We start from the raw sequence: 204,746 nt of genomic DNA on the forward strand, positions 1-204,746 counted from the left end.
CGTGCTCGCACCGCTCCACCTGACCAAACCGCGTCAACGGGTGTCGGCGCTCGCGCGACAGGTGCGTGAGCTCCTCGAGGAGATGGCCACCGGGCTCCGCGGTGACTGGGACGTCCAGTCTGCACGTCGGTGGTACCGCCGCGGGGGCGAGATCGGCGACAAGGCGCCGTACGTCGTCGACGACATCCGCACCGGTCGCGAGAGCATGCGCTTCAACCTGCGAGACAACATCCGTCCCGCAGACGTCGACTGGGACGGCTACGAGCGCACCGTCACGACGCTCCGCCGGACCGTCTGGGAGGTCACGGGCATCGGCCGGACCCTCGTCGATGCCGCTGACGAGCGACGTCGACGGCCCGCGCCCTCCGACACGTTCCTCGCGGAGTACGCCGACGCCCTCGACGGCATCGCGCAGGCCGTCTCACAGCTGGGCCGACACGACGACGACGCGACCCGGAGGTTCGACGAGGGCGCGGCCAGGGCTCGCGAGGTCCTCACCTCGCTGAGTGAGCAGGTGCGCACGACGCCCCTCGAGGACCCCGAGCAGTGGCCTGTCTACGGCTCGCTCATCAGCGACTCGCTGCGGGCCGTAGCCGAGCTCGAGTCCGCGCGCGAGGCGGCGGTCGTCCCGGGTGACACCGGGTCGCTGCGGCTCCCGCCACCCACGGCGGGGCTGTGGTCCCGACTCCGAGGTCACGGACAGCCCCGTCATTGATGTCGGCCGGCTACCGACGCGTAACCCCGGGGGGTGTCACGTCGTTCCCAGAGCACGCGGCCACGAGGTGCGCGTCCAGCGCGGTCGTTCCGCGGGGCCGGCGAAGGGGGCCGGGGGACCCGCCCCGTTCGGTCGCCCGCCGAGGAGAGAGGAGCGACCGTGCCGGCACCCACCCCGCCTGACGCCGCCGGCTGGGAGTGCTGGACGTGGCCGGACGCCCAGGAGCGACGCCGCGCGTCCACGCGCGGCGTCGGCCGTCGTCGCCAACGGCTGCTCCGCGTCACCGTGTGCCGGCCCGTGTCGGGTGGACGGGAGCACGGCAGCCGCCCTCCCGCTTGACTTCGAGTGCGCTCGAAGCGTCAGCATGGTCCCGTGACCGTCATCGCACCGCCCCAGGGGCTGACCATCGCCGAGGCCTCCGAGCGCACCGGCCTGACCACGCACACGCTGCGCTACTACGAGCGCGACGGGCTGATGCTGCGCGGCGTCGGCCGCACGAGCTCGGGTCACCGCGTCTACACCGAGCGCGACCTCACGTGGGTGCGGATGCTGACGCGCCTGCGCGCCACGGGAATGCCGATCCGAGAGGTCAAGGCGTATGCCGCCCTCTGCCGGCAGGGAGACGGCAACGAGACCGAGCGGCTCGCGCTGCTCCAGAACCACCGGGCGCGGGTGCTGTCCCAGCTCGCCGAGGTCACCGAGCACCTCGGCGCCATCGACAACAAGATCGGGATCTACCAGTCCGCGCTCGAGCGCGCCGAGACCTGAGGTTCCAGCACCGGCCGCGGCGGCGCGGTCGACTTCTTGACTTCGAGCGCGCTCGAAGCGTTTCACTCGATCGCATGACCCAGATCCCCGAGACCACCACCCCTGCAGCAGGCCGAGCGCCGCTCGGCACGCGCACCCTCGGCGCGGCGTCACCACTGACCGTCTCGACCATCGGCCTCGGCTGCATGGGGATGTCCGAGTTCTACGGCACGGGTGACGAGGCCGCCGCCGTCGCGACGATCCACCGCGCCCTCGACCTCGGCGTCACCTTCCTCGACACGGCCGACATGTACGGGCCGTTCACCAACGAGAAGCTCGTCGGTCGGGCCCTCGACGGTCGCCGTGAGGGCGTCGTCCTCGCCACGAAGTTCGGCAACGAGCGAGCCGAGGACGGCACCCGGCTCGGCATCAACGGCCGCCCCGACTACGTCCGCCGCGCGGCCGACGCCTCCCTCCAGCGGCTCGGCATCGACCGCATCGACCTCTACTACCAGCACCGCGTCGACCCGAACGTGCCGATCGAGGAGACCGTCGGCGCCATGGCCGAGCTCGTCGAGGCCGGCAAGGTCGGCCACCTCGGTCTCTCGGAGGCCTCGCCCTCGACCATCCGGCGCGCCCACGCCGTCCACCCGATCACCGCGCTCCAGACCGAGTACTCGCTCTTCACCCGCGACGTCGAGGACGAGATCCTCCCGACGCTGCGCGAGCTCGGCATCGGGCTGGTGCCCTACTCGCCCCTCGGACGCGGCATCCTCACCGGGGCCATCACCTCACCCGACGACCTCGAGGCCGGCGACTCCCGCCGCACCGCCTACTTCCCGCGCTTCCAGGGCGAGGCCCTCGAGTCGAACCTGGCCCTCGTCGCGAGGGTGCGCGAGATCGCCGAGTCGAAGGGAGCGACCGCCGGACAGCTCGCCCTCGCCTGGGTTCTCGCCCAGGGTGACGACGTCGCGCCGATCCCCGGCACGAAGCGGGTGCGCTACCTCGAGGAGAACGTCGGGGCCGCATCCGTGCAGCTGACCGCCGAGGACCTGGCCGCGATCGACGCAGCCGTGCCGAGGGCCGCGGTGCGGGGTGCCCGCTACGGCGACATGTCGAGCATCGACGCCTGAGCCCGGTTGTGGCGATGGTGGATCCGGCGCGCCCGTGTTGCCGCGCCGGGTCTACCGTCGCAGGACGTCGCGCAGGTTGACGACGAGCACGACCACAGCCACCGACACGAGCACCCAGTACGTCACGGGTTGCCAGTTGCCCGCGAACTCGGCCACGAGCGCGACGACGCCGAGCACCGCGACGACGCGGACGGCATACGCCAGGAAGTAGCCGCGGGTGAAGGCCTCGACCCCGAGGACGAGCACGAGCAGCACGGCGGCGCCGAGCGGCCGGTCGGTCACCTCGGGCTTGAAGAAGCCGGCGACGAGGTAGAGGACGAGGGGCGTGCTCACGACGGCCCAGACCGCGAGCAGGCGGTCTCGCGAGCGATCGCTCGCGGTGATCGGCGTCCGACGACGGGACAGGTGTGCGTGGGGTGTTGCCGTGGGGAGTCCGTCACGCAGGGCACGCTCCATCCGGGACCGCTCGTCGCGCAGTCGCACGGCATCCATCCGGAGGGACGTCAGCTCCCGCTCGTCGGACGCCAGACCCCGCACGTCGGGGCTGTCGGGGCCGAGACCGGCGGCGCGCGTCGTCAGGGAGTGGACCCTGGCGTCGGACTGCTCGGTGAGGTCGGCGAGCTGCTGGTCGATCTCGTCGATGCGATCGGCGACGAGGGCCGCCTCGGCCTCCGGGCTCGGGGCGACCTTCGCGAGCGCGGCCCAGCCGACGGGGTCTCCCCACGACAGCCGGACCGTGGCGTTGCGCTCGTAGCGCGGGCCGGCAGGCCCTCGTTCACCTCCGAGACGGTCCTTCGTGTCGTGGCCCCAGAGCCCGCGGTAGTCGCGCACCCACGGGGTCCGGTCGTCGATGACGACAGGACTCCAGGCCAGCTCGGCCGACGGGCCGATGGACGGGCCGTCCCCGCGGGCGTAGTCGATGTAGGGGATGCCCAGCCCGGCGCCCTGGGCCGCTCGCGCCCACGGGGCGAAGAGCTTGGCGAGGCGGCGCACGGCCGGGATGACACCGCCCCAGGACGGGGGTGCGACGGTGATGAGGTAGTCGCCGGGAAGGTAGGCGCCGGAATGGGATCCGGCCCCGGCGAAGACGACGGGATGGCGTCCGTCGACCGTTGCGAGGTCGGGGTCGTCCCAGCGGCGCCGCAGGTCGTCGCCCGTCTCGTCGTGGGCGCTGAAGACGACCCAGCGGGGTGGCGGCAGGCCGTCGTCGCCGAGCGTGCCCGTGCCGTCGAGGAAGACCGTCACCTGCTCCCAGTCGGCCTCGTGCTCGTTGACCCCGGAGAAGCCCGAACGCCAGTTGTTGAACGCGTAGAAGAACCAGTACTGGCACACGACCCAGCCGTCGCTGCGCACGACGCGGCCGTAGTAGGTCGGGCGGTCGGGGGAGAGGTGCGCCTGCTGGACGGCGTACGCGGTCGCGGCGCTGCCGCCGGGCACCGATCCGCGGAGCAGGAGCGAGAGCCGGCTCAACGTGTCGATCGTCCGGCCGAGCAGGCCGACCTGCGCGAGACGGCTGCCGGCGCGGAAGCTCGGGCGGGCGCCCGGCAGCGCGCGACGCAGGCGTTCTCGGAACGACCGCGGCTCGGTGATGCCGGACAGTGACAGGCCGGGCCCGTCGTGGTCTGCACCGTGGGCAGCGAGCGCGGCCAGGTCCAGGGTGCCCGTCGGCGTGAGGACCGTGGCCGACCCCGCCTCGTCGCGGATGAGGCTCGCGTGTGCCACGTAGGCGTCGACGGCGACCGGCAGGAAGTACTCGCCGCGGGTGAGGCGCACGACGGGCTCGTATGCCCGGAGCAGGCGGAGGTCAGCGTCGTGCGCCACGGTGTCCACCCGTCGTCACCCCGATCCGGCCGAGCCAGCACGCGCCGGTCCACGGTGCGACCGGTCCTGCGGTGAGTCTGGCACCCGGCAGCGACGCGTGCAGAACGTTGCAGCCCCGCGTGTGCTGTGTCTCGCGGTTCGGTCGAGGGGACCGTGATTAGGTGGTGGCATGCGCGTGACTCACCTCGGACATGCCTGCCTCCTCGTCGAGGCCGCCGACCGCCGCATCCTCATCGACCCGGGCAGCTTCTCGACGGGTTTCGAGGACCTGACCGGCCTCGACGCGGTCCTCGTCACCCACAACCACGCCGACCACTTCGACCCGGAGCGGGGCAGCGCCCTGATCCGCGCCAACCCCGGAGCGACGGTGCACACCGACCCCCTGACGGCCGAGAAGCTGCGCGACGAGGGCCTGCCGGCGGTGCCGTCCCGGCAGGGTGAGGACTTCGCCGTCGGCGACGTCACGGTCACCCCGGTCGGCGAGCTGCACGCCTTCAACCACGCGGCGATGCCGCGCATCCCCAACGTCGGTGTCGTCCTGCGGGCCGACGGCGAGCCCTCCCTCTTCCACCCGGGCGACGCGTACGACGGCGAGCCCGGCCCGGTCGACGTCCTCGCCCACCCGCTCAGCGCGCCGTGGGCCGCGAGCCGGGACTCGATCGCCTTCGTCGGGCGCATCGCCCCGAAGGTCTTCATCCCCATCCACGACGCGCTGCTCAGCGACGTCGGGCACCGGATGTACTCCGGCCACATCGAGCAGTTCTCCGGTGTCGACGGCCTCACGTACACCCCGCTGCGCGACGCCGAGTCGGCGATCTTCTGACGCTCGATCTCGGGGGAGTGACATGAGCGACGTGACCGATCTGCCTGCACCACAAGGCGATCCGACTGAGGGTCCGGCGATCGCGTTGCGGGGGCTGGGCAAGCGATTCGGCGACCTCATCGCGGTCAAGGGGATCGACCTCGACGTGCCGCGAGGCTCGTTCTTCGGGCTCGTCGGGCCCAACGGCGCCGGCAAGACGACGACGCTGTCGATGGTGACGGGACTGCTGCGCCCCGACGCCGGACAGGCGTTCGTCCTGGGTCGCGACGTCTGGGCCGACCCCGTCGCCACCAAGCGGCTGATCGGCGTGCTTCCGGACGGGCTCAAGGTCTTCGACCGGCTGACCGGGCTCCAGCTGATCACGTATGCCGGCCTGCTCCGTGGGATGCCGCGCGAGCTCGCGTCGGAGCGGGCTGCAGAGCTCGTCGCCGCGCTCGGCCTCACCGAGGCGCAGGGCAAGCTCGTCGTCGACTACTCGGCGGGCATGACGAAGAAGGTCACGCTCGCCTCGGCGCTCGTCCACGGTCCCCGCGTCCTCGTGCTGGACGAGCCGTTCGAGGCGGTGGACCCGATCTCGGCCGCGACGATCCGCCGCATCCTCGCGGGCTTCGTCGAGTCCGGCGGCACCGTCGTCCTCTCGAGCCACGTCATGGACCTCGTCGAACGCATCTGCACGCACGTCGCCGTCATCTCCGACGGGCTCGTCCTCGCCGCGGGGGAGCTCGACGACGTCCGGGGCGACCGGTCGCTGGAGGAGCGGTTCGTCGATCTCGTCGGCGGGTCCACCGAGGTGGTGGGGCTCTCGTGGTTGCGCACCTCGTCCGACTGAAGCTCACCCTGCTGCGCAACATCTTCCGGCGCAGCCGGGCCCAGGCGATCGGCGCCGTCGTCGGCATCGTCTACTTCGCCGTCCTCGTGGCCGGGCTCGCCGTCATCCTCGCCTCCTTCCGCGGGTCCCTCGACGCGGCGCGCGTCGTCATCCCGCTCGCCGGCGCCGCCGGCATCGTGCTCTGGACCGTCGTGCCGCTCTTCTCCTTCGGCTCCGACCCGACCCTCGACCCGGGTCGCTTCGCCACCTTCGCCGTCCCACACCGTGACCTGACGATCGGCCTCGTGGCTGCCGCCCTCGTCGGCCTGCCGGCGATCGCGTCGATGGTGCTGTCGGTCGGGGTGGTCGTCGCCTGGTCCCACACGCTCGCCTCGACGCTCGTGGCCGTCGTCGCGACGGCGATCGGTCTGCTGACGGCGATCACGACGAGCCGCTGGGTGTCCGCGGTGATGACCCAGGCGATCTCGAGCCGTCGCGGTCGTGACGTCATCGCGGTCCTCGGCCTGCTCCTGCTCGTCGTCATCGGTCCGGCGATCTCCGTCGTGGCCAACCTCGGAGCGAGCCTGCGCGACGTCGCCACGACAGCCGCCGTCGTCGTCGGCTGGTCGCCTCTCGGCTGGGCCTGGGCCGCCCCGGGTGACGTGGCGGCGGGCGACCTCGGCACCGGGCTGGTGCGCCTGGCCCTGGCCGCGGGACTGCTCGTCGTCGTCTTCCTGCTGTGGTCCCGGGTGCTGCGTGAAGAGGTCGACAACCCGCGCGCGGTGTCGCGCTCCGACTCGGGCACCTCGTCCGGAGACGACCTCGGCCTGCTGGCCCGGCTGCCCGGTTCGCCGCTCGGCGCCGTCGCGGCGCGCGTCCTGACCTACTGGCGCCGTGACCCCCGCTACCAGATCAGCATGGCCATGACTCCCGTCGTGCCGCTCGCGCTGCTCATCCCGTTCGTCACGGGCGACGTGGCGTGGACTCCGCTGCTCATGGGACCGCTCGTCGCGTTCCTCCTCGGCTGGAGCGAGCACAACGCCGTCGCCTACGAGTCCGACGCCCTGTGGCTGCACGTGGCGTCCGGCACGTCCGGGCGGGACGACCGTCGCGGACGCCTCCTGCCTGACCTCCTCCTCGCCGCCGTCCTCGTCCCCGTCTACGTCGTCGTCGGGGTCGCGGTCGCCGACCGCTGGGACCTGCTCCCGACTGCGCTCGGACTCTCCGTGTGCCTGCTCGGAGCGGGGTATGCCGTCTCGAGCGTCATGAGCGTCGTGCTGCCCTACCCCGTGGCGGAGTCGGGCGAGAGCCCCTTCAACGCGCCGCCGGGGGCTGCCGGGATCACCATCGCCGCGCAGTCGATGGCGAGTCTCGGCACGCTGCTGCTCGCCTCGCCGACGATCCTGCTCGCCTGGTGGGCCTGGCAGGGTTCCGTCGCCGCCGGCTGGGGGGCGGGCATCGTCGGGGTGCTGCTCGGCATCGTCGTCGGGATCGTCGGGGTGGGCGTCGGCGCCCGGCTCTACGAGCAGCGGGCGCCCGAGCTGCTCTCGGCACTGCGGCGTTCGTAGGCCCCGGGGGCGCCGAAGATCACATTCGGGCGCCGGTGCAGGCCGCGCAGATCTACTCTTACGGTGTGTAGTAGATCTGCGCCGGGCAGGAGGACTCACAGCTTCGCACTCCCCGGAGGCCAGAGATGATCACCCAGTTCCTCGCCGCGTCACAGCCGGTTCCTGCAGGTCCTGTCGTCCAGTGGGGATGGCTGACGATCACGGTCGCCAACCTCCTGGTCATCCTGCTCATGGTCGTCGTCTTCGTGCTCGCCCTCCTGCTGCCCTTCCCTGCTCCCCGTGAGGACGAGGACCAGTGAGCGGGCCCTCGACGTCCCTGCGGTCGGAACCAACCGAGCCGCAGACGCGCCACGCCCACGACACGTGGACGGCCGCCCTCACCCGTTGGGTCGAGGGCCTCGTGCCTCGCGGGCAGTGGCTGCCCGACCGGCAGCCCGTCTACGTCGCCTCGTGGATCTACGTCTTCGGCGTCGCCTGCCTCGCCAGCCTCGTCGTCATCATCGTGTCGGGCCTGGTCCTGTCCCTCGGCGGGGTGGCCTGGTGGCACGTGAGCACGCTCGGACACTTCGTCAACTCCGTGCACCTCTGGAGCGTCGAGCTCTTCTTCGCCACCATGGTCATCCACCTCTGGGGCAAGTTCTTCATGGCGTCGTGGCGCGGCAACCGCGGACTGACTTGGGCGACAGGCGCGCTCGCCTTCTTCGGGTCGCTGGGGACGGCCTTCACCGGCTACCTCATCCAGACGAACTTCGACGCACAGTGGATCTCGACCCAGGCCAAGGACGGGCTCAACGCCGCGGGGATCGGGGCCTGGTTCAACGTCATGGACCTCGGCCAGATGATGCTGTGGCACGTCTCGCTGCTCCCGCTCGTCGTCGGGGCGATCGTCGTCGTGCACATCGTCCTCGTGCGCCGACGCGGTGTCGCGCCACCCATCGGAGCCACCGAGCCGGCACCTCCTGTCTCGCGCACCGAGGTGGGGTCATGAGGCGCGGGACGGGCGGGTGGGGGCCCACGCCCGACTCGCACGCCTTCCCGACTCGCCGCTACGACCTCGTCAAGGAGTTCGTCATCGCGCTCGGTGTGGTCTCGGTGCTGTCCGTCGTCGCCGCCCTCGTCTTCTCGTCTCCCGACGAGCCCGCGATCTCCTTGCAGCAGTGGGCGCGTCAGGCGCCGGCGGACGTCGTCGCCACCGCTACGGGAGAGCTCGCCGGTACGACGACCAGCGCCGGCTACGGCCCGCCCTACAACACCGCCGGGGAGGGGCAGAGCCTCGGCCCGGTCAACCTCCAGACGCTGCCCGGGGTCACCGTCCCCGTCGACTCCGCGAAGGACCTCGTCCTCGACCCCGTCCGCAGCCTCACGTCGGACCCGGCCGTCGTCGCTGCGGTCCACGCCTGGGACGCGGCGTCAGCCGACCGGTAGCAGGCGTGGTCCGCGGCCTACGCCGACGCCCTGGCGGCCGCGCCGGACGGAGACCCGGCCAAGGTCGCGAGCGGTGACTACGGACCGGTCCCGATCATCGCGGCAGCCGAGCTGCGCCTGGCCGACGGCGGCGCGCTCGAGGGTCTGCTGACCTCGCGCACGACCTTCTTCGGTGTCGACAGCACGCGGGCGCTGCTGCTGCTCGCCGACGGGACGCACCTCGAGGACGCGGCCCGCGCCCAGAACCTCGGGGGCGACCAGTGGGGGATCATGAACGAGACCGGCAACCACCCGGGTCAGCCGTGGCTCTGGCTGTACTCGCTGTGGTACCAGGTCCCGCCGTTCTCGACGTCGGAGAACGCCGACATCGCCGTCTGGTCCCTCATGATCCTGCTGAGCATCGGCTTCATCTGCATCCCCTGGATCCCCGGTCTGCGCACGCTGCCGCGGCACCTCGGGGTGCACCGGCTCGTGTGGCGGACCCGACGCTGACGCGGGACGGCGGGAGGGGCTGCCCGGCGACCGCCGGGCAGCCCTTCCCGCTGCTCAGACGGGTGCGCTCGGACCGGTGGTCAGGCGAGGTCGGCGGCGAGGTGCGCGGCGCCGATGATGCCGGCCTGGTTGCGCAGCTGGGCCGGGACGATCGGGCAGCGCAGCTTGAGCGCGGGCAGGAAGTCGTCGCTGTCCTTGGAGATGCCGCCACCGACGATGATGAGGTCGGGGGAGAAGAGCTTCTCGATGGTGTCGTAGTAGGTCTGGAGGCGTTCGGAGTACTCGTCCCAGGACAGGCCCTCGGCGTCCTTGACGGATGACGCGGCCCGGTCCTCGGCGTCGTAGCCGTCGATCTCGAGATGGCCCAGCTCGGAGTTCGGCACGAGCCGCCCGTCGTGGATCAGCGCGGTGCCGATGCCGGTGCCGAGTGTCGTGAGGATGACGAGGCCCTGCACGCCCTTGGCGGCGCCGTAGTACATCTCGGCGAGACCGGCGGCGTCGGCGTCGTTGAGGACGGTGACGGCGCGACCCGTGTGCTCCTTGATGAGAGCCTCGGCGTCGGTGTTGATCCACGAGGGGTCGATGTTGGCCGCCGAGAGCACGGTGCCGCGGATGACGACCGCCGGAACGGTCACGCCGATGGGGGAGTCGCCCGTCACGTCGGCGAAGTGGTCGACGATCTGGTCGACGACCTCGGCCACGGCGTCGGGCGTGGCCGGCTTGGGCGTCAGGATCTTCAGCCGCTTGCCGGCCAGATCGCCGGCCTTCAGGTCGACGGGGGCGCCCTTGATGCCGCTGCCGCCGATGTCGATGCCGAGGGGCTTGCCGTGCTTGGCCATGGTCCGTACTTCCTTGTCGAGGACGTGGTCGTGGGGTGTCAGCTGGTGGTGCGGGGTGACGCGGTGGTGCCGCTGCGGCGAAAAGGACGACGTGGGTGGCCGCCCCCGCTCAGGGGGCGTCCGCGGGGAGGGTGAGGATCTCGTGTCCGTCGTCGGTGATGAGGATCGTGTGCTCGAACTGGGCCGAGCGCCTGCGGTCACGGGTGACGACGGTCCACCGGTCGTCCCACATGTCCCACTCGGGGGTCCCGAGGTTGAGCATCGGCTCGATGGTGAAGGTCATGCCGGGCTCGATGACGGTCTCGTAGTGGGGAGCGGCGTCGTAGTGCGGCACGATGAGCCCGGAGTGGAACTCGAGCCCGATGCCGTGGCCGGTGAAGTCGCGCACGACGCCGTAGCCGAACCGCTTCGCGTAGCTCTCGATGACGCGGCCGATGACGTTGATCTCGCGGCCCGGCCGGGCGGCCCGGATGCCGCGCATCATCGCCTCGTGCGTGCGCTCGACGAGCAGGCGGGACTCCTCGTCGACGTCGCCGACGAGGTACGTCGCGTCGGTGTCGCCGTGGACGCCGTGGATGTAGGCCGTGACGTCGATGTTGACGATGTCGCCGTCCTCGAGCGGGCGCGCGTCGGGGATGCCGTGGCAGATGACCTCGTTGACGCTCGTGCACACGGACTTCGGGAAGCCCTTGTAGCCGAGGGGCGAGGGGTAGGCGCCGTGGTCGAGCATGTACTCGTGGGCGACCGCATCGAGCTCGTCGGTCGTGACACCGGGCGCGATGGCCTTCGAGGCCTGGACCATGGCCGTGGCCGCGATCCGCGACGCGATGCGCATCTTCTCCACGGTCTCGGCGTCCTTGATGCGCAGGTCGCCGTCCTCGCGCGGGTTGGGCACGTCGACGTAGTGCGGCCGCTCGATCGAGGCGGGCACCGGTCGTCGCGGACTGAGGGGGTGTGCTGACACCCGCGGCTGGAGCAACGGCATACGGTGGAGTCTAGGTCGTCAGCGGGTGCCGTCCACGAGGGGCGTTCACGAGGCGGACCCGCTCGAGCCGGATGACAAGTCGGAAGAGTCCGAAGAGAGAAGGAGTGCGCACGTGAGCTTCTGGTACAACGTCGACACGGGTCGGGTCGAGACCGACGAGAACCGCAGCCGGGGTGAGCAGGTGCTCGGCCCGTACGCCACCGAGGCGGAGGCCCAGGCGGCCCTCGACACCGCCCACAAGAAGACCGAGCAGTGGGACTCCGAGGACCGCGACTGGAACCAGCGCGGCGGCTCGTCCGCGGCCGGCGACAGCGACGCCTGACCTCTGGCAACCCCCAAGCAGTGCCCCGCCCGACCGGTCCGACCGGTCGGGCGGCGGCGTCTCAGGACTCGAAGGAGTGCTCGGCGTCGGGGAAGGCACCCGACTCGACGTCGGCGGCATACGCCCGGGCGGCGTCGAGCAGCGTGCCGCGCAGGTCGGCGTACTTCTTGACGAAGCGCGGGGCCTTGCCACTGCGCAGGCCCGCGAAGTCGCTCCACACGAGCACCTGGGCGTCGGTGCCGCTGCCGGCGCCGATGCCGATGGTCGGGATGTTCAGGACCTCGGTGACCCGCGCCGCGACGGGCGCCGGGACCATCTCGAGGACGACGGCGAAGGCGCCGGCGGCCTGCAGCGCTCGGGCCTCGTCGACGAGCGCGTCGGCGGCGTCGCCGCGACCCTGCACGCGGTAGCCGCCGAGCTGGTGCTCGCTCTGCGGCGTGAAGCCGACGTGCGCCATGACGGGGATGCCGGCGTCGGTGAGGGTCTTGACGAGCGGGACCATGGCCGTGCCGCCCTCGAGCTTGACGGCGTGGGCGAGCCCTTCCTTCATGAGCCGCACGGCACTCGCGAAGCCCTGCTCGACCGACCCGCCGTAGGAGCCGAACGGCAGGTCGGCGACGACGAGCGCGCGGCGGGCGGCCGTCGACACGGCGCGGACGAGCGGGATCATCTCGTCGAGCGTCACGGGCACGGTCGTCTCGTAGCCGTAGACGTTGTTGCCCGCCGAGTCGCCGACGAGCAGCACGGGGATCCCTGCCTCGTCGAAGATCTGGGCGGCATACATGTCGTATGCCGTGAGCATCGCCCAGCGGCGTCCCTCCGCCTTGAGGGCGTGCAGGTGGGGGATGCGCACCTTCCGTGGGGACGGCGCGGTGCTCGCGGCCGCGGGGGCGTCCTGGGCCCGGCTCCCGGATCCGTAGGGACTCTGCTCCTCGGGGGCGTCAGTGCTCATGGCCGGAGCATATCGGCGCCTCGAGGGATCGCCCCGGTGGTCGATGGCGGGCTTCGCGGATGCCTCTGTGACAGATGGGCTTCTCTATCCGAGACCGGGGTGGTCTGGGAAGGGTGGACGCCCGTCTCTTTACGAAGATTTTACGTTCTTTGCGATGAACTGCCTTGCAGCACAAGTTTTTTCGATTCCTCTGGCACAGAGCGCCACATTGTCTGTGTTCTGTGTTCTTATACGCGAGGTGCCGGATTTGCGGTGCCTTGTGACCAGGAGGACAGATCGTGAACAAGCGCCATTGGAGTGCTGTCTCGGGATTGGCCGTGGGGGCGCTCGTCGTCACCGGGCTCGCCCCGATGCAGGCTCAGGCCACACCCGTCGCCAAGGCCCCGGTGAGCGGAGACCCCGCAGCCGCCCAGGCGTCGCAGCCCGACAACCTGCCCAACCCCCTTGCCGACGCCCAGGCGGCCGAGCGCAAGGACGCCGTCGCCAAGCTCCTCAAGGGCGAGGCCACGACCAAGACCATCAACGGCAACCGTGTCATCGAGGTCAAGAGCAAGGGCAAGGGCAAGGACGGCAAGCCGGCCAAGTCCAAGTACGTCAACTACCCCGTGAACCGTGAGGAGGACATCTTCACGATCCTCACGGACTTCGGCACGCAGACGAAGTCGCCGTTCAACACGACCCCCGGACCGGTGCACAACCAGATCGCCGCGCCCGACCGCACGTGGGACGGCAACGCGACCGACGACAACTCGACGTACTGGGTCAAGGACTTCAACCGCGACCACTACCTCGAGATGATGTTCGGCACGGGTGAGTCGTTCAAGGACTTCTACCTCAAGCAGTCCAACGGCCGCTTCCTGGCCAAGGGTGACGTCTCCGACTGGGTGACCGTCCCCTACAACGAGGCCCGCTACGGCGCCAAGAACGACGCCGACGGCTACTGGAACTACGTCAGGGACACCGCGACGGCCTGGTACAACGCCCAGAAGGCGGCCGGCAAGAGCGACGCCGACATCAAGACGTACCTCGCGCAGTTCGACAAGGTCGACCGCTACGACTACGACGGCGACGGCAACTTCAACGAGCCCGACGGCTACATCGACCACTTCCAGGCGATCCACGCCGGCGAGGGCGAGGAGGCCGGCGGCGGTGCCCAGGGCACCAACGCCATCTGGTCGCACCGCTGGTACGCGTTCTCCAACCAGGCTGGCGTCACGGGCCCGTCGTTCAACAAGCTCGGCGGCGTGCCGCTCGGCACCTCCGGCATGTGGATCGGCGACTACACGACCGAGCCCGAGAACGGCGGCCTCGGCGTGTTCTCGCACGAGTTCGGCCACGACCTCGGTCTGCCCGACCTCTACGACACCAACGGCGGCGACAACAGCACCGCCTTCTGGACGCTCATGAGCGGTGGCTCGTGGCTCAACCGCGGCGGCGACTCGATCGGCACGACGCCCGGCTACATGGGTCCGTGGGAGAAGCTCCAGCTCGGCTGGCTCGACTACACCACCGTCCCCTTCGGTGAGGACACCTCGGTCAAGCTGAGCCAGGCCGACCTCGCCACGAAGAGTGGTTCGGTCCAGGCCCTCGTGGTCCCGCTCCCCGAGCGCACGGTGACCTCCGACCGCAACACGCCGCACTCCGGCAAGGCGGAGTGGTGGAGCGGCTTCGGTGACAACCTCAACTCGACCCTCACTCGCACGGTCGACCTGACCGGTGCCAAGACCTCGGCCTCGATCAGCGCCTGGGTCCAGGGCAACCTCGAGAAGGACTACGACTACCTCTACGGCGAGGTCTCGACCGACAACGGCGCCACCTGGACGCAGGTCGGCACGCCCGTCAACGGCGTCTTCGGCTGGGCGCAGAAGTCGTTCGACCTCTCGGCCTACAAGGGCCAGAGCGTCCAGTTCCGCTTCCGCGTCGCCACCGACGGTGGTGTCTCGAGCGAGGCCTTCGTCGACGACGTCGCCGTCACGACCGACGGTGTCGCCGGCACGGTCGACGACGTCGAGTCGGGCGCCGGTGCCTGGGTCGCCAAGGGTGGGTTCTCCATCATCGACGGCACCACCTCGAAGCAGGTCCAGGACTTCTACCTCGCCGAGAACCGCGTCTACAGCGGCTACGACGCGACGCTGAAGACCGGCCCGTACAACTTCGGCTGGGGCAACAGCAAGCCCGACTGGGTCGAGCGCTTCCCGTACCAGAACGGCATGCTCGTCTGGTTCGCCAACGGTGAGTACGGCGACAACAACACGATCGACCACCCCGGTGGCGGTGAGGTGCTGCCGGTCGACGCCCGTCCGGCGCCGGTCATGCTCAACAACGCCAACGGCACCACGACGATGATGGGCAACCGTCGCCAGCCGTTCGACGCCACCTTCGGGCAGGAGGCCACCGACGCGGTGACCTTCCACCGCAACGGTGTCGCGACGACGGTCCCGTCGTCGCCGGCGATGCCGACGTTCGACGACTCGGACGTCAACCGCTACTGGTCCTCGGCGAACCCGCTCGGCTCCACCAAGGTGGCCGGCTCGGGCACGACGATGACCGTGACGAAGACGCGTGACGGCGGCAACGAGCTGCAGGTCAAGGTCGCCTTCAAGTGACTCCTCCGATGACCGCGAGGTCATGAGTCCGAAGGGCCCCCGGGACACGTCCCGGGGGCCCTTCGCGTGCCCGCCCGGCGGCATACGACAGGGCTCTCGTCCCAAAGATCGTGTGTCGCAACATCCGTGAAACAGCCATGCGGCAGGATCGACACATGAACCGTCAGGAAGAGTTCGTGCTGCGCACGATCGAAGAGCGAGACATCCGGTTCGTCCGTCTGTGGTTCACGGACGTCCTCGGCACCCTGAAGTCGGTGGCGGTCGCGCCGGCCGAGCTCGAGGGGGCCTTCGCGGAGGGCATCGGCTTCGACGGTTCGGCGATCGAGGGATTCGCTCGCGTCTACGAGGCCGACATGCTGGCCAAGCCCGACCCCTCGACCTTCCAGATCCTGCCCTGGCGCGGTGACCCGCCCGGCACGGCACGCATGTTCTGCGACCTCCAGCTGCCCGACGGCACGCCGAGCTTCGCCGACCCGCGGCACGTGCTCCAGCGGGCCCTCGGCAAGGCCGCGGACCTCGGCTTCACCTTCTACACCCACCCCGAGATCGAGTTCTTCCTCCTCGAGCAGGGACGTGGCCCCGACGGACGGCCCGTCCCCGTCGACGATGCCGGCTACTTCGACCACGTGCCGCACGGCACCGGCCACGACTTCCGCCGCGCCGCCATCACGATGCTCGAGAACATGGGCATCTCGGTCGAGTTCAGCCACCACGAGGGTGCCCCCGGTCAGAACGAGATCGACCTGCGCTACGCCGACGCCCTGAGCACCGCCGACAACATCCAGACCTTCCGGACGGTCGTCAAGGAGGTCGCCCTGACGCAGGGGATCTACGCGACCTTCATGCCCAAGCCGTTCTCCGAGCACCCCGGGTCCGGGATGCACACGCACCTCTCGCTCTTCGAGGGCGACTCCAACGCCTTCTTCGAAGCCGGCGCGCCCTACCAGCTGAGCAAGGTGGGTCGGCAGTTCATCGCGGGCCTGCTGCGCCACGGCGCCGAGATCGCCGCCGTGACGAACCAGTGGGTCAACTCCTACAAGCGTCTCTGGGGCGGGGGAGAGGCACCGGCCCACCTCACGTGGGGCCACAACAACCGGTCGGCGCTCGTCCGTGTACCGATGCACAAGCCCAACAAGGGACAGTCGACGCGCGTCGAGGTCCGCTCGCTCGACGCGGCCTGCAACCCCTACCTCGCCTTCGCCGTCCTGCTCGGCGCCGGCCTCAAGGGCATCGAGGAGGGCTATGAGCTGCCTCCTGAGACCGAGGACGACGTCTGGAGCCTCACGGACTCCGAGCGCCGGGCCATGGGCATCAAGCCGCTCCCTTCCTCGCTCGGCCGCGCGCTCGAGGTCATGGAGGAGAGCGAGCTCGTCGCCGACGTCCTCGGCGAGCACGTCTTCGACTTCTTCCTGCGCAACAAGCGCCAGGAGTGGCTCGACTACCGTCACGAGGTCAGCCGCTTCGAGCTCGACCGCTACCTGCCGCGGCTCTGACCGGACCCGACCCTCCCGGACCCGACCCTCCCGGGGCCGACGACCACCGAGCGATTCGACACCGATGTCATCACGCACCAGCACGACCGAGGGGGCCCTGGCCCGGCTCGGGTTCGCCGACCCCGACCGCGCGGTCGGGCTCATCGACGACCGCGCGCTGCTGCCGATCCGCGCGGCTGTCGAGGACGGCCAGCTCGACCCCCTGGCCGCCGTCATGGGCGACACCGCCGACCCCGACCAGTGCCTGCTCGGGCTGGTGCGGGTCGCGGAGTCCCTCGCCCGTCTCGGGGACCCGCCCGACTGGGGCATCTCCGCTCTCGCGGCCGAGCTCGCGGCCCCGGGCGTCGGGCGCGAGCGCGTCCTCGGGGTGCTCGGTGCCTCGACGGCGCTCGTCGACGAGCTGGTCCGGCACCCCGAGCACTGGGTCGACGCCGCGCGTGCCGAGCGACGCCCGGGTGAGCAGGTGCGCAGCGACCTCGTGCGCGCGGTGACCGACGAGCGGGGGGAGCACACGCCGCTCGACGCCCTGCGCATCGCGTACCGCCGGGGGCTGTTGCGGATCGCCGCCCTCGACGTCACGTCCGCCGACCCGCTCGCCGAGATGCCCGCCGTCGGCGAGGCCCTCGCGGAGCTGGCCGAGGCGGCCCTCGAGGCCGCCCTCGTCATCGCGCGGGAGGAGTACGGCGAGGGCCATGAGGTATGCCGTCTCGCTGTCATCGGGATGGGCAAGACGGGCGGCGGCGAGCTCAACTACGTCAGCGACGTCGACGTCATCTTCGTCGCCGAGCCGGCCGAGGGCGCCGACGAGGACCTCGCGCTGCGAGTCGGCACGGCGCTGGCGACGGCCGTCATGCGCGCGTGCTCGACCCCCACACCCGAGGGCAGCCTGTGGCCCGTCGACGCTGCGTTGCGCCCCGAGGGCAAGCAGGGGCCGCTCGTGCGGACCATCAGCAGCCACAAGGCGTACTACGAGCGCTGGGCCAAGACGTGGGAGTTCCAGGCTCTGCTCAAGGCCTGGGTCTCGGCGGGGGACAAGGAGATCGGGCTGCGCTACAAGGCGGAGATCTCACCGATGGTCTGGGAGGCGGCCGGGCGGGACAAGTTCGTCGAGGACGTCCAGGCGATGCGCCGCCGGGTCGAGCAGCACGTGCCCGCCAACGAGGCGGCGCGCCAGCTCAAGCTCGGGCCGGGGGGCCTGCGCGACGTCGAGTTCAGCGTCCAGCTGCTCCAGCTCGTGCACGGCCGCACCGACCCGAGCCTGCGGTCCGCGACGACGCTCGAGGCGCTGGCGGCGCTGGCCCGCGGCGGCTACGTCGGCCGCGACGACGCCGCCATCCTCGACCGGGCCTACCGTCACCTGCGCTGCCTCGAGCACCGCATCCAGCTGCACCGCCTCCGGCGCACGCACCTCATGCCGGTGACTGAGCCCGACCTGCGCCGGCTGGGTCGTGCGACGGGACACCGGACGCACCCGGAGCGGGCCGTCGTGGCCGACCGTCAGTCCTCGGCCCGCGAGGTGCGTCGGCTCCACGAGCGCCTCTTCTACCGGCCGCTGCTCGCGGCCGCCGCGAAGCTCAGCCCGACCGAGGCACGTCTCAGCCCCGAGGCGGCCCGTCAACGCCTCCTCGCCCTCGGCTTCCGCGACCCGGCAGGCGCCCTGCGCCACATCGAGGCGCTGACGACGGGCGTCAGCCGTCGCGCGGCGATCCAGCGCACCCTGCTCCCGGTCATGCTCGGCTGGTTCGCCGACGAGGCCGACCCCGACGCCGGGCTCCTGTCCTTCCGCCGGGTCTCCGACGAGCTCGGCTCGACCCACTGGTACCTCAAGATGCTCCGCGACGAGGGCCGCGCCGCCGACCGCCTCGCCCACTGCCTGGCGCGCAGCCGGTATGCCGCGGACCTGCTCGTCCGCTCGCCCGAGAGCGTCTCGATCCTCGGGGACGACAACGGCCTGACGCCGCGCACGCGTGAGGCGATCACGGCGACGATGCAGTCCGCGGCCGGACGGCGCGACTCGGCCGCAGACGCGGTGGCCGCGGTGCGCGCCATCCGCCGCCACGAGCTGCTCCGCATCGTCATGGGCGACCTCGTCGGCGTCATCGACCTTCCCGGGGTCGGGGCGGCCCTGACCGACCTCAGCGGTTCGACGATCCAGGTCGCCCTCGAGGCGGCCATCCGTGAGGTCGAGCGGCGCGAGGCTGAGCCCGTCGGCGGCGACATCCTCGTCGTGGCGATGGGCAGTCTCGGTGGGCGGGAGCTCGGCTACGCCAGCGACGCCGACGTCATGTTCGTGCACCAGCCGCACCCTGGGTCGTCGGAGAAGGACGTCCAGGCTCGCGCGACGATGGTCGTGCAGGAGCTGCGCAAGCTCCTCTCCGGCTCGGGTCCCGACCCGGGCCTCGGGCTCGACGCCGACCTGCGCCCCGAGGGCAAGGGCGGACCGCTCGTGCGCAGCGTCGACTCGTTCCGCACGTACTACGAGCGCTGGGCGCTCACGTGGGAGTTCCAGGCGCTGCTGCGGGCCACCCCGATCGCCGGCCCGTCGGCCCTCGCCGACGCCTTCCTCGAGCTCATCGACCCGCTGCGCTGGCCCGAGGGCGGCATCAGCGACAGCCAGGTGCGTGACATCCGGACCCTCAAGGCGAGGGTCGAGAGCGAACGCCTCCCGCGCGGAGCCGACCCGCGCACCCACATCAAGCTGGGCCGTGGTGGACTCACCGACGTCGAGTGGGTCGTCCAGCTGCACCAGCTCGAACACGCCCACGCGCACCCGGCGCTGCGGGTCACCGGCACGATGGCGGGGCTGGCGGCGCTCGAGTCCGAGGGGCTCGTCGCGACCGACGACGTCAAGGCGCTGCGCGAGGCCTGGCGTCTCGGTGCGCTGATGCGCAACGCGGGCGTCCTGTGGCGGGGGAGACCCATCGACAGCGTCCCGTCGGACCTGCGTGACCTCGACGGGATCGGCCGGATCATGGGTCGGTCCGCGGGCGAGGGAGCGGCGCTGGCCGAGCTGTGGCGCCGCGTCGCGCGACGCTCCAGGCACGCCACTGATTTCAACTTTTACGACACCCCACCTCGGGGTAGCGTCGTCACGTGAATCCGAGCCAGGGGCAGGGCGAGAGCGCGCCGACGTACGCCGCCGTCCTCCGCGTTCCGCGGTACCTGCCGGTGTTCCTGGCCAACGCCCTGTCGATGTGGGGCGACTACATCGCGCGCGTCACCATCGCTGCCGTCGTCTACGAGCGCACCCGGTCACCGCTCGCGACCGCCACGACGCTCGCCGTCAGCCTCGTGCCCACCTTCTTCGGGCGCAGCCTCATCGGACCGGTCGTCGACCGGTTCCCCTACAAGTGGGTCCTCATCTGGTCGCACCTGCTGCGGGCCGCCTGCGTGCTGGGCCTCATGTGGCTCGTCCTCCAGGGCTCGAGCCTCTGGCTCATGTTCCTCGTGCTGTTCGGGCTCGAGCTCATCGGCGGGGCGTCGACCGCCTCGTACATGGTGCTCGTGACCGACCTCTTCGACGACCGCCATCTCTACGCGCGGGCCGTGGGGTTGGGGGCGATGTCCGAGCAGTTCAACCAGGCGATCGGCCTGGCCGTCGGCGGCGGGCTCATCGTGCTGGTCGGTCCCGAGACAGGGCTGCTCTTCGACCTGCTGACGTTCGTCGTCGCGGCACTGGTGACCCTCTTCGTCGTCGAGCTGCGGCCCGTGTCGGGCGAGCGGGGCCGTGGTCTGCGTGGCTTCACGCGCGACCTGACGACCGCCGCGGGCGACCTGGCCCGGCACCCGGTCCTCGCACGACTCGTGACGCTGAGCGCCGTCGCGTGCCTCGGCATCGTCGCGCCCGAGGCGTTGGCCCTGCCGATCGCCGGCCGGAACGGCTGGGGCGGTGTGCTGATGGCCTCCCCGATCGTGGGGGCCGTCGTCGGCATCATCCTCATCGGGCGGCGCGACGTGCACCAGCAGAACCGGTCCATCGTGCCGCTGGCCCTCGCGATGCCGATCCCGCTCCTGCTGATCGCCGTCGAGCCACCGATCTGGCTCGTCGCGGCACTGTTCTTCGTGTCCGGGATGATGCAGGCCTTCATGGTGCCCCTGCAGGCGACGTTCGCCCTCGTGACCGAGCCGGCCCTGCGGGGTCGCATCTTCAGCCTGGCCGGGTCGGTCTCGATCGCGGCCGCTGGCCTGTCCTACCTCGCGGCCGGCTGGGTCGGCCAGCACTCGAGCGCCTACCTCGCCGTCACCATCTGTGCCGGCGTGTGTCTGGCCCTCGTCTCCCTCATCGCCGCGACGTGGCCCCACAGCCGGGTCCGCTCGGCCGTCGACTCCGCCTACGCGACGACGTCCTCCCGCGCCGCCTGAGCGACGCGGGAGGACGTCGGCACCGGACCGGGTCCGGCGAGCTGCCCGCAAACGCGGGCCATCGCGTCAGCGCATGCCGTTGGCGGCGAGCAGGGCCCGCCACGTCGACGGGTAGGCGATGCCCGTGGCCCCGAGTCCGTGCGTGGTCTGCCACGTCTTGAGGCGGCTCGTCGTCACGGAGGCGAAGGTGCCGGTCGCCGGTGACACGCCGATGGCGTTCTGCAGCGTGGTCACGGCAGGTCCCGACATGCCGGGACGCAGGACCATGCCCGAGCGCGGGACGAGCTGTCTGAGCAGGGTGCTCGCTCCGACCGGAGCCTTGACGACGGGGTAGCTGGTGCAGCGCTTCGGGTTGGGGGCTGCCTGCCCCTCCGACCAGTTGAGGTCGGCAGGGCGGCAGGGGCCCCAGTCGACCGGGGCGACCGTCTTGGTCCAGAAGGAGGTCCGACCGTTCGCGCCCTCCCACGAGAGGCTGAGGTGGATGTGGTTGCGGTGACAGGCGGTGTCGTACGCCGAGGAGGGCGTGTCGGCGCAGGTGCTGTACGGGCGCCATCCCTCCGCCGGGCGGTACGAGCTCCACATCTTGTCGTTCCAGATGATGTACATGACGCCCAGGCGTCGCGCGTTGGCGTAGCGGTTGCCGGCCTTGTCGTAGGCGAGCAGCCACGTCAGCACGGCACTGGCCTCGGCGCGCTCGGTGGCGTTGCGCACGTTGAAAAAGGTGTCGATGGCGCGTCCGTCGAAGTGTTCCGAGGAGGGCGTCGTCGCCGACGTGCAGGTGCGCGAGAGGCCGTACGTGTTGCCGTAGGTCGCCTGGATCAGCTTGGCGAGCTTCGCGGAGCCGGTCCGGGTGCGCAGGTCGCAGCCGGTCGGGGGGGACATAGGGCGACAGGCCCTCGATCGCGACCGGGAGGCCGGTCGGGGTCGGGGGCACCGCGACGGCGCCGCCGCCGGCCGTGGCCGACGGGGCCACGGTGGACACGATGGCGAGCGACGCGACGGCTGCCATGAGCAGACCGAGCGCTCGCAGGCGTCGAGGAAGAACGGGGTGTTTCATGGTGGGTCTCCGAGACGGGGATCGGTGGGATCCACCCGGGCCGAGGCAGGGTGGCAGGTCGCGAGGGGTGTGGGGTTGTGATCCCGTGCGCGTGGAGAGAGGCCGTCAGGGAACCTGCGAACGCGGGTGTCACAATTTAACCCATTTGTCCCATTACTACCGAGTCAACGCGAAAAGTCGCTGACGCGACACGCCGCGCCGGTCACGAGACGTACGCCCGTCTTGCGATAAGGAACGCCGGTCGAGGTCGCCGGCGCGGGTCGGACGGGGCCGGAGACCGAGGGCGGGTTCTATCGTCCGGTGTGGGTCTCCGTGCGTGCGCGTCGCCGGCGCCCACGCAGGTCGAGGGCGCTGGCGAGCAGCGCGACTGCGACGAGAGCGGCAGCGACGCGCAGGGCGGTCGACGCGTCGAGCGCGCCGCCGGCAGCGGCGTCCGCGTAGAAGACGGCCCCGATGAGGGCGATCCCGGCCGCGGTGCCGATGCGCTGGCCGGTCTGGAGGAGCCCTCCTGCGGTGCCGGCTCGCTCGATTGGGACCCGGGCGACCGTGAGCGTGATGTTGGGGGAGATGACCAGACCGCTGCCGAGGCCCGCGACGAGCAGGGGGCCGGCGAGCCACCAGCCGAGCGAGGTGTCGTGGACTGCGCTGGTGACGACGTCCACCGCGACGAGACCCACGAGCACCACGGTGAGCCCAACGGTCACGAGCGAGCGCCCGAAGCGGCTGACGAGGCGCCCGCCGATCGCGGACGTCACGGCCGACCCGGCGGCGAAGGGGGTGACGGCCAGCCCCGCGAGCAGGGGCGAGTAACCCAGCTGCTGCTGGAAGAAGATCGTCAGCACGAAGAAGATGCCGGTGAAGCCACCGAAGTAGATGGTGCCGACCGCTGCACCAGAGGCATAGCCGGGCACGTGGAAGAGGTCCAGGTCGACGAGAGGGCTCCGGCCGCGCCGGGTGTACGTGCGCTCCCACCAGAGGAAGGCGACGAGGAGGGCCGCGCCGACGAGGGCCACCCACCACGGGACGCCCGCGCCGCCACGCCCCGTCTCGACGACGGGCAGCAGGACGCCGAGCACGCCGGCGCCGAGCAGCACGACGCCGACCGGGTCGGCGTCGACATGCCGCTGGGGATCGCGAGGCGGGGGATCGGGCAGCCAGCGCATGGCGAGCACCACCGCTGCCACGGCGATCGGCAGGTTGACGAAGAAGATCCACCGCCAGCCGCTCTGCTCGCCCAGACCGTCGAGGATGACCCCGCCGACGACGGGACCCACGGCCGTCGAGATGCCGATGGTCGCGCCGAGCAGGCCGAACGCCCGGCCACGCTCGTCGCCCCGGAACAGCTGCTGGATCAGGCCCGAGACCTGCGGGTTGAGGATGCCGCCGGCCGCACCCTGGACCAGCCTGGCGACGATGAGCAGGGTGCTGTTCGGGGCGATCCCGCAGGCGAGGCTCGCGAGCCCGAAGAGGACGACGCCGACGACGAACACGGTGCGCCGGCCGAGGACGTCACCGAGGCGTCCTGCGGGGACGAGCGTCAGGCCGAACGCGAGGGCGTAGCCCGAGACGACCCACTGCAGGTCGCTGGGCGTGGCGTGCACCCCGGTCTGGATCGAGGGGAGGGCGACGTTGACGATGCTGACGTCGAGGAGGGTCATGAAGCCGGCCACGAGGCACACCCACAGGGACTTCCAGCGCCGCGGGTCGGGCTCGGTGGCGGGTGCGCGCCCACTGGCCCCGGGTACCGGCTCACGGCCGGTCTCGTGCGTGGCGACGCGGGCCTCGACGTGGTCGTCGTTCACGAGCCGAGGATCCCCGTCGTCGCGTCGTCGCGGCGGCCTTCGAGGAAGTGATCGAGCACGCGAGCGAAGGGCGCGGCGTCCTCCGGGTCGCGGGCCGCCAGCTCGAAGAGGGTCATCGACGAGCGCAGCTTCGTCGCGTCGACAGGACCCAGGACGCGCACGGGGTCGTCGGTGTCGAGGGCATCGAGCGCGTCCGCGCACTCGCGCAGCCGAGGTCCGAGGATCGGGTGGCGCAGGTAGGCGCGCGCCTCGCGAAGACCCGACACGGCATACGTCCGGGCGGTCTCGCTCCTGCCGAGCCCGCTGACCTGGGGAAGGACGAACCACATCCAGTGACCGCGTTTGGTGCCGGCCCGCAGCTCGGTCAGGGCGCTGGCGTAGGTGCCGCCCGCATCCTGGGCGCGGACGAAGCGCTCGAGGTCGGGAGAGTCGTCGGTCATGTACTGGGTCGTACCCGTGAGGCCCACCCGAGACGACACCCTGTCCAGGGTCTGACCGCGACGCGTACGCCCGGCGCGGGCTCCGTGTCGCCCGGCCCGCGCGCCTAGGGTGGTGACATGCCGGTGCTGGGCACGAAGCTGCACGTCCCGAGGGCCCGTCGGCCCCTCGTTCCGCGCCGACGCCTGACCGACCAGCTCGACATGCCCGGGGCATCACTCCCCAGGCTCGTGCTCGTATGTGCCCCAGCCGGATTCGGCAAGACCACCCTCATGGCCCAGTGGCTCGCCCAGCAGGACGCCGATGGTCCGGACGGGTCTGGGGGTGGCTTCGCCGGGAGGGTCGCCTGGCTCTCCCTCGACGGCGGCGACGACGACCCGTTCCGGTTCCTGGCCCACCTCGGCGCGGCTCTCGATGCCGCGTCGTCCGGCGACGTGACCTCCACACCGTCGGCGCCGGAGGATCCGGGCCCTGTCGGGACGGACGACGAGCCGCTGCTCGAGATCGTCGCCGCCCTGTCCGACACCGCCCGGACCGTGATCGTGCTCGACGACTACCACGTCATCACCGACCCGGACGTGCACGCTCTGGTGACGTCGCTCGTCGACCGGCTGCCGCACCGGGCCACCCTGGCTATCACCACGCGCGCCGACCCTCCACTGCGGCTGTCGCGGCTGCGCGCCCGCGGCGAAGTCCTCGAGCTGCGTGCGGCTGACCTCCGCTTCACGCCCGACGAGGCGCAGGACTTCTTCCATGACGTCATGGGGCTCGACCTCGAGCGACGGCACGTCACCCTGCTCGAGGCGCGGACCGAGGGATGGGCGGCCGGCCTGCAGCTCGCGGCCCTCTCGGCCCGGGGACGCACCGACCCCGACGACATCGACGCCTTCGTCGACGCCTTCAGCGGCAGCCACCGGCTGGTCCTCGACTACCTCGTCGAGGAGGTGCTGGCCGGCCTGCCCGACGACCTGCGTTCCTTCCTGCTCGACACGGCAGTCCTCGACGCCCTCACCGCGCCGTTGTGTGATGCGCTGACGGGGCGTGAGGACGGCCAGCGCTCGCTCGAGCTGCTCGAACGCGGGAACGTCTTCGTCGTGCCGCTCGACGACCACCGGCAGTGGTACCGCTACCACCACCTTTTCGCCGACACCCTGCGTGCTGGCCTCGTCACCGAGCGACCCGGCGAGACCGCAGGGCAGCACCGGACGGCCAGCAGGTGGTACGCCGGCCAGGGGCTCGTGGCCGACGCCATCCGGCACGCGATCGCAGGCGGCGACGCCGAGCAGGCCGCGGAGCTGCTGGAGCTGGCGCTGCCGGACCTGCGCCGGCGTCGCCAGGACCGGACCCTGCTGCAATGGCTCACGGCGCTGCCCGACGACGTCGTCGGTCGTCGACCCCTGCTCGCGACCGCACGGGCGTGGTCGCGGCTGTCCGTCGGTGACCTCGACGGCGTCGAGGCCTGGCTCGATGCTGCCGAGGCCGGCCAAGCCGGCCAGACCGGTGGCCACGGGCGGGAACCGATCCCGGCCTCAGCCCTCGCCGAGGCCGAGCGGGCCCGCGACGAGGAGCGCAGGAGCGTACCGGCGACGATCGAGATCTACCGGGCCTCGGTCGCCCAGGCCCGCGGCGACGTCGCGGGCACGGTCGCGCACGCGCGGCGGGCGCTCGAGCTGGCGGGCGATCGCGACCACCTCGCCCGAGCCGGAGCCTTCGGCTTCCTCGGCCTTGCGGCGTGGGCGGCCGGCGACGTCGTCACCGCCGTCGACACCTTCAGCGAGGCGCGGCGCAGCCTCGCTGCGGCTGGAGCGCTGGCCGACGAGCTCGGCGCCGTCGTCGTGCTCGGCGCCATGTGGGTGGCGAGAGGTCGTCCTGACGAGGCGCGTCGGCTCTACGAGGACGCGCTCGAGACCGCGGCGCGACACCTCGGTCGGCTGCCGGCGACGGTGGGTGACGTGCACGTGGGCCTGGCCGAGGTGCTTCGCGAGCACGGTGAGCTCGACGCGGCACAGCACCACCTCGAGGTCGCGCGTGACCTCGGCGAGAGGGCATCCCTGCCCGAGAACCGGCACCGCTGGTTCACGACGATGGCCGGTCTGCTCCGGGCGCGCGGGGACCTCGACGGCGCGGTGGCGATGCTGCAGCAGGCCGAACCGCTCTACGTGGCCGGCTTCTTCCCCGACGTGCGTCCCATCGCCGCCGAGATCGCGCGGCTCCGGGTCGCCCAGGGCCGACTGCCGGAGGCCGAGAGCTGGGTCCGTGCCTGCGGCGTCACCTGCATGGACGAGCCCTCCTACCTCGCGGAGTTCGACCAGCTCACGCTCGCCCGACTGCTCGTCGCTCAGGCCCGCGCCGCCCAGCCGAGCCCGGGCTCGGCCGGCGAACCCGACCCGAGGCGGGGTGCGGGCGGGAGTGCTGTCGATGTGGCGACGCGCGTGCTCGCCGCGGGCGAGCTGGCACGACGCGACGGCACGGTCGTCGAGGCGCTGCTCGTCCGTGCGCTCGCCCACCACGTGTCCGGTGACCTCGACCTCGCCGTGAGGGACCTCGACCGCGCCGTGAGTCGTGGTGTCCCTGCCGGCTACGTCCGGCTCTTCCTCGACGAAGGCTCGGCGCTGAAGGAGCTGCTCCGGTCCACCCAGGCTGCTGGGGTCGATGCGTCGCCCGCGCTGCTCGACCTGGTCCACCCGGCCGCGTCGGCGGCCGACAGTGACACGAATGCTCCCGCGGAGCAGGACTCCGGCCTCCGACCGGGCCTCCATCCGGGCCTCCATCCGGGCCTCCACTCGGGCCTCAGCAGCCGCGAGCTCGAGGTGCTGCGCCTGCTCGCCACCGATCTCAGCGGCCCCGAGATCGCGGCGCGACTGTTCGTCTCGGTCAACACGCTGCGCACGCACACCAAGCACATCTTCACCAAGCTCGACGTCTCCACGCGCCGAGCGGCGGTCTCCCGGGCGCACGCGTCCGGCCTGCTCTAGGTCACCACCTCGGTCACCCGATCAGGTGATGTGGGCTCACCCTCGGCGTCCCTAGCGTCGTGGACATCGCCGGACACGCCGTCCAGCCCCAGTCACCGGGAGCCCGACATGACCATCACGACCACCAGCCTCACCCGTGCCGCCGGCGGTGCCGCCGCGGTCGCCGGACTCCTCTTCATCGGGGTCCAGGTCAACCACCCAGCCATGGACGTGTCCTCCGTCGGGAGCACCGAGTGGGTCCTGCGCAACACCGCAAAGGTGGTCCTCAGCGCCCTCGCGCTCGGCGGCGTCACCGGGATGTACCTGCGCCAGGTGCGGCAGACGGGCTGGCTCGGCCTCGTCGGCTGGGTCCTCTCAGCGGTCGGCTTCCTCGTCATGGGCAGCGTCGCGTTCGTGGCGGCATACGTCCTGCCGACCCTGGCGGACACGGCGCCCCGCTACGTCGACGATGTGCTCGTCGCCGCGAGCGGAGGGCACCCCGTCGGCGACATCGGGCTCATGCAGGGCGTGTTCCTCGTCTCGGCCGTCGCGTACGTCGGCGGAGGGGTCACCCTCGGCGTCGCCCTGTTCCGGGCACGGGTCCTGGCTCGCTGGGCGGCCGCCCTGCTCGCCGTCGGCTGCGGCGCCACCGTGCTGCTGTCCGTCCTGCCCCACTCGTTCGAGCGGCCGATGGCCGTCCCGACCGGGGTCGCCCTCATCGGCCTCGGAGTCTCCTTGTGGCGCAACGCGAACCAGACATCCACCGCCACCACGTCTGCCGACGCGAGCTCGTCCGACGCAGCCGTGCCCGCCGTTGCCAGCGCCGTCCGATGACCGACGACGTGGTGGGCCGGCGCCGGATCGCCCGGCGCCGGCCCGGCCGGCGGGCGAGGTCCGCCGGCTGGGGCGGTCCGGTGGCGATGATCGCCCTGTCGGCCGTCCCGCTCGCGGCCGGCGCCCTGCGGCTGGCCCAGGTCGGCGGCGTCGCCCAGGTCGTGCCGGCGGACCGCCGCTTCGCCGACGCGCCGGCCCCGCTCGTCCTGCACATCGTGGGGGCCGCCGTCTACGCCGTCGTCGGGGCCCTCCAGCTCGTGCCCGGCCTCCGGCGCCGGCACCCCGCCTGGCACCGCCGCGCCGGTCGCGTCGTCACCGGCGTGGGCGTGCTCGTGGCCGGGTCGGCGTTGTGGATGACCCTGCTGTATGCCGCGAAGCCGGGCACGGGCGCCCTGCTGTACATCCTCAGGCTGGCCTTCGGGTCGGCCATGGTCGCGTGCCTGGTCCTCGGGATCACGGCCATCCGCCGCGGCGACGTGCCGCATCACCGGGCTTGGATGATCCGCGCATACGCCATCGCGCTCGCCGCCGGGACGCAGATGTTCACCGAGGGCATCGGCGGCGCCCTGTTCGGCACCGGTGGGGTGAAGGGCGACCTCGCCAAGGCCGCCGGATGGGTCATCAACCTCGCCGTGGCCGAGTGGGTCATCCGCCGCTCGGCGCCCGCCCCGACCGCCCGGCGGGGCCGACGCCCGTCCGTCGCGGCCACGGGTCTGTCGTCGTGACCGACCGGACCGTCGTCTACGAGATCCGGGTCGAGGGGCACCTCGACGGCCATTGGTCGGCGTGGCTCGGCGGCCTGACGATCACCCGCCACGACGACGGTACGACGACCCTCTGCGGTCCTGTCGTCGACCACTCCCGGCTGCACGCCGTCCTGGCCCGACTGGGCGACCTCGACGTCACCCTGCTGTCCCTGTGCGCCCTGGGTCACGAGCCGGGGAGCATCGACCGCCGGTGAGGCGGGCGACCTGAGCACCGGATACGCGAAACGCGGGTCCCCGTAGGGACCCGCGTTCCGAGGGTGGGTCCCCCAGGGGGATCGGCCGTGCTGCCGTGAAGACTCAGATGTCGACGTACATCTCGAGCTCGTGCGGGCGGAAGCGCATCGGGTCCACCTCGTTCTTGCGCTTGTGCTCGACCCAAGCCTCGATGAGGTCCTCGTGAAGACGTCGCCCTCGCCGTCAGGCGGCCGGGCGTTCGTTCTTCGCGTGTTTTGCCACCTGCGCATCAGGACCGCCGCGATGCATGAACCAGGCTGCGACCACGACCGATACGCACAGAGCGGTGATGTCGGTCAGCATGATCGCGAGGAACTTCCAACGGTCGTCGACACCGAGCGGGGCGAGCAGCCACGGCATCGCCCAGCGCAGCATCATCACCAAGAACGCTGCGACTGCTGGAGCGTTTCCCCTGGTCCGCAAGGCGGACGCAAACCACACCCAGATCAACGGCAGGAAGAGGACTCGGTACTGGTCGTGCGAAACCGGGAGCAGGAGCACCGCACCCATCACGATGTGCCAGAGGGAGAGCGCGGACTCAGCAGGTCTGCGGAGGACGAGGACGAGGGCAGCAATCACGAGCGCGGCGAGCGCGACGTCGGTCGCTCGCGCGAGGTCGGTCGACACGACGATCGGGATGAAGTTGCCCCGGTCGGTGAACAGTTCAGTCCCCACGCCCCACGCGGACCAGACGATGAACTTCTGGTCGCTCATGGCGTGGGTGCGCTCGATCCACCGCACGACCTCACCGGGGCCGGTGACGAGCGCCACCAGCAGGGCACAACCGGTGAGCAGCCCGAGGTAGCCAAGCAGCGATTTGGCTCGGCCTCTGGCGCCGGCACGCAGGAGCCACATCACGAAGACCACGGGCCAGGTCTTGACGAGCGCCGCCAACGCCAACACGGCTCCGGACAGTCCCGGTCGTCCGCGTCGGTAGAGGAGCAATGCGACAGCCGTCACGGCGAGGACAATCGTGTCCGTCTGGCCGAGAGCGAGCTCGACCCCGAGGCCCGAGTCCCCGAGGGCAGTCAGGACGCCGACCAGCGCCACCAGCGGACGCTCCCACGGCGACAGGGTCGGAGCCAGCGCCCAGACGGTCGCTGCCACGGCGACGAGACAGGCGGCGATGCCCAGGACAGTCCACCAGGCGAAGGCGTCCGGAGACCATGCGAGAGGGCGGAGGAACCACGCGACGAGAGGCGAGTAGACGTAGAAGGGGCCTTCATAGACGCTGCCCCCAGACACGGAGTCCCGTGCCGCGTCAAGAAAGTAGCCCAGATCCGTCCCGACGACGGTGAGGTCCACGGCGCGGAAGCGAACGACGGAGAGCGAGATGGTGACGAGAGAGACCAGTACCCACATCGCGGAGACGAGCTGCCTTGCTGGCATCGACGGGCGGGGGAGGGGGCGAGGCACCGTTGTCCTGCCGAAGCCCCCGACCATGGCGTCCTCTCGATGCAGGTGCGGCCGGGCTGGCCCCGTCGAAGCAGTCGTAGGGGACGTGAGCCCAGCCTGTGCTGTCGCATCAGCACGTTCAAGCGCGATCCTATGGGCTTGCTGGGCGTCGGCGCCCAGCTGAGCCCAGCTGAGCCTTGATGAGCCTCGAGTCGGCCACCACCACCGGAGGACTCGGGCACCGTGGCGGGATCGGAGGCCCGTCCCACGACACGCGGAGAGGCCTCCGCGACTGCCACGTCGGGCACCACGAAGGCCTCTCCACACACGTCGGACGTGTGAGGTCACTCAGATGTCGAAGTACATCTCGAACTCGTGCGGGTGCGGACGGAAGCGGATCGGGTCCACCTCGTTCTTGCGCTTGTACTCGACCCAGGCCTCGATGAGGTCCTGCGTGAACACGTCGCCCTCGAGGAGGTAGTCGTGGTCGGCCTCGAGCGCGTCGAGCACCTCGGGGAGCGAGCCGGGCACCTGCTGGATCGCGGCGTGCTCCTCGGGCGGCAGCTCGTAGAGGTCCTTGTCGACCGGCTCCGGCGGCTCGATGCGGTTCTTGATGCCGTCGAGACCGGCCATGAGCTGGGCGGCGAAGCAGAGGTACGGGTTCGCCGACGGGTCGGGAACGCGGAACTCGATGCGCTTGGCCTTCGGCGACGTGCCTGTGATCGGGATGCGGACACACGCCGAGCGGTTGCGGGCGGAGTAGACGAGGTTGACCGGGGCCTCGTAGCCGGGGACCAGGCGGTGGTAGGAGTTCACCGTCGGGTTCGTGAAGGCGAGCAGCGACGGGGCGTGCTTGAGCAGACCGCCGATGTACCAGCGCGCGAGGTCGGACAGACCGCCGTAGCCACGCTCGTCGTAGAAGAGGGGCTCGCCGTCCTTCCAGAGCGACTGGTGCGTGTGCATGCCAGAGCCGTTGTCACCGAAGAGCGGCTTCGGCATGAAGGTCGCGGTGTGGCCCTGCTTCCACGCGGAGTTCTTGACGACGTACTTGAACTTCATGAGGTCGTCGCCGGAGTGGAGCAGCGTGTTGAAGCGGTAGTTGATCTCCATCTGGCCCGCGGTGCCGACCTCGTGGTGGCTGCGCTCGACGTTGAGACCGACCTCCTTGAGGTCGAGGCAGATCTTGTCGCGGAAGTCGGCGAAGTGGTCGACGGGGGAGACGGGGAAGTAGCCACCCTTGTAGCGGGTCTTGTAGCCCTTGTTGCCGCCCTCCTCGACACGACCGGTGTTCCACGCGGCCTCGATGGAGTCGAGGTAGTAGTACGACGCGTTCTGCTTGGTCTCGAAGCGGACGTCGTCGAAGATGTAGAACTCGGCCTCGGCACCGAAGTAGGCGGTGTCGGCGATGCCGGTGGACTTGAGGTACTCCTCGGCCTTGCTCGCGATGTTGCGCGGGTCGCGGCTGTAGCGCTCGTCCGTGAAGGGGTCGAGGATCGAGAAGTTCATGACCAGCGTCTTCTCGGCGCGGTACGGGTCGATGAAGGCCGTGGCGGGGTCGGGCACGAGCTTCATGTCTGACTCGTGGATCGCCTGGAAGCCGCGGATCGAGGACCCGTCGAACATCTGACCAACGGTGAAGAAGTCCTCGTCGACCGACTCAGCCGGCACGTTGAAGTGCTGCATGACACCGGGCAGATCGCAGAACCGAATGTCGACGAACTTGACGTCCTCGTCCTTGATGAACGTGAGGACCTCGTCAGCTGAGCTGAACATCCAACCTCCTGATGTGGGGCGAGGTCGTCGCCCGGTCCTGGGCTCCGCGGAGCGGCAGGGATCGAGGGACGGCCTCGTGCTGTCGGTGTCGACACTATCGACTGCCGATTTCTCGGCAATGACCCTCATGTTTCACGGGTGTTACGGATGGACAGGCCCGGGCAAAGAGCCCGAGCCGCGTCTCGTTACGCTGGACCCGTGGTGGACCGCAAGGATTTCGGCTCGTGGCTCGAGGGCCCGCGCGCGCGTACGAACGCCGAGGGGCAGTACCGGGGTCGCGACCTCGGCCTGCCGCCGAGCGGACCCGGCTCGGTGGCCGGCTTCGGCATCCGGTTCGCGGGCGTGCTCGTCGACTGGACCATCGCCTCCTTGATCGCCCGGGGCCTCTTCGGCGTGCCGCTGCCGTTCTCGCAGCCGCCGGCGTCCGGCGCCCAGGGGTTCGTCGTCCTCGCCGTGTTCGGCGTCATGCACCTCGTGCTGGTCGGCACGGTCGGCTTCACGATCGGTCACCGGATCATGGGCCTGCAGGTGCGCTCGCTGGTCGGCGACCGCGTCCTGCCGCTCCAGGCGATCGCCCGCACCGTCCTGCTGTGCCTCTTCCTGCCCGCCGTGGTCTGGGACCGCGACGGCCGGGGACTGCACGACAAGGTGCCCAACACCGTCATCGTCCGAACCCGCTGACGCGAGGACGCGACCCGAGACGACCGAGTATGCGGAAGGGCCGGTTCCCCGGGAACCGGCCCTTCCGCATACTGCTGGGTCATGCCGCCGTGGCGGCCGGGATCACTTGCCGCGCAGGGCCTTCCGGTCCATGCGGGCGCGCATGGGGTCGACGCCGGGCGGGAGCGGAGCGCGCAGGCCACCGAGGGCCTTGAGGCGCTTGTTGACGAGCGCCATCTCGTCCTTGGTGATCTGCGGCTTGAGGCGCTGGACCTTGCTCGCGAGCTTGGGCAGCGGCACCTCGTTCTCGCCCGAGCCGACGCGCATCGTCGTGACGGGGACACCGGGGGCGACCCGCTCGACACGCTTCTTCTCGGTGGCGAGCAGCTTCTGGACGCGGCTCGTGGGGCCCTCGCCGACGAGGACGACGCCGGGGCGGCCCAGCGCGCGGTAGACCATGGCGGCGGAGTTGATGTCGCCGGGACGCGCCACGTCGGCGGCGACGGGCTCACGGTCGGTGTACCAGCCGCGACGGATCGAGGTGAGCGCCGCGCCGGCGGCACCGGCCTGGCCCTCGATCTGGCTGTAGGCGGCCCGCTCGGCGCGACGGCTCATGATGATCGTCGCCGCGAGGACTCCGAAGAGCACCCCGAAGATGCCGAAGATCCACGGCAGCTTGACGAGGAAGCCGACGACGAGCAGCACCCCGAAGACGACGAGGAACGACAGCAGCATGAACCAGCCGATGAGCGGGTCAGCCTGCTTGGAGACCCGGTAGACGTCACGGATCTGGGACAGTCGTCCCTGCTTCTTCTCCTGGGGCGCGCTGCTCGCGTCGCCGTCCTTGTTGCGTGCCATGGTGCTCAGGATACGGCGCTCTGGGCGCGGGCCACCAACGACGCCGCCTCCTGGCGGGCGGGGGAGCCGGCGGCCTCGGCCAGGTGCGACAGGTGAGCGGGGATCTCGCGTCCCCACTTGCGCATCGCGGTGGCCCAGAGACGCCCGGCGCGGTACGACGAACGCACGAGCGGACCCGCCATGACGCCCTTGAAGCCCATCTCCTCGGCGACCTCCGACCAGTGGACGAACTCCTCGGGCTTGACCCACCGGTCGATCGGGTGGTGCAGCTTCGAGGGCCGGAGGTACTGGGTGATCGTGAGGATGTCGCAGCCGGCGTCGTGGAGGTCGCGGATGGCCTCCTCGATCTCGGTGTCGGTCTCGCCCATGCCGAGGATGAGGTTGCTCTTCGTGACGAGCTCGGCCTCACGCGCCATGCTCAGGACGGCCAGCGACTTCTCGTAGGTGAAGGCGGGACGGATCCGCCTGAAGATGCGCGGCACCGTCTCGAGGTTGTGCGCGAAGACCTCGGGCCGGGCGTCGAAGACCTGACCGACGAGCTCGGGCTTGGCGCCGAAGTCGGGCGGGAGGATCTCGACGCCGGTGTTGGGGTTGAGCAGGTGGATCTGGCGGATCGTCTCGGCGTAGAGGCCGGCGGCGCCGTCGGGCTGGTCGTCGCGGGCGACGCCGGTGACGGTCGAGTAGCGCAGGCCCATCCGGGCGACCGACTCGGCGACGCGGCGCGGCTCGTCGAGGTCGAGCGAGGTCGGGCGGCCCGTGGCGATGTCGCAGAAGTCGCAGCGGCGGGTGCAGACGTCACCCCCGATGAGGAAGGTCGCCTCCTTGTCCTCCCAGCACTCGAAGATGTTGGGACAGGCGGCTTCCTGGCACACCGTGTGCAGGCCCTCGGACTTCACCATCGAGTGCAGGGCGGTGTACTCGGGCCCCATCTTCGCGGTGGTCCTGATCCAGGACGGCTTGCGCTCGATGGGGGTCTCGGCGTTGCGCGCCTCGACGCGCAGCAGACGACGGCCGTCGGGAACGACAGACACACGGGCTCCTTGGTCGGGATTTGCTGCTCCGCACAGGTTACGCCTCCCCACGGACCGTCCAGGACCACCCTCGACGAGGGCGTATGCCGGGTGGCCGGGTCCGGGGGCAGGCGCGCCCGTGCGTCAGGTGACGTCGCGGCGCCGGAAGGCGGCGACCCCCGCGAGCACGACCGCAAGGGCGACGACGAGCAGGAAGACCCAGCCGTGCGTGTAGCTGAGCGTCCGCTCGGTGTAGTCGCACGACGAGGGCCCGCAGGACTCAGCGAGGTACGTGGTGCCCCGTTCGATGAACGCCTCGATGTTCTTCAGGACCGACCACGGCTGGAGCCGACCCTGCAGGAACGCCTGCATGACGATGCCCTCGACGACCACGGCGAAGCCGAGCACGGCCCCGATGATCGCGGCCGTGTGCCGCAGGAGCAGACCGAGCGCCGCCCCGACGACTCCGGCGCCCAGTGCCAGCGCGACGATGCGCAGGCCGAGCACTGCGAGTGGCTCCTCGAGAGCCGGCGCTGGAGGCAGCTTGAGGTCCGATCCGGGTCGGTTGACGACGGCGACCATGCGGGCACCGAGGTTGGCCAGGACCAGGCCCAGGACGGCGATGGCGACGCCGCCGGCAGCTGCCGCCGTGAGCTTGCTGGCGGCGACGCGCAGTCGACGGGGCTGGAAGGTGAGCCACAGGCCCATCGAGCCGGTGGAGAACTCGGCCCCGACGAAGCTCGCTCCGAGGAGCAGGGCCACGAAGGCGAGCAGCAGGGCGATGGTCTTGGCGATGCCCTCCGTGATCGTGTCGGCCAGGGGGAGCGCGAGGCCCATCTGCTCGAGCGTCGGGGCCTGGCCCTGCTGGTCGCACCCGAAGTCGAGCGTCGGGTCACCGCTGCGGTCGCGCTCGATGGCCTCCTGCTTGTGGCACTCCTCGACCATGCGCGGTGCCTCCTGCTGCATGATCCGGTAGCTGTCGAGCTGCTGGGCGATGCGCTCGGGCGAGCTCTCGTTGTAGGCGTTGTAGACGGTCGCGCCGATGAAGACGACGACGGCGGCCACGACCACCTTGGTCAGGCGGCGCCACCACAGACGTCGCAGCTCGACGCCGACGAGTCCGGCGAACGACGTGCCCTTCGGCCGCCGGTCGGCGCGGGGGCGGGAGTCGGGGGAGACGAGCGTGCTGCTCATGCGGCACCACCGCTCCGTCGTCCACCGGCAGCCCGGTCGGCATCGGTGCCGAGGCCCTCGTCGGCGGTGAGGGCGAGGAAGGCGGACTCGAGGTCCGGGCGCACCGGCACGAGCTCGGCGACGTAGAGGCCGTGCCCGGCGAGCGCCCGGGTGACGGCAGAAGGGTCCTCGGTCCCGACGACGAGGTAGGCGTCGTCGCGGGTCAGGGTGAAGCCGTCGGCGGTCAGCACCTCGGCGGCTCGGTCCGGGGAGGCGACTCCGACCCGCACCTGCGCGGTGCCGGCGCCCGCGCCGCCGAGGATGTCGCTGACGCGCCCCTCGGCGAGCAGCGACCCGTGCCCGATGATCGAGACCGTGTCGGCGACCTGCTCGACCTCGGCGAGGATGTGCGAGCTGACGAGCACCGTCTTGCCCTGTTCGCCGAGCGTCCGCATCGTGTCGCGCACCTCGCGGATCCCGGCGGGGTCGAGTCCGTTGGTGGGCTCGTCGAAGATGAGCAGGTCGGGGTCCTTGAGCAGCGTCGCCGCGATGGCGAGGCGCTGCTTCATGCCGAGCGAGAAGCCGGCGTACCGGTCGCGACCGCGGTCGCCGAGGTGCGTCGCCTCGAGGACCTCGTCGACGCGGTGGCGTGGGCTGCCGATCGCGCTCGCGAGCAGGGTGAGGTTCTGACGGGCGGTGAACGCCGGGAAGAACTTCGGTGACTCGACGATCGCCCCGACCCGGTCGACGACGTGCGGCAGCCGCTTGGGCACCGCCTCGCCGAAGACCTCGGCGGTGCCGGAGTCGGCGCGCACGAGGCCGAGCAGCATCCGGATCGTCGTCGTCTTGCCGGAGCCGTTCGGCCCGAGGAAGCCGTGCACGCCTCCGAGGGGCACGGCCATCGACAGGCCGGTGACGGCGACGCGTCTCGACCCTCGGCTCAGGTACGTCTTGCGTAGGTTGACAGTGCGGACGGCGACGTCCATCGATCCCCCTGGTTCGACCGGTTGGTGGTCGACACCCTAGGGGTGGGCCCGACGGACCGCGCGCGGACCCGCCGGGCACGACACGGCATACGGTCTCGGGACGGGCCGGGAAACGCCGGGACGGGCCGGTCCGGCCCGGACGGGTCAGGCGAGCGCGCGGCGGTTCGGCCGGAGAGCCGGGAGGATGTCGGCGAGGTGCTTCTCGACGTGGGGGAGCACCTCGGTGACCGGCACGTCGCGCCCGAGCTCGAACGACAGGGACGTGACCCCGGCACCGACGATGCCGCACGGGATGATCACCTCGCCCCAGGACAGGTCGGGGTTGCAGTTGAGGGCGAAGCCGTGCATGGCGACCTGGCGGCTGACCCGGATGCCGATGGCACCGATCTTGCGGCGCGGGCCGCGGTCGTCGGCGGCGATCCACGTGCCGCTCTCGCCCTCGACGCGGCCGGCCTCGACGCCGAAGTCGGCGCAGACGCGGATCATCATCTCCTCGATGTGCCGGACGTAGCCGACGACGTCGATGGGCGCGGGGAGCCGGACGATCGGGTAGCCGGTGATCTGGCCCGGACCGTGCCAGGTGATCTTGCCGCCGCGGTCGACGTCGATGACGGGCGTGCCGTCGTTGGGGCGCTCCTGCGGCTCGGTGCGCTTGCCCGCGGTGTAGACGGCGCGGTGCTCGAGAAGGTAGACGGTGTCGGGCTCCTCGCCCGCGACGACCTTCGCGTGGGTGTCGCGCTGGACCTGCCACGCCTGCTCGTAGTCGACGAAGTCGGGGTCGAGACCGAGGTGGACGAAGCGCATGCGGCCACCCTACGCCGGGCGGCATACGATGCCGGAATGCCTGCCACCGAGCCGTCCCCGTCCACCCCGCTGCGTGTCGGACTCGTCGGCTACGGCTCGGCCGGTCGGGGCATCCACGCACCCCTCATCGGGCGGGCCGGGCTCACGGTGGCAGCAGTGTCGACGTCGAACGCGACCCGTGCCGACGAGGTGCGGGCCGACCTCCCGGGCGCCGAGGTCGTCCCCGACCTCGAGACGCTCCTCGGGATCGACGGCCTCGACCTCGTCGTCCTCGCGTCACCGAGCGGCGTGCACGCCGAGCAGGCCGAGCGCGTCATCGAGGCGGGCATCCCGCTCGTCGTCGACAAGCCGCTCGCCGTGGACGCGAGCCGTGCCCTCGACGTCGTCGACCTCGCCGCCCACCACGGCGTGCCCCTCACCGTCTTCAACAACCGGCGCTTCGACCCCGAGCTGGCCGCGCTGCGCATCGTACGCGACGACCATCTCGTCGGTGACATCTGGAGGGCCGAATACCGTTGGGACCGTTGGCGTCCCGTGCCCAAGCAGCGGTGGCGCGAGCAGGTCCCCGCCGAGGAGGGCGGCGGTCTGCTGCTCGACCTGCAGACCCACCTCGTCGACCAGGCGGTGCTCCTGCACGGTGAGGTCGAGTCGGTCTATGCCGAGGTCGACTCCCGCACGACGGTCGCCGACGACGACACCTTCCTCGCGTGCCGGCACACCTCGGGTGTCGTCAGCCACGTCATGTCGAGCTCGGTCAACGGGGCTCCCGGCCCTCGCGCCCGCGTCAACGGCTCGGCGGGCTCCTTCGTCATCGGCCGCCAGGTCGACGACGTCAGCGCGTTCACCGAGTTCGAGAACGACGGGGACGCCATCGGCTGGATCGTGCGCGGTGACGAGCGTGAGCGGGGACCCGTCGTGACCGACGCCGACCAGGCGAACTTCTACCGGGCCGTCGCGGCCGCCCTCGTCTCGTCGGACCCGCAGGCGACGATGCCGGTCGACCCGCGCGATGCGGTGCACGTCCTCGCCGTCGTCGACGCCGCACGGATCAGCGCCCGGGACCGCAGGGTCGTCGACGTCGTGACGCCCGGCCAGACCCCCTGAGGGTGGGCCCGACACCGACCGCGGGTGTATGCCGGGTGACCCGGTCCGTCGTCGGGGGCGGTCCTCGTCGGGACCCTGTGGACGACGCGCCCGCGGCCCGGCGCGGCGCTGCTTGCATGGTCGGGTGACCGAGCACGAGCGAGAGAAGCGACCGGAGCAGCCGCCGGAGCGTCCCCACGTGCCGGGGCACCGTGTCGACGCCGTCATCGGGACGGGCGCGTCGGCGGTCGTGTGGTCGGGGGTCGACGCGACGGGGCGTCGGGTGGCGATCAAGGTGCCGCACCTCGTCCGCGACGAGCTCGACCGGCAGCAGTCCCTCGCCGAGCAGCAGGTGCTGCTGGCCGTGCAGCACGACCACCTCGTGCCGCTCCGGTCGGTCGTGCCGCTCCCCGACGGTCGCGAGGCGCTCGTCTTCGACCTCGTCTCCGGGGCCCAGCTGTCCGCGATGGTGGGCAGTCGCGGCCACCTGCGCGCGGGCGAGGTCGTCACCGTCCTCACTCCGGTCTGCGAGGCCGTCGCCCATCTCCACGCGGCGGGCGGGGTGCACGCCGACATCTCCCCGTCCAACGTCACCCTGACCTCCGACGGACGCCCCGTCCTGCTCGACCTCGGCGCCGTGCGCGTGCCCGGTCGCGAGACCGGTGCCGTGCACGGCACGACCGGATACATCGCTCCCGAGGTGCTCCTCGGCGCGGCGCCGGACGAGTGCTCCGACGTGTACGCCCTCGGCGCCGTCGCGTGGTTCTGCCTCACCGGCAACGGGGCGCCGGACACGATGGTGCGGCTCGACGAGGAGATCATCGTCAGCCACGTCGGTCCCGAGCTCGCCGCCGTCGTCGCGGCGGCCATCGACCCCGACCCGACTCGACGTCCGCGTGCGGCCGAGCTGGCCGGCCTCTTCTACGACGCGGTCCCGGCCGAGCCGGTCGAGGTCGTGGTCGGGGCCGACCAGGCGTCAGCACTGACCCACCGGCTCCGGGCCGAGGCCGGGCGCGAGCCGGCACCCGCAGAGCGGGACTCCCGAAGGTGGCCTCGCCGGGCCGTCACGGCGGCGCTCGTCGCGGTGCCGCTCGTGGCCGCCGCGGGGTGGGCGTGGGCGGCCCGGGACCCCGCGTCGCTGACGCCACCCTCGACCTCGTCGACGCCGACCACACCGGCGGTTCCGACGGCATCGCCGGCTCCGGGCGACAGCGCGGCGGACCGGGTGCTGCGGGACGCCGCGAGCCCCTCGGCGCGGCCGGAGGACCTGATGCAGGCCCTGAGCGACCGGCGGTCGGCCGCCCTCGTCGGGCGGGACGCGACGGCACTGGCCCGGGTCCACGCGCCCGGCTCACCGAGCCTGTCGAGCGACCGGGCCCTGGTCTCGGGGCTCGTCGGCGCCCGGGCGCGCTGGGAGGGGCTGCGGCTCGAGGTCGCCGACGCGGCCTTCGTGACGGGGTCACCGACGGAGGCGGTCGTGCGCGCCCGGGTCGACTGGACGGCATACGTCGTCGTCACCGGGGGTGGTGCACGGCTCGTGCGACCGGCGGACGCCGGTCGTCACCTCGACTTCCGGCTGATGCGCGGGTCCGAGGGATGGCGGATCAGCGCGATCAGCGCTTCACCAGCCACCTGACGGCCCCGTCGAGGTCGGGGTGCTCGAAGGTGAAGCCGGAGGCGAGCAGGGCCTCGGGCTCGACCCGCTGGCTCGCGACGACGTAGTCGGCGAACTCGCCGATGACGGCGCGCAGGGCGAAGCGGGGTGCGGGGACGAAGGCCGGGCGTGACAGCGCCGAACCGATGGCCGACGCGATCTCACCCTGTCGGGCGACCCCGGGCGCGACGAGGTTGAACGGCCCGGCGAGCTCCGGATGGTCGACGAGGTGCAGGATCGCGCGGACCTCGTCGACGAGGGTGATCCACGGCCACCACTCGCGCCCCGATCCCATCGGGCCGCCGAGGCCGAGACGTCCGAGCAGGACGACCTGCTCGAAGGCGCCGCCCTCAGGAGCCATGACGAGCCCGGTGCGGACGAAGGCGACGGGGAGACCCGCGTCGACCGCCGGCTGCGCTGCGCCCTCCCACCGCACGACGACGCCGGAGAGGAAGTCCTGTCCCGGCTCGCTCGTCTCGGGCAGGTGCTCCTCGCCCCGGTCACCGTAGTAGCCGACGGCCGACGCGTTGACGAGACGGATGGCCTCGCCGGTGCGGTCGCGGTGGGCGACCAGGGCCTGGGCCACCGTGCCGGTCGCGTCCGTGCGCGAGCGCTCGACCTCGCGCTTGTGCTCGGGGTTCCACCGTCGGTCGCCGATGCCGACGCCGGCGAGGTTGACGACCGCGTCGACCCCGTCGAGCGCCCGCTCGTCGATACGGCCACGGCTGGGGTCCCACTGGACCTCGTCCGCGGCGGAGGTGGCGTGGCGCACGAGGCGCACGACCTCGTCGCCGCGTTCGGCGAGCGCACGACGAAGCGCGCCGCCGATCAGGCCGGACGAGCCGGTGACGGCGACGCGCTTCGTCATGGGGTGCTCCTCATGCAGGCGACCTCAGGCCTCGAACTGGCCCTCTTCGAGCCTGGCCTTCATCGTGCCGAGGAACCGAGCGGCGTCGGCCCCGTCGACGATGCGGTGGTCGTAGGACAGCGCGAGGTACATCATCGAGCGGATCGCGATGGTCTCGCCGCCGTCGGCGTCCGTGACGACGACGGGCCGCTTGACGATCGCGCCGGTGCCGAGGATGGCGACCTGCGGCTGGTTGATGATCGGCGTGTCGAAGAGCGCGCCGCGGCTGCCGGTGTTGGTGATGGTGAAGGTGCCACCGGCCAGGTCGTCGGGCGTGATCTTGTTGCTGCGCGTGCGCGCGGCGACGTCGGCGATCGCCCGGGCGAGGCCGGCGATGTTGAGGTCACCGGCGTTCTTGACGACCGGGACGATGAGGCCCTTCTCGGTGTCGACGGCGATCGAGAGGTTCTCGCTGCCGTGGTAGACGACCTCGTCGCCGTCGATGCTCGCGTTGACCATCGGGTGCGCCTTGAGCGCCTCGGTGGCGGCCAGGGCGAGGAACGGCAGGAAGCTGAGCTTCGTACCCTCGCGGGCCTCGAAGTCGCTCTTGACCTTGGCGCGCAGGCGGGCCACCTTCGTGAGGTCGACCTCGACGACGGTCGTCAGCTGGGCCGAGACCTGGAGCGACTCGACCATGCGGGTCGCGATGACCTTGCGCAGCCGCGTCATCTTCTCGCGCGTGCCGCGCTTCGGCGAGACCGCCGCCGCAGCGGACGAGGCACCCGACGGAGCGGATGCCGCGGGGGCGGCGGGCGCAGCAGCCGGGGCGGGAGCCGGGGCCTTCGCGGCCTCGGCGGCGTCGAGCACGTCCTGCTTGCGGATGCGACCGCCGACGCCCGTGCCGGTGATCGACCCGAGGTCGACACCGTGCTGGTTCGCGAGCTTGCGCACGAGCGGCGTGACGTAGGCGGCGGCGTCGTCGCGCGACGGCGTGGCAGCGGACGGTGCCGGTGCGGCGGCCTCGGGGGACTGCTGGGCGGGGGCGCGCTCGGCGTCGGCTGGCTTGCCGGCAGCCTCCTGCGTCGCCTCCTCCGGCTGCTCCTGGGCCGGAGCCTTCGGTGCCTCGGCGGCGGGCTCCGGTGCCTTCTCCGGCGCGGGCTCCGGCTCCGGTGCCTTCGCGGGCTCGGGCTCGGGTGCCTTGGCGGGCTCGGCGGCCGCGGCGGGCGCGGCGGGCGCGCCACCGCCGATGACGGCGAGGTCGGCACCGACCGGCACGGTGTCGTCCTCCTGGACGAGGATCTTGGTCAGGGTGCCGGCGACCGGCGACGGGATCTCGGTGTCGACCTTGTCGGTCGAGACCTCGAGGAGCGGCTCGTCGACGGCGACCTCGTCGCCCTCGGACTTGAGCCAGCGGGTGACGGTGCCCTCGGTCACGGACTCGCCGAGCGCCGGCATGGTCACGGTCTGGCCCTCGCCACCACCGGACGACGACGCAGCAGCCTGGGGCGCCTCGGCCTGCTCGGCCTCGGGCTCGCTGGTCGCGGCCTGCGGCTCCTGCTCGGTGCTCGGGGCCTCGGGTGCCGGGGCGGCCTGCTCGGGCTCGGGGGCCTCCTCGGCGGCCGGGGCGTCGCCACCGGACGCGGGAGCCTCGCCGTCGCCGATGACGGCGAGATCGGCGCCGACGGGGACGGTGTCGTCCTCCTGGGCGAGGATCTCCTGGAGGGTGCCCGCCACGGGGGAGGGGATCTCGGTGTCGACCTTGTCGGTCGAGACCTCGAGCAGCGGCTCGTCGACCTCGACGCGGTCACCGACGTTCTTCAGCCAGCGGGTGACGGTCCCCTCGGTGACTGACTCACCCAGGGCCGGCATGGTCACGCGTTCTGACATGACGTGTTTTCTCCTCTTCCCAGTTTCTGGCTCAAGCGTGTGCGTGCAGGGGCTTACCCGCCAAGGCCAAGTGTGCCTCGCCGAGCGCCTCGTTCTGTGTGGGGTGCGCGTGGATGAGACCGGCGACGTCCTCCGGGTGCGCCTCCCAGTTGACGATGAGCTGTGCCTCGCCGATCTGCTCGCCCATCCGGGCGCCGATCATGTGGACGCCGACGACGGGTCCGTCGACCTGCCGCACGAGCTTGACGAAGCCCTGGGTGCCGAGGATCTGGGACTTGCCGTTGCCGCCGAGGTTGTACTCGTACGTCGCGACGTCACCGTGCTTCTCGCGGGCCTGGGCTTCGGTGAGGCCGACGCTCGCGATCTCGGGGTCGCAGTACGTGACGCGGGGGATGCCCATCTCGTCGATGGCGGCGGGTGCGAGTCCCGCGATCTCCTCGGCGACGAAGATGCCCTGGGCGAAGCCGCGGTGTGCGAGCTGGAGGCCGGGCACGATGTCACCGACGGCGTAGACGCCCGCGGCGCTGGTGCGCAGCCGCTCGTCGGTGGGCACGAAGCCGCGGTCGACGGTGACGCCGGCGGCTTCGTAGCCCAGGCCCTCGGTGACCGGGCCGCGCCCGACCGCGACGAGGAGCAGGTCGGCCTCGATGGTCCCGCCCGACTCGAGCGACACCGTGACGACGTCGCCCTGCTGGGTCGCGCCGGCGAAGCGCACACCGGTCTTGAAGGCGATCTTGCGCTTGCGGAAGGAGCGTTCGAGCTGCTTGCTGATGGCTTCGTCCTCGGCCGCGACGAGACGCGGAAGCGCCTCGACGATCGTCACCTCGGAGCCGAAGCTCTTGAAGACGGAGGCGAACTCGACGCCGATGACACCGCCACCGAGCACGACGACCCGGGCCGGCACGTGGTCGATGGCGAGGGCCTGCTCGCTCGTCATGATGCGGCCGCCGATCTCGAGCCCCGGGAGCGACTTCGCATAGCTTCCGGTGGCGAGCACGACGTTGCGACCGGTGATGCGGCGGTCGCCGACGACGACGGTGTGGGGCCCGTCGAGGACGCCCGACCCTTCGACGTAGTCGATCTTCGCGGCCTTCACGAGACCCTGGAGTCCCTTGTAGAGGCGGCTGATGACGCCGTCCTTGTAGGCGTTGACGCCCGACATGTCGACGGACTCGAAGGTCGTCTTCACCCCGAAGGTCGCACCCTCGCGGGCGACGTCGGCGACCTCGGCGGCGTGGAGCAGCGCCTTGGTCGGGATGCAGCCCTGGTGCAGGCACGTGCCGCCCAGACGCCCCTTCTCCACGAGTGCCACGGAGAGCCCCAGCTCTGCCGACCGCAGGGCACAGGCGTAGCCGCCGGACCCTCCACCGAGAATGACGACGTCGTAGTCGCCTGCGGCACCAGCCGGCATGTGCATGTGCTCCTTCGGGTGAATCGCCTGCTCCCGCCGTCGTGCAGCAGGAGTCCGCGGACGTTCTGGCGTACGCGTGGGTGGGCGTACGGGTGGGCGTGCAAGAGCATCTTGTCATTGATCGGATGAGACGTCACAGGCAGGTCACGCCTCCCGGCGCGCTGTGGTGGTGAGCACGGGTCGACCCCGTACAGTGCCGCCATGGGCTGGTTCTCACGACGCGGCAGCCGCAAGGGCAATCCCTTCCCCGGCCGGTCCGACGGGCCGCAGATGGAGATCGACCGGAAGGCGGTCGAGCAGCACCTGCGCGCGTTCGTCGAGTCCCGGCTCGGTGTCGAGGCCTACGTCGAGCCCGCCACGAGCGTCACCCCCACGACCATCGTGCTCATCGCGTGGGACGGCGAGTGGACGCGTCGCGCCGTGCCATCTCCCAAGGACGGCTTCGAGATCAGCCAGAAGCTCGGCGTCCCGGTCTACGACGTCAACAAGACGGGCTATCCCAACCGGATGCGCGAGTGGAGCAAGCGCCGACGTCAGGGTGACGCCTGACCCGGCGACACGGCATACGACCTCGTGGTCGGTTGCCGGGCAAAAGGGGTGGACCGGGTCCCGGTTCGCTGACAGGGTGAAAAGCGTTCAGTCCGTGCCGGATTCGGCGCCACAGCACACAGGAGGTTCTCGAATGTCGAAGCAGGATGGCGAATCCAGCGGTCCGAGCGAGGAGATGAAGGCCAAGTTCCGTGCGGCGCTCGACAAGAAGCACGCCCACGGTGGCAAGGACGTCTCCGACGACCACGACCGCACCAAGGTGCACGGTGCACACGGCCCCGCCAAGGCCCAGCAGATGTTCCGTCGCAAGTCCGGCGGCTGACCCCAGCCGCACACGCCGAGAGGCCCCGTTCCGTCACGGAACGGGGCCTCTCGCACGTACGCGTCAGACGTAGGACTCGGCGAGGCCCACGAGGGTGCGCACCCCGAAGCCGGTGCCGCCCTTGGGCCAGTAGCCCGTCGGTGCCTTGTCGTTGTAGGCCGGTCCGGCGATGTCGAGGTGGCTCCACGGGATGCCCTCGCCGACGAACTCGCCGAGGAAGATGCCGGCGGTCAGCATGCCGCCCTCGGCGCCGCCCTTGTGCGCGAGATCGGCGTTGATCGAGTCGAGGCCCGGACGCAGCTCGGTCGGCAGCGGCATCGGCCACATGGCCTCGCCGACCGTCGACGCAGCGTCGAGGACCCGGGTGCGGAAGTCGTCGTCGTTGCCCATGACGGCGGCCGTGTTGGCGAGCGCGACGACCTGCGCACCGGTGAGGGTCGCGATGTCGACGATGGCGTCGGGCTTGGTCTCCGAGGCCAGGGCGATGCAGTCACCGAGGACCATGCGGCCCTCGGCGTCGGTGTTGAGCACCTCGACGGTCGTCCCGCCGCGCATCGTCACGACGTCGCTCGGGCGCTGGGCCGTGGAGCTCGGCATGTTCTCGGCCAGGCCGAGGTAGCCGGTGACGGCGATCGGCAGACCGAGCTCGGCGATGGCGAGGACGGCACCGGCCACGGCGGCCGCTCCGGCCATGTCGCACTTCATCGTCAGCATCCCGTTGGCCGGCTTGATGCAGAGGCCGCCCGAGTCGAAGGTGATGCCCTTGCCGACGAAGGCGATGGACGCCTTGGGACGGGTCGGGGTGTAGCTGAGGACGGCGATCCGCGGCTCGTTGGCCGAGCCCTGGCCGACGCCCACGGTGCCCCCGAAGCCACCGGCTCGCAGCGCCTTCATGTCGTAGGACTTGAGCTTGACCTTGGTGCCCTTGACGCGGTCGGCGAGCGAGTCGACGAAGGTCTCCGGGTAGAGCAGGTTCGGCGGGAGGTTGACGAGGTCGCGCGTGTAGGCGACGGCCTCGCCGAGCGCGGCGGCGCGCTTGACCGCGCGACGCGAGGCGGCGTCGGCCGGGCCGACGAGGGCGACCGCGTCGACGGCATCGGTGCTGCGCGTGCCCGCCTTGGACACGGCATACGCCCCGAGGGCCACGCCCTCGGCGACGGCGGAGACGATCTCGACGGACGTGCCGGGCACGACGACCGCGACCTTCTTCTTGCGGCTCAGGCTGCGGATCGCGCCACCGAAGCCCTTGCGGACGTCCTCGAGGGCGGACGCGTCGCCGGACAGCTCGCCGACACCGGCGAGCACGACGAGCTTGGCGGCGACCTCCGGCACGGCCGCGAGGGTCGTGACCTCTCCGACCTTGCCGGCGAGCTCGAGGTCGGTGACGACGGACTTGAGGTGGGCGACGGTCTTGCGGGGGAGTCCGTGGCCGGGGGCCAGAGCGGCACCGCCGTCACCGGGGACGAGCGCGACGACGAGCGCGTCGCCGGCCGTGTCGGCGGCCGAGCGGTTCGAGATGGTCAGGTTGGCCACGAAGGACTCCTTTGTCGAGGTGCTGACGGGCGCACGGTCGGAGCACGTCCTGAGGGGTGCGTCGGTGGTGCGTCGCTGGTGCACGGTTTCGTGCGCCGGTCGGCCTCACGACACCGCCGCGGGTGGCGGCGTTCGATGATAACGAGCGGAGGCGGCACACCCGGCGGGCGGTAGGTTGGCGCCCATGACGACAGCGACGTCGGGGACGACCTCCCCGCTGACCTCACCCCTGCACGACCGCCACGTCGCCCTCGGCGCGAAGATGGCCGACTTCGGTGGCTGGGACATGCCGATCGAGTACCCCGGCGGCGGCGTCGTCGCCGAGCACACCGCGGTGCGTGAGCGTGTCGGCGTGTTCGACGTGAGCCACCTCGGCAAGGCCTCGGTGACGGGTCCCGGCGCGGCCGACTTCGTCAACGCGTGCCTGACCAACGACGTGCGCCGCATCCAGCCGGGCTCGGCGCAGTACACCCTGTGCTGCGACGACGCGGGCGGCGTCGTCGACGACCTCATCGTCTACCTCAAGTCCGACGACGACGTCTTCCTCATCCCCAACGCGGCCAACACCGCCGAGGTCGTGCGCCGCCTGCAGGCCGCCGCGCCGGAGGGCATCACCGTCACGAACCTGCACCGCGACTACGGCGTCATCGCCGTCCAGGGCACGAAGAGCGACGAAGTGCTCGAGTCCCTGGGGCTGCCGACCGGCCACGACTACATGTCCTTCGTCGAGGCGGACTGGCAGGGCCGGCGCGTCATCGTCTGCCGCACCGGCTACACCGGTGAGCGCGGCTACGAGCTCGTCCCGCTCTGGGACGACGCCCCGGCGCTCTGGGACGCCCTCGTGGCGGCGCTCGAGCCGTTCGACGGCAAGTCGTGCGGTCTCGGCGCGCGCGACACGCTCCGCACCGAGATGGGCTACCCGCTGCACGGACAGGACCTGTCGCTGCAGATCTCACCCGTCCAGGCGCGCGCCGGCTGGGCCGTGGGCTGGAAGAAGGACGCCTTCTGGGGCAAGCAGGCCCTCGAGGCCGAGCGGGCCAACCCGACGCGCCTCATGCGGGGACTGCTCGTGACCGGCCGCGGCATCCCGCGTGCGCACTGCACCGTCTCGTGGAACGGCGCGGCGGCCGGCGAGGTCACCTCGGGCACCTTCTCGCCCACGCTCAAGCAGGGCATCGCCCTCGCGCTGCTGAACCCCGAGATCGCCGACGGCGAGACGGTGTCGATCGACGTGCGCGGCCGTGCCCTCGAGGCCACCGTGGTCAAGCCGCCGTTCGTCCAGGTGCAGGTCCGCGAGGGCTGAGTCCCCGTCACCGACGACGTATGCCGGGGGGCGCGGTCAGTGCGCCACCCGGCACACGCCGTGAGCGGGCCGGGTGCGCCGCTACTCGCGCAGGGAGAAGCGGCGCCGGCCGTGGCGGTCGAGGATGCTCGCCAGTCGTTCGCCGTCGAGGGCGTGGATCGTCAGTCCGTCGCGGCCCTCCATCGTCTCGGCCTGGAGCATCGCGTTGAGGATGGCCTCGGCCGTGGCCTCGATGACGGCTCCGAACATCGCGTCGAAGTACTCGAGGGCGAGCATCTCGACCTGCATGCCGATCTCGGTGCGGGCGCCGGGGCCCTGGTCGGGCATCCCGTGCGCGGCCGTCGAGAAGGCGATCATGAGGTCGCCGGAGTAGTTGTCACCGCGGGCGCCGAACTTCGCGATGCCGAGCCCGGCTCGCTGGGCGAGCCGGTTGAGCTGGTGGGGGAGCAGGGGCGCGTCCGTGGCGACGACGGCGAGCACCGACCCGGTGCCCGGCGGCGGCACCCGGGTGATCTCGGACATGCGCGGGAAGGGCACGACCTTCTTCGTCAGCACGTGCCCGATCGGCACGCCGTTGACCTCGAAGTGCTTGCGGTCGCCGTGGTTGGCCTGGACGAGGACGCCGACCGTGAAGTGGCGGTCGCCGAGGTCGACGACCCGCGAGGCCGTGCCGGTGCCGCCCTTGAAGCCGTAGCACTGCGTGCCCGTGCCACCGCCGACGTTGCCCTCCGCGATGGCGCCCGTGCGCGCGTCGTCGAAGGCGGTATGGACGTGCTCGCGGGTGACGTGCTGTCCGCTGATGTCGTTGAGGATGCCGTCCCACGTCTCGCCGACGACCGGCAGCATGATCGGCATCCGCCCGGGCACGCGGGTCTCGCGGGCGATGAGGGAGTCGCGCACGACCCCGACGCTGTCGGTGTTGGTCAGGGCGATGGGGCTCGAGAGCATGCCCGACTCGTGCAGCCACTCGAGGCCGGTCAGCTCGCCGAACCCGTTGAGCCGGTGGTAGCCGGCGAAGACCGGCTCGGTGGAGGCGCGGCCGCCGTGTGGGAGCACGACGGTGACGCCGGTGCGCACCGGTCCCTGGCCGACCGTCATCTCGCCCTCACCGTGAACGATCGTGCTGTAACCGACCCGGACGCCCTCGACGTCGGTGATCGCGTTGAGTGGACCCGAGCGCCCCGTCCCGATCTCGATCCCGACATCGGTGGCTCGCACGCGGTCTCCTCCTCGTCCACCCGCGGACCGGGAGAACCGGTGCTGCGGCTACGATCTGGCTTGTCGATCTGGCATGTCACCGAGCGGTCGCCCCTCGCTGCCGAGCGGCGCGACCCACGATGTCGAGAAGGGTAACCGCTTTTGTCTGACGCACGCGATCCGCTCCGCGCCCGCCTGGCGCTGGCCACGGGACGGTCGGCGGGACGGCTCTCACAGGCCCTCGGCAAGGGCTCCGGCTCCATGATCGGTGGCCGCCTCGCCCTCCGCGTCGACCCTCAGGTGCTCCGCGCCGTGGCCGGTGACCGGCGCAGCGTCCTCGTCACCGGGACGAACGGCAAGAGCACCGTCACGGCACTCGTGGCGGCGGCGATCACCCCCGGCGGCGCGGTGGTGAGCAACACGACCGGCGCCAACATGACCGACGGGATCGTGACCGCCCTCTCGGCCGACCGCACGTCCGGGCTCGCGGCCCTCGAGGTCGACGAGGTCTACCTCGAGCCCGTCGCACGCGGCACCCGGCCCAAGGCGGTCGTCGTGCTCAACAGCTCGCGCGAGTACACCCGCGGCGTCTCGCTCAGGAGCACGCTCGAGCACTGGCGCCGCACCGCTGCCGCCCTGCCCGACGACTGCGTCGCCATCGTCAACGTCGACGACCCGCTCGTCAGTTGGGCCTTCGAGACCGCGCCGCACCGCATCGGCGTCAGCGGCGGCCTCTACTGGCGCGGCGACGCCCTCATCTGCCCGGCCTGCGGCTCGGTCCAGGACTTCACCGACGACTCGTGGAGCTGCCCCGGCTGCCGGCGTTCGCGGCCCGAGCCCGACTGGAAGGTCGTGCCCGACGGGAACGGCTGGGCCGTCGAGCACGCGGGGGAGCGCACCCGGATCGAGGTCACGGTGCCCGGCCGCACCGGCCCGGTGGGTGGCGCCTTCGCGCTCGCGGCCGCCGACGCCCTCGGCGTCGACGTGGCCGAGGCCGCCGAGCGGGTCAGCGCCGTCGCCGACGTCGACGGCCGCTACGCGCCCTACCGCCTCGGCGACCACGCCGCCCGCCTGCTCATGCTCAAGAACCCCGCCGGGTGGGCCGAGGCGATCGACGTCGCCGTCTCGACCGACCGGCCGCTCGTCGTGGCCGTCGACCCCTTCGGACCCAAGGACACCGCCACGATGTGGGAGGCGCCGTTCCAGCGCCTCGCCGGCGAGCGCGTCGCCGTCACGGGCGGGCGCACGGCGGACGCGGTGGCGATCCTCGACGCGGCCGGCGCCGACGTCGTCGAGGCCCCCGACATCGAGTCGGCCGTTCGCGCGCACGCACCGGGCGAGGTGATGGTGGCCTGCAACTACCCGGCCTTCCGACGCATCTCCAAGCAGTTCCGAGGAGGCACCCATTGAGCAGGGCACTCACCGTCGCCACGCTCTTCCCGCTCGCCACGGTCGCCGCGGCCGACGAGGCCAACGCGAGTGCGCTCGCGCGCCGCGGGGCCGCCCGTGACCTGTCGGTCGAGACCGTCACCGTCGACCGGGCCGACTCCTTCGTCGACGCCGACGTCTACCTCGTCGGCGGCACCGGACGTGGCGGTGTGGCGGCGCTCGTCGAGGCGCTGACCTCGACCGACCTCGCGGCACGGGTCTCGGACGGCGCGGTGCTGCTCGCCGTCGACGCCGGTCTCGACGCGGTCGCCCGCTCGTGGGTCGACCCGGCCGGTGCTCGGCACCAGGGGCTCGGTCTCGCGCCGGTCAGCATCCACTCGGCTCCCGAGGTCACCGGCACCGTCGTGACCCGACCGGATGCCTCCCTCGACCTGCCCGCCCTCATCGGCTGGGAGGCCAACGACCTGCGCACGGTCCGCGAGGACGGCGCGCGCGCGCTCTTCACGCTCGAGGTCGGGTCGGGCAACCGCACCGAGGACGCCCTCGGTGGCACGACCGAGGGTGTGCTCGCCGGGTCGATCCTCGGCACTCGTCTGCACGGCCCGCTGCTGGCGCTCAACCCGGAGCTGGCCGACCTCGTGCTGGCCCGCGCCACCCAGCGGTCCGAGCCGTGGCCCGCGCTCGAGTCCCCGGCGGTCGAACGTGCCCGTCGCGAGCGCATCGCCGAGGTGCGGCGCGAGTCGCCCAAGGCCGACTGGCGCAGCCGGCTCCCGGGACCCGTCGCGGCGCGCCTCCGCCGCTGACCCACCCGACGTCAACCGTCGAGACGCCAGAGTCTGCGGGTCCTCGGTCGTCGAGTGGCCGATGTCGCTGGCCCGCCGCGCCTTTCGAGACGTTCGCGGACGCGACGTCTGCCCTTTCGACGGCTACGCACTCGCGAAGAGTGGCCCCTCGACAGGTTCGCACCCGCGAAGTCTGGCCTTTCGACGGTCAGGGGTGGGAGAGGGCAGTGACGACCAGAGTGGCCGTGACGAGACCGGCGGCCAGGGCGACCTCGATCGCGGCACCGATGACGTCTCCGGTGACCCCGCCCAGGCGCCGGACCGCGTGCCGTCGCGCGACGACGGCCCCGGCGACCGAGACGAGGACGACAGCGACCGCACCGACGCCCCCGGCCCACGACGTGCCGCCGAGCACAGCCGACACCCCCACGACCGCGAGGCCGGCCAGCAGGGCGACCACCGCCACGAGGCCCAGCAGGTGCGCCCGGGACACGGTGCCGGCGACGCCCTGACCGAGCCCGTCGGCACGGGCCGGAGGTATGCCGTCCCGCGTGCACACCGCGCACGCGATGCGGCTCGCCACGAGGGCCACGACGGCCAGCGCCGCGCCGAGGGCACCGCCGAGGAGGGTCGTGAGGCAGGCGGCGTCGAGCAGGAGGGCCAGGACGACCGCCGCAGCGCCGGCCGGACCGGTGTCGCCGCGTCGCATGACCTCGAGCGACCGCGCAGGGTCGTGCCCGGAGGTGAGCCCGTCGGCGAGGTCCGCGAGCCCGTCGAGGTGCAGCGCCCGCGACAGCAGCGCCGTGACGACGAGGGCCAGCACGGCCACGACGCCGGCGGGAGCCCACCCCGTCGTCGACACCGTGCCCAGGGCGGCCCAGGCGAGGAGGGCGGGCGCCGTCGTCAGGGGTGCGATCAGCATGGCGCGGCCGAGCACGACGTCGGTGACGTGCTCCGGAGGGCCGACGCGGAGCGCGGTGAAGGTGCCGAACGCGAGACGCCAGGCGTCACGCATCGAGCGTCCTCGGCCGGGGCTCGCGAGGCACGACGGGGGCGTCGCTGAGGTCGACGACGCGTCCGGCGACGACGAGATGCACGCGCGCCGCCACCGCCGCGACGAGGGCGTTGAGGCGGCCCAGCTCGTCCTGGAAGAGGCGCCCCGAGGCCGTCGTCGCCACGAGGGACCAGCCGACCTCGTTCGTCACGATGACGACGGGCACCGTTGCGGTGCAGAGTGACTCGACGAGCCGGTCGCCCTCGCGACGCACGGCGTCGGCAGCAGCGTCGAGGTCGTCCCAGCCCGCCGCATCGACGAGCGCCGTGAGCCACGTGCCGAGGCAGTCGACGAGGACCGGGCCCGTGGCAGCGTCGAGCACCCTGACCACGTCCGTCGTCTCGACGGTCCGCCACGTCGCGGGACGGCGCGTCCGGTGGTCCTCCACGCGCCGGCTCCACTCGGGGTCGGACGCATCGGCCCGACGACCGGTCGCGACATAGGTGACGTCGTCGTGGTCCGCGACGAGGTCCTCGGCGTGCCGGCTCTTGCCGCTGCGCACCGGCCCCGTGACGAGGGTCGTCGTGCGGGCTCCGTGCGCGCGGCTCATCGGGCGCCCCCGGCGCCCTGCAGCGGCGAGTCGACGTCGGCGCCCGCCGCCCGTGTCGGCTCGAAGACGACCGGCACCCCGAAGGCCGCCCGTCGGGCTCCGCGGCGGAAGACGCGGAGCAGCGCCGGACCGGCCAGCAGGACGAGGACCGCGTTGAGCACGCCCCGCGGCAGGTCCCACGCGAGGGACGTGGCGAGGTAGAAGAGGCCGTAGTGGGCGAGGTTCTCCGAGAGCGGTGCTCCGGGGACGAAGCCCATCCCGCTGGGCGCGTTGGTCCCGAGGAAGGGCCAGAACCAGAGGTTCATGAAGAGCCCGAAGGCGAGTCCCGTCACGAGGGCGTATGCCGCGAGCACCCACCGCTCGGCGCGTCCTCCCGCGCGGGCCGGCAGCAGACCGGCACCGAGCCCGATGCCCCCGGCGCAGATCATCTGGAAGGGCAGCCACGGGCCGACGCCACCCGTGAGCAGCGCCCCTGTGGTGACGGCGAGGGCGCCGGAGACGAAGCCGACGCCGGGCCCGAGCACGCGCCCGGCCACGATGACGATGAAGAACATCGGCTCGAGCCCGGCGGTGCCGGCGCTGAGCAGGCGCAGCCCACCGCCGGCCGCTGCCGCCACCCCGAGGACGGCGATCGTCTTGGCGTCGAGGCGTCCGGCCGTGACCTCCGCGAGGCAGACGACCGCGAGCAGCCCGAGGAGGACGGCGAAGAGCCAGGGCGCGTCGTTGCCGTGGTCGCGCGCGAAGTCCCCGGTGACGAAGAAGGGCCAGGTGAACGCCACCAGCCCGACGACGCCGACCACCGCGACGGCGACGACCGCCGGCCAGCGCAGCGGGATGACCCGGCGCCCGGTCATGCGATCCTCGCGAGGGCGCCCGCGACCTCGGCCACGGTGAGCCAGGTCTGGGGGAGGAGCACCTTCGTCACCTGCGGGGCGAAGGCCGGCGAGGACGCGAGGACCTCGCGTGCCGGGCCGTCGGTGACGACCTCCCCGTCGGCGAGGATGACGACACGGTCGGCGACCTCGGCCGCGAGCTCGACGTCGTGGGTGGCGAGCACGACGGTCGTCCCCTGTGCTGCGAGGCCGGTGAGCATCTCGCCGAGCCGCTTCTTGGCCCCGTAGTCGAGCCCGCGCGTCGGCTCGTCGAGCAGGAGCACCTCCGGTGACCCCGAGAGGATGACGGCCAGCGCGAGCTCGAGCCGCTGACCCTCGGAGAGGTCGCGCGGGTGCACCGCGGGGTCGATGCCCCCGGAGATGCGGTCGAGCAGGCCGCGGGCCGTGCCCGGGGCGGCGCCGAAGTCCTCGTCGGCCGCGGTGCACTCGGCCGCCACGGTGTCGGCGTAGAGGAGCAGCTCGGGCTGCTGCGGCACGAGCCCGACGGTGCGGACCCGCTCGCGGGCAGATCTCGCGTGCGGGTCGACGACTCCTGCCCCGACGCGCACCGTCCCCCCGGCCAGCCGGTGCTGGGCCGCGATGGCTCCGAGGAGCGTCGACTTGCCCGCGCCGTTGCGGCCCATGAGGGTCGTCACCGAGCCACGCGCCACGGCGAGGTCGACACCGTCGAGGACGACCCGGCCGCCGCGCGAGACGCGAAGGCCGTCGACGGTGACCGCGTCGGCGGGCCCGATCACCCTGAGGTCTGCCACGGGGCGCGGTGTGCTCGTGCCGAGGGCTTCGCGCAGGGCGGCCGCCTTGCGGCGCGCGTCGCGGATGGACAGCGGCGTCGGCGACCATCCGACGAGGCGGGAGAGACCGACGACGGGCGGGTAGATCTGGGAGCGGAGCATCGCCTCGGCGGGGTCGAGCAGCTCGGACACGTGTCCTTCGTCGACGAGGACGACGCGGTCGGCATGGTGCACGACGCGTTCGAGCCGGTGCTCGGCCAGCACGACGGTGACCCCGAGGTCGTGCACGATGCGATGGAGCGAGGCCAGGACCTCTTCTGCCGCAACGGGATCCAGGGCCGACGTCGGCTCGTCGAGCACGAGGACTCGAGGGCCGGCGGCGAAGAGCGCGGCGATCGCGACCCGCTGCTGCTGACCACCCGAGAGGGTGCGCAACGCCCGGGCGCGCAGCGGCGTCAGCCCGAAGAGGTCGAGGGTCTCCTCGACGCGGCGGCGGATCGTGGTCGAGTCCAGCCCCATCGTCTCCATGCCGTAGGCGACCTCGTCCTCGACGACATCGGTGACGAAGGTCGAGGACGGGTTCTGCTCGACGAGGCCGACCACCGTCGCGAGGTCGCGAGGACGGTGCTCGGCCGTGTCGAGCCCGTCGACGGTGACGCGTCCGGTGAGCGTGCCGCCGCTGAAGTGCGGGACCAGCCCGTTGATGGTGCGCAGCAGCGTGGACTTGCCGCTTCCCGTGGGGCCGACGACGAGGACGAGCTCGCCCTCGGGGATCTCGAGCGTGACGTCGTGGAGGCTGGGAGCGGGGGCGTCGGCATACTGCACCGACACGTGCTCGAAGGTGATCACGGTGCGACCTCCCGGGGACGGGGCGACAGCCAGGCGGGGAGGGCGGCCACGAGCAGCGCGAGGACGGCGATGAGGGGCACGGCGGGCAGCTCGCCCTGCTGGCTCGGCACGATGCCCTCCCAGCCCTGCACCGAGCCGACGACGAGGACCGCGGCGGGCACGGCGCCCGCGACGACCGTCACGGTCTCGGTCCACGTCCAGCGGTCGCGGCGGTGGCCCGACCGGGGGTCGCGCGACGCACCGACGAGCAGGCTCGAGCCGGCGAGGAGCGCGCCGAGCACGAGGACCGGCAGCCCGAGCACCCCTCCGGCCGAGGAGTCGAGGAGGCCGTAGAGACCGGCGAGGACCCCGACGAGGCCGGCGAGGGCGAGCCCCGTCGCGGCCCGACGGCTCGTCGTCGTGGAGCGGACGGCGCGGCCGTAGCCACGGGACTCCATCGACGCCGCCAGCCCGAGCGACCGGTCGAACGCGGCCTCGAGCACGGGCACCGTGAGCCGGGCCATCTCGCGCAGGCCGCGGCCGTCACGACCGCGCAGCGTGCGCGCTGCGCGCACCTCGCGGGCGTCGGTCAGCAGCTGCGGCGCGAACGTCAGCCCCACGACGACGGCGGTGCCGACGTCGTAGAGGGTGGCGGGCAGGTATCTCAGCAGTCGGCGCGGGCTCGCCAGCGCGTTGGCGGCACCGAGGCACGCGAGGACCGCGGCGAGGCGCAGGGCGTCGTAGGCGGCATACAGCAGGGACTCGAGGGTCACCGTCCCGCCGATGCGCACGCCCGCCGCCCAGTCCGGCAGCGGCACGCTCGGCAGGGTCATGACGACGGTCTCACCGACGATGCCGTTGCCCAGCAGGGCCGTCATGACGATGCGGAACGCGACGATGACGGCACCGATGGCGAGGAAGGCGGGCAGCGGGTTGACCGTGGCAGGGTCATGGCGCTCGTCGACGACGAGGACGCAGACCCCGATGACGAGCAGCAACAGCACCGGGTTGGTCGTGCGCGACGCAGCGGTGGCCAGGCCCAGCCCCCACAGCCACCAGGCTGCGGGGTGCTGGAGCCGGGCCCTGCGCTGGAGTCGCGCCACGCTCGTCGTGGCTCCTCAGCCGTCCTGGCGAGCGCGCGACCGCGAGCGCATGAGCAGGTAGCCGATGAGCGCGAGCAGGACGAGGCCCGCGATGACGTAGGCCGCTACGGTCCCGCCCGACGTACCGGACGTCGGCGCCGCGGCGACGTCGGTGCCCGAGGCGGCCGGGGTCGAGGCCGACACGGACGGCGTGGCCGCCGGAGCGGCGATGGTCACCGGCTGGTCGGCGGCCTTGGCCTCGGGGCTGACCTCCTTGACGGCACCGCCGCAGTCGCTCGTCGGGTAGCCGTCGACGCCGCAGACGAGGCCCTTCTCGGTGCGCACGTCACCGGCGGCGGCGAGCACCGCCGCGCTCGTCGCGTCCGTGGCGACAACCGCGCACAGGGCCTTGGGCTCGGGCGGCGTGGCGCCGTCGGCGGCATCGGCCGGGCGGCCGAAGTCGACGACGAGGCCGACGCGCTTCTTGCCCGACACGGCCGCAGTGGTGCCACAGACCTGCTCGAACGTCAGGACGGCGCGCGGGTAGCGCGTCGAGGCCTCGTCGGCGATCGCGAAGCGCCAGCCGTCGACGCTGCCGTCCTTGGGGGTCGTCTGGTCCGGGCCCTTCTGCGCGAAGGTCCAGGCGCCGTCGGAGAGCTGGTAGAAGCCCCAGTAGCGGTACGCAGCGGCGTGGGCCGGCGCGATGGTGAGGGCCGAGAGGCAGGCGGCGACGAGCGCGGCGAGCACGACCCGGAGCGGGGCACGACGGACAGGGGACACGGTTTCCTCCTCGCGGTGGGACACCATGTCGGGTCTGCTGGCTGCGGCCGGCCCGGCGGGGTGACTCCGGTCCGCATTCCACGACAGACTGACAAAGGAGCCGGTGGGACGCGGGTTTTCCGGCTGGTCACCCCGGGCCGCACGGCGGCGGGAGGTGGCATCACGGTTGCGGGTCAGCGCCGGAGTCACACCGGCTTGCCCCATCGTCCTTCGGTTAGGCGAACCGTCGCACGCGGGGCCTGCGCCCGTCAAACGGCGTGCCAACTAGGGTGGCCGCATGAGTGCTGACTGGTCCTGGCTGTTCCTCGATGCGCACGGCAACCCGGTGGAGGGTGAGGGCGTGACGACCTCGGGATTCCCGACCCAGAGCGACGCCGAGAGCTACCTGGGGGAGTCGTGGCGCGAGCTGCTCGACGCTGGGGTCGAGGCGGTCACCCTGCGCGAGAACGACACCGTCGTCTACGGCCCGATGAGCCTGCGGGCCGCGGAGTGAGCGCGCCGCACGGGGCCGGCAGCCCGTCGGAGACGGCGCTGTCGGCGGGGCTCGAGCGCGACCTGCTCGCCCGGGTCGTCACGGCCCAGCGCACCTGGCGCTCTCCCGGCGTCAGCGTCGGCGTCGTGCGCGAGGGCGCGCTCGTCTGGTCGGCGCACGTGGGGTCGGCCCGGCTCGGGTCGCAGCCCGCGCCCGCCACCGACGACACGCAGTTCATGATCGGCTCGGTCACGAAGACGTTCACGGCCCTGACCGTCATGTCGCTGCGCGACGAGGGCCTGCTGTCCCTCGACGACGCGCTCGAGACGTACGTGCCGGGCACGAAGCACGCGCGGGTCCCGCTGCGGCAGATGCTGGCCCACGCCTCCGGGCTGCAGCGTGAGCCGGTCGGCAACATCTGGGAGAGCCTCGTGGCCCCCGAGCGCGACGAGTTCCTCGCCGGCGTCGAGGAGGCGGAGCAGGTGCTCCCCGCCCACCACGCCTTCCACTACTCCAACCTCGCCTACGGCCTCCTCGGCCAGGTCGTGGAGCGCGTCACGGGCCGGGACTGGGAGCACGTCGTCCGCGAGCGGGTGCTCGAGCCGCTCGGGATGGACCGCACCGGCCTGACGCCCGCCGACGACCGGGCACTCGGCTACCAGGTCGACCCGTACGCCGGCACCGCGAGCGAGGAGCCGCTCTTCACCCTCAACGCGACGGCACCGCTGGGTGGCCTGTGGTCGACCGTGGCCGACATGGCGCGCTACGCCGCCTACGTCGCGAACCCCGACGACCGGGTCGTGCGACCCGAGACCGTCGAGGAGATGTGCCGGCCGATCATCATGACCGACGTCGACGGCTGGAGCGGTGCCTACGGCCTCGGCTTCGGGATGGGCCGCCGCGGCGACCGGGTCTATGTCGGCCACGGCGGCGCGATGCCGGGCTTCCTCACCGGCCTGCGGGTCCGGCGCAAGGACGGCGTCGGCGCGGTCGTCTTCGCCAATGCCACCTCCGGCGCCCTGACCCTCGGGCTCGCGACCGACCTCGTCGAGGCCGTCGTCGACGCCGAACCGGCTCTGACCGCGGCGTGGGTGCCCGAGACGGCTCAGCCCGCCCTGACCGAGCTCCTCGGCCTCTGGTGGTCGGAGGGGTCGCCGATCACGTTCTTCGTGCGCGGCGGCGAGCTGTGGTCCAGGCTCGCCGACGACGAGCCGCTGTCGGAGACGCGGTATGCCGCCGAGGGCACCGACCGCTTCCGCGCCGTGGCGGGCCGGGAGCGCGGCGAGGTGCTCGAGGTCGTGCGTGCCGCCGACGGCTCCGTCGACAAGCTCTACTTCGCGACGTATGCCGTGACGCGGGCGCCGCTGGCGTTCGCCGACCTGCAGGGCTGACCGAGGCGGTCGGCCGTCACCCCGTCCGACCCGGCACGGGCGGGTCAGGCGGGGTGCTCGCCGCGGGCGACCTGCGGCTTCGGCATGCGCGTGCGGCGCATCTGGAAGGCGCGCATGATGGCGTACCACGCGTCGCCCTTCTCGGCGCCGCCGAACTTGTCGTCCATCTTGCGGCGCGTGCGGCGCCACATGAGGAGGGCGTCGCCGATGGCCACGAGGATGAGGCCGTAGACGAGGACGAAGACGAGCAGCAGGGCCCAGTTCGTCCGGACGAAGCTGAGCAGCAGCACGATGAGCATGATCGGCAGCATGAACTCGCCGATGTTCCAGCGGGCGTCGACCGTGTCGCGGATGAACCGGCGACGGGGGCCCTTGTCGCGGGCCGGGAGGTACTTCTCGTCACCCGTCATCATGCCGGCGCGCTGCTTGGCCATCGCCTCGCGGCGGGCCGTCTTGTCCTGCTTCGTCGCGGCCTTGCGGTCGGTGACGATGAGGGGACGCTTGTTGAGGGCCTCCTGCTCGCGCCGCTTCGGCGTGGGCCGGTTCTTCGCCCCGGCGCGTGCCGACGCGTCGGTCGAGGCCGTGGGTGCGAGGTCTTCGTTGAGGGTCTTCTTGCGTCCGAACACGGGGACACTCTAAGCCGAAGGGCGTCCTGGGCCCGCATCGCGCCCGCGGCCACCCGGCATACGACCCCTCACGGTCAGGCCCCGGGGGTCGTGCGGAGCGGGACGAAGCGGTAGTGCCCGTGCCGGCTCGTCACGAGCGTGCCGTGGTCGCGCACGACGAGCGTCATCGAGCCGGCGACGGGGAGGACGAGCCGCCCGGGGTCGCCGAGCTGGTCGACGAGCGGCTGGGGCAGGGTCTGCGCCTCGGCGGACACGAGGATGCGGTCCCAGGGGCCACGGTCCGGGGCGCCGAGCACCCCGGCGGCGGCCTCGTGGATCTCGGCCCACGCCATCCGGGTGGCGGCGAGGTTCGCGGCACCCCATCGCGCGAGGGCGGGCTCGAGCTCGACGCCGACGACCTCGCCGGTGGGTCCGGTGAGGTGGGCGAGCAGGGCGGTCGTCCATCCGGAGCCCGAGCCGACGTCGAGGACGCGCTGCCCGGGCTGCACGTCGAGGAGGCGCAACATGTCGGCGACCGTCCGCGGCTGCGAGTTCGTCTGCCCGTGCCCGATGAGGATGGGGCCGTCGTGACCCGCGCGGGACCGGGCGCCGCGGGGGAGGAAGCCGGCCCGAGGCACGGCGGCGAAGGCCTGCTGCACCCGGTCGACGGCGTCCATGGTCCGAGCCAAGCACGCCCGAGTCCGGACGTCAGCCCCGGAGCCGGGTCCCGCGCGGGTCACGACGGGTGGAGTCAGGCCGTGCGGCGAGCGATGACGTGCACGAGGGTGCCGAGGGCGCGGTAGGGGTCGGTCGAGCCGAGCCGCTCCTCGACGTCGAGCAGCGTCGCCAGCTCGTCGCCCGTGGGTGCGGGCTCATCCACCCCGACGTCGTCGCTCGCGACGCGGATGCCGTACCACGCGACGAGCTCGAGGCCCGCGACCTCGCAGTCGACCGTCAACGAGGCGAGCGTGTCTGCGCGCGCGTCGACGCCGATCTCGTTGCGGTAGCGGGCATCCCGGCCCTGCTCGGCTGCGCGGCGCGTCTCGTCGAGCATCGCCAGGGCAGCGGACCAGTCGTGCCGGCCGGCCGGGCGCCAGGCCATGGCGTCGCCGTTGCGGGCCGCGATCGACACGATGCCGCCCGGCGCGACCCGGCGGGCCAGGCCGGCGACCGCGGCGCGGCTGTCGGGGAGGTACATGAGCACGCCGTGGCACATGACGACGTCGTATGCCGTCGGCCGCGTCACGCTCGCAAGCCCGGAGAGGTCGGTGGCCACGAGGGTCACGTGGTCGCGCTGCTCCGGGGTGAGCCCGGCAGCGGCCTGCTCGAAGGTGGCGCGCATGCGCCCGTCCGGCTCGACGGCGGTGACCGTGTGGCCGAGGCGCGCCAGACGCAGCGCCTGGGTGCCCTGGCCGGCGCCGACGTCGAGGACGCGGAGCGGACCACGAGGCAGGTGTGCAGCGAGCTGTCGGGTGACCATCTCCTGGCGTACGACGTTGCGCAGGTTGCCCAGTCTCTCGAGCCAGGGGTCCTGCCCGGCCACGAAGGTGTTGTCGGCCATCGGCCGAACCTACCCACAGGGGACGACACCTGCCGACGCGGGCGTCCCCGGGAGCGGCTGACACGGTCCTCGCCTGCCTCGTGGGCCCGCCCGTGGCGTGGGTAGGGTCGGCTCGTGACTGACGACGCCCTCACCCCCGACCAGATCCAGCAGATCCGCGACCGCGTGGCCGAGCTCATGCCGCAGGTGCGGGCCGACCTCGAGGAGCTCGTGCGCATCCCGAGCGTCTCGGCCTCCTCCTTCGACCAGAGCCAGGTGGCGCACAGCGCCGAGGCCGTCGCCGAGCTGCTCCGCCGCGAGGGCCTCGACGTCGAGGTCGTCGTCGAGGGCGGCCGCCCGGCGGTCATCGGGCACCTCGACGGTCCCGCTGGCGCCCCGACCGTGACGCTCTACGCGCACCACGACGTGCAGCCCCCCGGCGACGACGCCGACTGGGACAGCTCGCCGTTCGAGCCCGTCGAGCGCGACGGGCGCCTCTACGGCCGCGGCGCGGCCGACGACAAGGCCGGCGTCATGGCCCACGTCGCGGCACTGCGCGCGCACGCCGGCAATTTGCCGGTCGGCGTCACGGTCTTCGTCGAGGGGGAGGAGGAGTCCGGCTCGCCGTCGCTCGGCACGATCCTCGAGAAGCACGGCGACCGCCTCGCTGCCGACGCCATCGTCATCGCCGACTCCGGCAACTGGGACATCGGCACGCCCGCCCTCACCACGACCCTGCGCGGCGGCATCCGCGTCGTCGTCCGCGTCCAGACGCTCGACCACTCCGTGCACTCGGGCATGTTCGGCGGCGCGGCACCCGACGCCACCACCGCCCTCGTGCGCCTCCTCGCCTCGCTCCACGACGCCGACGGCAACGTGGCCGTGGCCGGTCTCGACGCGGGCGAGGCCGCCGACATCGACTATGACGAGCAGCGCTTCCGCGCGGAGTCGGGCCTGCTCGACGACGTGTCGCTCATCGGGTCCGGCTCGATCCTCAGCCGGCTCTGGAACAAGCCCTCGATCACGACGATCGGTATCGACGCGACGTCCATCGACAAGGCGTCGAACACCCTGTCCGCCAAGGCCGCTGCCAAGATCTCCGTCCGCCTCGCCCCGACCCAGGACCCCCTCGTGGCCTTTGACCGCGTGCGTGAGCACCTCGAGGCCAACGCTCCCTGGGGGGCCAGGCTCACGGTCGAGCTCGAGGAGCACGGCTCGGGCTTCGCCGCCGACGCGAACGGACCCGTCTACGACGAGGCGCGTGCGTCGTTCGCCGACGCCTGGGGCACCGAGCCCGTCGACATGGGGGTCGGTGGCTCGATCCCGTTCATCTCCGACTTCTCGGCCCGCTTCCCCGACGCGTCGATCATCGTCACGGGCGTCGAGGACCCCGACACGCGCGCCCACGGCGCGAACGAGTCGCTGCACCTCGGCGAGTTCGAGAAGGTCTGCGTGGCCGAGGCGGTCTTCCTCGCCCGGCTGGGAGCGCTGCGGCCCACCCGCTGAGGCGGACGGCATACGCCATCGGTGGACGGGTCAGCCGATGACCCGCGCGATGGTGCTGCGTCTGGTGGGGCGATCACCCCACCAGACGCAGCACCATCGGTAGGACCATCCACACCGGAACGGCGGGCCAGGGCCGGCCGGCGGCTCAGGTGGCAGGGACCGCCGAGCCGCGGTAGCGCTGCTCGCGCAGCTCGAGGGCGTACGCGTCCGCGCCCGGCATCCCGAGCTCCTCGGCCACCGCGACCTCGGCCTCGACGTCGTAGGGCACCCGGACGAAGGTGATGCCGACGTGGCCCGCGGGCTCGTCGAGGTCCGCGCGGGGCAGCGCGCCCTCGAGGACGACGTAAGGGGCGCCGGGACCGTCGAGGGCGTTGCCGACCGACCCGGCGTTGAAGACGGTGATGCCGTAGTCGACGGCGAGGTAGGCGCCGTGGATGTCGCCGTAGCCGACGATGGTCGGCACCGGCCCGTCGCCAGTGAACGCGGTCTGCGCGACGAAGGCCCGGTGCTCCTCCTCGGTCGTCGGGGCGAAGACGCGGTGGAACTCGCTCACCGGCGAGGCGTGGAAGAAGCGGATCGGCTGGCCGCTCAGCACGATCTCGTGGACGTTGGGCAGCGTTGCGAGCCAATGCCGCTCGTCCTCTGACAGCGTGTCGCGCACCCACTGGCCGTGCTCCCACGGCTGCACGGTGTCGCGCGCGATGAAGGTGTCCCAGTTGCCCCGGACGGTCGGGATGGCGCGCTCCCGCGTCATCCGGATGCACTCCGACCCACGCGGGCCCTTGCCGATGAGGTCGCCGAGGTTGACGACGTACTCGATGCCGCGGTGCGCGATGTCGGCGAGCACGGCTTCGTACGCCGTGACGTTCCCGTGCACGTCGGAGACGACGGCGACCCGGTGGAGGTCGCCTGCGGTGGCCGCCACCGGGCGTCAGTCCTTGTGGGTGGTGCCGGGCAGGGCGAGCATCCGGTCGAGCGCGGCTCGCGCCTCGGCGGCCACGGTCGGGTCGACGCGGATCGGGTTGACGACCCGGCCCTCGACGAGGGACTCGAGCGCCCACACGAGGTGCGGGAGGTCGATGCGGTTCATCGTCGAGCAGTAGCAGACGTTCTTCTCCAGGAAGGCGATCCGCTGCTCGGGGAACTGCTGGGCGAGGCGGCGCACGAGGTTGAGCTCGGTGCCGACGACCCACGACGTGCCGGCCGGGGCGGCGGCGATCGTCTGGATGATCTTCTCCGTCGAGCCGACCTCGTCCGCCCGCTCGACGACCTCGTACTGGCACTCGGGGTGGACGATGACCTTGACGCCGGGGATCTCGCGGCGGGCGGCCTCGACGGCGTCGACGGAGAAACGGCCGTGCACGGAGCAGTGCCCACGCCAGAGGATCATCCGGGCGTTCTCGAGCTGCTCCCGGGTCAGGCCGCCGTTCGGGCGGTGCGGGTCCCAGACGACGCAGTCGTCGAGCGACAGGCCGAGCTCGCGCACGGCCGTGTTGCGGCCGAGGTGCTGGTCGGGCAGGAAGAGCACCTTGCCGGTGCCGGTCCCGTCCAGCCCGACGCCACCGACCTGCTCGAAGGCCCAGTCGAGGGCGGTGCGGGCGTTGGAGCTCGTGCAGATCGTGCCGCCGTGGCGCCCGGTGAAGGCCTTGATCGCGGCGGCGGAGTTCATGTAGGTGACCGGGATCGTCTGCTCGGCGACGCCGGCCGCGGTCAGCTGCTCCCAGCAGTCCTCGACCTGGGCGATCGCGGCCATGTCGGCCATCGAGCAGCCGGCGGCGAGGTCGGGCAGGATCACGGTCTGCTCGTCGCTCGTGAGGATGTCGGCGGACTCGGCCATGAAGTGCACGCCGCAGAAGACGATGTAGGGCGCGTCCGGCCGGGCGGCGGCTTCGCGGGCGAGCTTGAACGAGTCACCGGTGACGTCGGCGAACTCGATGACCTCGTCGCGCTGGTAGTGGTGCCCGAGGACGAAGACGCGGTCCCCGAGCGCGGCCTTGGCCGCGCGCGCCCGCTCGACGAGGTCGGGGTCGGACGCCGCCGGAAGGTCGCCCGGGCACTCGACGCCGCGCTCGGTGTGCAGGTCGGTGCCCTGCCCGAGCACGAGGAGGGGGAGCGGAGCGGGAGCCGGGGCCGATGCCGTGTCGGTCGTCATGTGCAGATCGTAGGCCGCCCCGAGCGCTGCCAGCGCTCGGGCACTTGACCTCAAGTGAACTTGATGTCTGACGCTGTGGCCATCGACCCACGACCACACAGGAGTCATGATGCCCACCGCACTCGTCACCGGTGCCACCCAGGGGCTCGGCCGGGCCCTCGCCGAGGCCCTCGCCGTCCGGGGCTGGGACCTCGTCGTCACCGCCCGCGACGCCGATCGTCTCGCCGAGACCGTCTCCGGCCTGCGCGACCACGGTCGCGACGTCGTCGGCCTCGCCGGCGACGTCAGCGACGCCGTCCACCGCGACGACGTCGCCCACGTCGTCACCGGCCCGGCCGGTCCGGGCGGCCTCGACCTGCTCGTCCACAACGCGAGCACCCTCGGCCCGCTCCCGCTGCGTCCGCTGCGCGACCTGACGACGGACGACCTCGCGGCCGTGCTCGCCGTCAACGTCGTCGCGCCGCACGCCCTGACCTGCTCGCTGCTGCCGTCGCTCGAGGCCGCCGGAGGGACGGTCCTCGCGATCTCGTCCGACGCCGGCGTCGAGCACTACGAGACGTGGGGCGCCTACGGCGCCAGCAAGGCCGCGCTCGACCATCTGACGCTGACCCTCGGGGCGGAGGTGCCCTCGATCCGCGCCTACGCCCTCGACCCCGGTGACATGCGTACCGCGATGCACCAGGCGGCGTTCCCCCGGGAGGACATCAGCGACCGGCCGCTGCCGGAGGAGGTCGCCGTGCCCGGGATCCTGGCGCTGCTCGCGTCGCGACCTGCCAGCGGTCGGTACCGGGCTGCCGAGCTGCTCGCGGCGACGTCGGGGATGGCCTCGTGACCGCGGCCCTCGCGCACGTCCCGCACACCGTCTTCCGCGCCACCGACGACCTCACGGCCGACGCGCCGCCCGAGCGGAGAGGTCTCGACCGGGACGGCGTCCGCCTGCTCGTCGCCTCGGAGCCCTCCTCGGGAACCGTGCGCGTCGAGCACACGACCTTTGCCGCCATCGGCGACCACCTGTCGCCCGGCGACCTGCTCCTCGTCAACAACTCGGCGACCGTGGCGGGCGAGATCGACGGTCGGGTGGCCGGACGCGGCGCCGTCGTCGTCCACGTGGCCTCCGAGCTCGACGACTGCACCTGGGTCGTGGAGCTGCGCACCGCCCCCGACGCGGGACACCCGGTGCTCGACGCGCTCGAGGGCGACGTCGTCGACCTCGCGGCGGGCGGCCCCCGGCTGCGCCTCGAGGCGCCCTACCCGAGGCCCGACTCGTCCCCGACGGGACACGGCAACCGGCTGTGGCGGGCGACGCAGCTCGACGACTGCACCCTCGCGGAGCACCTCGCGACGCACGGCCGGCCCGTCGCCTACGGCTACCTCCGTTCGAGGTTCCCGCTCGAGGACTACCAGACGGTCTTCGCCCGGCTGCCGGGCAGCGCCGAGATGGCGAGCGCCGCCAGACCGTTCACCGCCGACCTCGTGACCGGGCTCGTGTCGTCGGGCGTCCTCGTCGCCCCCGTGACGCTGCACACGGGCCTGTCGTCACAGGAGGCCGGTGAGGCGCCGCAGCCCGAACGGTTCGCCGTGTCGGGGGAGACGGCAGCCCTCGTCAACCTCGTGCGCGAGCGCGGGCGCCGGGTCGTCGCCGTCGGCACGACGGCGACGCGGGCCATCGAGTCGGCGACCGGTCCGGACGGCCGGGTGCGCGCGGCGGCGGGCTGGACCGAGGTCGTCATCTCGCCGGACCGTCCGGCCCGCGTCGTCGACGGGCTCGTCACCGGCTGGCACAACCCGGACGCCTCGCACCTGCTCCTCGTCGAGTCGGTCGCGGGGGCCGACCTGGCCCAGCAGGCGTACGACGAGGCGGTGGCGTGCCGCTATGCCTGGCACGAGTTCGGCGACGCCGGCCTCTTCCTGCCGCACCGTTGACTCCCGCCCCTCGCGCCGACATCCACTGCGGTTCGAGGTGGTCGCGCCGCCCACGGTCGTGCCGCGATCACCTCGGCCGCGGGTGGGACGCGGCGCGACGCAGTCGGATGGGAGGATGCCCGACGTGCACGTCATCTTCGCTCCCGACTGCTACACCGGCACGCTCACCGCGTCCCAGGCCGCGGCCGCGATGGCCGAGGGCTGGGGACGGACGGCGCCGGGCGACCGTGTCACGCTCGTGCCGCTCTCCGACGGCGGACCCGGCTTCGTCGACGTCCTCGCCGAGACGCTCGCGGGGGAGGTCCACGCCGTCGTGACCACCGACCCGCTCGGCCGTGAGGTGCCCGGCACCATCCTGCTGACGACGGGCGCGGGCGGCCGGACGGCCTACGTGGAGTCGGCGCAGGCGGCCGGTCTGCACCTGCTCGCCCCGGACGAGCGCGACCCCACGGTGACGTCGACCTCGGGGGTCGGCACGCTCGTGCTCGCGGCCCTCGACGCCGGCGCCCGGCGCATCGTCATCGGGCTCGGCGGGTCGGGCACCAACGACGCGGGGGCCGGCCTGCTCGGCGCCCTCGGGGTCGGGCCCTCCGCCCGCCTCGGGCACGGCGGGCTGGCGCTCGCCGCCGCGACGCCCGACGACGTCGCCGGCCTGGACGCCGCGCGGGACCGGCTGCGGGGCGTCGACCTCGTCATCGCCAGCGACGTCGACTCGCCGCTGCTCGGCCTCAAGGGGGCGAGCGCGGTCTTCGGCCCCCAGAAGGGCGCATCCGAGGAGGACGCCCAACGGCTCGAGAACGCGCTGGGCCACTTCGCGAGCGTCGTGGCCCGGGTTCGGCCGCCGGCCAGGGACCTGCTGACCGGCACCCTGCTCAAGCCGGAGCGCGAACCCGGAGCCGGAGCAGCCGGTGGGCTCGGCTACGCCCTGCACCTGCTCGGTGCGCGCCGCGTGTCCGGGGTCGAGGCGGTGCTCGACGCCGTCGGGTTCGCCGACCTCGTGGCCTCCGCCGACCTCGTCGTCACGGGCGAGGGCAGCTTCGACTGGCAGTCGCTGCGCGGGAAGGTCGTCGTCGGCGTCGCCGAGGCGGCCGCACGCGTCGGTGTGCCGGTCATCGCCGTCCCCGGTCAGTCGCTCGTCGGCCGCCGTGAGGCCATGACGGCCGGCCTCTCCGGGGTGTATGCCGTGGCGGAGCGTCCCGACCAGGTCGCCGCCGCCATCGCCGAGCCCGCCGCACGCCTCGCCGACCGCACGGCACGCGTCGCGCGCACCTGGTCGCCGTCCACATCCTGAGCCGCCGGACGGGGGGAGGATGCACGATTCGGGTGGGGGGCGACGTATCCTTGGAGACGTCGGGAACACATCCGGCGCGGCATGGGTTCTCTCTTCCGACCCATGCTCCACGACGTGAAGGACCAACACATGAGTGTCGAGACGAACGCATCTCCCGCCGAGGTTCAGACCGAGGCTCCCGCCCACGGTGTCGTCCTGACGGACGTCGCGGCCACGAAGGTCAAGAGCCTGCTCGAGCAGGAGGGTCGTGACGACCTCCGCCTGCGCGTCGGTGTCCAGCCCGGCGGATGCTCGGGCCTGATCTACCAGCTCTACTTCGACGAGCGCAGCCTCGACGGTGACCTCGTCCGCGACTTCGACGGTGTCGAGGTCGTCGTCGACCGCATGAGCTCCCCCTACCTCGAGGGCGCCACGATCGACTTCGCCGACACCATCGAGAAGCAGGGCTTCACCATCGACAACCCCAACGCGGGCAGCAGCTGCGCCTGCGGCGACTCCTTCAGCTGAGCCGCCCGCGCCACGGCGCACGCCGCACCGCACGTCCGAAGGGCCCGACCGTCACGGTCGGGCCCTTCGCCGTCGGCGGGCGTCATCGGGCCGGTGTCGAGCCGTCACCGGGCCGGCGTCGGGCCGTCACCGGGCCGTCACCGGGCCGGCGTCGGGCCGGCGTCGGTGGGGCAGCGATCCCGGGTAGGTTCGTGCTGTGCAGATCGCCATCACCGGTTCCATCGCCACCGACCACCTCATGACCTTCGACGGACTCTTCGCCGACTCGCTCGTCGTCGAGCAGCTCGACAAGATCTCCCTGTCGTTCCTCACCTCGGACCTGCAGGTCCGCCGGGGCGGGGTCGCCGCGAACATCGCGTTCGGCATGGCCAACCTCGGTCAGCGTCCGCTGCTCGTCGGCGCGGTCGGCGAGGACTTCACCGACTACCGCAGCTGGCTCGAGCGCCACGGCGTCGACTGCGGCGCGGTGCACTACTCCGAGTCCCAGCACACGGCGCGCTTCATCTGCACGACCGACCGCGACATGGCCCAGATCGCGACGTTCTACGCGGGGGCCATGACCGAGGCGCGCGACATCGAGCTCGCGCCGGTCGCCCAGCGGGTCGGCGGCCTCGACCTCGTCGTCGTGGGCGCCAACGACCCGGAGGCGATGCTGCGCCATTCGGACGAGTGCCGCTCGCGCGGCATCCCGTTCGCGGCCGACCCCTCGCAGCAGCTCGCGTTCTGCGACGGGCCGACCATCGCACGCCTCATCGACGGGGCCGAGTACCTCTTCACCAACGAGTACGAGAGCCACCTCGCCTGCCAGAAGACCGGTTGGAGCGAGGACGAGCTCGCCGACCGCGTCCGGGTGCAGGTCAAGACCCGCGGCAAGGACGGCGTCACCGTCCGCGTGCGCGGCGAGGAGCCCGTCGAGGTGGGGATCGCCCGCGAGGTGCGCAAGGCCGACCCGACCGGCGTCGGCGACGCCTTCCGGGCCGGCTACCTCACCGGTCTCGCGGCGGGTCTGCCGGTCCGGCGCTGCGCCGAGCTCGGCTCGATGCTCGCCACCTACGTCATCGAGACGGTCGGCACCCAGGAGTACGCCCTGGGCAAGGAGCGCTTCCTCGAGCGGCTCGCCGGGGCGTACGGCGCCGAGTCCGCCGACGAGATCGCGCCCCACATCACCTGTCCACGGCCATGACGCCGCCGGCCCGGCGCTGACGGTCATCGCGAGCCGCTGAGCAGCCCACCCCCACGAGAGCCGGAGCCCGTCAGTGCCCACGCCGCCGCCGTCCACCCCCTGGGACTTCGCGCTCGACCGCGTCCCCGCGGGCGAGGACCTCATCGGCATCGGCGCCGACCTCGACGTCGCGACGCTCTTCGAGGCCTACTCCGTCGGCGTGTTCCCCATGGGGATCGGCGACCACGGCGCCGAGCCGATCGGGTGGTGGTCACCGGACCCCCGCGGCATCCTGCGGCCGCGCGAGCTGCGCGTCAGCCGGTCGCTGCGCAAGGCCGTGGCCCGGTTCGAGGTGCGCGTCGACTCCGACTTCCGCGGGGTCGTCGAGGCCTGCGCGGCGCCGGACCGGGACGGTCGCTGGATCACCCCCGAGATCGTCGACGCCTACGTCGAGCTCCACGACGCCGGGTGGGCCCACTCGGTCGAGACGTGGCAGGACGGCGAGCTCGTCGGCGGCCTCTACGGCGTCGCCATCGGCGGACTCTTCGCGGGCGAGTCGATGTTCCACCACGAGCGTGACGCCTCGAAGGTCGCCCTCGTCGGTCTGCGCGACCTGCTCATCGCCGACGGGGACCCCCGCCGCCTCGTCGACGTCCAGTGGCAGACGCCGCACCTGGCCACGCTCGGCGTGCGCGAGGTCCCGCGCGACGAGTACCTCGCGATCCTGCCGACCGTGCTCAACGCGCCGCTCCCGGCCCGCTGGGCCTGACCACCTCGACGAGGTATGCCGTGTGGTCGCCCTCCGCACGCGCCTCGACGAAGCGGTGGCCCCGCATCCGGCACCAGGCCGGGACGTCGTGGGCGGCGGCCGGGTCGGTCGCCAGGACCGTGACGGTCGCGAGGTCCGGCCGGTCGCGGACGAGGCGGGCGAGGCGGATGACGGGCAGGGGGCAGCGTTCGCCGCGCGCGTCGACGACGCTCGGGTCGTCGGTCACAGGTCACCGACCCCGAGCTGGTCGCGCACGGCGCGGACGGTCGGAGCGAGGGCGGCCGTGAAGACGCTGACGTCGTCGGCGAGGGCGGGGGAGACCGCGGGCAAAGGCAGGGTGACGCGCACGTTGCCGTGGGTCAGGACCCCCATCGCCGCGAGCACGTGGCTCGGCTCCAGCGTGCTCGACGTGCAGGCCGACCCGCTCGCCACCGCGAAGCCGGCGGCGTCGAAGGCCCCGACGACGGCCTCCCCGTCGACGTAGAGGCTGGAGAAGGTGACGACGTGGGGGAGCCGGTCGTCCGGGTCCCCGACGACCTCGGTGTCGGGCACCGCGGAGGCGGCGCGGCGGATGTCGTCGACGAGCGCGCGCGTCACCTGTGTGTCCGCGGCACGGGTGGCCGTCGTCTGCTGCCACGCCTCGGCCGCGGCGAGGGCCAGCGGCACCCACGGCGTGACGTCCGCACGGCCGTGCTCGACGTCGGCGCGGGCCTCGGACCAGTGCCAGCGCACGCCCTCGCGGACGACGAGCACACCGAGCGGTGGTCCGCCCCACGACCGTGCGTCACCGACGAGGACGTCCCAGTCCGCAGACACGTCGTCGCGTCCGAGGGACGCCGTGGCGTCGACCACGAGGGGTGTGCCGTGGGCCGCGGCGGCATCACGGGCCGCCCCGAGAGGCTGGCGCGTGCCCACCTCGCCGTTCGCGCTCTGCAACGCCGCCACGACGGTGCCGGGGACCGCGAGGGCGCTCCGCCACGCGTCGAGGTCGAGCCGCCCCAGGGGGTCGACCTCGACCTCCGCGAACAGGGACGCGTCGTCGGCCGCGGCCGCCCGCGCCCGTCCCGGGACGAGGACGGCGGAGTGCTCCACCGCGGAGGCCACGGTGCGCCCCCCACGCCGGCGGGCGGCATACGCCACCCCGTCGACGGCCCGGGCCAGCGCGGTCGGCCCGCTGGGCAGGAAGCTCACCTCGGTGGGTCGCACCCCCAGACCGGCGGCGACGATCTCGCGGGAGCGGTCGAGCAGGGCCCGGGCCCGGCGCCCCTCGGCGTGCAGGCGGGCGGGGTCGGCCCAGCCGACCTCGATCGCGGCCTGCAGGGTGTCGCGTGCGACGGGGTGGAGCGGGCCGGACGAGGCGTCGAGCAGCCGCCGCACGCCCGGTGACCGGCTCGACCGGGGCGTCGCCACCGGTGCCGGCTCGCGGTCGTGCTGACGGTCGTCGGGGAGCCCGCCGGACACCCGCTGGGAGCCTCCGGAAGGGGCGGACGGACGGGGTCCAACGTTCGTGCCCGGATCGTGACTGACCACTCCGCAACGTTAGCCGCCCCCTGCGGACAGCGTGACAAGAGGGACGGTAGGGTTGCGCCGTGGGCCTTGGTGCCCAGACGGTTTGACGTGAACACGTTCGACGCGCGCCCTGCGCGCCCACGTACGGAACGAAAGGTGCACCTGGTGCCTGAGCACGAAGACACCCCAGCGGCAACGCCGGTGGTGACGACGGTGGTGGGGGAGACCGGGCGGCGACGCACCGGGCGGCGACGCACCGGGCTGCGCCTCGCCGGGATCGCCGGCCTCGCCGCACTGGCCCTCAGCGGTTGCCAGGGACAGGTGTCCAACGGATACCTGCCCCCGGTGGTCTCCGACAGCGGCCAGCGGGTCACCGACCTGTGGATCGGCAGTTGGATCGCCGTCCTCCTGGTGGGGGCCCTCACGTGGGGCCTGATGCTCTACGCCGCCATCCGCTTCCGCAAGCGCAAGGGCGACGAGACGCTTCCCGTCCAGCTGCGCTACAACGTGCCGATGGAGATGCTCTACACGGTCATCCCCGTCTTCATGGTGGCCGTCTTCTTCTACTACACCGCGCGTGACGAGGCCAGGCTCGTCGACACGAGCACGAAGAAGGACCTCACGGTCAGCGTCGTCGCGAAGCAGTGGAGCTGGGACTTCAACTACGTCGACTCCAACGTCCACGAGACCGGAGTCCACACCGAGCTCGACGGCACCGAGGGCAAGCGCGCGCAGATGCCCGTGCTCTACCTGCCGGTCAACAAGCGCGTCGAGTTCGTCCTCAACGCCCGCGACGTCATCCACAGCTTCTGGGTGCCGGCGTTCATGATGAAGATGGACATGCTCCCGGGCAAGACGAACAAGTTCCAGCTGACGCCCACGCAGGTCGGCACGTTCCAGGGCAAGTGCGCCGAGCTCTGTGGCGCCTACCACTCGCAGATGCTCTTCATGGTCAAGGTCGTCCCGCAGGCCGAGTACGACCAGGAGATGGCCCACCTCAAGGCCATCGGCCAGGAGGGCCTCATCCCGGTCGACGTGAGCCGCGAGAAGATGGTCCAGGCCGACATCGACAAGATCCCCGCACCGGCTCGCACTGGGAGCAACTGATGACCTCCGCAACGTACAACCGCGAGGCGCAGGCCCCGAGCATGACGGCCGCGGCCCGCCCGCGCCTGGCCAAGGGCCAGACCTTCGTCAAGTGGGTGACGACGACCGACCACAAGGTCATCGGCAACCTCTACTTCATCACGTCGTTCATCTTCTTCCTGCTCGGCGGCCTCATGGCTCTGCTCATCCGCGCCGAGCTCATGGCCCCCGGCCTGCAGATCGTGGACAACCCCGAGCAGTACAACCAGCTCTTCACGATGCACGGCACGATCATGCTGCTGCTCTTCGCCACGCCGCTCTTCGCCGGCTTCGCCAACGCCGTCATGCCGCTGCAGATCGGTGCGCCCGACGTCGCGTTCCCGCGCCTCAACATGTTCGCGTACTGGCTCTACCTCTTCGGTGGCCTCATCGCGTCCATCGGCTTCCTGACGCCCCAGGGTGCTGCCGCGTTCGGCTGGTTCGCCTACGCGCCGTTGTCCGACGTCAGCTACTCGCCCGGTGTCGGCGGTGACCTGTGGGTCTTCGGTCTCGCGCTCGCTGGTTTCGGCACGATCCTCGGTGCCGTCAACTTCATCACGACGATCATCTGCCTCCGCGCGCCCGGCATGACGATGTTCCGCATGCCGATCTTCACGTGGACCGTGCTCATCACCTCGCTGCTCGCGATCCTCGTGTTCCCGATCCTCGCGGCTGCCCTCTTCGCCCTCGGCGGTGACCGGCGCTTCGGGATGCACATCTTCGACGCCGAGAACGGTGGGGCCATGCTCTGGCAGCACCTGTTCTGGTTCTTCGGGCACCCGGAGGTCTACATCATCGCGCTGCCGTTCTTCGGCATCATCAGCGAGGTCCTGCCGGTCTTCTCGCGCAAGCCGATCTTCGGCTACAAGACCCTCGTCTTCGCCACGATCGCCATCGCGGCCCTGTCGGCGAGCGTCTGGGCGCACCACATGTACGTCACCGGACAGGTGCTCCTTCCGTTCTTCGCGGTCATGACGATGCTGATCGCCGTGCCGACCGGCGTGAAGTTCTTCAACTGGATCGGCACCATGTGGGGCGGCAAGGTCGTCATGGCCACGCCGATGCTGTGGGCGATGGGCTTCCTCGTCACGTTCCTCTTCGGCGGTCTGACCGGCATCATCCTGTCCAGCCCGGCGCTCGACTTCCACCTGTCCGACAGCTACTTCGTCGTCGCGCACTTCCACTACACCGTCTTCGGCACGGTGGTGTTCGCGATGTTCGCCGGCTACTACTTCTGGTGGCCCAAGCTCACCGGTCGGATGCTCGACGAGACGCTCGGCAAGATCCACTTCTGGATGCTCTTCATCGGCTTCCACATGACGTTCCTCATCCAGCACTGGCTCGGTGTCGAGGGCATGGCCCGTCGCTACGCCGACTACCTGCCGGAAGAGGGCTTCCAGCTCGCGAACATCGTCTCGAGCCTGGGCGCGTTCCTGCTCGGTGCCTCGATGATCCCGTTCGTCTACAACGTCTGGAAGACGTGGCGCACGGCGCCGCTCGTCGAGTCCGACGACCCGTGGGGCTACGGCGCGTCGCTCGAGTGGGCCACCTCGTGCCCGCCGCCCCGCCACAACTTCACGTCGCTGCCTCGCATCCGGTCCGAGCGCCCCGCGTTCGACCTGCACCACCCCGAGTCCGCAACGGGTGTCGCGCCCGTCGCCGACCAGGGCACCCTCGTCCAGGTCATGGGCCCGGCCGACGTGGCCGGCTCCGAGAAGGCCACCGCCAGCACCCAGAAGCGTGAGGACTGATCCCGATGCGCGTCGAGACCAAGCTCTTCCTCTACCTGTTCGTCTTCTTCGTCCCCGTCGTGCTCATGTACGGCTTCTGGTCCAAGTGGGAGGAGCCGATCGGCGTCACGGCGCTGATCCTCACCGCACTGCTGTTCGCGCTCACCGGCTTCTACCTCTGGATGACCGGCAAGAAGCTGCCGCTGCGCCCCGAGGACAACGCCGCCGGTGAGATCGAGGACGCCGAGGGCAACTACGGCTACTTCGTCGCCAGCTCCTGGACGCCCCTGTGGCTCGCCGGCTCCGGCGCCATCATGTTCGCCGGCCTCGCGATCGGCTGGTGGCTCTTCATCATCGGCGCCGTCTTCGCGGTCGTCGCGGTGTGCCTGTGGGTCTTCGAGTCCTTCTCGGGCGAGTACTCCATCTGATCTCGAGCCTGACGTCGCAAGGGCCCCGGTCGCCGACCGGGGCCCTTCGTCGTGGTCGGCCGGAGCTCGTCGGGTCGACGAGCCTCCACGCCGGACGTACGACGTGCTGCGGAGATGACGTCGTCGCCCGACCCTGACGACGGGGCCTCCGGGCCCGGACAGCGCGAAGGGGAAGGCCGTGGCCTTCCCCTTCGATCCGACCCTGACCTTCACGGCCCGAGCGGCTCGCAGTGCGATCGTGTGGGAGAGAACATCTGACGCACCTCCATCCGATCGGTTGAACGGTTCCTCGACGGTATCCCCGGCAGGCTGCGACGACAAGGGGCGCTCGGGGTGGACCGGACAAAACTGTCCCGCGTGCGAGACGTCGCGCGGCGCGACGCCGCAGGTGGCCGCGCTGTGGCCCAACTGTGGCCCGCTGTGGCCCGCTGTGGCCCGGTGCGGAGCTCAGCCCCAGCCCAGCTCGTGGAGATGGTCGTCGTCGATGCCGAAGTGGTGGGCCACCTCGTGCACGACGGTGATGGCGATCTCCTCGCGCAGCGTGGCGGCGGTGTCGCACATCCGCTCCAGGGGGCCCTGGAAGATCGTGATGCGGTCAGGGAGCGAGCCAGCGTCCCACCAGCCGTCCCGCTCGGTCAGCGGGGTCCCGTCGTAGACGCCGAGCAGCTCGGGGTCATCGGGCGGGGGCTCCTGCTCGACGAGGACCACGACGTTGTCCATCGCGCGGGCGAGCTCCTCGGGGATCGAGTCGAGGGCGTCCCCGACCGCCTCCTCGAACTCGGCCTCGGACAGGTGCATGGGCCGAGTCTGTCACGCGGGCCGAACGGCCCCGAGGGGTGGCCGTGGCCCGCTGCTGCGCGGAGCACGGCTGCGTCCTCAGTTGCCGTCGTCGCCGCCGACCGGCGCCGGGGTCTGGGACACGGAGTCGGACCAGGCGGCCTGCGCGCCGCTGTGGCCGATGCGCACGACCTGCACGGTCGTCCCGAGGGCCGCCACGAGGCCGACGACCGCGCCGGCGACGAGGAGCCAGCGCGGCACGAGCGAGGTGCGGGCGGGCGTCTCGTCGGTCGGGTCTGCGGCCGAGGCGCTCGGCGCGACGGTGGACACGGCCCGACGCTCCCGGCGGGCCACGACGAAGAGCAGGGCCGCCGCGACGGCGAGTCCGATGACCCACGGAAGCAACCCCTCGGCGAGCTGTGAGTGCGTCTCGATGAGGTCGCTGTGCTCCACGTGTCGTTCGAGGGACTCACCCGACTCGGTCGACAGGGGAGTGAGCACCACCGCGAGGACGGACAGCGCGAGCGGCATCCAGGCGGCCCACCGACGGAAGCGCGGCCACACGGCGGAGAGCAGCACCGTGACGGCGGCGGCCGGAACGACGACGGTCGTCGCGTGGACGATGAGGGGATGGACGGGGAGGCCGAAGATCGTGTCGAGCATGGAACCTGCCTGTCGTTGGGGGGACGGGGGTACGGCCGTGCGCCCAGATGCTCTCGACGACATCTCAGAAAGTTCTCATAACCGACATCTCGGGTCACGATGCGTCGCCGGACGCCGAGAGGGACCTCCCGCACCGGGAGGTCCCTCTCGTGTCGGTGTCGCCAGAGGCGACCAGGCGTCAGCCGTGCTGCTTGTCGGCCTTGATCGTCTCGCGCTCCTGGCCGGCCCCTGCGGGCTCGATGGCCTCGTGCCCGCCGTCGGGCGCAGCCGCGTGGTCCTCGTGCTCGTGGTGGGCCGCCTCGAGCTCGGACGGGGTGGCCGGGGCGACGCGGTCGCGGAAGTAGAAGTTCGAGAACTTCGCCCGCAGGCGCTCCTTGCCGGCGATGGGGCTGTCGACGCCGTTGGCGTCCTTGCCCGCCGTGAGCTCGAGCGGCTCGTGGGACTCGTGCTGGACCAGGGCCCAGCGCTCGTCGGGGGTGAGCGGAGCGTGGATCTCCTCGAAGCGACCGTCGGCGTGCCGCCAGATCGTGCCCGTCTCACGACCGTGGAGGACCTTCTGGCGGTCGGCGCGCTGCAGGCTGAGGCAGATGCGCTTGGTGATCCAGAAGGCGACCGGCGGCGCGACGAAGAAGAGCACGCGCAGCGTCTGCGTGATGTCGTTGATCGACAGGTGCAGCTTGATCGCCATGAGGTCGTTGCCGGCAGCGAGGAAGAGCACGACGTACATCGAGATGCCGGCGATGCCGATGGCGGTGCGCGTCGGCGCGTTGCGCGGGCGGTCGAGCAGGTGGTGCTCGCGCTTGTCACCGGTCACCCACGACTCGACGAAGGGGTAGACGCCGATGATGGTCCACATGAGCGGCAGCAGGATGAGCGAGCCCGGGAAGATGTTCATGCTCCACGTGAAGCCGAACGTCTCGAACTCGAGGAAGCCGGGCAGCAGTCGCAGCGCACCGTCGGCGAAGCCCATGTACCAGTCGGGCTGGGAGCCCGCGGTGATGGGGGAGGGGTCGTACGGACCGTAGGCCCAGATCGGGTTGATCGTCACGACCGCCGAGATGAGGGCGATGACGCCGAAGACGATGAAGAAGAAGCCACCGGCCTTGGCGATGTACACCGGCAGGAGCGGGTAGCCGACGACGTTCTTGTTGGTGCGGCCCGGTCCGGGGAACTGCGTGTGCTTGTGCAGGAAGACGAGCAGGATGTGCGCCGTGAAGAGGCCCACGAGGATGGCCGGGATGAGCAGCACGTGCGCCGAGTAGAGGCGCGGGATGATCGCCTCGCCGGGGAACGCGCCTCCGAAGATGAAGTACGACAGGTAGGAGCCGATGACCGGCGCCGACTGGATGAAGCCGTTCATGGCGCGGATGCCGGTGCCCGAGAGCAGGTCGTCGGGGAGCGAGTAGCCCGCGAAGCCCTCGATGCACGCCAGCAGCGACAGGATGGTGCCGAAGACCCAGTTGATCTCACGCGGCTTGCGGAAGGCGCCGGTGAAGAAGACGCGCGCCATGTGGACGAAGACCGACACGACGAAGATCAGGGCGGCCCAGTGGTGGATCTGACGGATGAGCAGACCGCCGCGGATGTCGAAGGAGATCCCGAGCGTCGAACGGTAGGCGTCCGACATCGTCACGCCCTGGAGCGGGACGTAGGAGCCGTCGTAGACGACCTGGCTGGCGCTGGGCACGAACCAGAAGGTGAGGAACGCACCGGTCAGCAGACAGACGATCATCGAGTACATCGCGATCTCGCCGAGCATGAACGACCAGTGGTCGGGGAAGACCTTCTTGGCGAGGAAGGAGACACCCTTCGCACCGCCGAGGCGGTCGTCCATCCAGCCGGCGATGCCGCCGAGCGGCTTGGTGGCGGACGCGCGCTCGTCGGCCTGGCGGTCGCCGGCGCGGAGTGCGTCCGCGGGACGAGTCTCGTTGATGGTGCTCATCGCGCACGCTCCCAGAAGCTCGGTCCCACGGGCTCTGCGAAGCCTGCGGGGGCGACGAGGTAGCCCGCGTCGTCGACGGTGATCTTGAGTTGCGGCAGCGGCCGCTTGGCCGGGCCGAAGATGACGGCGCAGTCCTCGGTGAGGTCGAAGGTCGACTGGTGGCACGGGCAGAGCAGGTGGTGCGTCTGCTGCTCGTACAGGCCGACCGCGCAGCCCACGTGGGTGCAGATCTTGGAGTAGGCGACGACGCCGTCGACGCCCCAGTCCTTGGCCTTCTGCACCTTGATCAGGTCGGGGTCGAGGCGGATCAGGATGACCGCCGCCTTGGCCTTGGCCTCGAGGACGTGCTTGCCCTCGTCGATGTACTTCTGGAGTGTCTCGGGCATCACGTGGAAGACCGAGCCGGACGTGACCTCGTCGAAGCGGATCGGCGTCATCTCCGGGTCACGCATGAGCCGGATCGGCTTGCCGCCGTTGTCCTTCGGGTCCCAGATGGTGTGCTTGAGCTCCTCGACGTTGGTCGGGCCGAGCGAACCGGCGACCTGCAGGCCGAGGGGGAGGGCGAAGAGGCCGAGCGCCCCACCGAGGGAGTACTTCAGGAGCGGGCGGCGGTTGAGCTGCGTCGACGCGACGCCCTCGTTGACGACGGCGACGGCCTTGGCGCGCTGCTCGGTCGTCGAGGCCTGCTCGTGGCGCTCCTCGACGATCTCCTCGTCGGACATCAGCGTCTTGGCCCAGTGCACGGCGCCGATGCCGATGAGGAAGATGGCGAAGCCGAGCGACAGGCCGAGCACGACGTTCTGGGTCTTGGCGATCCCGATACCGGGGAAGAAGAAGGTCGCCTCGTCGGGGATGGCGAAGTAGCTGACCAAGAAGACGAGCGTGGCGAGCATCGACAGACCGAACATCGTCGCGACCTGGCGCTCGGCGCGCTTGGCCGCCGCGGGGTCGTCGTCGGCGGCGCGGTGCACGTGTGCCGGCAGACCGGGGTTCTCGAACTGGTCCACCCCCCTGATCAGCGACGCCGGGAGTCGCTCGGTTCCGGCGTCGGACGCCGGGACGAGGGACGTGCTGGTCCCGTGGTCCGTGGTGTCGTTCTCGTTCATCGGGTCGTGGTCCTGTCGTCGTTCGTGATCGAGGCGATGCAGCGCGGGCTCATGCTGCCTTCTTGCCGAGCCAGACGGCGCAGCCGATGAGGATGCCGAGCGCGAACACCCACGCGAAGAGCCCCTCGGACACCGGGCCGAGGTTGCCCAGCGTGAGGCCGCCGACGTTCGTCTCGTTCTCCTGCGCCTTGAGGTAGGAGATGACCTTCTGCTTCGCCTCGGGCGTGAGGTTCATGTCGTTGAAGACCGGCATCGACTGCGGCCCGGTCACCATCGCCTCGTAGATGTGCTTCGGCGTGGTGCCCTCGAGCGCCGGGGCGTACTTGCCGCGGGTCAGGGCGCCGCCCGCACCGGCGAAGTTGTGGCACATCGCGCAGTTGACGCGGAAGATCTGGCCACCCTCGGCGATGGCCTTGTTGTTCTCCGGCGTGCCGGGCTCGATGACCGTCGTGTACTTCTCCTCCGGGATCGCCGGGCCGGGGCCGAGCGAGGCGACGTAGGCCGCGAGGGCGGAGATCTGGGCGTCGTCGAACTTCACCTTGTTCTGGGGCGCCTGGACGTTCGGGCCGGCGAGCGGCATACGTCCGGTGCCGACCTGGAAGTCGACCGAGGCGGCGCCCACGCCGACGAGCGACGGGCCGGACTTCGTGCCCTGGGCACCGACGCCGTGGCAGGTGGCGCAGTTGGCGATGAAGAGGTCCTTGCCGTGGGCGACGTCGTCGGCGGCCGCCGTGGGAGCCGCCGCGTTGGCGTCCTTGGGGGCGAGGAAGGAGTAGGCGCCACCGGTCACGAGGAGGCCGAGCAGCAGCAGCACCGCGATCGCGGCGGGGTGTCGGCGTCGGGCGGCCAAGGCGTTCACTGTGGGTTCCTGTCGTCCATGGAGGTGGGGGTCGGGTGCAGCTGCGCGATCATGCCGGGGGTCAGCGCAGGATGTAGATGGTCGCGAAGAGCGCGATCCACACGACGTCGACGAAGTGCCAGTAGTACGACGTCACGACGGCGCCCGTGGCGTTGGCGTGCGTGTAGCGCCGCGTCGTGAAGGTGCGGGCGATGATGAGCAGGAAGGCGATGAGGCCGCCCGTCACGTGCAGACCGTGGAAGCCGGTCGCCATGTAGAAGACCGAGCCGTAGGCGTCGGAGCTCAGCGTGACGTTCTCGTGGACGAGCTCGGAGTACTCCATGACCTGGCCGGCGATGAAGAAGGCGCCGAAGAGGTACGTCAGGACGTACCACTCGCGCATGCCCCAGCCCTTGATGTCGAGGAGCTTGCCGGTGCGGGCCTTCTGGCCGCGCTCGGCCTTCCAGACGCCGAGCTGGCACCACACGGAGGAGATGACGAGCACGAGGCAGTTGACGCTCGCGAAGGGCAGGTTGAGCTTCTCGGTCTGCACCGCCCAGAGGTCACCGCGGACCGACCTGAGCTGGAAGTAGACCGCGAAGAGACCCGCGAAGAACATGAGTTCGCTGGAGAGCCACACGATGGTGCCGACGGCAACCATGTTGGGGCGGGTCGCCGGCCCGTGATGGGCCGGATTCGCTACTGCGCTTGAAGGAACTGCCGATGCTGTCGCCACGTTGGACATTATTCCCACATTCCTGTCCGGCTGTGCGAGGGACCCCCCGCTTCGGGGCCCTTTCTCGCGCGGGTGTAGAGGATTCGTGACCATTCCGACATGAACCCTGAACAGCCGTGTCGTGGGCCGTCCGGGACCACCCTCCCACGTCGGTCTGAGGCGTCGTCTCGCGGGTGGGGAGGTCGGTGCGGTCGGTCGCGACCCGCCCGGTAGCATCGGTCGCATGACCGCCTCGAACGACAGCGCAGCGCAGGGCACGTCCACCGACATCGCGACGACGACCGGCGCGCAGCGGCCGGTGGCGCGGGTCAGCGTCCTGCTCTACAGCGACGACATCACGACCCGTGACGCGGTGCGCGCGGCGGTCGGCCGTCGCCCCGCCAGGGACGTCGAGGTGGTCCGCTGGCACGAGTGCGCGACGGCCGACGCCGTGATCAGCTCGGTCGAGTCCGAGCGCTTCGACATCCTCGTCCTCGACGGCGAGGCCGCCAAGGTCGGCGGCCTGGGCCTGGCCAAGCAGCTCAAGAACGAGATCTTCGACTGTCCCCCGATCGTCGTGCTCACGGGCCGTCCGCAGGACAGCTGGCTCGCCGCCTGGTCCCAGGCCGACCTGGCGGTCCCGCACCCGCTCGACCCGATCGCGCTGACGTCGGCCATCGCCACGCTCGCGCGTTCGGGCGTGCCCACGGCCTGACGCATGGCGCCCGACGCGACGACCTGGCCTGCACTGCTGACCGACCTCATCGCCGGTCGTGACCTCGATCGGCCGACGGCCGAGTGGGCCATGGGGCAGATCATGAGCGGGGAGGCCACGCCCTCTCAGGTCGCGGGCTTCCTCATCGGCCTGCGCGCCAAGGGCGAGAGCATCGAGGAGATGCGGGGCCTGGCCGAGCAGATGCTCGCCCACGCGCGGCGGATCGAGGTGCCGGGGCCGAGCCTCGACATCGTCGGCACCGGCGGCGACCGGGCCCACACGGTCAACATCTCGACGATGTCCGCGATGGTGGCCGCGGCTGCCGGCGTGCGTCTCGTCAAGCACGGCAACCGGGCCGCCTCGTCGTCGTCCGGCTCGGCGGACGTGCTCGAGGCCCTCGGCGTCGACCTGTCCCTGCCTCCCGAGCGTGTCGTCGAGGTGGCGTCGGAGGCCGGCATCACCTTCTGCTTCGCGCAGACCTTCCACCCCTCGTTCCGTCACACCGCGGTGCCGCGCCGCGACCTCGGCATCGGGACGGCGTTCAACTTCCTCGGTCCACTGACCAACCCGGCCCAGCCGACGTATGCCGCCGTGGGCTGCGCGGACGCCCGCATGGCCCCGTTGCTGGCCGGCGTCTTCGCGCACCGTGGCAAGGACGCCGCGGTGTTCCGCGGCGACGACGGTCTCGACGAGGTCACCGTCTCGACGACGACGCACGTGTGGTGGGTCCGCGAGGGCTCCATCACCGAACGCTCGCTCGACCCCACTCGCCTCGGCGTCGAGCTGCACCCGATCGAGGAGCTGCGCGGCGGCGACGCGGCGCACAACGCCGGCGTGGTCCGTGACGTGTTCGCCGGCGTGACGGGAGCCGTCCGGGACGCCGTGCTCCTCAACGCCGGGATCGCGCTCGCGCTGACGCGTCCGGACACGGGGGCGTCGGAGGGCGACTTCGACCGTGACGTGCGTGCCGGGATGGACCGTGCGGCCGAGGCCATCGACAGCGGAGCCGCGACCGGCCTCGTCGAACGCTGGGTGGCCGCGACCCGACGCTGAGCCGGTCGGACAGTCAGCCGGTCGGCTCGCTCAGGCGTCCACTCGGTCGGCTCGGCCGGGGTCCGCGACGAGGCGAGGGTCTGTGTCGACCTGCTACTCGCCCTCGAGCCCGAGGCTGAAGGCGGCCTCGAGGTCGTGCGACGAGTAGGTGCGGAAGGCGATGTGCGTCGACGTTCCGACGATGCCCTGCACCTTGTTGAGCCGGTCGGCGATGACGTCCGCGAACTCCTCGTGCGCCTTGACCCGCACCATGGCGATGAGGTCGGCGTCGCCCGTCACCGAGTAGACCTCGGACACGGCCGGGATGTCGGCGATGGCCTCGGCCACCTCCGGGATGCGGTCGACCTCGCAGCTGATCATGACGATGGCGGTGATCACGGGACCACCCTAGCCGGGCCTACCCCGCGCGACGCAGGCCGCCGCCTCGGCCCGGGCGACCGGCGCGGCCGGGTCGGTCGCCGTGCGGGGAGCCGGCACGCGGTCCGGGCACGTCGTGGTCGAACCCGACGACCTCGTGCGCCGATGCGACGGCGGGCTCGAGCTCGCTGCGCACCGAACCGGCGCCGCCGACGGGGCACGTCCAGGTCCCCTCGAGCTCGACGATGCGCACGCCCGGCGCCTCGAGCCACCGGAGCAGGATCTCCGTCTCCTCGGTGAGGGCGGACGGACGGTCGGGCGTCGGTGCGGGCACGACCTCGGCCGTGGCCTGCATCGACCGGACGTAGGGCATCGGGTCGGCGCCGCGCGGGCTCACCACGACGCCGGCGAGGCGTCCGTGGCGGACGGAGACGAGCTCCCACCCACCGACGTCGCTGCGGCGCGCGGCGATGATTTCGGGAGAGCGGACCAGGGGGGCCAGCCGCTGGGCGCGAGCGGCTCCGCGGACGAGCTGGAGGAAGCGGTCGCGCACCCGCGCCGCATCCTCGAACCGCTCCTGCGAGGCCAGCTCCTCGAGGCGGACCCGGAGCAGCTCGGCGCTGGGCCGGGCGTTGCCGGTGAAGATGGCGCGGCACTCGGCGACGACGACGGCGTAGTCACCCTCGGACTGCGCGCCGGTGCACGGGGCGCCGCACCGGCCCATGTCGGCGAGGGCGCAGGCGGTGCCTCGGCCGGTGAGCCGGCCGGTGCACTGACGCAGCGGGACGACCTCGTGGACGGCGTCGATGGCCGCCTGGGCCGTCGCCCGGGACCGGAACGGCCCGATGTAGTGGGCGTCGTCGTCGCGGACCTGCTTGACGATCGACAGGCGGGGGAAGCGCTCCTGGGTGAGCTTGACCCAGATGACCTTGCGGCCGTCCTTGGACCGGCGGTTGAACCGCGGCTTGTGCTCGTCGATGAGCCGCAGCTCGCGCACCTGGGCCTCGAGCGAGGTCTGGCAGACGACGGGGTGGACGACGTGGGCGAGGCGCACCATCTCGGCCATCCGGCTGCGCTGCTCCGAGGCCGTGAAGTAGGTGCGCACCCGGGTGCGGATGTCGCGACTCGTGCCGACGTAGAGGACGCGGTCGCTGCCGTCCTTGAAGAGGTAGACGCCGGGGGCGCTGGGCAGGGGATCGGCGAGGAAGCGCTTCCGTCGCTGCGACGGGGTGACCCGAGAGCTGTAGCTCGACAGCTCCTCGAGCGTGTGCACGCCGAGGTTGCCGACGCGTTCGATGAGTCCGTGGAGGACGTCGACCGTGGCTCGGGCGTCGTGCAGGGCCCGGTGGTCGGGTGCCGTCGTGGAGCCGAAGACCTGGGCGAGCGACGAGAGCCGGTGGTTGGGCGACTCGTCGCGCACGACGAGCTGCCGGGCCAGCTGGAGCGTGTCGAGGACCGGGAAGCCGGGCCACGGAGCGCCGACCCGGGCGGCAGCGGCCTTGAGGAAGCCGATGTCGAACCCGGCGTTGTGGGCGACGAGGACGCTGCCGGCGGCGAACTCGAGGAAGGCGGGCAGGGCGCTCTCGATGCGCGGCGCGTCGCGGACCATGGAGTCGGTGATGCCCGTGAGGACGGAGATGAACGCCGGGATGGGCTCGGCCGGGTCGACGAGGGTCTGGAACTCGCCGAGCACCTCGCCGCCGCGCACCTTGACGGCGCCGATCTCGGTGATGCCGCACTGGGCGGGTGAGCCACCGGTGGTCTCGAGGTCGACGACGACGAACGTGACGCCGGCAAGGGGGGTGCCGAGGTCGTCGAACGTCGCCTGGATCGCCTGCATGACCTCGACGGTATGCCGGGGCGCCGACAATGCCTCGGAGGCGCGTCGGTCGCAAGCCCTTCTGGCACAAGGGGGCCGGACGGCGCCTGAGGATCACGGTGCCCCGGGGCGTTGCCCTCCCGTGCGGCTCGACGCCGGTCCCGCGGCCATCCGGCGGAGGCCGGGAGGCGAGTCGACGACCGAGTGTCCCGGGGCAGTGTCAGTGGGGCCACCTAGCGTCTTTCACGACAGATCGCAACGAGAGACGAAGGGGTTGGACCACGATGATGCTCGTCGACTGCCAGACCTGCCCGGTGCGGGACGTCCACTGCGCAGACTGCATGGTGACCGCGCTGGCGGGGATCCCGCTGCGTTCGGGCGCCACCGCACCCGGCGCCGACACGCGACCCGGCCGCCCGCGGCCGGTCGACGACCGCCGTGAGGTCGACGGGGTCATGACCGCACCCCTCGACCGAGCGGAGCGACGGGCCGTGTCTGCCTTCGTGGCGGCAGGGCTCGTCTCCGTGTCCACGGCCAACACGGCTCGCGCCGAGCTCGAGCCCGCCGAGGTCGTGACGCACCACCGAGCGCGCCACGCCGTCTGACCCCACGGGCGACGGGGACGGGCCACAGCAACAGCTCCGCATGACACGATGTCGCGGTGTCGGGCACCCGTCGTCGCGGACCTGCGCGGGAGGCCGCCTCGGCGGCGTTGGCCGCGCTGCTCGTCCTGACCCTGACGGCGTGCACGGCGGCCGGTCCGCACTCGGGGCCCCCGGCGACGGCAGCACCGCACCCGACCTCGCCCAGCGGCGGGCTCGGCGCAGACGCCGAGGTCACTCCGGAGGCGTGGGCGTCGTCCCGTCAGCGTGCGGTGACGGAGCTGCTGCGCGCCCGCTTCGCCGCTGCGGAGCGGTCTGACGAGAGCGGGTGGCTCGCACCCCTGCAGGCGGCGTCATCCGCGGCGCTGCGCCCGACACAGGTCGCCGTCCTCGACCGCATGACGCGCATGGCGGTGGAGAGCATCCGGCTCGTCGGCGTCCGCGAGACCACCGCGCCGGTTCCGGCAGCCCGGGGGACCACGGTCGAGTGGGACGTCAGGGCGAGCCTCACCTACAGGCTTCGGGGCTTCGACGCTCGTCCTCGGTCCTTCGACCTCGACCTCACCTTCAAGGCTGACCCCAGTCGGCCCGCAAGCCTGGCCATCACGGCGTCGGCTCCCTCCGGGCGCCCGCAGCCCTGGGATCTCGCGGGCCTCGTCGTCCGGAGGTCGGACACCGCGCTGGTGCTGGGCGTCGGCGACGACGACCGGATCGAGGAGGTCGTCCGTCGGGCGCGCACGGCGGCCTCGCGGGTCGCGAGCGTGTGGGGAGAGGTGCGCCCCGCGGTCTGGATCGCCCCGGCCACCGACGCCGACGCCGCCCGGTTGCTCGGACGCGCGGCCGGCGACCTCGACGGCGTCGCCGCGGCCACTGACGGTCCGCTGACGCCGGGGGAGAGAGCCGGGGCAGACCGCATCGTGCTCGTCCCGGGAGCGTGGGCCTCGCTGCGTCCCGACGGCCGCGACGTCGTCATGACGCACGAGCTGACCCATGTCACCGTGCGGGCCTCGACGACACGGGCCGTGCCCGTCTGGCTGTCCGAGGGCTTCGCCGAGCTCGTCGCGTACGAGCCGATCGACCTGCCGGAGGCGACGATCGTCGCTCCGGCGCTCGAACGTGTGCGAGCGTCCGGCCTGCCGCAGGCACTGCCGGCCGACGCGGACTTCGACCCGGGCACCCACGCGCTCGCGGCGGCATACGGCCTCTCGCTGCTGGCCCTGCGCACCCTCGCCGACGCGCACGGCACCCAGGCCGTCGTCCGTCTCTACCGGGCCACAGCCGGCGGGCTCGACGTCCCGACCTCCCGGCTCGACGACCGCGAGGCAGCCGTCGACGCCGCCCTGCGCAGCACGACCGGAACGACACGGGCAGCCCTCGTCACGGACTGGCAGGCGCGCATCCGCCACCTGCTCCGCTGAGCCCTCAGGCGTAGAGCTTCTCGACCTCGTCGGCGTAGTCCTTCATGACGACGTTGCGCTTGAGCTTGAGCGACGGCGTCAGGTAGCCGTTGGCCTCGGTGAAGTCGCCGGGCAGCACCGCGAACTTGCGGATCGACTCGGCCTTGGAGACCGCCTCGTTGGCCCGGTCGACGGCCTCCTGCAGCGCCTCGAGGACCTTCGGGTCGGTGCGGGCCTGGTCGAGTGACACTCCCTCGATGCCGTGCGTCTTGGCCCAGAGCGGCCACATCTCCTCGTCGAGCGTCACGAGGACGGCGACGAAGGGCTTCTGGTCGCCGACGACGATGCACTGCGAGACGAGGGGGTGTGCGCGGAGGCGGTCCTCGAGCACGGCCGGGGCGACGTTCTTGCCACCCGCCGTCACGAGGATCTCCTTCTTGCGGCCGGTGATCCGCAGGTAGCCGTCCTCGTCCATCTCGCCGATGTCGCCGGTGTGGAACCACCCGTCGACGATGGCGTCGGCCGTCGCGGTCGGGTTGTCGTGGTACGCGTTGAAGACGCCGACACCCTTGAGCAGGATCTCGCCGTCCTCGGCGATCCGGATGCCCGTGCCCGGCAACGGCGGTCCGACGGTGCCGATCTTGATCTTGTCCGGCGTGTTGACCGCGACGGGCGCGGTCGTCTCGGTGAGGCCGTAGCCCTCGAGGATGACGACCCCGATGCCCCGGTAGAAGTGGCCGAGGCGCGTGCCGAGGGGCGCCCCGCCGGAGACGGCGTAGCGCACGTGCCCGCCCATGGCTGCGCGCAGCTTGCCGTAGACGAGACGGTCGAAGACCGCGTGCTGGATCCGCAGTCCGAGGCCGGGTCGGCCGGCGTCGAGGGCCTCGCTGTAGGCGATCGCGACGGTGGCCGCGCGCAGGAAGATCTTGCCCTTGCCCTCGGAGGACGCCTTGGCCTCGGCCGAGTTGAAGATCTTCTCGAAGACGCGGGGGACGGCGAGCACGAAGGTCGGCTGGAAGCCGGCGAAGTCGTCGAGCAGCGTCTTGATGTCGGCCGAGTGGCCCATCCGTGCGCGACCCTCGACGCAGAGCACCTCGATGAAGCGGGCGAAGACGTGCGCGAGGGGCAGGAAGAGCAGGGTCGAGGCGTTCTCGGTGAGGACGACCTGGCCGAGCTTCTCGATGGCGTTCTCGGCGAGGTCGAGGAAGTTGCCGTGGGTCAGCTCGCAGCCCTTGGGTCGGCCCGTCGTGCCCGAGGTGTAGATGATCGTCGCGACCGCCCGTCGGTCGAGTCCGGCCCGGCGCGCGGCCAGATCGGCGTCCGAGACCTCACGGCCCTTCTCGCGCAGGGCGTCGAGACCACCGGCGTCCATGGTGACGACGTCGCGGAGCGACGGCAGGTCGCCCCGGACCTGCTCGACGACCGAGCGGTGTGCGTCGGTCTCGACGACGACGACCTGGGCGTCGGAGTCCGAGAGGATCCACTGGACCTGCTCGGCCGAGGAGGTCTCGTAGATCGGCACGACCACGGCGCCCGCACTCCACGCGGCGAAGTCGACGAGGGTCCACTCGTAGCGCGTGCGCGACATGAGGGCGACCCGGTCGCCGGGCTGGAGCCCTTCGGCGATGAGGCCCTTGGCGACGGCGGCGACGTCGTCGGCGAACTGGGCCCACGTCACGTGCGTCCAGCCCCCGGAGGGCGTCTTGCGGGAGAACGCGGTCTCGCTCGCGTTCTCCGCGGCGTTGCGCACGGGGAGGTCGGCGAGGCTTCCCTCCGTCGTGACGGGGGCGAGTGGTGCGACGACGTTGTCCTTCACTGTCACTCCTGATGGCGGGGCCGGGGAACTGTGCTGCACCTTACCGATCGGTAACCGCGCAGACCACGTCAGCATCATCACAGGGTGGGCTCGGCGGTCGGGCGCGCCGCCCCGCGGCGCAGGGCTGCCGTCGTCCCCATCTTGGCACGCGGCCGACGCGGGATGACACCGGCGGGGACAACCGCGGTCGGCCCGCTGACGACGCGATAGCCTTCGGCGCATGGCCGATCGCACCGAGTCCTCCATCGTCATCGACGCCCCGCCCGGCGAGGTGCTCGACGTCATCGCGGACTTCGAGGCCTACCCCGAGTGGGCGGGCGAGGTGAAGGACGTCACCGTGCTCGCCGAGGAGGGTGACGGCTGGGCCGACCAGGTCCAGTTCACCCTCGACGCCGGCGCCATCAAGGACACCTACGTCCTGGACTACGAGTGGGACGTCGTCGAGGACGGCACGGGCGTCGTCTCGTGGTCCCTCGTCTCCGCGCAGGTGCTCAAGGCGATGAACGGCTCCTACACCCTCGCCGGTGACGGCGACGGCACGAAGGTCACCTACCGCCTCTCCGTCGACGTCAAGATCCCCATGATCGGGCTGCTCAAGCGCAAGGCGGAGAAGGTCATCGTCGACACCGCGCTCAAGGAGCTGAAGAAGCGCGTCGAGGCCTGACCGACCGTGACACCGAACGACGGTCCCGACGCGGCACCCGCCGCCCCCGACCAGCCCCACCGGCTCGACGCCGACGAGTCGTCGCGCCCCGACGACGCGCCCCCCGGCAGCGTCGCGGCAGAGGCTGCGCTGCTCGTCGACCTGCTCTCCCGCCGCACCTGGGCGGGAAGCTCGCGTATGCCGTCCGGTGACTCCCGGGGTGAGCGTGCGGGCGGCGCAGCGCACGGCCACGACCACGCCGCAGGCCCGGCGTCGCCGGCGGGTGACCCAACGGGCCCGGACGCAGCGCGTCGAGCCGACGGGTCGGCGGGGGAGTGCACGTGCGGGGGCACGACGCCCGCTGCGTGCCGCGTGTGTCCCGTCTGCCAGCTCATCGCCTTCGTCCAGCAGGTCAACCCCGACACCATCGAGAAGGTCGCCGACTTCGTCGGCTTCGCGGCCACGGCCCTGCGCGACCTCGCGACGGCGCAGCGGGAGCGGCGCGCCGAGCCTGCGCCCGACCGTGACACGGACCGCGACGACGCCCATCCCAGCGCCGACGCCGACGACATCGACGCCGACGACATCGACGCCGACGAGAACGGGCCCGGAGGCAGCGCATGAGCAGGCGTCTCGCGATCGGCATCGACATCGGCGGCACGAAGGTCGCGGGTGGTGTCGTCGACGAGTCCGGCGTCATCACCCATCGCACCCGTCGTGACACCCCCCACCGCTCGACGTCTCCGGCGGTCGTCGAGAACACCATCGTCGAGTCGGTCGAGGAGCTGCTCAGCCACGTCGACGCCGACGACGTCGTGGCCGTCGGCATCGGCGCGGCGGGCTTCGTCGCCGAGGACCGCGCGACCGTCGTCTTCGCGCCGCACCTGTCCTGGCGCAACGAGCCGCTGCGTGACGCGCTCTCCCAGCGCATCGCCCTGCCGATCACCGTCGACAACGACGCCAACGCCGCGGCCTGGGCCGAGGCGACCTTCGGTGCCGCCCGGGGTGAGTCGCACGTCGTCGTCATCACGCTCGGCACCGGCATCGGCGGCGCCCTCATCATCGACGGCAACGTCCAGCGCGGCCGGCACGGCATCGCCGGCGAGTTCGGCCACATGCAGATCATGCCGGGCGGCGCGCGCTGCGAGTGCGGCAACCGTGGCTGCTGGGAGCAGTACGCCAGCGGCAACGCGCTCGTGCGCGAGGCCCGCGCCATGATCGAGGCCGGGTCTCCCGTCGTCGCCGACCTGCTCGCCCGTCTCGGCGGCGACGCCAACGCGCTGACCGGTCCTTTCATCACCGAGGCCGCCCGCGAGGGCGACCCCACCGCGCGCGAGCTGCTCGCCGACATCGGCGAGTGGCTCGGTGTCGGGCTGGCCAACCTCGCCTCGGCCTTCGACCCCGGCCTCTTCGTCATCGGCGGTGGCGTGAGCGCGGCCGACGAGATGCTCATCGGCCCGGCCCGCGAGGCCTTCCGCCGCCAGCTCCCGGGGCGCGGCTACCGTCCGGAGGCGCGGATCGTGCGCGCCGTGCTCGGCAGCGACGCCGGTCTCATCGGCGCCGCCGAGCTCGCGCGCGCCGGCCGCTGAGCCGGTGGCCGCGCGGCCCGGTGGCCGACCGGAGCATGTGCTGCGGATCATGAGCTACAACGTCCACGACCTGCTCGACGACCGGGCAGCAGCGGCACGCGTCGTGCGTGCCGTCGCCCCCGACGTGCTGTGCCTCCAGGAGGTCCCGCGCCGGCTCACGACGGAGCTCCGCCTCCCGCCGTTCGCGCGTGACTGCGGTCTGCACTGGCGTCGGGGCCGCCTCGGCACGGGCGGGACGGCGGTGCTGACGGCCGCACGGGTGGTCGTCCACGGCGCGTCGCGTGGCCGTCTGCCGGTCCGCTTCCCCGACCGCACGCGAGGGTATGCCGCTGCGACCGTCTCGCTCCCGACCGGCGGTCCGTCGCGTCGTGCCGTCACCGTCGTCAGCGTGCACCTCGGGCTGCGCGCCTCCGAGCGGGCGAGGCACGCGGCCACCGTCCTCGCCGGTCTCACCCGGCTCGCTGGGCTCGACGACCGGGCCGTCATCGCAGGGGACCTCAACGAGGGACCCGGCGGGACGGCATACGCGATGTTCGCCGAGCACCACCCGCCGGTGTCCGGCAACGCGCCCACGTTTCCCGCGCTCGACCCGAGGACCGCCCTCGACGTCGTCTTCGCCGGGCCGGGACTGCGGGTCGTCGAATCGGCCGAGACCGTCGTGGACGAGGGTGACCTCGTAGCGGGGTCGGACCACCGGCCGGTCTGGGTCGACCTCGACCTCGGGTCCGACTGACGTGTCGGACCGCCTCGCGAGCGGCTAGAGGCGGGTGCCGTCGTCGAACGGGTCCCGCTCGGTGCCGCCGCGCAGGACGAGCAGCACGAAGCCGACGACGACCATGGTCAGGGCCGTCACGACCCACCAGCCGCTGCCGTCACGGTCGAAGAAGAGGACGTAGAGGAGCAGCAGCGGGCCGCCGGCGAGGCCGCCGACGATCGCCCAGAACATCGGGTCGGTCTCGGCCGACGGGAGGTCGATCTCGGAAGGGGGGACGAAGTGGTCGTCGCCGTCCGATGCGGCGTCGGCGTCGTCGCGGCGGGACGTCGGGCCGCGCCACTCGTGGGACGTCGTCGGGGCGATCGGCAGCTCGAGCAGACCGGACGACCCCGACGGGGTCGACGCGCCGGCTCCGGGCTGCTGCGGCGGTGCCGCGGGGTCGGTGCCCCGGCCGGCCTGCGGGCGTTCCACCGGCGAGGGTGAGGCGTCCGGGGCCGACGTCGGACCGGGCTGGTCGGCCGCGTCGGCCGTGTCGGCCTCGGTCGGCGAGACCGACGGTGGCGCAGGGTCGGCGACCTGCTCGGCCGCCGGCTGGGCCACCTGGTCAGTCGACGCCGGGGCGTCACGACGCTGTGGCTCGGGTGCCTCGTCGTCCCATCCCGCGATGATCCGCGCGAACTCCGCGTCGAGGTCGCGGTCACTCATCGTCCGCCCCCGGCGACGGTCGTGCGGAGGGGCTGGAAAGACATGCCGAAGCCCGTTGCGGCGTCGGGACGGACCGTCACGGTGGGGCTCCTCGGGCGAAGCGGCTGGACCTGCTGATCCTCGCATGCGCCGCTGTCAGTGCGCGAGTGTCGTAGAGTTCGAGCCGTCACAGACGGAAGGCGGACACGGTTGTTCTACTGGTTCCTCAAGACGATCGTCATCGGGCCGATCATCAAGCTCCTCTTCCGTCCGTGGGTGGAGGGGGAGGAGAACATCCCCGAGGAGGGTGCCGCGATCTTCGCGAGCAACCACCTGTCCTTCTCCGACTCGATCTTCCTCCCGCTCGTCGTGTCCCGCCGCGTCACGTTCCTCGCCAAGAGCGACTACTTCACCGGCCGAGGCATCAAGGGCCGGCTCACCGCTGCCTTCTTCAAGGGCGTCGGGCAGCTGCCCGTCGACCGGTCGGGCGGCAAGGCGAGCAACGCCGCGCTGACCTCGGGGCTCAAGGTGCTGCGTCGCGGTGACCTGCTCGGCATCTACCCCGAAGGCACCCGGTCACCCGACGGCCGTCTCTACCGCGGCCGCACGGGCGTGGCGCGGATGGCGCTCGAGGGCAAGGTCACCGTCATCCCCGTGGCCATGATCGGCACCGACAAGGCCCAGCCCACCGGCAAGGTCATCCCGCGGATCATGCGGGTCGGGGTGCGGGTCGGCAAGCCGCTCGACTTCTCGCGCTACGAGGGCATGGAGGACGACCGCTTCGTCCTGCGCTCGATCACGGACGAGATCATGTACGAGCTGATGCTGCTCTCGGGCCAGGAGTACGTCGACATGTACGCCACGTCGATGAAGGACCGGCTCGTCTCCGCGGCTCGGGCCAAGGCCCGTGAGCTGCAGGAGGCTGCCAAGCCCGGCAGCGCCGCGCCCGAGCTGGAGGAGGCGCTCGACGCCGCCGAGGGCAAGGCCCGGCCGGCCCAGGCCCGGCCGGCCCAGGCCTCCGAGTCGTCCGGAGCGACCTCGGCCTCGACCGCCGAGGACGACGGCGACGGCGACGCTCCCGTCGTGGCGGCGTCCTGACGTCATGGCTCGCACGCGGCACGGCGCGGGCCCGGAGCACGACCGTGTGCCCGACGGCGAGCCAGGCGATGTGCCGGGCGGCCCTGACACCGACCTGATCCCGGCTCCGGCGCCGCTGTCCGACGACGAGCTCCCCGCCGCCGTCTCGGCGCCGACGGTGGCGGTGCTCGACGACGAGCACGCCATCGTTCGCGGGCTCTGGCGCGGCATCGACGTCTTCCGCTGCCTCGCCCTCGCGTATGCCGTGTGGTCGGTCTGGGAGCGGCACGAGCAGATCGCGCACCTCGTCGGGGCGGTCGCCATCCTCGGGGTCCTCGCCGGCTGGACGCTCGCGGTCACGTTGCGACCGGTGCGCACGGTCCGCGCCTACACCATCGAGCTCGCCATCGGCTGCTCCGCGATCCTCGCGACCCGGCTCGTCGACGACCCCGACGTCATCACTGCCGGGGCCAAGACCATCCCCTCGATCTGGCCCACCGCAGCCGTCATCGGGTTCGCGGTGCTGCGCGGCTGGCGCGGTGGTCTCGCGGCCGCCTCGCTCGTCGCGGCGTGCTCCTTCGTCGAGGTGGTTGAGCCGACGCCCAACACCATCACCAACTCGATCTTCGGGCTCCTGCTCGGTGGCTGCATCGGCTACTGCGTCGACCTCGCCCGGTCGAGCCACGCGGCGCTCGCCGAGGCCATGCGGCTCGACGCCGCCCGCGCCGAGCGCGACCGGCTCGCCCGGACCGTGCACGACGGCGTCCTCCAGACGCTCGCCTTCATCAACCGGCGCGCGAGCGACATCGGCGGGGAGACGGCGCGGCTCGGTGCGATGGCCGGTGAGCAGGAGCGGATCCTGCGCACGCTCGTGAGCCAGACCGACCTCGCCGAGGTGGGCCGTGCCGTCAGCGGTGACGCCGACCTGCGCACCCTGCTGCGCCACGTCGAGGGCGACAGTGTCCAGCTCGTCTCGCCCGCCGACGCCGTGCTCCTGCCACGAAGGGTCGCCGACGAGGTCGTCGCCGCCGTCGAGGCCGCCCTCGACAACGTCCGCCAGCATGCCGGCGACGACGCGCGGGCCTGGGTGCTGCTCGACGACGACGGCGACGAGATCGCCGTGACGATCCGCGACTCCGGTCGAGGCGTTCCGGAGGGTCGGCTCGAGGAGGCCGTCGGGCAGGGCCGTCTCGGTGTCTCGTCGAGCATCCTCGGCCGCCTCGCCGACCTCGGCGGCACCGCGACCATCACGTCCGGGTCCGCCGGTGGGACGACCGTCGAGCTGCGGATCCCCAATCGCCGGACGACACGTCTGACCAACCGGCACCATGGTCGCCGGACGCCCGCGACGACCGAACGCGGGCCGCAGGTCCGCACCCGGGGACAAGGAGCACCGTGACGGAGCAGGAGGACGCCATGCCGCAGCAGGGGAGCAGCACGCCGCCCGAGCACATCCGGGTCGTCGTCGCCGACGACCACCCGATGTGGCGCGACGCCGTCGCCCGTGACCTCGCCGACGCCGGCTTCGAGGTCCTCGCGACCGCGGACGACGGCCGGTCGGCGGTTGCGAGGACCCGGGCCACGGTGCCGGACGTCCTCGTCCTCGACCTCAACCTCCCGGGCCTGTCCGGCGCCCAGGTCTGCGCCGCCCTCGCCGCGGCCCAGGTGCCGACCCGCATCCTCATCCTCTCGGCGAGCGGCGACCACCAGGACGTCCTCGACGCGGTCAAGGCCGGCGCGCTCGGCTACCTCGTGAAGTCGGCCGGACGTGAGGAGTTCCTCGCCGCGGTGCGGGCCACGGCCGCGGGGGAGCCGGTCTTCACCGCCGGCCTCGCCGGCCTCGTCCTCGGCGAGTTCCGGCGGGTCAAGGCCGCGGGTGGAGGCACCCCGGAGCGACCCGTCCCCGAGCTGACCGACCGCGAGACCGAGATCCTCAAGTACGTCGCGACGGGCATGGGCTACAAGGAGATCGCGTCGACACTGTTCCTCTCGCACCGCACCGTGCAGAACCACGTGCAGAACATCTTCGGCAAGCTCCAGATGCACAACCGCGTCGAGCTCGTCCGCTTCGCGATGGAGCGCGGTCTCGACCTCGCCGACCCGACGTGACCGCATCGACCCGGGCTGACCCGGCTCCGCCGCCCGGACGGCATACGTCCTCGGTGGAGCGACCGCGGCGCTCGAAGGTTTCGGGATGCGGACCCGGGCGGGGGCACCCCCGTGCGACGTCTACGCTGGCGGGGTGAACACGAGGACCGCCACCGCCGATGCCGGCCTCGAACCCGTTGACGGGTCCGAGGCCCTCGCCGCCCTCACGGCCGCGGCCACCGAGCTCGAGGCCCAGCAGCAGCCTGCCTGGCCCGACACGGCTGCCCTGGCCGAGGTGATCGAGACCCTCGCCTCGTATCCTCCGCTCGTCTTCGCGGGCGAGTGCGACATCCTCACCGACCGGATGGCCAAGGCCGCCGTGGGTGAGGCCTTCGTGCTCCAGGGTGGCGACTGCGCCGAGACCTTCGCCTCCGCGACGGCCGACAACATCCGCGACCGCATCAAGACGATCCTCCAGATGGCCGCGGTGCTGACCTACGGCGCATCGGTGCCCGTCATCAAGATCGGGCGCATGGCCGGACAGTACGCCAAGCCGCGCAGCTCGACCGTCGAGACCCGCGAGGGCGTGACCCTGCCTGCCTTCCGCGGCGACATGGTCAACGACTTCGCGTTCCACGAGACCGCCCGCATCCCCGACCCGCAGCGCCTCGTCCGGGCCTACCACGCGAGCTCGGCGACCCTCAACCTCGTGCGCGCTTTCACGACCGGTGGATTCGCCGACCTGCGGCACGTCCACGACTGGAACCGTGGTTTCGTCGCCAACTCGGCCAACCAGCGCTACGAGAAGATCGCCAAGGACATCGACAAGGCGATGCGCTTCATGTGGGCCTGTGGTGCCGACTTCGACGCCATGCGCACCGTCGAGTTCTACGCCGCCCACGAGGCGCTGCTGCTCGACTACGAGCGGCCCCTGACGCGCATCGACTCGCGCTCGGGGCGTCTCTACGACACGTCCGGTCACTTCGTCTGGGTCGGCGAGCGCACCCGTCAGCTCGACGGCGCCCACGTCGACTTCGTCTCGCGCATCAGCAACCCCATCGGCGTCAAGCTCGGGCCCAAGGCCGACATCGACGAGGTGCTGCGCCTCATCGACACGGTCGACCCGAACCGCACGCCGGGCCGCCTGACCTTCATCACCCGCATGGGCGCGGGCACGATCCGCGACGCCCTGCCGGCTCTCGTCGACAAGGTGACGGCGTCCGGTGCCACCGTGACGTGGATCTGCGACCCGATGCACGGCAACACCTTCGAGAGCCCGTCCGGCTACAAGACGCGTGACTTCGAGGACATCGTGGAGGAGGTGCGCGGCTTCTTCGAGGTGCACCAGTCCCTCGGCACGATCCCCGGCGGCATCCACGTCGAGCTCACCGGCAACGACGTCACCGAGTGCCTCGGCGGCGCGGAGAAGATCATCGACTCCGACCTCGAGAAGCGCTACGAGTCCGTGTGCGACCCCCGCCTGAACCACCAGCAGTCACTGGAGCTCGCGTTCCTCGTCGCCGAGATGCTCGGCCAGGCCTGAGCGGTGGCGGCGACGAGTCCCTTCCGGGCAGACCTGCTCAGCGACACCCTGACCCGGCCCTCCGAGGCCATGCGCGAGGCCATGGCGCGCGCGGAGGTCGGCGACGACGTCTTCGGCGAGGACCCGACGCTGCGCGCCCTCGAGGAGCGCGTCGCCGGGATGCTCGGGCACGAGGCCGCGCTCTTCACGCCCTCGGGCTCGATGGCCAACCAGCTCGGCGTGCGGCTGCACGTCAAGCCGGGCGAGGAGCTCATCGGCGACTCGCTCGCCCACGTCGTGCGGGCCGAGCTCGGGGCCGCCGCGGTGCTCTCGGGCATCTCGTCGCGCACCTGGGTCTCCGAGCGCGGTCGCTTCCGCGCCGACGACGCCGCGTCCCTCATGATCACCGGCGTCGGGCCGTACCAGGTCTGCACGTCGCTCGTGATCGTCGAGAACACCCACAACTTCGGCGGCGGCACCGTGCAGTCGCTCGACGAGATCCGCCGGGCGCGGGAGGTCACGCGTCAGCGCGGGGTCGCCATGCACCTCGACGGGGCGCGGCTCTTCAACGCGCACGTCGCCTCCGGAGTGCCGGTCGGTGACTACGGCCGTGAGTTCGACACCGTCTCGATCTGTCTGAGCAAGGGTCTCGGCGCTCCGGTCGGCAGCGTGCTCGTGGGCTCGGCCGATGCCATGGCCGAGTCGCGCATCTGGCGCAAGCGCTTCGGCGGAGGCATGAGGCAGGCCGGGATCCTCGCTGCCGCAGGCCTTTTCGCGCTCGACCACAACGTCGAGCGCCTGGCCGACGACCACGCCCGGGCGCGACGAGCCGCCGAGGCGATGGCGGAGGCCGCCCCCGGCGCCGTCGACCTGGCCACGGTCGAGACCAACATCGTCATCGTCGAGGTGGCCGCGGTCGGTTGGACCTCCGCCGCCTTCGTCGACGCAGCCCTCGCCGCCGGCGTGAGGACGTATGCCGTGGGGCCGGGTGCCGTGCGTCTCGTCTGGCACCTCGACGTCGACGACGCCGGCACCGACGTCGCGGTCGACGTCCTCACCGGCCTGCTGCGCGCGGCGCCCGAGGCCGCCTGACCCGGACGCACGCCTCCCCGCACCGAACGCCGCGTTCGGTGCCGAACTCACTGGTAGAAGAGCGCTTTCGCCACCGAACGCCGCGTTCGGTGGGGAGGGTGGGTGGTCTCAGACCTCGTGGTGGAGGGCCTCGCTGGGCAGCTCGCCCGGGCGCCGCCGCGCGAGGAGCTCGACGGCGTACATCGCGGTGAGCACGAGCGCGCCGCCGATGACCATCCGCAGCGTCGCGGTCTCGTCGCCCAGGGTCACGGCGAAGAACGCCGCGAAGACCGGCTCGAGCGTCATGACGATGGCCGCCCGCGTGGCCGGCATGTGCGCCTGCGCCCACGTCTGGACCCACAGGGCCAGGATGCTGGCGAAGACGACCATGTAGAGCACCGACGCCCACTGGCCCGGCCCGCTCGGCAGGACGACGCCACCGGGCAGGGCGCCGAGGACGCAGAGCACGGCGATGACGACCATCTGCACGACGGACAGACCGGTCGCGATCTCGGAGGCGCTGTAGCGGCCGAGGCCGACGATGTGCAGGGCGTAGAGAGCGGCGGCGAGCAGGGTGAGGGCCTCGCCGACCCCGACGGAGAAGCCGTTGAGCGAGAGCAGGGCCAGGCCCACGGTCGCGAGCCCGACTGCCGCCCAGGTGGATCCGGCCACGCGCTCGCGCAGCAGGACGGCCGTGAAGACCGGGGTGAGCACGACGTAGGTGCCGGTGATGAAGCCCGACACGGAGGCCGGTGTCGTCGCGAGGCCCTGCGTCTGGAAGATCTGGGCCAGACCGTAGAGGGCGCCGAGACCGACTCCCACGAGGACCTGACGACGGCTCAGGGCCCGCACCGGCCGCCAGAACACGAGAAGCATGATGACTGCGGACAGGCTGAAACGCACCGCGAGGAAGTCGACGGGCGGGACGGTCTCGACCAGATCGCGGATGAGGAAGAACGTCGAGCCCCACACGGCGGTGAGGGCGACGAGGAGCAGGGTGGCCAGGCGCGTGCGCGCCGCAGGTGTCACGGACGGCCTCAGACGATCGTCAGGTGGATCGTCGTGCCCTTGGGCACGGGCGTGCCCGCTGCGGGGTCCTGGGCCCGGACCTTCTTCTCGAAGAGCTCACCGAAGGGGTACTGCTTGTCGACCTTGAAGCCGAGGTCGGTCAACGTCTTCTCGGCGGGGGTGTCCTGCTGGTCGACGACGTTGGGCACGGGCACCAGCACCGGCCCCTTCGACACGACGACCGTGACGGCGTCGCCACGGTGCAGCGTGCCCTTGTCGGGTGACTGTGAGACGACCTGGCCGGCGGGCACGGCGTCGCTGTTGACGTCCGCGCCGCGCTGCACCGTGAGCCCGGCCCTCGTGATGGCTGCCGAGGCCGCGTCGAACGGTGCGCCGGTGACCGTGGGCACCTCGATCGGCTCGCGCCCCTTCGAGACGACGACGGACACCGAGGTGCTGCGCTTGACGGACTCGCCGGGTGCGGGGTCCTGGGAGATGACGACTCCCTTGGCCACCGTCTCGCTCCACTCCTCGGAGCGGTCGCCGAGCCGGAGCGTCAGGGGTGACAGGGTCGCCCCGACGTCGCCGAGCCGGGCGCCGACGAGCTTCGGGACGGCATACCGCTCCTTGCCCTTGGAGACGACGAGACGGACGGTCGACTCCTTGCCGAGCTCGCTCCCCGCGCCGGGCTCGACGCGGAGCACGACGCCCTTGGCCCTGCCCTCGGAGAACTCCTCGACGGTCTCGACCGTCAGGGCGGCCTGTTCGATCGCGCCCTCGGCCTGAGCGACCGGCTGGCCGACCACGGCCGGCACGACGGTCGAGCCTCCCGGTCCGGCCGTGAACCACCAGCCTCCGAACGCGACACCGCCGACGACGAGGAGGGCCGCGAGCCAGAGCGGCCACCGTCGTCGGCGGCCGGCCCGTCGGTCGATCGGCATGGCTGCGGTGTGCTCGAGGGCGGGACCGTCGTCGTGGACGGGCATCCCGGCGAGGGCCGCGCGTCCGACCTCGTTGGGTCGGGTGCGGTGGCGCTCGGGGGAGCTCGGCAGGTCGGCCCGCTCCGGCCGAGCCGGGGCGGGCAGGTGCGTCGTCGACGAGACGGACGGCAGCACCGAGGTGGTGGCGGGGTCGGTGGCGACCGCGTTGCCACGTCGGTCGAGCTCGTCGGCCGTGAGGCCGCGGCGCACCCCCCGCAGCGCAGCGACAAACGCGGCGGCCGACTCGAAGCGGTCCTCGGGCTCGAGTGCCGTCGCGCGGGCGACGAGCTGGTCGAGCTCGGCGGGGACACCGGGGACGACCGAGCTCGGCGTGACGATCGATCCGTGGACGTGGTTGTACGCGATCTGGATCGGAGTGCCGCCGGTGACGGCCTTGCGCCCGGTGAGCATCTCGAAGAGGAGCAGACCGGCGGCATACACGTCGCTGCGGGTGTCGGCGACTCCGCGCTCGACCTGCTCGGGGGAGAGGTAGGAGACCGTGCCGAGCAGGACGCCAGTCTGGCTCGTCGCGGCCTGGTTGGTGATCGCGCGCGCGAGGCCGAAGTCGGCGACCTTTACCTCGCCGTCGCGTCGCACGATGACGTTCTCGGGCTTGACGTCGCGGTGGATCATGCCGGCCACGTGGGCCGCCCTGAGCGCCAGGAGGATGGGCTCGAGGATGGCGAGCGCCTCACGTGCCGTGAGGGGCGCCTCCTCGTGGATGACGTCACGCAGGGTCTTGCCCTCGACGAGCTCCATGGCGAGGAAGACCTCGCCGTCGTCCTCGCCCTGGTCGAAGACGGCCACGACGTTGGGGTGGCTCAGGCGGGCCGCGGACCGGGCCTCGGCGCGGAAGCGCTCGACGAAGACGTCGTCGGTGGCGAGGCCGGGGCGCATGATCTTGAGCGCCACCTCCCGGTCGAGCCGTCCGTCCAGCGCCACGTAGACAGAGGCCATGCCTCCGTCTGCGAGGTGGGAGAGGATGCGGTACCGGCCGTCGATCACCCGACCGACGAGGGCGTCCGCCACGCTGGACGTCACGCCCCGCAGTTTACGGGCTGGGTCTGCGCATCCCGTGCAGGCCAGCCGCGGCGGGGTCTCGCAGTGCGGGCGCGCTGCCCGCCCCGATGGGCGCGCCGGTCAGGCGCACCGCGAGACCTCCGCCTGCGCTCCGCGCCCGAGGGGCCGTCCGGCGACCTCCCCGTCGGGCGGCTCGGGACGCGGAGCGGCACCCCGTCAGAGGCGGTCGTAGACGGCCATGACGTTGGCCACGTAGCGCTTCGTGTCCTCGTACATGCCCTTGGTGCGGACCGAGTAGAGGCCCTGGTAGTAGCCGGCGATGGCCTGCTCGCGCGAGTCCGCGCTGGCCTGCAGGGCGCGGATGATGAGGACGCCTCCGGTGATGTTGTCCTGCGTGTCGTAACGGTCGAGCGTCCGGCCCGCGAGCTGCGAGGCCCACGTCTGGGCCACCGGCATGAGCTGCATGACGCCGACGGCGTTGGTGTAGGAGACGGCGCGCTGGTACCACCCGGACTCGAGGTAGCCGATGGCGAGAGCGAGCTTCGGGTCGACGCCCTGGCGGGTCGCGGTCGCCCGGATCATCGCGGCGGTGTCGGTGCGGCTGGGCACGTCCATGGCCGCGAGCTTCGCCTTGCTCTCGGCGACGGCCTGCGCGGTCTTGCTGGGGTACTGGTAGCCCGGCGCGGGGGCCGGGGCGGGGGCCGGTGTCGTGGGCGCGGGGGCCGAGACGGTGCCGGGGATGACGATCTTCTGGCCCACGTAGATGCGGCCCGCGTCGGCCAGCTTGTTGGCCGCGAGCAGCTTGGTCAGCGAGACGCCGTAGCGCTGTGCGATGACGCTCATGCTGTCGCCCGCCTTGACGACGTAGATCGTGCCGGCACCGCTCGGGGTCGTCGGTCCCGTCGCCGGCTTCGAGGGCGTCGGGGTGGAGGGCTTGGGCGCCGACGGCGTCGGGGTGGCCGGTGCCTTCGCACCCGGCACGCTGATCCGCTGCCCGACGAAGATGAGTCCTGCGTTGGGGAGCCGGTTCGCGGCGAGGAGCTTGGTCAGCGAGACCCCGTAGCGCTTGGCGATCCCGCTCATCGTCTCGCCCGCACGCACGACGTGGATGACGGTGGCGGTCGTGCTCGCCGGGCGGACGGTTGACGCCGTCGACGCGGCGGACCGGGCCGGGGTCGCCGAGGGGCGACCGGGCACGAGGAGCTTCTGCCCCGGGTGGATCACCGATCCGCGTGCGGTGAGCCGGTTCTTCTCGACGATCGCCTGGACGGTCGTGTGGTTGGCGAGGGCGAGGTGCCAGATCGTGTCACCCGGGCGGACCGTGACGGTCTTCCACGGGGTGGCGGCCACGGGGGCCACGGCGGCGTGTGCGGGTAGCGCGAGCGCGGCGACGTCGGCGAAGGGCATGGGGTGGAGTCCTTTCCTGGAGCCCGAGCTGAGTTCGAGAAGCGTGGAGGGGCGTTCGGAAGGGGTTCGGTGAGGTACTGGAGGGTGTTGTGATGCTGCTGCGGTGTTGTGAGGTGCTGTGTGACGCTTGTGAGCGGAGTGGCGCCTGTGACGATAGCGCATAATTGAGCACTAAAGTATAAATACACCCGTGTAATTCGTCCCGGTCTGCTCCAGCACGCCTCGGTCGGCGGTGTGCGCGGACCGGTCGGGACGGTGGCAGACTCTCGTCCTGTGAGCGAGACCCCTGAGCAGCAGCCCGACGTGCCCACCACCCGTGACCTCGAGTCGCTCGTCGGGGAGTGGCTGACCGTTCCCGACGCCGCCGAGCGGTTCGGTCTCCAGCTGTCGCAGGTGCGCCAGCTCATCGCCGACCGCGAGGTGCTCGCTGCCCGCATCGGTGAGCGGCGCGTCGTCGCGATCCCGGCGAAGTTCTTCGACGAGACCGGCCCGCGGCCCGAGCTGCGCGGGACCTTCACCGTGCTCGCCGACGGTGGCATGGACGACGACGAGATCATCGAGTGGCTGCACACCCCCGACGAGACGCTGCCCGTCGAGGGCGCTCCCATCGACGCCATGCTGGCCGGTCACAAGACCGAGATCCGGCGCCGGGCGCAGGAGCTCGCCTTCTGACGCGTACTGATGCGTCCTGGCGCGTCCTGACGCGTCCTGACGGGCCGAGGGCGTATGCCGTCCGGCCGGGTCGTCAGGACCGGCGGGCCGTCGAGACCGCGACGAGCGCCTCGAGGACGTCGAGCGCCGACGTGTCGTAGGAGCCCGTCGCCCGGGCCCGGTCGACGGCGCGGCAGGCCTCGTCGGCCAGGGTCGCGATGAGGCTCTCGACCCGGTCGACCGCCCCGGTGTCGAGCAGCACCCTGCGGATCGCCTCGACGCCGGCAAGCTCGAGGTCGTCGCGCCCGAGGAGGCTCTCGACCGTGTCACGGTCGGTGTCGGACGCCGCGTCGAGGGCGTGGGCCACGAGCACGGTGCGCTTGCCCTCGCGCAGGTCGTCACCCGCGGGCTTGCCGGTGGCCTCGGGGTCGCCGAAGACGCCGAGCAGGTCGTCGCGCAGCTGGAACGCCTCCCCGAGGGCGAGCCCGTAGTCCGACAGGGGGGCGAGCGACCCGTCCGGCGCGCCGCCGACGAGCGCCCCGATGAGCAGCGGGTGCTCGATGGTGTACTTCGCGCTCTTGAAGCGGATCACCTTGCGCGCCGAGGCGACCCGGGCGTCGAGGTCGAGCCCGTCCCAGCCGCGGGCGGACTCGAGCAGGTCGAGGAACTGGCCGCCCATGAGCTGCGTGCGCATCGAGTCGAAGAGCTGACGGCCGCGGGCCAGCTCGTCGGCGGGCAGGCCGCACGTCGCGTAGAGCTCGTCGCACCACGTGAGGCACAGGTCGCCCGCGAGGATCGCGGTGCCCTCGCCGAAGCGGTCGGCGTCACCCGCCCAGCCACGCGCCTGGTGCAGCGAGGCGACGGCACGGTGCGCGGATGGCATACCCCGTCGCGTGTCGCTGCGGTCCATGACGTCGTCGTGGAGCAGGGCGGCGCCCTGGAAGAACTCCATGCTCGCGGCCAGGCGCACGAGCGCGTCGGAGTCGGCGCCACCTGCGGCGCGGTAGCCCCAGTAGAGGAAGCCGGCGCGCAGACCCTTGCCGCCGGTCAGCAGGCCGGACACGGCCGCGACGAGCGGGGCTGTCTCCTCGCCGATCGCGGCCAGCGACTGCGTGGCCCCGGCGATCTGCCCGTCGATCGCCTGCTGCACCCGACGGCGCAGCACGTCGAGGTCGGTGGGGGTCTGCACGGGGTCCTCCATCGAGTCGCGGGAATCGGGGTCAGCCTACGCGGCGCGCGGGTGGGCCCGTGAACAGCCCGGACACCGCGGACGCGCGCGGCTTATGGTGTGCGGCATGGCACACGGCACGGCATCCTCGATGGCGCGGGCGGAGCGGTTCACGCGGTCCATCCCGGCGATGATCGAGGCCGACACCCCGACGTACAGCTTCGAGTTCTTCCCGCCCAAGGACGACGCGTCCGAGGCGCAGCTCTGGGACGCCATCCGACGCCTCGAGAAGGTGTCGCCGAGCTTCGTCTCGATCACCTACGGCGCCGGCGGCGGCACCCGCGACCGCACCGTCCGGCTCACCCAGCGCGTCCTCGAGGCGACCTCGCTGACGCCCATGGCGCACCTGACGTGCGTCGGGCACTCCGTCGCCGAGCTGCGCGGCATCGTCGGGTCGTATGCCGCCGCGGGGGTCCGCAACATCCTGGCCCTGCGCGGTGACCCCCAGGGCGGCCTCGGCCAGCCGTGGGTGGCGCACCCCGAGGGCCTCGACCATGCCGACGAGCTCGTCGCGCTGGTCCGGGGGCTCGGCGACTTCACCGTCGGTGTCGCGGCCTTCCCCGACGGCCACCCCGAGTCGGGCGACATCAGCGAGGACGCAGAGACCCTGATCCGCAAGGAGCGCGCCGGCGCCGAGTTCGCCATCACCCAGATGGTCTTCGACGTCGACCACTACCTCCGGCTGCGCGACGAGCTCGCCCGGCGCGGGTCGCGTCTGCCCGTCGTCCCGGCGATCATGCCGATCACCAACGCCCGTCAGGTGGTGCGCATGGCGCAGCTCGCGGGGCAGCCGATGCCGACGGCGGTCACCGACCGTCTCGAGCGGCACGGCGACGACGCCGCCGGGGTCCGGGCCGAGGGCATGGCGATCGCCACGGAGTCGTCGCGCCGCCTGCTCGACGAGGGTGCTCCCGGGATCCACTTCATCACGATGAACCGGTCGTCGGCGACGCTCGAGGTCTTCGGCAACCTCTGACCGGCGCGGAGACTCGGAGGACGAGGGGCCCACCGGCGGCAGGTGCGGCCAGCCCGACGACACGAGGACGACCGGCCCCCAGGGAAGGGCCGGCCGTCCGGTGCGTGGACCGGGTCGGTCAGGTGGTGCTCGACGGGGTGGCGGTGCCGTTGGGGGAGGCCGGGGCCTCGCCCTGCTGGCCCGACTGGCCCTGGGGGCCGTCGCCGTCGTGGTCACCGCCACGGCCGCCGGGTCCGCCCGACCCGCCAGGTCCGCCCTCCTGGACGGCCGTCACGGCGAAGGACGCGTCGACCTGCACCGTGATGTGGGTGCCGTCGGTGCGCACCATGTGCGCCTCGTAGACGCCGTCCGAGTCGGTCTCGACGCGCTCGATCGTCGCGGTCGGCTCCTTGGCCTTGGCGGCCGCCGTCACCTTGGCGGCGACGTCGCCAGTGAGCAGCGTCTCGTCGGAGCGCATCGGCTTGCTCGGGTCGGTGTTGCCGTTGGTGTTGCCGTTGGCCTGGGGGCCCTCGCCGAGCTGGCCGTAGCTGGTGGCGGTGCCGGTGGCACCCGTCTCGTCCGCGCTCGCGAGGGCGGCCCCGCCGAGCGCGAGCGCCGACGCGGCCACGATGCCGGCGCCTGCCAGCGCGATGGTCTTGTTCTTCATGCGTTCCACTCCTTCGATGGGCTGGCCTCGTGCCAGCTGTGTCCACCGTCGGCAACAGCCCTGTGTCCCCACCCTCGTCAGGGTGGGGAGGTCCTGTGAGAGGTCTGCGGACCTGTGGGGGCCCAGGTCCGGGGGTGGCCGGCGCTCACCGGGCCGGGCGGTCAGGTCTCCTGGTCGAAGGGTCGCTCGAGACGCTCGTCGGCCCGGGCCGACGGCGGCGGTGGCGCAGCGGTCCCGCGGCGCTCCCGGCGCTCCCGGCGCTCCCGGCGCTCCCGGCGCTCGGAGGGCACGGCGATGCCGACGCGTTCGCCCCACGCGTCGTAGCGGCGCTTGTAGCGGCGGATGCGTGCGGCCAGCTTGTAGACGAGGAACGCGCCGAGCACGAGGAAGAGCAGGGCGATGGCCGCGGCCCACCACGGGTGCGCGATGGCGAGGGCGGTGACGCCCGTGACGGTCACGTCCTCGGTGGTGCTGACGAGGACGTTGCTCGCCGGCTCGGGGGAGGTGTTGACGGCAGCGCGCAGCCCGGCCTTGATCCCGTGCGAGATGAGGGCCGTGACACCACCGGTCGCCGCGCCCACGGCGGCGTCGAGGCTCGCCGTGTCGTGGCCGATGAGGTAGCCGATCGTCGCCCCCACGGCCGGTCTGACGACGGTGTGCACGGAGTCCCAGGCGGAGTCGACGTAGGGGATCTTGTCGGCGAGCATCTCGACGACGAAGAGGACGCCCGCCCCGATGAGCACGTCGGTGCGAGCCAGGGCGTTCGGGATCTGGCTCAGGTTGAAGATCTTGTCGGCCAGACCGAGGACGAGCACGACGGCGTACGCGTTGATGCCGCTGCCCCACCCGGTGGTGAAGGCCATGGGGATGAGCTCGGCGCCCACGACACCCCTTCGGTCGTGCGCCGGTCGCGGTGCGCCGGTGCGGCTGTGGCCCGACCGGTCGGCCGAGCCCAGGTCCAACGTCCCTGACGCTCCCGTATTCCCGGGGGTGGCGCAACGGGGCGCGCTGCAGGCGGCGGGAGGGGGCAGCGGAACGGGCCCGATCCGTGAGCGGACAGGACCCCTGCGCCCCTCCGTTCGCGGACCGAACCCGCGCCATCACTCTGTCGCCGGGGACGCCGCACGGACCTGAGCACGGGTACTCAGATCGGTCCGGAGCGGGGCGAAACGGACGCGTGCGGAGAGGTCGGCTGCGGCGGCCCGGGATCGCGTGGACGTGACCCGCGGACCGTCTTGACAGGCTGTCGGCGCCAGGGGTTAGGCTTCGAGTATCGAACAGGTGTTCGAACGTCGTCTCTTCGGGTGAGGTGCCCGGGAGGTGAGGTCCGAGCCGGTGTCCGAGTCAGTCAGTTTCAGTCAGTTTCAGTCAGTTGTCAGTTCAAGTCGTCGGTTGGTGTCGGACCGCTCGTGTGGGGCGCGGGTGGTCTGGGTCGTGATGTCCGGCCTCGACGTGTCCGAGGGAGACGTGTCGTGGTGCGCAGGTTCAGTGATGCCGTGCAGGTGAGAGTGCGCGAGCGGGAGCAGCAGGAGCAGTCCGTCGTGGGCCGCTCCGGTGGTCCGGTCGGAAGGTCGACCCGTCCGCCCGGGTCCTCGAGGTCCTCACGGGACTCCGGGTCGTCGGGACCCTCGGGTTCCGAGGCCGGGTCCCTCGAGGCGCCGCCCGAGGCGTTCATCTGGCGCGGGCGCCTCTACGTCGTCCGTGGCGTCCTCGCCCAGTGGCGCGAGCGGCGGGCCTGGTGGCACGACGCGCTCGAGGCCGACGAGGCGCAGGTCCGTCCCGGCGAGACGCTCGTCGCCGCGGCGAGCGAGCAGCACGTCTGGCGCGTCGAGGCGAGCCCGGGATGGTCGTTCACGCCCGGGGTCTACGACCTCGCCCACGACGAGTCCCCGCGCGGCGACCACTGGTCGCTCGTCCGGGTCGCCGACTGAGCCCATGAGACGAGAGAGGAGAGGAACCACCATGACCACCGCCCACGACCTGCGCCGCCCACCCATCTCGGTCGCCGTGCTCGACCTGCTCGAGCGGGGCCGGACCACCCTCGAGACCGCGTGCCGCACGAGCGACGCGTCCGAGCGCTATCGCGACGCCCACCTCGGAGCCCTGCGCGCCGCCGCGGCCCTCGTCGCCGCCCGCACCGTGCCGTCGCCACGTTCGCGACCGCGCAGCGTGTGGCAGGTGCTGCCCGGGGTGGCCCCGGAGCTGGGGGAGTGGGCCGCCTTCTTCGCCGCCTGCTCGGCGCACCGGTGGGTCATCGACCGCGGCGGTCACATCAGCGCACGCGAGTCCGACGACCTGCTGCGCCAGGCCGAGATGTTCCTCGAGATCGTCCAGGACCTCCTCGGTGTCCCTGCGACGATCCCGCTGCCGCAGTCGATCACCCCGGTCTCGAGGAGCCGGGCGAGCGGGTGACGACCGGCATGACCACCACCATCACCAGCGGCCGCACGAGCAGCGCGGCCGGCAGCACCGAGAGCTTCGTGCACCTGCACGTCGCGTCCGGCTACTCCATGCGCTACGGCACGGCCAAGCCGCACCAGCTCGTCGAGCGTGCCGCGGCGTTCGGGCAGCCGGCGCTCGCCCTGACCGACCGCGACGGGCTCTACGGCGCCGTGAAGTTCGTCCGCTCCTGCATGGAGCACGACGTCGCGCCGGTCCTCGGCGTCGATCTCGCCCTCGGCCCCGAGCGCCCCGAGCGCCAGCGCAGCCGTCCCGTGCGCACCCCGGTCCGTGGCGGCGCCCTCGTCGACCCGCGGCTCCCGCGGGTCACGGTGCTGGCCCGGGGCAGCAGCACCGGCCTCGCCCCGGGTGCCGGGTGGGCGGCGCTCTGTCGCCTCGTCACCGCGACCCACCTGCACGGCGAGCGCGGCAACCCGGTCACGTCCGCGGCCCTCGTCGCCGAGCACGCGCGCCTGCTGCCCGCCCCGCCCGTCCCGTCCGCAGCGGAGGACGACGGGCCCGGCCGGCCCGAGGGCCGGGGTCGACCCGACGGACGAGGCGGACGGCCTACGCCATCGGGGGCGGACGGTGGGCCGTCCCCGCTCGTCGTGCTCCTCGGGCCCGACTCCGACGTCGGTCGTGCGGTGCTCGCCAAGCGACGCGACCACGCCCGGGCGGCGCTCGAGCGCTGGGTCGCGCTGCTGCCGCGGGGCGCCGTCGTCGTCGAGGTCGTGTGCCACGGCGGGCCCGAGCACCAGCCCGGCAGCCTCGGCCAGGCCGGACGCATGCTCGCGCTCGCCCGCGAGGTCGGCGTGCCGAGCATCATCACGGCCGCGGTGCGCCACGCCGACCCGCAGGACGCCGCCATCGTCGACGTCCTCGACGCCGCCCGGCGGCTCGTCGCGCTCGACGCGCGCCACCTCGACCGCGTCACGACGGCCGGGCACCTCTCGCCGACGCCCCTCATGCACGCGCTCGCCCTCGACGTCGTCCAGGTCTCCGGCCCGGGGCTCGTCGGCGGCGGGTCGCTGGCCCGCGAGCAGGCCCGCGAGCTGCTCGCCCGCACGACGGCGCTCGCCGCCGAGTGCGTCCAGGACCCACGGGCCGACCTCGGCATCGGCTCGGTCCACCTGCCCGAGCCGGGTGTCCTCGGCATCCGGCCCGGCACCAACCCGCACCGCGTCCTCGCGCGACGGTGCCGCGAGTCCATCCCGACCCGCTACCCCGGCCGCACCGAGAGCGAGCTCGTCGCCGTCAGCGACCGTCTCGAGGACGAGCTCGGCGTCATCGAGACGCTCGGCTACGCGACGTACTTCCTCACCGTCGCCCAGGTCTGCGACCTCATCCGCGAGATGGGCGTGCGGGTCGCCGCCCGCGGGTCCGGGGCCGGGTCGCTCGTCAACTACCTCCTCGGCATCTCCGGCGTCGACCCGATGCGGCACGGGCTGCTCATGGAGCGCTTCTGCTCGCCGCTGCGGGCCGAGCTGCCCGACATCGACATCGACGTCGAGTCGGCCCGGCGCACCGAGATCTACGAGCGCATCCTCGACCACTTCGGCGGCGACCGGGTCACGTGCGTCTCGATGATGGACACCTACCGGGTGCGCCACGCGATCCGCGACGCCGGGGCCGCGCTCGGGCTCCCGCCGCCCGAGGTCGACGCCATGGCCAAGGCCTTCCCGCACATCGCCGCCCGCAACGTCCGCAACGCCCTGGCCGAGCTGCCCGAGCTCCGGGCGAGCGGCCTCGACGTGCCGCGCCTGCAGCTGATGTTCGACATCGTCGAGCGCCTCGACGGCCTGCCCCGGCACATCGCGCTGCACCCGTGCGGGGTCGTGCTGTCCGACTCCGTCCTGCTCGACCGCACCCCCGTCGAGGCGAGCTGGCTCGGCTTCCCGATGAGCCAGTTCGACAAGGACGACGTCGAGGAGATGGGGCTGCTCAAGCTCGACGTCCTCGGCATCCGGATGCAGTCCGCGATGGCGCACGCGATCGAGGAGGTCGAACGCGTCGACGGCGACCACGTCGACCTCGACGACGAGTCGCAGGTGCCCTTCGACGACGAGCCGACCTTCGAGCTCGTCCGCTCGACGAAGACCCTCGGCTGCTTCCAGATCGAGAGCCCCGGACAACGCGAGCTCATCGGCAAGTTCGGGCCGCGCACCTTCGACGACCTCATCATCGACATCTCGCTCTTCCGGCCCGGCCCGGTCAAGAGCGACATGATCATCCCGTTCCTCAACGCGAGGCAGGGGTGGAAGGACCCGTCCTACCTCCACCCGTCGCTCGTCCCCGCGCTCGAGGAGACCGAGGGCGTCGTCGTCTTCCACGAGCAGGTGCTCATGATCGTCGCCGAGACCACCGGGGTGACCCTCGCCCAGGCCGACGAGGTGCGCCGCACGCTCGGCACGCCCGACGGGCAGAAGCGGATCGAGGCGTGGTGGCGACCCGCGGCCCGCGACCGCGGCTACGCGCCCGAGGTCGCCGACAAGATCTGGGAGGTCCTCAAGGCGTTCGCCTCGTTCGGGTTCTGCAAGGCGCACGCCGCGGCCTTCGCGCTGCCCACCTACCAGTCGGCCTGGCTCAAGACGCACCACCCGGCAGCCTTTCTCGCAGGGGTGCTCACCCACGACCCCGGGATGTACCCCAAGCGCCTCATCCTCGACGACGCCCGCACCTTCGGCATCGCGATCCTCGGGCTCGACGTCAACGTCTCGACCGGCGCCTACCGCTTCGAACGCACCGACGACGGCGGCGAAGCCATCCGGCTGTCGCTCGCCGACGTCCACGGCATCAGCGAGGCCGAGGTCGCGCAGATCGTCGCCGGACAGCCCTACTCCAGCCTCTCCGACTTCTGGCAGCGTGCCCACGTGTCGCGGCCCGTCGCCGAGAAGCTCGTGCTCGCAGGGGGATTCGACTCGTTGCACGACATCGACCTCGGTGGTCCGTCCCGTCTCGACGAGAGCGGGTCCGGGGTCGTGGGCCGGGCGCGGGGCGGCCTCGGCCGTCGTGGCCGGGTCACCCGGCGCGACCTGCTGCTCCACGTCGCCGAGCTCGACCGCTGGTCCTCCTCGCAGCGGTCGTCACGCCGCTCCTCCCATCGGGTCTCGGCCGCGAGCCGGTCGTCGGGACCGGGCTCCTCACGGGGTCGCGTCACGTCCGTCTCCGCCACGGGAGACATCCGGGCCCTCGCCGCCGCCCAGTCGCAGGGCTCCGCCGGGGCGCCCGAGCAGATCGCGACCCAGCTGACGCTCGACCTCGGCGACACGCCGCGGCTCTCCGCGACGAGCGGCCTGCCGGAGATGACCGGCCCGGAGCGGGTCCGGGCCGAGCTCGAGGTGCTCGGCCTCGACGCGAGCGGTCACGTCGTCGACTTCTACGGCCCGCTGCTCGACGCGCTCGGCGTGACCCGGGCGCGCGACCTGCTCTCCGGGCGCAGCGGCCGCGAGGTCCTCGTCGCCGGGGTCAAGGTCGCCACCCAGACCCCGCCGATCCGCACCGGGCGCCGCGTCGTCTTCCTCACGCTCGACGACGCCACCGGCCCGGCTGACCTCACCTTCTTCGAGGACGTCCAGGGCCCGTATGCCGCCACCGTCTTCCACTCGTGGCTGCTGCTCTGTCGGGGGGTCGTGCGGCGCACCGGTCCACGCGGCGTCTCGATCCGGGCCACCGGCGCGTGGGAGCTCTCGGGCCTGCAGGACGCGTGGACGTCCGGGGGCATCACCGCCGTCCGCGACGCGCTCGAGGCCGCCGACCGGTCGGCGTGGGAGCGCGCCACCGCGTTCGCCGGACCCGACGGGGCACGGTCCGGCGTCGGCGAGGGGCCGGACGGCCGGCGGGTGCTCGTCCACGCCTCGGGGTTCAAGCAGTCGCCGTACGCCGACATCAGGCCGGCGGGCGACGACGTCCGGGGACCGCGCGGCACGAGCGGGCTCGTGCCCACCGAGACGGTGGGCGGCCCGCCACGCAAGCTGTGGCACGCGAGTCCGGGAAGCTCGGGGCACTAGGGTGATGACGCACACGAACCACACGCGGCACCACGCGTACCACGTTCCCAGACGGAGGATCCCGTGCCCGACGAGCAGCGCCCCCAGCGACGTGGAGGGGTCCGGCCGTCGGCCGTCGTCTCGGCCGTGGGCCACCTCGCCGACGAGTGCTCGCAGCGCCTCGGCCGGCCGCTCGAGGTGCTCGACCTCGGTGGCGGCACCGGTGGCGTCGCCGTCCCGCTCGCCGAGGCCGGTCACCACGTCACCGTCGTCGACCCCAGCCCCGACGCCCTCGCCTCGCTCGGTCGCCGGGCCCGCGAGGCCGGCATCGTCGACCGCATCACGGCGGTCCAGGGCGACGGTGACTCTCTCGGCTCCGTCCTGGCCGGGCGCCACGTCGACCTCGCCTGCTGCCACGGCACGCTCGAGTTCGTCGACGACCCCGCGGCGACGCTCCACGCCATCGCGCAGGCGCTGGGCGACGGCGGCGTCCTGTCCCTGCTCGTCTCCGGCCGACTGTCCGTCGTCTTCGCCAAGGCCATCGCGGGTGAGTTCGGCCAGGCCCGCGCGGCCCTCGTCGACCCCTCCGGTCGCTGGGGGAGCACCGACCCGCTGCCGCGCCGCTTCGACGTCGAGCAGCTCGAGACGCTCCTCGCCGACGCCGGCTTCACCGACGTGCGGGTGCGTGGCACCAACATCCTCGGCCACCTCGTCCCGGCCTCGCTCATCGACTCCGAGGCCGACCGCGTCGCCCTGGCCGAGCTCGACGAGCTGCTCGTCACCGGTCCGGGGCGCGAGTTCCTCCGGACCCTCGGCAATGCCCTCCACGTCGTCGCGCGCCGCGACTGACCGCGCCCTCGTGAGCGCGTCGACCCGTCCGACGGGCCGACGATGAGCCGCCGCCAGTTCACCGCGCCGACCCGGGCCGGCTCCGAGCCACCCGACGACACCGGCTGCACCGTCCTGCACGTCGACATGGACGCCTTCTACGCGTCCGCCTCGCTCATCTCGCGGCCCGAGCTGCGGGGCAGACCCGTCATCATCGGCGGCGCGAGCGGGCGGTCCGTGGTGCTCTCGGCCACCTACGAGGCGCGGGCCTTCGGGGTCACCTCGGCGATGCCGATGGCCAGGGCCCAGCGGCTGTGCCCGCAGGCAGTCATCATCGAGCCCGACCACCGCCGCTACGCCGCCATCTCCGAGGCCGTCATGGCGACCTTCGCGACGATCACCGACAGCGTCGAGCCGCTCTCGCTCGACGAGGCCTTCCTCGACGTCTCCGGGGCCGTGCGCCGCCTGGGCCGTCCGACCCAGATCGCCGAGCAGCTGCGCGACACGATCGCCGACGAGCAGGGCATCACGTGCTCCGTGGGGGTGGCCTCGACGAAGTTCGTCGCCAAGCTCGCCTCCAACCTCGCCAAGCCCGACGGGCTCATCGTCGTGCCGCGCGAGGAGGTCGTCTCGTTCCTGCACCAGCTGCCCGTCGGCGCGATCTGGGGCGTCGGCGACAAGACCGAGGAGCACCTGCACCGCCTCGGCCTGCGCACCGTCGCCGACCTCGCGCACACGCCCGTCGAGACCCTCCAGCGTGCCCTCGGCGACGTCTCCGGCCGGAGCCTGCACGACCTCGCGTGGGGTCGTGACCCCCGGTCCGTCGTGCCGGAGCGACGCGAGAAGTCGATCGGCGCCGACGAGACCTTCGCGCACGACATCGACGACCCCGTCCGCATCCACCGCGAGCTGCTGCGCCTCGCCGACCGCACCGCGGCCCGGGCCCGGTCCGCCGGCATGACGGGGCGCACCGTGTCGATCAAGGTCCGCTTCGCCGACTTCACGACGATCACCCGCGCCAAGACGCTGCGCCACCACACCGACGTGTCCCGCGACATCTTCGCGACGGCCCGCGAGCTCTACGACCGCCTCGGCCTCCAACGCGCCCGCATCCGGCTCGTCGGGGTCCGCCTCGAGGGGCTCGTCCCGTCGGCCGTCGCTCCCATCCAGGCCACCCTCGACGAGCCCGAGCACGGGTGGCGTGAGGCCGACCGCGCGGTCGACCGCGCGAGCGCCAGATTCGGAGCCGGGTCGGTGCGTCCGGCGTCACTCATGCCCGACCGACCCTCGGGTTCCCAACGCGCTCGGCGCGACCTATCCTGAGGGAAAGAAGTCCGCGTCGGCCGTTTCCGACATACGATTCGGGCACAGTCGATTTCGCACCAGGGAGGTGCCAGGTGGCACTCTCGGAACACGAGGAAGCACTCCTCCAGCAGATGGAGGAAGCCCTCTACGCCGAAGACCCTCGATTCGCCTCGCGGATCGAGAAGACGAAGTCGCGCGGTCTCGGCCGTGGACGCCTCGTCGCCGGAGTGGTGGCTGCGGTCGTCGGTCTCGCCCTGGTCGTCTTCTCGGCGATGAGCAGCAGCATCTGGCTCGGTGCGGTCGGCTTCGCCATCATGGTCGCAGGCATCGTCTACGCGATCACCCCGTCGAAGACGAAGCTCGCAGCCGTCGCCAGCGACGGCACCACCAAGCCGCGGGCCGGCGGCAAGGCCAAGGCCGCCTCCGCCAAGCAGGGCACCTTCATGGAGCGCCTCGAGGAGCGGTGGGAGAAGCGCCGCCGCGACCAGTGGTGACGCGCCGCTGACCGGCCCCCACCTCCACGGACGCAGACAGGACCCCGACGGAGACCGTCGGGGTCCTTCACATCTCCGGGCCGTGTCAGACGAGAGCCTCGCGGGCGGGTCAGGGTCGCGTGGCGTAGACGCCGAGAGCCCACGTCGCGATCATCGCGAACGCCGTGACGAGCTCGATGCCGATGTTGAGGGCCACCGCGCGGATGGCCTGGGTCGTCGCGTGCCAGGCCGGTGCATGCCCCCGGTGCTTGGCCAGCTCGAGGACGTAGATCGTCAGGACGAACCCGAGGGGTCCGCCCACGACGGGCACGACGAAGAAGCCCACCACGGCGACGACCAGCGCCACCGCGACGATGACCCCGTCGACGCCCGCGGTCTTCATCCGTCGCCCGGGGACGAGGTACTGCGCGACGAGGCCCACGGCATACAACAGGGTCGCGATGCCGAAGACGAGCCAACCCGGCCCGTCCTGACGTTCGAACGCCCACACGAGCGTCGCACCCCAGACCAGCAGCAGCCCCGGCAGCACCGGGACGACGATGCCGACGGTGCCCACGATCATCGCGAGCAGAACGAGGACGTTCGTCGCAGTGATCACGGGGCAGCCGTCGGCGGCGTGCGGATCAGGATGGGGTCAGGAGGGGCCGGGCCGGAGATCGCCTCTGGACTCAGTGTTCGTCCACGGGAGCAGATCCCGGGACCTCGGTGAGTCGTTCCGTCTCGTCGCGGATGTCGAGAGCCTTGTCCTTCAGCGCCGGGAGGTGCTCCCGTCCGTGGTGCGCGCAGAAGAGCAGCTCTCCGCCGGAAACGAGGCGGGCGCGGATGTAGGCCTGAGCCCCACATCGGTCGCAGCGGTCAGCAGCAGTCAGTTCGGGTGCCAGTGCTGTCGTCATCGTATTTCGCCTCTTTCCTCCCTCGGGGGTCCCCCGGAGGGAAACCCTGCCATGTACCTACGACGCCCGATCGGTCCATCCGGTGGACCTCTCGCGCCTCGTGGACGTTCCAACAGTGAATCACGTCGAAACCTTCCCGATGGTGAGGCTCGGTCAGTGAGACGCCCGCCGGAGCAACATCGTTACGTGTCAGTGATTCGGCGCGCCGCCCAGATACGGATTGGCAGGCCGCTCCCGACGGGGCTCGCGGGGCTGGTGCCCGACTCGTCGGTGAGGTCCGTCACCCGGGGGAGCCGCGAGCCTCCCGAGGGCGGTCGGTGGCGGTGGCTAGGCTTCCCCTGCCAGCCCTCCACAGCCCGACCGCTGGCCGCACACCGACGGAAAGAGAACGACACACCGTGGCCTCCGCCTCACGACCCGCTCCCTCCGGCAACGGCGACTACACCGCCCGCCACCTCCAGGTCCTCGAGGGCCTCGAGGCCGTGCGCAAGCGCCCCGGCATGTACATCGGCTCGACCGACCAGCGCGGCCTCATGCACTGCCTCTGGGAGATCATCGACAACGCGGTCGACGAGGCCCTGGCCGGCGTGTGCACCGACATCGAGGTCATCCTCAGCGGCGACGGGTCCATCGAGGTCCGTGACAACGGTCGCGGCATCCCCGTCGACATCGAGCCCCGCACCGGCCTGTCCGGTGTCGAGGTCGTCTTCACCAAGCTGCACGCGGGTGGCAAGTTCGGTGGCGCGTCGTATGCCGCCACGGGTGGTCTCCACGGGGTCGGCGCCTCCGTCGTCAACGCCCTGTCCGCGCGGCTCGACGTCGCGGTCGACCGCGGCAGCAAGACGTACGGCATGAGCTTCCGGCGCGGCGAGCCCGGCACGTTCGCCGACCGCACGGCGATCCACTCGCCCGACTCGGAGTTCACGCCCTACGAGAAGAAGAGCGCGCTGCCCGTCGTCGGCAAGGCCAAGCGGGGCGTCACCGGCTCGCGTGTGCGCTTCTGGCCCGACCGGCAGATCTTCCTCAAGGACGCCGAGCTCGACTACGACGCCATCCTCGGACGCGCCCGCCAGACCTCCTTCCTCGTCCCCGGCCTGCGCCTGGTCATCCGCGACGAGCGACGCCTCAAGGGCACGCCCGGCGAGGAGGGCACCGTCGAGGAGGTCTTCCAGCACGATGGCGGCATCACCGACTTCGTCGAGTACCTCGCGCCCGACACCCCGATCACCGACGTGTGGCGCCTCGAGGGCTCTGGCACGTTCACCGAGACCGTCCCGGTCCTCGACGTCAACGGCCACATGACCCCGACCGAGCTCGAGCGCGAGTGCGGTGTCGAGGTCGCCCTGCGCTGGGGTCAGGGCTACGACACGAAGGTCCAGTCCTTCGTCAACATCATCACCACGCCCAAGGGCGGCACCCACGTCACCGGCTTCGAGCAGTCCATCGTCAAGGTGTTCCGCAAGCAGCTCGAGGTCAACGCCCGACGCCTCAAGGTCGGCAACGACAAGCCCGAGAAGGACGACATCCTCGCGGGCATGACCGCCGTCGTCACGGTGCGTCTGGCCGAGCCGCAGTTCGAGGGTCAGACCAAAGAGGTCCTCGGCACCAACGCCGTGCGCGCCATCGTGGCCAAGGTCGTCGAGACGGAGCTGACCGACCGCCTCACGTCGACCAAGCGCGGCGACAAGGCGCAGGCGGCCCTGCTGCTCGAGAAGGTCGTCTCCGAGATGAAGTCGCGCATCAGCGCGCGGCTGCACAAGGAGACCCAGCGGCGCAAGAACGCCCTCGAGAGCTCGACGCTGCCGTCGAAGCTGCGCGACTGCCGCACCACCGACGTCGAGCGCTCCGAGCTGTTCATCGTCGAGGGTGACTCGGCCATGGGCACCGCCAAGGAGGCCCGCAACTCCGAGTTCCAGGCGCTGCTGCCGATCCGGGGCAAGATCCTCAACGTCCAGAAGGCGTCGGTCTCCGACATGCTCAAGAACGCCGAGTGCGCCTCGATCATCCAGGTGATCGGCGCCGGCTCGGGTCGCAGCTTCGACCTCGGCGCGGCGCGCTACGGCAAGGTCATCATCATGACCGACGCCGACGTCGACGGCGCCCACATCCGCACGCTGCTGCTGACGCTCTTCTTCCGCTACATGCGTCCGCTCGTCGACGCCGGTCGCGTCTACGCCGCCATGCCGCCGCTGCACCGGCTCGAGGTCATCAACGCGGGCGCCAAGAAGAACGAGCTCATCTACACCTTCAACGAGCCCGAGATGCGCCGCACGCTGGCCCGCCTCGAGAAGTCGGGCAAGAAGATCAAGCAGCCGATGCAGCGTTACAAGGGTCTCGGCGAGATGGACGCCGACCAGCTCGCCGACACGACGATGGACCCGCGTCACCGCACGCTGCGCAAGGTGACGATGCGTGACCTCGAGGCCGCCGAGCGCGTCTTCGAGCTGCTCATGGGCAACGAGGTCGCACCGCGCAAGGACTTCATCATCGAGTCCGCGGCCGAGGTCGACCGCGAGCGGATCGACGCCTGAGCGCAGCGATCCAGGCCCCTGACGTGTCTGTGGGGTGACGGGACCTCCGGCGCGGCACAGCATGCCGTGCTTACGATGTGTCCCTGCCGGCGCGACTCCCTCCGCCGGTACGCGTCGAGAAGGGGAATCGATGGTGGGCAACGTCAACGCCGAGGAGTCGGTCGCCGACGAACGGTCCGGCGCGCTCGACGCGCTCGACGAGCCGGGCGCGCAGCCCGACACGGGTCAGGTCGCCCCGTCGGAGGAGGTCGACGGCACGAGCTTCACCGTCACGCTCCCGAGCCCGGCCGCACCGGACGACGCCGCCGTCCCCGACGAGCCGGACCAGCTCTCGGGCTCGCCCGACGCCCCCGACGAGGACGTCGCCGTGGCCGGCATCGACATCGCCCCCGACCGCACCGCACCGGCACCGACGCGTTACCTCACGCCCGACGAGCTGCACTGGGCCGCCGAGACCATCGAGGCCATCTCGACGGCCTTCGCCTCGAAGGTGGTCGGCCAGGCACGTCTGCAGGAGACCCTGCTCATCGCCCTGATGACCGGCGGCCACGTCCTCCTCGAGAGCGTGCCCGGGCTGGCCAAGACGACCGCGGCGCAGACGATCGCGCAGGCGGTGGGCGGGTCGTTCCACCGCATCCAGTGCACCCCGGACCTGCTGCCGAGCGACATCGTCGGCACGCAGGTCTACAACCAGCACTCCGGCACGTTCGAGACCCAGCTCGGTCCCGTCCACGCCAACTTCGTCCTCCTCGACGAGATCAACCGCAGCAGCGCCAAGACGCAGTCGGCGATGCTCGAGGCGATGCAGGAGCGCCAGACCTCCATCGGTGACCGCAGCTACGCGCTGCCCGACCCGTTCCTCGTCCTCGCCACCCAGAACCCCATCGAGCAGGAGGGCACCTACCCGCTGCCCGAGGCGCAGATGGACCGCTTCATGCTCAAGGACGTCCTCGACTACCCGTCGCCGGCGGAGGAGGCCGAGGTGCTGCGGCGCATCGACTCCGGCATCTTCCTCACGGCGTCCGAGCCGGTCGTGTCCGTCGCCGACGTCAAGCGGCTGCAGGGGCTCGTCGGCCGGGTCTACATCGACCCGGCGATCGTCAACTACGTCGTCGGCATCGGCTACGTCACGCGGCACCCGCGCGACTACATCGAGCCGCGCCTCGCCGGCTACGTCGACTTCGGGGCGAGCCCGCGGGCGAGCATCTCCTTCACGAGTGCGGCGCGGGCCCGCGCCCTCGTCGACGGCCGCAACCACGTCGTCCCCGACGACGTCAAGGCGCTGACGCACCGGGTGCTGCGGCATCGCGTCACGCTCGGCTTCGAGGCGGCTGCCGACGAGGTCGCCGTCGAGAGCATCATCGACGCGATGGTCAACGGGATCCGCACCCCCTGACCGGGGAGCCGGACGACGGACGCGACATGACGACGACGCTGCTGACGAGGGTGAAGAGCAAGCTCTTCGTCCACGCGCGCCGCAAGTCACGCAGCCTCCTCGAGGGGGAGTACGCCTCCGTCTTCCACGGTCGCAGCCTCGACTACGACGACCTGCGCGACTACGTCCCGGGCGACGAGGTGCGCGACATCGACTGGCGGGCCACCGCCCGCAGCCAGTCGCCGCTCGTCAAGCGCTACGTCGCGACGCGGAAGCAGAACCTCATGCTCGTCATCGACACCGGCCGCGGGATGGCGGCCACGACCCGCAGCGGCGAGCCGAAGAAGTCGGTGGCCATCGCGGCGGCCGGCCTCGTCGGCTACCTCGCGCAGCGCCACGGAGACCTCGTCGGGCTCGTCCGCGGCACCGCCGGCTCGACGGTCGCGCACGACCTGCGCGGCTCCGAGGCGCACCTCGAGCTGTTGCTGCGCGCCGTGGACGCGGCGACCGTCCTCGACGGCGACCAGAGCAACCTCGCGACGCAGCTGCGCTGGATCGTCCGCAACGTCCGCCGCCGCCTCGTGCTGCTCATCGTCGCCGACGACAAGGAGCTCGACCCGGCGCTCGACGAGCTGCTGCGCCGTCTCCACGTCCAGCACGAGATCCTCTGGATCACCGTCGAGGACGCCGACCCCACGGCCATCGAGGGGGACCGGACGGCATACGACGTCGCCGACACGTACACGCTGCCGACGCTGGTGCGGCTCGACCCGCGGGTGCGCGCGGCGTATGCCGCCTCGGTCGCCGAGCGCGTGCGGCGCACGACCGAGCTGCTCGACCGCCGCGGGATCAACCATGCCCGTCTCGGGTCGTCCGACGAGGTCGTCGCGACGGTCTTCGCCCTGCTCGAGAGGCAGCGTCGTGCGCGCCGCTGACGCCCCGCCCCCGGGCTTCTACGCTCCCGACCCGTATGCCGCGACGTGGCTCTGGATCGGCGTCGGCGCGCTCGTGCTCGTCGCCGCCTGGTACGTCTGGGTGTGGTGGTCGACGCGCGAGAGGAAGGTCGTCGTCCCGCCACGCATCACGTCGGACCGGCTCTCACGCCTGCGCGCCGACTACACCCGGCAGATCGACCTCGTGCTCGACCGGGCCGCGGCCGGCGAGATCAGCCAGCGTCGGGCGCACCAGCAGCTCAGCGTCCTCGTGCGCCACTTCGTCCAGGAGGTGTCGGGGATCCACGCCCCGACGATGACGCTCACCGAGCTCAACGCGACGGGATCCCGGCTGACCCCGGTCTCGCAGGTCGTCGGATCGCTCTATCCCGGTGAGTTCGGCCCGCGTGAGACGGCGACCCTCGTCGGGGCGGGCACCGTCGCCAAGCAGGTGGTGGCGCGATGGAGCTGAACGGCCTCGACCTCAAGTGGCCGGGCGTGCTCGGCCTCGGGACGCTCCTCGCGGCCCTGCTCGCGTATGCCGTCTACCGGCTCATGTCCCGCCGGCAGGCACGAGCGTCGGCGGCGGTCGCCAACTCGAGCGCGTTGACCGAGCTGCCGGAGTACCGCCGGGCGCTGCGCCTGCACCGGATCCGGATGGCCGTGCTCGCGTCCAGCGCCGTGCTCCTCGGCGGGGCGGCCCTCGTGGGCGCAGCCCGACCGCTCGACACCACCATCGACAAGCCCCAGACCCGCAGCCGCGACATCATGCTGTGCCTCGACATCTCCGGCTCGATGGCCGCCTACGACGCGACCCTCGTGTCGACGTTCAAGACGCTCGTCTCGAGCTTCGAGGGCGAGCGGATCGGGCTCGTCATCTTCAACTCGTCGGCCGCCACGGTCTTCCCGCTCACCGACGACTACGACTTCATCAACGGGGAGCTCGACTCCGCGGGACGTGCGCTGACGGGCGACCCGGAGTACGACTCCTTCTTCGCCGGCACCTTCAACGGCCGCGGCACCTCGTTGATCGGCGATGGCCTCGCCACCTGCGTCTCCAGCTTCGACAAGGTCGACGTCCAGCGCGCCCGCTCGGTCGTCTTCGCCACCGACAACCACCTGGCCGGGCGGCCGATCATCGACGTCGACGAGGCCGGTGCGCTGGCCAAGGCCAAGGGCGTCCGCGTCTACGGGCTCAACCCGGAGGAGGACGGGGCCGACCAGGAGGCGGTGGAGATGCGCGACATCGTCACCGGCACCGGCGGACGCTACTTCGCGATGAGCGACCAGGCGGCCATCAAGGGGATCGTCGACGCGGTCCAGGCCCAGGAGGCGACGCTCATCGACGCCGCTTCCCGTGCCCTCTACTCCGACAACCCGACGCTGCCGATCACGCTCGCCGGGATCGGGCTCATCGGCGTCATCGGTGCGAGCCGGAGGTGGGCGTCGTGACCCTTCTGCCCGTCGCCCCCTGGCCCGTGCTGCTCGTCCTCGCGGTCGGGGCGCTCGCCGCCGTGTGGTGGAACCCGTCGTCGCGCTCGGTGCCGGGAGAGTCGCGGGCGACGCACTGGCGGCTCACGGGTGCGGTCGTGCTCCTCGGGGTCGCCGCGCTGCGTCCGGCCGTTGCGGGTGAACAGGTCGACACCACCGCCGCCAACCTCAACGTCTACTTCGTCGTCGACACGACGAGCAGCATCATCGCCGAGGACTACGGCGACGGTCGCCCGCGCATCGACGGCGTCTCATCGGACATCTCCGGCATCGCGGACGCTCTTCCGGGTGCCCGCTACTCCGTCGTGACGTTCGACCAGGACGCCCGGGTGCGGCTGCCGCTGACGACCGACACGACGGCCCTCGACGCGGCGGTCGAGACGTTGCTCCCGGAGTCCTACGAGGTCTCGAGGGGCACATCCGTCAGCGAGGCGAACGACCGCCTCAAGTCCCTGCTCCAGCAGGCCGACGCGCGCACTCCCGAGCGTGGGCGGGTCGTCTTCTACTTCGGCGACGGCGAGCAGACGGCGCAGGACCCTCCTGCGCCCTTCGACATCGACAAGCGGCTCATCAACGGTGGAGCCGTCCTCGGCTACGGCACCACCGAGGGCGGCCGGATGAAGGCCACGCGGTCGCGTTTCGACACGACACGCGACTACATCAAGGACCCCGCGACCGGTGAGGACGCCCGCTCCGTCGTCAGCGAGGACACGCTGCGCACGATCGGCGACCAGCTCGGCCTGAGCTACGTGCACCGCGAGGCGGGCGACGCGATCGGCCCCGCCGTGGGCGGCATCGACCTCGAGCGCTTCGGCACGAGCGAGCAGATCGAGAAGCAGAAGGTCATCGCCCGCCGCGAGCTCTACTGGCCGCTGCTGCTCGGGGTGGCCGGGATCGCCGCGTGGGAGGTCGGCGCCGGCATCACGGCGCTCGTCCAGACCCGCCGCCGGAGGGAGACGCGCCCATGACGATCCTCGACGAGCGACCGGCACGCGCGGACAGCGTCACCGCGGAGGGCGTACGCCGCCGGTTCCGCCTGCGCCGACGTGACCGTCGCCCGCTCCCGCCGCACCTGCGTCGGCGACGCCGGCGGCTGCTGCTCGCGTCCGCTCCCGTCGTCGTCCTGCTCGTCCTCGTGGCGCTCAGGCTCATCTCGCTCAACCTCGTGCACGCACAGACGCTCGACGCCTACGAGGCCGGCGACAAGCCGCGCACTCTGACCTGGGGCGAGCGGCAGGGGTGGGTCAACGTCGTCGAGCAGTTCCGGTCGCCCTTCGCGATCGGTGACGCCCACGTCCTCTCGGGGCACTTCGAGCTGGCGCGGCCGTGGTTCGAGCAGGCCTTCGAGCAGGTCCCCAAGGGCGGGATCGACGACTGCAAGGTGCGCGTCAACCTCGGCCTGACCTACGAGGCCCTGGGCGACGCCGCGAAGGCGCGCGAGCGCACCGACGAGTGGAAGCAGTACTACGACAAGGGCATCACGATCACGAAGGAGCGGCCGCCGCTCTGCGACGCGCCCGAAGGCGGCCAGACCGGCGAGCAGCTCCAGCAGGCGCAGCAGCGGATGGAGCAGAAGAACTCCGACACACCCCCTGACCAGCAGCCCCCCGACAACCCGCAGCAGCAGCCGGGGCCGGGTCAACAGCCCGCACCCACGCCCGACCCCGGGAACACCCCGAGCCAGGAGGAGCAGGACTACCTCCAGGAGCAGCAGCGGCAGAACACCATCGAGCGCAACCAGCAACAGCAGCAGGGCAACGACGACACCGTGCCCGGGGACGGGTCGCAGACCGTCCCCAAGCCCTGGTGAGCGATCCCGTCCCGATGCGTGGCTAGAACCACGCCTCGACGATCGTCGCTCGGTGCTCGTGCACCTCGACCGCCTTCTTGCCGCAGGACTCGGGGCGCGTGCGACCGGCGGGCTCGCGCGTCACGCGAACGTGCCAGCGGCGCCCGTCGGCGTGGGTGACGGTGACGTCCCAGCCGTCGTCGACCGCCTCGGGGGCGTCGGCCCACAGCGCGGCGAGGCGGGTCTCGCCCGTCTCGGAGCGGACGTGGGACTCGGCGCACTGCGACGGACCGGCGACTCCGGAGCGGCCCCGGTCGTGGAGCGGGCCGAGCAGCTCGGCAGGCAGGTGCCCGGACTCGCTCGCTCCGAGGAGCCACTCCGACGCCCGCTCGTCGAGGCGCGCGAAGGTCTGTCCCCACGGCAGGAGGACGGCAGTCGGCGCGAAGCGGTGACCGCCGGTGTGCGACACCTCCCACGCCCGGCCGGGGGCGACCCGCGCGGCGTGGGCGGCGAGCGGGCGTCCTCGGACGGCGCAGCAGACGTCGCGACGACCGTTGGTGCACACGAGCAGCGTGGGCTCAGCGGGGCGTGAGCCGAGGAGCGAGGCCTGCACGAGGGCGCGGCTGCCGCGGGCGAGGGCGCCCCAGTCGAGTCCCAGCAGGTCGCCGACGTGGTCGACCTCGGCGACGAGCAGCCAGGCGTCCTCGGGACGCGCACCGGCGTGCGCGACGAACACGTGGCGGGGGCCGTCGTTGGCCGGATGCCCGCCCGGGCGTCGGATGAGCATGAAGCGCCCACCTGCCCGGCTCGTGCGGCCCTCGAGCTCGGCGCCGAGCTCCCGGTCGAGGTGCGACTCGCGTGCCGCGTCGCGGCCCCACGGGCCGGGCTGCTCGACGATGACGAAGAAGCGCGCCGTGGCCGCCGTGCCGTAGGCGCTCGTGCCGTCGTGGTCCCAGAGGACCGAGCACGCGTCGGAGGCCGGGGTGCCGTATCCGGTCGTCGCGGGGTGCTCGGCGTGCTCGGGTTCGGCGTGCTCGGGTTCGGCGTGCTCGGGTTCGGCGTGCTCGGGCGATCCGGAGATCGCGTCGACGACCGACGTCACCTTTGCGGACGCCGCGGACGCGGCGGCCGTGGCTGCAGCCGCGGCCGCCGCAGCGCGGCGGGCGGCCTTGCCGCCGGGAGGCGGGGTCACGCGTCGCCGCCGTCGGACGGGGCGTCGCCATCGCCGAGGGCATCCGTCGTGACCGCGACCCCCGACTCCGCGTCGGTGGACTGGGAGGTGGCGGGTGGGGCCGCGACGTGCGCGATGACCGCGGCCGTCGGGACGCCCGAGCCGTCGCGGCGACCGTCGGCGGGCGGCAGCTCGATGGCGACGCCGTTGGCGGCGGCGGCCCGGGCCGGGGTGTTGCCGGCGAAGGCGAGCACGAGCGTGTCCTCACCCTTGAGGAAGCGGTGGCAGCGAACGCCACCGGTCGCGCGTCCCTTCGGGGGGTACTCGGCATACGGCGTCACCTTGAGCGACCCGCCCTCGGTGCCGGGCAGCGCACCCGACGAGCCGGACGACGTGACGACGACACCCTCGCGGGCGGGGTCGGCGACGCCGAAGAAGGCGACTCGGGCGCCGGCGGCGAGCTTGATGCCCGCCATGCCGCCGGCCGAGCGGCCTTGTGGGCGAACGGACTTCGCCGCAAAACGCAGCAGCTGTGCGTCGGTCGTGACGAAGACGAGGTCGAGGTCCTCACGGTCGGCGACCGCGGCTCCGACGACGCGGTCGCCGTCCTTGAGGCTGATGACGTCCCAGTCGTTGCTCTTGGGTGCCTCGGACGTGACCCGCTTGACGACACCGGCCGCCGTGCCGACGGCGAAGACCGGTGCGTCGGCACCGATCGGCACGATCGTCACCGGCTCCTCGCCCTTGCCGAGGTCGACGTACGCCGCGAGAGGCGCACCGCCCGACAGGGTGGGGGAGCCGTTGGTCGGCGGCAGGGTCGGCAGGTCGAGCGCCGAGAGGCGCACCATCCGGCCGGCGCTCGTCACGAGCCCGAACTCGCCGCGTGCGGTCGTGCGGACGGCGCCGACGACGACGTCGTGCTTCGAGCGTGAGCCCTCGGCGGTGACGGGCTCGGCCGTGCCGGTGCGGGCCAGCAGGCCGGTCGAGCTCAGCAGGACCCAGCACGGGTCGTCGGCGATCTCGAGCGGCGAGGCGGCCGTCGCCGTCGCGCTGGCACCTGAGCTCTCGAGGAGCACCGTGCGACGCGGGGTGCCGTGCGCCTTGGCGACGTCGGCGAGCTCGGTCGACACGAGCTTGAGCAGCAGCTTCTCGTTGTCGAGCAGGGCGCGCAGCTCCTCGATGGCGCGCTCGAGCTCGGTCTTCTCGTTCTCGAGCTCGATGCGCGAGAACTTGGTGAGCCGGCGCAGCTGGAGGTCGAGGATGTACGTCGCCTGGGCCTCGGAGAGGTCGAAGACGTCCATGAGCCGCGCGCGGGCGGTGCCGGCGTCGTCGGAGCCGCGGATGACCTGGATGACCTCGTCGATGTCGACGATGGCGATGAGCAGTCCCTCGACGAGGTGCAGCCGCTCCTCGCGCTTGGCCAGGCGGTGGGCGGTGCGTCGGCGCACGACGTCGGTGCGGAAGTCGACGTAGACCTTGAGGAGGTCCTTGAGGCCCATGGTGCGCGGTTGGCCCTCGACGAGCGCGACGTTGTTGATGCCGAAGTTCTCCTCCATCGGCGTCAGCTTGTAGAGCTGCTCGAGGACGGCGTCGGGGTTGAAGCCGTTCTTGATCTCGATGACGAGGCGCAGGCCGTGCTGTCGGTCCGAGAGGTCCTTGAGGTCGGCGATGCCCTGCAGCTTCTTGCCCTGGACGAGGTCCTTGACCTTGTCGATGACCTTCTCTGGTCCGACGAGGTAGGGCAGCTCGGTGACGACGATGCCCTTGCGCCGCGGCGTGATCGACTCGATGCGTGCCGTCGCCCGGGTGCGGAAGCTGCCACGCCCGGTGAGGTAGGCGTCGCGGATGCCCTCGAGGCCGACGATCTTGCCGCCGCAGGGCAGGTCGGGCCCCGGGACGAACTTCATGAGGTCCTCGAGCGAGCACGTCGGGTTGGCGATGAGGTGCCGCGCGGCGCCGATGACCTCGACGAGGTTGTGCGGGGGCATGTTCGTGGCCATGCCGACCGCGATGCCAGCCGCGCCGTTGACGAGGAGGTTGGGGTACGCCGCGGGCATCACCCCGGGCTGGAGCTGGGTGTCGTCGTAGTTCGGGACGAAGTCGACGGTGTCCTCGTCGAGGCCCGCGACCATGAGCAGCGCGGCATTGGCCATGCGCGCCTCGGTGTAGCGGGCCGCGGCCGGACCGTCGTCGAGCGAGCCGAAGTTGCCGTGACCGTCGACGAGGGGCAGGCGCAGGGTGAACGGCTGCGCCATGCGCACGAGGGCGTCGTAGATCGCCTGGTCGCCGTGCGGGTGGTACTTGCCCATCACCTCGCCGACGACGCGCTGGCTCTTGACGTGGCCGCGGTCGGGACGCAGCCCGAGCTCGTTGGCCCCGTAGAGGATGCGTCGCTGGACGGGCTTGAGCCCGTCCCGGGCGTCGGGCAGCGCCCGGCTGTAGATGACGCTGTAGGAGTACTCGAGGAAGGCGTTCTGCATCTCCTCCTCGACGTCGATGCCGACGATCTTCTCCTCGAAGTCCTCCGGTGGAGGCGGGGGGGTCTTTCCACGGGCCATGCCGGGTGGTGCTCCTTGCCGCTAGCGGGTGAACACCCCATCTTCGCGCAGGGTGATCACGGGTTCTCACCTGCCACGCCGAAACGGCCCCAGTGGGCCACGTCGCGACCGGTGCGCCGGTGCCGTCGGAGGCTCGGGCTCCTGGGTCCCGGGACGGCATACCCGATCGACACGACGCCCACGATGCTGCGCGTCGAGGGGATGCCGAACGCCTCGTGGACGGCGCCGTGGCGTTCCGGCGGCACCCCGAAGAAGAGGCTGCCGAGGCCCTCGTCGGTGGCGGTGAGCAGGATGAGGAGCGAGGCCATGCCCGTGTCGACGTCCCAGTAGGGCACCGGCCAGCGCGCCTCGTCCCGATCGGTCCAGCCCTTGTCGGGCGCCGCGTAGCGGTCGAGGTAGGCGTCCTTGTGCGAGAGGCACAGCACGAGCACCGGGGCGGCGCGTATGCCGTCGAGCCAGGGGTCGCTCGCCGCGCCGGGCTCCGTCGTGGCCGCCCAGAAGGCGTCCCGCTCGGGCGGTGTCGTCAGCACGACGAAGTCCCAGCCCTGGCTGAACCCGGCACTGGGGGAGCGCACCGCGTTGGCGAGGCAGCGCTCCACGACCTCGCGCGGGACCTCCCGGTCGGGGTCGTAGCGACGGACCATGCGTCGGGAGCGGACGACGTCGGTGAACTCCATGCGACCACACTCCCATCTCCCGGGGCCGCGCAGCCCGACGTGACACGATGAGGGCATGGAGGGTGGCGAGCTCAGCGACGACACCGGTGCGATCGAGCGGGTCTCGGCGCAGGCCACGGGTGCCCCCGTCGAGTGGGAGGCGGACGTCGTGCTCCGGGACGGCACCGTGGCGCACGTGCGGCCGATCGCGCCCGACGACGCCGACGGCATCCGCCACTTCCACAGCCTCCAGTCGGAGGAGTCGATCTACCTGCGCTTCTTCGCCCCGCTGCGCGAGCTGAGCGCCCGCGACCTCCACCGCTTCACGCACGTCGACCACCACGACCGGGTCGCCCTCGTCGCGACGCTCGACGGCGAGATCATCGGCATCGGCCGGTACGACCGCATCGACCCGACGTCGGCCGAGGTCGCCTTCAACATCTCGGACCACTACCAGGGCAAGGGCATCGGCTCGGTCATGCTCGAGCACCTCGCCGCCATCGCCCAGGAGATGGGCATCAACCGGTTCGTCGCCGAGGTGCTGCCGCAGAACCGCAAGATGCTCACCGTCTTCAAGGAGGCGGGCTACGAGGTCACGCACCACATCGAGGACGGCGTCGTCGAGGTGTCCTTCGACATCTCGCCGACCGAGCAGAGCAAGGCCGTCCAGCTCTCGCGCGAGCACCGCGCCGAGTCCCGCAGCATGCACACGATCCTCTTCCCGGAGCGGGTCGCGATCATCGGCGCGAGCCGGCGCGAGGAGTCGATCGGTGCCCTCGTCATGCGCAACATCCTCGCCGCCGGCTACCGGGGCGAGCTCTACCCGATCCACCGGGTGGCCGACCGGATCCAGGGCCTCACGGCCTACCCGAGCATCCACGACGTGCCCGAGCCCGTCGACCTGGCGATCGTCGTCGTCCCGGCGGCGCAGGCCATCGAGGTCGTCAAGGACTGCGGCAAGGCCGGGGTCAAGGCGCTCCTCGTCCTGTCGGCCGGGTTCGCCGAGGCGGGCGAGGAGGGAGTCCGCCTGCAGGAGAAGCTCCGTCGTCGGGTGCGCCGCGCCGGCATGCGCATCGTCGGGCCCAACAGCTTCGGCCTCATCAACAACGACCCGTCCGTGCGCCTCAACGCCACCCTCGCCTCGGTCATCCCGGACTCGGGTCGGCTCGGCCTCTTCGCCCAGAGCGGTGCGCTCGGGGTCGCGGTGCTCGCCTCGGCGGCCCGCCGCGGCCTCGGCATCTCGGTGTTCGCGTCGGCCGGCAACCGCGTCGACGTCTCGGGCAACGACCTCATGCAGTACTGGATCGACGACCAGGAGACCGACACGGTCGGCCTCTATCTCGAGTCGATGGGCAACCCACGCAAGTTCTCACGCATCGCCCGAGCGCTCGCGGCGGCCAAGCCCGTGGTCGTGGTCAGCTCCGGGGTATCGAGCTTCGCCGCCCCTCCCGGGCACCGCACCAGGGTGACCAACGTGCCCCCTCAGGCGTTCGACGCCCTGCTGCGCCAGGCCGGCGTCATCCGCGTCGAGAACGTCCACCAGCTCTTCGACGTCGCCCAGCTGACGCTCCACCAGCCGCTCCCGAAGGGCGACCGCGTCGCCATCGTCGGCAACTCCGACGCGCTCGGCGCGCTGAGTGCGAGCGCGTGCGTCAGCTGGGGACTGCGGGTGACGCACGGCCCCGTCTCGCTGCCGCCGCAGGCCTCGGCCGAGGAGTTCGCCGCCGCGCTCGACGCGGCCTTCGCCGACCCCGAGGTCGACAGCGTCGTCGCCGCCTTCATCCCGCCCCTCGTGACCCAGGACGAGGAGGTGCACATGGCGGTCCGCACCATCGTCGCCGACCACGAGAAGCCTTGTGTCGCGACGTTCCTCGGCATGCGGGGTGTCGGTGACGGTCTCTCCTACGAGCAGCACGGCATCCGGCGGTCGGTGCCGGCGTACTCGATGCCCGAGGACGGCATCCGGGCCCTCAACGCCGTCACGCGGTATGCCCTCTGGCGCCAGCGCGACCGCGGCACCCAGGTTGCCCCGGTGGGCATCGACCGGCTCCGTGCGGAGTCGCTCCTCGAGGGCTATCTCGCGGGTAGCCCCGACGGACGCGCGCTGACGCGCGAGGAGGCGCGAGACCTGCTGGGCGCCTACGGCATACGTGTCTGGCCGGCCGTGGAGGTCGCGGGCGTCGACGCGGCGGTGGCCGCCGCCGACGAGCTGACCTACCCCGTCATCCTCAAGTCGACCTCGCCCGTCGTGCGTCACCAGCCCGGCCTCGTCGGGGTGCGTGGCGACCTCGTCGACGCCGAGGCCGTCCGCGACGCGCACACGTCGCTGACCCAGCGTCTCGGGCCGCTCGGGGCCGACCGGTTCGTCGTGCAGCGGATGGCCGTGCCCGGCGTGTCCTGCGTCATCCGCGCCAGCGAGGACCCGCTCTTCGGTCCGGTCGTCAGCTTCTCCGTCGCCGGGCCGCCCACCGAGCTGCTCGGTGACGTCGCGCACCGCATCCCGCCGCTCACCGACGTCGACGTCACCGACCTCATCGACAGCGTCAAGGCGGCGCCGCTCCTCAGCGGCCACCGCGGCGCCGCCCCGGTGCACCGGGCGGCGCTCGCCGACCTCATCGCACGGCTGTCGGTCCTCGCCGACGACCACCCGGAGCTGTCCTCGGTCGAGCTCAACCCCGTCAACGCCTGGACCGGCGGGGTCGACGTGCTCGGCGCCGAGGTCGTCGTGCGACCGGCGCTCGTGCGCAAGGACCCGGGCCGGCGCCGGATGACCTGACGCAGCACGGTGTGGACCGCCCGGAGAGGTCACGCCCGCGCTGGTGCAAGGATGGGGGCATGCGACGCGTCACCCCGGGCACCGGCCGAGCCCTTCCCGAAGACCTCACCGAGGCGATCACCCGTGCCGGCTACTACCCCTCGCTCGTCTGCGACGTCGTCGAGTCGGCGATCGCCGACGACGAGGTCGTCTCGCACCTCGTGCACCAGGAGACGACCTTCGACCACGAGACGGTGCGCCGTCACGTGACCGTGCTCGTCGTCACCCCGCAGCGGCTCGTCATCGCCCATGCCGACGACCACGCCGAGTCCGAGGACAAGCTCATGGCGACCGCCACGACCGAGACGGTGCCACTCGCCGCTGTCCGGGGCGTCATGCTGACCCACGTCGTGGCGCAGCCCGACACCTTCGCGCCGGGCACGCACGGCCGTGACCTCACGCTGACGCTCGGGTGGGGAGCGGTGAGCCGGCTCGACATGATCCCTGCCGCCTGCGGCGACCCCGACTGCACGGCCGACCACGGCTTCGAGGGCACCATCGCCTCCGACGACATCTCGCTGCGCATCAGCTCGGCCGCCGACGGTGAGGACGCCGTGGGTCGGGCCATGAGCTTCGCCCGGGTGCTCTCCGCGAGCATCGGTGGCGGCACGGCCCGCTGACCAGCGCACCGTGGCCGACGACGTGACCGCCCACGCGCCGACGCCGACCGACTGGTCGGCGGGCACCCTGGCCTCCGTGCTCCCGTCGGTCGCCGACCGACTCGGGGTGCCCGCGTATGCCGGCCGCGACGTCTTCGACCTACCCACCGTCCCGCGCACCGTCGTCGTGCTCGTCGACGGGCTCGGTCACGACCTGCTGCGACAGCGCAGCGGCCACGCACCCTTCCTGCGCAGCCATCTGGGCACCGCCCACCGGGTGCCGTGCGGCTTCCCGACGACGACCGCGACCTCGATGGGGACCTTCGGCACCGGCCTTCCTCCTGGCTCGCACGGGCTCGTCGGCATGCAGGTGCTCGATCCGGCCACCGACCGGTTGCTCAACGAGCTGTCCTGGGAGGACGGTCCCGACCCGCGCGCCTGGCAGCCGAACGAGACCGTCTTCGAGGCTGCCGAGAACGCCGGCGTCTCGGTGACGATGGTGGGTCCGCACTACTTCGACGGGTCGGGCCTGACCACCGCCGCGCTGCGCGGCGGGCGCTTCCGCGCCGGACGCACGCTCGACGACCGTGTGTCGGCCGCCGCGTCAGCCGTGCGGGCCACGCCACGAGCCCTCGTCTACCTCTACTGGGGCGACGTCGACAAGATCGGCCACGTCCACGGCTGCCAGTCGTGGCAGTGGGGCGACGAGGTCGAGTCGGTCGACGCCGCGCTGCGACAGCTCGCTGCTCGCGTGCCGGACGACACCTCGATCGTCGTCACGGCCGACCACGGCATGGTCGACGTGCCCTTCCACGACCGGATCGACCTCGTGCACGAGCCCGGTCTCATGGCAGGCGTGCGCCATCTCGGCGGCGAGCCGCGCAACCTCCAGCTCTACGCGGAGCCCGCCGCCGCCGCCGACGTCGAGGAGGCGTGGGCAGCCCGTCTCGGTGACCGTGCCCGGATCCTCACCCGTGAGCGCGCCGTCGACGAGGGGTGGTTCGGCCCGGTGCGAGCGGGGGTCGAGGGCCGCATCGGCGACCTGCTCGTCGTCACCGAGGGGTCCTTCGCCGTCGTCCACTCGGGGCTCATGCGCCGCGAGGTGGTCGCGCTGCTCGGGCTGCACGGCTCGACGAGCGACGCGGAACTCGCCGTGCCGGTGGTCGTGGTGCCACCCCGCCGCGGCGCCTAGGGTGGTGCCTCGTGGCTGAGCTCGTCTTCTTCTCCGGGACCATGGACTGTGGCAAGTCGACCCTCGCCCTCCAGATGGACCACAACCACGGCGCACGGGGTCGCGTCGGTCTCATCTTCACCAAGATGGACCGCGCCGGCACCAACGTCCTCAGCTCGCGGCTCGGTCTCTCGACCGGGGCGCTCGAGGTCCGCGACGACCTCGACTTCTGGGAGGCGATCGTCGACCGGGCCACGGCGGGCACCCGCATCGACTACCTCATCTGCGACGAGGCCCAGTTCTACACCAGCGACCAGGTGGAGCAGCTGGCGCGGATCGTCGACGAGATGGACGTCGACGTCTTCGCCTTCGGCATCACCGCCGACTTCCGCACCGAGCTCTTCCCGGGCAGCAAGCGGCTCATCGAGCTCGCCGACAAGGTGCAGGTGCTCCAGGTCGAGGCGCTGTGCTGGTGCGGCCGTCGGGCGACGACGAATGCCCGAGTCATGGACGGCGTCATGGTCGTCGAGGGGGAGCAGGTCGTCGTCGGCGACACGAAGCCGGGCACGACCGGTCTCGTCGAGTACGAGGTGCTCTGCCGGCGGCACTACATGCGACGGATGACCTCGCACGCCGCGCGGGCCGCCGCGATCTCGCCCGAGGTGCTGCCCTTCGACCTCGACGTGTGCCCGCTGCCACCGCTGCCGATCACCCAGGCCGACTAGCGGAGTCCCTCGCCCACCGATGGCGTATGCCGTCCTGCGGGCTCCCGAGGGCCGCTCACCCGGGTGCAGCGGCCCCGAGCTCATCGGGCGCGACTGGCGTGTGAGGCGCGGCGCCGTCAGTCGTTCTTGCGGCCGAACATGATGTCGTCCCAGCTCGGCACGCTGGGCCGTCCCGACTTGCGCGCCGGAGGAGCGGGTCGGGGGACGGGCTTGGCCGCCGGGGCCGCGGCCCTCTGCTCGACGACGTCGTAGCCGTCGTCCTCGGGCTCGTCGGGCTCGTCGGGCTCGGCGGACTCGTCGCCGTCGTCGGCGTCAAGGGACGGCTCGGACTGCGCGGTGGGGACACGTGACAGCCGTCGGGCGTCCTCGCGGCGGCGCATGGCCGGACGCAGCGGCTGCTCGACGGGGACGGGCTCGGACGGCGTCTCGTCCACGACGGCATCCGCGGCGTCCGCCTCGACGTCGGCGAGGCCTATCTCGTGGGTGCCGTGCTGCTCGGCATCCGACTCGGGCTCGGAGGCGGGCGGGCGCTCGGGCTCGTGGGCGCCGACGGGCCCGGGCTCGCCCGGCGCCGGGTCCGCGTCCTGGTCGGTCGTCGGCTCGGGCGCCTGCCGCACCGGCTGGGTCGGCTCGGTACGGCGTGCCTTGCGGCGGGCGGCGTCGACCCCGACGCGCTGCTCGACGGATCCGGTCTTGACGACCTCGGGGTCGTCCTCCGGGTGCGTGTGCGCCGGGGGAGGCAGCTCGTCGCGGGGGTCGCCGGCGAGCTCTTCCAGCGGCAGGGCCTCCTCGGGCGCCTCGTCGAGACCGGGGACCTCGGTGGACTTGGGACGGCGACGACGGCCGCGCTGGGCGCTGCGCTCGCGCATGGCCGCCATGAGGTCGACGGTCTCGCCCACGCGGCGGCGCATCGTGGAGGCGCCGACCCCACCCTCGGCCTCGACGTCGTAGACGCGGCTCGGACGGTTCGAGGCGCTGAGGTGCGGGGCCGGGATCGGGCCGGGAACCTGCTGGTCCTCGTCCTCGCTCAGCCAGCGGGCCTCGTCGTCGACGGCCGAGACGGTGCGGGCGAGTGGGTCGTACTGCCAGGCGGCCTCGCGCTCGCGACCACCGGCGGTGAAGAGCAGCAGGACGGTCCAGGCGCCCTTGTCGGTGCGACGGGAGTCCCAGCGTGCCGTGACGGAGTCGATCTCGCGGGTGCGCAGACGCTCGGTGACGCGCGCGTCGAGGGTGGGTGCTGCACCGTGGGAGCCGCCGCGCGGGCGCAGCCGGACCTGGCGGGCGAGGCCGGCCACGTGCTCGCGCTCGGCGAGGATCGGCCCCTCGTAGCGGTGCACCTTCTCGACGGGCCAGCCGGCGCGCTCGGCGACCTCCTCGGCGGTCAGGCCGGCCCGGATCATCGCCTGGACGTCCTTGGGCCGCAGGCCTCCCGAGATCTCGATCTGGAGCTGGCCGAGCCGCGGTCGGTCGCGCCGCACCGCGGCACGGAGCGAGTCGTCGAGGGGGACGGAGAAGCGGTGGCCCTCGTCGTCGGCCAGCAGCAGGTGCAATCCGTCCTCGTGGACGCCGACGAGCCTGAGGTGCTGCATGGGTGGGTCTCCCGGTACCGAGTCTGCGTGGTCCTGCCGTGAAGGTGCCCGGTGGCTCGCGTCGCGCGACGTGATGTCGCGTCCCGAGGGGCCGGCCGTGCGCCGTGCTGTCGAGCATGCCACCGGGCCGGGTGCCCACCAAAGCGACCACGCCGCACGGGTACCGTTTGCTCTGGCATGCCTACCTCTTTCGCGTCCGCGCAGCTCGCCCTCGACCTCGTCGGCGTGTTCGTCTTCGCGCTCTCCGGCGGCCTCGTGGCCGTCAAGAAGCGTTTCGACCTCTTCGGGGTGCTCGTGCTGGCCTGTGCCGCGGCCCTCGGCGGCGGCATCCTGCGCGACCTGCTCATCGGCGACATCCCGCCGGTCGGCATCAGCGACTGGCGGCTGCTGACCGCCGCGGCGCTCGGCGGTCTCGTCACGTTCCTCTTCCACCCGGGCGTCGAGCGCATCACCCGGTTCGTCCGGGTCCTCGACGCCGCCGGCCTCGGGGCCTTCGCGGTCGCGGGCAGTCTCAAGGCCGTGACGACGCTCGGGGTGTCGCCGATCGCGGCCGTCCTCGTCGGCGTCATCACGGCGGTCGGGGGCGGGGTCGTGCGCGACCTGCTGGCGGGCCAGGTGCCCGAGGTCCTGCGCCGCGAGCTGTATGCCGTCCCGGCCATGCTCGGGTCCATCCTCGTCGTTGTCGCCGCCCAGCTCGGCTCGCTCCAGGACTGGGTGCTCTGGACCGCCGCGGGTCTGGTCTTCGCCCTCCGGATCCTCGCCGTCCGCCTCGACCTCAACGCCCCGACCCCGTTGCGCTCCAACCCGACCTGACGACGGCGCACCACAGCCGACCCGTCCCACGCACCCTTTCACCCACCGATGGCGGAGACATGACACCTGACGCAGCACCGACGCCCGACGAGCCCCAGCCCTCGCCGCTCGAACCGTACGACGCCGTGATCCTCCTCGGCTTCGGTGGTCCCGAGGCGCCCGACGAGGTCATGCCCTTCCTGCGGCGGGTCACGGCCGGACGGGGCATCCCCGACGAGCGTCTCGAGGCCGTCGGTGAGCACTACCATCACTTCGGGGGCCGCAGCCCCATCAACGACCAGAACCGGGCGCTCATCGCGGCCCTGCGCGCCGAGCTCGACGCGCGCGACATCAGCACGCCGATCGTCTGGGGCAACCGCAACAGCGAGCCCTTCATCGACGACGCCCTGCGCGAGAGCCACGCGGCCGGCCACCGCCGTGTCGTCGCCCTGACGACGAGTGCCTACTCGTGCTACTCCTCCTGTCGCCAGTACCGCGAGAACCTCGCGGACGCCGCGGCCACGGTGGCCGAGGACGGTGTCGAGCTGCAGATCGACAAGGTGTCGCAGTACGCCCGGCGTCCCGGGTTCGCGGCCGCCAACGCAGGCGAGCTCGTCCGGTCGCTGCGGACGCTCGACGGCGCGCCGGACGCGGAGATCGCGCTGCTCTTCGTCACGCACTCGATCCCCGATGCCATGGACGACACGTCCGGACCGGGCGACGGCGAGGGCAACCTCTACCAGCGCCAGCACCTGGCGCTCGCGTCGCAGCTGACCGAGGAGGTCAACCGGGTCCTCGGCCGCGACCTGACGGGCGAGCTCGTCTTCTGCTCGCGCTCGGGTCCGCCGACCCAGCCGTGGCTCGAGCCCGACGTCAACGACCGGATGCGCGAGCTCGCGGCCGCCGGCGTCCGCACGGTCGTCACGGCCCCGATCGGCTTCGTCAGCGACCACATGGAGGTCGTCTACGACCTCGACACCGAGGCGCAGGAGACGGCGGACGAGCTCGGCCTCACCCACGTGCGCGTCCCGACGGTCGGCACCGACTCCGTCTTCGTGCGCGATCTCGTCGACGCCCTGCTCGAACGCGCGGCGGAGGCCCGCGGCGAGGACGTCCCGCAGTTCGAGGGTCGGATGCCGTCGGTGTGCGCGCCCGGGTGCTGCCCCAACCTGCGCCAGGCCCGTCCGGCCCTGTGCGGCAGCGACTGAGGGCGCCGCGATGACCACCGCACGCCCCGTTCCCGCGCTGCCCGACGGAGTCACGGTCGAGGAGCTCGAGCGGCTCTGCGTCGAGGTCGCCGTCGAGGCCTCGCGCTTCATCCGAGACGAGCGCCCGCCCCGGATGGGTGTCGCCGCGACGAAGTCGACCGAGACCGACGTCGTGACCGTCATGGACCGACGCTCCGAGGAGCTGCTCCACCGGCTCATCCAGGCCGCCCGCCCCGACGACGGCATCCTCGGCGAGGAGGGTGCCGACGTCACCGGGACGTCCGGTCTGACGTGGGTCCTCGATCCCATCGACGGCACCGTCAACTACCTCTACGAGATCCCTGCGTATGCCGTGTCCGTGGCCGTCGTCGTCGGGGACGCCCACTCCCAGGGTGGGTGGACCCCTGTCGCGGGCGCCGTCGCCGACCCCTGCCGCAGCCTCGTGCACCACGCCGGCCGGGGCACCGGCGCCTGGACGAGCCCCGAGGACCCGACCGAGTCCGTGGCTCCGGAGCGTCTGTCCGTCTCGGCCGAGGACCGCCTCGCCCGCACCCTGCTCGCGACCGGCTTCGGCTACGCCCCCGAGGTGCGCGCCCGGCAGGCCGAGGTGCTCCGGCGGGTCCTGCCCCTCGTCCGCGACATCCGACGCATCGGCAGCGCTGCTCTCGACCTCGTGCGGGTGGCCGAGGGGTCCGTGGACGTCTACGCCGAGACCGGGCTCAACGCCTGGGACCTCGCGGCGGGCTGGCTCGTCGTCGAGGAGGCCGGGGGCGTCGTCGTCGGCGCGGGAGAGGAGCCCGGGTCGGCGCCCGGCACCGCCCTCACCGTCGCCGCGGGGCCCGCCCTCGTCGAGCAGGTCCGCGCCCTCTTCGTCGCGCCGGTGGACGCAGCAGGCTGACCGTCACGCGCGGGCGCCCAGGACACACGACGACGCCCCACCCGGCCGTGCCGGGTGGGGCGTCTGTCGTCCTGGAGGAGCGGACGGCATACGCCCGCTGGTGTCGAGGTGTGTCGCTGGGACGCCGCTCAGGCCGCCTGGAACGGCTCGAGCTCGGGGACGCGGATGCCGTTCTCCGTGGCGAGACGGGCGAACGACTCCAGCTCGCCGGTGTGCACCTGCACGCGGTAGTCGTCACCCGCCTGTCGCGCCTCGGCGAGGTCGCCCAGCGCGTCGTTGACACGTTGCCTGATCTGGTCGACGAACTCGGTCATGGGTGCCACCTCCGGGCCTGGGTTGTCGATCGGTCGAGTCCGGAGACCCTACCGCGCCGTAGGACCACCAATGTGCACCCGCGATGGTCGGCGAATGGCAAAGCCCAGGTGAACTGTTCGTCCGAAAAGGGTAGGCGTGAGTGGTGCGGGAGGGCCCGCGTCTCAGGCCTTGGCTCGGACAACGTGACAACGCGGTGGCGATCGGGCACCATACGCGCACGCGGACATGTTTCGTCGCTGTTAACAACGTCGTTGATCGCACGGGTTCTCCGGGAACAAGCACGGGCCCACGAGCGTTCTCCGCGTCACAGACCGCAAGGCGCAGACGAGTAGAAGTGAGACAACGAGATGGCAACCGATTACGACGCGCCACGCAAGACTGACGACGATCTGAGCGAAGACTCCATCGAGGAGCTGAAGTCCCGTCGGGTCGACAAGACGTCGTCCAGCGTGGACGTCGACGAGACCGAGCAGGCCGAGGGCTTCGAGCTCCCGGGCGCCGACCTCTCCGGTGAGGAGCTGTCGGTGCGCGTCCTGCCCAAGCAGGCCGACGAGTTCACCTGTGGGCGTTGTTTCCTCGTCCACCACCGCAGCCAGCTCGCCAAGGAGAGCAACGGCATGATGATCTGCACGGAGTGCGCCGCCTGAGCGCATTCCAGACCGGGCAGCAGCACGGCCAGGAGCAAGTAGGGTCGGTCCTCGTGACCGACCCTTGTGCTGTCCCGGTCCGGAGGCTCGACCCCGACCTGGCGCTGCCCCGCTATGCGCACCCCGGTGACGCCGGTGCCGACCTCTGCTCGCGCGTCGACGTGACCATCGAGCCGGGGGAGCGCGTCCTCGTCCCGACCGGCGTCGCCCTCGCCCTGCCGGCCGGCCACGCGGGCTTCGTGCACCCGCGCTCCGGCCTCGCCGCGCGCCACGGCATCTCCATCGTCAACGCCCCCGGAACGGTCGACGAGGGGTACCGGGGCGAGATCCTCGTCAACCTCGTCAACCTCGACCCGCGCGAGACGTTCACGGTGCGGCGCGGTGACCGCATCGCCCAGCTGGTCGTCCAGCGGGTCGAGCGCGTGCACTTCGTCGAGGTGGATTCGCTCGACGAGACCAGTCGGGGGGACACTGGACACGGATCCACCGGTGGGTTCGCCACCGGCGGCGCCGCCTCGCCGACACCGGGGGAGACGCCCACCCGGGCGTGATCATCGGATACGGTTCGCCGGGCGCTGCGTCAGCGCCGACGACCGCGGGCGGGCATCGTGCCCACCGTGCAGCAGGACTCAAAGGACGGAATGACGTGGGACTCTTCAGCCGGGGCAAGTCGAAGGACCGCCCGGACACCGATGCCGTGGACCGTGCCGACGACCTCGAGCAGGACGAGCTCGCCGATGACGGCGCGCTCTACGGCGACGCGGACGGTGACACCGCCGCCTCGGCCACGTCCCGACCGCTCGACCGCAGCGAGGTCGAGGACGACTCCGACTACCTCAACCTCGGCGCCATCTGGCTGCGTGGACAGCAGGGCATGGAGCTGCGCCTCGAGGTCAACGAGCAGGAGCAGCAGATCACGGGCGTGACGGCCGTCATCGGCGAGTCGGCGGTGCAGCTGCAGGCCTTCGCGGCCCCGCGCACCGAGGGTGTCTGGATCGACATCCGCAACGAGATCGCCGCGAGCATCGTCGATGCCGGCGGCACCGCCGAGGTGCTCACCGGCGAGTTCGGCGAGGAGCTCCTGACCCGCATGCCGCAGGCCGGACCCGACGGCCGCACCGTCTTCATGCCGGCCCGTTTCGTCGGCGTCGACGGCCCCCGCTGGTTCCTCCGAGCCGTGGTCTCCGGCCGCGCCGCGATCGAGCCGGCCGCCGCCGAGGCCGTGCACGACGTGATCCGGACGACGGTCATCGACCGCGGCGAGGAGGCCATGCCTCCCCGCGAGCTGCTGCCCCTGCGCCTGCCCGACGCCGACGGCGCCGTCCAGGCCGAGGAGGGCGCTGTCGAGGGCGGCCCCGACCTCAACCCGTTCGAGCGCGGACCCGAGATCACCGAGGTCCGTTGATGGCCGGCCCGTGTCCCGCACCGCGTCCCAGCCGGACGCACCCGTGACCACGGGCCAGCCCGGCGCCCTGCGTCGGCTCACCGACCGCCTCACGCGCTCGTCGCACGAGATCGAGGCGGCCGAGCTGCGCCGTGAGTCCTCGGACCTCGACGGCGTCGTGCACATCGGCGACGCACCCCAGCGGATCACGGTCACCGTGTGCGGCGAGGTGCGTTCCGTGACGCTGCGCCCGCGCGAGGAGACGCCCGCGCTCGACGTCGAGGTCTGGGACGGCACCGAGTCGCTGCACCTCGTGTGGCTCGGCCGTCGGCGCATCGCCGGCATCATCCCCGGTGTCAAGATCCAGGCCACGGGTCGCATCACCACCCGCCGGAAGGTCAAGACGATGTTCAACCCGGCGTACGAGCTCATCGGCCGGGCAGGGCAGGCACATGGCTGACGCCGACGGCCGGGCCGTCGGCCCGGGCGGAGAACGCGCCGGGGAGGGCGACGCGGTCGTCCGCTCCGAGGCCGACCTGCGCCGCTACGACACGGTCGAGGAGCTGCTCCGCGACAAGCTGTCCGACGCCATCGGCGGGTGGCGCGGCGCCGTCGAGTCGGCCGTCCCGACCCTGGCGTTCGCCCTCGTGTGGGCACGCACCGAGAACCTCCGCACCTCCCTCGTGGTCGCCGGTGTCCTCGTGGCCGTCCTCCTGCTCGTGCGTCTCGTGCAGCGACAGGACCCCCGCTTCATCGCGTATGCCGCCGCGGGCGTGGGGATCTCGGCCTTCTTCGCGCTGCGGTCGGGTCGGGCGGAGGACGCCTTCCTGCCGGGCATGCTCCAGAACGCCGCGCTGCTCGTCCTGCTGCTCGTGACGAACCTGACGCGGTGGCCGCTCTTCGGCTTCGTCGTCGGCGTCGCCGAGCCCGAGGCGTTCGCCGAGAACCCGACGTGGTGGCGTCGCCACTCCGGCATCGTCACGGTCGCGGCACGACTCGCCTGGGTGCTCATCGCCCTCAACGTCGTGCGGCTCTCGATCATGGTGCCGCTCTACCTCGCCGAGCAGGTGGCCGCGCTCGGGGTGGCCAAGGTGGTCCTCGGCTGGCCGGCCTACCTGCTCGCCATCACGGCGATGGGTGCAATCCTGCTCCGCGGGCGCACCCCGATCGACCCCTCGCGGCTCGCCTGACGCTCGACGCCGGCGACCTCGGGATCAGTCCTCGAGGCTCGTGTGGTGCCGCTCGCCCGGGGCGACGAGGTCCTGGAGGCGGTCCTCCTGCTCCGTCGTCGTGATGAAGAGCAGCTCGTCGCCGGCCTCGATCGCGTCGTCGGGCGTGGGAGCGAGCGGGCGCTCCTCGCGGATGATCGCGACGAGCACGGTGTCGGTGGGCCAGTCGACGTCACCGACGCGGCGCCCAGCGAAGGGGCTGCCCTCGGGCAGGGTGATCTCGACCATCGAGGCCCGGCCCTGCTGGAACTCGAAGATGCGCACGAGGTCGCCGATGCTCACGGCCTCCTCGATGAGCGCCGTCATCAGGCGTGGGGTCGACACCGCGACGTCGACGCCCCACGACTCGTCGAACATCCACTCGTTCTTGGGGTTGTTGACGCGCGCGACGGTGCGCGGGACGCCGAACTCGGTCTTGGCGAGCAGCGAGAGCACGAGGTTGGCCTTGTCGTCACCGGTGGCGGCGACGCAGACGTCGGACTCCTCGAGCCGGGCCTCCTCGAGGGCGGCGAGCTCGCAGGCGTCGGCCAGCAGCCACGACGCCTCGGGCACGCGCGAGGCCTGGACGTCGTCGGCGTCCTTGTCGATGAGCAGCACCTGGTGCCCGTTGCCGAGCAGCTCACGGGCGATGGAGCGGCCGACGCTTCCGGCTCCGGCGATGACGACGCGCATGGGGTTGTTTTCTCCTGTGCCGGTCAGTGGGCGGCCGGGGCCTGGTCGCAGAGCCGCTCGACGCGAGCGAGGTCGTCGCGCGGGACGGTGAGGTGCACGAGGTCGCCCTGCTGGACGACCATGTCGGGCCGGGGGAGCGTGCCCTCGCCGAGCCGGGTGACGTAGGCGACGCGGGCGCCGGTCTGCTCCTCGAGGTCGGTGAGGTGCCGGCCGACCCAACCCTCGGCGAGGGGGACCTCGGCGATGACGATCTTGCCGCTCGGGTCGGTCAGCTCGGGCACGGCGCCCTGCGGCAGCAGCCGCTGGATCATCTGGTCGGCGGTCCAGCGCACCGTCGCGACGGTCGGGATGCCGAGGCGCTGGTAGACCATGGCGCGCTGCGGGTCGTAGATGCGGGCGGCGACGTGCTCGACGCCGAATGTCTCGCGCGCCACCCGGGCGGCGAGGATGTTGGAGTTGTCACCGCTGCTGACGGCCGCGAACGCATAGGCCTCGCGGATGCCGGCGGCGATGAGGGTGTCGCGGTCGAAACCGATGCCCGTGACCGTCTGGCCCTCGAAGGAGGTGCCCAGCCGGCGGAACGCGGAGGCGTCCGCGTCGATGATGGCGACGTCGTGGCCGTTGCGGCCCAGGGTGCGGGCGAGGGTCGACCCGACGCGGCCGCATCCCATGATGACGAAGTGCACGGACGCGACGCTACACCGTGACGCCGTCGCCCAGTCTGCAGGCCGCGCGGGCTGGACCGGGGAGCGAAACGGTCGGGACGGCATACGTTCTCGGGGTCGTGTCCACGACGTCCCGAGTGGGTCAGTGCGGGGAGCTGATCCGTCATACAGTTGCGTCGTGCCCGGTACCGGTTCGCTGTTCAAGCGCCTCCTCCTCGGTCGCGCGATGCGCAGCGACAAGCTCGGGGAGACCTTGCTGCCCAAGCGCCTCGCGCTGCCCATCTTCGCGAGCGACGCACTCTCGTCCGTGGCCTACGCGCCCGACGAGATCCTGCTCATGCTCGGTCTGGCGGGCGGCGCCTTCGTCGCGACGCACAGCTGGCAGGTCACCGTCGCGGTCGTCCTCGTCATGGTCGTCGTGGTGGCGTCGTACCGCCAGAACGTGCACGCCTACCCCTCGGGTGGCGGCGACTACGAGGTCGCGACCGTCAACCTCGGCCCACGGGCCGGCCTCACCGTCGCCAGCGCCCTTCTCGTCGACTACGTCCTCACCGTCGCCGTGTCGATCTCGTCGGGTGTGCAGAACGCCGCCACGGTGCTCGGGTTCGTGCGCGGGCACGAGGTCATCGTCGCGGTGGCTCTCATCGCCTTCCTCACGGCGATGAACCTGCGCGGGGTGCGCGAGTCGGGCAAGGCCTTCGCCGTGCCGGTCTACGCCTTCATGCTCGCCATCATCGGCATGGGCATCTACGGCTTCATCCAGCACTTCACGGGCTCCCTGACCCCGGCCGAGAGCGCCGGCCTGACCCTGAAGCCCGAGGAGGGGCAGGGTCTCACCGGTCTGGCCGCGGCGTTCCTCCTGCTCCGCGCCTTCTCGTCCGGGTGTGCGGCCCTGACCGGCGTCGAGGCGATCAGCAACGGTGTGCCCGCCTTCAAGAAGCCCAAGAGCGCCAACGCCGCCACGACCCTGCTGCTCATGGGCACGCTGTCGGTCGTGATGCTCGGCTCGATCATCGCGCTGAGCCAGTGGACCGGCGTCAAGATCGCCGACAACCCGGGCGCCCAGCTGCTGCGCGACGGGCAGCCTGTCGGCGACTCGTACATCCAGCACACCGCGATCGGCCAGCTCGCCGAGTCGGTGTTCGCGAACTTCCCGATCGGTGTCGTCTTCGTCTCGATCGTCACCGGCCTGATCCTCGTCCTCGCGGCGAACACAGCGTTCAACGGCTTCCCGGTGCTCGGCTCGATCCTCGCCCGCGACGGCTACCTGCCCCGCCAGATGCACACCCGCGGCGACCGGCTGGCCTTCAGCAACGGCATCCTCATCCTCGCCGGTGCGGCCATCGTCCTCGTCATCGTCTTCAAGGCCGAGGTCACGGCTCTCATCCAGCTCTACATCGTCGGGGTGTTCGTCTCGTTCACCACCTCGCAGGTGGGCATGGTCCGGCACTGGACGCGCCACCTCAGGCTCGAGCGCAACCCCAAGGAGCGGGCCCGGATGCAGCGCTCGCGCGTCATCAACGCCGTCGGCGCGGCGATGTCGGCGACGGTGCTCATCGTCGTGCTCCTGACGAAGTTCCAGGCCGGGGCGAAGTACGCCATCCTCGCGATGGTCGTCCTCTTCGTCCTCATGCTCGGGATCAAGAAGCACTACAACCGGGTGCGCGACGAGCTGGCCATCGACTGGGACGTCGAGCGGCCGATGCTACCGAGCCACGTGCACGCCATCGTCTGCATCTCCAAGGTGCACAAGCCGACGATGCGCGCGCTGGCCTACGCCCGGGCGAGCCGGCCGTCCTACCTCGAGGCCGTGACGGTCGACGTCGACCCCGACGAGACGCAGGCGCTGCTCGACGAGTGGGACAAGCGCGAGATCCCGGTGCCGCTCAAGGTGCTGTCCTCGCCGTACCGCCAGATCACCAAGCCGATCCTCGACTACGTCCGGTCGATCCGCAGCGGCAACCCGCGCGACATCGTCACGGTCTACCTGCCGGAGTACGTCCTCGGGAAGTGGTGGGAGCAGGTGCTGCACAACCAGAGCGCGTTGCGCCTCAAGGCCCGGCTGCTCTTCACACCAGGTGTCATGGTCGTCAGCGTCCCGTGGCAGCTGCAGTCCTCCGAGGGCGCCGAGCGCGACTGGATCGACGAGCCCCCGATCAGCGGCTCGGTGCGCGGTGGAGCGCTGTGAGCGGTCGCCAGAACCGCGAGCGGGCCGCCGGTGGCGAGTCTCTCGTCGGGAGGGAGTGGACCGTCGAGGTCGGACCCGTCGCCCACGGCGGCCACTGCGTGGCCCGTCACGAGGGTCAGGTCGTCTTCGTGCGCCACACGCTGCCCGGTGAGCGCGTCGTCGCACGCGTCACCGAGGGCCGCGTCGGTGACAGCTTCGTGCGCGCCGACGCCGTCGAGGTGCTCGAGGCCGCGCCTGGTCGTGTGACCGCACCGTGCCCGTATGCCGCCCCGGGCCTCTGTGGTGGCTGCGACTTCCAGCACGCGTCCCTCGACACCCAGCGGGCGCTCAAGGGTGCCGTCGTGCGGGAACAGTTCGCGCGCGTTGCCGGCCTCGACGTCGATGTCGTCGTCCAGCCGGTGCCGGGCGACGAGGAAGGGCTGCGCTGGCGCACCCGGGTCGAGTTCGCCGTCGACGGTGCCGGCCGAGCGGGTCTGCGCGGACACCGGTCGAGCGACATCGTTCCCGTCGAGGACTGCCTCATCGCCACGCGGGCGGTCATCGACTCCGGCGTGCTCGACACCGAGTGGCCGGACGTCGAGTCGGTCGACGTCATCGATGCCGTGCACCCCGACGAGCCGGTGCTCGTGCCGCTGCCTGCGCCCGAGGGTGGGAGTGGTGGCGGCGGAGGCCTCGTCGGCGAGCTGGCCCGCGACGGGGACTGGGAGGGCGAGTACGTCGTCTCGGCCCGGGGCTTCTGGCAGGTGCACCCGGGCGCGGCCACGACGTTCCTGTCACGGGTGTCGACGCTGCTCGGGGCGGAGCCGGGGGACCGCGTCCTCGACCTCTTCGCGGGCTCGGGTCTCTTCACGATGCGGCTCGGCGAGCTCGTCGCGCCGGACGGATTCGTCCTCGGCGTCGAGGGTGATCGCCGAGCGGTCGAGAACGGCGAGTCCAACACCGAGCACCTCGAGAACGTCGAGTGGCGCGCCAACCGTGTCGACCGTGAGCTGCGGTCGCTCGTCGGACAGGGCGTCACGGCAGACCTCGTGGTGCTCGACCCGCCCCGGACGGGTGCCGGCAAGGACGTCATGGCCCTGGTGGCCGGGATGGGGCCCCGACGCGTCGTCTACGTCGCGTGCGACCCCGCAGCCCTGGCCCGCGACGTCAAGGCGGCTGTGACCCACGGCTACGGCCTCGTCTCGCTCGAGGCCTGGGACGCCTTCCCGATGACCCACCACGTCGAGTGCATCGCCGTGCTCGAGACGCAAGATGGGTCGACGAGCGCCTGAGCCCGCGGCGGTAGAGCGTGCTTCGTCGACTGAACCGACTCGAGGAGCACTGTCGGTGGATCGTACTAGTGTTCGAACATGGAGATGGGGAGCGCCGGAGAGAGCATCGAGGTCGCTGCGGGTGGCGTGCTGTCGTTCCTGACACAGATCCCCGCTGACGTCTTCGACGCGCTGCCACCGGTGGCCCAGGCGGTAGTCGTGGCACGTGTGGTGCCAGAGCGCCTGCGCAGTCTCGACACGGCGAGCGCCGAGGCGGTCCTTGCTGTCGCGCAGCGCGCGATGAACGTCCTCGGCGCCGTTCAGGACCTCGCGCTCGCGGCCTGCGTTCGACGCGAGGAGCTCGACTTCGCCGATCTGGACGGTGAATGGGGTGACGGCTCGGAGTGGCGGCCCTCGTCGGTGAAGATCGTGGCCTCCAGCGTCGCGCCCGTCCTGTGCTCGACGCCGCGCGGCGCCGAGTCGCGGGTCGCCGACGCGCTCTGCCTCGTCGAGGACCTCCCACGCACCTTGGCAGCCGCACTCGGCGGGCGGCTCACCCAGCGGCAGACGGGCGTCGTGGCGGACCGAGCGGGACTTGTCGCGGTTGATGCTCGCCCGGCCTTCGATGCCGTCGTGATGGAGACCGGGGTGGAGTCGCTGACGCCCGCCCGGCTGCGACGCCAGTGCGAGCGTGCCGCCATGGCGATCGACCCGGACGCCGTTCATCGTCGGGCGGAGCACGGTCTGCGTGACCGCTTCGTGCGGGTGGAGCCGGGACTCGACCCGGGCACGACGTGGTGGAAGGCGTCGCTGCCGGCGGGGGACTCGATGCAGGCCTGGGGCGCCGTCGATGAGCTGGCCCACGAGTACGTGCGTGCCGACCCGGCCCGGTCGATCGAGCAGGCGCGGGCGGACGCCTTCCTCGACCTGCTGCTCGGGAGCGCCCAGGTGTCCACCACCGTCGAGCTGGTCGTGCCCACCTTCACCGGTCCCTCGACGGACGACCAGTGGAGCGTTGCCCTCCGAGGTCCATACGACGCCGGGGCCGCTCCCTCCGTCGTGCCGGTGGACGTGTGGCCGGGCGCCCCGTCTGGTCGGCAGGCCCAGCCATCTGCCCCCAACGCGTTCGCAGACGCCGACGCAGCCCCGGATGCCGAGGCCGGTGCTCGCGCTGACGCCGATGCAGCCCCACATGCCGATGCCGGCGCCGGCGATCTGGCGTACATCACCGGTCCCCGGCTCGCGCCGGAGCATGCGATCGGGTCCGAGCTCTTCGGTCCCGTGACAGGGTCGCCCGCCGGACACCACGAGGGTGTGGATGCGTACGGGCGGGCAGCCGGCCACTCGGTGTCGAGGCCCGGACCCGAAGCGGCCTCGGCAGCCGACGTGAACGGGACCGAGCTGGTCGGACGTCCACCCTGGCGGCCACCGGAGCTCGGCGTCCGGCATCCGCGGTTCGGCTGGATGCTCTCGGACGTGCTGGCAGAGGTGCTGTCCGACCCTGACGTCGCGCTGCGCGTGACCCGGGCCGACGCGTTGACCGGCGTCACGGTCGCCCGCGACCCCGCGATCTACCGGCCCAACGCTGCTCTGGCACAACGCGTTCGGGACCGCGACCGCACGTGTCGGTTCCCGGGGTGCGGTGTCGCCGCGCGCCGGTGCGACCTCGATCATGTCGTGCGCTTCCCCGACGGCCCGACCGCCGAGGACAACCTCGTCTGCCTGTGCCGGACCCACCACGGTTTCAAGCACCACGCCGGCTGGACGCTGACGTCGGAAGCCGACGGCACATGCACGTGGAGCTCGCCGACCGGACGCTCCTATGTGACGCACCCAGCAGACGTCAGGCTCGACGCTGCCTGAGGTGGACTCGTGGCCCCTGGGATCTCGACGGTCGCGAAGGCTCGCAGCGTCCATTTTGTGTCTCGCAGCTGGCCGTCTGCGGACCTGGCGACGAAGGGGTGCGCACGTCACGAGACGATGGGGTCATGTCGTTCAGCTATCCCGTGGCCGTGAAGTTCTCCGAGATCGATCTCGCCGGCGTCGTCTTCAACTCCCACTACCTGACGTGGTGCGAGGACGCGAAGATGGCCTTCCTCGACCACCTCGGCTACGGGCCCTACCGCTTCGCCGACGAGCACCGGCTCGCCCTCGTCCGGCACGCGGAGATCGACTGGACCGCGAGCCTCAAGCCGCTCGACCATGCCGACATCCGCGTGGTCGTCGACCGGATCGGCACGTCGTCGTTCACCCTTCGACACGAGATCTGGCGCCGGGGCGAGCACCCTCTCCTCACGGCCACGTGCGTCATCACCTACGTCTGGTTCGACACCGAGGCCGGCGCGAAGGCCGAGCTCGATCCCCATTTCCGGGACGCCCTGACGGGTGAGGGCACCGGCGACGGGCTCGTCTGAAGGCCTTCTGGCGCGGACCACCGCGGTGCTAGCGTCGACGGACGTGCTCGGCATCGGGTGGAGGCGACATGGATGCGTTCATGAAGTTCGACGGTATCGACGGCAGCAGCCAGAGCAAGGACCACAAGGGCGCCATCGACGTCGTCTCGTGGAACTGGGGGGTGACGACCCAGACGAACGGCTCCGGCAGCGGCGGCGCGTCCGGACGTCCGCGGGCCCACGAGTTCCGGATCGTGCACCGCTATGACCTCGCCTCGCCCCACCTCGCGTCGTTCGCCGCGACCGGCAAGCACCTCAAGGACGCGACGCTCAACGTCGCCCATCCCGGCGCGCGCAAGGACTTCCTCACGGTGACGATGAAGGACCTCGTCGTCACCGAGGTCCTGGTCTCCGGTGACGAGGACGACGTCGACGAGGAGGTCGCCCTCCAGCCCGCATGGATCCGCTTCGACTACGCGGAGCCCGGTCCGGGCGGGGGTGCGACCGGGCGAACGTCCAGCGTCACGTGGGACATCCGATCCAACAAGATGGGCTGACCTCCGGCCCCGACGGCGCGAACCCTCACCACGTCCCGCTGGACGAGGTGCTCGAGCAGGCGCTGACGCGCTTGCGCGCAGGCGACGGGCCGGGTGCCGAGACGGCGCTCGCCGCGGCGACTTGGACACCAGATGACGTACGCGTGTTGCACCTTCGAGCGGTCGCAGCGCACCTGCGTCGTGACGACGCCGCCGCAGAGCGGCTCGTCGCTGAGGCGATCTCGGTGGCCACGGACCCGGTGGTGCTCGCGAGCCTGCACAACGACCTCGGCAACATGCGGCTGGAGGCCGGGGACCCGGCGGCCGCCATCGCGGCCTACGAGTCCAGCCTCGCCGTCCACCCGACCGACGTCCCGACGTGGGCCAACCTCGCCACCGCGCTGCGGCTGGCCCGGGACCCGGCCCGTGCCGGGGAGGCCGGGCTCAGGGCCCTCGAGCTCGAGCCAATGAGTTCGCTCGGGCGGGGTGCCCTGACCGCGGCCGTGCTGGCCCTGACCGCCGACGGAGCGGAGGCCCGGGCCCTCGAGCTCGTGCGTCGGTGGGTCCGTGTCGACCCCGACCATCCTGGCGCCCGACACCGCCTCGCAGCGCTCGGCGGGCTGCCCCCGCCCGACCGGGCGCCGGACGACTACGTCGAGACGCTCTTCGACGCCACGGCCGAGGCCTTCGACCCGCACCTCGCCGGTCTCGGCTACCGCGCGCCGGAGCTCGTCGCGGACCGGGTCGCCGCGGTCCTGGGCCGGCCGGCGGGTGAGCTCGACGTGGCAGACCTCGGCTGCGGCACGGGCCTCGTCGGGGCACTCGTCCGACCGTGGGCGCGCACCCTGTCCGGCTGCGACCTCTCGGTCAACATGCTCCGGCTGGCGCAGGTGCGCGGCTGCTACGACGTCCTACAGCGCGCCGAGCTCGGCGCGTTCCTCCGGGCCGAGCCCACGGCATACGACCTCGTCGTCGGTGCGGACACTCTCTGCTATCTCGGGGACCTCGGCCCGACGACCACGGCCGCAGCGTGGTCGTTGCGGCCCGGCGGTGTCCTCGTGGCGACCGTCGAGCGGCTGGTCGACGGGGTGGGGGACTGGCGGCTCACGTCGTCGGGGCGCTACGCCCACGGCGAGGAGTACCTGCGGTCGGTCAGCGCCGTCGCCGGTCTGGGAGACGTCGAGGTGACCCCGGTCCACCTCCGCCTCGAAGCGGGTGTCCCGGCCGAGGGACTGCTGTGGTCGGCGCGTCGACCCGTCACAGGGAGCGGTCCGACCGCTGCGGGAGAGAGGCCGGCCCAGGGGGCGACAACGGCGCGAGCGGAGGGAAGGATGGGCGGGTAGGGGTGGACTGACAAGGACGAACGCGTGTGGTTAGATATATCTTGACGTCAAGATAAATCGAGCACCGTGACATCAGAGTTGCTGGAAGGAGCCCGTCGTGGGCAGTGTTGACAGCTTCAAGGCCAAGGGGACCCTCGAGGTCGGTGGCCAGTCCTACGAGATCTACCGCCTCGCAGGGGTGAAGGGGCAGGAGACCCTGCCGTACAGCCTCAAGGTCCTCCTCGAGAACCTCCTGCGCACCGAGGACGGCGCGAACATCACCGCCGACCACATCAACGCGGTCGGCTCGTGGGACGAGAACGCCGAGCCCGACACCGAGATCCAGTTCACGCCGGCCCGCGTGATCATGCAGGACTTCACCGGTGTGCCCTGCGTCGTCGACCTCGCCACGATGCGTGAGGCCGTCGCCGACCTCGGTGGCGACCCGGCCAAGATCAACCCGCTCGCCCCGGCCGAGCTCGTCATCGACCACTCCGTCATCATCGACGTCTTCGGCCGCGCCGACGCCTTCGAGCGCAACGTCGAGATCGAGTACCAGCGCAACCGCGAGCGCTACCAGTTCCTGCGCTGGGGCCAGACCGCGTTCGACGACTTCAAGGTCGTCCCGCCGGGCACCGGCATCGTCCACCAGGTCAACATCGAGCACCTCGCCCGCACCGTCATGGTCCGCGAGATCGACGGCGAGCGCGTCGCCTACCCCGACACCTGCGTCGGCACCGACTCGCACACGACGATGGTCAACGGCCTCGGCGTGCTGGGCTGGGGCGTCGGCGGCATCGAGGCCGAGGCGGCCATGCTCGGCCAGCCCGTCTCGATGCTCATCCCGCGCGTCGTCGGCTTCAAGCTGAGCGGCTCGATCCCCGTCGCCGCCACGGCCACCGACGTCGTCCTCACGATCACCGAGATGCTGCGCAAGCACGGTGTCGTCGGCAAGTTCGTCGAGTTCTACGGCGAGGGCGTCTCGCAGGTGCCGCTCGCCAACCGCGCCACCATCGGCAACATGAGCCCCGAGTTCGGCTCGACGTGCGCGATCTTCCCGATCGACGAGGTCACCCTCGACTACTTGCGCCTCACCGGTCGCTCCGACGAGAGCGTCGCCCTCGTCGAGGCGTACGCCAAGGAGCAGGGCATGTGGCTCAAGGCCGGCCCCGACCAGCCGGAGGCCCGCTACAGCGAGTACCTCGAGCTCGACCTCTCGACCGTCGTCCCGTCGATCGCCGGCCCGAAGCGTCCGCAGGACCGCATCGCTTTGACCGACGCCAAGGACGCCTTCCGCAAGGTGCTCCCGACGTACGTCGCGCACGAGGAGGGTGACGCGGGCGCCGCCTCGTCCTTCCCGGCCAGCGACCCCACCCCCCAGGGCACCGTCGAGGGCACGAACGGTGGCGACCGTCCGGCCGACTCCGGTGGCGTCAGCGGCCGCCCGTCGAAGAAGGTGTCGGTCACCGACGCCGAGGGCCGCGAGTTCGAGATCGACCACGGCATCGTCTCGATCGCCTCGATCACGAGCTGCACCAACACGTCCAACCCGTCGGTGATGATGGCGGCCGCGATGCTCGCCAAGAACGCCGTCGAGAAGGGCCTCTCGGTCGCCCCATGGGTCAAGACGTCTATGGCGCCGGGCTCCAAGGTCGTCACGGGCTACTACGACAAGGCCGGCATGTGGCCCTACCTCGAGAAGCTCGGCTTCCACCTCGTCGGCTACGGCTGCACGACGTGCATCGGCAACTCGGGTCCGCTCAACGAGGAGATCTCCAAGGCGATCAACGACAACGACCTCGCCGTCACGTCGGTCCTCTCGGGCAACCGCAACTTCGAGGGGCGCATCAACCCCGACGTGAAGATGAACTACCTCGCGAGCCCGCCGCTCGTCATCGCCTACGCCCTCGCCGGCACGATGGACTTCGACTTCGCGTCGCAGCCGCTCGGCCAGGACACGGACGGCAAGGACGTCTTCCTCGAGGAGATCTGGCCGGCACCCGCCGACGTCGAGCGCACCATCGCGAGCTCGATCAGCCAGGAGATGTTCACCGAGGACTACGCCGACGTCTTCGCGGGCGACGAGCGCTGGCAGTCGCTGCCGACCCCGGAGGGCGACACGTTCGCCTGGGACGGCGAGTCGACCTACGTCCGCAAGCCCCCGTACTTCGACGGCATGTCGATGGACACGACCCCGGTCGCCGACATCGAGGGCGCCCGCGTGCTCGCCAAGCTCGGCGACTCGGTCACGACCGACCACATCAGCCCGGCCGGCGCCATCAAGAACGACAGCCCCGCCGGGAAGTACCTCGCCGACCACGGCATCGAGCGCAAGGACTTCAACTCCTACGGCTCGCGCCGCGGCAACCACGAGGTCATGATCCGCGGCACGTTCGCCAACATCCGCCTGAAGAACCTCCTCCTCGACGGCGTCGAGGGCGGCTTCACGCGCGACTTCACCAACGGCGGCGAGCAGTCGACGATCTACGACGCCGCCCAGAGCTACGCCGCTGCCGGCACGCCGCTCGTCATCCTGTCGGGCAAGGAGTACGGCTCCGGCTCCTCGCGCGACTGGGCCGCCAAGGGCACGAGCCTGCTCGGCGTCAAGGCCGTCATCGCCGAGAGCTACGAGCGCATCCACCGCTCCAACCTCATCGGCATGGGCGTCATCCCGCTGCAGTACCCGGCCGGCCAGAACGCCGACTCGCTCGGCCTCGACGGCACCGAGACCTTCTCGGTCACCGGCATCACGGCCCTCAACGAGGGCACGACGCCCAAGACCGTCAAGGTCGTCGCCACCAAGGAGTCGGGTGAGACGACCCCGTTCGACGCCGTCGTGCGCATCGACACCCCGGGTGAGGCCGACTACTACCGCAACGGCGGCATCCTCCAGTACGTCCTGAGGTCGCTCGTCAACAGCTGACCCGCAGGCCAGCCCAGCCCGCCGGGCCCGTATGCCGTACGCCACGGCATGCGGGCCCGTCGCCGTGTGCGGGCGCTCGGGGACCCGGCCGGACGGCATGCGCACTCGGATGGCATGCTCGTCGCGTGACTGAGCGACACGCCATCCTGACCGTGTGGGAGACCGGTTTCGACTGGTCCCCGGCACCCGACGTCGACTATGCCGACGTCCACGTCGACGGAGCCGAGGCGATGACCTACCGCGCGCGGGTCTGGGAGTCACCGGTCGTCGAGTCCCCTTTCGCCGCAACGGAGCTCATCCCGTCGTGGAACGCCCGGACGCCGGCCGGCACGTGGCTCCGGGTCGAGGGGCGGGTGGCCGACGACGCCGGCTGGACGCCGTGGTTCACCTTCGCGCGGTGGGCCGAGGACGACCCGGCGGGGGAGTCGCCGATCACCCGGACCACGGTGCCCGGACAGACCTTCGAGCCGGGGAGCGTCTCGACGGACACCTGGCTGTCCGCGCCGGGACGAGGCGTCGACCGGTGGCAGCTGCGGGTCACGGCCCTCGCACTCCCGGATGACGGGATCGTCTGGCCCACGGTGACGCTCGTCGCCGGCGCGGCCTCACGCTTCACCGTCACGCCTGACGAGTCGACGAGCCGACCCGGTGTGGGGCAGGGTCACGAGGTCGCGGTCCCGCCGCACTCGCAGCGGCTGCACGTCGGGTGGTTCCCCCAGTGGGACAACGGCGGGCAGTCGTGGTGCTCACCGACGTCGACGACGATGCTCCTCGAGCACTGGGGGAGAGCGCCCTCACGGGACGAGGCCTCGTGGGTCGGGCACGACACCGACCCGGAGGTCGTGCACGGCGTGCGTCGCGTCTACGACCTGGCTTACGGCGGGGCGGGCAACTGGGCCTTCAACACCGCGTATGCCGGCGCGCGGGGGCTGCGTGCCTACGTGACCCGCCTGCGCGACCTCACCGAGGTCGAGGCGTTCGTCGCGGCGGGCATCCCGCTCGTCGTGTCGGTGGGCTTCCGCGAGGACGAGCTCGACGGGGCCGGCTACGAGACCAACGGCCACCTGCTGACGGTCGTCGGCTTCACGGACGCGGGTGACGTCGTGTCCAACGACCCCAACTCCCACCGCATCGCGAGCAACGAGCAGGTGCGCAGCGTCTACCGCCGCGACCAGTTCGAACGGGTCTGGCTCGGCACCAACGGAGGGCTGGCCTACGTCATGCACCCGCGCGACGTCGCGCTGCCGTCCTCGCTCTCCGAGCCGAACTGGCGCTGACGCGTCAATTTCCTCCACATCGCGTCCTCATCGCGAGAATTTGCGACGCCAACGCCCCACGGGGCGAGGACCGGGTGTTGACTGGCCGCGCGATCCCCCTCCGGAAGGTGTGCCATGCCCAGTCGCTCGACCGTCTCAGCCGCCCCGTTCCAGCCCAGCCGTCGCTCGCTGCTCGCGGGTGCGGCCGCGGGCGCCGCCGCCGGTGCCGCCCTCGTCGGCGTCTCCGACGCGCCGCGGGCCCGCGCGGCAGAGAGCAAGAAGGGCGGGGCCGACCGGCACGTCCACTACACCTCGTGGTCGGGCACCGACCTCGTCTTCGGGCCGTTCGACCGCACCCTCGACTACACCGACCCGCACGCCACGGCGGGCACTCCCGTCACGTACGAGGTCGCGACCTGGACCTCGCCCGTCGTCACCCCGGGCTTCGGCCTGACCGAGCTCGTCGCCTCGTGGAACGCCGCGACGCCCGGCGGTTCGTGGGTCGAGGTGCGCGTCCGGGGCACCAGCGCCGGCACGACGACGAAGGACTACGTCCTGGGCCGCTGGGCGGCCGAGGACCCCGCGGACGGAGGCGGCATCCACCGCACCTCCGTCGCCGGCCAGGGCGACACCGTGGCGACCGTCTTCACCGACACCCTCGCGACCCGCACCGGCTACTCCCTGACGGACTGGCAGCTCGAGGTCCGGCTCCTGCGTCCCCGCGGCACCTCCGACACGCCGTCCGTGTCCGTCGTCGGGGCGATGGCCTCGGCCCTGCCCGACGCCAAGAAGGTGCCGCGCAGCCCCAACGGACCCGCCTGCGGCACGACCCTCGACGTCCCCACCTACTCGCAGGAGGTCCACGTCGGGCACTACCCGCAGTGGGACAACGGCGGCGAGGCCTGGTGCTCACCCACCTCGACGTCGATGGTCGTCGCCTACTGGGGCGCCGGGCCGACGCCGTCCGAGACCGCGTGGGTCGACCCGCCGGTCGACGCCCAGGTCGACTTCACGGCACGCAACGTCTTCGACTACACCTACGACGGCGCCGGCAACTGGCCCTTCAACACCGCGTATGCCGCCACACGCGCCGACCTCCGTGGTTTCGTGACGCGACTGCGCACTCTCACCGAGGCCGAGGCGTTCATCGCCGCAGGCATCCCCCTCGTCGTGTCGGTGTCGTTCAAGAAGGGCGAGCTCACGGGCGCGGGCTACGGCACGAACGGCCACCTCATGGTGGTCGTCGGCTTCACCCCGTCCGGCGACGTCGTGTGCAACGACCCGGCCTCGCACCTCGTCGCGAGCGACGACCAGGTGCGCGTCGTCTACGACCGGGAGGAGTTCGAGAACGTCTGGGTGCCGCACAGCGGGGGCATCGTCTACGTCATCCGGCCCGCCGACCGTCCGCTCCCCCCGGCGCCGGCACACGAACCCAACTGGTGACCTGACGCCCGGTCCGGCGTGGCCTCGGGCGTCACCGACCGAGGCCCGACCTCGGGTCGCGGTCGGTGACGCAGTAGAGGGCGCCGGCCGGGTCGCGGAGCGTGGTCCACCCGCCGCCGTGGTCGGCCGCGACGGTCGCGCCGAGGCCCACGTGTCGGGAGACCTCGGTCGGCCGGTTGTCGCACGCCAGGTCGAGGTGGCCGGTGACCGGCCCGGTCGCGGGCTCGACGAGCCGCTGCAGGAGCAGCCGCAGCGGGATGCCGTCCGGACGCACGAGGTGGCGGAACTCCGGGCGGCTCACGGACCCGCGCAGCGGCCAGCCGGTCAGCTCGGACCAGAAGGTGCACTCCGTCTCGTAGGCGGCGGCCGGGATGTCGAGGCACACCTGGTCGACGACACTCTCGTGCTCCTGGGGCCACCGGGTCGGCCAGGGACGTTGGGCGAGCGGCTCGTGGACGAAGCAGAAGACGAAGCCGCCGGGGGAGCGGAGCACGACGTACCCGTGCTCCGACCCGTGGACGACCTCGGCGCCCAGCCCTGCAGCCCTGACCGCTGACTCTGCGGCCGAGCTGACGTGCAGGTCCAGGTGGATCCCGGGCACGGCTGCATCGTCGGCGGCGGTGCGCTGGATCTTGAGGTAGGGGTCACCGACCGGTGGGAGCAACGTCGTGAACTCCGCGTCGTCCCCGCGAGCCGGCGACACGGCATACCCCGTCACTGCCGACCAGAAGTGGGTGCCCGCCGCGTGGACGTCGGGAGGGAGGTCGAGGAAGGCCGTGACCCAGCTGACCGTCGTCATGCTCCGAGAGTAGGCGAGGCAGACTGGGAGCATGCCGACTCCGACCTCCTCTGCGTCTCGAGGACACACCCCACCGGGGTGGCCGCCTGGCGTCCCGCCGGCCCACACGCCCGGCTGGGAGGACCGCGCCGTGCTGTGGCTGCTCGACCAGTGCCCGCCCGACTACCGCGCGTATGCCGGGTGGCGGCGTCACCCGATCGCGCTCGCATGGCTGGCCGGTCGGCACCTCGACGGGCAGGTCGTGGCGATGCGGGACGCGTGGCGTGAGGCACGCGTCGCCATCGGGCCGCACGTGCCGGCAGACGCCCTGACCGAGATCCTCGGGCAGATCGAGGCCGAGGGGATCCGGCTGCTGGCGGCCTCGCGCTCGACGCGGCTGCTCCACGAGGCGCTCCAGGGCAAGGTCTTCGCGCCCCGTCTCTGAGCGCATCAGCCGGGGACGTCGGGCGTCGGGTTGCCGTGTGGAGGTCGTGTGACGAGACCGACAGGGCCTCGTGCGCACGGTTGGGAGCCGCTGGACGTTGACCCGTAGACTCGATCGACCCACCCGAGTGGGTCGAGACACCACCGAGAGGACGAGGCAGCGTGGCCCTGCTGGAGACGATCACGAGCCCCGCGGCACTCAAGGCGCTACCGGCGACCCAGCTGCCGGCGCTGGCCGAGGAGATCCGCACCTTTCTCGTCACCGAGGTCTCCAAGACCGGTGGACACCTCGGCCCGAACCTCGGCGTCGTCGAGCTGACGATCGCGCTGCACCGGGTCTTCGAGTCGCCTCGCGACACCCTCGTCTTCGACACGGGCCACCAGGCCTACGTGCACAAGCTGCTCACCGGGCGGCACGACTTCAGCAAGCTCAAGAAGCAGGGCGGGCTCTCCGGCTACCCGAGCCGCGCCGAGTCCGAGCACGACGTCGTCGAGAACTCGCACGCCTCGACCGCGCTCTCGTGGGCCGATGGCATCGCCAAGGGCCGCCGGCTGTCGGGAGAGAGCGACCGGCACACCGTCGCGGTCATCGGTGACGGCGCACTGACCGGGGGCATGGCATGGGAGGCGATCAACAACATCGCCGTCGACAAGACCCTGCCGCTCGTCATCGTCGTCAACGACAACGAGCGCTCCTACGCGCCGACGATCGGCGGGCTCGCCGACCATCTCGCCACGCTGCGCACGACCCGTGGCTACGAGCGGTTCCTCGACTGGGGCAAGCGGTCACTCGCCAGGACGCCGGTCGTCGGCGGCGCGATGTTCGAGACGCTCCACGGCGTCAAGAAGGGCATCAAGGACATCGTCGCCCCGCAGGGCATGTTCGAGGACCTCGGCCTCAAGTACATCGGTCCCGTCGACGGCCACGACGAGCAGGCGCTCGAGCGGTCCCTGGCCAAGGCCAAGGACTTCGGCGGCCCCGTCATCGTGCACGTCATCACCCAGAAGGGCCGCGGCTACCAGCCGGCCATCGACGACGAGGCCGACCAGTTCCACGGCGTCGGCAAGTTCAACCCCGAGACAGGGCTCCCGTTCGAGGTGTCCGGCCGCATCTGGACCGACGAGTTCAACGAGGAGATGGTGGCCATCGGGGCCGAGCGCCCCGACGTCGTCGCCCTCACTGCCGCCATGCTCATCCCGGTCGGCCTCGACGGCTTCGCCGCCGCCTATCCCGACCGCGTCTTCGACGTCGGCATCGCCGAGCAGCACGCCGTCACGATGGCGTCCGGGCTCGCCTACGCGGGCCTGCACCCGGTCGTCGCCGTCTACGCGACCTTCCTCAACCGGGCCTTCGACCAGCTCCTCATGGACTGCGCGCTCCACCGGGCCGGCATCACCCTCATCCTCGACCGGGCCGGTGTCACCGGCAGCGACGGCGCATCGCACAACGGGATGTGGGACATGACGCTCACCTCGATCGTGCCCGGGCTGCGCCTCGCCGCGCCCCGCGACGGCGAGCAGGTCCGACTCCAGCTGCGTGAGGCCGTCGACGTCTCCGACGGCCCGACGGTGATCCGGTTCCCCAAGGGCGACGTCGCCGACCCGCTGACCGCGGTCCGCTCGATCGGCGACGTCGACGTGCTCTTCGAGAACGCCGGTGACGACGTCGACCTGCTCGTCGTGGGCGTCGGTGCCTTCGCCGGGCTCGCCATCGAGGCCGGCGAGAAGATCGCCGCCCACGGACGCACCGTCCGCGTCGTCGACCCGCGGTGGGTGCTGCCCGTCAGCGACGACGTCGTCGCCCTCGCCCGCCGGGCGAAGGCGGTCGCCGTCGTCGAGGACAACCTCGTCAGCGGCGGGGTCGGCGCGGCCGTGACCCTCGCGCTGCGCGAGGCGACCGTCGACGTGCCCGTCCACACGTACGGCATCCCGAAGCGCTTCCTCGACCACGCCTCTCGCGGCCAGATCCTCGAGGAGCTCGGCCTGACCGGCGACCAGGTCGTCGCGGACCTCGAGCCGAGGCTCTGACATGAAGCTCCGGGACGCAGCCGACGTGACGACCGCCCCCATCGCTGCCCTCGGGCTCGTCGGCGGCTACGTCGTCGCCCGCGAGAGCGGCATCCGACCCCTCGGAGGCGTCGTGCTCGGTGCGGCCGGCCTCTATGCCGGACGTAGCTGGGTCGCCAAGGCCGGGGGAGCCGGCGCCGCGGGTCTCGTGGCCGTCTACCTCGGTGGCTTCGGCGCCTCGCACGTGCTGGCGAAGAAGATCGGTGCGTGGCCGGCGGTCCTCACCGTGGCCGCGGTCAGCGCTGCCGCTTCCTGGGTCGTCGCCGACCGCCCTCGCTGAGTAGGGGCGAGACACATGCCGACACCTGCTTTGTGGTCTCCGGTCCCACCGCGGGCCGTTCGAGGCTGAACTACTTTCGCCGAAACGGTTGGGCGTCAACGGATCTCGTTGCAGCAAAGGCGCGAGCGCCCACCAGAGGTGGAGGACATCGGTGTCCAAGCGGTGGAGTCTCGCGCTCGCGAGTGCCATGATCACGCTGTCGGTCGCGGCCTGCGGCTCTCCCGGCCAGCCGGGCGCACCGGCTGCCGACAACGGCACGGGGGCTGCCTCCGGCGGTGCCGGCGCCCCGTACAAGGTCGGCCTCGTCTACTCGAAGTCGGGCCCGCTGGCCAGCTACGGCGGGCAGTACCGGCAGGGCCTCACGGCCGGCATCGACTTCGCCACCAAGGGCACCGGCGCGGTCGCCGGTCACACGATCCAGATCACCGAGCAGGACGACGCGGGCGACCCGGCCAAGGCCGTGGCCTCGGCGACCGATCTCATCGGGCAGGGCAACACGATCATCGCGGGCTCGACGTCGAGCGGCGTGGCCCTGCAGGTCGCGCCGCTGGCCAAGGACAACAAGGTGCTCTTCATCTCCGGCCCGGCTGCCGCCGACGCCGTGACCGGTGCCAACCGCTACACCTTCCGATCGGGTCGCCAGACCTACCAGGACGTCGCGACCGCGGGCAGCATCCTCGGTGACGTCAAGGGCAAGAAGGTCACGGTGCTCGCGCAGGACAGCGCCTTCGGCAAGGCGAACGTCGCCGCCGTGACGGCCATCCTCGGAGCCAAGGGGGCAACGGTGAGCGCCGTCGAGGTGCCCTCGGCCGCGACCGACCTGACTCCCTTCGCGACCAAGGTCAAGGGCGCAGCCCCTGACCTGCTCTTCGTCGCGTGGGCCGGTGCCAACGCGACGGCGATGTGGACCACCCTCGGCCAGCAGGGCGTCTTCGACTCCACGAAGGTCGTCACCGGGCTCGACATCAAGGCAACGCATGCCCTCTTCGGCGAGGTCGCGACGAAGATCAACTTCCTCTCCCACTTCTTCGAGGGTGCGGCGGACAACGCCGCCTACCAGGCGCTCGACGCCGGCCTGAAGAAGCAGGGCGCCACCGTCGACCTGTTCACCAACGACGGCTTCGTCGCCGGCCAGATGATCGTCCACGCGCTCGAGGCCGGGGGAGACGACGTCGACAAGATGGTGACCTCCCTCGAGGGCTGGACGTTCGACGGTCCCAAGGGCTCGCTCGAGATCCGAGCCGAGGACCACGCGCTCCTCCAGCCGATGTTCACGGCCACCCTGAAGAAGGACGGCAGCAACGTGGTGCCACAGCTCGTCGACACCCTCGACGCGGCCACCGTCGCACCGCCCGTCACCCCCTTCAAGTGATCGGGCACCCTCCGTCGTGATCAGCGCAGAGGCCGTCGGCTGGAAGGTCGGTGGCGCCCAGATCCTCGACGACGTCTCCCTGACCGTCGGGGCCGGTGAGCTGCTCGGCATCATCGGCCCCAACGGCGCGGGCAAGTCGTCGCTCGTCAACATCCTCAGTGGGGTGACCAGTCCGTCCTCCGGCCGGATCATCCTGCAGGACAAGGAGGTCACCGGAGCGAGCGCCACCCGGCGCGCACGTCTGGGACTGGCGCGCTCCTTCCAGACGTCGGCGCTCTTCGACGGTCTGACCGCGGGAGAGAACGTCCGTCTCGCCATCCAAGCCGTCGGGCCGGCGGCGTTCTCGCCCTTCCGCGGCGCCGGACCGGCATCGTCGGGCCAGATCAAGGCCCTCCTGACCCGAGTGCGTATGCCGGGTCGCGCGCAGACGCTCGCTCGTGACCTCTCGCACGGGGACCGTCGCAAGCTCGAGCTCGCCATGGCCCTCGCCTCCGAGCCCGCCGTGCTGCTCCTCGACGAGCCCATGGCGGGCGTGTCCGCAGAGGACGTCGACGGCCTGAGCGAGATCATCGGCGAGGTCCGGGACTCGGGGGTCGCCGTCGCGATGGTCGAGCACCACATGCACGTCGTGCTGGGCCTCGCCGACCGTGTCGCCGTCCTGCACCACGGGCAGCTGCTCGCCGTCGGTGCCCCGACCGAGGTGACCGCCGACGAGCGGGTCCAGCAGGCCTACCTGGGAGAAGCCCTGTGACCGAACGCAACCCATCCGCACCCGAGTCGTCGGAGGCAGCTCCCGTCCTGGCCCTCGAGGACGTCCACGTCCGCTACGGCGGGTCCCACATCCTCCAGGGCGTGTCCTTCGACGTCCCCGCCACCGGTGTGACGGCGCTGCTCGGGCGCAACGGCGTCGGCAAGACGACGACGCTCAGGTCGATCATCGGGCTGGCCCCGCGCACCGGCCGGATCCTGCTCGAGGGCACCGAGATCCAGGGCCGGACGACCGCACGCATCGTCCGTGGAGGCATCGGCTACGTCCCCGAGGACCGAGAGGTCTTCGGGGGTCTCACCGTCGAGGAGAACCTGCGCCTCGTCGACCCGGACCGTGGGGTCGACGCCCCCGTGGTGGCCAGGCTCTTCCCGGACCTCGTGTCCCGGCGCGGCCAGCGGGCCGGCACCCTCTCGGGGGGCCAGCAGCAGATGGTCTCGCTGGCCAGGGTCCTGCTTCGGGAGAACGTCCTCCTGCTCATCGACGAACCCACCAAGGGCCTCGCCCCGAAGCTCGTGACCGAGGTCGCCGACGTGCTCGCCGAGGTGGCCCGCACGACCCCCATCCTGCTCGTCGAGCAGAACCTCCCGCTCGTGCGTCGCATCGCGGACCGGGTCGTCGTGCTGGACGCCGGAGCCGTCGTGCACCGTGGCGCCACCGCCGACCTCGTCGCGGACGCGGACCTGACCCGCGAGCTGCTCGGGGTCTCGATGCGGCGGGCGGGTGTGGCATGAGCGACCTCGTCCTGCTCCTCGTCACGGGCCTCGGCCTGGGGGCCCTCTACTTCATCGCGGCGAGCGGGCTCAGCCTGATCTACGGGCTCATGGGCGTGCTCAACTTCGCCCACGGCGTCTTCATGACGGCCGGGGCGTATGCCGCGTGGCTGACGATGGGTGCCCTGCCCGTCGGTTGGCCGGTGGCCGGACGCCTCGTGGTCGGCGTGCTCGTGGCCGTCACGGTCGGGGCTGTCGTCGGTCTCGTGGTCGAGGTCGTCCTCATCCGGCCGCTCTACCGCCATCACATCCAGCAGGTCCTCGTCACGGTGGGCCTTGCCCTCGCGGGCGTGGCTGCTGCACAGGGGATCTGGGGCGCGGACCCGCGGCCGGTCGAGTCGCCTGCTTGGATGAGCGGGACGACGGACGTCCTCGGCGCACGGCTGCCCAACGACCGCTTCGTCTACCTGCTCGTCGCCGCCGCGCTCTTCGCCGGGCTTCTCGCGCTCCTTCACCTGACCCGCCTCGGCCTCGTGATCCGCGCGGGCGTCGAGAACCGGACGATGGTCGAGGCCCTCGGCATCAACGTGCACCGGACCTTCACCACCGTCTTCGCCCTCGGCGGTGCCGCGGCGGGTCTCGCCGGGGTGCTCTACTCGCAGTACGCCGGGGCCGTGTCACCCGCGCAGGGCGGCTCGCTGCTCATCTTCGCCTTCATCGTCGTCGTCATCGGCGGCATGGGCTCCCTCACGGGCACCGCGGTCGCCGCCGTCGTCGTCGGGCTCGTCCAGCAGCTCGCGAACTACTACGCGGCGAGCGGGGTCGGCGACCTGTCGGTCGTGCTGCTCCTCGCGCTGGTGCTCCTGCTCCGACCGACCTCGCTGAAGGGAGCGACGGCATGACGTCGCGCACGGACCACCTGACGCACCCGCATACGCCATCCACGACCCAGGAAGTGGTGGCCGGGACGGTGACGCCCGTGGCGTCGGGGGAGGGCCACGGCGCGCGCCGGATCGTCCGGGCGCTGCCCGCCGTCGTCGTGCTGGCCGTGCTCGCCTACCTGCCCTACCTTCCGGTCGAGCTGCCGGGCGTCCTCCCGGGCCGGGTCAACGGGCCGGGCTCGATGCAGCTCCTCGCGACGTGTCTCGTGATCGGTGGCATCGCCCTGAGCTACGACGTGCTCTTCGGCCGGACCGGCCTGCTCAGCTTCGGGCACGCCCTCTTCGTCGCGGCCGGCAGCTATCTGCTGACGATCTCCCTCTCGACGTGGGCCCTGCCCCTTCCGCTCGCGGTGCTCGTCGCTCTGGCCCTCTCCACGGGGCTCGCCCTCGTCGTCGGCGCGATCGCGCTGCGCGTCGGCGGTATCGCCTTCGCGATGGTGACCCTCGCATTCGCCCAGGCCGCCTCGATCATCGTCATGCGCAACCCGGGAGGCGTGACCGGCGGTGAGGAGGGACGCCCGCTCGACCGCGACGCCGTGCCGGACCTGCTCGTCGGCGTCGCCAACGCGCCCTACCGCTACTGGCTGGCGCTGTCCTTCGTCGTCGTGGCCTGGGTCGTCGTCACGGCCCTCGTGCGGTCGCGGGCCGGGCGCGCGATGGCGGCCGTCCGCGAGAACGAGCAGCGCGCCGCGGTCCTCGGCTTCGGGACCTACCGCGTCAAGCTGCTCGCCATCGTCGTCGGGTCGTCCCTCGGAGCCCTCGGCGGGGTCGTCCACGCCCTCGTGCTCGGCGGCTCGAACCCCCACCTGACGACCTCGGAGTTCACCCTGTCCCTACTCGTCATGGTCGTGCTCGGAGGTGCGGGCAGCCGCTGGGGCGCCCTCGTCGGCGGCGTGCTCTACACGTATGCCGATGCCCGGCTCGTCGAGGTCAGCAACGCCGCGTTCCTGCAGGACCTGCCCGTCGTCGTGCGCCAGGTCCTGTCGCAGCCGTTGTTCATCCTCGGCGTCTTCTTCGTCGTCGTGGTCTACTTCGCTCCGTCGGGCCTCACCGGGCTCGGCGGCAGACTGATCAGGAGGTCAGGGTCCAGATGAGCACCACACCGTCCGCGTTCGTCATCGAGCTGCCCGAGGGAAGCCTCGCCATCCACGACCTGAGCCTGGGCACGCCGGCGCCCGACGCGCCCGTCGTGCTCGCCGTCCACGGCATCACGGCCAACGGCCTGTCGTGGCGCCGGGTCGCCGACGAGGTGGGTCGTCGCCACGGGCCCGGCGGGGTGCGCTTCCTCGCGCCCGACCTGCGTGGTCGCGGCGACAGCCGCTCGGCGCCGGGACCCTACGGTCTCGGTGCACACGTGGACGACCTGACCTCGATCGCCACCGTGTTCGGCTCCGCCCCGGTGCTCGTCGGCCACTCCATGGGGGCGTTCATCGCGGCCCTCGCCGCGGCCCGGCATCCCGAGCGGTTCCCGGCGGCCGTGCTCGTCGACGGGGGCCTGGCCTTTCCCGTGCCCGACGACCTCGACGTCGACGCCGCTCTCCAGTCGGTGATCGGGCCGGCCATGGACCGGCTGTCGATGCGCTTCGCCGATCCGGCGGCATACCTCGGCTTCTGGATGGGGCACCCGGCCCTCGGACCGGTGCTGCACGGGCCCGGTGGCGACGCCGCTCGGGCCTACATCGAGCACGACCTCGTGCAGGATCCCTCCGACGGTCAGTGGCGCAGCACGTGCGTGCTCGAGGCCGTCCGTGCCGACGGCGCCGACGTCATGGCCGACCGCGAGACCCACGCCGGCCTCGCGACCGCGGTCGGGGAGGGGGTCCGGGCCGAGCTCGTGTGGGCCGAGCGCGGCCTGCTCGACGAGCCGCAGGGGCTCTACGACGAGTCACGGCTCGCGGCCCTGCACCTGCCGGAGGGCGTGCGGACGACCCGGGTCGACGCGAACCACTACGACGTCATCCTCGGGGACCCGGGCGTCGCATCAGTCGTCGACGCCGTCGACCGCCTCCTCCTCCCGGGCTGACGACGACCGGGACGGCGTTCACCGTCTGTGGGTGATGCCTCCCTGGCGCACGTCGGCCGATCCTGCCGTCATGACCGGTATCCACGTCAATGCAGACACGTTCGCCCGCGCCGAGACCGACCGGATGTTCACCGCGATCGCCCGGGATGCCGGCGGCGTCAACCAGCTCAACCACTCCCGGGTGCCCACACCGCTCGACCACCAGCCGGTGATCCGGATGAACCGCGACACGCTCTACAGCGCGGCGATCGTCGACATCACGAGCGGCGCGGCCCTCAGCCTCCCCGACACGGGAGACCGGTACCTCTCCGCGATGGTCGTCAACCGCGACCACTACGTGAACGCCGTGTTCCACGAGGCCGGCACGTACGAGCTCACGACAGACCGCTTCGACACCGACTTCGTGTGCGTCGCGATCAGGACGCTCGTCGACCCGGCCGACCCCGACGACGTCGCGGCCGTCAACGCCGCCCAGGACGCCATCACCCTCTCGGCCCGCTCAGCGAGCCCGTTCACGGCGCCGGACTACGACGACGGATCCCTCGACCGGACACGGGGCGCGCTCCTGGAGCTGGCCAAGGACTACCCGGGTTTCGACCGGGCCTTCGGCGCACGACAGGACGTCGAACCGGTGCGCCACCTCCTGGGTACCGCGGCCGGCTGGGGTGGCCTCCCGTCCGACGAGGCGACGTACGTCAACGTCAGTCCCGACCTGCCCGTGGGGGAGTACCGGCTCACGGTGCGTGACGTCCCTGTCGACGGCTTCTGGTCGGTCAGCGTCTACGACGGCGACGGGTACTTCGCCGACGACGGAAGCCGCGTCAGCCTCAACAACCTCACGGCGGACCGGGACCCGGACGGCTCCGTGACCGTGCACTTCGGTGGGTGCGGCGACGGCCGGACGAACTGCCTCGGTATCACGGAGGGGTGGAACTACCTCGTGCGCCTCTACCGCCCGCGGCCTGAGGTCCTCGACGGCACGTGGACGTTCCCGGAGGTCTCGCGCCTCGGCTGACCGTGCTGTCGTGCTGTCGTGCACGGGTCAGGCCGGGGCCTGGAGCGCGCGGAGACGCAGCGCGATCTGCAGCTCGAGTGCGTGGTCGGGGTGCTGCCAGGACTCCCCGAGCAGGGCCGCGATGCGCTCGAGCCGTTGCGAGACCGTGTTGACGTGGACGTGGAGGGTGCCCGCGGCGTGGCGTGGGCTGCCGCCCGCGGCGAAGTAGGCCGCGAGCGTGCCCACGAGGTCGGTGCCGCGCCGCTCGTCGTAGTCGAGGACGGGGCCGAGCAGCTTGCGGACGTACTCGTCGACGTCCGGCGACGAGCCCACGATGAGCCCGGCGAAGCCGAGCTGGGTCGCCGCGGCGCCCTTGCCTCGGTGGCCGAGGGCGATGAGGGCTCCGACGGTGCGGTGGCCCTCCTCGTGCGCCTCGGTGATCCCGTCGACGTCGGTGACCGGACCGACACCGGCCACCGTGACGCACGTGCGCTTGCCGATCCGGGCTGCCACGGCGCGGGCCAGGCCGTCGGGCTCGGTGCCGGGCACGAGGGCGATGACGTCGCCGTCGTGGGAGCCGACGAGCGAGGCCTCACCGGTGGCGGCACTGGCGGAGATGAGCAGGGCCCGGTGTCCGGTCGGCTCGTCGCCGCGGAGCACGAGCAGGCAGAAGGGCCGCTGGGGGTCGAAGCCGACGGCGCGGGCGAGCGCGAGGCGCTCCTCGCGCGAGCCACGCGCGCTGACGAGGTCGCTGACGAGTCGGTTGCGGGCGGACTGCCTGGCGTCGGCGGCCTGGCGCTCGAAGAGCAGGACGAGGGCGGTGACGACACCGGCGCGCTCGACGGTGCGCTGGTCCGAGTCGCTGAGGGTCGGGCCGCCGACGTAGATCGTGCCGAGCCGTTCGCGGGCTGCGGTGACGGCGACGGCATAGACACCGTCCCGTTCGACGAGGCGACCGGCGGCCAGGCCGGGGAGCGCGTTGAGGGCCGCGAACGGGTCGCCACCGGCAGGGTCGTGCTCCGGCGCCGGGCCGGACGAGCTGTGGCGATGCCCGTTCTCGTCGACGAGCACGGCCCACCCTCCGAGCAGCTCGGCGAGGGCGTGCGTGATGTCGTCGACCCCACCGCCGCCGAGCACGAGGGAGGCGAAGCGGTCGTGGGCCGCGGCGGCCTTCTCCACGCCCTCGGCATACTGCCGCACGGTCTCGTGGGCGTCCGAGAGGGCGGCCAGCGCGTTCTCGGCGTCGGCGAGGGCGCGTGTCTGCACGAGGGTCACCGCGGCCAGGGTGGCGAGGTTGCCGAGGAGTCCGACCTCCTCGCGGGTGAACGGGCGCGACGACCGGTTGGCTGCGAAGAGCACACCGACGAAGTGCTTCTCGACGATGAGGGGCGTCCCGCAGATCGCGATGATGCCCTCCTCGCCCACGGCTCCGTCGATGGCGTTGGTGTGCCGGAAGCGCTCGTCGGCCCAGTAGTCGGCGGTCCAGTAGGGCTTGTGGGTCGAGGCGACGAGACCGCCGAGGCCGGCCCCGAGCGCCAGACGCACGGACTGGAACGCCGCCGAGACGGACCCGTCGGTGGCCCGCATGAAGGTGTCGCCGGCGTCGGGGTCGTAGAGCGTGAGGTAGGCGAGGTCGGTGCCGACGAGGCGGCGGGCCCGGCGGACGATCGCGTCGAGCACCGAGCCCGGGTCGCTCTCGGTCGCGAGCTCACGGGCCGTGTCGAGCAGGGCCGCGAGGCCGGCCTCGCGGTGCTGGTGGACCTCGCGGGCGCTCGTGATGCGCAGGGCCAGCTCCCGGGCCTCGGCCGGGGCGTCAGCGGCGGCGATCTCGGCGACGGTGGCGTCGGCGGCGAGCAGCTCGAGCAGGGCGATGACCTGGTCGGCCTGCTCGGTGCCCACGTGCTCGGCGGGCGGCTGCGTCTCGCTGCGGGTGGCCACGGGCAGATCCTAGGCGGGTCGGGTCTCGGGTGGGTCGGGTGAACGGGGCGACGGCGGGCTGGGCCCGTTCAGTGGGCCGTCCAGCCGCCGTCCATCGAGAACGACGTGCCGCTCATCGAGCCCGATGCCGGTCCGCACAGGAAGAGCGTGAGCGCCGCGACCTCGTCGGGCTCGACGAGGCGCTTGACCGCGACGGGCGCCAGCATGACCTTCTCGACGACCTCGGACTCGGGGATGCCGTGGGTGCGCGCCTGGTCGGCGATCTGCCTCTCCACCAAGGGCGTCCGCACGTAGGCGGGGTTGATGCACGTCGAGGTGACGCCGTGCGGGGCCCCCTCGAGCGCGACGACCTTCGAGAGTCCTTCGAGCCCGTGCTTGGCGGTGACGTAGGCCGACTTGAAGGCGCTGGCACGCAGGCCGTGGACACTGGAGATGTTGACGACGCGACCCCACCCGCGGTCGTACATGTGCGGGAGGCTCTGCCGGATCAGCCGGAACGGCGAGGTGAGCATGAGGTCGAGGATGAAGTCGAAGCGGTCGAGCGGGAAGTCCTCGATGGGGCTCACGTGCTGGATGCCGGCGTTGTTGACGAGGATGTCGACCTCTGTGGGCAGGTCGGCCAAGGCATCGAGGTCGGCGAGGTCCGCCGTGATCGTGGCGACGCCCGAGTTCTCGGCCAGAGCTACGAGGCCCTCCTCGTCCCGATCGACGGCGTGCACCTTGGCGCCGGCGGTCGCGAGGGCCCGCGCGACACTTGCCCCGATGCCGCTCGCAGCGCCGGTGACGAGCGCCGTGCGCCCGGTGAGGTCGATGGGGTCGTTGACCGCCAGGGAGCCGCGCTGCTGGCGGTCCGGGGCGTCGTCGCGTGCGTCGGTGCGGGCGTCGGCCATGCGGGAAGACTAGGTAGGCGATCCGGAGCCACCTGTGTGGTGACCTGACACAAAACCCGGCAACCCATGTGGGTCCCGCTCACCTTCGGTCACCGCGTGCGAAAGGGTCCCGGCGGCGGTCGCGGACCTGCCGCCGCACCGGGACCTTCGCCTCTGGCCCGCGCCGCGTCGTCCGCTCGACGATGAAGGGGTGGAGACCGTCGTGAGGACGAGATGTGGGACGGTGCAGGGCTTCGTGCACGAGGGGGTGCACACGTTCCTCGGCATCCCCTATGCCGCACCACCCGTCGGAGCCGCTCGGCTCCGGCCACCCCGGCCACCGGACCCGTGGCAGGGCGTCCGCGACGCGACGAGGCCGGGTGCCGAGCCGCCTCAGGTGGCGCCACCGTCGTCCGGTGGGCCGCCGGCCGGAGCGGGGGAGAGCTGGGACGACGTCACCGGCGCCTTCGAGCAGGTGCGACGCGCTGCCCCGTCCTCGGACTACCTCAACCTCAACATCTGGACGCCCGAGCCCGGTCCGGGCGGTCGGCCGGTGATGGTCTGGATCCAGGGCGGCATGTTCGAGCTCAGCTCGACGGCGGCGTACGACGGACGACAGTTCGCACGTGACGGGGTCGTGTGCGTCGTTATCAACTGGCGCCCCGGCGCAGAGGGCTTCCTGTACCTCGACGACGGCATCGCCGACCTCGGTCTGCTCGACCAGGTCGCAGCCCTGGCCTGGGTGCGCGACAACATCGCGGAGTTCGGCGGCGACCCGGGCCGCGTGACCGTCTTCGGGGAGTCGGCCGGGGCGATGAGCATCGGCTGCCTGCTGGCGATGCCGGAGGCCGCGGGACTCTTCCGCCGAGCCGTGCTGCAGAGCGGTGCCGCGCACCACGTGAGCGAGCCAGAGCACGCCCTGAGCATCGCCCACGACCTCGCCCACCGCCTCGGCGTCCCGCCGACGCGCGAGGCCATCGCAGGCACCGGGGTCGCGCGGCTGCTGACGGCCCAGGCCGACCTGAAGCGTGACCTGCTCGCCGACCCGGACCCGGAGCGCTGGGGCCCAGCGGTGGTGACGAGCACGATGCCCTGGCAGCCCGTCGTCGACGGGTCGGTGCTTCCGGGGCGACCGATCGACCGGATCGCCGCGGGCTCGGCCGCCGACGTCGACGTCCTCATCGGCACCAACACCGAGGACTGGCGGCTGTGGCTCATGGTGAGTGGAGCGTTCGCCGGGATCACCGACGACATCCTGTGCGGGCCGGTCAGCACCCATGGCCACCAGTGTCTCGAGGCCTACGGCCTCGACCCGCAGGTCGCGCTGCACGCCTACCGGGCGCACTACCCGCGAGCCGTTCCCGGTGACCTGCTGGCTGCGGTGCAGACGGACTGGTGGATGCGGATCCCCGCCATCAGACTCGCCGAGGCGCACGCGTACGCCCGCTCACCCGCGCCTTCCCCGGGAGCTCAGGCCGGGACCTACATGTACGAGTTCGCCTGGGGTGCGCCGGGACTCGGCGCGGTGCACGCCCTCGAGGTACCCTTCGTCTTCGACACGGCGAGGGGCGACACGCCACTCTTCGGGCCGTTGCTCGGAGCGGACCCGCCCCAGGAGCTGGCGCGGACGATGCACTCCGCCTGGGTGGCCTTCGCGTCGACCGGGGACCCGGGTTGGGCGGCATACGACACGGACCACCGCAGGACGATGCGCTTCGACACCCCCAGCGCTGTGGTCGACGACCCTCGTGTCTGGGAGCGGGCGTTCTGGGAGGGCCTGCGGTGAGCGGGGACCACACCCTTCCAGTGGGCTATGTCGTCCGTCGGATGCCGACGGGACGCCAGCCCGTCCTCGACCGGCTTGCCGGGGCGAGCCGTCGGTTCCAGGTGCACGCGCTCGTCGAGCTCGACGTCACGACGGCCGCGGAGCGGATGCGGGCGGATCCGGAGGAAGGCGTCTCGTGGACCGGGTTCGTCATCGCCTCGGTCGCGCGGGCCGTGTCGTTGCACCCGGAGCTGAACGCCCGCCGGGCCGGTGGTCGGCTGGTCTGCTTCGACCGCGTCGACATCGGTGCCACGGTCGAGCGCGGCACACCCGACCGCCCTGCCCTCGATGTCGTCGTCGTCCCGGGAGCAGACCGGCTCACGTGCGCCGAGATCTCGGCGCTGCTCCACGAGGCCAAGGTCGGGCAGGCTCCGCCGCACGAGGTCACCCGCCCGATGGGCGCGATGCTGCGACTGCCGGGACCACTACGACGGGCGGCCATCCGCGCCGCAGGCGCTCGACCCGGAGTCTCGGCGCGCTTCGGTCCTGCGATCGGCGTGACGTCCTTGGGCATGTTCGCACACACCTGGGGCTGGGCGATCCCACTGGCCCCGCTGACCGTGATCGTCACCGTGGGCAGCGTCACCGATCGACCCACGGTGGAGTCGGCGGCCGTCGTCGCGAGGCCGCGACTGCCCCTCACGCTGACCTTCGACCACGCCGTCGTGGACGGAGCACCGGCGGCCCGCTTCGTCGACACGCTCCGCGAGCTCGTCGAGACGGCAGCCGCCCTCGATGACGGCGCTCGCCGAACCGCTGCCGCTCCACGGCCGGCGCGCGACACGGCCTGACGCGGACGATCCCGCGAGGTCCCACTCAGATGTCGCGGAAGACCTCGATCGTCGCGCCGAGGGCGTTGAGGCGCTCGGCGAGGTCCTCGTAGCCGCGGTTGATGACGTAGACGTTGCGCAGCACCGACGTGCCGGGCGCGGCAAGCATGGCGAGCAGCACGACGACCCCGGGACGCAGCGCCGGCGGACACACGACCTCGGCCGCACGCCAGCGGGTCGGCCCCTCGACGATGACACGGTGCGGGTCGAGCAGCTGCACCTTGGCCCCGACCTTCGTCAGCTCGGTGAGGTAGATCGCGCGGTTCTCGTAGACCCAGTCGTGGATCATCGTGCTGCCCTCGGCGACCGCGCCGATGAGGGCGAAGAACGGCAGGTTGTCGATGTTGAGGCCCGGGAACGGCATCGGGTGGATCTTGTCGATCGGGGCGTGGAGCGGACCGGGGATGGTCGTGAGGTCGACGAGGCGGGTCTTGCCGTTGGCCGACGTGTACTCCGGCGTGAGGTCGTACTTCATCCCCATGCCGTCGAGCGTCGCGAGCTCGATCTCGATGAACTCGATCGGCACGCGTCGGATCGTGATGGCGCTGTCGGTGACGACAGCGGCGGCGATGAGGCTCATGGCCTCGATGGGGTCCTCGCTGGGGGCGTACTCGACGTCCACGTCGATCTGGGCCACACCGTGGACCGTCAGCGTCGTGGTCCCGATCCCGTCGATCCGGACCCCGAGCTTCTCGAGGAAGAAGCACAGGTCCTGGACCATGTAGTTGGGGCTCGCGTTGCGGATGATGGTGGTGCCGGCGTGGCGGGCCGCGGCCATGAGGACGTTCTCGGTGACGGTGTCGCCGCGCTCGGTGAGCACGATCGCTCGATCCGGGCCGACGGAGCGGTCGGAGCGCGCCTCGTAGAAGCCGTGGGTCGCGGTGACCTCGAGACCGAAGGACCGCAACGCCGCCATGTGGGGCTCGACGGTGCGGGTACCGAGGTCGCAGCCACCGGCGTACGGCAGCTGGAAGGCCTCGTGCTCGTGGAGCAGGGGGCCGAGGAACATGATCACGGTGCGCGTGCGACGGGCGGCCGCGACATCGATGTCGTCGAGGTTGAGCACGGTCGGCGGGATGATCTCGAGGTCGCTGCTGTCGGGCAGCCAGCGCGTCTTGACGCCGATCGAGGCGAGCACCTCGAGGATGCGGTTGACCTCCTCGATGCGGGCCAGGTTGCGCAGCGTGGTGCGACCCCGGTTGAGCAGGGCGGCGCAGAGCAGCGCCACCGCGGCGTTCTTCGAGGTCTTGACGTCGATGGAGCCGGTGAGCTTCTGGCCGCCGACGATGCGCAGGTGCTGGGGGCCGGAGTGGCCGAGCGAGACGAACTCGGAGTCGAGCGCGTCACCGATCTTGGCGAGCATGTCGAGGCTGAGGTTCTGCTTGCCCTGCTCGATGCGCGTGACGGCGCCCTGGGAGGTCCCGAGGAGCTCCGCGAGGTCCGACTGGGTCAACCCCTTGTGGCGTCGCGCGTCGCGGATGAGTCCGCCGATCCGGGTCAGGTAGGTCTGAGGCACGTCGAAGAGGCTAACTCATATATGAGTTACGGCAAATCCGCCGCACGGCCGGAGGCCACGGACCGGGACGTCCCGGGGTCCGTGGCCTCCGAACAGCGATGGCGTATGCCGTGTGGCTGGGTCAGCCGCGTGCGTTGGCGACGCCGACGGGGAGGAAGCGCGAGCCCGTGACGGCCTCGGCCACGCCGGTCCGGTCGAGGAGCGGGGTGATGCCGCCGTTCCAGAACTGGAAGCCGGCGCCGCTGATCATCGCGAGGTCGATGTCCATCGGCGCCTGTGCGACACCCTCGTCGAGCATCCGTCGTGCCTCGTCGGCCAGGACCGTGAGGACACGCTGCCGCACCTGGGCGAGGTCGAGCACGACCGGCTCGGCCGGCTTCTCGATGAGCTCGGCGACCTCGGGGTCGAGCACCGGACGGCCCGAGCTGAGGTCGTAGAAGCCGCGCTTGCCGGCCGCGACGATCCGCTGGAGCGTCGGCGAGGCGTAGAAGCGGTCCGGGAAGGCCCGGACGAGCGTCTCGCCGTTGTGCAACGCGATGGCCGGCCCGACGAGCCCGATAAGGACGAAGGGCGGCATCGGCGCCAGACCGGCGAAGGCGCGGTCGACGACCTCGATCGGCGTGCCCTCGTCGAGGATCTTCGCGGCCTCGCCCATGAAGCGGCCAAGGAGTCGGTTGACGATGAACGACGGCCGGTCCGCGGCGCGGATGCACGTCTTCTTCAGCGCCTTCCCGACGGCGAAAGCCGTTGCGAGAGTGGGGTCGTCGGTTTGCTCGCCCGGGATGATCTCGAGCAGCGGCATGACGGCCACCGGGTTGAAGAAGTGGAAGCCGACGACGCGCTCCGGGTGCTCGAGCGCCGATGCCATCTCGGCGATCGACAGGCTCGACGTGTTGGTCGCGAGCACGCACTCGGCCGACACGACGGCCTCCACCTCGGCGAAGACCTGCTGCTTGACCGACATCTCCTCGAAGACGGCCTCGATGACGAAGTCGGCATCGGCGAAGCCGTCCTTGCTCGTCGACCCGGTCACGAGGGCCTTGTAGCGGTTCAGCTTGTCGGCGTTGAGGCGTCCCTTGCCCGCGAGCTTGTCCAGCTCGGCGTGGACGTAGCCGACGCCCTTGGCGGCGCGGTCGTCGTCGATGTCGGTGAGAACGACGGGCACCTGGAGGCGCTGGATGAAGAGCAGCGCGAGCTGGCTCGCCATGAGCCCGGCGCCGACGATGCCCACCTTCGTGACCTTGCGGGCGAGCTGCTTGTCGGGAGCGCCAGCAGGCCGCTTGGCGCGCTTCTGCACGAGGTCGAAGGCGTAGAGGCCGGCACGGAGCTCGTCGCTCATGAGCAGGTCGGCGAGCACCTCGTCCTCGGCGGCGAAGCCCTCCTCGCGGGTCGCCGTGCGAGCCGCCGCGAGCAGGTCGAGGGCGGCATACGGGCTCCTGGCCTGTCGGCCGGTCTTGACGTCGGCGAGGCCCTTGGCCCTGGCGATGGCGGCATTCCACACCGTCTCGTCGCGGTCGACCTCGGGACGCACGACGGTGACCTCACCGGAGAGGACGCGGGCGGCCCAGGCGATCGACTCCTCGAGGAAGTCGGCCGGCTCGAAGAGCGCGTCGGCCATGCCGAGCCGGTACGCGTCGACTCCCTTGAGCATGCGGTTCTGGCTCAGCGGGTTGTCGATGACGACGGTGATGGCCTTCTCGACACCGATGAGGTTGGGCAGCATCCAGCAGCCGCCCCAGCCGGGGACGAGGCCGAGGAAGACCTCGGGGAGCGCGACGGCGGGCACTCCGGCGCTCATCGTCCGGTAGGTCGCCGACAGCGCCAGCTCGACGCCACCGCCCATGGCCGCGCCGTTGACGAACGCGAACGTCGGGACCGGCAGGTCGGAGAAGGCGGCGTATGCCGCGTGGCCGGCCCGGGCGATCTCGAGCGCCTGGTCGCGCGACCCGATGAACGGCACGCCGGTGAGGTCGGCGCCGACGGCGAAGATGAACGGCTTGCCGGTGACGGCCACGGCGACGATCTCGCCCGCCTCGGCGCGCTCGCGCAGGCGCTCGACCGTGGCGGCGAGGCCGGCGATCGACTGCGGGCCGAACGTGTTGGGCTTGGTGTGGTCGAAGCCGTTGTCGAGGGTGACGAGCGCCAGGGTCCCGGCGCCGCCCGGGAGGGCGACGTCGTGCACCGGGGTGCGGGTGACGACCTCGGACGCGAAGTCGGCTGCGGCCGTGGGCTTGTCGGTCGTGGTGGCGCTCACTGGGCGATCTCCTCGTCGGTCGTGGTCGTCGTCGAGGACTCGTAGTCCTCGTGGTGCGGGTTCTCCCAGATGACGGCGCCGCCCATGCCGATGCCGATGCACATCGCGGTCAGGCCGTAGCGGACCTCGGGATGCTCCTCGAACTGCCGCGCGAGCTGGGTCATGAGGCGCACGCCGGAGCTCGCCAGCGGATGACCCGTGGCGATGGCGCCGCCGTACTCGTTGACGCGAGGGTCGTCGTCGGCGATGCCGAAGTGGTCGAGGAAGGCGAGCACCTGGACGGCGAACGCCTCGTTGAGCTCGAAGAGACCGATGTCGCCGATCGTCAGGCCGGCCTTGGCGAGGGCCTTCTCGGTGGCAGGGACCGGACCGACGCCCATGACCTCGGGCTCGACGCCGACGAACGAGAAGGACACGAGGCGCATCCGGACCGGCAGGCCGAGCTCGGTGGCGGCCGCCTCGGAGGCGAGGAGGCACGCGGTCGCACCGTCGTTGAGCCCGGCCGCGTTGCCCGCGGTGACGTTGCCGTGCGCGCGGAACGGCGTCTTGAGCTGGCCGAGGTCCTCGACGGTCGTGCCGGGACGCGGCGGCTCGTCGGCGGTGGCCAGGCCCCAGCCCTGCTCGGCGTGTCGCGTCGCGACGGTGACGAGGTCGCGCTGGATCTTGCCGTCGGCATACGCCTGGGCGAGCTTGTCCTGGCTGCCCACCGCGAAGGCGTCGGAGCGCTGCTTGGTCAGCTGCGGGAACCGGTCGTGGAGGTTCTCGGCGGTCTTGCCCATGACGAGTGCGTCGGGGTCGACGATCTTCTCGGACACGATGCGCGGGTTGGGGTCGACGCCCTCGCCCATGGGGTGGCGGCCCATGTGCTCGACGCCGCCGGCGATGGCGATGTCGTAGGCACCGAAGGCGATCGAGCTCGCGGTGTTCGTCACGGCCGTCATCGCGCCGGCGCACATCCGGTCGACGGAGTAGCCGGGCGTCGTGTTCGGCAGGCCCGAGAGCAGCGCCGCCGTGCGGCCGAGGGTGAGGCCCTGGTCGCCGATCTGGGTGGTCGCGGCGATGGCGACCTCCTCGACCTTGTCCTTGGGCAGGTTGGGGTTGCGGTGCAGCAGCTCCCGGATGCACCGGATGACGAGGTCGTCGGCGCGGGTCTGGGCGTACATGCCCTTGTCTCCGGCCTTGCCGAACGGCGTCCGGACGCCGTCGACGAAGACGACCTCATTGAGTGCGCGGGGCACGGTGCCTCCCAGTGGATCGAGGGTGATCGCGATGGATCAGGGGTCGACGGGCCGGCTCGGACACCGGCGTCGGGCCGCGGCAGCGCGCGACCTCCTCGATACTACTTCTCGGTAACTTCCCGGCCAACGGGCCTCCGGGTGACCATCCTCACGACGGCCCGGCGAGCGAGGGCACGCCTCAGGCGGGAGGGTTCTCGGTGCAGGCGAGGGAGATGAGCGGCGCGGTGATCGTCGTCTGCCAGCGGCGTGCCCCCATGGTCGTGAGCGCCTCGGCGACCTCGGCGGTCGACGGGGAAGCGGGACCCTCCCACAGGAAGCGGCGCAGCAGGTCGGGGGTCAGGAGGTTCTCGACCGGCACGGCGAGCTCCTCGGAGATCGCTCCGAGCAGCTCCCGGGCGCGGGCCAGTCGGGCCGCGGCGACGGGGTCGCGGTCGGCCCACGCCTTGGGCGGTGGCGGGCCGCTCGGCGGGAGGGCCAGGACGGGCAGGTCCTCGTCGGGCAGCGCGAGAGCGCGCGCGACGACCTCGATGATCGCCTCCTGGTGGCGGCGCACCGAGCGTGCCAGGCGGGGCTCGGCGGAGCCCACGGTGCGCGGCGGCTTCGTCGCCCGCTGGTTGGCGATGGCGATCTCGCTGATCGCGGCATCGGGCAGGACCCGTCCGGGGGAGGTGTCGCGCTGCTGGGCCGCGGCGTCGCGCCAGAGCCACAGCTCTCGCACGATGGCCAGGCCACGACGGCCGCGCACCTTGTGCATCCCCGAGGTGCGCCGCCACGGGTCGACGCGGGGCTCGGGGCCGGTGAAGTCGAGCAGGTGATCGAACTCCTCGGCGGCCCAGGCCGCCTTGCCCTGCGACGCGAGCTCGGCGGCCACCGCGTCACGGAGGTCGACGAGCACCTCGACGTCGAGGGCGGCATACCGCAGCCACGGCTCGGGAAGGGGGCGCACCGACCAGTCGACGGCCGAGTGCTCCTTGGCGAGCTGGAGGCCGAGGTAGTGCTCGACCATGGCGCCGAGCCCGACCCGGGGCAGTCCGGCCAGCCGGCCGCCGAGCTCGGTGTCGAAGAGCGACTGCGGGTGCAGCCCGACCTCGGCGAGGCACGGGAGGTCCTGGGTGGCCGCGTGCAGGATCCACTCGGCGTCGCCGATGGCCTCGCCGACGGGGGAGAGGTCGGGGCAGGCGATGGGGTCGATGAGCCAGGACCCGGACCCCTCGCGCCGGATCTGGACGAGATAGGCGCGCTGTCCGTAGCGGTAGCCCGACGCCCGCTCGGCGTCGATGCCGACGGGCCCGGTGCCGCTGCCGATGGCCTCGGCGGCGCGCATCAGGGTGCGCTCGTCGACGACGACGTCGGGCACCCCGTCGCGGGGGTGGGTCAGTGGGACGAGCTCGGGGACGACGTCGGGTGCGAGGTCGGCGGCCTGGGCGTCGTCGAGATCGTCGGCGGGCTCGTTCGGCTCTGCCGTCACCGTCGCTGCCCCGGGAGGGGGACGACGCCGTCGGGCAGGGGCGGGATGCCGGCGATGGTGCAGAGCATGTCGGCCCAGGCGCGCAGGTGGTCCGTGGCGTCGCCGCCGACCGGGGTCCACGAGGCGCGGATCTCCATCTCGACGCTCGCCTCGCGGTCGGCGAGACCCGCGAAGCTCTCGCTGACCACGCGGGTCACCGTGCCGGCCTCGGCGGTCCACCCGAGGTTGCGGTTGGCCAGCGAGTCGGTCAGCCACGACCACCCGACCGCCCCGAGCATGGGGTCGCCGGCGAGCTCGGGCTCGAGCTCGGCCCGCGCGAAGGTCACGATGCGCCACTGGCCGTCCCACGTGTCGGGGGCTGCCGGGTCGTGCAGCAGGACGAAGCGTCCGGTCGCGAGGTCGTCGTCGGGGTCGGCGACGTCGATGACGTCGGCGGTCAGGGCTGCGGCATACGGGGCGATGCGCGTCGGCGCCGGCACCTCGGTCAACCGCACCTCGGAGCGCAGACGGACGTCTCGCAGGGCGCTGAGCGTCCTGGCGAAGACCGCGCCGTGGTTGCCCGGCAACGTTCGCGTGTGCACCAGACGAGGGTATGCCGGAGTCGGGCGATCTGTCCTCAGGGCGCGCCGGACGCGCGTGGCGCGGGGGCACACGCTTGCCGTGGCAGGATTGACCGGTGCCGACCACAGCCCCGCCAGACACCCGCCAGAGCGATCTCGTCCGCGCTGCGCGCCGCGAGTCGGTGACCCGGACGCCGGTGTGGTTCATGCGTCAGGCCGGTCGTTCGCTGCCGGAGTACCGCGCCGTCCGCGAGGGCATCCCGATGCTCGAGTCGTGCATGCAGCCCGACCTCGTCACCGAGATCACGCTCCAGCCCGTGCGCCGCCACGGCGTCGACGCGGCCATCTTCTTCAGCGACATCGTCGTCCCGCTCAAGGCCATCGGCGTCGACCTCGACATCGTCCCGGGTGTGGGGCCCGTCGTGGCCCACCCGATCCGCACGGCCGCCGACCTCGACCAGCTCGTGCCCCTGACCCCCGAGCACGTCCCCTTCATCACCGAGGCCGTGGGACAGCTCGTCCGCGAGCTCGGTGACATCCCGCTCATCGGCTTCGCCGGAGCGCCCTTCACCCTCGCGTCCTACCTCGTCGAGGGTGGGCCCTCCAAGAACCACGAGAAGACCAAGGCGCTCATGCACGGCGACCCCGGGCTGTGGGACGCCCTCTGCGCCAGGCTCGCCCAGATCTCGGGTGAGTTCCTCCGCGTCCAGGCGCAGGCCGGCGCCAGCGCCGTCCAGCTGTTCGACTCGTGGGCCGGTGCGCTGTCGAAGGCCGACTACGCCGCGCGCGCCATGCCGCACTCGTCGGTCGCTCTCGCAGCGGTCGCGGACCTCGACGTGCCTCGCATCCACTTCGGCGTCGGCACGGGCGAGCTGCTCGCTCTCATGGGGGACGCGGGTGCCGAGGTGGTCGGGGTCGACTACCGCGTGTCGCTCACCGACGCCGTGGACCGCCTCGGGCCGACGTATGCCGTCCAGGGCAACCTCGACCCCGCCCTGCTCTTCGCGCCGTGGGACGCCCTCGAGCGCCGCGTGCGGGAGATCGTCGAGGAGGGGCGCCAGGCGCCGGGCCACATCTTCAACCTCGGCCACGGCGTGCTGCCCACCGTGGACCCCGACGTGCTGACCCGGGTGACCGAGCTCGTCCACGAGTGCTCGAGCCGCCGATGACGACGGCGGCACCGTCAGTCGCTCGCTCCAGCCTCACCATGCTCGGTGGGTCGGTCGCATCGCGCGTGCTCGGGGTCGTGCGCAACGGCCTCATCACCGCGATCATCGGCGCCAAGCTCGCCGGTGATGCCTTCTCCCTGGCCAACACCCTGCCCAACGTGCTCTACGTCCTTGCCGCAGGCGGCATCCTCAACGCGGTGCTCATCCCGTCGCTCGCGCGGGCGATGAAGCTCGAGGACGGCGGCCAGGAGTTCACCGACCGCGTCATCACGGTGGCCCTCACGGCGATGGCGGTCATCACGGTCGTCGTCATGGCCGCCGCCGGAGGGTTCGTCTGGCTGCTCGCCCGCAACTCGTCGCCGGACTTCAAGGACCTCGCGCTCGCCTTCTCGCTCATCTGCCTGCCGCAGATCTTCTTCTACGGGCTCTTCGCCCTGCTCGGGCAGATCCTCAACGCGCGCGGGCAGTTCGGCGCCTTCGCGTGGGCCCCCTTCATCGCCAACGTCGTGGCCGTCACCGGGCTGGTGCTCTTCCTCTTCGTCTTCCCGAAGGACGCACCCCGCGGAGCCCCCGGGCGCGACCAGCCGCGGGACCCGTCCGAGTGGACCGGGCCGATGATCTGGCTCTTCGCCGGCTCGGCCACGTTGTCCGTGATCGTCCAGGCGCTCTCCCTCATCCCTGCGCTGCGGCGGACCGGCTTCCGCTACCGCCCGCGATGGGGCCTGCGCGGCGTCGGCCTCGGTGGAGTCAGCCGCCTCGCCCTCTGGGCCTTCGGCGGCCTGGCGGTGTCACAGGTCGGCTTCTTCATCAGCCAGGGCGTCCTCAACAACGCGACCGCCTCCGCCACGACGCTCGGTCTCGAGGACGCGGTACGCGGCCCGGCGGCATACGCCATCGCGTTCACGCTCTTCATGCTGCCGCACGCGTTCATCACCGTCTCGATCATCACCGCGCTCTTCCCGCGCTTCTCCGCCGCCGCAGCGTCCGACGACAAGGCGAGCCTGCGCCGGGACTTCCGCACCGGCCTGACGATGCCACTCGTGGCCAACGTGCCGATCATGGTCGCGGTCATCGTGCTCGCCAACCCGATCGTCGCGCTGCTCAACCCCGGCATCGAACCGCGCTCGGTCGAGGTCTCCGCCAGCGTGCTCATCATCATGATCCTCGGGCTCGTGCCCTTCGGGCTCGACCTGCTCTGCTACCGCATGTTCTTCGCCCTCGAGGACGGCAAGCCCACCGTCATCATGCAGGTGCTCCTGACCGGCATCAGCGCTCTTGCCGGAGTCGTCACGCTCTTCATCAACCCGGTCTGGGCCATCGGTGTCATGGCGATGGGGCAGACCGTCGGCAACGTCGTCAGCTCCATGGTCGGCCTGTACCTGCTGCGCCGGCGCATCGGGACGCTCGGGCTGGGCGCCGGTCTCGTCACGGCCTCGCGGGTCGGCGTCGCGGCCGCCGTCGCCGGCGTCGTCGCGTGGGGCGCCACCCAGGTGCTCGACCCGATCACGAGGTCCGCGGTCGAGGGGTCGACCTCGGCCCTCAAGCGGATGTTCGCCAGCGCGCTGGAGATCGGTCTCGTCGGTCTCGTCTTCTTCGTCATCTACCTCGGCATCGCCCACGCCATGCACGTGCGTGAGGTGCGGCAGGTCGGCGACATGGTCCGCCAGCGGCTCGGTCGCTGACCCGAGCCGCCGACGGCTCCTGCACTGCTCTCGGCTCCGGGGTGTCAGTCGTCCGTCGTGGAGGCGGGCGCTGAGGCCGGGGCTCCCGCGGGCTGCGGGGTGGGGCCTGCGGCGGGGGCGGCGTTCACGGCAAAGGCCGCTGCCGGCGTACCCGCGACGCGGCGACGCCACAGCCGCAGGGCCAGCAGGGTGAGGGGCACGAGGAGGACGAGCCACGGCAGGAGCGCCGCGAGCCCGGTGAGGATGACGGTGAGCGAGCCGAGGAAGCTCTCCCACGCCGTGCGCAGCCCACCGCCGAGACCACTGTCGGTCTGCACGGGGGTCGTCGCGTCGGTCCAGAGCGTCACGGTGACGTCGCTCGTCGTCGTCATCGCGTCGAGCTGCGCCAGACGCTGGGTCAGCGAGTCGAGCTCGGCCTGACGGCGGGTCAGCTCGCTCTCGAGAAGGATGACCTGCTGGAGGTCCGTCGTCTTGGTGAGCAGGGCGCGCACGCGGGTGATCCCGTCCTGCATCGGCTCGATGCGCGCCTTGGTGTCGACGTAGGTGTCGGTGACGTCCTGGGACTGGGACGAGCGGTACGACACCGTCCCGATCCTCGACAGCTGCGTCAGGACGTCGTCGAGGGTCTTGGCCGGGACGCTGAGCACCATCCGGGCCTCGTCGACGCCGACGGTCGGCAGGGACGAGCCCGACTCGAGGCGGGGGTCGACCCCACCCGGGCCGGTGGGACCACCCGTGGGGTCGACCGAGGTGACGACGTTCTCCGAGGTCACCTGGCCTCCGGCGTCCGTGGCGATGACGCGGGCCCGAGCCGCCGACCCGGTGAGGTCGGTCACCTTGATCCCGAGCCACGCGGAGCGCGCGATCTTCGGCTCGATGACCGCGACCGAGGCGGCGACGCCGTTCCCGAGCGTGCCCGTGTCGGCGGCGGGCGCCTTGGCTCCGGCCGAGGCGTCGGCCTGCGGCGCGAGGTCCGGCCCGACGACGCCGCTGCCCGTCACGGCACCACGACTCGCCTCCCCGGCTGACGCCGCGGACGAGGAGGATGAAGTCGAGGCGCCCTGGAGAGCCTTGAGGCCCAGAGGTATCGCCAGGGCGAGCACGGCGACGGCCACCAGGACCATGGCGAGGAGGCGCCGACGGGCGGGTGGGAGCTGAGAGAGACGCGGCAGGTGTGGGGTGGCGGTCATGGCGAGCCTTTCGACGGGTCGCCTCCCGTGCCGCACCTGGTGGTGGTGCTGTGGTGCGCACGGTGTGCGTGGCGACGTCCCTTGTCACCAGAGACACGCAGCCGGACCCGATCGTTGCGCCGCTCCGACCCGGTCGAGGACGAACGAGTGGCGGTCGACGAGCTCGCAGCGCGAGCCGTCGTGCCGGTCGACGAGCGGCAGCCGGGTCATGACGGCGACGGTCCGGTCCTGGCCGAGACGGGCAGCGGGAAGTGGAGCGTCAGGGCGCCGGCGCGGGCGTGCTCATGCGCCCAACATGTCCTCATCGGTCGGGGCCCGGCCACACCGCCGGAGCCGGGATGGGAGAGTGGCGCCATGGGCAGGACGGTCGCGGTCATCGGCGGTGGGATCAGCGGGCTGGCGGCCGCCTGGGAGCTCAGTCGCCCGGGCGCCGACGTCTCCGTCACGGTCCTCGAGGGCTCAGACCGGCTCGGTGGGAAGCTGCGCCTCGAGGACGTCGGCGGGGCGCGCATCGACGTCGGCGCCGAGTCGGTGCTGGCTCGTCGCCCCGAGGCCCTCGCCCTCATCGAGGAGCTCGGCGTCGCGGACCTGACCACGCATCCCGGCCCCGTGGGCGCGTCGATCGTGTCGAGGGGCCGGCGTTGGCCGATGCCCCGCGGCACGGTGATGGGCGTGCCGGCCGACCCGGAGTCGGTGCGGGGGCTGCTCAGCGACGACGAGGTGCAGCGCCTGGCGCACGAGCAGGTCGACGGCCCCGTCGTCGGTGACGTCTCGGTGGGCGACCTCGTCGACGCCCGCCTGGGCCGCGCCGTGACGGACCGCCTCGTCGAGCCCCTCCTGGCCGGTGTGTACGCCGGGCACGCCCGCGAGATCTCCGCCGAGCAGGCCGTCCCGGTCCTCGCGGCCGCCGCGCACGAGGGTCGACCACTGCTCGACGTGGCCCGTGCCGCGGCCGAGGTGGCGGCGAGCGGACCGATGGCCGGTCGCCCGGTCTTCGCCTCTCTCGTCGGCGGCCTCGGGACGCTGCCCGAGGTGCTCGAGCGCGAGCTCGTAGCCGCGGGTGTCCGCGTGCGCCGTGGCGCGGTGGCCCGCGGGCTGCGCCGCGACGGCGACGGGTGGGTCGTGTCGACAGGTCCCACGACCGACGTCGTCGAGGAGCGCTTCGACGCCGTCGTGCTCGCCGCCCCCGCAGCGCCCGCCTCGCGCCTCCTGCGCGAGGTCGCACCCGAGGCCGCAGCGGCGCTCGCGACCGTCGAGTACGCGTCGATGGCCATCGTGACGTTCGCCCTCGAGGGTGCCGCACCGGCCGTCCTCGACGGCAGCGGCTTCCTCGTCCCGCCCACGGAGCCGCTGACGATCAAGGCGTCGACGTTCAGCTCGGTCAAGTGGCCCTGGCTCGCCGCCGCACACCCCGAGCGGACGTTCCTGCGCGCGTCCATCGGCCGCCACCGCGAGGAGGTCGCGCTCCAGCGCTCCGACGACGAGCTCGTGGCCGTGGCCCTCGCCGACCTCCGGACGGTGCTCGGTCCCGGCGTGCCCGGCCCCGTCGACGCGCACGTGCAGCGCTGGGGTGGGGGACTGCCGCAGTATGCCGTCGGGCACCGTTCGCGTCTCGCACCCACACGCGAGCTGCCGCCAGGGCTCTCGCTGTGCGGGGCGGCATACGACGGTGTCGGCATCCCGGCCTGCATCGCGTCCGGCCGCGCGGCTGCACGGTCGATCCGGTCGGTCCTGACCCGCTGACGTCGGGGTCCGAGCCGCTTGGGATGATGGGGCCATGAGCGAGCGCCTGACCCCGGCCGAGATGCGGGAGATCAACGACACCATCCGATACTGCATGTGGTCGGTGTTCAGCACCGTCACGCCGGTCGGCGACGACCGCGACGCCGTCACGGCGGACCTCGAGGCGTTCCTCGAGGAGATCGCCGGCGAGGGGGTCGTGGTCCGGGGCCTCTACGACGTCGCGGGGCTGCGCGGCGACGCCGACTTCATGGTGTGGTGGCACGCCGAGACGATCGAGCAGCTCCAGTCGGCCTACCACCGCCTGCTGCGTACCGAGCTCGGCGCGCACCTCGAGCCGGTCTGGAGCAACGCCGCGCTGCACCGCCCGGCCGAGTTCAACAAGAGCCACGTCCCCGCCTTCATGGCCGACGAGGTCGCCCGCAAGTACGTCTGCGTCTACCCGTTCGTCCGCTCCTACGAGTGGTACCTCCTCGAGGACGCCGAGCGTCGCGACCTGCTTCGCGAGCACGGGCAGATGGCACGCGACTTCCCGGACGTGCGGGCCAACACCATCGCCTCGTTCGCCCTCGGAGACTACGAGTGGTTGCTCGCCTTCGAGGCCGACGAGCTGCACCGCATCGTCGACCTCATGCGCGAGCTGCGCGCGTCGCGCGCCCGGATGCACGTGCGCGAGGAGATCCCGTTCTTCACCGGGCCCAAGGTCGAGCCGGCCCAGCTCGTCGCCAACCTGCGCTGACCCCGGCGACGCCCGCGCACACCACCGAACCCCCGCCTGCACGTGCAGGCGGGGGCTCAGTCGTCGATCGCCTTGGCGATCGCCGCGATGACCGGGATGAGCAGGAACACCAGCCACGACTCGGTGCGCAGGAATGCGGCGAGCGCGATGAAGGGGGCGAGGCTCAGCAGGACGCGTGCCACCGTGCCGCGTGGCCCCTGGTGGGGCGCCGACGGGCGGGACACGGCACCCCGGCGCGCCGGCGTGAGCCGCGGACGGGGCTCGGGCAGGTCGACGAAGAGCGAGGTCAGGTCCCGGCGCACGACGGCGTCGGTGGCCCGGCCCCGCCGGTCCTCGTACTCGTTCGCGTCGAGCCGGCCCGCGGCGTGGTGCTCGGCGAGCGCCGCCAGCGCCTCGTCGCGTTCGGCGCTGCCGATGCGGATGTCGCCGTCGTCGACCATGGGACGAATCTAGGCGCTCAGGACTGCGACGGTCCCTCGTCCGGCTGGAGGCGCAGCGAGATGGAGTTGATGCAGTAGCGCTGGTCGGTCGGGGTGTCGTAGCCCTCGCCCTCGAAGACGTGCCCGAGGTGCGAGCCGCAGTTGGCACACCGGACCTCGACGCGCTTCATGCCGAACGCGCGGTCCTCGATGTACTCGACCGTGTCCCCGGCGAGCGGGGAGTAGAAGGACGGCCAGCCGCAGTGCGACTCGAACTTCGTGTCGCTGCGGAAGAGCTCGCTGCCGCAGGCTCGGCACGAGTAGACGCCCTGCGTCTTGGTGTCGGTGTACTCACCCCGGAAGGCCGGCTCGGTGCCGGCCTGTCGCAGGACCTTGTACTCGGCCGGCGTCAGGGCGGCGCGCCACTCCTCGTCGGTGCGCTGGACGGCATACGGCTTGTCGGAGGTGTTGTGGTGGCTCATGTCCAGACCAACGCCACGTCACCCGGGTTTGTGCCCGCCCTGCGACGGCGTGGTCCTTACGAGGTCTTACGGGCCGGGTGAGCGCGTGCCACGAGGGCCCCGGCGGGTGGCCGGGGCCCTCGTGCTGCTCGGCCCGGGATGGTCCGGGCCGGGCAGGGTCGCTGCGTGCCGGACTACTTCTTGTTCGGCGGGACCGTGCAGGTGGCCGTCGCCGTGTTGCCGGCGGCGTCCGTGGCCGTGACGAGCAGGTCACCACGGACGGTGACGTGCCAGTCGACCATGCCCTCGAAGGGGACCGACGACGGCGTCGCGCCGAGCGCCTGCGTCATCTTGATGTACGTGCCGGGGCCGTACGGCCCGAAGGTGGCACCGGTGGCGGTGTCGGAGACCGTCACCGTCGTGCCCGGCAGGTTGTCGGCGGCGAGGAGCTGGTAGAAGCCGGCCTTCTTGTAGCCGGGCGGGGTCACGCCGTCCGGGTTGACACCGGGACCGCACGAAACGGTCGGCGGGGTGACGTCGTTGACCTTGATCGTGACGGTCTGGACGAACTCCGGCCCGGCCTCGGCGCCGTTGACGAGGAAGGTCGTCGTGCACGTCAGCGTCGAGCCCTGGGGGGCGTCCGCGGCGACGGTGATCGCCTCGTCGAGGACGACGTCGCTGCCGCTCGTGACGGTCTGGGGCAGCGACGGCGTGAACGCGATCGACAGACCCGTGGCGCACGAGACGTTCGCCGTGACCTCGGCCGGCAGGTTGCCCAACCCGGCGAGGATCGTGCTCGCGACATTGCCCGGGGTCACGCTCGGGAAGAACGTCCCCGACGTGGCGGCCGCGATGCGCTGCGCCTGACCGGTGGCGTTGAGGCCGTCGGCGCCTCCGGACTCGACGTTGATGGCGATGACCTGGGCGCCGACGCCCGTCAGGGACGCCGTGGCGTCGGCCTCGCTGTGCCCGCCGCTCGGGTCGTGCCCGCTCGCGTCACCGAACCAGACGACGATGCGTGAGGAGTCGGGACGGAACGCGATGGCGTTGCCGCCGGAGCCGACCTCCCACAGGGCGTTGATCTGGCCCTCGGGCGTGTCGCCGCCGCCGGACGCCGAGAGGCTGTCGATCGCGGTCTGGGCCGTGGCCTGGCTGCCCGTCAGGCCGGTCTCCACTTGGAAGAACTCCGCCCCGTCGCCCACGTCCTTGTACGACGCGATGGCGAACTGGGCCTGCGGCTGGGCTCCCTGGACCGTGGAGACGATCGAGCCCATCTCGGACTTCACGTTGGCGATCGCCGGACCCATGCTGCCGGTCTCGTCGACGACGAGGACGATGTCGGGCTTCGGCGGGATCTCCGGCGTGCTGACGGTCTTGGTGAGATGGACGGTGTCGCCCGGGTTGACGGACGCGTCGTAGGTGGCCGGGCTGACGCCGGCCCCCATCGCGAGGGCGGGCGTGGCGACGAGCGCCCCGGCTGCCGCGATGCTGAGTGCGCCGCGGCGCATGGTGCTGAACACGGGTGTCCCCTTTCGTGGGACGAGACGGTGAGAAGCGGCGCGCGGAGCAGGTCCTCGCACCCCGAGGCGGGCAGGTGGTGACCGTGACCCCGAACGGCACCTCTCGACCGCGACCGGCCCGACGGGCGGGCCGGGGAACGATCGGGGTGTGCGGCTCGCCGCCCGTGGTCCCCGAGGCTCCCGAAGGACGGTGCCCCGAACGTCCGATTTGATACGTCTGGTCCGCATACCGTCCCTGCGGCGGCACGCCCTCCCACGACGTGGGCGGGTCGTTTGCGACGATGGGCCCGTGCAGGTGCGCCGTCTCGTCTCGCGTCCGGTGCTCGTGGCCGCGGCCGCCGGCACGGGTTCGGTGCTCGGCGCCGCCGGAGGCTCGGTGGCTGCTGCTGCGTACTTCGCCCGCCGCGTCATCACGCCCGACGAGCTGCAGCCCGACGACGTCGAGATCCTGCGCCACGACGCCGGGACCGTCACCTTCTCCGTCACTCCCGAGACGGTCGTGCCCGGCCGCTACGGCGTCTGGCTCGACGGGGGAGCTGGGCACGCGCGGGTCGGCGAGATCGTCGACGCGGACCCGGAGTCGGTGACGCGCCGACTCGTGGCCGTCGACCGGGGCGCGATCGAGACCGGGCCCGCCCGCTGGAACCAGTACTACTTCTGGGACCGGCCGTCGGTGAGCCTGGGCCTGCCCGACGAGGACGTCGCCATCCTGTCCGACGTCGGTCCGCTGCCGGGCTGGGTGGTGCGTCGGGAGGACGGCTCGGTCGGGTCCGACTGGGCCGTGCTCGTGCACGGACGCGGCGCACGCAAGGAGGAGACGCTCCGGGCCGTACCGGTGCTGCGCGAGGCCGGGTGGACGAGCCTCGTCACGGCGTACCGCAACGACCGCGACGCGCCGCGAGGCCCGGACGGGCGCTACAACCTCGGCCTGTCCGAGTGGCGCGACGTCGAGGCGGCCATGGGGTATGCCGTGTCGCACGGTGCCCGACGCATCCTCCTTCTCGGGTGGTCGATGGGCGGCGCCATCGTGCTCCAGGCGCTCGACCGGTCACCGCTGTCCGACTACGTCGTCGGCGTGGCGCTCGACTCCCCGGTCATCGACTGGGGCGTGGTGCTGCGTCACCACGGCCGGTTGCACCGGGTGCCGGGCCCGCTCGTGCGGGTCGCGACCGACCTCATGGGCTCACGCCGCACGCGCCGGCTCGTCGGGGTCCACGAGCCGATCGACGTCGCCCGCACCGACTGGGTCGCACGCGCGGGCGAGCTCCGTTCCCCCATGCTCGTCATCGCCTCGGACGGCGACGACTTCGTGCCGATCGGTCCCGCGGTGGCCCTGGCGGGTCGCCGGCCCGACCTCGTGCGCCTCGAGCGGTGGGACACCGCTCGGCACTGCCGAGAGTGGAACTACGACCCGGACCGCTGGGAGCGCGTGCTGCGCGACTTCGTCCACGGGTTCGACGAGCGTCGCTGAGCCCCCGTCGTCCCCGTCGTCAGCGTCGGACGTACCAGCGGCCCATCAGCGTCGCGTCCTGCGCGACGAGCACCTCGAGGTCGAGGTCAGCCGGAATGCCCTCGGGGCCGACCGGCCGCGGGTGCTCGCCGCCGACGACGTGCGGGGCGATGGTGAAGCACAGCTCGTCGAGCCGGCCGGCCGCGAGGAAGGAGCCGAGGAGGCTCGGCCCGCCCTCGGTGAGCACCTGGTCCCATCCACGGCGGTGCAACGCCTCCACGAGGGCTGCGACGTCGACCGACTCGTCACCACAGACGAGGACGTTGTCCTCGCCGAGGTCACGGCGCGCCGAGTCGAGTCCGGGCGCCGAGGCCGGAACGGCCATGAGCGCCCGCCCGTCCCGACAGCCGCTCAGCGTCGAAGGCACGTGCCCGCGGTTGCTCACGGCGACGAGGGGCAGCGCGTCGGGGAGGCCCTGGTGACGGCGTAGCTCGACGAGTGGGTCGTCCACGGACAGCGGGGGATAGCCCTCGGCGCGGATCGTCCCGGCCCCGACCACGACGACGTGGCTCAGGGCTCGGAGCACCTCGAAGACGACGTGGTCGGCGTCGTTGTTGATCGAGCCCGAACGTCCGTCCGCGCCCGTCGCAGCGCCGTCGAGGCTCGTCACCATGTTGCAGCGCACCCAGCGGTCCTGCGGTGCGGCATAGGCGCCGAAGAGCCCCGCCGCGTCGAGGTCGGAGAGGGCGGGACGTCCGGAGTGACCGGGCAGGAGCAGGCGCATGGGGCCAGTATCGGCGAGGGTCGGTCTCGCCGCGCGGATCGGTGACCTCACATCCCGTCGCGCCGGTCTCCGGTCGGGCAGGATGACGCCATGGGCAAGGGCGCGAAGGGCAAGAGCAAGAAGTCAGGGAAGTCGTCGGGCAAGGGGGGCGGCAAGATCTCGAGCAAGAAGGCGGCCAAGCTCGAGGCTCAGGCCGCCGAGGACGAGGTCATCGCGGCGCACGAGGAGGCGGCCGTCGAGGAGATCCAGGACGTCGCCAACGCCCTGCGCGTCGGCAAGGGCTTCGTCCTCGCCGACGTCGACACGTCGGGGACTCCCGGCTTCACCGGGAAGAAGCTCGAGGGCAAAGCGGCGCTCAAGGCCTGCGAGGCCGAGCTGTCCGACCTGCTCGAGCGGCTGTTCGCGGAGTCCACGACGGGCTCGAAGCGGTCACTCCTGCTCGTCGTGCAGGGCATGGACACCTCGGGCAAGGGCGGCATCATGCGTCACGTCATCTCCGTCAACCCGCAGGGCGTCAAGGCGACCGGCTTCAAGGCACCGACGAAGGAGGAGCTGGCGCACGACTTCCTCTGGCGCATCGAGAAGGCCCTGCCCGGCGCAGGCCAGCTCGGGGTCTTCGACCGCTCGCACTACGAGGACGTCCTCATCGTGCGAGTCCACGACGTCGTGCCCGAGGCCGTGTGGTCCAAGCGCTACGCGCAGATCAACGCCTTCGAGCGCAAGGTGATTGCCGCGGGCACGACCGTCATCAAGGTGATGACGCACATCTCGAAGGAGGAGCAGAAGGCGCGGCTCATGGAGCGCCTCGACCGTCCGGACAAGTACTACAAGTACAACCCGGGCGACGTCGACGAGCGCGGCCACTGGGGCGACTACATGGAGGCGTACCAAGCCGTCCTCGACAAGACCTCGACGGTCGGGGCGCCCTGGCACGTCGTGCCGTCGGACCGCAAGTGGTACGCGCGCCTCGCGGTGCAGCAGCTGATCCTCGAGGCCCTGCGCGGGATGAACCTCCAGTGGCCGCAGGCCGACTTCGACGTCGAGGCGGAGAAGAAACGCCTGTCGGCTAGCTGACGCACCAGGCACGCGACGAGCGTCGGCGCTCGACGTGCGTCGACCCGAGGACGTATGCCGCCCAATTGGTTTCGCGTGAGCGCCTGCCTCGTCAGCCCGTTCGTTCGACGACGGCCGTCGCCGCGCCGGCGAGGTCGACGTCGAGCGATCCGAACGAGTGTCCGCGTCGACCCGCGATCCGGCTGGCGACGAAGGCGTCGGCGACGGGGCCGGGGGAGTGTCGGACGAGCAGGCTCGCCTGGAGGCCGAGGGCGAGGCGCTCGACGACGACGCGTGCACCGAACGACGCCTCCGGCGACGTGGGATCGAGTGAGCGAGCTTGCGCGAGAGACGACTCCACGTGGGCGTCGAGCTCGGCGCTCTGCCCGCGGACCTCGTGCAGCTCCTTCGTCAAGGCCTCGAGCGTCGTCGGTTCACGTGTCACGGCACGCATGACGTCGAGGGCGTTGACGTTGCCCGAGCCCTCCCAGATCGAGTTGAGGGGCGCCTCGCGGTAGAGGCGCGCGAGACCGTTCTCCTCGACGTAGCCGTTGCCGCCGAGGCACTCGAGCGCCTCGGCCACCATGGGCGCCGTTCGCTTGCACACCCAGAACTTGCCGAGCGCCACGCCCAGCCGGGCGAGCTCGGTCTCACCGGTGTCGACGGCGTGGGCGAGGCGGAGGCCGAGGACGGTCGCGGCTTCCGCCTCGAGGGCGAGGTCGGCCAGCACGTTGCGCATCAGGGGCTGGTCGACGAGCAGCGTGCCGAATGCTCGCCGGTGCCGGGCGTGGTGCACGGCCCGGGCCACCGCATCACGCATCGTCGCGGTCGAGCCGAGGATGCAGTCGAGGCGGGTGGCCCCGACCATGTCGATGATGGTGCGCACCCCGCGGCCCTCGTCGCCGAGTCGGCTGCCCCACGTGCCCTCGAGCTCGACCTCGCTCGAGGCGTTGGAGTGGTTGCCGAGCTTGTCCTTGAGGCGTTGGAGGGCGAAGGGGTTGCGTGTGCCGTCGTCGAGGGCGCGCGGCACGACGAAACAGGTGAGGCCGCCCGGCGCCTGGGCGAGCACGAGGAAGACGTCGCTCATCGGGGCCGAGCAGAACCACTTGTGGCCCGTGAGCCGGTACGTCTCGCCCGGCAGCGCCCCACCCGGGGTCGCGACCGCTCGGGTCGTGTTGGCGCGCACGTCCGAGCCGCCCTGCTTCTCCGTCATGCCCATGCCCGAGATCGCCCCGGCCTTCTGCGACACGGGCCGGATGCCGAAGTCGTAGTCGCGGCTCGCGAGGGCCGGGAGCCAGCGGGCACCCAGGGTGGCGTCGTGCCGCAGGGCCGACCCGGCGGCATACGTCATCGAGACGGGGCAGCCGTGTCCCGCCTCGACACGTGACCAGAGGACGAAACCGGCTGCGCGACGCACGTGGGCGCCGGAGTTGGCGGGCGACGTCCACGGCTCGGCCGTGAGGCCGGCGCCGACGGACTGGGTCATGAGCCAGTGCCACGACGGGTGGAAGTCGACCTCGTCGACGCGGTTGCCGCGCGCGTCGTGCGTGCGCAGGACCGGTGGGTTGGTGTCGGCCAGCCGCCCGTGCTCCTGTGCCTCCGGGGTGCCGGCGAGGGCCCCGAGGGGGGCGAGGTCCGAGATGGCCGCGGTGCCGGCCCAGCGCTCCACCGCCTCCCGCAGAGCGACGTCGTCGGAAAGGAAGTCACCGCCGACGAAAGGGGGCACCTGGTTGGTCACCTCGTGTGTGCTCACCCGTCGAGACTAGGCGCCGACCGGCCGGCGCGAGCCGCCGGGCGCGTGTCGCGCCGGTCACGCGTGCGACGCGTGGTCGCTCCGCCGTTAGCCTCGGAGACGATGAGCGTGCGGACGAGGATGCGGGCAGTGCTGGAGCGAGTGCCGTTGGGCGTCCCGCTCGCGCGACTGACCCTGGAGACGATCCGGGTGTGCCTGCGCTACCGCGTCACCGGGCTCGCGGCGGAGGGCGCCTTCTTCATGCTGCTCAGCCTGCCGCCTCTCGTCCTCGGGCTCTTCGGTGGCCTCGGCTTCGTCGGCGGTTGGATCGGTGCCGACACGATCAACAGCGTCGTGTCGGCCATCGAGGTCTACGCCTCGCGCTTCTTGTCCGAGTCGAGCATCAACGAGCTGCTCCTGCCGACCATCAACGACGTGCTGAAGGGCGGGCGCGTCGACATCATCTCGGTCGGCTTCATCCTCTCGCTGTGGTCGGGGTCGCGGGCCCTCAACGTCTTCGTCGACACCGTCTCGATCATGTACGGGCAGAAGGACGCTCGCGGCATCGTGCACATGCGCGCCTTCAGCCTGCTGCTCTACACGCTCGGCATCCTCGCCGCGATCCTCGTGCTGCCCCTCATGCTGCTCGGGCCGGGGCTGCTCGCCTCGTGGCTGCCGGACGCGGCGGCGACCGTGACCAAGGCGCTCTACTGGCCGACGCTCATCGTCTTCAGCGTGCTGCTGCTCGCGTCGATGTACCACGTGTCGACGCCTCGACGGAGCCCGTGGCGGCGCGACGTGCCTGGCGCCCTGCTCGCCATGGCGATCTGGGTCGGCGCCTCGTACGTCGTCCGGATCTCGGTGGAGGCGTCGATGGGCGGATCGTCGATCTACGGGCCGCTGAGCACGCCCATCGTGCTGCTCATCTGGCTGTACGCGCTGGCCGTGGCGATCCTCATCGGCGCGGGCCTCAACGCTGCGGTCCGCGTCCTGTGGCCCGTCGACCTGCACGAGGGCGCGGACGTCCGGCTGGTCAACTGGGCGATGGAGGGCGCGGGAGGGCTGATCTCTCGCCCGGACCCGGAGGCGGGTGGCGATGGGTCGACGGCGGATGCCGACCCGCCCGCGACGTTCGACGGCGTCGACGTGCCGGCCGACGACGTCGGGGCGCACGGGCGCCGAGGGCGTGACCAGCAGTACGTGAGCAGCGACCACGGACCCATCAAGGCGGCCATCCAGCGCGGCGTGGGGGAGGGGGCCAGGGACGTCATCGATACCGCGACCGGGGCCTCTGCTCGGGGCTCGGATGAGGCTCCGGATCAGGCCTCCGATCAGGCCTCCGATCAGGCCTCCGATCAGGCCGCGAGACGGGGCTGAGGGGCTGGCATCGTGCCGACGACGGCCGGTTTTGTATCTCGTGGATCGATCGGCTAATGTCTACCAAGCACCGAGCGGGGAAGTTACACCGCTGGTGTTCCCGCGGACGTAGCTCAGTTGGTAGAGCGCAACCTTGCCAAGGTTGAGGTCGCCGGTTCGAGCCCGGTCGTCCGCTCGGAGGCAAAGATCCACTTGCCTTCCACGGTGGAGTGGCCGAGAGGCGAGGCAGCGGCCTGCAAAGCCGCGTACACGGGTTCAAATCCCGTCTCCACCTCGGTGAGACACCACGCAGTACCAGCAACACCCAAAGGGCGATTGGCGCAGCGGTAGCGCGCTTCCTTGACACGGAAGAGGTCACTGGTTCAAACCCAGTATCGCCCACCAGCACGAGACGGCCCCTGACCAGCGGAGACGCTGGTCAGGGGCTGTCGTGTTGTGTGGGTTCGGGCGGGCAGATCTCGGACTGAGTGACCAAGTGAGTGACGATCGATCCCAGATCGTGGCCTCGGCGATGCGAGCACGTCTGTCATGGCTTCTGGCCGAAGATGCGGTCCATGGCCTCGGCGCCCTCTGTGATGACCGGCCGGAGCTGCTTGCGATAGACCGCCTCCGTCACCACTGTGCCGCGATGGCCGACGAGGCGGGCGATCTCCTCGATGGAGACACCCGCGTCTGACAGCAAGCTCACGAAACTCAGTTAGGCGCAGGGCGAGGTGGCCTCGCGGCAGCTGGTTCTCCGGTATGTCCACGCCGTATTCGTCGAACCGCATTTCGATCGGAACGGTCAGGCCGTACCGGCGTGTCAGCTGCTCGCGCTCCGCAACGCCTCGGAGCACCGGCAGGGCGCTGGCCCCTGATATTCGATCCACGTCGGACTCCGGCCATCGGGCCATGAGGTGGACTTTCACCTGAACGGCCACGTGCCGCAGGGTTAACGCGTACCGCCCGGCGGTTCTCTGGCGCGGGGAGGCTCGGACGCGGTTTCATGGGGTGCGGGTTCGACACAGCGATTGCGGAGGGCGACATGAGCACTGAAGGTCGATCATGAGCAGGCCGAACGTGGTGCCGGGGGACCCCTCACACGTCTCCGTCAACGCGGGCCGCCTCTGGACGGGTGGCCTCGCCACCGCGTTGGTGGTCGCACTGACCGCCTGGATTGGTGTCCTTCTTGCCCAGGGCGTGCTGGACGCCAGCCTGGCGAAGACGGCCGTCGTCCTGAACGTCAGCAACTCGCTCGGACTCAACTACGCCGTGACGGCCTTCCTGGCCGCGGTCGCGGCGACAGGCCTCGCCCATCTCCTGTCGGTGACGACGCCGAGGCCCCGGTCCTTCTTCTCCTGGATCGTCGGGCTGGCGACGGTGGGCGCCATGATTCTCCCGTTCACCCGAGACGGCTCGACTGCGAGCAGGGTCGCCGTCAGCATCATCAACCTCGTTGTCGGACTGTGCATCGGATCGCTGCTCACCGCGGTCCTCTCGCGCACGGTCGTCGATGCTGAGCGTTCCTGGCAACGGCGCTGACTGCTCGGGAGGGCCCCTGCCGGCCGGCGCAACAGGCCAGGCGATCCTCGCTGTAGACGAGTCGCACGTGGACCTGGGGCGCAGCCCCATCGATGACCTCGAGATCGCGGTCGCGGAGTACATCGACTGGTTCAACCACCGACGCCTACACGGCGAGATCGGGCTCATCCCACCCGTCGAGCTCGAAGACCAGCACTACCGACAGAACCCCGCGACGGCTACCGTCAAACGTCAGTTCTGAGCCTCCACCACTAAACCCGGAACGGGCCAATGCTGTTGTGGGGTCCAAACACGTCAGCTCTTGCGGATCCGCCTCCGCCATGTGCGGCGGGGGTTCACCCACCGGAGGCCGTCCTCGTCCATACTGACGGAGTTGCCCTCCACAGCGTGCTTCGGAACGTACGGCTCCGCCCTCGGCCCTTGTGCACCCCGCCGAGTCGGATGCCTCAGCCGATATGCGACGCGCCCCGTGAGGAACAACAGCAGCTCGAGAACCACGATGAAGCCCACGCTGAGCCACAGACCCGCAAGCGCAGTCCACCAGAACTCGTTCTCGATGTGCTCACCGATCTCAAGGTGGCCCACGGCGAGAACCGGGGCGGTCAGGGCAAGGCAGAGCAGCATCCTTGGCCACCGCACCTCCCCGTGTCCCGGGTCCGCCCGGTCGCCCGTGTGTGGCAAGACCGGTGCACCCGGGCCATCGTTGATGACGGGCTCGCCAAGCTGATCCGGTCGCGCGTGTTCACCCTGCACCCGTAAAGCTGGTGGAACGGTCGGGTGACGCAGCCACCGCCCGACCGATTCCCTGGAGAGGACCATGATGAAGCCGAGGACAATCCAACCCAGTCCCCATAAGTAGGGGACCCATTCGGACCATAAGGACGTGGTCTGGTCCTCCGTCAACCGCAGGGCGATCCACGTCACAAAGACAAAGGACACGACGTAGTCGGCGAAGTCCCTCGCTGGCGTGCCTGACCCATCGTCGCTCGTGACCGGCCGCCTGGTATCACGTGACGGATCAACCGGCCCAGCGAACGGCTCGTCGGCTCGCTCGGACTCGCCTCCCACAACCCGAGTATGACCGTCCGTGCACGGCGGCGGACCTCGATCCGGAGGATCCCGAGCCCGGGCACGCCGCCGTGTCAAGCACCTCGATAGCCGACGGAACACCCTCCGCCTGGCACCGCCGTCGGGTTCTCCTGCAGCAGCACCGGGTCGGGCTCCACGGTGTGCTCGTCGACGTGCCCGCCGGAACCCCCATCACCCTCCAGGCCGACCCTGAGCCAGAGGAGACAGCTTCGACCACCGGTCCTCCGCGCCGTCAGAGTGCATCAGCGGCCGCGCCATCGTCGTGGCCAGGTTCGGGATGCTCCGGCCGACCGCGCACGCTGCCTGGTTCCAGCCCAGGGTTACGTGACAGCCGGCGCCGGAGGGCGTCGGCGCGTTCGAGCATGGCGACGCAGTGCCCGAGCCCGGGGTGCTCGAGAGCCGGCAGGCAGGCCATGAGGACGTCCTCGTCCGATGCGCCCTGTGGCAGTTCGGCCAGGGAGAGTCCCAGCAGGTAGAGCACCCACGAAGCATGCCTCAGCGCCACGTTCGCGGCATAGGCGAACTCCACTGCCTCACGCCCGACCCTGACGCCGTCGTCGTGGAGGGCGGCGAGATAGGCCTCGAGCACGATCGCCTCCACGCGCGGCAGGTCAGGCTCTGCCACCTCGACGAGCAGCTGGGCGAGGTCGCTGCCAAGTGGACCGGTGCCGACCATCTGCCAGTCGATGGCCCACACGTCCCAACCACCCTCGGCGGACCGCCGCACGACGAGGTTGTTCACGTGGGCGTCGTTGTGGCACAACGTCTGTTGCAACCAATCCAGAACCTCGACAAAGGGGGTCGGGTCATCCAGCGCAGCCACGAGCGGAGCCGGGTCGATGCCCATGGCGATCTCGAGGCGTCTGCGGCGAGCGGGCCGGTCCCACAGCAGGTCGTGCACGGCCTGGAGCTGGGGCAGGCACGCGTTCCGGAACCGCCCGACCAGGTTGCCGGTCAACCATGCTCGCTCAGTCAGCGGCGGGCCATGGACGTAGTGCGCCTGGAAGCGGCCGAGCGCTGCCGCGGCGACCGCGAACTCCTCGTCGTCGTAGCCCGACACGTGCGACACCTCGCCGATGTCCTCGAACAGGATCACGACAGCCTCGGGGTGTGCTTCGACAACGCCCAGGCACCGGGGAGCGCGTAGGCCCCGGCCGTGCTCCAGCAGGCCGCTGGTCGCGACGTCGGCCTCGCGCCTCCAGTAGATGACGGACTGAGGGGTCTGCCGGTCGTGCGGGTCGGGGCAGACGACCTTGGCAACCAGCGACCACGCTCGGTCGGTCCCGTTTGTCGTGGCGGTCCCGCGGAGTCGGGTCGCGGCACCGGATGTCGGGTTGTTGGCCGCCCCGAGAGCGAGCTCGGTGGTGGCCCAGTCGCCGACCTCGGCCGCCTCGTCGGCCAGGAGCCGCCGGACCGCAGCCGTCACGTCGCGACGTTGCTGGCCAAGGCCCACCCGAGACATGCACACCTCCCCGCCCACTGTCCCATCGGTATGCGCGGCGCGCAGGCCTTTAGCCCATGACCGTCCAAGGACTCAACTCCTCCGCCCCGGTCACTTCGTCCCGGGCGGCAGTTGGGTCCTGCCCAGGTTCAGCTCGCCGGTTGTGGCGGTGCTGTGGACGCCACTCTGACGAGGGGCAGTAGTTGTCCGGCCTGCGGCGGTAGCGAGGTCCGGGCACTTGGTGATCGGGCTTCCAGTCGACCCGGGAGCCATGACGAGGACGCCGGCCTGGGTCGAGTGGGTGGGCTGCGTCCACCCGGGTCTTGACCGCGAATGTGAGCGATGCGGGTTGATCTGGACCGGGAAGATCCTCGTCGCGACGCCTCGCCGAGCTAGCGCTACGTTTCGGGTCACCATGCCGCGGGTGAGAAGCCGCATTCCGGTTTGGCTCGTGATCCAACGCTCGGTACACGGCGATGTGACGCGCGTGGCCGGGCTCGTGCCGGGCTCGTGCCGGGCTCGTGCCGGGCTCGTGCCGCAGTCGCAAGCCCTTAGGCTCGGACCGTGGATGGCACCACTGTGGAGCGCTGGTTCGCCGAATACCTGGAGTTCGCGGTCGTGGCGCGCAGTGAGCGCGATGTCGTAGAGCTCCTGCAGTGGTATTCAGTCCCGCTCACCATCACGCTCGATGACGCAGCCATCCAGATGGCCACGGCGGAGGAGGTGGTCGCCGTGGTCGGTAGCCAAGTCAAACAGTTGCAGGCGGAGGGTTTCGTCCGCTCGGTGGAACTCGTCGGCGAGACCACCGTGCTGAACGGGTCGCCGGCGTTGCGAGGCGAGGAACTGGTGCGCCGGCGTGCCGACGACAGCGCCATCGAGCACGTGAACATGACCTACGTCCTCGTCAGGACCCATCACGACGACATGCGCGTCGCGGTGATGGCCGTGCACGCATCGGGGACGTGAGACTAGAGGCGCGGAACCGATCAGCGGTCGGTGGACGCGTCCCGGCGAAGATGGACGCACGTCAAACGCCCGACCGCGTGCCGGCCGCGGGCTTGTCGGGGGAGGGTCTGGCTCTGACCTTCGGAGAACCGGGCCGGGCGCACCGTCAGCCCGGCTCGGCGACGAGCTGGCTGCGTAGTGTCGCGGAGTCCGACTCGAGCCAGCCCTCCGCGGCCTTTCCGTCCTCGATGCGGAAGATCTCGATCCAGGTGGTCGTGACCTCGCGACCCGTGGCGGGGAGCCCCACGAAGTCTCACCGATGGGGCGCCGATCAGTGCGGCGGACCACCACCCGGTCACCGTCGAGCAACTCGTCCTCAAGCGTGGTGTGGAAGTCCGGAAAAGCCGCCCGGGTAGGCGGTGACAGCCTCGCCATACTCGCTGGGACCTACGATCCGCACGTCGAGGGTGTTGTGGCTGACGAACCCCGGGGCGAGGAACGCCACGGCCTCGCCGACGCTGCCCTTGTTCCACACTTCCTCGACGAGGTGACGTGCAGCAGCACTCACCTCGTCATGGGACATTCTCGCCTCCCCGGCTCGCGAAGCCGTGCAGCGCGCGGAGGCTTCGTTCCCTGTCAGTAGACGGTGAGCCCTAACGGTCAGCAACGGCCTCGGACGGCAGATCTGAATCCTGACCAGCGTGGCCGAGCATGCCGGACGAGCCGACGTGGGCCGAAACGGTGCCCTGCAGGCGGTGGTGTGGTCGACCGTGCGCCGAGCAGCGAAGGACGTCGGACCCGAGCTCTGCAGGAAGACTTCCTGCGTCGACCGGCGCAATCGTCCTGCGCTGCTCGATGCGTCAGGGCCGCGCTGTTCAGCCGGCCGTGAGCGGGCGGTCAGGGCGCCGTGACCAAGGCCGGCGAGCTGAGGTCTACGGAGGCGGGCAGCGGCCTGAATCCCTTTGCGATCAGCCAGATCGGGAAGAACACCAGCTCGAACAGCCCACCGGGGACAACGAGGAGCATGCCGGCTCCCGCGCTCATGTCGAGGACGCCGAGGAGGTCGAGGGGGACTCCGATGGTGAGCGCGGCGTAGCCCACGAGACCCAGCAGGGCGATGGGTCGCGGGACCAGCCGGCCGACGACGAGCAGGAAGCACAGGATGATGCCGCCGATGCCGGTCGGGACGTAGACCCACAGCAGGTGGTTCGGGAAGGCCTCCGACGCGGCCAGAAGGTAGACACCGCAGGCTGCAGAGACGAGGCACTCGACAACCCTGAGGACTGGGTACCAGAGGGCCAGGGTCGGGTTGACCGGCTTCAGCACCGGGTACATCAGCAGGCCGATCCCGACGACAGCCAAACCGGACACAGACATCAGCGCGACGCCGACCGTCATCGGCGCCCGATCAGGGTTGCCGTCGATGAACGCCTGGATCAAGGACGTGCCGAACATGGCCGTGACCATCTGAACGACGAACAGGATCCCGACGGCCATCGCCACCCGCCTCCTGGACAGCGGACCCCTCGCGCTGGACCTCGGGGCGGTGGTGGTGCGCATGGTGGTCATGGCGTGCCCTTCCGATTGCGTCAGGAGCGGTTCGAAAACTCGTCCCTAACGGTGTTAGATTGGAGTTCGGACGCTACTCTAACGGCGTTAGATTGTCGAGGGCTCCGGCGACGGCAGCCCGGACGACGGGCCACCAGGAGAGGCAGGACCCATGGGCCGTAGGCCGACCGAAATCGCGAACAGGGCACCGTTGAACGCGGAACGGACGCTGCAGGTCGCGCTCGCTATCGCGGACGACGAAGGCCTGGAAGCGGTCACGATGCGCCGGCTCGCACGCGAGCTGGGCGTCGAGGCGGCCTCGCTCTACCACCACGTCAACGGCAAGAACCAGATTCTGGACGGCTTGGTCGAGGCCGTCGCGGGAGAGATCGAGCGCCCCATGCCATCCACGGACTGGCGGACCGCGATCAGCGAGCGTGCCGTGAATACCCGCGCGGTCCTACGCCGCCATCCCTGGGCCGTGAGCCTGATGGCGTCCAGGACGAGCCCCGGGCCGGCCACCCTGGGGCTCCTGGAGACGGGGATCCGGTGCTTCCGCGAGGATGGGTTCTCCGTCCTGCAGGCTGCCCATGCGATCTCCGTGGTCGACAGCTACGTGCACGGCTTCGTGCTCCAGGAGGTGAACCTCCCCTTCCGAGATGAGTCGGAGCTGGCCGCCATGACTGGGGCGATCATGGAGACGTTTCCCGCCGCCGAGTTTCCCTACCTCTTCGAGATGACGGTCGAGCACGTCCTCAAGCCGGGCTACGACTACGGCGACGAGTTCGACTCCGGGCTGAAGGTCGTACTCGACGGTGTCGCTGCGTTGCTCGTCGAGCCGTAGATGGAATCGCCCCCGGACCGGTTCATCGTCGACTTCCCGGGCGCCGAGCGGACCGCATATATCGACGCCTTGAAGAGGCAGCGCAAGGCGCCCAAGACCGTTGCGGCGTTCGACCTGACGTTCAGTGCGCCGTAGTCGGTGTCGGTCGCATGGGCACTCGCTGACGAAGCGACACGCCAGCGTATCTACGCCGCACACGCGGCGACGGAGTTCGCATCGCGTATGCCGAGAGCACCGTCTTCGCCACACGTACGGGGCATGGGGGAGTGGTGTCTCATCCCTCGAGGAACGCGCGCAGCCGAGCGGCGCAGTCGCGGACCGGTGAGCCCGGGAACAGGTGGCCGACGGAGATGGCTGCGTAGGCCAGATCCCACCCTCGTGTCGAAGGCCCGGCGCCGTCCCAATCGATGAAGACCAGCCGATCCTCGTCGATGATGAGGTTCCACGATGTGAGGTCGTTGTGGCAGAGAAGGTCAGGCTCCGGGGTGGGAAAGGAGCACGGGGGCTGTTTGTCGTGCGGGTCACCTCGCGCAGACTCTCGGGGGAGTGACTGGGACCAGGCCGTGTTGGCCAAGGGGCATCCCTTGAAGGTTGTCACGGCCGCCGATCAGCAGCTGGCGCCGATGACCGGGGATGTCGTTGACCGCGTGTAGGCCTCGGTTAGCCGGTGGCTCTACGGTTTGAACGTGATCACGAGCGCGGCCCAGGTGCCGGCGATGGTGCCGTCTGCAGTGAAGGTGCCCACTGAGGTGGGGAGCTGGTAGGCCCTTCCGAGGCTCGCCTTGGACACTGCCTGGGCGGTGAGGGCGGTCCACGAGGTGGTCCATGTGGGGGTGGTGGCCCTCGTGAACGTGGCCACGGCGCCGAAGACGACTTCGCGGGGTGCCGTGGTCGTGGCCGTCAGCCCGGAGGCGTAGTTGGTGCTCGTGCCGGTGGCTGCAGCCGTGCGGTCCACGCGGGTCACGCCGGCGAGCTCGTCGGCCACCATCTGATAGGTGCTCGATCCGGGGAAGGTTGCCGTGATCTTCGCTCCTGTGGCGAGCGGCTTGGTGGCCAGCCCCGTCAGGACCAGGAGTCGACCGCCGCTCACCGGCACATCACGGGCGACCGTGTAAGTGTTGCCCGCCGTGTCGGTGGCCGCCACGGCTCCGGTCGTCGACTTGGCCGCGATCTGAAGTGTGATCACCACCAGATCCCCTCGGCCCACGCCAGCGACGGGACTCACGGTCACGGTTCCCGAGCTCTTTGTCGTGGTGGCTGAGCTGGTACCCAGCGTCGCGACGTACGCGGGCTGTGCGGTTGTCGTGACGGTTTGCTGGGCGGTGGAGGCTTGCCCGGAGGTGTTGGTGACGGTGACGGTGGTCGTGAAGGTGCCGGTGGTGGTGTAGGTGTGGGTGGCGGTGGGGCTGGCTTGGGCGGGCACGGTGGTGCCGTCGCCGAAGTCGAAGGCGTAGGTCAGGTTCTGGCCTTGTGGGTCGCTGGAGGCGGATGCGTCGGCGGTCACCGGTGCGGTTGTCGTGACGGTTTGCTGGGCGGTGGAGGCTTGCCCGGAGGTGTTGGTGACGGTGACGGTGGTCGTGAAGGTGCCGGTGGTGGTGTAGGTGTGGGTGGCGGTGGGGCCGGCTTGGGCGGGCACGGTGGTGCCGTCGCCGAAGTCGAAGGCGTAGGTCAGGTTCTGGCCTTGTGGGTCGCTGGAGGCGGATGCGTCGGCGGTCACCGGTAGCGGTGTGGTGCCGCTGGTCGGGTTGAGGGTGAGCCGGGCGACCGGGGCC

At 71.7% G+C, this 204,746-nt stretch carries 192 protein-coding genes, 3 tRNA genes and 1 riboswitch (1 of these 196 only partly in view); of the genes, 115 read left to right on the top strand and 80 right to left on the bottom strand.

Features of this window, described 5'->3' with window-relative positions:
- From ASE25_RS09945 to ASE25_RS09955, 4 genes are all read left to right on the top strand, one after another.
- On the top strand, positions 1-715 hold the 3' portion of the coding sequence (locus ASE25_RS09945; protein WP_056825101.1) for an aromatic acid exporter family protein. 500 nt of this gene lie to the left of the window's left edge; only the last 715 of its 1,215 coding nucleotides appear in the window; the start codon falls outside the window, past its left edge; its stop codon occupies positions 713-715.
- A gap of 159 nt (positions 716-874) precedes the next feature.
- Positions 875-1,054: a hypothetical protein gene (locus ASE25_RS22745; RefSeq protein WP_157623380.1), complete on the top strand. Its 180-nt coding sequence runs from the start codon at positions 875-877 to the stop codon at positions 1,052-1,054.
- Between the two features lie 33 nt (positions 1,055-1,087).
- On the top strand, positions 1,088-1,483 hold the full coding sequence (locus ASE25_RS09950) for a MerR family transcriptional regulator (protein ID WP_056772981.1): 396 nt from the start codon (positions 1,088-1,090) through the stop codon (positions 1,481-1,483).
- A gap of 74 nt (positions 1,484-1,557) precedes the next feature.
- Entirely contained in the window at positions 1,558-2,595 is a 1,038-nt protein-coding gene (locus ASE25_RS09955; RefSeq protein ID WP_056825103.1) for an aldo/keto reductase, read from the top strand.
- Positions 2,596-2,646: 51 nt separating this feature from the next.
- Here ASE25_RS09955 and ASE25_RS09960 read toward each other — a convergent pair whose 3' ends face one another.
- The gene (locus ASE25_RS09960) at positions 2,647-4,416 is read right to left on the bottom strand and encodes a hypothetical protein (RefSeq protein WP_056773055.1); all 1,770 of its coding nucleotides are present in this window, start codon (positions 4,414-4,416) and stop codon (positions 2,647-2,649) included.
- Between the two features lie 169 nt (positions 4,417-4,585).
- On the opposite strand from ASE25_RS09960, the gene ASE25_RS09965 reads away from it, so the two are divergent.
- From ASE25_RS09965 to ASE25_RS23215, 7 genes are all read left to right on the top strand, one after another.
- Complete coding sequence (locus ASE25_RS09965; RefSeq protein WP_056825105.1) at positions 4,586-5,239, top strand: MBL fold metallo-hydrolase; 654 nt, start codon at positions 4,586-4,588, stop codon at positions 5,237-5,239.
- A 22-nt stretch (positions 5,240-5,261) separates the two neighbouring features.
- Positions 5,262-6,068 carry an ABC transporter ATP-binding protein gene (locus ASE25_RS09970; protein ID WP_056772988.1) on the top strand — a complete coding sequence of 269 codons (807 nt, stop codon included), beginning with the start codon at positions 5,262-5,264 and terminating at the stop codon, positions 6,066-6,068.
- On the top strand, positions 6,044-7,615 hold the full coding sequence (locus tag ASE25_RS09975) for a hypothetical protein (protein WP_056825107.1): 1,572 nt from the start codon (positions 6,044-6,046) through the stop codon (positions 7,613-7,615). The genes ASE25_RS09970 and ASE25_RS09975 overlap by 25 nt, the downstream gene beginning before the upstream one ends.
- Before the next feature lie 125 nt (positions 7,616-7,740).
- Positions 7,741-7,914, top strand: coding sequence for a hypothetical protein (locus tag ASE25_RS22750; RefSeq protein ID WP_156415467.1), 174 nt, complete (start codon positions 7,741-7,743; stop codon positions 7,912-7,914).
- Entirely contained in the window at positions 7,911-8,603 is a 693-nt protein-coding gene (locus ASE25_RS09980) for a cytochrome b N-terminal domain-containing protein (RefSeq protein ID WP_235508620.1), read from the top strand. Before ASE25_RS22750 ends, ASE25_RS09980 begins: the two co-directional genes overlap by 4 nt.
- Positions 8,600-9,040, top strand: a complete 441-nt coding sequence (locus ASE25_RS23210) for a hypothetical protein (RefSeq protein ID WP_200959049.1) — start codon at positions 8,600-8,602, stop codon at positions 9,038-9,040. The genes ASE25_RS09980 and ASE25_RS23210 overlap by 4 nt, the downstream gene beginning before the upstream one ends.
- Before the next feature lie 270 nt (positions 9,041-9,310).
- Positions 9,311-9,532: a hypothetical protein gene (locus ASE25_RS23215; RefSeq protein ID WP_200959051.1), complete on the top strand. Its 222-nt coding sequence runs from the start codon at positions 9,311-9,313 to the stop codon at positions 9,530-9,532.
- An 80-nt stretch (positions 9,533-9,612) separates the two neighbouring features.
- Here the strand turns inward: ASE25_RS23215 and ppgK are convergent, their stop codons facing one another.
- Together ppgK and map are read right to left on the bottom strand one after the other, a co-directional pair.
- On the bottom strand, positions 9,613-10,371 hold the full coding sequence (ppgK, locus tag ASE25_RS09990; RefSeq protein ID WP_056772997.1) for a polyphosphate--glucose phosphotransferase: 759 nt from the start codon (positions 10,369-10,371) through the stop codon (positions 9,613-9,615).
- 109 nt (positions 10,372-10,480) lie between these two features.
- Positions 10,481-11,356 (bottom strand): type I methionyl aminopeptidase, encoded by an 876-nt coding sequence (map, locus tag ASE25_RS09995; protein WP_056773000.1) that lies wholly within the window; start codon positions 11,354-11,356, stop codon positions 10,481-10,483.
- A gap of 112 nt (positions 11,357-11,468) precedes the next feature.
- Between map and ASE25_RS10000 the strand changes: the two genes are divergently transcribed.
- Positions 11,469-11,678: a hypothetical protein gene (locus tag ASE25_RS10000; protein WP_056773001.1), complete on the top strand. Its 210-nt coding sequence runs from the start codon at positions 11,469-11,471 to the stop codon at positions 11,676-11,678.
- A gap of 61 nt (positions 11,679-11,739) precedes the next feature.
- Here ASE25_RS10000 and panB read toward each other — a convergent pair whose 3' ends face one another.
- Positions 11,740-12,630 (bottom strand): 3-methyl-2-oxobutanoate hydroxymethyltransferase, encoded by an 891-nt coding sequence (gene panB, locus ASE25_RS10005; RefSeq protein ID WP_056773003.1) that lies wholly within the window; start codon positions 12,628-12,630, stop codon positions 11,740-11,742.
- A 278-nt stretch (positions 12,631-12,908) separates the two neighbouring features.
- Between panB and ASE25_RS10010 the strand changes: the two genes are divergently transcribed.
- The 4 genes from ASE25_RS10010 to ASE25_RS10025 all read left to right on the top strand — a co-directional run bounded on the left by ASE25_RS10010 (position 12,909) and on the right by ASE25_RS10025 (position 21,091).
- Positions 12,909-15,236, top strand: a complete 2,328-nt coding sequence (locus ASE25_RS10010) for an immune inhibitor A domain-containing protein (RefSeq protein ID WP_235508621.1) — start codon at positions 12,909-12,911, stop codon at positions 15,234-15,236.
- 155 nt (positions 15,237-15,391) lie between these two features.
- Positions 15,392-16,729, top strand: a complete 1,338-nt coding sequence (gene glnA, locus ASE25_RS10015) for a type I glutamate--ammonia ligase (protein ID WP_056758289.1) — start codon at positions 15,392-15,394, stop codon at positions 16,727-16,729.
- A 64-nt stretch (positions 16,730-16,793) separates the two neighbouring features.
- Positions 16,794-19,826 (top strand): bifunctional [glutamine synthetase] adenylyltransferase/[glutamine synthetase]-adenylyl-L-tyrosine phosphorylase, encoded by a 3,033-nt coding sequence (locus tag ASE25_RS10020; protein WP_056825111.1) that lies wholly within the window; start codon positions 16,794-16,796, stop codon positions 19,824-19,826.
- On the top strand, positions 19,823-21,091 hold the full coding sequence (locus tag ASE25_RS10025) for an MFS transporter (RefSeq protein WP_056825113.1): 1,269 nt from the start codon (positions 19,823-19,825) through the stop codon (positions 21,089-21,091). The genes ASE25_RS10020 and ASE25_RS10025 overlap by 4 nt, the downstream gene beginning before the upstream one ends.
- A gap of 66 nt (positions 21,092-21,157) precedes the next feature.
- On the opposite strand, the gene ASE25_RS10030 is transcribed toward ASE25_RS10025, so the two are convergent.
- The 3 genes from ASE25_RS10030 to ASE25_RS10040 form a co-directional block, all read right to left on the bottom strand.
- Positions 21,158-21,973: a peptidoglycan-binding protein gene (locus ASE25_RS10030; protein ID WP_056825115.1), complete on the bottom strand. Its 816-nt coding sequence runs from the start codon at positions 21,971-21,973 to the stop codon at positions 21,158-21,160.
- 465 nt (positions 21,974-22,438) lie between these two features.
- Complete coding sequence (locus ASE25_RS10035) at positions 22,439-23,950, bottom strand: MFS transporter (RefSeq protein ID WP_082622796.1); 1,512 nt, start codon at positions 23,948-23,950, stop codon at positions 22,439-22,441.
- Positions 23,947-24,390, bottom strand: coding sequence for a DUF1810 domain-containing protein (locus ASE25_RS10040; protein WP_056825117.1), 444 nt, complete (start codon positions 24,388-24,390; stop codon positions 23,947-23,949). Before ASE25_RS10040 ends, ASE25_RS10035 begins: the two co-directional genes overlap by 4 nt.
- Before the next feature lie 117 nt (positions 24,391-24,507).
- On the opposite strand from ASE25_RS10040, the gene ASE25_RS10045 reads away from it, so the two are divergent.
- The 4 genes from ASE25_RS10045 (at position 24,508) to ASE25_RS10060 (ending at position 29,137) form a co-directional block, all read left to right on the top strand.
- Complete coding sequence (locus tag ASE25_RS10045; protein WP_056825119.1) at positions 24,508-27,363, top strand: LuxR C-terminal-related transcriptional regulator; 2,856 nt, start codon at positions 24,508-24,510, stop codon at positions 27,361-27,363.
- A 108-nt stretch (positions 27,364-27,471) separates the two neighbouring features.
- On the top strand, positions 27,472-28,176 hold the full coding sequence (locus ASE25_RS10050) for a hypothetical protein (protein ID WP_056825121.1): 705 nt from the start codon (positions 27,472-27,474) through the stop codon (positions 28,174-28,176).
- Positions 28,173-28,901, top strand: coding sequence for a DUF2306 domain-containing protein (locus ASE25_RS10055; protein WP_082622797.1), 729 nt, complete (start codon positions 28,173-28,175; stop codon positions 28,899-28,901). The genes ASE25_RS10050 and ASE25_RS10055 overlap by 4 nt, the downstream gene beginning before the upstream one ends.
- Positions 28,898-29,137: a hypothetical protein gene (locus ASE25_RS10060; RefSeq protein WP_056773021.1), complete on the top strand. Its 240-nt coding sequence runs from the start codon at positions 28,898-28,900 to the stop codon at positions 29,135-29,137. The genes ASE25_RS10055 and ASE25_RS10060 overlap by 4 nt, the downstream gene beginning before the upstream one ends.
- A 223-nt stretch (positions 29,138-29,360) precedes the next feature.
- Here ASE25_RS10060 and ASE25_RS10065 read toward each other — a convergent pair whose 3' ends face one another.
- Both ASE25_RS10065 and glnA (ASE25_RS10070) read right to left on the bottom strand, forming a co-directional pair.
- Positions 29,361-30,482 carry a glycosyltransferase family 87 protein gene (locus ASE25_RS10065; protein ID WP_162260600.1) on the bottom strand — a complete coding sequence of 374 codons (1,122 nt, stop codon included), beginning with the start codon at positions 30,480-30,482 and terminating at the stop codon, positions 29,361-29,363.
- A 438-nt stretch (positions 30,483-30,920) separates the two neighbouring features.
- Complete coding sequence (glnA, locus tag ASE25_RS10070; protein WP_020145414.1) at positions 30,921-32,345, bottom strand: type I glutamate--ammonia ligase; 1,425 nt, start codon at positions 32,343-32,345, stop codon at positions 30,921-30,923.
- Between the two features lie 198 nt (positions 32,346-32,543).
- On the opposite strand from glnA (ASE25_RS10070), the gene ASE25_RS10075 reads away from it, so the two are divergent.
- A complete protein-coding gene (locus ASE25_RS10075) occupies positions 32,544-33,026 on the top strand; it encodes an RDD family protein (RefSeq protein ID WP_157623381.1) in 483 nt (160 codons plus the stop codon).
- Between the two features lie 102 nt (positions 33,027-33,128).
- Here ASE25_RS10075 and ASE25_RS10080 read toward each other — a convergent pair whose 3' ends face one another.
- From ASE25_RS10080 to lipB, 5 genes are all read right to left on the bottom strand, one after another.
- Positions 33,129-33,863, bottom strand: coding sequence for a DUF4191 domain-containing protein (locus ASE25_RS10080; protein WP_056825129.1), 735 nt, complete (start codon positions 33,861-33,863; stop codon positions 33,129-33,131).
- Between the two features lie 5 nt (positions 33,864-33,868).
- Complete coding sequence (gene lipA, locus ASE25_RS10085) at positions 33,869-34,894, bottom strand: lipoyl synthase (protein ID WP_056825131.1); 1,026 nt, start codon at positions 34,892-34,894, stop codon at positions 33,869-33,871.
- Positions 34,895-35,017: 123 nt separating this feature from the next.
- The gene (locus ASE25_RS10090) at positions 35,018-36,067 is read right to left on the bottom strand and encodes an ABC transporter permease subunit (protein WP_056825132.1); all 1,050 of its coding nucleotides are present in this window, start codon (positions 36,065-36,067) and stop codon (positions 35,018-35,020) included.
- Complete coding sequence (locus ASE25_RS10095; RefSeq protein WP_056825134.1) at positions 36,064-37,032, bottom strand: ATP-binding cassette domain-containing protein; 969 nt, start codon at positions 37,030-37,032, stop codon at positions 36,064-36,066. Before ASE25_RS10095 ends, ASE25_RS10090 begins: the two co-directional genes overlap by 4 nt.
- A 144-nt stretch (positions 37,033-37,176) precedes the next feature.
- Positions 37,177-37,836, bottom strand: coding sequence for a lipoyl(octanoyl) transferase LipB (lipB, locus tag ASE25_RS10100; RefSeq protein ID WP_056781223.1), 660 nt, complete (start codon positions 37,834-37,836; stop codon positions 37,177-37,179).
- Between the two features lie 36 nt (positions 37,837-37,872).
- On the opposite strand from lipB, the gene ASE25_RS10105 reads away from it, so the two are divergent.
- Together ASE25_RS10105 and ASE25_RS10110 are read left to right on the top strand one after the other, a co-directional pair.
- On the top strand, positions 37,873-38,940 hold the full coding sequence (locus ASE25_RS10105) for a Gfo/Idh/MocA family oxidoreductase (protein WP_056825136.1): 1,068 nt from the start codon (positions 37,873-37,875) through the stop codon (positions 38,938-38,940).
- 124 nt (positions 38,941-39,064) lie between these two features.
- Positions 39,065-40,555, top strand: coding sequence for a serine/threonine-protein kinase (locus ASE25_RS10110; protein ID WP_056825141.1), 1,491 nt, complete (start codon positions 39,065-39,067; stop codon positions 40,553-40,555).
- Here ASE25_RS10110 and ASE25_RS10115 read toward each other — a convergent pair.
- From ASE25_RS10115 to lpdA, 3 genes are read right to left on the bottom strand one after another with little or no spacing between them, the layout of a single operon-like run.
- Positions 40,533-41,441, bottom strand: a complete 909-nt coding sequence (locus ASE25_RS10115; RefSeq protein WP_056825143.1) for a TIGR01777 family oxidoreductase — start codon at positions 41,439-41,441, stop codon at positions 40,533-40,535. The genes ASE25_RS10110 and ASE25_RS10115 overlap by 23 nt on opposite strands.
- A gap of 24 nt (positions 41,442-41,465) precedes the next feature.
- Positions 41,466-43,307, bottom strand: a complete 1,842-nt coding sequence (gene sucB, locus ASE25_RS10120; RefSeq protein WP_056825145.1) for a 2-oxoglutarate dehydrogenase, E2 component, dihydrolipoamide succinyltransferase — start codon at positions 43,305-43,307, stop codon at positions 41,466-41,468.
- Between the two features lie 31 nt (positions 43,308-43,338).
- Positions 43,339-44,718: a dihydrolipoyl dehydrogenase gene (gene lpdA, locus ASE25_RS10125; protein WP_056825727.1), complete on the bottom strand. Its 1,380-nt coding sequence runs from the start codon at positions 44,716-44,718 to the stop codon at positions 43,339-43,341.
- Positions 44,719-44,919: 201 nt separating this feature from the next.
- On the opposite strand from lpdA, the gene ASE25_RS10130 reads away from it, so the two are divergent.
- On the top strand, positions 44,920-45,267 hold the full coding sequence (locus ASE25_RS10130) for a hypothetical protein (RefSeq protein WP_056781210.1): 348 nt from the start codon (positions 44,920-44,922) through the stop codon (positions 45,265-45,267).
- A 133-nt stretch (positions 45,268-45,400) separates the two neighbouring features.
- A complete protein-coding gene (locus tag ASE25_RS10135) occupies positions 45,401-45,589 on the top strand; it encodes a DUF5302 domain-containing protein (protein ID WP_020145427.1) in 189 nt (62 codons plus the stop codon).
- A 63-nt stretch (positions 45,590-45,652) separates the two neighbouring features.
- Here the strand turns inward: ASE25_RS10135 and ASE25_RS10140 are convergent, their stop codons facing one another.
- Positions 45,653-47,122: a leucyl aminopeptidase gene (locus ASE25_RS10140; RefSeq protein WP_056825729.1), complete on the bottom strand. Its 1,470-nt coding sequence runs from the start codon at positions 47,120-47,122 to the stop codon at positions 45,653-45,655.
- Positions 47,123-47,306: 184 nt separating this feature from the next.
- Between ASE25_RS10140 and gcvT the strand changes: the two genes are divergently transcribed.
- Positions 47,307-48,425 (top strand): glycine cleavage system aminomethyltransferase GcvT, encoded by a 1,119-nt coding sequence (gene gcvT, locus ASE25_RS10145; protein WP_056825147.1) that lies wholly within the window; start codon positions 47,307-47,309, stop codon positions 48,423-48,425.
- Positions 48,426-48,506: 81 nt separating this feature from the next.
- Here gcvT and ASE25_RS10150 read toward each other — a convergent pair whose 3' ends face one another.
- On the bottom strand, positions 48,507-49,643 hold the full coding sequence (locus ASE25_RS10150; RefSeq protein WP_056781205.1) for a P1 family peptidase: 1,137 nt from the start codon (positions 49,641-49,643) through the stop codon (positions 48,507-48,509).
- A 141-nt stretch (positions 49,644-49,784) separates the two neighbouring features.
- On the opposite strand from ASE25_RS10150, the gene ASE25_RS10155 reads away from it, so the two are divergent.
- Positions 49,785-51,032, top strand: coding sequence for a Mur ligase family protein (locus ASE25_RS10155; RefSeq protein WP_056825149.1), 1,248 nt, complete (start codon positions 49,785-49,787; stop codon positions 51,030-51,032).
- Entirely contained in the window at positions 51,029-51,814 is a 786-nt protein-coding gene (locus tag ASE25_RS10160; RefSeq protein WP_056825152.1) for a hypothetical protein, read from the top strand. Before ASE25_RS10155 ends, ASE25_RS10160 begins: the two co-directional genes overlap by 4 nt.
- Before the next feature lie 187 nt (positions 51,815-52,001).
- On the opposite strand, the gene ASE25_RS10165 is transcribed toward ASE25_RS10160, so the two are convergent.
- From ASE25_RS10165 to ASE25_RS10190, 6 genes are read right to left on the bottom strand one after another with little or no spacing between them, the layout of a single operon-like run.
- On the bottom strand, positions 52,002-52,808 hold the full coding sequence (locus tag ASE25_RS10165) for an adenosylcobinamide-GDP ribazoletransferase (RefSeq protein WP_056825153.1): 807 nt from the start codon (positions 52,806-52,808) through the stop codon (positions 52,002-52,004).
- Positions 52,801-53,397 (bottom strand): bifunctional adenosylcobinamide kinase/adenosylcobinamide-phosphate guanylyltransferase, encoded by a 597-nt coding sequence (locus ASE25_RS10170; RefSeq protein ID WP_056781189.1) that lies wholly within the window; start codon positions 53,395-53,397, stop codon positions 52,801-52,803. Before ASE25_RS10170 ends, ASE25_RS10165 begins: the two co-directional genes overlap by 8 nt.
- Entirely contained in the window at positions 53,394-54,251 is an 858-nt protein-coding gene (locus ASE25_RS10175) for an ECF transporter S component (protein ID WP_056781187.1), read from the bottom strand. The genes ASE25_RS10170 and ASE25_RS10175 overlap by 4 nt, the downstream gene beginning before the upstream one ends.
- Positions 54,248-55,870: an ABC transporter ATP-binding protein gene (locus tag ASE25_RS10180; RefSeq protein ID WP_056825158.1), complete on the bottom strand. Its 1,623-nt coding sequence runs from the start codon at positions 55,868-55,870 to the stop codon at positions 54,248-54,250. Before ASE25_RS10180 ends, ASE25_RS10175 begins: the two co-directional genes overlap by 4 nt.
- Positions 55,867-56,952: an energy-coupling factor transporter transmembrane component T gene (locus ASE25_RS10185; protein ID WP_056825160.1), complete on the bottom strand. Its 1,086-nt coding sequence runs from the start codon at positions 56,950-56,952 to the stop codon at positions 55,867-55,869. Before ASE25_RS10185 ends, ASE25_RS10180 begins: the two co-directional genes overlap by 4 nt.
- A 15-nt stretch (positions 56,953-56,967) precedes the next feature.
- Positions 56,968-57,711 (bottom strand): SCO2322 family protein, encoded by a 744-nt coding sequence (locus ASE25_RS10190; protein ID WP_235508622.1) that lies wholly within the window; start codon positions 57,709-57,711, stop codon positions 56,968-56,970.
- Positions 57,712-57,821: 110 nt separating this feature from the next.
- Positions 57,822-57,935, bottom strand: a riboswitch (cobalamin riboswitch).
- A 53-nt stretch (positions 57,936-57,988) separates the two neighbouring features.
- On the opposite strand from ASE25_RS10190, the gene ASE25_RS10195 reads away from it, so the two are divergent.
- Together ASE25_RS10195 and ASE25_RS10200 are read left to right on the top strand one after the other, a co-directional pair.
- Positions 57,989-58,204 (top strand): hypothetical protein, encoded by a 216-nt coding sequence (locus tag ASE25_RS10195; RefSeq protein ID WP_056781174.1) that lies wholly within the window; start codon positions 57,989-57,991, stop codon positions 58,202-58,204.
- On the top strand, positions 58,201-59,574 hold the full coding sequence (locus ASE25_RS10200; protein WP_056825164.1) for a serine hydrolase: 1,374 nt from the start codon (positions 58,201-58,203) through the stop codon (positions 59,572-59,574). The genes ASE25_RS10195 and ASE25_RS10200 overlap by 4 nt, the downstream gene beginning before the upstream one ends.
- Before the next feature lie 44 nt (positions 59,575-59,618).
- On the opposite strand, the gene ASE25_RS10205 is transcribed toward ASE25_RS10200, so the two are convergent.
- The 3 genes from ASE25_RS10205 to ASE25_RS10215 all read right to left on the bottom strand — a co-directional run bounded on the left by ASE25_RS10205 (position 59,619) and on the right by ASE25_RS10215 (position 61,740).
- Complete coding sequence (locus ASE25_RS10205; protein ID WP_056781169.1) at positions 59,619-60,200, bottom strand: DUF3043 domain-containing protein; 582 nt, start codon at positions 60,198-60,200, stop codon at positions 59,619-59,621.
- A 74-nt stretch (positions 60,201-60,274) separates the two neighbouring features.
- Complete coding sequence (locus tag ASE25_RS10210; protein ID WP_056781165.1) at positions 60,275-60,856, bottom strand: protein-L-isoaspartate O-methyltransferase; 582 nt, start codon at positions 60,854-60,856, stop codon at positions 60,275-60,277.
- Positions 60,857-60,930: 74 nt separating this feature from the next.
- A complete protein-coding gene (locus tag ASE25_RS10215; RefSeq protein ID WP_056825166.1) occupies positions 60,931-61,740 on the bottom strand; it encodes a methyltransferase domain-containing protein in 810 nt (269 codons plus the stop codon).
- 114 nt (positions 61,741-61,854) lie between these two features.
- Between ASE25_RS10215 and ASE25_RS10220 the strand changes: the two genes are divergently transcribed.
- Positions 61,855-63,225, top strand: coding sequence for a dipeptidase (locus ASE25_RS10220; protein WP_056825168.1), 1,371 nt, complete (start codon positions 61,855-61,857; stop codon positions 63,223-63,225).
- A gap of 145 nt (positions 63,226-63,370) precedes the next feature.
- On the opposite strand, the gene ASE25_RS10225 is transcribed toward ASE25_RS10220, so the two are convergent.
- Positions 63,371-64,150: a metallophosphoesterase gene (locus ASE25_RS10225; protein WP_056825171.1), complete on the bottom strand. Its 780-nt coding sequence runs from the start codon at positions 64,148-64,150 to the stop codon at positions 63,371-63,373.
- Between the two features lie 6 nt (positions 64,151-64,156).
- A complete protein-coding gene (gene nadA, locus ASE25_RS10230) occupies positions 64,157-65,377 on the bottom strand; it encodes a quinolinate synthase NadA (RefSeq protein WP_056825173.1) in 1,221 nt (406 codons plus the stop codon).
- Positions 65,378-65,486: 109 nt separating this feature from the next.
- Here nadA and ASE25_RS10235 point away from each other — a divergent pair, with 109 nt between their 5' ends.
- The 6 genes from ASE25_RS10235 (at position 65,487) to aat (ending at position 71,029) form a co-directional block, all read left to right on the top strand.
- A complete protein-coding gene (locus ASE25_RS10235; protein ID WP_056825731.1) occupies positions 65,487-66,209 on the top strand; it encodes an SDR family oxidoreductase in 723 nt (240 codons plus the stop codon).
- A complete protein-coding gene (locus ASE25_RS10240) occupies positions 66,206-67,300 on the top strand; it encodes an S-adenosylmethionine:tRNA ribosyltransferase-isomerase (RefSeq protein WP_056825174.1) in 1,095 nt (364 codons plus the stop codon). Before ASE25_RS10235 ends, ASE25_RS10240 begins: the two co-directional genes overlap by 4 nt.
- A 124-nt stretch (positions 67,301-67,424) precedes the next feature.
- On the top strand, positions 67,425-68,591 hold the full coding sequence (locus tag ASE25_RS10245) for a glycerate kinase (RefSeq protein WP_056781296.1): 1,167 nt from the start codon (positions 67,425-67,427) through the stop codon (positions 68,589-68,591).
- A gap of 129 nt (positions 68,592-68,720) precedes the next feature.
- Entirely contained in the window at positions 68,721-69,098 is a 378-nt protein-coding gene (gene erpA, locus ASE25_RS10250) for an iron-sulfur cluster insertion protein ErpA (RefSeq protein ID WP_020145450.1), read from the top strand.
- A 196-nt stretch (positions 69,099-69,294) separates the two neighbouring features.
- The gene (locus tag ASE25_RS10255) at positions 69,295-70,281 is read left to right on the top strand and encodes a carbohydrate kinase family protein (RefSeq protein WP_056781149.1); all 987 of its coding nucleotides are present in this window, start codon (positions 69,295-69,297) and stop codon (positions 70,279-70,281) included.
- Between the two features lie 73 nt (positions 70,282-70,354).
- Positions 70,355-71,029 (top strand): leucyl/phenylalanyl-tRNA--protein transferase, encoded by a 675-nt coding sequence (gene aat / locus ASE25_RS10260; protein ID WP_056781146.1) that lies wholly within the window; start codon positions 70,355-70,357, stop codon positions 71,027-71,029.
- Here aat and ASE25_RS10265 read toward each other — a convergent pair.
- Positions 70,998-71,255 carry a sulfurtransferase TusA family protein gene (locus ASE25_RS10265; RefSeq protein WP_056781144.1) on the bottom strand — a complete coding sequence of 86 codons (258 nt, stop codon included), beginning with the start codon at positions 71,253-71,255 and terminating at the stop codon, positions 70,998-71,000. The genes aat and ASE25_RS10265 overlap by 32 nt on opposite strands.
- Positions 71,252-72,490, bottom strand: coding sequence for a cysteine desulfurase family protein (locus ASE25_RS10270; RefSeq protein WP_082620083.1), 1,239 nt, complete (start codon positions 72,488-72,490; stop codon positions 71,252-71,254). The genes ASE25_RS10265 and ASE25_RS10270 overlap by 4 nt, the downstream gene beginning before the upstream one ends.
- Before the next feature lie 249 nt (positions 72,491-72,739).
- On the opposite strand from ASE25_RS10270, the gene coxB reads away from it, so the two are divergent.
- The 3 genes from coxB to ASE25_RS10285 are packed head-to-tail and all read left to right on the top strand — an operon-like array spanning position 72,740 to position 75,821.
- The gene (coxB, locus tag ASE25_RS10275; RefSeq protein ID WP_056781141.1) at positions 72,740-73,645 is read left to right on the top strand and encodes a cytochrome c oxidase subunit II; all 906 of its coding nucleotides are present in this window, start codon (positions 72,740-72,742) and stop codon (positions 73,643-73,645) included.
- The gene (gene ctaD, locus ASE25_RS10280; protein ID WP_200959053.1) at positions 73,645-75,414 is read left to right on the top strand and encodes a cytochrome c oxidase subunit I; all 1,770 of its coding nucleotides are present in this window, start codon (positions 73,645-73,647) and stop codon (positions 75,412-75,414) included. Before coxB ends, ctaD begins: the two co-directional genes overlap by 1 nt.
- Before the next feature lie 5 nt (positions 75,415-75,419).
- On the top strand, positions 75,420-75,821 hold the full coding sequence (locus ASE25_RS10285; RefSeq protein ID WP_056781137.1) for a cytochrome c oxidase subunit 4: 402 nt from the start codon (positions 75,420-75,422) through the stop codon (positions 75,819-75,821).
- 447 nt (positions 75,822-76,268) lie between these two features.
- Here ASE25_RS10285 and ASE25_RS10290 read toward each other — a convergent pair whose 3' ends face one another.
- From ASE25_RS10290 to ASE25_RS10315, 6 genes are all read right to left on the bottom strand, one after another.
- Positions 76,269-76,619: a metallopeptidase family protein gene (locus ASE25_RS10290; RefSeq protein WP_056781133.1), complete on the bottom strand. Its 351-nt coding sequence runs from the start codon at positions 76,617-76,619 to the stop codon at positions 76,269-76,271.
- 78 nt (positions 76,620-76,697) lie between these two features.
- On the bottom strand, positions 76,698-77,261 hold the full coding sequence (locus ASE25_RS10295; RefSeq protein ID WP_056825176.1) for a DUF2231 domain-containing protein: 564 nt from the start codon (positions 77,259-77,261) through the stop codon (positions 76,698-76,700).
- Positions 77,262-77,439: 178 nt separating this feature from the next.
- Positions 77,440-79,203 carry a ubiquinol-cytochrome c reductase cytochrome b subunit gene (locus ASE25_RS10300; RefSeq protein WP_056781126.1) on the bottom strand — a complete coding sequence of 588 codons (1,764 nt, stop codon included), beginning with the start codon at positions 79,201-79,203 and terminating at the stop codon, positions 77,440-77,442.
- Positions 79,200-80,309 carry a ubiquinol-cytochrome c reductase iron-sulfur subunit gene (locus ASE25_RS10305; protein WP_056781123.1) on the bottom strand — a complete coding sequence of 370 codons (1,110 nt, stop codon included), beginning with the start codon at positions 80,307-80,309 and terminating at the stop codon, positions 79,200-79,202. Before ASE25_RS10305 ends, ASE25_RS10300 begins: the two co-directional genes overlap by 4 nt.
- 49 nt (positions 80,310-80,358) lie before the next feature.
- Positions 80,359-81,168, bottom strand: a complete 810-nt coding sequence (locus tag ASE25_RS10310) for a c-type cytochrome (RefSeq protein WP_056781121.1) — start codon at positions 81,166-81,168, stop codon at positions 80,359-80,361.
- A 61-nt stretch (positions 81,169-81,229) separates the two neighbouring features.
- The gene (locus ASE25_RS10315) at positions 81,230-81,892 is read right to left on the bottom strand and encodes a heme-copper oxidase subunit III (RefSeq protein ID WP_081633962.1); all 663 of its coding nucleotides are present in this window, start codon (positions 81,890-81,892) and stop codon (positions 81,230-81,232) included.
- Between the two features lie 214 nt (positions 81,893-82,106).
- Between ASE25_RS10315 and ASE25_RS10320 the strand changes: the two genes are divergently transcribed.
- Together ASE25_RS10320 and trpD are read left to right on the top strand one after the other, a co-directional pair.
- Positions 82,107-82,577, top strand: a complete 471-nt coding sequence (locus ASE25_RS10320; RefSeq protein ID WP_056781286.1) for a response regulator transcription factor — start codon at positions 82,107-82,109, stop codon at positions 82,575-82,577.
- Positions 82,578-82,580: 3 nt separating this feature from the next.
- The gene (gene trpD, locus ASE25_RS10325) at positions 82,581-83,630 is read left to right on the top strand and encodes an anthranilate phosphoribosyltransferase (protein WP_056825178.1); all 1,050 of its coding nucleotides are present in this window, start codon (positions 82,581-82,583) and stop codon (positions 83,628-83,630) included.
- Between the two features lie 93 nt (positions 83,631-83,723).
- Here trpD and ASE25_RS10330 read toward each other — a convergent pair whose 3' ends face one another.
- A complete protein-coding gene (locus tag ASE25_RS10330; RefSeq protein ID WP_020145466.1) occupies positions 83,724-84,008 on the bottom strand; it encodes an Lrp/AsnC family transcriptional regulator in 285 nt (94 codons plus the stop codon).
- Between the two features lie 19 nt (positions 84,009-84,027).
- A complete protein-coding gene (locus tag ASE25_RS10335) occupies positions 84,028-85,827 on the bottom strand; it encodes a DEDD exonuclease domain-containing protein (protein WP_056825180.1) in 1,800 nt (599 codons plus the stop codon).
- Between the two features lie 320 nt (positions 85,828-86,147).
- Here ASE25_RS10335 and ASE25_RS10340 point away from each other — a divergent pair, with 320 nt between their 5' ends.
- Both ASE25_RS10340 and ASE25_RS10345 read left to right on the top strand, forming a co-directional pair.
- Positions 86,148-86,411, top strand: a complete 264-nt coding sequence (locus ASE25_RS10340; RefSeq protein ID WP_235508624.1) for a hypothetical protein — start codon at positions 86,148-86,150, stop codon at positions 86,409-86,411.
- 56 nt (positions 86,412-86,467) lie between these two features.
- The gene (locus ASE25_RS10345; RefSeq protein ID WP_056825183.1) at positions 86,468-87,826 is read left to right on the top strand and encodes a hypothetical protein; all 1,359 of its coding nucleotides are present in this window, start codon (positions 86,468-86,470) and stop codon (positions 87,824-87,826) included.
- A gap of 4 nt (positions 87,827-87,830) precedes the next feature.
- Here ASE25_RS10345 and ASE25_RS10350 read toward each other — a convergent pair whose 3' ends face one another.
- Positions 87,831-89,621: a long-chain fatty acid--CoA ligase gene (locus tag ASE25_RS10350; RefSeq protein ID WP_056825184.1), complete on the bottom strand. Its 1,791-nt coding sequence runs from the start codon at positions 89,619-89,621 to the stop codon at positions 87,831-87,833.
- Positions 89,622-89,841: 220 nt separating this feature from the next.
- On the opposite strand from ASE25_RS10350, the gene ASE25_RS10355 reads away from it, so the two are divergent.
- From ASE25_RS10355 to ASE25_RS10370, 4 genes are read left to right on the top strand one after another with little or no spacing between them, the layout of a single operon-like run.
- On the top strand, positions 89,842-90,285 hold the full coding sequence (locus ASE25_RS10355) for an SRPBCC family protein (RefSeq protein WP_056781101.1): 444 nt from the start codon (positions 89,842-89,844) through the stop codon (positions 90,283-90,285).
- A gap of 6 nt (positions 90,286-90,291) precedes the next feature.
- Positions 90,292-90,888, top strand: a complete 597-nt coding sequence (locus ASE25_RS10360; RefSeq protein WP_056825186.1) for a hypothetical protein — start codon at positions 90,292-90,294, stop codon at positions 90,886-90,888.
- Positions 90,885-91,853 carry an ROK family glucokinase gene (locus ASE25_RS10365; RefSeq protein ID WP_056825188.1) on the top strand — a complete coding sequence of 323 codons (969 nt, stop codon included), beginning with the start codon at positions 90,885-90,887 and terminating at the stop codon, positions 91,851-91,853. The genes ASE25_RS10360 and ASE25_RS10365 overlap by 4 nt, the downstream gene beginning before the upstream one ends.
- A gap of 49 nt (positions 91,854-91,902) precedes the next feature.
- Positions 91,903-92,586 carry an endonuclease/exonuclease/phosphatase family protein gene (locus tag ASE25_RS10370; RefSeq protein WP_235508625.1) on the top strand — a complete coding sequence of 228 codons (684 nt, stop codon included), beginning with the start codon at positions 91,903-91,905 and terminating at the stop codon, positions 92,584-92,586.
- 24 nt (positions 92,587-92,610) lie between these two features.
- On the opposite strand, the gene ASE25_RS10375 is transcribed toward ASE25_RS10370, so the two are convergent.
- Positions 92,611-93,273, bottom strand: a complete 663-nt coding sequence (locus tag ASE25_RS10375) for a hypothetical protein (RefSeq protein ID WP_056781090.1) — start codon at positions 93,271-93,273, stop codon at positions 92,611-92,613.
- Between the two features lie 189 nt (positions 93,274-93,462).
- On the opposite strand from ASE25_RS10375, the gene ASE25_RS10380 reads away from it, so the two are divergent.
- From ASE25_RS10380 to ASE25_RS10400, 5 genes are all read left to right on the top strand, one after another.
- Positions 93,463-94,350: a 1-acyl-sn-glycerol-3-phosphate acyltransferase gene (locus tag ASE25_RS10380; RefSeq protein ID WP_056781088.1), complete on the top strand. Its 888-nt coding sequence runs from the start codon at positions 93,463-93,465 to the stop codon at positions 94,348-94,350.
- A gap of 4 nt (positions 94,351-94,354) precedes the next feature.
- Positions 94,355-95,728, top strand: coding sequence for a MacS family sensor histidine kinase (gene macS, locus ASE25_RS10385; protein ID WP_056781086.1), 1,374 nt, complete (start codon positions 94,355-94,357; stop codon positions 95,726-95,728).
- Between the two features lie 17 nt (positions 95,729-95,745).
- Positions 95,746-96,438, top strand: coding sequence for a response regulator transcription factor (locus ASE25_RS10390; protein WP_056781283.1), 693 nt, complete (start codon positions 95,746-95,748; stop codon positions 96,436-96,438).
- An 85-nt stretch (positions 96,439-96,523) separates the two neighbouring features.
- On the top strand, positions 96,524-97,960 hold the full coding sequence (locus tag ASE25_RS10395; protein WP_056781083.1) for a class II 3-deoxy-7-phosphoheptulonate synthase: 1,437 nt from the start codon (positions 96,524-96,526) through the stop codon (positions 97,958-97,960).
- A gap of 3 nt (positions 97,961-97,963) precedes the next feature.
- The gene (locus ASE25_RS10400) at positions 97,964-99,031 is read left to right on the top strand and encodes a low specificity L-threonine aldolase (RefSeq protein WP_082622800.1); all 1,068 of its coding nucleotides are present in this window, start codon (positions 97,964-97,966) and stop codon (positions 99,029-99,031) included.
- A gap of 108 nt (positions 99,032-99,139) precedes the next feature.
- Here ASE25_RS10400 and ASE25_RS10405 read toward each other — a convergent pair whose 3' ends face one another.
- The 3 genes from ASE25_RS10405 to ASE25_RS10415 form a co-directional block, all read right to left on the bottom strand.
- A complete protein-coding gene (locus tag ASE25_RS10405; RefSeq protein WP_056825192.1) occupies positions 99,140-100,039 on the bottom strand; it encodes a DMT family transporter in 900 nt (299 codons plus the stop codon).
- An 8-nt stretch (positions 100,040-100,047) separates the two neighbouring features.
- The gene (pknB, locus tag ASE25_RS10410) at positions 100,048-102,039 is read right to left on the bottom strand and encodes a Stk1 family PASTA domain-containing Ser/Thr kinase (protein ID WP_235508627.1); all 1,992 of its coding nucleotides are present in this window, start codon (positions 102,037-102,039) and stop codon (positions 100,048-100,050) included.
- Positions 102,040-102,234: 195 nt separating this feature from the next.
- Positions 102,235-103,425: a lytic transglycosylase domain-containing protein gene (locus tag ASE25_RS10415; protein WP_056825199.1), complete on the bottom strand. Its 1,191-nt coding sequence runs from the start codon at positions 103,423-103,425 to the stop codon at positions 102,235-102,237.
- A gap of 273 nt (positions 103,426-103,698) precedes the next feature.
- On the opposite strand from ASE25_RS10415, the gene ASE25_RS10420 reads away from it, so the two are divergent.
- Complete coding sequence (locus ASE25_RS10420; RefSeq protein ID WP_056781073.1) at positions 103,699-104,097, top strand: Rv2175c family DNA-binding protein; 399 nt, start codon at positions 103,699-103,701, stop codon at positions 104,095-104,097.
- A gap of 73 nt (positions 104,098-104,170) precedes the next feature.
- On the opposite strand, the gene ASE25_RS10425 is transcribed toward ASE25_RS10420, so the two are convergent.
- Positions 104,171-105,277, bottom strand: coding sequence for a polyprenyl synthetase family protein (locus ASE25_RS10425; RefSeq protein ID WP_056781069.1), 1,107 nt, complete (start codon positions 105,275-105,277; stop codon positions 104,171-104,173).
- A 94-nt stretch (positions 105,278-105,371) separates the two neighbouring features.
- Here ASE25_RS10425 and ASE25_RS10430 point away from each other — a divergent pair, with 94 nt between their 5' ends.
- The gene (locus ASE25_RS10430; RefSeq protein ID WP_056781276.1) at positions 105,372-106,280 is read left to right on the top strand and encodes a methylenetetrahydrofolate reductase; all 909 of its coding nucleotides are present in this window, start codon (positions 105,372-105,374) and stop codon (positions 106,278-106,280) included.
- Positions 106,281-106,398: 118 nt separating this feature from the next.
- Here the strand turns inward: ASE25_RS10430 and ASE25_RS10435 are convergent, their stop codons facing one another.
- Positions 106,399-106,926 carry a hypothetical protein gene (locus ASE25_RS10435; RefSeq protein WP_056781067.1) on the bottom strand — a complete coding sequence of 176 codons (528 nt, stop codon included), beginning with the start codon at positions 106,924-106,926 and terminating at the stop codon, positions 106,399-106,401.
- Positions 106,927-107,087: 161 nt separating this feature from the next.
- Positions 107,088-107,810, bottom strand: a complete 723-nt coding sequence (locus ASE25_RS10440; protein WP_056825201.1) for a DUF4126 domain-containing protein — start codon at positions 107,808-107,810, stop codon at positions 107,088-107,090.
- A gap of 588 nt (positions 107,811-108,398) precedes the next feature.
- Between ASE25_RS10440 and ASE25_RS10445 the strand changes: the two genes are divergently transcribed.
- From ASE25_RS10445 to ASE25_RS10470, 6 genes are all read left to right on the top strand, one after another.
- Positions 108,399-108,857: a DUF6504 family protein gene (locus ASE25_RS10445; RefSeq protein ID WP_235508628.1), complete on the top strand. Its 459-nt coding sequence runs from the start codon at positions 108,399-108,401 to the stop codon at positions 108,855-108,857.
- Positions 108,858-108,888: 31 nt separating this feature from the next.
- Positions 108,889-109,338, top strand: a complete 450-nt coding sequence (locus ASE25_RS10450) for an SAV_6107 family HEPN domain-containing protein (RefSeq protein WP_056825203.1) — start codon at positions 108,889-108,891, stop codon at positions 109,336-109,338.
- 8 nt (positions 109,339-109,346) lie between these two features.
- Positions 109,347-113,372: a DNA polymerase III subunit alpha gene (locus tag ASE25_RS10455; RefSeq protein ID WP_056825734.1), complete on the top strand. Its 4,026-nt coding sequence runs from the start codon at positions 109,347-109,349 to the stop codon at positions 113,370-113,372.
- 63 nt (positions 113,373-113,435) lie between these two features.
- The gene (locus tag ASE25_RS10460; protein WP_020145492.1) at positions 113,436-114,200 is read left to right on the top strand and encodes a bifunctional 2-polyprenyl-6-hydroxyphenol methylase/3-demethylubiquinol 3-O-methyltransferase UbiG; all 765 of its coding nucleotides are present in this window, start codon (positions 113,436-113,438) and stop codon (positions 114,198-114,200) included.
- Positions 114,201-114,242: 42 nt separating this feature from the next.
- Complete coding sequence (gene dinB, locus ASE25_RS10465) at positions 114,243-115,502, top strand: DNA polymerase IV (protein WP_056781059.1); 1,260 nt, start codon at positions 114,243-114,245, stop codon at positions 115,500-115,502.
- 74 nt (positions 115,503-115,576) lie between these two features.
- Positions 115,577-115,978 carry a DUF3040 domain-containing protein gene (locus ASE25_RS10470; RefSeq protein ID WP_082620078.1) on the top strand — a complete coding sequence of 134 codons (402 nt, stop codon included), beginning with the start codon at positions 115,577-115,579 and terminating at the stop codon, positions 115,976-115,978.
- Positions 115,979-116,087: 109 nt separating this feature from the next.
- Here the strand turns inward: ASE25_RS10470 and ASE25_RS10475 are convergent, their stop codons facing one another.
- Both ASE25_RS10475 and ASE25_RS22345 read right to left on the bottom strand, forming a co-directional pair.
- A complete protein-coding gene (locus tag ASE25_RS10475; protein ID WP_056781053.1) occupies positions 116,088-116,576 on the bottom strand; it encodes a DUF456 domain-containing protein in 489 nt (162 codons plus the stop codon).
- A gap of 70 nt (positions 116,577-116,646) precedes the next feature.
- Positions 116,647-116,871: a hypothetical protein gene (locus ASE25_RS22345; RefSeq protein ID WP_028785799.1), complete on the bottom strand. Its 225-nt coding sequence runs from the start codon at positions 116,869-116,871 to the stop codon at positions 116,647-116,649.
- 398 nt (positions 116,872-117,269) lie between these two features.
- On the opposite strand from ASE25_RS22345, the gene ASE25_RS10480 reads away from it, so the two are divergent.
- From ASE25_RS10480 to ASE25_RS10510, 7 genes are all read left to right on the top strand, one after another.
- Positions 117,270-119,402 carry a type IIA DNA topoisomerase subunit B gene (locus ASE25_RS10480; RefSeq protein WP_056781050.1) on the top strand — a complete coding sequence of 711 codons (2,133 nt, stop codon included), beginning with the start codon at positions 117,270-117,272 and terminating at the stop codon, positions 119,400-119,402.
- A 382-nt stretch (positions 119,403-119,784) separates the two neighbouring features.
- Positions 119,785-120,798 (top strand): AAA family ATPase, encoded by a 1,014-nt coding sequence (locus ASE25_RS10485; protein WP_369793483.1) that lies wholly within the window; start codon positions 119,785-119,787, stop codon positions 120,796-120,798.
- 26 nt (positions 120,799-120,824) lie between these two features.
- Positions 120,825-121,712, top strand: coding sequence for a DUF58 domain-containing protein (locus ASE25_RS10490; RefSeq protein ID WP_056825205.1), 888 nt, complete (start codon positions 120,825-120,827; stop codon positions 121,710-121,712).
- Positions 121,699-122,181, top strand: a complete 483-nt coding sequence (locus ASE25_RS10495) for a hypothetical protein (RefSeq protein ID WP_056781045.1) — start codon at positions 121,699-121,701, stop codon at positions 122,179-122,181. Before ASE25_RS10490 ends, ASE25_RS10495 begins: the two co-directional genes overlap by 14 nt.
- Complete coding sequence (locus tag ASE25_RS10500; protein WP_056781042.1) at positions 122,172-123,161, top strand: VWA domain-containing protein; 990 nt, start codon at positions 122,172-122,174, stop codon at positions 123,159-123,161. Before ASE25_RS10495 ends, ASE25_RS10500 begins: the two co-directional genes overlap by 10 nt.
- Positions 123,158-124,168, top strand: coding sequence for a VWA domain-containing protein (locus ASE25_RS10505; RefSeq protein ID WP_162260601.1), 1,011 nt, complete (start codon positions 123,158-123,160; stop codon positions 124,166-124,168). The genes ASE25_RS10500 and ASE25_RS10505 overlap by 4 nt, the downstream gene beginning before the upstream one ends.
- Positions 124,165-125,010, top strand: a complete 846-nt coding sequence (locus ASE25_RS10510) for a tetratricopeptide repeat protein (RefSeq protein WP_056825207.1) — start codon at positions 124,165-124,167, stop codon at positions 125,008-125,010. Before ASE25_RS10505 ends, ASE25_RS10510 begins: the two co-directional genes overlap by 4 nt.
- A 22-nt stretch (positions 125,011-125,032) precedes the next feature.
- Here ASE25_RS10510 and ASE25_RS10515 read toward each other — a convergent pair whose 3' ends face one another.
- From ASE25_RS10515 to ASE25_RS10525, 3 genes are read right to left on the bottom strand one after another with little or no spacing between them, the layout of a single operon-like run.
- Entirely contained in the window at positions 125,033-126,181 is a 1,149-nt protein-coding gene (locus ASE25_RS10515; protein WP_056825209.1) for a sucrase ferredoxin, read from the bottom strand.
- On the bottom strand, positions 126,178-128,718 hold the full coding sequence (locus ASE25_RS10520; protein ID WP_056825211.1) for a DNA topoisomerase (ATP-hydrolyzing) subunit A: 2,541 nt from the start codon (positions 128,716-128,718) through the stop codon (positions 126,178-126,180). Before ASE25_RS10520 ends, ASE25_RS10515 begins: the two co-directional genes overlap by 4 nt.
- Positions 128,719-128,774: 56 nt before the next feature.
- Positions 128,775-129,395, bottom strand: a complete 621-nt coding sequence (locus tag ASE25_RS10525) for a nitroreductase family protein (protein WP_056825213.1) — start codon at positions 129,393-129,395, stop codon at positions 128,775-128,777.
- Positions 129,396-129,450: 55 nt separating this feature from the next.
- Between ASE25_RS10525 and ASE25_RS10530 the strand changes: the two genes are divergently transcribed.
- Genes ASE25_RS10530 through ASE25_RS10545 form a run of 4 tightly spaced genes read left to right on the top strand, consistent with a single transcriptional unit; the run spans position 129,451 to position 134,684 of the window.
- Positions 129,451-132,150 (top strand): bifunctional GNAT family N-acetyltransferase/acetate--CoA ligase family protein, encoded by a 2,700-nt coding sequence (locus tag ASE25_RS10530; RefSeq protein ID WP_082622804.1) that lies wholly within the window; start codon positions 129,451-129,453, stop codon positions 132,148-132,150.
- A gap of 59 nt (positions 132,151-132,209) precedes the next feature.
- A complete protein-coding gene (locus ASE25_RS10535) occupies positions 132,210-132,809 on the top strand; it encodes a DUF5998 family protein (protein WP_056781029.1) in 600 nt (199 codons plus the stop codon).
- Between the two features lie 10 nt (positions 132,810-132,819).
- Positions 132,820-133,980 carry an alkaline phosphatase family protein gene (locus ASE25_RS10540; protein ID WP_056825740.1) on the top strand — a complete coding sequence of 387 codons (1,161 nt, stop codon included), beginning with the start codon at positions 132,820-132,822 and terminating at the stop codon, positions 133,978-133,980.
- An 11-nt stretch (positions 133,981-133,991) separates the two neighbouring features.
- Entirely contained in the window at positions 133,992-134,684 is a 693-nt protein-coding gene (locus ASE25_RS10545) for a thymidine kinase (RefSeq protein WP_020145510.1), read from the top strand.
- Between the two features lie 116 nt (positions 134,685-134,800).
- Here ASE25_RS10545 and sepH read toward each other — a convergent pair whose 3' ends face one another.
- Complete coding sequence (gene sepH / locus ASE25_RS10550) at positions 134,801-136,273, bottom strand: septation protein SepH (RefSeq protein ID WP_056825215.1); 1,473 nt, start codon at positions 136,271-136,273, stop codon at positions 134,801-134,803.
- A 177-nt stretch (positions 136,274-136,450) separates the two neighbouring features.
- Between sepH and ASE25_RS10555 the strand changes: the two genes are divergently transcribed.
- The 3 genes from ASE25_RS10555 to ASE25_RS10565 are packed head-to-tail and all read left to right on the top strand — an operon-like array spanning position 136,451 to position 139,171.
- Positions 136,451-137,086 carry a trimeric intracellular cation channel family protein gene (locus ASE25_RS10555; RefSeq protein ID WP_056781024.1) on the top strand — a complete coding sequence of 212 codons (636 nt, stop codon included), beginning with the start codon at positions 136,451-136,453 and terminating at the stop codon, positions 137,084-137,086.
- A 59-nt stretch (positions 137,087-137,145) separates the two neighbouring features.
- Complete coding sequence (locus tag ASE25_RS10560; RefSeq protein WP_056825217.1) at positions 137,146-138,273, top strand: ferrochelatase; 1,128 nt, start codon at positions 137,146-137,148, stop codon at positions 138,271-138,273.
- Positions 138,274-138,283: 10 nt separating this feature from the next.
- Positions 138,284-139,171 carry an inositol monophosphatase family protein gene (locus ASE25_RS10565; RefSeq protein WP_056825219.1) on the top strand — a complete coding sequence of 296 codons (888 nt, stop codon included), beginning with the start codon at positions 138,284-138,286 and terminating at the stop codon, positions 139,169-139,171.
- Positions 139,172-139,299: 128 nt separating this feature from the next.
- Here the strand turns inward: ASE25_RS10565 and ASE25_RS10570 are convergent, their stop codons facing one another.
- Positions 139,300-139,485, bottom strand: coding sequence for a hypothetical protein (locus tag ASE25_RS10570; protein WP_020145515.1), 186 nt, complete (start codon positions 139,483-139,485; stop codon positions 139,300-139,302).
- Positions 139,486-139,833: 348 nt separating this feature from the next.
- Here ASE25_RS10570 and ASE25_RS10575 point away from each other — a divergent pair, with 348 nt between their 5' ends.
- The 5 genes from ASE25_RS10575 (at position 139,834) to ASE25_RS10595 (ending at position 142,707) form a co-directional block, all read left to right on the top strand.
- Positions 139,834-140,133 carry a DUF4193 domain-containing protein gene (locus ASE25_RS10575; protein ID WP_020145516.1) on the top strand — a complete coding sequence of 100 codons (300 nt, stop codon included), beginning with the start codon at positions 139,834-139,836 and terminating at the stop codon, positions 140,131-140,133.
- Positions 140,134-140,186: 53 nt separating this feature from the next.
- Positions 140,187-140,684: a dUTP diphosphatase gene (gene dut / locus ASE25_RS10580; RefSeq protein WP_056825220.1), complete on the top strand. Its 498-nt coding sequence runs from the start codon at positions 140,187-140,189 to the stop codon at positions 140,682-140,684.
- Between the two features lie 95 nt (positions 140,685-140,779).
- The gene (locus tag ASE25_RS10585) at positions 140,780-141,538 is read left to right on the top strand and encodes a DUF3710 domain-containing protein (protein WP_056825222.1); all 759 of its coding nucleotides are present in this window, start codon (positions 140,780-140,782) and stop codon (positions 141,536-141,538) included.
- Positions 141,539-141,581: 43 nt separating this feature from the next.
- A complete protein-coding gene (locus ASE25_RS10590; RefSeq protein ID WP_056781255.1) occupies positions 141,582-141,977 on the top strand; it encodes an OB-fold nucleic acid binding domain-containing protein in 396 nt (131 codons plus the stop codon).
- A complete protein-coding gene (locus tag ASE25_RS10595) occupies positions 141,970-142,707 on the top strand; it encodes a DUF3159 domain-containing protein (protein WP_082620075.1) in 738 nt (245 codons plus the stop codon). Before ASE25_RS10590 ends, ASE25_RS10595 begins: the two co-directional genes overlap by 8 nt.
- 24 nt (positions 142,708-142,731) lie before the next feature.
- Here ASE25_RS10595 and ASE25_RS10600 read toward each other — a convergent pair whose 3' ends face one another.
- Both ASE25_RS10600 and ASE25_RS10605 read right to left on the bottom strand, forming a co-directional pair.
- Positions 142,732-143,418: a TrkA family potassium uptake protein gene (locus tag ASE25_RS10600; RefSeq protein WP_056781009.1), complete on the bottom strand. Its 687-nt coding sequence runs from the start codon at positions 143,416-143,418 to the stop codon at positions 142,732-142,734.
- A gap of 23 nt (positions 143,419-143,441) precedes the next feature.
- Positions 143,442-144,104: a TrkA family potassium uptake protein gene (locus tag ASE25_RS10605; RefSeq protein ID WP_056781006.1), complete on the bottom strand. Its 663-nt coding sequence runs from the start codon at positions 144,102-144,104 to the stop codon at positions 143,442-143,444.
- A 205-nt stretch (positions 144,105-144,309) separates the two neighbouring features.
- Between ASE25_RS10605 and ASE25_RS10610 the strand changes: the two genes are divergently transcribed.
- The 9 genes from ASE25_RS10610 (at position 144,310) to ASE25_RS10650 (ending at position 157,394) form a co-directional block, all read left to right on the top strand.
- Positions 144,310-146,271, top strand: a complete 1,962-nt coding sequence (locus ASE25_RS10610; protein WP_056781248.1) for an APC family permease — start codon at positions 144,310-144,312, stop codon at positions 146,269-146,271.
- Positions 146,268-147,542 carry a class I SAM-dependent RNA methyltransferase gene (locus tag ASE25_RS10615; RefSeq protein WP_056825224.1) on the top strand — a complete coding sequence of 425 codons (1,275 nt, stop codon included), beginning with the start codon at positions 146,268-146,270 and terminating at the stop codon, positions 147,540-147,542. The genes ASE25_RS10610 and ASE25_RS10615 overlap by 4 nt, the downstream gene beginning before the upstream one ends.
- Before the next feature lie 78 nt (positions 147,543-147,620).
- Positions 147,621-149,384 carry an HNH endonuclease signature motif containing protein gene (locus ASE25_RS10620; RefSeq protein WP_056825226.1) on the top strand — a complete coding sequence of 588 codons (1,764 nt, stop codon included), beginning with the start codon at positions 147,621-147,623 and terminating at the stop codon, positions 149,382-149,384.
- A 125-nt stretch (positions 149,385-149,509) separates the two neighbouring features.
- Complete coding sequence (locus tag ASE25_RS10625; protein WP_056825228.1) at positions 149,510-149,935, top strand: thioesterase family protein; 426 nt, start codon at positions 149,510-149,512, stop codon at positions 149,933-149,935.
- Between the two features lie 80 nt (positions 149,936-150,015).
- Positions 150,016-150,471 (top strand): type VI secretion system tube protein Hcp, encoded by a 456-nt coding sequence (locus ASE25_RS10630; protein WP_162260602.1) that lies wholly within the window; start codon positions 150,016-150,018, stop codon positions 150,469-150,471.
- A 143-nt stretch (positions 150,472-150,614) separates the two neighbouring features.
- Positions 150,615-151,793: a methyltransferase gene (locus ASE25_RS10635; RefSeq protein WP_056825230.1), complete on the top strand. Its 1,179-nt coding sequence runs from the start codon at positions 150,615-150,617 to the stop codon at positions 151,791-151,793.
- Between the two features lie 97 nt (positions 151,794-151,890).
- Positions 151,891-154,695: an aconitate hydratase AcnA gene (gene acnA / locus ASE25_RS10640; protein WP_056825231.1), complete on the top strand. Its 2,805-nt coding sequence runs from the start codon at positions 151,891-151,893 to the stop codon at positions 154,693-154,695.
- 125 nt (positions 154,696-154,820) lie between these two features.
- Positions 154,821-155,972, top strand: a complete 1,152-nt coding sequence (locus ASE25_RS10645) for a C39 family peptidase (RefSeq protein WP_056825233.1) — start codon at positions 154,821-154,823, stop codon at positions 155,970-155,972.
- Positions 155,973-156,086: 114 nt separating this feature from the next.
- A complete protein-coding gene (locus tag ASE25_RS10650) occupies positions 156,087-157,394 on the top strand; it encodes a peptidase C39 family protein (protein WP_056825235.1) in 1,308 nt (435 codons plus the stop codon).
- Positions 157,395-157,425: 31 nt separating this feature from the next.
- On the opposite strand, the gene ASE25_RS10655 is transcribed toward ASE25_RS10650, so the two are convergent.
- The gene (locus ASE25_RS10655) at positions 157,426-158,193 is read right to left on the bottom strand and encodes a VOC family protein (protein WP_056825742.1); all 768 of its coding nucleotides are present in this window, start codon (positions 158,191-158,193) and stop codon (positions 157,426-157,428) included.
- A 31-nt stretch (positions 158,194-158,224) separates the two neighbouring features.
- Between ASE25_RS10655 and ASE25_RS10660 the strand changes: the two genes are divergently transcribed.
- From ASE25_RS10660 to ASE25_RS10705, 10 genes are all read left to right on the top strand, one after another.
- Positions 158,225-158,617, top strand: a complete 393-nt coding sequence (locus ASE25_RS10660) for a hypothetical protein (protein WP_235508629.1) — start codon at positions 158,225-158,227, stop codon at positions 158,615-158,617.
- A gap of 161 nt (positions 158,618-158,778) precedes the next feature.
- Positions 158,779-160,644 (top strand): 1-deoxy-D-xylulose-5-phosphate synthase, encoded by a 1,866-nt coding sequence (dxs, locus tag ASE25_RS10665; RefSeq protein ID WP_056825237.1) that lies wholly within the window; start codon positions 158,779-158,781, stop codon positions 160,642-160,644.
- Between the two features lies 1 nt (position 160,645).
- Positions 160,646-160,963: a hypothetical protein gene (locus ASE25_RS10670; protein ID WP_056825239.1), complete on the top strand. Its 318-nt coding sequence runs from the start codon at positions 160,646-160,648 to the stop codon at positions 160,961-160,963.
- 151 nt (positions 160,964-161,114) lie between these two features.
- Complete coding sequence (locus ASE25_RS10675; RefSeq protein WP_056825241.1) at positions 161,115-162,335, top strand: substrate-binding domain-containing protein; 1,221 nt, start codon at positions 161,115-161,117, stop codon at positions 162,333-162,335.
- Between the two features lie 16 nt (positions 162,336-162,351).
- Entirely contained in the window at positions 162,352-163,086 is a 735-nt protein-coding gene (locus ASE25_RS10680) for an ABC transporter ATP-binding protein (RefSeq protein ID WP_056780966.1), read from the top strand.
- Entirely contained in the window at positions 163,083-163,835 is a 753-nt protein-coding gene (locus ASE25_RS10685) for an ABC transporter ATP-binding protein (RefSeq protein ID WP_056780963.1), read from the top strand. Before ASE25_RS10680 ends, ASE25_RS10685 begins: the two co-directional genes overlap by 4 nt.
- Complete coding sequence (locus ASE25_RS10690) at positions 163,832-164,716, top strand: branched-chain amino acid ABC transporter permease (protein WP_056780959.1); 885 nt, start codon at positions 163,832-163,834, stop codon at positions 164,714-164,716. The genes ASE25_RS10685 and ASE25_RS10690 overlap by 4 nt, the downstream gene beginning before the upstream one ends.
- Positions 164,713-165,849, top strand: a complete 1,137-nt coding sequence (locus ASE25_RS10695) for a branched-chain amino acid ABC transporter permease (protein ID WP_082620073.1) — start codon at positions 164,713-164,715, stop codon at positions 165,847-165,849. The genes ASE25_RS10690 and ASE25_RS10695 overlap by 4 nt, the downstream gene beginning before the upstream one ends.
- Positions 165,846-166,778, top strand: a complete 933-nt coding sequence (locus tag ASE25_RS10700) for an alpha/beta fold hydrolase (RefSeq protein WP_056825244.1) — start codon at positions 165,846-165,848, stop codon at positions 166,776-166,778. Before ASE25_RS10695 ends, ASE25_RS10700 begins: the two co-directional genes overlap by 4 nt.
- A gap of 70 nt (positions 166,779-166,848) precedes the next feature.
- Positions 166,849-167,793, top strand: a complete 945-nt coding sequence (locus tag ASE25_RS10705) for a DUF1254 domain-containing protein (protein WP_056825744.1) — start codon at positions 166,849-166,851, stop codon at positions 167,791-167,793.
- Positions 167,794-167,820: 27 nt separating this feature from the next.
- Here ASE25_RS10705 and ASE25_RS10710 read toward each other — a convergent pair whose 3' ends face one another.
- Positions 167,821-169,710, bottom strand: a complete 1,890-nt coding sequence (locus ASE25_RS10710; RefSeq protein ID WP_082622806.1) for a helix-turn-helix domain-containing protein — start codon at positions 169,708-169,710, stop codon at positions 167,821-167,823.
- Between the two features lie 68 nt (positions 169,711-169,778).
- On the bottom strand, positions 169,779-170,600 hold the full coding sequence (locus tag ASE25_RS10715; protein ID WP_082622807.1) for a 3-hydroxybutyrate dehydrogenase: 822 nt from the start codon (positions 170,598-170,600) through the stop codon (positions 169,779-169,781).
- Between the two features lie 202 nt (positions 170,601-170,802).
- On the opposite strand from ASE25_RS10715, the gene ASE25_RS10720 reads away from it, so the two are divergent.
- Both ASE25_RS10720 and ASE25_RS10725 read left to right on the top strand, forming a co-directional pair.
- Positions 170,803-172,365 (top strand): carboxylesterase/lipase family protein, encoded by a 1,563-nt coding sequence (locus ASE25_RS10720; protein WP_235508630.1) that lies wholly within the window; start codon positions 170,803-170,805, stop codon positions 172,363-172,365.
- A 41-nt stretch (positions 172,366-172,406) separates the two neighbouring features.
- Complete coding sequence (locus ASE25_RS10725) at positions 172,407-173,195, top strand: 2-oxo acid dehydrogenase subunit E2 (RefSeq protein ID WP_056825247.1); 789 nt, start codon at positions 172,407-172,409, stop codon at positions 173,193-173,195.
- 25 nt (positions 173,196-173,220) lie between these two features.
- On the opposite strand, the gene ASE25_RS10730 is transcribed toward ASE25_RS10725, so the two are convergent.
- The 5 genes from ASE25_RS10730 to ASE25_RS10750 form a co-directional block, all read right to left on the bottom strand.
- Positions 173,221-174,750 (bottom strand): UDP-N-acetylglucosamine 1-carboxyvinyltransferase, encoded by a 1,530-nt coding sequence (locus ASE25_RS10730; RefSeq protein WP_056825249.1) that lies wholly within the window; start codon positions 174,748-174,750, stop codon positions 173,221-173,223.
- A gap of 121 nt (positions 174,751-174,871) precedes the next feature.
- Positions 174,872-177,004 carry a 3-hydroxyacyl-CoA dehydrogenase NAD-binding domain-containing protein gene (locus tag ASE25_RS10735; protein WP_056825251.1) on the bottom strand — a complete coding sequence of 711 codons (2,133 nt, stop codon included), beginning with the start codon at positions 177,002-177,004 and terminating at the stop codon, positions 174,872-174,874.
- Positions 177,001-178,242 carry a thiolase family protein gene (locus ASE25_RS10740; protein WP_056777461.1) on the bottom strand — a complete coding sequence of 414 codons (1,242 nt, stop codon included), beginning with the start codon at positions 178,240-178,242 and terminating at the stop codon, positions 177,001-177,003. The genes ASE25_RS10735 and ASE25_RS10740 overlap by 4 nt, the downstream gene beginning before the upstream one ends.
- A gap of 178 nt (positions 178,243-178,420) precedes the next feature.
- On the bottom strand, positions 178,421-179,710 hold the full coding sequence (locus ASE25_RS10745) for an HRDC domain-containing protein (protein WP_056825253.1): 1,290 nt from the start codon (positions 179,708-179,710) through the stop codon (positions 178,421-178,423).
- The gene (locus ASE25_RS10750) at positions 179,707-180,291 is read right to left on the bottom strand and encodes a DUF3000 domain-containing protein (RefSeq protein WP_020145570.1); all 585 of its coding nucleotides are present in this window, start codon (positions 180,289-180,291) and stop codon (positions 179,707-179,709) included. The genes ASE25_RS10745 and ASE25_RS10750 overlap by 4 nt, the downstream gene beginning before the upstream one ends.
- 95 nt (positions 180,292-180,386) lie before the next feature.
- Here ASE25_RS10750 and hemE point away from each other — a divergent pair, with 95 nt between their 5' ends.
- Together hemE and murJ are read left to right on the top strand one after the other, a co-directional pair.
- Positions 180,387-181,439 carry a uroporphyrinogen decarboxylase gene (hemE, locus tag ASE25_RS10755; protein WP_056825255.1) on the top strand — a complete coding sequence of 351 codons (1,053 nt, stop codon included), beginning with the start codon at positions 180,387-180,389 and terminating at the stop codon, positions 181,437-181,439.
- Positions 181,436-183,121 carry a murein biosynthesis integral membrane protein MurJ gene (murJ, locus tag ASE25_RS10760; RefSeq protein WP_056777832.1) on the top strand — a complete coding sequence of 562 codons (1,686 nt, stop codon included), beginning with the start codon at positions 181,436-181,438 and terminating at the stop codon, positions 183,119-183,121. The genes hemE and murJ overlap by 4 nt, the downstream gene beginning before the upstream one ends.
- A 44-nt stretch (positions 183,122-183,165) precedes the next feature.
- Here murJ and ASE25_RS10765 read toward each other — a convergent pair whose 3' ends face one another.
- Both ASE25_RS10765 and ASE25_RS23645 read right to left on the bottom strand, forming a co-directional pair.
- Positions 183,166-184,311, bottom strand: coding sequence for a DUF4349 domain-containing protein (locus ASE25_RS10765; RefSeq protein WP_082622808.1), 1,146 nt, complete (start codon positions 184,309-184,311; stop codon positions 183,166-183,168).
- Positions 184,312-184,395: 84 nt separating this feature from the next.
- Complete coding sequence (locus tag ASE25_RS23645) at positions 184,396-184,521, bottom strand: hypothetical protein (RefSeq protein ID WP_255358398.1); 126 nt, start codon at positions 184,519-184,521, stop codon at positions 184,396-184,398.
- Positions 184,522-184,665: 144 nt separating this feature from the next.
- Here ASE25_RS23645 and hemG point away from each other — a divergent pair, with 144 nt between their 5' ends.
- Positions 184,666-186,054 carry a protoporphyrinogen oxidase gene (hemG, locus tag ASE25_RS10770; protein WP_056825259.1) on the top strand — a complete coding sequence of 463 codons (1,389 nt, stop codon included), beginning with the start codon at positions 184,666-184,668 and terminating at the stop codon, positions 186,052-186,054.
- Between the two features lie 34 nt (positions 186,055-186,088).
- On the top strand, positions 186,089-186,790 hold the full coding sequence (hemQ, locus tag ASE25_RS10775) for a hydrogen peroxide-dependent heme synthase (RefSeq protein ID WP_056825261.1): 702 nt from the start codon (positions 186,089-186,091) through the stop codon (positions 186,788-186,790).
- 56 nt (positions 186,791-186,846) lie between these two features.
- Here hemQ and ASE25_RS10780 read toward each other — a convergent pair whose 3' ends face one another.
- The 3 genes from ASE25_RS10780 to ASE25_RS10790 form a co-directional block, all read right to left on the bottom strand.
- Positions 186,847-187,230, bottom strand: a complete 384-nt coding sequence (locus ASE25_RS10780; RefSeq protein WP_056825263.1) for a DUF1707 domain-containing protein — start codon at positions 187,228-187,230, stop codon at positions 186,847-186,849.
- Between the two features lie 17 nt (positions 187,231-187,247).
- Positions 187,248-187,691 (bottom strand): peptide-methionine (R)-S-oxide reductase MsrB, encoded by a 444-nt coding sequence (gene msrB, locus ASE25_RS10785; RefSeq protein ID WP_020145578.1) that lies wholly within the window; start codon positions 187,689-187,691, stop codon positions 187,248-187,250.
- A gap of 173 nt (positions 187,692-187,864) precedes the next feature.
- On the bottom strand, positions 187,865-189,190 hold the full coding sequence (locus ASE25_RS10790; RefSeq protein WP_056825266.1) for a vWA domain-containing protein: 1,326 nt from the start codon (positions 189,188-189,190) through the stop codon (positions 187,865-187,867).
- Positions 189,191-189,479: 289 nt separating this feature from the next.
- Here ASE25_RS10790 and ASE25_RS10795 point away from each other — a divergent pair, with 289 nt between their 5' ends.
- On the top strand, positions 189,480-190,661 hold the full coding sequence (locus ASE25_RS10795; protein WP_056825267.1) for a S9 family peptidase: 1,182 nt from the start codon (positions 189,480-189,482) through the stop codon (positions 190,659-190,661).
- Between the two features lie 19 nt (positions 190,662-190,680).
- On the opposite strand, the gene ASE25_RS10800 is transcribed toward ASE25_RS10795, so the two are convergent.
- The gene (locus ASE25_RS10800) at positions 190,681-191,424 is read right to left on the bottom strand and encodes a dihydrofolate reductase family protein (protein ID WP_056777433.1); all 744 of its coding nucleotides are present in this window, start codon (positions 191,422-191,424) and stop codon (positions 190,681-190,683) included.
- A gap of 90 nt (positions 191,425-191,514) precedes the next feature.
- Between ASE25_RS10800 and ASE25_RS10805 the strand changes: the two genes are divergently transcribed.
- Positions 191,515-192,498: a polyphosphate kinase 2 family protein gene (locus tag ASE25_RS10805; RefSeq protein WP_056825269.1), complete on the top strand. Its 984-nt coding sequence runs from the start codon at positions 191,515-191,517 to the stop codon at positions 192,496-192,498.
- 91 nt (positions 192,499-192,589) lie between these two features.
- Here the strand turns inward: ASE25_RS10805 and ASE25_RS10810 are convergent, their stop codons facing one another.
- A complete protein-coding gene (locus ASE25_RS10810) occupies positions 192,590-194,230 on the bottom strand; it encodes an acyl-CoA dehydrogenase family protein (protein WP_056825271.1) in 1,641 nt (546 codons plus the stop codon).
- Between the two features lie 102 nt (positions 194,231-194,332).
- Here ASE25_RS10810 and ASE25_RS10815 point away from each other — a divergent pair, with 102 nt between their 5' ends.
- From ASE25_RS10815 to ASE25_RS10830, 4 genes are all read left to right on the top strand, one after another.
- Positions 194,333-195,586, top strand: a complete 1,254-nt coding sequence (locus tag ASE25_RS10815; RefSeq protein ID WP_235508632.1) for a YihY/virulence factor BrkB family protein — start codon at positions 194,333-194,335, stop codon at positions 195,584-195,586.
- A gap of 102 nt (positions 195,587-195,688) precedes the next feature.
- Positions 195,689-195,761 (top strand) — tRNA-Gly (locus tag ASE25_RS10820).
- A gap of 28 nt (positions 195,762-195,789) precedes the next feature.
- Positions 195,790-195,860: transfer RNA gene (locus ASE25_RS10825), tRNA-Cys, on the top strand.
- Positions 195,861-195,895: 35 nt separating this feature from the next.
- Positions 195,896-195,970 (top strand) — tRNA-Val (locus ASE25_RS10830).
- Between the two features lie 142 nt (positions 195,971-196,112).
- On the opposite strand, the gene ASE25_RS22350 is transcribed toward ASE25_RS10830, so the two are convergent.
- Positions 196,113-196,274 carry a hypothetical protein gene (locus tag ASE25_RS22350; protein ID WP_200959057.1) on the bottom strand — a complete coding sequence of 54 codons (162 nt, stop codon included), beginning with the start codon at positions 196,272-196,274 and terminating at the stop codon, positions 196,113-196,115.
- 356 nt (positions 196,275-196,630) lie between these two features.
- On the opposite strand from ASE25_RS22350, the gene ASE25_RS10835 reads away from it, so the two are divergent.
- Entirely contained in the window at positions 196,631-197,107 is a 477-nt protein-coding gene (locus ASE25_RS10835) for a DUF6069 family protein (protein ID WP_056825276.1), read from the top strand.
- 67 nt (positions 197,108-197,174) lie between these two features.
- Positions 197,175-197,348 carry an IS3 family transposase gene (locus tag ASE25_RS23060; protein WP_162260603.1) on the top strand — a complete coding sequence of 58 codons (174 nt, stop codon included), beginning with the start codon at positions 197,175-197,177 and terminating at the stop codon, positions 197,346-197,348.
- Between the two features lie 53 nt (positions 197,349-197,401).
- Here ASE25_RS23060 and ASE25_RS10845 read toward each other — a convergent pair whose 3' ends face one another.
- Both ASE25_RS10845 and ASE25_RS10850 read right to left on the bottom strand, forming a co-directional pair.
- Positions 197,402-198,175 carry a hypothetical protein gene (locus ASE25_RS10845; protein ID WP_056825278.1) on the bottom strand — a complete coding sequence of 258 codons (774 nt, stop codon included), beginning with the start codon at positions 198,173-198,175 and terminating at the stop codon, positions 197,402-197,404.
- Between the two features lie 253 nt (positions 198,176-198,428).
- Positions 198,429-199,676: a phosphotransferase gene (locus ASE25_RS10850; RefSeq protein WP_056825279.1), complete on the bottom strand. Its 1,248-nt coding sequence runs from the start codon at positions 199,674-199,676 to the stop codon at positions 198,429-198,431.
- 525 nt (positions 199,677-200,201) lie between these two features.
- Between ASE25_RS10850 and ASE25_RS10855 the strand changes: the two genes are divergently transcribed.
- Entirely contained in the window at positions 200,202-200,603 is a 402-nt protein-coding gene (locus ASE25_RS10855; protein WP_157623385.1) for a hypothetical protein, read from the top strand.
- Between the two features lie 145 nt (positions 200,604-200,748).
- On the opposite strand, the gene ASE25_RS22355 is transcribed toward ASE25_RS10855, so the two are convergent.
- From ASE25_RS22355 to ASE25_RS10865, 3 genes are all read right to left on the bottom strand, one after another.
- Positions 200,749-200,889 carry an ester cyclase gene (locus ASE25_RS22355; RefSeq protein ID WP_082619872.1) on the bottom strand — a complete coding sequence of 47 codons (141 nt, stop codon included), beginning with the start codon at positions 200,887-200,889 and terminating at the stop codon, positions 200,749-200,751.
- A gap of 69 nt (positions 200,890-200,958) precedes the next feature.
- A complete protein-coding gene (locus ASE25_RS10860; protein WP_056825283.1) occupies positions 200,959-201,165 on the bottom strand; it encodes a hypothetical protein in 207 nt (68 codons plus the stop codon).
- A 314-nt stretch (positions 201,166-201,479) separates the two neighbouring features.
- Positions 201,480-202,151 carry a DUF4386 domain-containing protein gene (locus ASE25_RS10865; protein ID WP_056825285.1) on the bottom strand — a complete coding sequence of 224 codons (672 nt, stop codon included), beginning with the start codon at positions 202,149-202,151 and terminating at the stop codon, positions 201,480-201,482.
- A 151-nt stretch (positions 202,152-202,302) separates the two neighbouring features.
- Between ASE25_RS10865 and ASE25_RS10870 the strand changes: the two genes are divergently transcribed.
- Complete coding sequence (locus tag ASE25_RS10870; protein ID WP_056825286.1) at positions 202,303-202,974, top strand: TetR/AcrR family transcriptional regulator; 672 nt, start codon at positions 202,303-202,305, stop codon at positions 202,972-202,974.
- A gap of 274 nt (positions 202,975-203,248) precedes the next feature.
- Here ASE25_RS10870 and ASE25_RS23650 read toward each other — a convergent pair whose 3' ends face one another.
- Entirely contained in the window at positions 203,249-203,572 is a 324-nt protein-coding gene (locus ASE25_RS23650) for a phosphotransferase (protein ID WP_082622810.1), read from the bottom strand.
- Positions 203,573-203,647: 75 nt separating this feature from the next.
- Positions 203,648-204,746, bottom strand: a 1,099-nt coding sequence (locus ASE25_RS10880) for a PKD domain-containing protein (RefSeq protein ID WP_235508634.1), incomplete at its 5' end; no start/stop codon positions are given.

Origin of the sequence: Terrabacter sp. Root85, assembly GCF_001429185.1 — a bacterium.
Taxonomy (GTDB): Bacteria; Actinomycetota; Actinomycetes; order Actinomycetales; family Dermatophilaceae; genus Terrabacter.

Bases quoted from the DNA above. Each gene is read 5' to 3' on its own strand.
- ASE25_RS10300 (WP_056781126.1), bottom strand. From the start codon at position 79,203: ATGAGCACCATCAACGAGACTCGTCCCGCGGACGCACTCCGCGCCGGC.
- ASE25_RS10135 (WP_020145427.1), top strand. From the start codon at position 45,401: ATGTCGAAGCAGGATGGCGAATCCAGCGGTCCGAGCGAGGAGATGAAG.
- ASE25_RS09955 (WP_056825103.1), top strand. From the start codon at position 1,558: ATGACCCAGATCCCCGAGACCACCACCCCTGCAGCAGGCCGAGCGCCG.
- ASE25_RS10355 (WP_056781101.1), top strand. From the start codon at position 89,842: ATGGCCGATCGCACCGAGTCCTCCATCGTCATCGACGCCCCGCCCGGC.
- hemQ (WP_056825261.1), top strand. From the start codon at position 186,089: ATGAGCGAGCGCCTGACCCCGGCCGAGATGCGGGAGATCAACGACACC.
- ASE25_RS09970 (WP_056772988.1), top strand. From the start codon at position 5,262: ATGAGCGACGTGACCGATCTGCCTGCACCACAAGGCGATCCGACTGAG.
- ASE25_RS10695 (WP_082620073.1), top strand. From the start codon at position 164,713: ATGACGTCGCGCACGGACCACCTGACGCACCCGCATACGCCATCCACG.
- nadA (WP_056825173.1), bottom strand. From the start codon at position 65,377: ATGACGACCGACACGGCATCGGCCCCGGCTCCCGCTCCGCTCCCCCTC.
- ASE25_RS10490 (WP_056825205.1), top strand. From the start codon at position 120,825: ATGACGACGACGCTGCTGACGAGGGTGAAGAGCAAGCTCTTCGTCCAC.
- murJ (WP_056777832.1), top strand. From the start codon at position 181,436: ATGACGACGGCGGCACCGTCAGTCGCTCGCTCCAGCCTCACCATGCTC.
- ASE25_RS10535 (WP_056781029.1), top strand. From the start codon at position 132,210: ATGCGACGCGTCACCCCGGGCACCGGCCGAGCCCTTCCCGAAGACCTC.
- panB (WP_056773003.1), bottom strand. From the start codon at position 12,630: ATGAGCACTGACGCCCCCGAGGAGCAGAGTCCCTACGGATCCGGGAGC.
- ASE25_RS10650 (WP_056825235.1), top strand. From the start codon at position 156,087: ATGCCCAGTCGCTCGACCGTCTCAGCCGCCCCGTTCCAGCCCAGCCGT.
- ASE25_RS10105 (WP_056825136.1), top strand. From the start codon at position 37,873: ATGCCTGCCACCGAGCCGTCCCCGTCCACCCCGCTGCGTGTCGGACTC.
- dinB (WP_056781059.1), top strand. From the start codon at position 114,243: ATGAGCCGCCGCCAGTTCACCGCGCCGACCCGGGCCGGCTCCGAGCCA.
- ASE25_RS10305 (WP_056781123.1), bottom strand. From the start codon at position 80,309: ATGAACGAGAACGACACCACGGACCACGGGACCAGCACGTCCCTCGTC.
- ASE25_RS10660 (WP_235508629.1), top strand. From the start codon at position 158,225: ATGCCGACTCCGACCTCCTCTGCGTCTCGAGGACACACCCCACCGGGG.
- ASE25_RS10195 (WP_056781174.1), top strand. From the start codon at position 57,989: ATGAGTGCTGACTGGTCCTGGCTGTTCCTCGATGCGCACGGCAACCCG.
- ASE25_RS10560 (WP_056825217.1), top strand. From the start codon at position 137,146: ATGACACCTGACGCAGCACCGACGCCCGACGAGCCCCAGCCCTCGCCG.
- ASE25_RS10450 (WP_056825203.1), top strand. From the start codon at position 108,889: ATGACCACCGCCCACGACCTGCGCCGCCCACCCATCTCGGTCGCCGTG.
- ppgK (WP_056772997.1), bottom strand. From the start codon at position 10,371: ATGGCCAAGCACGGCAAGCCCCTCGGCATCGACATCGGCGGCAGCGGC.
- ASE25_RS10020 (WP_056825111.1), top strand. From the start codon at position 16,794: ATGTCATCACGCACCAGCACGACCGAGGGGGCCCTGGCCCGGCTCGGG.
- map (WP_056773000.1), bottom strand. From the start codon at position 11,356: ATGCCGTTGCTCCAGCCGCGGGTGTCAGCACACCCCCTCAGTCCGCGA.
- ASE25_RS10670 (WP_056825239.1), top strand. From the start codon at position 160,646: ATGAAGCTCCGGGACGCAGCCGACGTGACGACCGCCCCCATCGCTGCC.
- ASE25_RS10290 (WP_056781133.1), bottom strand. From the start codon at position 76,619: ATGCACCTGTCCGAGGCCGAGTTCGAGGAGGCGGTCGGGGACGCCCTC.
- ASE25_RS10575 (WP_020145516.1), top strand. From the start codon at position 139,834: ATGGCAACCGATTACGACGCGCCACGCAAGACTGACGACGATCTGAGC.
- ASE25_RS10430 (WP_056781276.1), top strand. From the start codon at position 105,372: ATGGCACACGGCACGGCATCCTCGATGGCGCGGGCGGAGCGGTTCACG.
- ASE25_RS10045 (WP_056825119.1), top strand. From the start codon at position 24,508: ATGCCGGTGCTGGGCACGAAGCTGCACGTCCCGAGGGCCCGTCGGCCC.
- trpD (WP_056825178.1), top strand. From the start codon at position 82,581: ATGGCGCCCGACGCGACGACCTGGCCTGCACTGCTGACCGACCTCATC.
- ASE25_RS10655 (WP_056825742.1), bottom strand. From the start codon at position 158,193: ATGACGACGGTCAGCTGGGTCACGGCCTTCCTCGACCTCCCTCCCGAC.
- ASE25_RS10115 (WP_056825143.1), bottom strand. From the start codon at position 41,441: ATGACGAAGCGCGTCGCCGTCACCGGCTCGTCCGGCCTGATCGGCGGC.
- ASE25_RS10215 (WP_056825166.1), bottom strand. From the start codon at position 61,740: ATGGCCGACAACACCTTCGTGGCCGGGCAGGACCCCTGGCTCGAGAGA.
- ASE25_RS10870 (WP_056825286.1), top strand. From the start codon at position 202,303: ATGGGCCGTAGGCCGACCGAAATCGCGAACAGGGCACCGTTGAACGCG.
- ASE25_RS10765 (WP_082622808.1), bottom strand. From the start codon at position 184,311: ATGACCGCCACCCCACACCTGCCGCGTCTCTCTCAGCTCCCACCCGCC.
- ASE25_RS10805 (WP_056825269.1), top strand. From the start codon at position 191,515: ATGGGCAAGGGCGCGAAGGGCAAGAGCAAGAAGTCAGGGAAGTCGTCG.
- ASE25_RS10555 (WP_056781024.1), top strand. From the start codon at position 136,451: ATGCCTACCTCTTTCGCGTCCGCGCAGCTCGCCCTCGACCTCGTCGGC.
- ASE25_RS10630 (WP_162260602.1), top strand. From the start codon at position 150,016: ATGAAGTTCGACGGTATCGACGGCAGCAGCCAGAGCAAGGACCACAAG.
- ASE25_RS10315 (WP_081633962.1), bottom strand. From the start codon at position 81,892: ATGTCCAACGTGGCGACAGCATCGGCAGTTCCTTCAAGCGCAGTAGCG.
- glnA (WP_056758289.1), top strand. From the start codon at position 15,392: ATGAACCGTCAGGAAGAGTTCGTGCTGCGCACGATCGAAGAGCGAGAC.
- ASE25_RS10725 (WP_056825247.1), top strand. From the start codon at position 172,407: ATGCCGACGGGACGCCAGCCCGTCCTCGACCGGCTTGCCGGGGCGAGC.
- ASE25_RS10375 (WP_056781090.1), bottom strand. From the start codon at position 93,273: ATGAGTGACCGCGACCTCGACGCGGAGTTCGCGCGGATCATCGCGGGA.
- ASE25_RS10370 (WP_235508625.1), top strand. From the start codon at position 91,903: ATGAGCTACAACGTCCACGACCTGCTCGACGACCGGGCAGCAGCGGCA.
- ASE25_RS10690 (WP_056780959.1), top strand. From the start codon at position 163,832: ATGAGCGACCTCGTCCTGCTCCTCGTCACGGGCCTCGGCCTGGGGGCC.
- ASE25_RS10530 (WP_082622804.1), top strand. From the start codon at position 129,451: ATGGAGGGTGGCGAGCTCAGCGACGACACCGGTGCGATCGAGCGGGTC.
- ASE25_RS10425 (WP_056781069.1), bottom strand. From the start codon at position 105,277: ATGGAGGACCCCGTGCAGACCCCCACCGACCTCGACGTGCTGCGCCGT.
- ASE25_RS10055 (WP_082622797.1), top strand. From the start codon at position 28,173: ATGACCGACGACGTGGTGGGCCGGCGCCGGATCGCCCGGCGCCGGCCC.
- sucB (WP_056825145.1), bottom strand. From the start codon at position 43,307: ATGTCAGAACGCGTGACCATGCCGGCCCTGGGTGAGTCAGTCACCGAG.
- ASE25_RS10050 (WP_056825121.1), top strand. From the start codon at position 27,472: ATGACCATCACGACCACCAGCCTCACCCGTGCCGCCGGCGGTGCCGCC.
- ASE25_RS10170 (WP_056781189.1), bottom strand. From the start codon at position 53,397: ATGAGCCGCGCGCACGGAGCCCGCACGACGACCCTCGTCACGGGGCCG.
- ASE25_RS10865 (WP_056825285.1), bottom strand. From the start codon at position 202,151: ATGACCACCATGCGCACCACCACCGCCCCGAGGTCCAGCGCGAGGGGT.
- ASE25_RS10835 (WP_056825276.1), top strand. From the start codon at position 196,631: ATGAGCAGGCCGAACGTGGTGCCGGGGGACCCCTCACACGTCTCCGTC.
- ASE25_RS10860 (WP_056825283.1), bottom strand. From the start codon at position 201,165: ATGTCCCATGACGAGGTGAGTGCTGCTGCACGTCACCTCGTCGAGGAA.
- ASE25_RS23210 (WP_200959049.1), top strand. From the start codon at position 8,600: ATGAGGCGCGGGACGGGCGGGTGGGGGCCCACGCCCGACTCGCACGCC.
- ASE25_RS10815 (WP_235508632.1), top strand. From the start codon at position 194,333: ATGAGCGTGCGGACGAGGATGCGGGCAGTGCTGGAGCGAGTGCCGTTG.
- ASE25_RS10165 (WP_056825153.1), bottom strand. From the start codon at position 52,808: ATGCGTGACGCCTGGCGTCTCGCGTTCGGCACCTTCACCGCGCTCCGC.
- ASE25_RS10095 (WP_056825134.1), bottom strand. From the start codon at position 37,032: ATGGACGTCGCCGTCCGCACTGTCAACCTACGCAAGACGTACCTGAGC.
- lipB (WP_056781223.1), bottom strand. From the start codon at position 37,836: ATGCGCTTCGTCCACCTCGGTCTCGACCCCGACTTCGTCGACTACGAG.
- ASE25_RS10780 (WP_056825263.1), bottom strand. From the start codon at position 187,230: ATGGTCGACGACGGCGACATCCGCATCGGCAGCGCCGAACGCGACGAG.
- ASE25_RS10210 (WP_056781165.1), bottom strand. From the start codon at position 60,856: ATGGACGCCGTCGACCGGGTGCAGCAGGCCTTCGCCGCCGTGCCTCGG.
- ASE25_RS22345 (WP_028785799.1), bottom strand. From the start codon at position 116,871: ATGACGACAGCACTGGCACCCGAACTGACTGCTGCTGACCGCTGCGAC.
- ASE25_RS10415 (WP_056825199.1), bottom strand. From the start codon at position 103,425: ATGCCCTTCGCCGACGTCGCCGCGCTCGCGCTACCCGCACACGCCGCC.
- ASE25_RS10625 (WP_056825228.1), top strand. From the start codon at position 149,510: ATGTCGTTCAGCTATCCCGTGGCCGTGAAGTTCTCCGAGATCGATCTC.
- lpdA (WP_056825727.1), bottom strand. From the start codon at position 44,718: ATGCCGGCTGGTGCCGCAGGCGACTACGACGTCGTCATTCTCGGTGGA.
- ASE25_RS23645 (WP_255358398.1), bottom strand. From the start codon at position 184,521: ATGACCCGGCTGCCGCTCGTCGACCGGCACGACGGCTCGCGCTGCGAG.
- macS (WP_056781086.1), top strand. From the start codon at position 94,355: ATGGCTCGCACGCGGCACGGCGCGGGCCCGGAGCACGACCGTGTGCCC.
- ASE25_RS10525 (WP_056825213.1), bottom strand. From the start codon at position 129,395: ATGGAGTTCACCGACGTCGTCCGCTCCCGACGCATGGTCCGTCGCTAC.
- ASE25_RS10565 (WP_056825219.1), top strand. From the start codon at position 138,284: ATGACCACCGCACGCCCCGTTCCCGCGCTGCCCGACGGAGTCACGGTC.
- ASE25_RS10130 (WP_056781210.1), top strand. From the start codon at position 44,920: ATGGGCTGGTTCTCACGACGCGGCAGCCGCAAGGGCAATCCCTTCCCC.
- ASE25_RS10335 (WP_056825180.1), bottom strand. From the start codon at position 85,827: ATGCAGGCGATCCAGGCGACGTTCGACGACCTCGGCACCCCCCTTGCC.
- glnA (WP_020145414.1), bottom strand. From the start codon at position 32,345: ATGTTCAGCTCAGCTGACGAGGTCCTCACGTTCATCAAGGACGAGGAC.
- ASE25_RS10285 (WP_056781137.1), top strand. From the start codon at position 75,420: ATGCGCGTCGAGACCAAGCTCTTCCTCTACCTGTTCGTCTTCTTCGTC.
- ASE25_RS10570 (WP_020145515.1), bottom strand. From the start codon at position 139,485: ATGACCGAGTTCGTCGACCAGATCAGGCAACGTGTCAACGACGCGCTG.
- ASE25_RS10520 (WP_056825211.1), bottom strand. From the start codon at position 128,718: ATGGCCCGTGGAAAGACCCCCCCGCCTCCACCGGAGGACTTCGAGGAG.
- ASE25_RS10500 (WP_056781042.1), top strand. From the start codon at position 122,172: ATGGAGCTGAACGGCCTCGACCTCAAGTGGCCGGGCGTGCTCGGCCTC.
- ASE25_RS10365 (WP_056825188.1), top strand. From the start codon at position 90,885: ATGAGCAGGCGTCTCGCGATCGGCATCGACATCGGCGGCACGAAGGTC.
- hemG (WP_056825259.1), top strand. From the start codon at position 184,666: ATGGGCAGGACGGTCGCGGTCATCGGCGGTGGGATCAGCGGGCTGGCG.
- ASE25_RS10030 (WP_056825115.1), bottom strand. From the start codon at position 21,973: ATGTCCCCCCCGACCGGCTGCGACCTGCGCACCCGGACCGGCTCCGCG.
- msrB (WP_020145578.1), bottom strand. From the start codon at position 187,691: ATGAGCCACCACAACACCTCCGACAAGCCGTATGCCGTCCAGCGCACC.
- ASE25_RS10510 (WP_056825207.1), top strand. From the start codon at position 124,165: ATGACGATCCTCGACGAGCGACCGGCACGCGCGGACAGCGTCACCGCG.
- ASE25_RS10700 (WP_056825244.1), top strand. From the start codon at position 165,846: ATGAGCACCACACCGTCCGCGTTCGTCATCGAGCTGCCCGAGGGAAGC.
- ASE25_RS10395 (WP_056781083.1), top strand. From the start codon at position 96,524: ATGCGGACCCGGGCGGGGGCACCCCCGTGCGACGTCTACGCTGGCGGG.
- ASE25_RS10040 (WP_056825117.1), bottom strand. From the start codon at position 24,390: ATGACCGACGACTCTCCCGACCTCGAGCGCTTCGTCCGCGCCCAGGAT.
- ASE25_RS10295 (WP_056825176.1), bottom strand. From the start codon at position 77,261: ATGCTCGACACGATCTTCGGCCTCCCCGTCCATCCCCTCATCGTCCAC.
- ctaD (WP_200959053.1), top strand. From the start codon at position 73,645: ATGACCTCCGCAACGTACAACCGCGAGGCGCAGGCCCCGAGCATGACG.
- ASE25_RS10435 (WP_056781067.1), bottom strand. From the start codon at position 106,926: ATGAAGAACAAGACCATCGCGCTGGCAGGCGCCGGCATCGTGGCCGCG.
- ASE25_RS10595 (WP_082620075.1), top strand. From the start codon at position 141,970: ATGGCTGACGCCGACGGCCGGGCCGTCGGCCCGGGCGGAGAACGCGCC.
- sepH (WP_056825215.1), bottom strand. From the start codon at position 136,273: ATGCAGCACCTCAGGCTCGTCGGCGTCCACGAGGACGGATTGCACCTG.
- ASE25_RS10705 (WP_056825744.1), top strand. From the start codon at position 166,849: ATGACCGGTATCCACGTCAATGCAGACACGTTCGCCCGCGCCGAGACC.
- ASE25_RS10620 (WP_056825226.1), top strand. From the start codon at position 147,621: ATGGAGATGGGGAGCGCCGGAGAGAGCATCGAGGTCGCTGCGGGTGGC.
- ASE25_RS10390 (WP_056781283.1), top strand. From the start codon at position 95,746: ATGCCGCAGCAGGGGAGCAGCACGCCGCCCGAGCACATCCGGGTCGTC.
- ASE25_RS10800 (WP_056777433.1), bottom strand. From the start codon at position 191,424: ATGCGCCTGCTCCTGCCCGGTCACTCCGGACGTCCCGCCCTCTCCGAC.
- ASE25_RS10340 (WP_235508624.1), top strand. From the start codon at position 86,148: ATGGTGACCGCGCTGGCGGGGATCCCGCTGCGTTCGGGCGCCACCGCA.
- gcvT (WP_056825147.1), top strand. From the start codon at position 47,307: ATGACGACAGCGACGTCGGGGACGACCTCCCCGCTGACCTCACCCCTG.
- ASE25_RS10610 (WP_056781248.1), top strand. From the start codon at position 144,310: ATGCGCAGCGACAAGCTCGGGGAGACCTTGCTGCCCAAGCGCCTCGCG.
- ASE25_RS10090 (WP_056825132.1), bottom strand. From the start codon at position 36,067: ATGAGCAGCACGCTCGTCTCCCCCGACTCCCGCCCCCGCGCCGACCGG.
- ASE25_RS09965 (WP_056825105.1), top strand. From the start codon at position 4,586: ATGCGCGTGACTCACCTCGGACATGCCTGCCTCCTCGTCGAGGCCGCC.
- ASE25_RS22750 (WP_156415467.1), top strand. From the start codon at position 7,741: ATGATCACCCAGTTCCTCGCCGCGTCACAGCCGGTTCCTGCAGGTCCT.
- ASE25_RS10600 (WP_056781009.1), bottom strand. From the start codon at position 143,418: ATGCGCGTCGTCATCGCCGGAGCCGGAAGCGTCGGCCGCTCCATCGCC.
- erpA (WP_020145450.1), top strand. From the start codon at position 68,721: ATGAGTGTCGAGACGAACGCATCTCCCGCCGAGGTTCAGACCGAGGCT.
- ASE25_RS10175 (WP_056781187.1), bottom strand. From the start codon at position 54,251: ATGACCGGGCGCCGGGTCATCCCGCTGCGCTGGCCGGCGGTCGTCGCC.
- ASE25_RS10080 (WP_056825129.1), bottom strand. From the start codon at position 33,863: ATGGCACGCAACAAGGACGGCGACGCGAGCAGCGCGCCCCAGGAGAAG.
- ASE25_RS23215 (WP_200959051.1), top strand. From the start codon at position 9,311: ATGAACGAGACCGGCAACCACCCGGGTCAGCCGTGGCTCTGGCTGTAC.
- ASE25_RS10455 (WP_056825734.1), top strand. From the start codon at position 109,347: ATGACCACCACCATCACCAGCGGCCGCACGAGCAGCGCGGCCGGCAGC.
- ASE25_RS10235 (WP_056825731.1), top strand. From the start codon at position 65,487: ATGCCCACCGCACTCGTCACCGGTGCCACCCAGGGGCTCGGCCGGGCC.
- ASE25_RS10320 (WP_056781286.1), top strand. From the start codon at position 82,107: ATGACCGCCTCGAACGACAGCGCAGCGCAGGGCACGTCCACCGACATC.
- ASE25_RS10715 (WP_082622807.1), bottom strand. From the start codon at position 170,600: ATGGCCGACGCCCGCACCGACGCACGCGACGACGCCCCGGACCGCCAG.